A 230,686-nucleotide genomic window follows, 5' to 3' on the forward strand; every position below is an offset into this window, starting at 1 on the left:
GGGGCGAACAGGCCGGAGAAGGCCGGCACGATGTACACGCCGCCGTTGTCCTCAACCTGTTCTGCCAACTTCTCGATCTCCGGGGCGGTGGCGATCATGCCGATGTTGTCACGCAGCCACTGCACAAGCGAACCGGCCACGGCGATCGAGCCCTCGAGGGCGTAGACCGGGGCGTTGTCGCCGAGCTTGTAGGCCATGGTGGTGAGCAACCCGTTCGAGGAGTGCACGATCTCGTTACCGGTGTTGAAGATCAAGAAGCAACCGGTGCCGTAGGTGTTCTTGGCCTTGCCCGAGTCGAAGGCGGCCTGACCGAAGGTTGCGGCCTGCTGGTCGCCGAGAATGCCGGCTACCGGCACCTCGCGCAACAGCTGGTTGCCGGCCACGGTGCCGTAGACCTCGGAGGAGGAACGGATCTCGGGCATCATGCTCACCGGAACGCCGAAGTCCGCGAGGATCTCTTCATCCCAGGTCAGGGTCTTCAGGTCCATGAACAGGGTGCGCGAGGCGTTGGTAACGTCGGTGACGTGCACGCCGCCGTCCACGCCGCCGGTGAGGTTCCACAGCACCCAGGTGTCGGTGTTACCGAAGATCAAGTCTCCGGCTTCGGCCCGCTCACGCGCGCCGTCCACATTGTCCAGGATCCACTTGATCTTGGTGCCGGAGAAGTAGGTGGCCAGCGGCAGACCAACACGGTCCTTGTAGCGTTCCACTCCCCCATTGGCGGCCAATTCGTCTACGATGTCCTGGGTGCGGGTGTCCTGCCAGACGATGGCGTTGTACACGGCTTCGCCGGTGTTCTTATCCCACACCACCGCGGTTTCGCGCTGGTTGGTGATACCCACGGCTTCGATATCGTGGCGGGTCAGGTTGGCCTTGGACAGGGCCTGACCGATGACCTCGCGCACGTTGTTCCAGATTTCGGCTGGATCGTGCTCAACCCAGCCGGCGGCCGGGAAGATCTGCTCGTGTTCGAGCTGGCCGACGGAGACGATGTCTCCGGCGTGGTTGAAAACGATGGCGCGCGACGAGGTGGTTCCCTGGTCGATGGCGATGACGTACTTAGTGGTACTCATAACTTCGATGTCACTTTCGCTGATCGATGATTAGAACATGGCCATGGCGAGCAAACCACCGGCGGCACCGCCGATGATCGGGCCGACGATCGGCACCCAGGCGTAGGACCAGTCGCTCGAACCCTTGCCCTTGATCGGGAGCAGGGCGTGGGCGATACGCGGGCCAAGGTCACGTGCGGGGTTGATGGCGTAGCCGGTCGGGCCACCGAGGGAGGCACCGATGGCGACAACCAGCAGGGCCACGGCCAGTGGGCCCAGACCGTGCGGGGTCTTACCGAAGCCGGCAATCACGAAGACCAGCACGAAGGTGGCGACGATCTCGGTAAGCAGATTCCACCCGTAGGAACGGATGGCCGGGCCGGTGGAGAAGACGCCGAGCTTGCTGGCGGCCTCGGGCTCCTCGTCGAAGTGCTGCTTGTAGGACAGCCAGGCACCGACGGCACCGAGGAAGGCACCGAGCATCTGGGCGACAAAGTAGAGCAGCATGTTCAGGAAGGTCTTATCGACGCCCGGGGCGAACTCCTGGACGTCACCGTTGACCATCAAACCGACGGTCACGGCAGGGTTCAGGTGCGCGCCGGATGCCGCGGCAACCCACACACCGGCGAACACGCCAAGGCCCCAACCGAAAGCGATGGTCAGCCAATCGGCTCCATTACCTTTGGTCTTGGCCAGTACGACGTTGGCGACCACGCCGCAACCAAGTAGCAACAACATAAACGTGCCGAGCATTTCGGCAAAAAACACATTAGCGGACAACGTTGACCTCATTAATGTTTCGACGAACTGGCACCTCTTTGATACCAGTGATGAATTTGCTAGACGAGCTGCACCTGGTGTGCATCGGCTAGCACCGAAAGCGCGTGCTCAATTTCGGTTTCCTTGCGGCTGGAATCCCAGCCCATCGGTGCGGCGAGGCCGTCGGCGACCTCATGCACCAAATCCTTGGTAACCAGGCCCCGGAAGGCCAGGTTGGTACGGCGGATGAACACGTCGATCAGGCGTCCGACCTGTTCATTGGCGGCCATATGCGCCAGTTCTTCGACGGAGAGTTCGTCGCTGTGCTCCAGCGGCTGCTCACCGTCCTTGATGATCTCGAGCAGCTCGTCGGCGCGAGTGCCGTAGCGTTCGAGCAGGACCTGCAGCCGCTGGCGGCTGGCCTGCCCCTCACGGGCTGCGAACCAGGCGGCGAGCTCACCCTCGTTCTTCGGGTAGTTCTTACCGCCGCCGATGGCCACCCCGGCGGTGCTGGCGACCTGGCGGGCACCGAGTAGCTCAAGGGCCTTGCCGCCGAGCGATTCGCTCAGGGCGCGGAAGGTGGTCCACTTGCCACCGATCAGCGAAAGCATGGTGGTCTTATCTGTCAGGCGGGTGTCCTTGACCTGGTAGTCGCGGGAGACGAAGCCGGGGGCCGTGTCGTCGTGGTTCGGCAGTGGGCGTACCCCGGAGAAGCTGTAGACGATGTCGTCCTTGGTGACGTTCAGCTTCGGGAAGACGTGGTGAACCAGATCGAAGAAGTACTGGATCTCTTCGTCGGTGCACACGGCCGGTTCGCGCATATCGTGCTCGAGGTCGGTGGTGCCCACCAGCACGCGGCCGAGCATTGGGTAGATCAGCACGATGCGGCCATCGGAGTGCTCGAAGAAGATCTCGCGTCCGCCGGTGGCGGCGAGCAGCTCCGGGTGATCGAGCACGATGTGCGAGCCCTTGGTGCCGCCGGTCCACTTGGTGTTCTTCCCCAGCTGCTCGTTGGTCAGATCCACCCAGGCGCCGGTGGCGTTGATGATTACATCGGCTTCGAAGTCGAACTCGTCCCCGGTCAATTCATCGCGCAGTCGGGCCTTGCCGCCTTCGAAACCAGTCATCGACACGTAGTTGCTGGAGCGGGCCTTGTCATTGGCCTCGAGTCCCTCGCGTAGCACGTCGAGGGTCAGGCGCTCCGGGTTGTGCACCGAGGCGTCGAAGTAGGTGGCGGTGTACTTCACGTCGTCGCGAAGCTGCGGAAGTTCCTTGCGGCCGTTGGCGCCGAGCTGGAACTTGTGCCATGGGGTGTTACGTCCGCCCAGGCCGGCGAATACGTCATACATGATCAGGCCGAGCTTGATGAGCACGGCGCCGCGCTCGGTGGGCTTGCCGGACTTGTGGGTCAAGAAGCGCAGCGGAGCGGAGAGAATGCCGGAGAAGGTGGAGAAAATCGGGATCGTGGTCTGCAGCGGCTTGACGTAGTGCGGGGCGATCTCGAGTAGCGAATTGCGTTCCTGCACGGACTCGTGGACCAGGCGGAATTCACCGTTTTCGAGGTAGCGGATGCCGCCGTGAATCATGTGCGAGCTGGCCCCGGAGGCGCCCTGGCAGTAGTCCCCGCGTTCCACGAGCGCCACGTCGATCCCCTGCATGGCCAAGTAGCGGAAAGTCGCTACGCCATTGATGCCGCCGCCAACAATTAAGACGCGTGCCTGCGGATTGGCGCGGAGGTCCTCGAGCTGCTTTCGATTCACGAATACTCACCCTTAAGTACGAAATGGTCTTTTCAAGGGTTAGTCTGGTCACTATGGAACAAAGCGGTCAAACTATTTGCACATACGTGCAGAATTGCTAGGAACGATGGCGGAAAAGCGGTCAAATGTCGGGTCACGGCGCTATGTGCATGACACATCCGTGCACGCGGATCCCAAAACACGGGATGCCTTACGTGCGGCGCAGCTCTACTACGTGCAGGACATGAAAATGGAGAGCATCGCCCGGGAATTGGGAACCTCGCGCTCCACGGTGTCCCGGCTTCTGGCGCATGCCAAACGCACCGGGATGGTCTCGGTGAAGATCAATCCGGCGGCGAACCTCTCGGCCATGCTCAGCACCCAGCTCTCCGAGCGGTTCCGCATCTCGGTCCAGGTGGTCCCCACCGACGGGTCCATGGACGACACCCAACTTCTCCAGCGAGTTACCGCCCATGCGGCCTACGTCTTGGGCACCATGGTCTCTTCCTCCATGACCATCGGAGTCGCCTGGGGCTCGACCATGCAAGCGTTGTCGACCGCCCTGGGCAGTCACCCCACCCACGACACCGTGATCGTGCAGCTCAATGGCGCGGCCAACCCGGTCACCAGCGGGGTGGGCTACGCCAGCGAAATCCTCACCCGTTTTGGCGAGTCCTTTACCGCACGCATCGAACAGTTTCCGGTCCCCGCCTTTTTTGACCGGGCCGAAACCCGGCAGGCGATGTGGGCCGAAACCTCCGTGCAGCGCGTGCTGCGCGTGCAACGCGACATGTCCCTGGCCGTGTTCTCCCTCGGCGCCGCCGCTTCTACGGTCACCTCGCAGGTTTACCGGGGCGGTTATCTCAGCGAGGCCGAACTGCGGGAACTCGAACGGCTCGGCGCGGTGGGCGACGTGGCCACGGTGTTCTTCGACGCTCAAGGTCGCAGCGACACCATAGAAATCAACGCGCGGGCCACCGGCCCCACCTTCGACATGTTGCGTGAAGTGCCCCGCCGGCTGTGCGTGGTGGCCGGGCGCGGCAAACTCGAGGCGGTGCGCGGCGCCCTAGCCGGGGAACTAATTACCGACCTGATCATCGACGAGGGTACCGCCATGGCGCTGCTGGGCGGGTAGGCTTTTGCCATGGCCGCACGTGAAGAACTTGTCTCCACCCACCACCTATTGGGCAGCGAACTGAAGGTTTTCAGCTACCCGGCAACGGCCCGTAAACGCGGGGTGATTTTCGCCGTTCATGGTTTCCGCGGCGATCACCATGGCCTGGCCCGGATCGTTGCGCAACTGCCCGGATATACCGTCATCGTTCCGGACCTTCCGGGTTTCGGCGCCTCCACCCCGATGTCCGGCACCCATGATGTGCCCGGATATACGGAACTGCTGGCGGCCCTGGCCGATGAGCTTGACCTACCGCAGAGCACCGTCTTGCTCGGGCACTCCTTCGGCTCTATTGTGGCGGCCGAATTGGCCACCCAACGTGACTTTGCCGCACTGCTACTGTTGAACCCAATTTCCGAACCTGCCCTGGAATCCAGCCAGGCCTTGTTGGCCGGGATTACCAGCGGCTATTACCGGCTCTGTGCCGCGCTCCCGACCGGAATCGGCGAGGGCTTGTTGCGCTCGCGCATGTTCACGGATTCGATGAGCCTGGTGATGACCAAAAGTCAGGACCCTGCGGTGCGCGCCTACGTGCGGGAGCAGCACCGCGCCTACTTCGGTGGTTTCCACTCCCGGCACACCTTGGCCGAGGCCTACCGCGCCTCGATTACCAGCACCGTGCTCGACTACGCACCGGCGCTGGACCTTCCCACACTGTTGGTGGCCGGGGCCCAGGATGAGCTGGGTAGCCCGGCCAGCCAAGAACGACTGCGCGATGCCTTCGGTGACGCCCGGCTGGTAATGCTCGAAAGCGTGGGCCACCTGATCCACTATGAGAAGGCCGAGCAGACTGCCGCGGCGATCACCGGTTTCTTGCGCGAGATCTCCGCACGCCGCCGAGCGGCCGACGCCTCGTCAAGTTCCTAACACACGGCGTTAACCGATCCCCTCTCGTCTGTTGGGCAACGTCAGGCCGATGCCTCCGAAGTCCATTCAGTAAGCTCATCGCCCCTGTGGGCCTGCCGCCAGTCCCATCGTGTCTTTGATGCTTCGATAGCGAGTTCTCTCCCGCTGATAGGCTCCACATATGCCCGTTGTCACTGAGAAAGCCGTATGCTACGTAGTCCAAGACGACCACTTGCTGGTTTTCACACATTTGCAGCATCTTCTGCAGGTAACCGGCGTTCAGGTGCCCGCCGGCTCGATTCACTCCGGAGAATCACCCGATCGTGCGGCGATACGCGAGCTACGTGAGGAAACGGGCTTGACCGGTTCTGTGGTTCGTAGCCTCGGAACGGCGACCTACGATATTCGACCGGCACGAAATGAAATCGCTCGCCGACATTTTTTCGAGTTGTCGGTAGCACCACAAGACTTGACGCGCCGCTGGATCGCAGGTGAGACCGATCCTTCACACGGCGGACTACCCGAAACCTGGGAATGCTGGTGGTTGCCGCTGAAACAAGGGCATGTGTTAGCTGCTGGCCTCGGCGCCCTCCTAGGAAACCTTCGCACCGGCTCGACTCAAGGCGCCTAACGGATATCCAGTATCGAAGCTCTGCAGACTAGATTATCCAAGCAGCGGTCGGTCGTTGATCGCACACTTCACAGTTCGAACTCTGAATCTCCAGCGGTCCGTCAAGTCGAGGCACGTCTCGAGATGCTCTTGTGTGTGACAACAAAAGATCCGGACGATTCCATGTCTTGGGCTGCACGTAGTTCGTATTGTGGTCCGCACGATCGCCGTCTTACAGCACCTGATCCGGGTCGATGCTCACCTGCGCCACCGGTTCCTTGGCCGCGGCCATCTGGGCGCGCAGGCTACGCAGCTGCCCGGTCACCGCGGGGCCATCGGCATAGGAGAAAAACAGCACATAACGGTGCTCAAGTGGCGGACCTTCAAGGATGGTCGGTCCGTGTACCTGCACCGGCGCCTGAAGCCGCCGCACCAGCAGACCGGCACCGGGCCCGGAGACGATGGCGCTACGCACCGCTGGGGGTAAGCCAACTTCGCGCCGTTCGGCCAGTTCCCGCTCGGCGAATCCGGCCGGGTCATAGCGAATCAGCGCGGCACCGGCAACGCTCGGGTCGCCGGTGAGCACCACTACCCCGTCGCCCCGGGCGAGGCTGGCCGCGGCAAACCAACGCGCAAGCACCTGTTCGGCATTACGCAAGGCATCGTGGGCCAACATCTTCTGCGCGTCGAGGAGCAGCACCGCCCGGTAGCCGGCCTCGGCCACCGGCTCCACGCCGGGGGTACTGACCACCAGCGCCGGGCGATCGGGCACCTCGAACAGCGGCTTGGCACCCGTGGAGGACAGTACCGGCACGCTGGGAAAAGCCTGGCCCAGCTCGTCGGCGGTGCGTTCACTGCCGACCGAGGCGGCGCGAATCTGCGTGGAGCCACAGGTTTGGCAGGCATAGTTCCGGTAGGTGCGGGCACACCAGCGGCAACTGAGGGCCGCGCCGGAAGAGCTGAGCTGTAACGGTCCCTGGCAGTCCAGGCAGCGGGCCAGCGAGCGGCAGTTCTGGCAGGCAATGGCTGGCATAAACCCGGTGCGCGCTACCTGTACCAGGACCGGCCCGTGTTTGAGGGCCGCGCTGGCCTCCCGCCAGGCCAAGGCCGGGATGCGGGCTCGAGCCAGCACCGGATCGCGTTCGAGCTCAAAGTCGCTGGCCGCCGCCACTACCCGTGGGGCACGTTCACGCAGTAGGGCGCGCGGGAGCTTGAGCTCTTGGGCCCAGTCGGTGGCCACCAGCCGTTGTGCCTCAACCGAGCGCGAGGTACCGGCGATGAGTAGACCCACCTCGTCGAGCTGACTTCGGAGCAGGGAAATTTGCCGAGCGTGCGGATATGGAGCACGCTGTTCGCGGTGGGAGGCGTCATCATCCTGCCAGATGATCATCAACCCAAGATCCGGCACATGACAGAGCGCGGCGGCCCGGGTACCGATCACCAGTGGCACTTCCCCACCGATGGCCTTGAGATAGTTCCGGTAGCGCGGCGTGGGGCCATCATCGGCATGTAGCCGTGCATAGCTTTCGGGTCCCAGTTCGCTATCGAGGTAGGCCGCCAGCAGTTGCAGGTCGCGGGCATCGGGCACCACAATCAGCGCGCGGCGTCCGGCGGCCAAGACCGGCAGGCAGGCATCGAGCAGAAACCCGGGCCAGGACCCCTGATTATTCGGGGCCCAGGTCACCACGGCGCGGTGGGCCTGGCCTGCCGCCCACCGACCGGCGCTTTCGGCTCCGCCGGCATACTCATCAAGTTGCCCCTGGCGTGGTGGCAGTTCGGGATAGCGCAACTCGCGTTGCTCGGTCTCGACCCGTGCGGCTCGTGCCGGGACGGCCAGTCGCACCACATCCCACAGGGTGCCGGCGTAGCGTTCGGCCACGGCCTGCGCGAGCCGCGCAATCTCGGGATGTAGCGCCACGGTTGGTGATACGAGCTTGGCCAGCGGCTTGAGTTTATGTTCGACCGGTAGCTCGTCGAGCACCTCGAGCACGAAACCGGCCAGTTGCCGACCACCGAAGGGGACCTTGACTCGCACGCCGGCCTGGACCTGCTCGCGCATGCTCGGCGGGATCAGGTAGTCAAAGGGGCGATCAAGATGTGGCAGCGCAGATTCAATAAGCACCCGAGCCACATGCGCGGCGCGCTGTGGCTCGGGTGCTTCGATCAGGGCCTGTTGGTCCACCGACGGACCTTTAGGCGTTGAAGTAGCTGCGCAGCGCCTCGACGCGGTCGGTGCGCTCCCAGGTGAAGTCCTTATCGTCGCGGCCGAAGTGGCCGTGTGCTGCGGTCTTCTGGTAGATCGGACGCTTCAGATCCAGATCTTCGATAATGCCCAGCGGGCGCAGATCGAAGACTTCGTTGATCGCGGCGGTGATCTTTGCCGGATCGACGGTTTCGGTGCCGAAGGTTTCCACGTAGAGACCCACCGGGCGGGCCACGCCGATGGCGTAGGCCACCTGCACTTCGGCGCGTCGCGCCAGGCCTGCGGCGACCACGTTCTTGGCTACCCAGCGCATGGCGTAGGCCGCCGAACGGTCCACCTTCGACGGGTCCTTACCGGAGAAGGCACCGCCACCGTGGCGAGCGTAGCCGCCGTAGGTGTCGACGATGATCTTGCGGCCGGTCAGCCCGGCGTCGCCCACCGGGCCACCGATGATGAACGGGCCCGAAGGGTTCAGAATGACATTGGTGTTCGAGGTGTCCAGGCCCGAACGCTCCAGAACCGGGGTGACGACCTCTTCGAGCAGATCGGCCTTGAGGGTGTCCAGCTCGTACTCCGAGGCGTGCTGGCTGGAGACCACCACGGTGTCGATGCTGACCGGGGTTTCCCCGTCGTAGCCGATGGTGACCTGGGTCTTGCCATCCGGGCGCAGCAGGGGCAGGCGGCCGTTCTTGCGCACCTGGGTCAGGCGCTCGGAGAGCCGATGGGCCAGGAAGATCGGGGTGGGCATCAGCGAATCAGTTTCATCCGAGGCATACCCGAACATCAGACCCTGATCGCCGGCTCCCTGCAGGTCGCGGGGATCCTTGGCCAGGCCCTGGCGGGCTTCGAGAGAATTGAACACCCCGTCGTGGATTTCCTGCGACTGCTGGCCGATGGATACCGATACGCCGCAGCGGGCGCCGTCGAAGCCGTTGGCCGAGGAGTCGTAGCCGATGTCGAGGATGGTGCGGCGCACGATCTCGGGGATTTCAACATAACCGTCGGTGGTCACCTCGCCGGCCACATGGACCAGACCGGTGGTGGTCAGCGTTTCGACGGCGACCTTGGAATGTGGGTCCTGAGCCAACATGGCGTCGAGGATGGCGTCGGAGATCTGATCGCAGATCTTATCCGGGTGCCCCTCCGTGACGGACTCGGAGGTGAAAAGGCGCAATTCGGGGGTTGATGAAGTCACCTAGTTACTCTATCTGTTCTCATACTGTTGATGTTCAACGTTGATACTTTCCGTGACTTTGGGTCACGTGGTGCCGCTCACTGTGTGACGGTCTGTTGCCGATTTATGACGTCAGCGACCTGTTCGATGACCACGCGGGCCACCTCGAGCTTGCTTCCGGCGCTGTGCACCGGGGTGCGGCCATCGGCGAAGAGCACCTGGGCGGCGTTGGTGTCTTGTCCGAAGGTCAGGTTGGTGCCGACCTCGTTGACCACGAGCATTTCACAGCCCTTGCGTTGCAATTTGGCGCGGCCGTAGTCTTCCACGCTGCCTTGCGCGTCCCCGGTTTCTGCGGCGAAGCCGACCACCAGCGGAGGCAGCTCGGGTTGCGTGGCGCGAGCCGCAACTACCTCGGCCAAGATATCGGGGTTGCGCACCAGTGAGATCACCGGGGCCGAATGCTCATCACGCTTTTTGATCTTGGACTGCTCAATGGTGTCGGGGCGGAAATCGGCCACCGCCGCGTTCATGATCAACACGTCCTGGCCCGGCGCGTGCTCAAACACCGCCGCGTGCAGGTCACTGGCGCTGCCGACCTGGATCACCTTGGCTCCAAGCGGCGCGGGAACCTCGAGGTTACAGGCCAAGAGGGTCACGCTAGCTCCGGCATCCATGGCGGCACGGGCCAGAGCCACGCCTTGGCGCCCGGACGAACGGTTGCCCAAGAAGCGCACCGGGTCCAGCGGTTCGCGGGTGCCTCCGGCGGTGATCAGTACCTTGCGCCCGGCCAACAGCGGCTCGCTGAGCATCGCGGTGGCCCTGGCAAAGATCTCCTCGGGTTCCACCATGCGCCCGGGGCCCGAATCGGTACCGGTTAGTCGCCCCTCGGCCGGACCGATCAACTGTACGCCGCGGTCGCTGAGCGTCTGGATATTGGCAACGGTCGCCGGGTGCTGCCACATTTCGGTGTGCATCGCCGGGGCCATGAGCACCGGGGCGCGGGTGGCGAGCAGGGTTCCGGTCAACAAGTCCGTGGCCAGCCCGTTCGCGGCCTTGGCCAGCAGATCGGCGGTGGCCGGCACGACAAGCACCAAATCCGCCTGCTGACCCAAGCGCACGTGGTTCACGCTATCCACGGCGTCGAAGACATCGGCGGTCACCGGGTTGCCCGAAAGCGCCTCCCAGGTGGCGTTTCCCACAAATTTTTCCACGCTGGGGGTGGGAATCACATCGACGTGGTGTCCGGCCTCGCGCAGCAGGCGCAGGAGCAAGACCGATTTGTAGGCCGCAATGCCGGCCGAGACCCCTAGGACAATTCGCTTCACGCTATAGCTTTCTGGCTCGTTAAAAAGGAAACGGCGCCCTGATCTCAGGGCGCCGTAGCGACGTTTTAGGCCTCTTCGGCGGCCGCGGTAACCTTCAGCAGACCCTCGTCGAGTTCGCGTAACGCAATGGTCAGCGGCTTCTCGTTGGCCTTGGTCTCCACCAGCGGGCCGACGTACTCGAACAGGCCCTCATTGAGCTGCGCGTAGTATGCGTTGATCTGACGAGCACGCTTGGCCGAGTTCAAGACCAGTGCGTACTTCGAGTCATTGGTCGTCAGCAACGAGTCGATCGACGGGTTGATGATTCCCTCTAGGTTGGTGGTCACAAGACTCCCCTTATTCATTCCTCAGCCCCATTTGGGCGACAAGCTCTTCGGCGGCGCGTGCAACATCGTCATTAACGATGGTCACGTCGAATTCCGACTCAGCCGCAAGTTCCAGTTTAGCGGTTTCCAGCCGACGCTGCTGTTCCTCGGCGGATTCGGTGCCGCGGCCAATGAGCCGACGCACCAATTCCTCCCACGACGGCGGGGCCAAAAACACGAATTTTGCCTCGGGCATGGTCTCCTTGACCTGCCGGGCACCCTGCAGGTCAATTTCGAGCAAAACCTTCTTGCCCTGGGCCACCGCGTCCTCTACCGTGCTGCGAATGGTGCCGTAGCTATTGCGTCCGTGCACCACCGCCCATTCGAGCATTTGCCCGTCCTTGACGAGCGCCTCGAACCGTTCCGGGCCCACAAAGTAGTAGTGCACCCCTTCCACTTCGCCGGGACGCGGGTCCCGAGTGGTGGCTGAAACCGAGAGCCATACATCCGGATAGTTATCGCGGATATAAGTGGAGACGGTTCCCTTGCCAACGGCCGTTGGGCCTGCCAGTACGGTTACTGACGCAGCGGTCATATACTACACTTTCGTTTTTGGAGGCGACTGCTTGAAATGCTCGGTGATCGCGGTCCGTTGCTTACGGCCCAATCCACGCAGTCGACGGGAGGGAGAAATCCCCAGTCGTTCCAGCAGATTCGCGGCGCGGACTTCGCCGACGCCAGGCACCGACTCGAGCAAGTCCATCACGCGCATGCGCCCCACGGCTTCATCTTCGTAGACCAAGTCTAGTACCTCGGTGATGGAAATTTTTCCCGTACTGAACTGATCTTTGATCTCCGCACGTCGGGTGCGCGCGGCTAGCGCCTTGGCCCGTGCCCGGATGCGATCTTCGTCTGAAAGCTCTCGCAATACCATCGTTCAGCCATCCTTAGTGTGTAGTGGACTTGCCTCTATGGTGTTGAACATAATCACCAAACGCGTTTTATGCAAGAAGAATCGCGTTGTGGCTACCAGAAACTGTAGTAGCCACAACGCGATTCGGCTAGTAATTTAGCGCGCGTCGATCAATTCGTTGCGCACTTGCTCCGCCTTTTTCCGCAGGGCGGAAACTTCCGGTCCAACCTTGAGGATGTCTCGGCTACTGGTGCCCAGCACCTGAGCGTAGCTCTGCTCGAAGGCGGCGGCGATGTCCGCGGCGGTGGCACCCTGCGCTCCGAGGCCCGGAGTGAGCAACGGCGCCTTGCTGGCCACCAGGTCGATGCCCAGCGTCTTCACCGCGTCTCCGATGGTCGCACCGACCACCAGACCCACGTGACCCAGATCCGCGGCGTCGGCGTTTTCGGCGGCGACCTGCTCGATAATCGACTTGGCCACCGACTGCTCACCGCCCACATGCTGCACCGAGGGGCCCTCGGGGTTCGAGGTCAGTCCCAGCACGAACACACCGCGACCGGTGCTACGAGCCAGATCAACCGCCGGACGCAGGGACTCATAGCCCAGATAGGGGCTGAGCGTCACCGCATCCGAGGCCAGCGGCGAGTTATCGTCCAACCAGGCGGTCGCATAGGCGGCCATGGTCGAACCGATATCCCCGCGCTTGGCATCGGCTAGGCTCAACACGCCCGCGGCCCGCGCTGCGGCAAGCGTTTCCTCCAGCACAGCGAATCCGGCCGAGCCGAAGCGCTCGTAGAGGGCGACCTGCGGCTTGCACATGGCCGCTACCCCTTCGAGTGCCTCGATCACCGTCAGCGAGAAGCGGCGCACGCCCTCGACGTTATCCTCCAGCCCCCAGCTGTTCAGCAGCCCGGGGTGCGGGTCGATGCCCACGCACAGTGGACCGTACTGGTCCATGGCGCTGCGCAGGCGCTCTCCGAAGTTACGCATCCTCGCCCCGGTTCAGGAACTTGGCGTGCTCCTGCAGGCTCATCACATCCCAGTCGTAGGAACGCTGGGCGTCGATGGCCTGTGCCGCCGCGGCCAGTTCGGCCACGGTGGTGATGACCGGGGTGCCCACGCTGGTGGCCGCAGCACGAATCTCGTAGCCGTCGCCGCGGGCTTCGGAGCCCGACGGGGTGTTCACGATCAGTCCGATATGTCCCTCGTTGATCATGTCGACGATCGAGGCACCACCCTCGTGCACCTTGGAGACCACTTCGGTGGGGATACCGTTGCGGCGCAGCACCTCGGCGGTGCCGCCGGTGGAGACAATCTCGAAACCGTTATCCGAGAGGTGCTTGACCGGCAGCACGATCGAACGCTTGTCGCGGTTGGTCACCGAAACGAAGATCTTGCCCGAGGTCGGCAGCGGGTTGTTGGCTGCGGCCTGGCTCTTGGCGAAGGCGGTGTCGAAGTACTTGTCGATACCCATGACCTCACCGGTGGAGCGCATTTCCGGGCCGAGCAGCGAGTCGACGACCTTGCCCTCCGGGGTGCGGAAACGGGCGAAGGGCAGCACGGCTTCCTTCACGGCGATCGGTGCGGTGTCAGGCAGGTTCGAGCCGTCACCGGTGGCCGGCAGCACGGTACCGCGCAGCTCGGCGATGGATACCCCCACACCGATCAGGGCGGCGGCCTTGGCCAGCTGCACACCGGTGGCCTTCGAGGTGAAGGGCACGGTGCGGCTGGCGCGCGGGTTGGCCTCGATGACGTAGAGGATGTCGCTGGCCAGCGCGAACTGCATGTTGATCAGACCGCGTACGCCCACGCCCTCGGCGATGGCGCGGGTGGCGGCGGCCACACGGGCGCGCACATCCGGGCCCAGGGTGATCGGAGGCAGCACACAGGCCGAGTCGCCGGAGTGAATACCGGCCTCCTCGATGTGCTCCATGATGCCACCGATGTACAGGTCGGTGCCGTCGAACAGGGCGTCGACGTCGATCTCGATCGCGTCCTCGAGGAAGCGGTCCACCAGCACCGGGTGATCCACGGTGATTTCGGTGGCGTTGGAGATGTAACGCTCCAGGTTCGCCTCGTCGTACACGATTTCCATGCCGCGGCCACCGAGCACGTAGCTTGGGCGCACCAGCACCGGGTAACCGATGGAGTCGGCGATGGTCTTGGCCTCGGCGAAGGACACGGCGGTGCCGTTCTTCGGGGCGATCAGCCCGGCGTTATCCAGCACGCGCTGGAAGGCGCCGCGGTGCTCGGCCAGGTCGATGGCCTCCGGGGTGGTGCCCAGAATCGGCACGCCGGCGGCCTTCAGTTCGGCGGCGAGCTTCAGCGGGGTCTGTCCGCCGAGCTGCACGAAGACACCGAGTACGCCACCGGTCTCCTCTTCGGCGTGGATGATCTCCAGCACATCTTCCAAGGTCAGCGGCTCGAAGTAGAGGCGATCGGAGATGTCGTAGTCAGTGGAGACGGTCTCCGGGTTGCAGTTGACCATCACGGTCTCGTAGCCGGCCTCGCGCAGCGCCATCACGGCGTGCACGCAGGAGTAGTCGAACTCGATACCCTGACCGATGCGGTTGGGACCCGAACCGAGGATGATCACCGACTTCTTCTCGTGGGCCACCAGCTCGCTCTCCTCGTCGTAGGAGGAGTACATGTACGGGGTGAAGGCCTCGAACTCGGCGGCGCAGGTATCCACGGTCTTGTAGACCGGGCGGATGTTCAGCGCGTGACGCACGCCGCGTACCACGGCCTCGGACTTGCCGGTCAGCTTCGCGATCTGCGCATCGGAGAAACCGTGACGCTTGGCCTCGCGCAGCACCTGCTCATCGAGGTTCGGGTGCGCGGCGATCTGCGCGGCGGTCTCGTTGATCAACGCCAGCTGATCCAGGAACCACGGGTCGATGCCGGTGACCTCGTAGAGCTTTTCCAGGGAAACCCCGGAGAGCAGTGCGCGCTGTACCAGCGCCAGGCGCTCGGTGGAGCCCACGGTGATCTTCTCGAGCACCTCGGGGATCTCGGCCTCGTCCAGCGGCTCGAAGGACAGCTCGCTGCCCTTCTGCTCGAGCGAACGCAGCGCCTTCTGCAGCGCCTCGGTGAAGTTACGGCCCAGGCTCATCGCCTCGCCGACCGACTTCATGGTGGTGGTCAGGGTGGCATCGGCGGCCGGGAACTTCTCGAAGGCAAAGCGCGGGACCTTGACCACAACGTAGTCCAGGGCCGGCTCGAAGGAGGCCGGGGTCTTCTGGGTGATGTCGTTCGGGATCTCATCCAGGGTGTAACCCAGCGAGAGCTTGGTGGCGATCTTCGCGATGGCGAAGCCGGTGGCCTTCGAGGCCAGCGCCGAGGAGCGCGAAACACGCGGGTTCATTTCGATGACCACGACGCGACCGGTGTCCGGTTCGATGGCGAACTGGATGTTGCAGCCACCGGTGTCCACGCCGACCTCGCGGATCACGTTGATCGAGATGTCACGCAGGCGCTGGTATTCGCGGTCGGTCAGCGTCATCGCCGGGGCGACGGTGATCGAGTCACCGGTGTGCACGCCCACCGGGTCGAAGTTTTCGATGGAGCACACGACCACGACGTTGTCGTTCTTGTCGCGCATCATCTCCAGCTCGTACTCCTTCCACCCCAGGATGGACTCCTCCAGGAGCACCTCGGTGGTCGGCGAGTACTGCAGGCCGGCGCCGGCGATGCGGCGCAGATCCTCGGGGTTGTAGGCCATGCCCGAACCCAGGCCACCCATGGTGAAGGAGGGGCGCACCACGACCGGGTACTTCAGCTCCTCGACGGCGGCGAAGGCCTCCTCCAGGGTGTGCACGATCTTCGAGCGGGCCGATTCGGCGCCCGAGCGCTCCACCACGCCCTTGAACTTTTCGCGGTCCTCACCGAGCTCGATGGCCTCGATGTTGGCGCCGATCAGTTCCACGTTGTACTTCTCCAGCACGCCGTTCTTATCCAGCGCGATGGCGGTGTTCAGTGCGGTCTGGCCGCCCAGGGTCGGAAGCACGGCATCCGGGCGTTCCTTGGCAATGATCTTCTCGACGATTTCCGGGGTGATCGGCTCGACGTAGGTGGCGTCGGCGAATTCCGGGTCGGTCATGATGGTGGCCGGGTTGGAGTTGACCAGGATGACCCGCAGGCCCTCCTCCTTGAGCACGCGCAGAGCCTGGGTGCCGGAGTAGTCGAATTCGGCGGCCTGGCCGATCACGATCGGACCCGAACCGATCACGAGCACTGAGTTCAAATCGGTGCGCTTAGGCATTACTTGGAATCCTTATCTGCAGCGTTGTCCAACGCGGCGACGAAACGGTCAAAGAGGTAGGCGGCATCGTGCGGGCCGGAAGCGGCTTCCGGGTGGTACTGCACGGAGAAGGCCGGAATGTCCAGGCAGTTCAGGCCCTCGACGACACGGTCGTTGAGCGAGAAGTGGGAGACCTCCACGGCACCAAAGCGCGCGACCGGCGCGGTGACCGAGCCCTCGAGCGGGGCGTCCACGGCGAAGCCGTGGTTCTGGCTGGTGATCTCCACCTTGCCGGTGGCCTTATCCAGCACCGGCTGGTTGATACCGCGGTGACCGAAGGGCAGCTTGTAGGTGTCAAAGCCCAGGGCGCGGCCCAGGATCTGGTTACCGAAGCAGATCCCGAAGTACGGGATGCCGGCGTCGAGCACCGAACGCACCAGTTCCACCTGCGTGGTGGCGGTGGCCGGGTCACCCGGGCCGTTGGAGAAGAACACCCCGTCGGCGCCGGTGGCCTTGATATCTTCGAGGGTCGCATCATGCGGTAGCACGTGCACGCGCAGGCCACGCTCGGCCAGACGGTGCGGGGTCATCGACTTCATGCCCAGGTCGATGGCGGCCACCGAGTGCTTTACCGCACCGGTGTAACCGTGATCGGCTGGCTCGACGACGTAGGCCTGCTCCACCGAAACCTCGGCGGAGATATTGCGCCCGGCCATCGGCGGCTGCTGCTGCACCTCGGCGAGCAGTTCCGCCTCGGGACGCTGTGCGGCCTCACCGGAGAAGATGCCGGCCTTCATGGCACCGGCTTCGCGCAGGTGGCGGGTCAGCGCGCGGGTGTCGACATTGCGGATGCCCACGATCCCCCACTTTTTCAGCTCATCTTCCAAGGTGCCCTGGCTGCGCCAGTTGCTCGGGCGGCGCGAGGCGTCGCGCACCACGTAGCCGGCGGCCCACATGCGGCGGGACTCGGGATCTTCGTCGTTCACGCCCGTGTTGCCCATATGCGGGAAGGTCTGCGCGATGATCTGGTGGGCGTAGGAGGGGTCGGTGAGCGTCTCCTGGTATCCGGTCATGCCGGTGGTGAACACGGCCTCGCCCAGGGTGGTGCCCACGGTGCCGTAGGCCAGGCCACGGAAGATGCGGCCATCTTCCAGTACCAGCAGGGCTGGAAGGTTGCTTAGCGTAGTCACTTAATGTTTCTCCTGCTCGGCTGTGCCGCCCATGCGCGGCTGCAGCATCTGAATAATCTCTGCGGTCTGTTCGTGATACCGGGGTCGGAAGCCGGTATCGAATTCGTAGTCGTCCTTGGCCCAGCTGATGATCACCAGTCCGTTGCGTTCGACGAACTTGCCCGCCATTCCGGCCCCGCGCTGTACCTCCAGCGTGGCGCCGTAGGGAATGTGCAGGTCCGTGGTTCCGGGACGCAGCAGGTGCACCCCATCCTCACCAATGCTCAATTCGGCATTGGAGCGGATCCCCAGCTGATGCACGGCCACCCGATCCAGCCAGTCCTCGCGGCGCGTGGTGCTGACATACATTCCGGTGAAACGAGCCTGCTCGCTGTCCTCGAAGGGCTCATAGGGGGCCGGCACATCCTGTTGCCGACGCTTCATATTGCGCCACCCCAAGGCGATGAGGATGAAGGCCAGGACGATGACGGCGATCGTGATCCCGATCGCGGTAGGCGCGCCCTCAGGCATCGATCGACCGAGCCGAGGCCAATTCACCATCCAGCACGGTCGGGTGACCGTGGAAGAAGGTCGCGCGCACCGCACCGGGCAGTTCCATGCCGGCGAAGGGCGAGTTCCGCCCCTTGGTGGCCATGGCGAAGGGGTCGACGATCCAACGTGCCTCGGGATCCACCAAGGTCAGGTTGGCCGGTTCGCCCTCGGCGATGGGGCGGCCCTGATCGCTCAGTCGGCCGATCTGTGCCGGCACCGCGGAGGTGATCCGTGCGACGTCGGCCCAGGACAGCAGCCCGGTCTCGACCAGCGTGTGCTGCACGATGGACAGCGCGGTCTCCAGACCGGTCATGCCCATGGCGGCCTGCGCCCATTCGCAGTCCTTGGACTCCGAGGGGTGCGGGGCGTGGTCGGTGCCGATCACGTCGATGGTGCCATCGGCCACGCCGGCGCGCAGCGCCAGGACATCCTCGTTGCGACGCAGCGGCGGGTTGACCTTGTACACCGGGTCGAAGGTCTTGACCTTCTCATCGGTGAGCAGCAGGTGGTGCGGGGTCACCTCGGCGGTGACCTTGATGCCGCGGGCCTTGGCCCAGCGGATGATCTCCACCGAGCCGGCGGTGGAGACGTGGCAGACGTGCAGGCGGGCATCGACGTGCTCAGCCAGCAGCACGTCACGGGCGATAATCGATTCCTCGGCCACCGCCGGCCAACCGGGCATTCCCAGTTCCGCGGAGGTCTGACCCTCGTTCATCTGGGCACCCTCGGTGAGCCGTGGCTCCTGCGCATGCTGGGCGATCACCCCGTCGAAGGCCTTGACGTATTCCAGGGCCCGGCGCATCAGCAGCGGGTCCGAGACGCAGATGCCATCATCCGAGAACATGCGCACCGCGGCGCGCGAGTCGGCCATGGCACCGATTTCCGACAGCTGTTCGCCGGCCAAACCGACGGTGACGGCGCCCACCGGGCGGACGTCCACCCAACCGGCCTTGCGTCCCAGCTCATAGACCTGCTCGACGACGCCGGCGGTGTCGGCCACCGGGGTGGAGTTGGCCATGGCGTGGACGGCGGTGTACCCGCCCTTGGCGGCGGCCTGGCTACCGGTCAGCACGGTTTCGGCGTCCTCGCGGCCCGGCTCGCGCAGGTGGGTGTGGGTATCGACCAGACCGGGTAGCAGGATCTGACCGGTGGCCTCGATGACGGTGGCGTCCTCGGCGGACAGCTCGGTGCCGATCTGGGCGATCACCCCGTCACGGATCAACACGTCGGCGCGCTGCTCGCCAAGAATATTAGCGTCACGAATCAGGTAGTTCATAGGGAGGATTCCTTCGTCAGGTCGCCGGATAGAAGCAGGTAGAGGCTCGCCATGCGCACGGCCACACCGTTGGTGACCTGTTCGAGCACGAGAGCGCGATCGGAGTCGGCGGCCGCCGAGGAAATTTCCAGACCGCGGTTCATCGGCCCCGGGTGCAGGATCAAGGTGTCCATCCCGGCGGCGTTCAAACGGCCCAGTCGGGCGTCATCCAGCCCCCAGTACCGCGAGTATTCGCGTGGGTTCGGGAAGTACGCCGCCTTCATGCGCTCACCCTGGACGCGGAGCATCATCACGGCGTCCACGCCCGCGTTCAGCACGGAATCCAGGTCGTAGCTGATGGTGCACGGCCAAGTGCCACTACCTACCGGTAGCAGGGTGGGCGGGGCGACCATGGTCACCTCGGCGCCCAGGGTACGCAACAGCCAGAGGTTGGAGCGGGCCACGCGCGAGTGCAGGATGTCACCGACGATCGCGACCTTCAGGCCATCGAGTCCACGACCCAGCGGGGAGACGTTCTCGCGCAGTGCCAGCTGGCGGCGCAACGTGAAGGCATCGAGCAGCGCCTGGGTCGGGTGCTCGTGCATGCCGTCACCGGCGTTCACGATCGGCAGGTCAATCCAGTCGGTGGCCGCCAGACGAGCCGGAGCCCCGGAGGCCGGGTGGCGAATCACCACGGCGTCGGCGCCGATGGCCAGCAGCGTCTGTGCGGTGTCCTTCAGCGACTCGCCCTTGGACACCGAGGAGCCCTTGGCGGAGAAGTTGATCACGTCCGCGCTCAGGCGCTTGGCTGCCGCCTCGAAGGAGATGCGGGTGCGGGTGGAGTCTTCGAAGAAGAGGTTCACCACGGTGCGTCCACGCAGCGCCGGAAGCTTCTTGACTTCGCGGGTGCCAGCCTCACGCATTTCTTCGGCCACGTCGAGGATCTGGATGGCCTCGGCGCGCGACAGATCGCGGGTGGAAATCAGGTGTTTCATGCGATCCCCTCGATACTCACATCGTTCGTGCCGTCGATTTCTGCCAGGCGCACACGCACCTTTTCGCTTTTCGCGGTGGGCAGGTTCTTGCCCACGTGATCCGCGCGGATCGGCAGTTCGCGGTGTCCGCGGTCGACCAGTACGGCCAGTCGCACGATTTTGGGGCGTCCCCAGTCGGCGAGGGCGTCGAGGGCGGCGCGAATGGTGCGTCCGGAGTAGAGCACATCGTCGACCAGTACCACGACCTTGCCCTCGATGCCACCGCTGGGAAGTTTGGTCGGCGAGGGGGTGCGTGCGGTGGAGTGCCGCAGATCGTCACGGTACATGGTGACGTCGAGTTGCCCCACCAGAGCGGCGGGGTCGATGGATTCGTCCTTGGATGCGGCCGCAATACGGTCGGCCAGACGGCGCGCCAGCGGGAACCCGCGGCTTGGAATACCGAGCAGGACGAGGTCCTCGGTACCCTTATTTGCCTCGATTATTTCAAAGGCAATACGCGTCAACACACGTTCAATGTCATCGCCGGACAGCACGGTACGTGCCAGCACGGGCTGTGATGCTTCATCGGTCATCTGTGCGCGATCTCCCTTCTCCGCCTCACGGGACGGTTCTTAAAGGAACAGTGCTGAAGTAAAAATTATCACGCGTGCACCCCAATCCCCTAGCGCATATTCATGCATTGCAACGAATCGACCGAGGTGTTAATCACAGGGAAGGCGACGGCGCCCTTCCCTGGCCTGCCCCGGTCACGCATCGGCGCAGGTCACCGGTGCGCCGACACTGACCTGACGCGTCATTTCCAGTGCCGCGGCCCAGGCATGACGCCGTGCATAGCTCGTCGCCAATCTCACGTTCGCGTCGTGGAGAGGTAATACGCGTGCAACGTTGGCGCTTAAACACGAACTGCCGAGGAGATATCCCTAAACGGGATCTCCTCGGCAGTTCCGAAGTGTTGCTGCTACGAGCTAGTCGACCAGGGTTTCTTTGACTTCCTGGATGCGTCCGAGCACGCCGTTGACGAAGTCCGGGGACTCGTCGGTGGACAGCTCACGGACGTTCGCCACCGCCTCGGCAATGGCCACCGCGTCGGGGACGTCATCGTTGTAGAGCACTTCCCACACGCCAATGCGCAGGGCAATGCGATCGACATTGGGCATCCGTTCGATGGTCCAGCCACGTACGTAGCTTTCGAGCACCTCATCGATGCGTTCCTGGTGCGCGGTGACACCCTCGATGATGTTCAACGAGTACTCGTTGAGCACGATATCGGAGTTCTCACGTCGCGCAACGGCTACCTGAAGTGGGTCAGCGCCGCGGGCTTCTGCTTCAAACAAGAATTCCAGGGCCCGGCGGCGGGCCTTGGCGCGGGCGCTCACTAGGAGACACGTCCTAGGTAATCGCCGGTACGGGTGTCAACCTTGACCTTGGTGTTCTGCTCAACGAACAGCGGCACCTGGATCTCCTTGCCGGTTTCCAAGGTGGCGGGCTTGGTGCCGGCCGAGGAGCGGTCGCCCTGCAGGCCTGGCTCGGTGTAGGTGATTTCCAGGATGACCGAGGCTGGCAGCTCGAGGTACAGCGGAGCACCGTCGTGCATGGCGATGGTCAGTTCCTGGTTTTCCAGCATGTAGCCGGCGGCTTCGCCAACGGTATTGCCGGGCACGGTGATCTGGTCGTAGTCTTCCAGGTTCATGAAGACGTAGTCTTCGCCGTCCTGGTAGAGGTACTGGTAATCGCGGCGGTCCACGGTTGCGGTCTCGATCTTTGCACCGGCGTTGTAGGTCTTGTCGACGACCTTACCGGTGAGCACGTTGCGCATCTTGGTGCGCACGAAGGCGCCACCCTTGCCCGGCTTCACATGCTGGAAATCGATGATGGTCCACAGCTGGCCATCGATCTTGATGACCTGTCCGTTTTTGATGTCGGTTGTATCCGCCACGTATAACTCAATTCCTCGTATGTGCCAGCGCGAGGCCGGCCTTGTCAAAAATCCATATACAGTCTAGCGCATGGAAAGTTCAGCAGGCGGGTCTTTGCGACGAGTACCACGCAGGTAATTCGGCACAATGACTCGGTAAGGGCCACATGGAGCGGCTTGGTACCCGCCGAAGGCGCCGTTGATGGCGGTGCGATCCTACCGCGGCCCCGCGTGGGAAAACAGCTACCTCACTCGTCGCAGGCCTTAGCCGCACCTGTAGCCCCGCGGTGAGTCGTGCGACCCACGGCCATTGCTGGGGATGGTTGCCGGGTGAGCAATGGCGCTCACGGATAGGGTTTACGCCAGCGAATCGCGAAGGCCAACTGCAGTAGTTCCGGATTTCGCGCTAGATAACGGCGAATGCTCTAACCGAATTTAGGCCCCGCCCCGTTGCCTACACAGTGGTGTAGCGCTCCACTAGGGCTCCGACAGCTTCGCGAGCTTGTTTGTCGCAGGATGCTCCCGCGTGGCGGCAGAGGTGCACAACCACGTTAGTCTGCGTTAAAAGAAAATTCTGGCGCGCACATCACGTGCACGCCAGAATCACTTCACGCAATGGCTGCTTTAGCCGTGCTGTGCAAGTTTTTCTTCGGCCATCTGCAGACAGACCCGCGAGGCGTCGATCAAGTGTGGACGTCCACCGGATTCTTCACGCATCTGCAAGGCGGTGCGGAAGCGAGTGGCCGCCGCGTGGTAGTCGCCACGCTCGTAGTAGGACATGCCCAAGTGGTGTTGCATCAGCGACTCGTACTCGGTGCCGGCGAACTCTTCGAGGAGCGCGCGCAACCGGTTGATCGCCCGGTCGAAGTCACCTCGTGCACGGGTCAGCTCGGTGTCCAACACGCGCAGGTGGGCGTTGGTCGGGTCGGTCAACCGCGATTCGGCGATCAGCTCCCCCGCCTTGGACAGTTCACCACGGGCCAGGTGAATGACCACCTGGTCGGTCGGCGAACCGAAAAGCATCGAATGCTCGGCGGCCTTCTCGTCCGAGACGAAGGGACGCATGGTCTCCGGGTCGATGAGGATGCCCGCAATAGCCGTATCGGTACCTTCACGGTTGACCGAGGCGACTTCAAAGGCTTGGTGTGTCTGCTGAGTCATCGTTATTCCCCGATCTCCTGGTAGGCGGCGAACAACAGCGAGTTATCGGGCACCTCGTAGATACGCGGCTTGCCGATTTCCTCAAGCACGACAAAGCGCAGCTGATCGCCACGCGACTTCTTATCGCGCTTCATCCCATCGAGCAGCGCGGCCCAACGGTCATTGCGGTAGCTCGTGGGCAGACCCAGCGAACGGAGAATGGCGAAAGTGCGCTCAACAATAGCGTCGGAGGTGTAACCGACCGAGCGTCCCAGCTCGGCCGCGAAACACAGGCCAATCGAGACCGCGGCACCATGACGCATCTGGTAGCGCTCGGCCAACTCGATGGCGTGGGCCAGGGTATGGCCGTAATTCAAGAACTCGCGCTCCCCCGATTCCTTCAGGTCACGCGAGACCACGTCGACCTTGACGGCGATGGTGCGTTCAACGATTTCACGCAGTCGATCGCTGGTCGGATCGATCGCATCGGCGGGATCTTCTTCGATCAATTCCAGAATGCGCTCGTCGGCGATGAAGCCACATTTCACGGCTTCGGCCAAACCGGTGACCAGTTCGTTCTTTGGCAAGGTGGCCAGCGCATCGAGGTCGGCCAGTACGGCGGCCGGTGGGTGGAAGGCCCCGACGAGGTTCTTGCCCTCGGCGGTGTTAATGCCGGTCTTGCCGCCCACGGCGGCATCCACCATCGCCAGTAGCGAGGTGGGGATATGAATCACCTTGACGCCGCGCAGCCAAGTCGCTGCCACGAAGCCGGCCAGATCGGTGACGGCGCCGCCGCCCACGGAGATTACCGCGTCGCTGCGGGTGAAGTCGTTCTTGCCCAGAACCTCCCAGCAGAAGGAGGCCACCTGAATGTGCTTGCCCTCCTCGGCATCCGGGATTTCCGCGGTCAGCGCGGTCAGTCCGGTCCCTTCGAGATCCTCACGAACCAGATCGCCGGTGGCGCGCAGGGCTCGTGGGTGGATGATCAAAACCTTCTTCACCGCCGGACCGAGCAATTCGGGTAGTTGCCCCAGCAAAGAATTGCCGACGAGTACGGGATAAGATTCCCCGGCATTCGTCCCGGTGACCTGCAGTGTGGTGGGTGCTAATGGCATCCGTCGAGATCCTCCTCATGGTGCTGATCTATCTAGGGTACGCGCGCGGCGGCGCACGCAAACTATCTCGTGGCGCGAATCACATGATCCTTAATGAGCGCTACGACCTCGTCGACCGAGCGATCGTCCACGTTAACTGTCAGGTCAGCTAGGGATTCATAGGTACTTCGGCGTTGTTCGTAGAGCTGCGTCCAGCGCGCAATGCGATCATCGCCACGTAGCAGGGGCCGCCCGTCATCAGCCGGTAGACGGCCTTGCGCGGTCCGTTCGGAGAGCTCTAAATAGATGACCGTACCGCGGCGTAGCGCGGCATGATTTTGCGGGTTGACCACTATGCCGCCGCCGGTGGCGATAACCCCGGCCCGCGTTTGCGCCAGCGCCTGAGACTCGAGGCTCCGGAAGTAGGCCTCCCCGTGGGTGGCGAAAATCTGTGGGATCGGGCCGTGCGCCTCGGTGATGACCGCGTCGGTGTCGGCGAAGTCGGTGGACAGGGCAATGGCCAGCGACCGCCCAATGGTGGACTTGCCGCTGGCCATGGGACCAATGAGATAGATCATTTATACCCCGGTCGACTCCAACGACTCAGGGATTGCCGCCAGGTACGACTCAAGGTTCCGCTTGGTTTCGGCCACCGAGTCGCCGCCGAACTTCTCCAATACGGCCTGGGCGAGCACCAGTGCCACCATGGCTTCGGCTACCACGCCGGCAGCCGGAACGGCACAGACGTCCGAACGCTGGTGGTGTGCGGTGGTGGCTTCGCCGGAGGCGGTGTCAATGGTGCGCAGGGCGCGCGGCACGGTGGCAATGGGCTTCATGCCGGCACGTACGCGCAGCACCTCGCCGATGGACATGCCACCTTCGATACCGCCGGCACGACCCGAGGCGCGGCGGATAACACCCTGTTCGTCACGTTCGATCTCGTCGTGGGCAGCCGAACCGCGACGGGCCGCGGTTTCGAACCCGTCGCCGACCTCAACACCCTTAATGGCCTGAATGCCCATCAGTGCGCCGGCCAGGCGCGCGTCAAGACGGCGGTCCCAGTGCACGTAGGAGCCCAGACCTGGAGGCAGGTTGTAGGCAAGAACCTCGACCACGCCGCCGAGGGTTTCCCCGGCCTTGTGTGCGTCGTCGACTTCGGCCACCATGGCCTGGCTGGTCTCTGCGTGGAAGCAACGCAGTGGGTCGGCATCCAGCGCGGCCACATCGGCGGCCGTGGGTAGCGGGGCGTCGGCCGGGGCACTGACGGTGCCGATGGCGGTGGTGTGCGAGACCAACTCGATACCCAGTTCGCGCAGGAACGCCTGCGCCACGGAACCGAGGGCCACTCGGGCGGCGGTTTCGCGGGCGCTGGCCCGCTCAAGCACCGGACGGGCATCCTCGAAACCGTACTTCTGCATGCCGGTGAAGTCGGCGTGGCCCGGACGCGGGCGGGTCAATGGTGCGTTGCGCGCCATGGCGGCCAGCTCGTCGAGGTCCACCTCGTCGGCGTTCATCACCTTTTCCCACTTGGGCCATTCGGTGTTGCCGATCTGGATGGCCACCGGGCCGCCCTGCGATTTGCCGTGGCGGACACCGCCAAGGAAGGTGACCTGGTCCTGCTCAAACTTCATGCGGGCACCGCGGCCATAGCCGAGCCGCCGGCGGGCCAGTGCATCACGCACGACCTGTGAGTCCACCGAAACCCCGGCGGGTAGTCCTTCAAGAATTCCAACGAGTGCCGGGCCATGGGATTCGCCCGCCGTCAACCAACGCAACATGGCATCAATTTTGCCATGACATGACCGGATTAGCCTTCTCGATGAAGTCCGATGCTGGCGTATAGGGCATTTGTGACGTTTTCACGCACCGACTCATCGAAGTTCACGCCACTAAAAAGGCGGACCTGCTCCACAGCCTGGTGCACCAACATATGTTCACCGCTGAGCACCGGCCCGGCCCAGCTTTCGGCCAGGGCCGAGGGCCACGGGTCATAGGCCACGTCCATGAGCACCCCGGTGCCGGCCCCGAGCACAGATAGCCAATCATCGGCCCCATGCGGTGGCAGAGTGCTAATCACCAGCGGGTCCGCGGCTAAGGCGCCTTCGCCAAGCGAGCCTAGCTCCTCGACGCGCACATCCATGCCCAACTCTTCGGCCAGGGCGGCGACCTTCTGGGCCTTGAGCGCGTTGCGCAGCACGATACGCAGCTCGCGCACACCCAGTTCGGCACCGGCGGCCACGGCCGCCAGGGTGGTGTTGCCGGCCCCGAGCACGGTGAGCCGCTCGGCTTGGCGCACCCCGGCGTCGCCTAGGGCTCCAAGGATGCCGTCGACGTCGGTATTCTCCCCGCGCAAACGGCCCTGCGGGTCAACGATGATGGTGTTCAGCGCGCCCAACCGGCGCACCCGATCGCTCAGCTCGTCCATCAGGGGCACGAACACGTCCTTCAGCGGCATGGTGACCGAACAACCGGCCCAACCACCGGCACGTAGCTCGGCCGCCTGTGCCTCGGCCTGTTCCGGGGACAGCTCAATGGCCCGGTAATCGATCGGCACCTCGAGCAGCGCGTAGGCGGTGCTGTGCAGCACCGGGGACTTGGAGTGGCCGATGGGTTGGCCGAGGACGGCGGCGCGTAGCATTAGCAAGCCTCCGGATTCGCCGAGCAGAAGTCGCGGAACTGCTGCTGATTCTTCTGATGATCGGCGAAGGTCCGCGCAAACTTCGTTTCGCCGGTGATGGTGTTGACCGTCACCCAGTAGTAGTAATCATTGGGCACCGGGTTGATCGCGGCACGGATCGCCGGAAGCGCCGGGGAACCGATCGGCGTGGGCGGCAGTCCCTTGTGCACATAGGAGTTGTAGCGGTTCGAGGCGTCCTTGCGTTCGGCCTGGCTGAACTGCAACGAGTAGCGATCCAATCCATAGATCACCGTGGAATCCACTTGCAAGAGCCCGTGGGTTTCGCGGTTATTCGGTGAGAGACGGTTGTCGATGGCACCGGCCACCGTCGCGTAATCCTTCGGACGGGCCTCCGCCTGCAAAATCGAAGCGATCTTCAGGTAGCGATACCCTTCGCTGAGATCCTCGACGCCCTGCTCGCTCAGGGCCTTCTTGGTGTTATCTACCATGGTCTGCAAAATCTCGGTGGCTTCGGTTTCCAGCGGGAAGCGGTACTCCCCCGGGTGCAGCCAGCCCTCAAGATTCGGCACCGACTCGGGAAGCCCAAAGGCCTGCGGGTCATCGGCGAGTTCACGCAACTGCTTTTCCTTCAGCCCGGAGCCCTCGGCGATTTCCTTCAACGAGTCCTTGAGCCGCACATTGGCCTTCAACCCCACGTAGACCACCTTGTCGGGGCGGTTATCCAGCATGATTTCGGCGGCGTCGGCGGCCGGCAAATTTGTGTTGAGCTGATAGGTGCCCGGGTGAATGGTGGTGGCCTCCTCATGGGTGGCGACGAAGTCCTCCACCGCCTTCACGAAGAGCTTCTCGCTGGCCACGACCTTCTTCTCGGCCAGCACCGAACCAACGATCTTCGCACCCCAACCATCCTTGACGGTGATTTCAACCACGGGACCCTTGGGTCCGGTGAAATCGTCCGGGTTGAACTGCTTGTAGATGGTCTTGATGAAGTACACCGACCCGGTCACGACCAGGGCAAAAATCAACACGGTGGCAAGCATCACCAGATTGCGCCGACGCTTGGTGCGCCGCGGCTTTGGCTCATGCTCGGTAAAAACCGAGGTTTCGGCCAGCGGCATTTGCCCGGTGATCGGATGCTGCTCAGCGTGCTCGGCCTCGGCGTCGTACGCGGCGGCCTGCTCGGCATGCGGGTGCTCGGTCTCGGGGGCCTCGGTGAAGTCCGCACCGCCTAACGGAGCTCCGGTGATTTCCGGGGCTCCCGGGGTCGGTAGTTCTCCCGGGCGTGTTCCACCGGCCCAGCGGCGCAGCAGCTCGGGCAGCGATGACGGGATATTGGCCGGGTTATGCTCGTCGCCCATAATCTCTCTCCATGTGGGGCGTGCGTGGCGAAGGGTTACTTCACCACGACGCGGCTTGCCTGCACGCGGGCGTCGTTACGCCGTGCGTCCAGCACCTGTTGCAAAATATTGACCGCGGCCACCTGGTCGACGACCTCGCGGTGCTGCTGCATTTTGCGACCCGATTCGTGCAGCATTCGGTGGGCGCTGACCGTGCTCAGCCGTTCGTCGATGAGATACACCGACAACTCCTGCTGCGCCTCGTGGGCACGCTCGGCCAGTTCGATCGCATAGGCGCGGGCCATCCGAGTGGACTCGGTGTCCTGCCCCGAGAGGGCACGCGGCTCACCGACAAACACCTCGCTGACCCCACGATCCGCAATAATGCGCAACAGCATCCGCAGATCGGAATTCTTCTTCGCGTCGCGGCGCAGGGTCATCACCGGGGTAGCCAGCACCCCGTGCGGATCGGATACGGCGACGCCGACGCGGGCCAGGCCCACGTCGACGCCCATCGCCAACTCAGGCATTGGCCACCGCGGAACGGATGGCCGCCAGGGCCTCGCCGATGCGCGAGGCGTCCTGCCCGCCACCCTGAGCCATATCGTCCTTGCCGCCGCCGCCACCGCCGAGCACGGAGGTAGCGGTGCGCACCAGCGCACCGGCCTTGAAACCGGCGGAGCGTGCCGCCTCGTTGGTCACGGCCAGCACCAGCGGGCGTCCGCCGGCCTGACCGATCAGCACGATCACGGCCGGGTCGGAACCGATCTTGCCGCGCAGATCCAGTGCCAGCGTGCGCAAGGCATCGGCCGAATCCACGGCACCGGCATCATGAGCCAAGAGCTTGACACCGTTGAGCGACTCGACGTCGGCGAGCAACGCACTGCTCTGGGCCAGTAGCGCGGCCGACTTCATTTCGGCGATCTGCTTCTCGGCGGCCTTGAGCTTTGCCACGGTGTCCGAGACACGGTCGAGCACCTGCTCGCTGGGGACCTTGAACATTCCGGTCAGCTCCGAAACCAGGGCGCGTTCGGCTGCCCCGTGACGGAAGGCCTCCATACCCACCAGGGCTTCGACGCGGCGGTTGCCCGAACCGACCGAAGCCTCCGAGAGAAGGGTCAGCTGGCCGATGCGGGCGGTGGAGCCCACGTGGGTACCACCGCACAGTTCGCGCGACCAGGCGCCGTTCATCTCCACAACACGCACCGAATTGCCGTACTTCTCACCGAACAGGCTCATCGCACCGAGCTTCTTCGCGGCATCCAACGACATTTCATTGCTGATCACGTCGTGGTTCGCCACGATGGCCTGGTTGACGACCTCTTCAATTTCGGCGCGCGTGGCGGACGACAGTGCCTCGGTCCAAGAGAAGTCGAAGCGCAGGTATCCGGCCTTGTTGAAGGAACCGGCCTGCGTGGCGGTGGGCCCGAGCAGGTCGCGCAGCGCGGCGTGCACCAGGTGAGTGGCCGAGTGAGCCTGCTCACCGGAGTGGCGACGGATCGCGTCCACCTCGGTGCGTACCAGTGCCTCGGCGGGCAGTTCGCCCTCGCGCACCAGAACCTTGTGGACGTTCAAACCCTTAACCGGGGCCTGCACATCGGTGACCTCGAGGACGAAACCATCACCGTGGATCAATCCCACGTCACCGGCCTGGCCACCGGCCTCGGCGTAGAACGGGGTTTCCTCGAGCACCAGATCCACCTGCTGGCCCTGTTCGGCAAAGGGCACCAACTGCCCATCGCGAACGATGCCGCGGATCTTCGACTCGCCATTGAGCGTGTCGTAGCCGGTGAAGTGCACCGCGCCGGACTCGGCAAGCTTGTTGAAGACGCTCAGATCGGCGTGGCCGGCCTTCTTGGCCTTGGCGTCCTTCTGCGCGCGGGTGCGCTGTTCGGTCATCAGCTCACGGAAGCGCTTCTCATCGACGCTCAACCCCGCCTCGGAGGCGATCTCCAAGGTCAGGTCGATCGGGAAACCGTAGGTGTCGTGCAAGGTGAAGGCGTCATCGCCGGAGAGGTTCGTGCCGGCGGCCTTGGCCTGTTCGAGGGCCTCGTCCAGGCGGGTGGTACCCGAGGAGATGGTGCGGCGGAAGGCGCGCTCTTCGGCGTAGGCCACCCGGGCAATGCGTTCGAAGTCGGACTCCACCTGCGGGTAGACGCCCTTCATCGCATCGCGCGAAACCGGCAGCAGCTGTGGCAGCACCTCGGAGTCCACACCCATCAGGCGCATGGCACGCACCGCACGGCGGATCAGGCGGCGCAGCACATAGCCGCGGCCCTCGTTACCCGGGGTCACGCCATCGGAAATCAGCATCAGGGCGCTGCGTACGTGATCGGCAATCATGCGCAGGCGCACATCGTTGGCGTGGTTCGGATCCTCGGGATCCTCGGTGGAGGTGTACTCCACCCCGGCCAGTTCGGCGGCGCGATCAAGCACCGGGCGCACCTGGTCGGTTTCGTACATGTTCTCGACGCCCTGCAGGATCATCGCCAGGCGTTCCAGACCCAGCCCGGTGTCGATATTGCGCTTGGGCAGTTCACCGGCCACATCGAAGTCGGTCTTCGAGCGCACGGCGGAAAGCCGGTACTGCATGAACACCAGGTTCCAGATCTCGATGAAGCGGGTTTCGTCGACGGCCGGGCCGCCGTCCTTCCCATACTGCGGGCCACGATCGTAGTAGATCTCCGAGCAGGGACCACCGGGGCCGGGCTGACCGGTGTTCCAGTAGTTATCTTCCTTGCCGGTGCCGATCACGCGTTCGCGGGGCACACCGATCTCTTCTTCCCAAATGCGGCGGGCCTCGGTGTCCTTCTCGTCGCCGTCCTCGTAGACGGTCACCCACAGGCGCTCGGGATCCAGGCCGTAGCCGCCGGATTCCACCGAGGAGGTCAGTAGCTCCCAGGCGAAGGGAATCGCCGATTCCTTGAAGTAGTCACCGAAGGAGAAGTTACCGCACATCTGGAAGAAGGTACCGTGGCGTACGGTCTTACCGACCTCTTCGATATCTCCGGTGCGGATGCACTTCTGCACGGAGACGGCGCGCGAGTATGGCGGCTCCTCACGGGCGGTCAGGTACGGGATGAACGGGACCATGCCCGCCACCGTAAACAGCAGCGAGGGATCAGAGGAGACCAGCGAGGCGCTGGGAACCGCGGTGTGGCCCTTGGCGGCGAAAAAGTCGATCCAACGGCGGGCAATTTCCTGCGTTTTCATCGTTGAGCGGATGATCCCTTCACTTAGCGTCGTTCACGCCGAGGGCGGAACGAAGTTCTTCTTCGCGGGCGGCCATCCCCTCACGGAAGGCCTGCCCAATGTCCGAGAGTCGGTCCGCATAGCGCCCGACTTGGCGGTTAAGCGCCGCCCCGGAGGAAATTTCGGTGTATTTCTTGGCCGCCAGCACGCCGACGGACACGCCGAGAGCAACCCAGAAAAGCTTTTTCATTCTAGTCTCCTTAGCGGCTGCGGCGGTGCGTACCGCGCGGCTTTGCGTTCATCGCTTCCTTCACACCGGCGGTGAAGGCGGCCACCTTGATCAGCGGCTTGCCCACGGTTGCGGCGACCAACGAGGACAGGGCCGAAACGTTGGCGGTGGCATCGGACACATTCGAGGTGATCGTATCGACCTTCTTGAGCTGGTCGTTGGTGGTCGCCACCGTGGTGGTCACCTCGCCCAAGAGCGGGGTGGTGCCATCGGAGAGCTCCTTGATCGAACCGCGTAGCTCATCGAAGACCTTACCCAGTTTAAGAATCGGCACCGCCAGCAGTGCCACGAGAACCGCGAAAACGCCCGCGGCGATTAACCCCGCAATATCCGAACCCGACATGTGCTTCCTCTTCCGCTTGGGTTTTGTTGCCAGTCCACCTTATCGAACCGGCAACGCTGGGTGTTAGTTAGCCCAAGGGCCCGCAGCCGATAGCGGCTACGGGCCCTTGGAACGCACCTAGATTTAGCGTGCGTAGTACTCGACCACGAGGTTCTCTTCGCAGGTCACCGGGATCTCGGCACGCTCAGGAGCGCGCAGCAGGGTAGCCTGCAGCGACTCGAGCTTGACGTCCAGGTAGCCCGGAACGGCCGGCAGCACGTTCTTGTGCTCGCCGGTGGCGGCAAGCTGGAACGGAACCATCTTCTCGCTCTTCTCGTGAACGTGGATCATCTGACCCGGCTTCACCTTGAAGGACGGACGGTCCACGCGCTGGCCGTTGACCAGGATGTGGCGGTGCACGACCAGCTGACGGGCCTGTGCGATGGTGCGGGCGAAGCCGGCACGCAGCACCAGGGCGTCGAGGCGGGTCTCGAGCAGGGCCAGCAGGTTGTCACCGGTCTGGCCGCCGAGGCGCTTGGCTTCCTTGAAGGCAGCCAGCATCTGGGTCTCGCGGATGCCGTACTGGGCACGCAGACGCTGCTTTTCGCGCAGACGCACAGCGTAGTCGCTGTCCTGCTTCTTGCGAGCACGGCCGTGCTGACCGGGGCCGTACGGACGGCGCTCCATGTACTTTTCGGCCTTCGGGGTCAGGGCAATGCCAAGTGCGCGGGAGAGGCGCACGGTACGGCGGGCACGGGCGTTAGCCATTGATGTGTCCTTTTCTTTTCTGGCGACGTGAGCAAGGCTGGCCTCCGCGGTTCAATGGAGAGTGCCCGGGCGTCGCGTCCCGTTAACACTGCAACCGGTGCGACGAGAATCTCGTCCACCGGCTTGCCAGCCAAGGATCAAGTCTACACCACGAAGCTCGCTGCACCCGGCGTGAGAATGCTCGCAATTATTGTCGCTTGCCCCGGATGATCTGGCGTAACTTCGCCAGGCGTTGACCGATGGAGCGTTCGGCTCCGTTCTCCGTGGGCTGGTAGTAGTCCACCCCGAGTAGATCGTCCGGGGCGTACTGCTGGGTGGCGATGGAGTGCGGCGCATCGTGTGAATACACGTACCCCACCCCGTGGCCCAGCTGCTTGGCGCCGGGATAGTGCGCATCGCGCAGGTGATCGGGCACCCGCGACCCCTTACCGGCGGCCACATCGGCCTGCGCCTGGTTCAACGCCATGTAGGAGGCATTGGATTTCGGGGCGGTGGCTAGGTGCACGGTGGCCTGCGCCAGCATGATCCGTGCCTCGGGCATGCCCACCAACTGCACCGACTGGGCCGCGGCCACGGCCAGCGGCAGCGCGCTCGGGTCGGCCATCCCAATATCTTCCGAGGCGCTAATCATGAGCCGACGCGCCACAAATCGCGGATCCTCCCCCGCGGCGAGCATACGCGCCAGATAGTGGAGTGCCGCATCCGCATCCGACCCGCGGATCGATTTGATGAACGCCGAGATGATGTCGTAGTGCTGATCCCCATCCCGGTCATAGCGTTGCACCGCCTGATCCATGGCCAACTGCACATGTTCGGTCTCGATCCGTACCGGTGTGCGCGGGTTCTTCCCGGCCGCGTTCCAAGCCACGGCGCCGGCGGCCTCGAGGACGGTGAGTACCCGTCGGGCATCGCCCTGGGCCAAGCGCACGATCGTCTCGCGCTGTTCATCGGGTAGCTCCACCTCCCCGTTGAACCCGCGTTCATCGCTGACCGCACGGGTGGCCAGCTCCATCAGATCCGCGTTGGTCAAGGGTCGCAGGGTGAGCATCAACGAGCGGGACAGCAGCGGGGAGATCACCGAGAACGACGGATTTTCGGTGGTGGCTGCCACGAGCACCACCACCCGGTTTTCCACGCCGGGCAGCAACGCATCTTGCTGGGCCTTATTGAAACGGTGGATCTCATCGAGGAACAACACCGTGGTCAAGCCGCGCAGATCCCGGTCGTCCTTGGCTTGTTCCAGCACCCGGCGCACATCTTTCACCCCGGCGGTAATGGCCGAAAGCTCAACGAATTTGCGGTCCGTGGCCCGCGCGATCACGTGCGCGATCGTGGTTTTACCGATCCCTGGGGGCCCGTAGAGGATCACGCTGGACGGTCCGGCCGGCCCGGTATCCGGGTGCTCGGCCAGTTGACGCAGCGGCGAGCCGGGGCCCAGCAGATGCTGCTGTCCCACGAGCTCATCCAAGGTGCGCGGGCGCATGCGTACCGCCAGGGGCGGACGCGGGCGATGGACGCCGCGCCCGGAATCCTCCGGGTCGTTCTCGTTCAGGGCGTCGAGCAAATCGTTCACCGTCCCAGCCTACCGATACTCTGGGACACGAGCAGAAAGGAGCGTCATGCGCGCAGTAGTGCAACGGGCCAGCCAGGCCGCCGTCCACGTAGCGAACGAGGTGGTCGGGCAGCTTACGGAACCGGGGTTGGTGGTGCTCTTAGGCATCACCCACGAGGATGACGAGGCCACCGCGCGGAAGGTTGCCGAGAAAATTTACGAACTACGGATTCTTGACGAGGAACGTAGCTGCGCCTGCACTGGGGCACCGCTGCTGGTGATCAGCCAGTTCACGCTCTATGGGTCGGTGCGCAAGGGCCGCCGTCCCTCGTGGAGTGCCGCCGCCCCCGGCGCACACAGCGAACCGCTGTACGAGTACTTCGTGTCCCACCTGCGTTCGCTAGGTGCCACGGTGGCCACCGGGGTGTTCGGGGCCATGATGGAGGTCTCGCTGACCAATTCCGGGCCCTTTACCGTACTGGTCGACTCTGCCGACCTGCCCTAACGGGCTGCGAACGCAGGAGCAGCACAATTCCCTGGGCGCCCCCAAGCCATAGCCAACGCACGGGGATTAGCGCCGCCACCACACACCAAAAGTTCACGAACAATCCTGTGGAGCAGCAGGCGATCCCCCGCCAGACATCTGCCGGTGTTAGCCTGAGCTCGCAAACTATTGTGGGTGAATCACAGGGGATAAAAGTCTGTCATTCCCGACCCGGTAGCTGGCGCCACTCGCGAGCAGAGCTTAGAACTCCAGCTCTTCAAATGTTCTGCTGTTCTCCTCGCGAGTCAAGGTGAGGCGCAACGCACAGTACTCCTCAAAGAATTGGCCTATAACAACCACGCGCATATTCATCTGAGTCGTGAACAAGGTCCAGAAGCGTCGTCGAAAAGCTACTGTCGCCCTCGACTTGGTCAACTAGCCCTGCCAGCAAGGTGAGTGCGGCCGCGGGTGTCTTAGGAGATAAGTACTCCCGCTTCACTGACAAAGCTAGTTGCGGCAACGTCACGTGTCCATCGAGGCGCCGGTTCCAAATCCGCCCGTGATGCGCCGCAATATTGCGGAAGAAAGCCAGATTCTGAACGGCCTGCACGAACTTGCGCTCATCCTCCAGATTCAACGATTTAGTTACAGGTCCGAGCAAACTTTTATCGCGCAATGCTCGCAAGAATCTCGAGAACGTTCCGAACGAGACCACCTCGATGATCGCCCAAAATGGAATGGGATCTCCGTTTATAATGTGATGCTGGATGAAAATCTCATTCCTGTTCCGGAGCTCCTGAAAGCTAGCGAGTACCTTGTCGCGGTTCCTAACTTCAGCATTCCAGCGCTGACGAGCTTTCACGTCTAGGGCGTCAGGCTCGGCAGTCGATGGAAGATAAAAATCCTTACGCAAATAACCATCGTCACTGCCCAAGACATGCGCAACGTGATATGCAACGCGGCTTCTCAGAGTTGGTTCAACGACGCCAATCCCCTCGAGCACCATGTTTCGGATAGCCCGATCATGGTCGTAGATGTCCATGAGAAGCTCTGCAGACGTTCCTGTCTTGTACATCTCTGTACCGGGTTCATAAAAGCAACGACCATACCCGCTTACTCGGTAGTAATTGCTTGAGTAGAGGAACAGGGCAAACTGTTTACGGGATGTTCCCCCTAGCTCCAAGCCACGGTCGATGTGCCTCTGCACTTGCGCATCGAGATCGATCCAACACTTCACTTGAGGGCTATAGGCAATAAATGGTGTCCCGAAACTTGATTCTGCCCCGGAATCCCGGGGCAGAATCAAGTCCCTCATGGACGTTGTTCCCATAGGCGTGACCCCTACAAGACAAAACACCCACCTATGCAGTATCTGCCAGAGCCCTCAAAAGAAAAACGGGAAACGCAACGGCAAGCAACGCTGGCGATGCATCACCTGCAACGCCTCCACAACCCGAGCACGTCCAGACACCACCGCACGCAACGTCCTAGCCGGCTTTATCAGCTGGCTGACCAGCAAACAGTCCCAAGCAGAATTCGCCGGAGGAACCGGACGCACCTTCCGCCAGCAAACCCAGTGGTGCTGGAACGTGCACCCATTTTTGCACCACACCGGCGAAGTCTTTGCCGAGATCCAGATCGACGGCATTTACCTCCGCCCAGGATGGTGCCTACTGATCGCTATCGCCCACGGCAAGGTCATTGGATGGCAGTGGTGCGATCAGGAAAAATCAGCGGCATGGCTCGAACTGCTCAAGCACTTCCCCGAGCCCAGAGTTGTAGTTACCGACGGTGGCTCGGGACTGCTCAAAGCACTGAAGTCCCTCTGGCCGAAGGTGAAAATCCAACGCTGCCTAGTGCATCTGCAACGCAACGTACGCACGCACCTGAGCATGAGACCGCGAACTGAACCTGGCAAGTCACTACGGCGCTTGAGCCTGAAGCTCACAAAGATCAAGACCCGGGCTGCAGCCGCTGAATGGAGTGCCGCGTTCGCGTCCTGGCAGGCCTGCTACCAGCACCTGCTGGAGGAAAAAACATACGCGAAAGACTGGAACGGCCCATTGCCCAAAAGCGTCAAGTCCACACGACCGTGGTGGTACACGCATGAGCGGCTACGTAACGCCTACCGCAGCATGGCCACACCGCTCAAGCGCGGCCACGTGTTCACGTATCTGGACGAGGACTTGGACGGGTTGAGCATCAGCGCGACGACGAACATGATTGAAGGAGGGATCAATTCCGGGATCCGGGCGCTGATTTCGCATCACCGCGGGATGCCCATCGAGCATCGCCGGCGGGCTTGTGAATGGTTCTGCTGGAACCGTGCAGAACCGAGGTCAAGAGCGAACTTGCCGACAATGATCCGGGCCTCGGGAAAGCTGGTCTTGGAACGAGAAGCCACGATGAAACCGGACGAGGAACAAGTTGGCCCAGTGCTTTACGGCAGGCACACGACCGCTGAGGAAGGCTTATATTCCAGGTCTGGCTGGGGCGGGCGCAGCCACTAGCCACCGTGGTTTCACAGGGTCCGGCCCGGTAACACGCCCGGGCCAGACACCAATTATTGCCTATAACCCTCACTTGACGTCCTTATAAACGAAGAACCCACCCGACTAAGTCGAGTGGGTCCGAATGTTGTTTCTAGTTTACGGCGCCGCTAGGGCGTGTGCAACTTTACCCGGACTTACGACATGAGCCGCATCCTCGCCGTGGAATGTTACGCCAGGAGCTATAGTCCCGTCCCGCCACTGCCCACATCTGGCTCGGATCTTTGACCCCGCCAAGTGCCGGTTAAATGCCTGTGAGTATGGAGGTAGCTGGTCTGGGACTAGCTGGCAGGATAAGAACCAGCCGCCCCACCCCGAGGATGTGACTCATTAAAACGCTGACCCGAAAGGTGTCATCCGATGGATCTGTCCATCTGATCGGGGTGGGTCGGCCGGAACCAATCCGGCCCACCACGGTGACTTGATCAGAAGATTGTCCACCCCTTTCTAGGGGCGTGACCCATCACAGTGCTGTTCCGTAGTGACCCTTACCCGGACTGGTACCGGCCGTTCACGGCCGACCAAGAAAATCCAGGAAAGGAAAGTACGGTGACCGCACAACCTATCGTCGCTCATTCTTATCCATTTGTCGTGGGTGTCGACACTCACGCACGCAACCATGTCTACGCCATCATCAACGCAAGCAACGGTGCGTTGCTCGATACGCAGTCATTTCCAGTGACCAGTACTGGGATTAACCGGGCCATCGCCTGGGTCGCGCGACGAACCGAAGGCAACGCAGACACCCTGTGGGTGATCGAAGGGACCGCCACCTACGGGGCAATCCTTGCCGGCACGGTCGCCGCCCATGGATTCCCCGTCACCGAGGCACCGCGCATGAGCAAGAAACAGAACCGTGGCGTGGGAAAAACTGATGCTTTAGACGCCCACCGAATGGCGGCAGCTTCCCTGCCGTTACCGGTAGAGAAGCTACGCCATCCACGGCTGAATGAAGGGATCCGCCAAGGATTACGGATCCTCGTCACGGCACGCAGCTCGATGGCGAAAGACCGTACCAGGGCCATGAACGCTCTAAACGCCCTGGTACGCAGCAACGAGTTGGGGATTGATGCCCGCAAGAAGCTCACCGGCAGCCAGATCACTGAGATCAGCCGCTGGAGAGAGCGGGAAGAAGAGCTGTCGCTGCGGATTGCACGGTCTGAAGCAGTACGCCTGGCCAAACATGTCATGGACTTGGACCAGCACCTAGCGACCAATGAGCAGCAACTAGACGAACTGGTCAAAGCCAGCGAAGCAGCACCCTTACTAAATGAAATCGGGTTCAAGGCAATCACCGTAGCGAAATGCTTCGTCGCGTGGTCCCATGAAGGGCGGGTGCGCAATGAAGCGGCATTTGCCTGTTTGGCAGGAGTAAATCCGATTCCTGCATCGTCCGGGAATACGATCAGGCACCGACTTAATCGAGGCGGTGATCGGTCGTTGAATGCTGCCCTACACTTGGCGGCGGTGACACGTATGACTCATGACGAAGAGACACGTATCTATGTCGAGAAGCGTCAGGCTCAGGGGAAAACTGATCGGGAGATCCGCCGATGCATCAAACGCTATCTCGTCCGTCGAATTTTCAAGATCTTCAGTGTTTCAGCAACATTTGACCAAGCTCCAGTTACGCCTTGACAGACATAGAAGAATCCATCGCGGGCCGGTCAGCACCATATCTGGTGCCGACCAACCCGCGATGGTGAACAACTAAACCCTTAGGAGTTCGCCGGAGCCTGCGCTTCGGCCTTCTTCTTTTCGGGCTTGAAATCGATTCCGGCTTCCTTGCGCTGCTGCGCGGTAATCGGTGCCGGAGCCGAGGTCAGCGGGTCGAACCCGCCACCGGTCTTCGGGAAGGCGATAACATCGCGAATCGAATCGGACCCGGTCAGTAGCTGCAGCACACGGTCCCAGCCGAAGGCGATACCACCATGTGGTGGGGCGCCGAACTTGAAGCCTTCGAGCAGGAAGCCGAACTGGCTTTCAGCCTGCTCCGGGGAAACACCCATAACCTTCAGCACGCGCTCCTGCATTTCGCGCTGGTGGATACGGATCGAGCCGCCACCGATTTCATTGCCGTTGCAGACAATGTCGTAGGCGTAGGACAGTGCCGAGGCCGGATCGGTGTCGAACGTGTCGACGAACTCTGGCTTCGGGCTGGTGAAGGCGTGGTGCACCGCGGTCCAAGCACCGGCACCGACGGCCACATCGCCGGAAGCAACCGCGGAGGCGGCCGGCTCGAACATCGGGGCGTCAACCACCCACACGAAAGCCCAGTCGCCGTCCTTGATCAGGCCGGTGCGGTGACCGATTTCCACGCGTACCGCGCCGAGCAGGGCACGGGATTCGGCCTTGTCGCCGGCGGAGAAGAAGATGCAGTCACCGTTGCTGGCGCCGGTTGCGGCCGCCAGGCCGGCCTTCTCTTCCTCGGAAAGGTTCTTGGCCACCGGACCGGCCAGTTCGCCATCTTCCTTGATCAGCACGTAGGCCAGACCCTTGGCACCGCGCTGCTTGGCAAATTCCTGCCAGGCATCCAGCGTGCGTCGCGGCTGCGACGCGCCGCCTGGCATCACCACGGCGCCGACGTAATCGGCCTGGAACACCTTGAAGGTGGTGTTGGCGAAGTACTCGGTCATTTCGGTCAGTTCCAAACCGAAACGCAGATCCGGCTTGTCGCTACCGTACTTGGCCATGGCGTCGGCGTAGGTCATGCGCTGAATCGGGGTCGGGATCTCCACATCGATCAGGGCCCACAGTTCCTTCACCAGGGCTTCGCCCAGGGCGATGATGTCATCCTGCTCAACGAACGAGGCCTCGATGTCCAGCTGGGTGAATTCCGGCTGACGATCGGCGCGGAAGTCCTCATCGCGGTAGCAACGCGCGATCTGGTAGTACTTCTCGAAGCCACCGACCTGAAGGAGCTGCTTGAACAGCTGCGGCGACTGCGGCAGCGCGTACCAGCTACCCGGGGCCAGACGGGCCGGCACCACGAAGTCACGGGCTCCTTCCGGGGTGGAGCGGGTCAGCGTAGGGGTCTCGATTTCCACGTAACCCTGATCGTGCAGCAGGTTACGGGCGATACGGTTCGCCTCCGAGCGCAGCCGCAGGGCCTTGGCCGGAGCCGGGCGACGCAAGTCCAGGTAGCGGTGACGCAGACGCGCCTCCTCGCCGACCTCGACATGCTCATCGATCTGGAACGGCAGCGGGGCGGAGGTGTTCAGCACGATCACCTCGTCGGCGATCACCTCAATTTCGCCGGTCGGCAGGGCAGGATTCTCGTTGCCCTCCGGGCGGCGTTCCACGGTGCCCTTGACCTGCAGCACAAATTCATTGCGCAGCGGGTGGAAGTCGGCCTCATCGCGCACCACCACCTGGGCGAAGCCCGAGGCATCACGCAGGTCCAAGAAAGCCACGCCGCCGTGGTCGCGGCGCCGGGCCACCCAGCCGGTCAGGGTGACTTGCTCTGAAATGTGCTCGGCGCGAAGTTCGCCCAGCTGATGAGTGCGTAGCACTACGATCCTTTCGGTTGGAACAGGTGGATGTGGCAGCTTGCCGCTGCACACGAGTTTAGTGCACGAGCTTTACTTCACTAAGTTCGTCAGATCCTCGGCCGGCGGCTGCCAGCTGGTCGGATCGGCCGCGAACTGTTCGCCCGAGCGAATGTCCTTGATCTCGTGGCTACCATCGGGCTGGGTAAACCAGACGAATGGAATGCCGCGACGGTCCGCGTATTTGATCTGCTTGCCGAACTTCTCGGCACTGGAGGCCACCTCGCAGGCGATCCCCCGGCCGCGAAGCTGCGCGGCAACATCCTGTGCCTCGTGCCAGGACTCGTCGTTAGCCAGGGTGATGTAAACCACCGACGGCACGCTGCGGGCGGCGCTGACGGTTTCCTCGGCCAGGATCCGGGAAATCAAACGGGTCACGCCGATCGACAGGCCCACGCCCGGGTAGTTCTTCTTGCCCTTGGTCGCCAGCGATTCGTAGCGGCCGCCGGAGCAGATGGAGCCGAGCGACTCGTGGCCCACGAGCACCGTTTCGTACACGGTGCCGGTGTAGTAGTCCAGCCCGCGGGCGATCGACAGGTCGGCCATGACCTTGCCCGGAGCCCGCTTCGAGGCCGCGGCGATAACCTGCGACAGTTCATCGAGCCCGATCTCCAGCAGCTCGTGGCTGACGCCCAGGGCGCGGACCTGATCCACGAACCCGGTATCCAGGGAGCGGATTTGGGCCAGATCCAGGGCGGCGCGAGCCTGCTGCTCATTGGCGCCGACCTCCTCGATGAGGATCTTGGCGACCGCGTCGGGGCCAATCTTCTCCAGCTTGTCGATGGCGCGCAGTACCGCGTCGGGGTCTTCCAACCCCAGACCCAGGTAGAAGCCTTCGGCGAGCTTTCGGTTATTCACGCGCAGGCGGAAGTCGCCGATCGGTAGCGCCGAGAGTGCGTCGGCAATGGTCAGCGCCAGCTCCACGTCGTAGCTGAAGGGAAGTTCGCCCTCGCCCACCACGTCGATGTCGGCCTGAGTGAACTCACGGAAGCGACCATCCTGTGGTCGTTCGCCACGCCAAACCTTCTGCATCTGGTAGCGCCGGAATGGGAAGGCCAGGTGACCGGCGTTCTCCACCACGTAACGGGCAAAGGGCACGGTCAGATCGAAATGCAGGGCCAGTGCGTTCGGGTCGTTCTTATCGTCCTCCGCGGCCAAGCGGGAGAGCCCGTACACTTCCTTATCGATCTCGCCCTTGCGCAACAACTGGGCGCGGGTTTCCACCGCACGGGTTTCGATATTGGCGAATCCATGCAATTCGAAGATTCTGCGCAAGGTGTCCAGCACATGCTGCTCGACAACGCGTTCCGCGGGTAGCCATTCGGGAAAACCGGACAATGAGGCCTTGCGTGCCATGAATCTCCTTGAAACGAAACAAAACTGCCTGTCCATCTTACTTCGCAACACACCTCGCTGTTTACGTAGCCACGGTTACATCGCGGTGCACCTCACAGGTAGAGTAGCCACTAGCAAATGCTCAAAATCATGAAAGAGTTCCAGCGGTGACCACCAGTCAAGAATCCGACGACCAGAAGACCATCCCCGTGCCGCAGGCTGTTAAGCCCGCCGCCAATGCACCGGCAGCAACCCCGGCCGCACCGGCCACCTCGCTCGAAGAGGCCGCGGCGTTCGCCCGCGTGACCGATGACGGGCATGTGTTCGTTATCATCGACGGCACCGAGCACCCGGTAGGCCAGTACCCGGACGCGACGAAGGAAGAAGCACTGGCGTACTTCGTGCGCAAGTACGACGACGTCATCGCCCAGATCGTGTTGCTCGAGCAGCGCGTTGCCGCCAAGGCACCGGCCAATGACATGCATAAGGCCCTCGAGACGATCAACTCGTTGATCGCCGAGCGCCATATGGTCGGCGACATTGCCGCCCTCGAGTCCCGCGTGGAAACCCTGCGCGTGGCCATCGAGTCGCTGCAGGCCGATCAGCGCAAGGCCGCCGAGGCCGCCCGCGCCGAGATGCTTGCGGTGCGCGAAGCCATCGTGGAAAAGGCCGAGGAACTGGCCGCGAAGCGCCCCGAGCAGGTGCAGTGGAAGACTGCCTCGGGTTCCATGAACGAGCTCTTCGACCAGTGGAAGGAAGCGCAGCGTTCGTCGGTGCGTTTGCCGCGAGCCACCGAAGATGCCCTGTGGAAGCGATTCCGTGCGGCCCGCACGACCTTTGATCGCCACCGCCGGGCGTTCTTCTCGCAGCTGGACTCCAACAACGCCGAAGCCAAGCGTGTGAAGGAAGAGCTGATCGCGCGTGCCGAGGCGCTGCAGACCTCCACGGACTGGGGTGCAACGGCCGCCGAGTACCGTCGCTTGATGGACGAGTGGAAGAAGTCGCGCCGTGCCTCGCGCAAGGATGACGACGCCCTATGGAGCCGTTTCCGTGCCGCTCAAGATGTGTTCTTCCAGGCCCGTGCCGAGCAGAACGCCAAGGTCGAGGCCGAGTTCCGCGAGAACCTCGTGGTCAAGGAGGCGCTCCTGGAAGAGGCTCGTGCCTTGTTGCCGATCAAGGATCTTGCGGCCGCAAAGAAGGCACTGGACTCCATTCGCGACCGCTGGGATGCCGCCGGTAAGGTCCCGCGCGGCGATCTGCAGCGCGTGGAATCCGCGCTACGTCAGGTTGAGGATGCCGTGAAGAGCGCCGAAGACGAGCAGTGGCGTCGCTCCAACCCGGAGACCAAGGCCCGTTCGAACTCGATGCTCTCGCAGCTGCAGGACACCATCGCGCAGCTCGAAGATGATCTGGCTCAGGCCGAGGCTGCTGGCAACGCCAAGCAGATCGATGCGGCGCGTGAGGCCCTCGAGGCTCGCCGCATGTGGCTGAACACCCTGGAGAAGTCGGCCGCCGACTTCCAGTAAATCCACAAATCGCTTCGGCGACCGCCACGCGGCGGCGCGTGCTGATTGACTTCCCTCATGGAACAAGTCAACAAGCAACGCGCCGCCGTGTTGCGTATACCCGAAGATTTATTCATGGTTGGCCAGCCCTTCACCCGCAATGAACTGGGTGCTCTGGTGCATCGTGGGCTCTTACGCGAAACCATGGGCGGCTGTTTCTTACGCACCGACCAGCCCTATGACCCGACCGTCCGCACGCGGATCGCCGCCTATTTGGCCGGTTCTCGAATGGCCCCCGACGACGTGCTCTGTCGGCTGACGGCGGCGTGGATTCACGGTCTGCTACCGCATAGCTCGGTGTTGTGTATTTCCAGCGATGAGTATCATCGGCCCTATGCGCTACCCGAGGGGCCGACCTTTGATTTTGTGCGGCTCAGCTTTCGGGATGACGAAATTCAGTACCGGCACGGCGTTCTGGTGACGACGCTGCTTCGCACGGTCTGCGACGTCGCATGTTGGGATGAGATCCATGTAGCAGCCGACGTGTTGCGCCGGGTTCGGGTTCTGGGAGATCGATTCCTGAGCCTCGACGCGGTGGCCACGGCGCTCGAAGGTAGGGCGGATCATCCCAGCGTGCGCCGCGGGTTACGGCTCGTGGAGTCTTATCAGTTACGTGCCGCCTAACCTAGCGGCGGTTCCCCGAGGTCGTGCGGTACACGTCATAAACACCATCAATGCGCCGGACCTGGTTCAACACATGGTTCAGGAACTTCGGGTCGCTCATCTCAAAGGAGAAGCGGGAGATAGCCACGCGTTCCTTCGAGGTTTGGACACTAGCGGCCAGAATGTTCAGATGGTTTTCCGACAGAATGCGGGTGACGTCGGAGAGCAACGACTTGCGGTCCAGGGCTTCGACCTGAATCTCCACGAGGAAGACGCCCTGATGCTTATCTGCCCAGGCGACGTTGACCAGCCGATCGGGCTGGTTGGCCAGCTGCGCGAGGTTCAAACAGTCCGTACGGTGTACCGATACGCCGGCGCCACGGGTGACGAATCCTTGAATGTCATCCGGGGGCACCGGGGTGCAGCAGCGCGCCAGCTTTACCAGCACGTCGCCCACGCCTTCGACGATCACACCGGCATCGTTGCCTGTGCTGGCCTTCGGGGTGGCGACGCTGACCAGCGCTTCTTCCTCGACCTGCTCGCTCTCCGGTGGACCAACGAGGGCGGTGAGGCGTTCGAGCACATTCTGTGCGCTAGTGTGCCCATCACCGACCGACTGGTAGAGGGCAGAGATGTCGACATGGTGCAGTTCGGTGGCGACCGCGGTGAGCAACTCGTGGGTCATCACCTTCTGTAGCGGCAGGTGACTCTTGCGCAGCTCCTTGGTGAGCAGCTCCTTGCCCTTTTCGATCGCCTCTTCGCGGCGCTCTTTACTGAAGTACTGACGGATCTTGGCCTTGGCTCGTGGCGAGCGGACAAAGTTTTGCCAGTCTTGGGAAGGGCCAGCGGTTTCGGCCTTGGAGGTAAAGACCTCGACCATATCGCCCTGGCGTAGCTCGGTATGTAGCGGGACGAGCTTGCCATTCACGCGGGAGCCGATGGTTCGGTGGCCAACATCGGTGTGGATCGCGTAGGCAAAATCGACCGGGGTGGCGCCGACGGGTAGCGACATGATGTCGCCCTTGGGAGTGAAGACATACACTTCGGCGGAACTAATCGAGTAGCGTAGCCCGTCGAGGAATTCTTCGGAGTCGGTGGTCTCCTGCTGCCACTCCATCAGGGAACGCAACCAGTCCATATTCTGCGTCGGGGAGAGCATGGAGTTTGCGTTGGAACCGTGCTTGTACTGGAAGTGCGCGGCCACACCATATTCGGCGCGCAGGTGCATGTCGTGGGTGCGAATCTGGATTTCGACGGGTTTGCCGTCGGGTCCCATCACGGTGGTGTGCAGAGACTGATACAGGTTCAGTTTCGGTAGCGCAATATAGTCCTTGAACCGGCCCGGCAAGGGGTTCCAGAGCTCGTGGACGATACCCAGCGCGCCATAACAGTCCTTGACCGAGTCCACCAGAATCCGCACACCCATCAGGTCATGGATGTCGTCAAAGTCCTTACCGCGCACGATCATCTTTTGGTAGATCGAATAGTAATGCTTGGGACGCCCCGAGACGACGGCTTCGACATGATCGCGCGTCAGATGCTGATGCAGGGTGCCGCGCACATTGGCCAGATACTTTTCGCGTTCGGGGGTGCGCTCCCCCACCATCCGCACGATTTCCTGGTAGACCTTGGGGTGTAGCGCCGCGAAGGAGAGATCCTCGAGCTCCCACTTGACCGTATTCATACCCAAGCGATGCGCCAGCGGAGCGAAAATCTCGAGAGTTTCTTTGGCCTTGCGCGCACTGGACTCGGGTGAAACATAACGCCAGGTGCGTGCGTTATGCAGCCGGTCGGCCAACTTGATCAGAAGCACGCGGATATCCCGCGACATCGCAACGACCATCTTGCGCACCGTTTCGGCCGGTGCGGCCTCCCCGTAGGTGACCTTGTCGAGTTTCGTCACCCCATCGACCAACATGGCGATCTCTTCGGAGAATTCTTTGGTGACCGACTCCAAGGAGTAGTCGGTATCTTCGACGGTATCGTGCAGTAAGGCCGCGGCAAGAATGGAACCGGTCATGCCCATTTCGGCCAGAATGGTGGCCACCGCGACCGGGTGGGTGATGTAGGGGTCGCCGCTCTTGCGCTTTTGACCGTCGTGGTACTTCTCGGCGACCTCATAAGCGTGAATGAGCTGATTCAGGTCGGCCTTGGGGTGCTGGGCCTTGACGGTGCGCAGCAACGGTTCGAGGGTGGGCGAGGTACCTTCGGTCGTGCCGCGTCCGGCAAAGCGCACCAGACGAGAAATCGACCGCCGCTTATTACCGTTGAGGTTAGACGTATTCGCCATGCCTCACTCCTTCCCCCCACCGTTAACGGTGCTCAGCGTGCCCATGAAGAGGCCGTCGGCCCGGAGTGATTCGGGGCGCACGGCACATTGTGCAGTTCATTTGTTATAACACGTTCAAGTTCACACAACTAATTATGCTTGCCTTGCTTTAACCAGAGGTGGCGCCCGAAACCGCAGTTTCGAACGCCACCTGAAGTCCAGCACTTACCGGCAGACTCGCGAAATCCCCGACTACAGGTTTTCGCGCTGTTCCAGTACGTCCTTATCCTTGCTGCGCAGCCAGTAGTAGAACGGCGCCTGGATGAACAAGGTCGACAGTGTGGAGACGATAATACCGACGAACAACGCCAGCGACAGGTCCTTCAATGTACCGGCACCCAAGATCATGGAGCCGATGAAAAGGATCGAGGCCACCGGCAGCACGGCCACCACCGAGGTGTTAATGGAACGCACTAGGGTCTGGTTAATGGCCAGATTCACCAGCTGCTCAAAACTGCGCTTTGTTTGCTCCGTGAAATTCGCGGTATTTTCGCGCACCTTATCGAAGACCACCACCGTGTCGTAGAGCGAGAAGCTCAAGATGGTCAAGAAGCCAATGATCGCACTGGGCGTGACTTCAAAGTCTGACAGGGCGTAAATACCGGAGGTGATGATGGCGACGGCCAACAAACCGACAATGGCAGCAATCGACATCTTCCAGGTACGGAAGTAGGCGGCCATGAGCAGCGCCACCAGCACGACGAAGGCCACCAGGCCCAGTAGCGCCTGTCGCGAAACGTCCTCGCCCCAGGTCGGGCCAATGAAGTTACTGGTTACTTCCTTGTCGGAGACCCCATAGGCCTCGGCGAGCTTGCCGGCGATGGTCAGAGTCTGATCATCCGAGAGGCGCTCGGTCTGCACGCGCATGGTTTGCGGTGCAATGTTGGTCACCGTGGCATCCTGCCCGGGCACTGCCTCACTGACGGCCTGCTCGCCGATGGCGATATCGGTGTTTTGCACCGAAGAAATCATGAACTCCGAGCCACCACGAAACTCAATGCCGAGGTGGAATCCGCCCTTGGCGACCGGCACGAGGATCGAGGCGATCACCAGCAGACCGGCGATGAGGAACCATAGCCGGTGCTTTCCCGTAAAGGGGTAGGAACGCTTGCCGGTGTAAAGCTCATTGCCCCAAGACACTAGCTTATTCATTGGCTTCCTCCCGGTTTTCTTGAGCTGCCCGTCGTTCGGCGATGGTCAACCGGCGATTGGCTTCGGCGCTCGCTTTCGGCTTGCGCTTCCCCTCCGCGGTGGGGTTGAAGCGTCGGATCTGTCCGGCACCCTTGTACAGCGGCTCAACGCCCAACAGCGATGGGTCCAGACCGGAGAGGCGGTGCCCGTCGGCGAAGAACGGGGTGCGTGCCAGCATGGTTAGCAGCGGGTGGGTCAGACCGTAGACGACGATGAGGTCAATGATGGCGGTCAGGCCCAGGGTGAACGCGAAACCACGCACGTTGCCCACGGCCACCAGATACAGCACGGCGGCGGCCAGCAGGTTCACGGCCTTCGAGGCCAAGATCGTGCGCTTAGCACGGCCCCAACCGATGTCGACGGCGCTTGCGAGCGGACGACCGTCACGCAACTCATCGCGCACACGTTCGAAGTAGACGATGAAGGAGTCGGCGATCAGACCGATGGCCACGATCAGACCGGCGACACCGGCTAGCGAAAGCCGGTAGTTCATGCCCCAACCGAGCAACACCAGTGCCAAGTAGCTGAGCACACCGGAGACCAGCAGCGACAGGATGGTCACCAGACCCAGAGCACGGTACTGGAAGAGCGAATAGATGAAGACCAGAACCAGACCGATCACACCGGCCAACAGTCCGGTACGGAGCTGGTCGGCACCGAGCGTGGCCGAGATCTGCTGTTCGGACTGAATATCGAAGCTAATCGGCAGCGCACCGTATTTCAGCTGCTGCGCCAAGGCCTGCGCAGACTCCTCGGTGAAGCCACCGGTAATCTGCGCCCGCCCATCCGAGATGACATTGTTCGTCGTTGGCGCGGTCAGCACGGTGCCGTCGAGCAGAATCGCGAACTGATTGCGTGAACCCTGCAGGGCCACCAAACGCTGGGTGGTCTCGGAGAAGGCCTTCGTACCAGGGCCGTTGAACTCGAGGTTCACGGCCCATTGACCGGTGACAGCGCCCTGGGAGCCGCGCACCATCCCCGCATAGGCGTCCTTGATCTGGTCGCCAGGGATTTCCTGCGGGCCAAGAATGTACTTCACGCCCTGCCCGGGATCGCAAGAGATCATCGGCTTGGCCGGGTCATCCTCGTTGCGATCCGCCTTGGCTAGTTCGACGGCGCAATCATAAGCCTCGAACTCTTTATAGAGTTTGGGGGTAATCCAGTTGGTATCCGAAGCATCCTTGGGGTCGCCCTCCGGCTTCGGAATATCTTTCTCGGGAGTACGATCGGCTTCCGGAGTGGCGGTGAACGGTCCGGCGATTAGCACCGGACGGAACTCCATATCGGCCGAGGCACGAATAAGTTCGCGGGTCTCGCTGCTGGGAACGCCAGGCATCGAGACAACGACGTTGCGGCCGGACTGGGTGGTGATCTCCGCTTCGGAAACACCGCTACCGTCCACACGCTGGCGGATAATCTCCACCGCTTGATCGAGCTGTTCTTGACTGATCGACTCGTTGCCCTTGACTTGCGGCGCCAGGATCATCTGGGTGCCGCCCTCAAGGTCCAGAGCGAGTTTTGGACTGGCATCTGTTTTGCCCGCAGTCACACCGGCAACCAGGATCCCGGTTGCGATGACGACTACGACCAACAACCAGAGCAACGCCCTACGCGCCTGCTTTACAGGTCCAGTTGATGACATCTATTGTGCTTTCTCGTCGAATTGACGGTGCCCGGTGAAGTCCGGGGTGTGGACTTAGGCGTTGTTGTCGCCCTTGTTCTCGCCATTCAGGCGGCGCATGGTTTCCTCGGCGGTCTCGCCCTGAACGGTCTCGCCCTGCACGCTGTCATCTTCCTGCGCGGTAGCAGCAGCGGTGGTCTCGGCGTCGGAATCAATGAACTGGGCGATGGCCTGGCGGTGCAGGGTCAGCACCACGCCGGGAGCAACCTCGACCTGGACGCGATCCTGAGCGTCAACACCGAGCACGGTACCGAAAATTCCGGAGTTGGTCATCACCTTGGCGCCGGGCACGGTGTTGTTCTTCAACTTCTCCTGCTGTGCCGCCTGCTTCTTACGGCCACGGAACATCATGATGATCAGCACTGCAAAGAGTGCAACCATCAACAGCATTGAAGGATTGAAGCCACCACCGGCGGCCTGGGCAAGAACAAGGAAGTTCACGCGGTTTACCTGCTAACAACTAGTCACAAAAGTTCGGAAACCCCGGCGCATGCCAACGGTGGACATGTGTCGGGCGTCTCCAGTCTAGTCGTTGTGTGCTTTGGCACTGGACCATTAAGCGCGAAGAGTACTAATCCTCATCCGATTCATAGCTTTGGGCGCTGGCAAATACGGCATCCTGCGGCATGCGCAGCCCCAAATGCTCCCACGCGCCGGGCATTGCCACGCGTCCGCGCGGGGTTCGTCCCATCAAGCCTTCGCGCACCAGATACGGTTCGGCGACCGTTTCCACCGTTTCGATTTCCTCGCCGACGGCGATGGCCAGCGTGGATAGGCCCACCGGTCCCCCGCCGAACTTCTGGCACAGCGCCAGAAGCACCGAGCGGTCGAGGCGATCCAAGCCGCGCGCGTCGACCTCATACATGTCTAGCGCGGCACTTGCTGCCGAAGCGTCAATCTCTTCGAGGGAGTGCACCAGCGCCCAGTCGCGCACGCGACGCAGCAGGCGGTTAGCGATACGTGGCGTGCCGCGGGACCGGGAGGCGATCTCGGTAAAGGCCGCCGAGGTGACCCGAAGATCAAGCATCATCGCTGAGCGGCGTAGCACCAGCTCTAGTTCATCGACTGTGTAGAACTCCAGGTGGCCGGTGAAACCAAAACGATCCCGCAGCGGGCCGGGAAGCAATCCGGCGCGGGTGGTCGCCCCGACCAGCGTAAAAGGCGGAAGTTCAAGCGGGATGGCGGTGGCCCCGGCACCCTTACCGACCACGATGTCGACCCGGAAATCTTCCATCGCCATGTAGAGCATTTCTTCGGCGGGCCGAGACATACGGTGAATTTCGTCGAGGAAGAGTACTTCGCCCTCGGATAGCGAGGACAAAATGGCCGCCAGGTCACCGGCATGCTGAATCGCCGGACCGGAGGAAATACGTAGCGGCGCGTTCATTTCGGCCGCAATGATCATCGACAGGGTGGTTTTTCCGAGCCCCGGAGGTCCGGAAAGCAACACGTGGTCGGCGGTGCGCTCACGGATTTTCGCTGCCTCGAGCACGAGGGAAAGCTGGCGACGCACCCTGCCCTGACCGACAAACTCGTCAAGGTGCTTTGGACGCAACGCAGCCTCGAGCGCTCGCTCCTCGGGTTCGCTGCCGGCCTGGGTCAGCGGATTGACCTCACTCATGGTGATTTCTCCTAGCGAGCCCGGGCACCGGATGACATGCTACGCAGGGCGGCGCGCAGAATATCCGGGACAGTGCCGGTAGCAATAAGATCGGGTTCGGCCTTGGCCAGGGCCTTCAGCGTAGATTTCGCGTCCTTCTCGGTCCACCCCAGACCGGTCAGCGCCTCCAAAACCTGCGGTTCCCAGGTCTCGGCCGGTGCCGCTGGGTTTGAACCGACCGGAGCCCCGGTGGGCACGAGCTTTCCGTTCAGTTCCAGCACGATGCGGCTAGCGCCCTTGGGGCCGATGCCGGAGACCTTGGTGAAGGCTGCCGTGTCTTTGGTGTTCGCGGCGATACGCACCTCTTCGGGGGTGTGCACCGCCAGGATCGCCAAGCCGGTGCGCGGCCCAATGCCGGTCACCGAGATCAGCACCTCGAACACTTCGCGCTCTTCCGGACTGGCAAACCCATAGAGCGTCATCGAATCTTCGCGCACGACCATGGAGGTGTGTACGGTGGCGCGTTCCCCGACCTTGAGAGTGGACAGCGTCTGCGGGGTGGCCTGCACCAGCATGCCGAATCCGTGGACGTCGATTACGGCGGTGTGCAAGGTCGCGGCCTGCACCACGCCGGTCAGTGAGCTGATCATCCCACTCCTTCTCGGGTTTGTACGATAACACCCAGCTTATCGAATATATCTACGAATGGCGATCAGCCGCGGGCCGCTCGACCCTTCGAGGCGGCCTCGGCGGCAATCCACGCCCGCTGGGCTGGAGTTAGAGCGGCTCCCCCGGAACGTGCCGCCGGTGAGGCAGAGGCCGAGGCATGCGAACCGGCGGCCGCACCACGCCAGGCATGGGCGATGGCCAGCGCCACGGCGTCGGCGGCGTCGGCGGGCTTCGGTGGTTCATCGAGCCGGCAAATCTTGGCCACCATCTTGCCCACCGCATTCTTGGTTGCCTGCCCGCTGCCGGTGACCGCGGCCTTCACCTCGGTGGGGGTATGCAGGGCCACCGGGATTTGTTGCCGGGCGGCGGAAACGATGACGATTCCCGAAGCCTGGGCGGTGCCGATCACCGTGGAGACATTCACCTGAGAGAAAACCCGCTCTAGGGCGAGCACGTCCGGCTGGTGACGTTCCAGCCATGCGTCGATTCCGTTGGCCACGGCCAACAGGCGGGCGTCAAGCGCCGTGCCCGGTGGGGTGCCAATCACGGTGACGTCGATGAGCTCAACCTTGCGGTTGGGCAGGACGTCGACCACGGCTAGACCGCAACGGGTCAGGCCGGGGTCGACGCCCACGACGCGTAAAGCGCTACGCGTCGACTGTCGCTGCTGCGTGGAAATTATTAGTCCTCGTCATCCAGCGCGGCACGAACCTCATCCGAGAGGTCGGCGTTGGTGTAGACGTTCTGCACATCGTCCAGCTCTTCGATGGCGTCGTACAGGCGCAGGAACTTACGGGCGCCCTCGACATCCAGGTCCACCTTCATCGAAGGAATGAACTCGACTTCATCGGACTCGTACTCGATCTCGGCTTCGTCCAAGGCGGTGGCCACGGCGCGCAGATCGGTTGCTTCGCAGATGATCTCGAAGTTCTCGCCCTCGTCGTTCACCTCATCGGCGCCGGCGTCGAGGACCACCATCAGCAGATCGTCTTCGGTCAGATCGCCCTTCGGCAGGCGAACAACACCCTTACGAGCGAACAGGTAGTTCACGCTGCCCGGGTCGGCGACGGTGCCACCGTTACGGGTAATGGCCACGCGGGTCTCGCTGGCGGCACGGTTCTTGTTGTCGGTCAGGCACTCCACCAGCAACGCCGAACCCTGGGGGCCGCGTGCTTCGTAGATGATCTCGGTGTAGTCGACAACTTCACCCGTGAGGCCGGCACCGCGCTTGATGGCACGCTCGATGTTGTTGATCGGCACCGAATTCTTCTTGGCCTTGCTCACGGCAAGTTCCAGCGCCGGGTTACCGGCTAGATCGGCACCGCCGGCACGCGCCGCGACTTCGATCCCCTTAATGAATTTGGCGAAGGCCTTCGCGCGCTTGGCGTCAATCGCGGCCTTCTTGTGCTTGGTCGTTGCCCATTTGGAGTGGCCTGACATGCTTTAAGCGTCTCCTCGCGTGATGTCGATGAAATACTGGTGGATAGCCAAGCTTCCGGTGACTTCCGGATGAAAGCTGGTCGCCAGCAAATTTCCCTGTCGTACTGCAACAATTCTATCAACAGTTCCTTCACCATCGGCGGGAACGGTACCCAGCACGCGCACCTGCTCGCCCACTTCCAAGGCTTCGGGAGCCCGGATAAAGACGGCGTCGAGGTTCACCCCGTTGAACTGCATGCGATGCTCGAAGGAGTCGACCTGCCGCCCGAAAGCATTGCGGCGCACGGTCATGTCGATACCGCCAAAGGTCTGTTGCGCGTTCCCCAGCTGGTCAATGGCCGGGTTATCCAGGCGGTCGGCCAGCATGATCATTCCCGCACAAGATCCATAGACCGGAAGTCCCGCGGCAATACGCTCTTTAATGGGGTCGGCAAGGCCGTAGATGCGCGAGAGACGGTCGATCACCGAAGACTCACCGCCGGGGAGCACCAGCGCGTCGACGGCCGCTAATTCCGCTTCGGTACGCACCGCGATGGTTGCTACGCCGAGCTTGCCCAGGGCCTGCAGATGCTCGCGAAAATCGCCCTGCAGAGCTAGGACGCCAATGGTGGACATATGAACTTACCTTCCGACCGAGCCAGCGGCGCCCGGCAGCGGCGCCGGATCAACGGTAGTCCCAAAAGGCCTTGTCACCCAAGTTGATTGCGCGGCGTGTCGCGGCGTTCAGCGGTGCAGGCTCACCTCGGACTCGGGAAGCGGCACGATCTTGCGCGTGCCTAAGGGTTGGTCGAGATTGACTAGCAGTGTTGCGACCACCCCGATGTCGCGGCAGACGTCGGCACTTTCGGGAATGTTCCCCACGACCACGGCAACTTTCACCGCCTCGGCCTCCTCGCGCACCACCGCTCGCGCGCCGTAGCATTCGGGGGTTCCGGAGATGAAGTGAATGCGCAGATGCTGCTGGTCCACCACCTCCACCTCGTTATAGGCGCTGTAGTGCTCGTTCTGTAGATCATCACGCGGCACTAAGCCCGGGGCCGAGCTCTGCGGTGCGCTGGGCGCATCGGGGTCAAGGCTGGTGGACGTCGGCGCATCCGGCCTGTCGGAGGTCGGCATCGCACCCGTGGGAGAACTGGGGCTGTCTCCACTGGTACTGCAGGCGGGCAGTAGTCCGAGCAAGGCCATGGCGCACAGTGCAAGAAGTTTTCGAGAACCGCCGGATACCATCACGCCCTCCTTTGGGTCGCTCACCGAGCTTTACTTCTTAGGTACCCAGTCTCGCAGTCCATCCTCGAGTGCGCCATAGGCATCGACGGTGCGCGTGCTCCGTTTACGCGATGCCTGCGCCTCGGCGTTCTCCGGGCAGGCATCAGCGGCCGCATCCTTTGCACCGGAGGCAGGTAGCGCACACCAGCGAATCGGTGACCCGGTGAGCCAGTGCGGCACCCAAGCCAGGTCGTCGACACTCCAGCGGCCCGCATCGCTGCGCGAGAAGGTCGCCTTGACGCTAATTCCCTCGCGGTTGAGTTGGTTCACCGTGGCGTGCTTGGCCACCGAATTGCCAAGCCCATAGACAATCCAGGTGCCCTTGTATTTTTCGATGGGCTGCGCCGAGTGCGTGTGATGCATGTAGACGAAGTCAAAGGCCCCCGAGGCCGCTAGCTCACGCCCCAGCTTTCGTTGGGTGCTGGTGGGACGGTCGGTGTATTCCGCGCCGTCGTGCACCGCGGCCACCACCAGGTCGGCACCGGCCTTGCGGGCCTTCTGCGCGCGTCCGATCAAGGTTTTCGCATCGATCTGATCGTCCACGCGCCAGGGCTTGTCTTCGGGTAGTCCGTTCAGCGAATAGGTGCCCGCAATGATCGCCAGCTTCACTCCCTGCCGCTCGATAATGGGCGGAAGTTTCGATTCTTCCTGAGTGCGGTACGAACCGGTGGTGAACAGCCGCGCTGTTTCAAGCGCGTCAAGTGTTTCTTGAGCCCCGGAGGCACCGCCGTCCATGGTGTGATTGGTTGCCGTGGTGCATCCGTCATAGCCAAGGTCGGCAAGATCTTCGGCAATCTGCGCCGGGCCTTTGAAGCGCGGATATCCGCTGTATGGGGCATCACCGATGGGGGTTTCCATATTGCACAGCGCCACGTCGGCATCTTTCACGTAGGGTTCTAGCCCTGCCAGCAACGGATGAAAGTCGTGGCCCTTGCTCGTCTCGGCCTGCCGCACCAGCGTCGGATGCAGTAACACGTCGCCGGTGACCATCAGCGAAAAGGTGTCCGGTGGCGCCGACGCCGACTCGCTCTCCGTCGTCGAGGCACCAGTGCTTGGCTGCGCGCTTTCCGTCGGCTGCGCCGTCTGGCTTGATGCCGATGGAGTGGGGGTCGACTCCCCCGGTGCTGACGCGGGGGTTTCGGGGGCGGCGCAGGAGCTGAGCAGCAGTATGAGAGCCACCAGTGCGGCACATCGACGGTTCATAGAAGCCAGCCTAGCTTGGGTCGATGACTGTGTTAATTCGGCGCTTCGGATGTGATCTGTGACAATCTAGTGCTATGCCAAACCCATTGCTAACCCGCAGTTCTTTGCCCTTCCAGTGGCCGGATTTTTCGGCTATCACTCCGGAGAATTACCTCGAAGCGGTTAAGGCCGGCATCGCCGAACAACGTGATGCTATCGCCTATATTGTCGCCGATCCGACACCCGCCGACTTTGAGAACACCGTCCTTGCCCTCGAACTCAGTGGCGAGACGCTGCGCCGCGCCTTGATGACCTACTTCAGCGTGCTGTCCGCGGACGGCACCGAAGAGATTCGTGCCTTGCAAGAGGAAATTTCGGCGCTCTACGCGGCACAAATGAGCGAAATCCATCTCAATGGCGAGCTCTACGCCCGTCTGTGCGCCGTACCGACGGAGGAACTGAGCGGCGAAGACGCCCGTTTGGTGCACGAAACCCTGAAAAGCTTCAAGCTAGCCGGTGCCGAACTGGAGCCGGAGGCCAAGGATCAGCTACGCGAACTCGACGCGGAGATCGCCGCATGCAGCACCAATTTCTCGGCACAGGCCCTCGAAAATCAGAACGCCCACGCCGTGTACTTTGAATCGGCCGAGGAACTAGCCGGACTTGACGCCGGACGACTGGCCACGGCGCGGCAGGCCGCCGCGGACACCGGGCATGAACAGGGATACTTGCTCGCCTTGGTCTCCCCCACCCAGCAGCCGGTACTACAGTCCTTGGAATCTTCCGCGGCACGCCGCCGCGTCTTCGAAGCGTCAATCTCCCGCGGCCTCGAGGGCAACAACAACACCTATGCACTGGCCGTGAAAATGGCCGAACTGCGTGCCCAGCGCGCTCAGCTTCTGGGCTATGCGAACCACGCCGAATCGGTGTTGGCTACCGCGACGGCACCGGATACCGCGGCGGTCGCCGAACGTCTGGCCGAACTCACCGCCCCGGCGGTACGCAACGCGCTGAGCGAAACGGCCACCTTGCGCGAACTGGCCGGCGAAAAGATCGAAGCCTGGGACTGGACCTACTACTCGAATAAGGTACTGGCTCAGCGCTACGCCGTGGACACCTCGGCGCTACGCGAATACTTCGAACTCGAGCGAGTACTCCATCAGGGCGTGTTTGCCGCCGCCACCAAGCTCTATGGGATCACCTTTAGCGAACGCACCGACCTGCCGGTGTACCACGAGTCGGTGCGGGTGTGGGAGGTCCGCAACGAGGACGGCAGCGTGCTGGGACTATACAGCGGAGACTATCTGGCGCGTCCCACGAAAAAGGGCGGCGCATGGATGACGTCCTTGCGTGATGCCGCGAGCGCGGTCGACGAATTGCCGGTGGTCACCAACACATTGAACATTTCCCCGGCGGCTCCCGGTGAACCCGTGCTGCTGAGCCTCGACGAAACGCGTACGCTCTTCCACGAATTCGGCCACGCACTGCATGGCCTATTCTCCAACGGGCGCTACCCCTCGCTTTCGGGCACCTCAGTGCCGCGCGACTTTGTCGAGTTCCCGTCACAGGTCAATGAGATGTGGGCGCTACACCCGCAGATTCTGCCTGATTACGCGGTGCATTACCGCACCGGGGAACCGCTTGATCCGCAGGTGGTGAAGGCCATCGAAGACTCTGCTCTATGGGGCGAGGGATTCGCCACCACCGAATACTTGGCGGCCAGTGTGCTGGACTGGGCATGGCACACCCTAGAGCCCGGTGCGCAGATCAACGACCCGGTGGCCTTCGAAAATCAGGTGTTGGTCGAGGCGGGTTTCATTCCCGAACTCATTCCACCGCGCTACCGTACCGGCTACTTCCAGCACATTTTCGCCAATGGATACTCGGCCGGGTACTACTCCTACATTTGGTCCGAGGTACTCGATGCCGACACCGTGGAGTGGTTCACCGAAAATGGCGGCCTCATGCGCGAAAATGGTAACCGGTTCCGCGAGGAACTGCTGTCGCGGGGAAACACCCGCGACCCGTTGGAGTCCTACGAACTGTTCCGCGGACGTAGCGCGCGTGTCGAGCCGCTGCTGCGCCGCCGAGGATTGGTGAACGCAGAATAATGACCACAATTGCCTCCGCCCAGGATGCCTTGACCCATTGGCAGCAGGCGCTAGCCATCGCTACCGGGGGAAAGATTTTCACGACCCATGGCTGTTCCTGGGCCTGGCAACCGGCACGTAAACGACTGGTGCTCCTCTTCCCCGACGAGGCCGAGCCCGCAGGGCTGCGTCCCGCCTTGGCCGAGGGGCACCGGTTGGGCGCCCAACGTGTGGAGGCGTGGGTGAACTCGGGCGCTCAGGTGAAACATCTGACCGAAGCCGGCTTCTCCGACAACGCCCAAGTGTCGTGGCATGCCGGCATCCTGGCGGTGCCGATGGAGTCCTGGGCCGGAAAGGTACGACTGGGCAATAACGTGCCCGAGGCCAAGGGCGCGGACAAGATCGAACTAAATGTCACGAACTTGTGGCGCGATCACACGACATCCCTCAGCTCCGGGCACCCGGCGCTGCGCCGTGTGGAGCACGCGGTGGCCCGCACCGAAGAGGGGCAGGTCGTCGGTCGCGGCTTTGTGCAACAGGCCATGCACGGGCAGTTGATGGTGCACGCGCTGGCGGTCTCCCCCTCGGTGCGCCGCCAGGGCGTGGGCACCGCCCTGCTTCAGGGTCTGTCGCGCTCCATGTTGAACCCGCTGGTGGCCATGGATGACCAAGATCCAGTGGAGATGCTGGCCGCCGCGACCCCGAAGAACGCCGAATTTTTCACGGCCAACGGGATGAAGCTACTCGGTCGCGGGCGCCATATGGTGCTACGCAACTGGTCCTAGCCTTTCGCCGCGCGCCGGGCCCGGTGCGCTAGAGTGCCGAATTCGGGCGTTGCTCAACCGCGGGCAGTACCCGAAATTCGACACGGGCGAAGGGGCCGATGATCTTGGCTTCTTCGACCCGCAACCGGGCCGGCGGGACGGTGACCGGCAGTAGTGGCGCCCCGGACGCCAGGGCCGCCGGAGCAATGCTCAGGCAAATGCGGTCCAGTGCGCCGGCGCGCAGAAACTCGCCGGCCAATGCCCCGCCACCGAGCACCCAAATATCGCCGTCCGCCGCGGCCTCGCGGATCTCATCGAGATGCTCGGCGACGTCTCCGCTGACGAACCGGATATTGGCTCCCTCCGGGGCCGGCAAAGCGGCGTGCGCGAAGACGAAACAGGGACGCTGCCCATAGGCCTCACGCCAACGCTCGGGCTCATCGAGCATCGGTTGGTAATCGAGCAACCACCGGTAGGTATTTGCACCCATAACGTAGACCGCTGGGTTCTCCGGCATCAATCCAGGCGGCGGTTCTCCGTCGGACCCGGCGGCGTCAAAGAGCCACTGCAGGGAGTGTTCCTCATCGGCGATGAACCCGTTAAGGGTGGTGGCCGCATCGTAAATAATCTCGCCCATTCGCACAGTGTATGGAGTGTGGCGCCGCTTTGGCACCCCCTCATCCCTCAACGCTTCGTCGCGGAGCTTCACGCTTCTCGAGGAACGGCGTGGACCGCTGGAACCAGGCAGGCTAGTGAAGCGCCGCGTCCTTAGGGGTCGTTCGCCAAGAATGGAACGGTATGGTCAGTCCGGCTCTGCTCGGCGCACAGATCAGCGGCCCCGCCTGGGCATGAAGTTCAGGCGCGAAGGGAACGACCCGCACCAGTTGCAGCGCACCGCCGGCCACACCGGCGCGAATGCTCAGTGCGTCACCAGATCTGCTGACCCTGATCAGCACACGCTGGTTCGTCCAATCCGGTACGGGCGCCAACGACCAGTCCGAGGCTCCATTGGTAACCACGGCCCCCAACTGGGCACTGCCATCGGCAAACTCGACACCCGCTTTAATCCAGTGCGCGTCGCTGACTTTGATGAAGATGCCGGCCTGGTCGAACTGCTGAGAGAACGCCGCCGTGAATTCGACCTCCACGGCGCTATCCTGCGCAAAGGGAACCAGTAACGCGTGTTCACTCTCGTGCACAAAACCGTAGGAGGTATGCCGCCATGCGTCGCTACCTTCCACTGCCGTTACCAGTAGGTCTGTGCCTCGCTCAACGGCCTGAGCCGGGGCATGGGTCCAATGGCCGCTGGACCACGGAATCAGTGTTGAATCATGACTCACGTACTGTCGTCTCCTGTGAAATGCTGACCGGTCGTTTCGGCGAAAGCTGAAGCTCATGCCAAGCGCGGAGGTGTCAGCGTTCGGCGTCTCAATTTAATTTTTGTACGAGTCGGCGCTTTGCTGAAGTATCTGGCGATGACGTGCAGCTCCGTGTCGAACCATGTATCGCGGGTGCCGGCTAACATTACTAGACCTGACAATGCGAAAGAGTGGGCCCACGATATTCTTCGAAAGTGGGCTTAGCATGTCAGCTATGCAATTAGCACTAAGTAACTGACGAAACATGGCTTCGTCAGCCGTACCGAGAGCTACTTCTTCCCCCGACAGTAATGGATGGATGGATGGATGCTTCTTTGCATATCTAATTGGTCGCAAAGCGACCTCCCTTAGCGTTTCGATGCACCACACGCGAGTCTTTGGAGGTCTTCGCCACGGGTTGTCACCCCTTCACAAGTAGGTGACAACCCGATGGTAGTACGTAGGTTGAAGTCCGTTGATAATGGAGAACTTTATGATGTTTATTTGCTCGAGGGCGCTAGCGCTCAAGTAAACTGATCTTAGTAGTGGATGAGCGAAACTTTAATCGTCGTTGTCATCCTCAAACAGATCTTCAAAGTCCTTAGGGTCGAGCACGTTGCGCGGCTGGTACCCTTTTCCTTCGAGTATTTCTTGGATCTTCTTATCACTCGAGAAAAATGGTTCTGCGGACGACATGTAAGGCGCTCCTTAACGATTGATCACTCTTCGTGCTTTTAGATCATAATCAAGGAATGCCAACAACTATTACCTCCGTAGTCATTTTCGCCGTACTATTACTTCCAGGTCTGGCATACGTATACGAAGTAGAGCGACGTAAAGCCGTACCAAAGCTCTCGAGCTTCCGTGAGACTTCGATAGTACTGACAGTAAGCTTGGTTAACTTTGCCTTCGCGTCGCTGGTAACTTTATTGCTGTCAATCATTAATACGGACTTCGGGGATAAAGTAGATGAGTTTTTCCGCGCCCCGAAAACTGTCCTATTAAGCGAGCCTCGAGCATTCCTTGCGTGTTTAGTCTTCTATCTCGTAGCGTCCACTTGTGTCACTGCTACGGCTGGTCATTACGACTTGTGGGGACATATACGCAGGCGCGCTACGGGTCCTGAGTCGATACTTCAGGTAGCTGGTTGGACATTTGCACTGGACTATGACCTCAACGCAACTAAATATGATGCCAGTGTTGTAGTGCGTGCGACGGTCTATCTAAAAGACGGCTCAAGGGTTCAAGGGCAAGTTCTAGGGCACACTGCAAGTGTCGAAGATGACCAGGAAGCGTCTATTACGATAGGCGTCCCTCTCAAAATGGCAAAAGCGAACGGTGAGTTCGAACCAGTAACCGACCTAGATAAGATCGTTGTCCATTCAAACGAAATCTCCTTCGTTGGGTTCAAGATAAAGAAACCAAAGAATGACGTAGTTAAACCGATGAACAAGTAGGAGGTAACTATCCGGAATTGTGACACCCGGGGACAGATTTCGTTCGTGAGTGCTAGGCACAAGCCGTTGGTGCTCGAAACCACCGTAGCGGTTACAGAACACCACTTAATCGCAGCGGACGTATAGCAGACGTATCTGGAAGCACCTATGCGCGTATTGGATAGCGCTGATGCAACGATCGGGTAGCACGCTCGATGGCGGGTTCTATCGGTCTTTGCAACACCCTGAGTGTTCAGGAGTTTCAATGGTCAACAGGCTCGGTCCATGGTCAATCATGCTTGCTCTGGATGCGCAACCGAGTGCACGAAGAAATTGCCCTCACTTGCTGAAGCCGCTTAAATGACGGTACAGCATTAAGGTTCAGTCAGATTCCGGGCCAGCAGGTGAGATGATCCCCAAGTGAACGTCTACCGCACAAACGGGTGTGGACCACCAGCGACCGTGAAATAATCACAAGATGCCACACGCGCGCCTTCACCCAGTGAAGTCATACCAGATGGTGACGAGAGGAAGAGCCATGACCAACAGACTGAGCGAGTTCCCCGTCCGGCGCTCAGTGGATTGCGTTGTCTTGAGTGCCTTGAGGTACGGCCACTTGCATGCAGGACGTGATCACATCGGCAAGCTAGGCGATTAGCACCCAGCAGCCATCATTCAACTTTCGGTGCCTGGTATTGCTTTTGCTTGGATATCCATGAGGATCTTGCCGGAGGTATTCCTTATGCGACCGGCAGGGCCAACGCAGACTCAATACATTTAACAATACGATTATCTTTTCCGATGCTACTTATCAACTAGGTTGAGAGAATCGACTATATCCCGAGTCTGTATTGCGGCTTCTTCGAGCCGTTCGGGTGATACGGAACCGACTCTTCCATGCACAACTTGATTTCTCAGGTTCATTAGGTCCATCAGTTCTTTACCTTGAGCTCGAGAAAGTGAACCATTTTTTATCATTCGATCAATCAATACCCTAATGGGAAGTTTATTAATCTCCGAGGAATCTTTTTCTCGAATCGCTTTCTCAAGGCGGATCCATTCAGTAATGAATCGAACGACAGCTACTTGGAACACCGCATCGTGATCTCTAGTCAGGTCTGCCGCTTTGAATGGAAGTGCGCGAGATCGAGATTCCGTTCTTGCCTTCAAATAAGCATCATAGCGCTCACCGCTCTCCGACAGCATTAAGTCCGCCAACTGATCCGCCACTGGACGAAGCTCAAGATCTTCCTCCACAGAATCTAAATAAGGCTCAACTTTTGCCGCAGTGGCATAAGCCTCAGCCGCCAGAAACTTGAACAGTACATCAACTCGGCCTAAGGTCGCTTCAGTTAGATCCGCACCAAGATCAGCAAGTCTCGTGCGAATAAACTCCGCAAGTTCAAAATGATCTCGGAACGGCGTCTTAGCTTTAAGTACTCTCTGGTCAGTTGCCTTTTGTAGTTGCTCCAGCGCAATTTCGCCCGAAAGCACTAATCCATTGAGTTGGTCCAGCAACGCATACTCTGACGCGGATAGATCACCAGCCAAGGGCTTATAAATTAAATCGTGTTCAACTTCCGACCAAGCATGCATGAGGACCGATGCCACTTGGACCTCTATCAAAGCCGACGCATATCGCAGTTGTCCCGGGTTCAAACTTGATCTTGGAATGTGAACCCTAAAATGCTTGGCACTATATCCAGAGAATCTTTGCAGATGCCCTGATCTATCCGACGCGGATTGCGAGCCGCTCCCTTCCTCAGGAAAGGACTTTTTGTGTTGAACTTCGAGCAGAGACTCGATTATTCGTTCAGCTTCATCCATTTGTCCTGGAAAGTAGAGAGCTACGCGAACGCCTGCAAGATCTGCAATATCTAACCTCATCTCGGCAACTGATTCATATGCCTGAGCTTGGTTTCGGGCACGTAACTTACCCTCCAAACGTTCTACGGATTTAGCTCGGCTCGTGACGATAGCTCGTAGACCAGACGTAGCAAACTCAGTCTCTAGCATCGTTCGGACTGTATCTGCAACAGCTTCCCAGTAGTCCACTTCTCGCACGTACTCTTCGATAAATTCATCGATAAGTTCCACGTCCACTCCTTAGATTATGCGAGAGCACCTAATTTTACTCTCCGAGTGCACCGCCATCGCCCAATTGAGGCCTTGCAACCACTCTTCACTTGAAAATCAATGCTTCAGCCTACCTTGCTGATATTCATACCTTCACTTCCGGTTCGGACTACATCGACCCTTTTCACTGGAAACGCGGGCAAAGTGGCTTGATCGGCGTCACGCACGGTTTGCACTACTGCCCAGCAAACCCAAAGTGTATTAAGGTCCGGACAAAATTGTCCGAATTTACCTTTACGCTGACGTTCAACACTTCGAAACTTGTCCCACCTCCGTTTAAAAGCTTCCCTATGTTGGAGAAAAATCAGACTAACCATGCATCGGCCTGCCAATTGTATTGGCCAGCGGAGGGTTTACCGTCGCGTTAGTAGATACCGCAACAGCTCTCGTCTAAGGGGATACTTTTAAAGCCCGAGGCAATTTGCCGGTCTGAAATGAGACACTTGATAACGCTCTCATGAGACTGACGTTGAGCAGACGCGTGTAGCAACGGAGGAAATGTTCAAACGGTCAATCCCGTCGAAGTATCATTGGCAGCCCCCCGTTACACGTCATACGCAGCGCGCGCGAATTCGACCCGCCAGGAGAGAAATTCATTGCCGACGTCCATATCTGTACCACACGACCGGCGGATGCTCATCTTAGGCCACGGCATCAGACCCAGCCAGTCGTTGCGCTCAAAGTTACAGGGGCCCAAAGATGAAAACAACAACGGAAACAAACTGCTGAGTAAACAAACATTTATCAGCTAGACATGCCAAACGCTGTGGAACTGACACGTCGGCGAAGAAGGTGCCGTAATACAACTTGAACGAGTCCACTTCTGGAGGCGACGCCATCGCGGTGGCTAAAATCATGGCAGCGAGGCTGACCCGTAGAGCGCGAGCAGTCCAGAGAGCTACCCTGCCGCTGCAAGTCGACAAGCGACCGTCCCTTCGGTCGATGCCGTAAGAGCGGCATAATCAATCTGGGCAGTCTAGCTTCTCGCAAAGGCAGGTAAAGTTCGTTCACAGATACTCGTGAACAGCCGGCTCGACGGCTCTCTGGTTGGGCCTCGGTTGGCAGTCCAGCGTCTATGCGATAGATAATCGGTGTTCTTGCATCTAGGTTTCCCAGTACTTGTTCGGCGTCATACCGTTCAGGGATCCATGGGACCGTTCATGGTTGTAGATGTCCTTCCATTCCTCAGCCAAATACCTTGCTTCGGCCATGGTGTCCATGATTTTTCCGGAGAGTTGTTCCCTTCTGAGCTGGGCGTTGAACGATTCGATAAAGCCGTTCTGCCACGGTGATCCCGGATCGATAAAGTCGGTTTGAACCCCGGTCGTGTCACACCACTCAATCAGAGCCGCAGCGGTGGATTCAGGCCCGTTGTCACACCGCACGTAGGCCGGTGCGATACCGTTTCGGCGATGATGCCCTCCCGCGCCGCGACTACATCGGTGGTCTTGAACGAGCGCCGCGGGATGAGCGCCAAAGCGGTGCGAGTGTACTCGTCGATGACGTTGAAGAACCGCACGTACCGGCCGCAGGAGGTCGCATCGGACTGGAAGTCGAAGCTGAGCACATGCATCGGGTACTGGGCCGTGAGACGCTTCCGCTCCTCGGCGCCGGGCCCGGTCCGCCGCTTCTTCCGTGCCCCGGGCTTACAGGTGAGCCTTTCATCGCGCCAGAGCCGGCGGCTCCGTTTCTTGTTCAGCGCCACGCCATCGCACTCCGGGCGGGCCAGCAAGTGCCCGCGGGCCTTTGCGCCAACCCCACGTCGGATGCTTACTGGCGAGCTCTCGCAGGGCCGTGTGCAACCGTGATTTCTCGAATCCCATGTCGGGTTTCTTCTTCCGGAACGCGGACCGGTTCTGCCCGATGACCTTGCAGGCGAATCGTTCGGACGCCCCGAATTTCTCCACCGCCATACGCACGGCACGGCGTCAGGGTTCGGGGCTCAGAATTTTCCCTTCGCCACCTCGTTCAGGACATCGTGGGCTAGTTCTTTCTCGGCCAGTAGACGCTTGAGCCGGGTGTTTTCCTTCTCCAGCTCTTTGGTCCGTTTGGTGTACTCGGCGTTCTTCTCGGATCCGTATTGGTTCAGCCATCGGTACCAGGTTGCTTCAGTGGTCTGACGCTCCTTGATGACCTCGAGCATCGGGTGGTCGTCGTTGAGCATCTTCTGACCTTGACGGACCTTAGCGATGACCTGTTCAGGGGTGTGTCTGCGTGCCAGGATTCGTGAATTTCCTTCTGTGTCCGTTCTCGGACATGAAACTCACATAAGCGCCGGACTCCTATCCAAGGACCCAACCAAGTTGACACCTTCTGCTACAACCATTCCGCCAGTAATACCGCGGAGGCCTCGAATCTGTCTGCGCCTCTTGAAGAGCCCCTATAATGACAGGAACTCTGCGACCTGAAAGAGGAGCATGATGATACCAGGAACCTGCGATGAACCTCTATGCGACGCCGAAGCCGCATGGGGAGCCAGCAAGCGCCCAGCCTGGTGTCAAGACCACGCAGCCCAACGATTTCGCCAAAAGGGAGTCGAGCCGCTGGAGCCGATCCAAAAGCTGACCACCTTCACGCTCACCCGTTGCCTGACATGTGGGTGCGAGGCCCACTACACGTTGGACCACGCACTCACTCTCTATGCCCCCGAGGAAAGTGTCTGTCGTGCTTGCCACTGGAAAAAGTGGGCGGAGAACAGTGAGCAGTGGGGTCCGCGTGTCCCCGCAGACCTATCCCAAGTGCAGGAGCTCGCTGACGAGAATGGCTACGAATATCTTGGCCCTCTGACCAGTCCGGCTCTCGGTCAAGACCCACATCATGTACGCTGCCGGTACTGTCAGCGGCTATCTGCCGAGCGCCCCAGCGACATCGCCTCGGGCTGTAGCTGCCAGCGGAGAATACGAAAGAAGAGCGTATCGGCACCAACCGCCAACGCCTCCAAGAAACCGAACCTCTTCAAGGAATCAAACAGCGCGGCTCTTGCTTGGTGGGATCACGAACTCAACGATCCTCATTTACTGGCAACAGCGACAATACGGGCAACGAGGCGAGCTCATTGGGTATGCCCTAAATGTGACCACCACTTCATCGAGTCTGTTCGAAGAATGGCTGAGTTATATCCATCTTGCCCTGCATGTAGAGAGCAGGAACGCGCAGCGCACCAGAAGGAACTGGACTACTACTCCAACCTCCGGGTCTGCGACGTGCCCGAACTTCTTGCTGCTTGGGCAGATGAGCAAGACCCCAGGCAGGTGTCCGTGACCCAAAACTCCCCTCTGAGCCGATTCGTCTGCGCCAAGGGTCACCACCCACGTATAACGCCCTACACCTTCCTTAAGTCCGGCTGCCCTCACTGCCGTAGTGATCACACTCGAGCCGCTACGGACATAGCGATTGAGCAAGAACCTGAGATGATGCGGTTGGACCCAGAAACCGCCTCTCAGTGGCACCCCACCGCAAATGCTCGTTTGGACATTCGCAAGATATCACCGACGTCGAAGCGCGAGGTCACCTGGTTATGTCACGAGTGCGGTCACACTTGGGCGGAAACACCTAAGTCGAGGTCCTACGCGTCCTCACTCAGATGCCCCGTGTGCCGCTCCATCTTCGACAGCCTTGCCTACCATCATCCAGACCTGGCAGCAGAGTGGAGCCCCGACAATCCAATGACCGCTTGGCAGGTCCGTCCAAGCTCGAACGTCATCACGCCGACATGGGTCTGCTCCACAGATCCGGCTCACATCTTCACGATGGCACTGGCCTCAAGGACAAAAGGCGGCACTTGTCCAGAATGCAGCGAGCATGGCAAGTCGAAGATTGAGCTCGACTACCACGCGGCAGCAAAGGAGGCATTTGGCAATGCGACATCAGGAAAGCGGATCGCAACAGGAAAGGGCAGCACCGCCCGCACCTGGCAACCAGATATTACGGTAAAGCTTGCAGATCGGTCGGCACTCGTTATCGAATACGACGGCAGTTACTGGCATAGGAACAAGCAGGAGGTGGACACGAGGAAAAGTGAAGCGATCCTGAATGCTGGGCACCGCGTTGTCCGCCTTCGGGAACACCCGCTTGGACCACTGCCGATCGAACACGAGCGCTACTTGGAACTCCAGGTCTACCCCACGGCTCCAGACCCTGAGGGGGTCATGAAAAGCATAATGATTTGGGCAGAGGCTTGATTCCGAAACGCAACCTCGAAGGTGTGCGGAACGACGGGGCCACCTTTCACCAGCTGTACTTGACCCGCGACGAGTGGACGGCGGAAGCGGTCAGGTGGCTCGTGCAGGTTGTCGTTCACATCGGCTGGGTTCGCGAGAAAACCGGCGGTAACCGGAGCCAACTAGCTGTCCTGGTAAAGTTACGCGGCCTCGCCAGGGGCCTACATGGCCGCCAACAGACCGCTGTGGCGACGTGTCGTGTGCCGAGCAATGGTACATAAATGTACGAGCAACGCGTCTTCATCGCTCAAGATCAACCGCAGATACTTGCCACGTCGCGCAATGCCGGTGATCGTCGCGCCGGCCATCCGCGCTGCGAGAGCCGCAGAACCAGCCACATGACCACTAGCTACCTAGGCATTCCAACCGACCGCCGGGCGGTCGCCGGACCGCAGGCACGGCCATCGGGATGAACTTTGCAGGAACCGTCAGCGCCTGCGCGGCCGCGGCTGGCACACCGGGCAGGTGTCGGACGAGCGCCCCGTGAACGCGTTCCGACGCATCAGGGAGGCCACCCCGTTGTCGGCACAGCGCAGGCAGGGCTGGCCCTGGTAGCCATAGGCATTCAGCGACCGGGCGAAGTATCCCGATTTAACGTTCACATTGACGTACAGAGCTTCGAAGCTCGTCCCACTTCTGTATATACCGCCCCATGTGAAGAAAGATGTCGCGAAGTATGTCTCGGTCTGCGAGTCGCAGGCTTGCCCTCACGGAATCGGAGAAAATAGCGGCTCTTGTCCGACTCGCAACTGTCGAGAACCGAAGCGACGTCTCGGTCTGTTGTGACGCGTCTGATTAACGTTGCGTGACATTGACGTTATGCAGGCATGTATTGAAACAGTGAAAGTGCTCAAAAGGTCAATCCACGTCGACGTCTCGCAGGAAACCGTGGTTGCCCCTTGCTCACAGGTAGCCCACGAGTTTCGCCAACCGACCCATAAATTTCTTTACGGACATACCATCACCAAACTGCAGCATCGACGGATACCTATCTTAGACCACAGCATTAGCCTCTGAGCATCTATGAAAAGAAGGACCCACGCCACCGAAATCCCGGTGACGTGGGCCCGTAGGCGGTAATTGTTTACCAGCCGCGCTCTGCCAGGCGGTGAGGGACGGGCACGTCGGCAACATTAATGCCTACCATGGCCTCGCCCAGACCACGCGAGATCTTGGCCAGCTCATCCGGGTTGTCGAAGAAGGTGGTGGCCTTCACGACGGCTGCGGCGCGCTGCGCCGGGTTGCCGGACTTGAAGATACCCGAGCCAACGAAGACACCATCGGCGCCCAGCTGCATCATCATGGCAGCGTCGGCCGGGGTGGCAATGCCGCCGGCGGTGAACAGCACGACCGGCAGCTTACCGGTGCTGGCAATTTCCTTGACCAGGTCGTACGGTGCCTGCAGCTCCTTGGCGGCTACGTACAGCTCGTCCTCGGGCAGTGCGGCCAGCTTGGCAATTTCGGCGCGAATCTTGCGCATGTGCCCGGTGGCGTTCGAGACGTCGCCGGTACCGGCTTCGCCCTTGGAGCGGATCATGGCTGCGCCTTCGTTGATACGACGCAGGGCCTCGCCCAGGTTGGTGGCGCCGCAGACGAACGGTACGGTGAAGGGCCACTTGTCGATGTGGTTTTCGTAGTCGGCTGGCGAGAGCACCTCGGACTCATCGATGTAGTCGACACCGAGCGACTGCAGGATCTGCGCCTCGACGAAGTGACCGATACGTGCCTTAGCCATCACCGGAATGGAGACGGCGTCGATGATGCCGTCGATCATGTCCGGGTCGCTCATGCGCGAGACGCCGCCCTGGGCGCGAATATCTGCAGGAACGCGTTCAAGGGCCATAACGGCCACGGCGCCAGCATCTTCGGCGATGCGCGCCTGCTCGGGGGTGACAACGTCCATGATGACGCCGCCCTTGAGCATTTCGGCCATACCACGCTTCACGCGATCGGAGCCGACCAAGTTTCCTTGACCCTCAGCTGGGTTAGACATGAGTTGGATGTTTCCTTTCGAACACCGCGCGCCTCGCTGCGCGGCGATTGTTGCTACCCCAGCAATGCTATGGTGCCGCGTAACAATTCCCCGATCTATTGCGTCATAATTTGGCTTTAGGAGACTAGTCACCCGGCTTCGGGTTTGCGCGTAACAATTAGTGACATGCAAAAGCACTACTCAGCCAAGGTTTTTGCGAGAAGCCCGGCAAGAGTAAAAGGAGCGTTAAACACCGAGACGGCGGACCCGATTTTTCGGATCCGCCGTCGTCGAGACTTGCTACCAGCCTTCATGTGGCCCAGAATGCGCTACTCGGTCGCTTCCCAGGCCTCCGCGATCTGATCACGCACCTGCGAGAGCGTGGCCGGGATGGCCTTGGTCTGGGCAATGATGGGCAAGAAATTCCCGTCGCCGCCCCAGCGCGGCACGATGTGCTGGTGCAGGTGCGCCGCAATCCCGGCCCCACCGGTTTCGCCCTGGTTCATGCCCAGATTGAATCCGGTCGGGCCGGAGACCTTACGCAATACGCGCATGGCCTGCTGGCTGAGCGCCGCCATCTCCGCGGTCTCCTCCACGGTGATATCCGTGTAGTTAGGCACGTGGCGATAGGGGCAAACCAGCAGATGGCCCGGGTTGTAAGGGAAGAGGTTCAGAATGACGTAGCAGGTCTGACCGCGATGGACGATCAGCGCCTCCTCATCCTTACGCTGCGGTCCGGCACAGAACGGGCAACTCGACTCATCCTTAACCTGACCCTGTCCGCCCTGGATATAGGCCATGCGGTACGGGGTCCATAGGCGCTGGAAGGAATCGGGTACACCAGCGAGCTCGAAGTCGTCGGTCACCGACCCGTCGTCCGGGTACTGCATACTGGCCTCTCCCCTGTTCTATCGTGCGTTAGTTATCGTTCGAACGGTTTTTAATGGCCGTCACGATACGCTCGATGGCTTCCTCAACGGGCACCTGGTTCTCCTGGCTACCGTCACGGAAGCGGAAGGACACGGCATTCGCGTCCGCGTCATCGCCACCGGCAATGAGCACGAACGGGATCTTTTCCTTCGAGGCGTTGCGGATCTTCTTCGGGAAACGATCCGAGGAATCGTCGAGTTCCACACGCACCCCGGCGGCCCGCAGCTTTGCCACAACCTCGTCGAGGTAGTCGTTGAAGGCCTCGGCCACCGGAATGGCTCGCACCTGCACCGGAGCCAACCATGCCGGGAAGGCGCCGGCGTAGTGCTCGGTCAGCACACCGAGGAAGCGTTCGATGGACCCGAACTTGGCGGCGTGAATCATCACCGGTTCCTGACGGGTACCGTCCGCTGCCTGGTACTCCAGACCAAAGCGTGCCGGCTGGTTGAAGTCATACTGCACGGTGCCCATCTGCCAGGTACGGCCGATGGCGTCCTTGGCCTGAACCGAGATCTTCGGACCGTAGAAGGCTGCGCCACCCGGGTCGGCTACAAGTTCGACACCGGATTCGGTGGCAACTCGTTCCAACACGGAGGTAGCTTCTTCCCACTGCTCATCGGTGCCGATGAACTTATCCGACTCCGGATCACGGGTGGAGAGCTCGAGGTAGAAGTCGTCCATGCCGAAGTCCTTGAGCAGGGAAAGCATGAAGTTCAGCAGGTGCTCGACCTCGGCTGGCGCCTGCTCCTTGGTGACATAGGAGTGCGAGTCGTCCTGGGCAAAACCGCGCACGCGAGTTAGCCCGTGGACCACGCCCGACTTCTCGTAGCGGTACACGTGCCCGAATTCGAATAGGCGCAACGGCAACTCGCGGTAGGAACGACCACGACCGCGGAAGATCAGGTTGTGCATCGGGCAGTTCATTGCCTTCAGTCGGTATTCCTGGCCCTGCTTGGTGATGTTGCCATCTTCATCGCGCTCTTCGTCGATATGTAGCGCCGGGAACATGGTATCCGCGTAGTACGGCAAGTGCCCGGAGGTGTGGAACAGCCCGTCCTTGGAGATGTGCGGGGTGCCCACGTACTGGAAGCCCTCGGCCACGTGACGGTCACGCACGTAGTCTTCCATCTCGCGCTTGATAATGCCGCCCTTGGGGTGGAATACCGGCAGACCGGATCCCAACTCATCGGGGAAGGAGAACAGGTCGAGCTCGGCGCCGAGCTTGCGGTGATCGCGGCGCTCGGCTTCGGCCAGTCGCTCCTGGTAGGCCTTGAGGTCGTCCTTGGTCGGCCAGGCGGTGCCGTAGATGCGCTGCAGCTGCTTGTTCTTCTCGCTACCCAGCCAGTAGGCGGCGGCCGAACGAGTCAACGCGAAGGCATTCTTGATCAGCTTGGTGTTGGGCAGGTGCGGGCCACGGCACAGGTCCTTCCACACAGCCTCCCCACTCTTGCGATCAACGTTGTCGTAGATGGTGGTCTCCCCGGCGCCAACTTCCACGGTCACGCCCTCACCCGAGGTGTCATCCGAGTCGGCCTTGGCCAGCAGCTCGCACTTGTAGGGCTCATTGGCCATTTCGGCCTTGGCCTCGTCCGGGCTGACCTCGCGGCGCACAAACAGCTGGTTCTGGTTGACGATCTTGAGCATCATCTTTTCCAGCTGCTTGAGATCTTCGGGAGTAAAGGCCTCATCCACGTCGAAGTCAAAGTAGAAGCCGTCGGTGATGTACGGGCCGATGCCGAGCTTGGCATCCGGGCGCAACTGCTGCACAGCCTGGGCCATCACGTGAGCGGTGGAGTGACGAAGCACCTCCAGACCCTCGGGGTCGGTGATGGTGACCTTGGTGACGGTGGTTCCTGCTTCTAGTTCGCGGGAGAGATCTCGCAGTACGCCATCGACATGCATAACCACCACGTCATTATTCTTGGCGTAGAACTGCAGACCGGTCGTTCCCGCGTCCACCTGTACCTGCTCGCCATCGATGGTGAGAGTCAGCTGTTCGCTCATGTGATCGGATCTACCTTTCATTGGTTCACGGCTTCATAGCTTGCGGCATACCTTGACCGCAGCCAGCCATTACCCAGTTTAGTTCAGCACCCTGCGTAAGTCGCGTTCACTTCGGGCTTTGCGCCGCATCGGAACCCTCTTGTGACTCGTTTAACAATTCGTCGGCGGAGAGCAATCCCGAAAAGTGCCAGAGAGTGCGTTCGCTCTCGGGCTGGGCGCTGGCGATTTCCCCGGCCTTGAGCTCTTCACGGAACGCTGGAATTAGCGCCTCGATGCGCTCGTTGAGAGCTTGGGCCTCATCTTTGGTGAGCATCAAGTTGCTGGTGCTGAGAAGTGCCTTGGCCGCTCCGAGTTCCGGCGAAGCGTAGTGACGTTTAGCGTGTGCCAAAGCCGCCGCAATCCGGCGCTGCTCATCGTAGGCGATTTGATCGAGATAGGCGTTCATGGCGGAGTCCCCCTCGGCACTGGGGCGCTCGGCAGGTTCGCCGGTGGTGTAGCCCTTGGCCGCGGTACGCCACACTCGGTCGCGCTTATCCCGAGCCAGCTCCGGGGCCTCCTCGATCAGTTCAGCCTTGGCTAGTTCACGCAGGTGGAAGCTGACCTTATTGGCCGCCACTGAGAGAAGTTCAGCCAAGTCGGAGGCGCGGGCGGAACCCATGGCACCTAGGGCGTCAAAGATTTTTCGCCGCAAGGGATTGGCCATGGCTTTCAGCATCGGTGCGGTCAGCGTGATATTGCCTTCTTGCCGGGTCATGCCCCCAGCATAGCAATGCCCAAAAAATATTGCGCAAATTCTATTGCGCAAGTTTTGTTGCGGGTCTACCGTGAGGATATGACCTCGCTCCCAGTCCCGCCCCTCACGCAGCCAACGCCTCGACCAGCCCTACACACCCAGCGTTCTTACCGCCTGTGGTGGGTGGCCGACACCTCGGCTTTGCTTGCCGGAAATTTCTACGCGTTTCTCATACCGCTGTTGCTACTGGCAGCGACCGGCTCCCCCGCTCAGGCCGGCGCGTTAGCCGCGCTGGGGCTCACCGCACGCACCGTGGTGACGCTGGCTGGCGGGGCCATGGCCGACCGACGGGATCGCGCACGCATGATTGTGTTTGGTTCGCTGCTGGGCGCGATACTGGCCGGAACCCTCACCCTGCTGGCCTTTGTCGATTCGCTAACTGCCATCGTGTTGAGCGTTGCCCACGTGGCCATGGAGCTTCGCTCGGGCTATTTCGGGTCAACGACCAATGCGGCACTGAAAGATGTGGTGCATCCAGATCAGCTCGGACGCGCGATGGCTGCCAACCAGGCTAGGGACTCGGGTCTAGCGCTCCTGGCCGCCCCGGCAGCCGGAGCGCTACTTGGTCTTGGTGCGGGTCTTGCTTTGCTCTGCATCACCGCGGCGCAGCTCATCGCGGCAGGCGCCGGGCGCGCCTTGCGGGCACCGTTACGCGCGGCACGAGCGAAGAGCTCGGCCGTCGAAGCCGGCGGCGTACGCGACGGTGTGCTCGCCGGGCTGCGCTGGTGTTTTGGCCACCGGCGACTACGGATCCTGCTATTGATCGCCGCGCTGATCAACCTAGGCACTGGAGGAATGAGCACCACGCTGATCTATGGGCTGCAGCAACGCGGCGAAGCGCCGTGGGTTATCGGACTTATTACCACCGCCATGGGTGTGGGGATGCTGTTTGGGTCGATACTTGCGAGCCGACTTATTGAACGCTTCCACACCGGGCTACTGGCCTGCAGCTGTCTGAGCATGCTGGCCGCAGGCATTGTGCTCATGGGGCTGAACACGCAGCTGTGGTGGATGGGCACCATGCTGGCTTTGGCTTTCCTCAGTGTCCCGGCGCTGAACGCTGGGGTGGGAGGCTACTTCCTGGCGACGGTGCCACACGAACTCGCCGGCCGCGCCAGTTCGATTCTGCTGTTTATGGCATTGGTAGCCGCGCCGCTCGCCCCAATTCTTGCCGGGCTCGGACTGCAGTTGCTCGGCCTGTCGACCACATTGCTGTGCTTCGGTGCGCTGGTAGCACTTGCCGCCGCGGCCGCTTGGGGTAGCCGCCCCATACGCACCATCCCCCGGCCCGACCAGTGGCAGGAACCAACGCCCCACGATGCCATGCCGGCGGCAACACTCAATCACGAACAACCACGTAGCGAGGCGAAGACCTCGCACCTCGAAGGAGAAATCATCATGAAAACAACGGCACCAACCCATCAAACCCGTGCTACGCACGGCTCTCCCGCACACAAGACTTCGCATAGCGAAGCACGGCAACACCACGCCCCTTTTGCACACTCGGCAGAGTTTCGGCGGAGGAAGGACGAGCAGCGCTCTACACTTCGGCAGGAGCAGTGGATTTACCTATAACTGCCGTGCAGTTCCCTCGGCGGGGAACTCAGCGCATTGGCTCATCGCCTGCGGCCCGTTGCGGTCGTGGGCGATGAACTTATTCTGAGACCGACTCCGCGTCTCCAGGTAGCCGGATCCGAAGCTCTTCCCCGATCGATGTGCGGCTTTTAGGCTGGAAGTATGAGTAGCCATACCCCACCGACCATTAGCGCCATAACCCTCGGAGTACGCGACGTAGCACGCTCGCTGGACTTCTACACGGAGGGCCTTGGATTCACCCTCGTGCAACCGGCGAGCGCGGAGATTGCCTTCGTGCGGGCCGGGCACGGGTTGATGTTGGCTCTGTGGGATGTGCGGCAGATGCCTTCGGAATATGGGGAGGTTGGTCATGGGCCATTGGCTCCCCCGGTGTCGTTGGGGCATAACGTGCGGAACGATGATGAGGTAGAGCGGCATTACCGGCGAGCGCTGGAGGCGGGGGCAAGTTCAATTACCGCGCCTACGCGTCAGCCTTGGGGCGGCATGAGCGCCTGCGTGGCTGACCCGGATGGGTTCCGGTGGGATTTTGTGCATAACCCGAGTTTTGTCATCGACGCGGATGGACATGTGTCCTCGGTGTAGCTCGGAGTTTCCCCGTAAGGCTCCGCGTACGCTCATGATGATGCGTAGGCGAGCGCCAGCCTCGGCTGAGCTTTGACCCACCATGATCGAAAATGTATTCGAATCATGGACAGCACCCACCCGCGCACTTCCGGTCAGCAATACCTATATCCAGGGATCCGGCATGCGCCATTGGTGAAAGCACATCCCGACCATCCCCTCTCGCCGGAAACAAAGATGCCGTCACGCCACTTGTCGCGCAACCAGGCGATAACTCAATGCGGCCAACTTCCCTAGGCGAGCCAACGTCACCATTTCTGCCATAGCTCCATGCAGCTTTACGCAACACCCACAAGCGCTGCACCCAAATTGAAAGCAGGCCATTTCTTCGCCCCCAAGCGCAATGCTCAATACTTCACACTGCCTCCACCAATCTTCCTTGAGGGCTTGTGAGTAACAGGTGGTGAGGAGTCGCACCTTTGTGAGAACTTTTGTGAACGTCGGACCCGCACCTGTCGGTGAAGTTTGAATGTTCCACCTAGACCATTGATCCATAGTGTGAACATGTGATAATTTTTGTGAAACAACGACGTTGCGGACCTTCTCCGCGTTCACGAGAGGTATCCATGCCTGTACAGCTTGGCGTCATCGCCGACGACTTCACCGGAGCCACTGACATCGCCAGTTTTCTGGTTGCCAACGGCCTGAAGACGATTCAGCTCAATGGATTGACCGGGCACCCTGCCCTCCCCGCTGATGTTCAGGCAGTGGTCATCAGCCTCAAGAGCCGTTCGATCCCAGCTCGCGACGCCATCAGTCAGTCACTTGCCGCATTAGAGCTGTTGCGAGACTACGGAGCTGAACGGTTTTTCTTCAAGTACTGCTCGACCTTTGATAGCACTACTGAAGGCAACATAGGGCCGGTGACCGACGCGCTACTAGGAGCCCTAGAACAAGATTTCACCGTCGTGTGCCCGGCCCTGCCTATCAATGGACGTACCACATACCAGGGCTATCTCTTTGTCAACGGAGTACCGCTGCATGAGTCGGGCATGCGCAACCACCCCGTGACTCCTATGCGCGATTCCAGCCTTGTCCGTCTGATGGAGGGGCAGGCATCAGGGCGCGCCGGGATTGTAAACGTCGATACTGTTGAAGCTGGCACCCAAGCAGTCGAAACAAGGCTGCAGGAATTGCGTTCGCAAGGTGTCCGCTATGCAGTGCTCGATGCCACCAATGCCACTCATCTGAACGTTTTGGGGGAAGCTACCCGTAATTTGCGCTTGCTTACCGGCGGTTCAGGTCTTGGTGGTGGGCTGGCTTCCGCTTTACGCTCCGGCAGCGCCAACGACTCTCATGAATTCGTTGCTAAGACCGGACGTACAGTCGTGCTATCGGGTTCGTGTTCGGTGCGGACCAACGAGCAAGTCGCTGCCTATCGTGATGTGGCTCCAAGCCTCGCGGTAGATGTGGACCGTTTGGTCACTGCGCCACAGGGCTATGTACAAGAAGTCCTCGAATGGTTCGCCGCGCAACCGTCAGAGGGTGCTGCGCCTCTTATCTACGCAACCAGTGGGCCCGAAGAAGTGCAACGGCTCCAAGAGCCCTATGGAGCGGAAACCACAAGTAAGGTCATCGAAGGCTTCTTCGGTCGGCTCGCCGAAGCACTGGCCGACTTCGGTGTCGAACGAATGATCGTCGCTGGTGGCGAAACCTCTGGAGCGGTGACCACTGCGCTGAAGGTCGATGGCTTCGAAGTTGGCCCAACTATCGCTCCTGGGGTCCCCTGGGTGCGCTCGCTGAACGGTTCCATTGATCTGGCATTGAAGTCGGGAAATTTCGGCACGGTCGATTTCTTCTCCGAAGCCCAACAGTAGCCGACAGTTCGAAAGCGAAGGTAATCTCAATGCCGAAATTTGCAGCAAACCTCTCAATGCTTTTCACGGAGCTCCCCTTTCTCGACCGATTCGAGGTGGCAGCCGCGCATGGATTTTCCGGGGTGGAGTATCTCTTCCCCTATGACTACCAGGCATCTGAAATCGCCGAGTTGTTACTCAAGCACGGCTTAGACCAGGCGCTCTTTAACGCGTATCCCGGTGATTGGGATGCTGGGGAACGTGGGCTTGCTGCTCTCGAGGGACGCGAAGCTGATTTTGACTCATCCATTGCGTTGGCCCTCGACTATGCTGAGTCGCTGAAATGTCCACGAGTCCACGTGATGGCTGGCAACGCTCCGGCTACCAATGCAGTTACCGAACTGTACGTAGCAAACTTGCGGCGGGCAGCCGATGCCGCCGCCGAACGAGATGTCGAACTCCTGTTGGAGCCGATCAACTCCCGTGACATGCCAGGGTACTTCCTAAACACGGTGCCACAAGCTGCCGAACTCATCGCACGCATTGATCGGCCTAATGTCCGCCTCCAGTTCGACTTTTACCATGCTCAAATCATGTCTGGAGATATCACTCGCTTGTTCGAAAAGCACCGTGAGTTAGTCGCACACGTGCAAATCGCTTCAGTTCCCGAACGCCATGAACCGAACGTCGGCGAAATCAACTACCCGTGGTTACTAGCGACGGTCGATGCCTTGGGTTTCGATGGCTGGATAGGTTGCGAATATCGCCCGGCCAGCGGCACCGTGCAGGGGCTGGGCTGGCTCAACGAATATAAGGGGGCCTAGAGGTGATTCCGCTAGAACGCCAAAGGCGCATCCTCCGCAGGGTCGAAGAACGTCATACCATGGCGATCAACGATCTCGCTGAAGAACTCGACGTCTCACACATGACCATCCGCCGCGACATCCGCCAGTTGGAGGAAGCCGGGCGCGTGGTATCTGTTCCCGGCGGTGTAAGTCTGCCACAGCGTCTTTCGCTCGACGATTCACATGTGGCCAAGGAGTCTTTACGACGCGAAGAAAAACTGGCCATCGCACACATCGCGGCCGCCCGAGTCTCACCTGGCGACGTTCTCTACTTAGATGCTGGTACGACAACTCTGGCTATCGCAGGACAACTGGCCTCGATCGAGGGATTGACAATCATCACCAACGATCTAGCGATCGCCACCCTGCTCAGCGAACAGAGTCAGGCAGAGCTTTTCTTTGCCGGTGGGGCGCTAGACAAAACCAACCTTTCCGCCGAGGGGGGACTCGCCGCGCGCGCCATCGCGGGGTTCAACATCGATGCAGCGTTCATGTCGACCTCTTCGTTCGACTTGCGCGGCATTACGGTGCCTTCTGACGCGAAACTTTCGGTGAAACGTGCCGTCCTCGGAGCAGCATCGCGAACTTATCTGGTCAGCGACAGCAGCAAGTACGGCCGAGTTGCCAGCCTACGAGCCATAGCGTTAGGCGACTTCGTCGAAATCATCACGGATTCCGACCTGCCCGTCACGGCTGCTGATCAGATCCGGACTCTCGGCGCCACCCTAACCTTGGCGCCCAAACATTAAACACATCACCTCATAAGGACTACCCGATGAAGAACATCATTGTTACCGGCGGTGGCGGCTTCCTCGGCAGCCGCGTCATTGCGCGCCTGCTCGAAGCAAAAGACCTCGGCACTCAGGTTGTCGATTTCGACAGCATTGTTTCCCTGGATCTAGGACCCTGCCCGGTGCAAGACCCTCGTGTAACCTCCGTGCGTGGGAGCATTGGGGATCCAGAAATTCTGCACAAACTGGTCACCGCCGAAACCGTTGGCATTTTCCACTTAGCCGCTGTACTCAGTGGAGGGTCGGAAGAAGACTTCGATTTGGCCATGAGCGTCAATATGGATGGCACTCGCGCACTGCTCGAAGCAGCACGGGCAAGCGGTGCGGTTCCACGTTTCGTCTTCACCAGTTCCCTAGCTGTATTCGGTGGCACCATGCCCGATGTCGTTCCCGAGAACCTAGCGACTCAACCGGAATCTACTTATGGCGTGGTCAAGTCCATCGGTGAATTGTTGGTCAACGAGTACAGCCGCAAGGGATTCGTTGATGCTCGCATCTGCCGACTACCAACCATCTCCGTGCGCCCGGGGGCACCGAACTCCGCGGCTTCCTCCTTCGCCAGCGGGATCATACGTGAACCTCTAAACGGGCAGCCTTCCGTGGTACCTGTACCGCTCGATACTCCGATGTGGCTGTCTTCCCCGAATACCGCCGTTGCGAACCTCGTGCACGCGTTCGAAGTCGAAGGCACCGCGCTCGGCGGCTGGCGTGTACTCAACGTACCTGGTCTTACCGTGACCGTTCAGCAGATGCTCGAAAGCCTGACCCGTGTCGGCGGCCAGCAGGCCCGTGACCTCGTCAGTATCGAACTCGATGAGCGAATCAACGCGATCGTCGGCTCGTGGCCGGGTGCATTCGACGTTTCCCGTCCTCTCGCCCTCGGGTTTACTGCCGACAACAACTTCGACGAGGTCGTCGCCCAGTACCGCGACGAATTCATCACTCGCTAACCTCACAACCGAACAATGGAGTTCATCATGATTTTTGCGACGCAAGCTGCGGCCGCATCCGTCGGTCCCGGCGCAATCATCGGTTTGGTCCTGGCCATCGCGGTCCTAATTCTGCTCGTGCTCAAGACCAAGGTCCATGCACTGCTCGCGCTGATTTTTGCCGCCTCGATCGCTGCTCTCGCCGCAGGCATGGCTCCGGCAGATGCGATCAAGGCAATCACCAACGGATTCGGTTCCACGTTGTCAACCATCGGCCTAGTTGTCGGTTTCGGCGTGATGATGGGCCGAATCCTCGAAGTCTCCGGCGCAGCCGAACGCTTAGCTATCACCCTTATTCGCTGGCTTGGTACCAAGCGCGAGGAGTGGGCGATGTCCGTAGCCGGGTACATCATCTCGATTCCCATCTTTGTCGACAGCGCGTTCGTTATCCTCACCCCGCTGGTGAAGGCGTTGTCCACCAGTTCAGGCCGTTCTAAACTGACCTTAGGTATCGCGCTGGCTGGTGGCATGGCGTTAACGCACCATGCAGTGCCTCCTACCCCCGGTCCCCTGGGTGCAGCTGGAATCTACGGTGTTTCGGTAGGTGACATGATTTTGTACGGTGTGCTCTTGACCATCCCAGCTCTGGTCACCGTAACTCTTTACGCAAAGTTCGTTGGACCGCGCATCGAGGCCAAGCTACCAGTCGAGTCTGCCGTAAGCGTAGGCGCTACCGAGCAGAACCCAGCCAACGCCCAAGACGCATTCCGTGAATTCACCGAACTCGCTGCCGAACGGGAAAAGAATCTTCCTTCTCTTACCCTGTCGGTACTGCCTATCATCGTTCCGATCGCCTTGATCTTCCTGAATACGGCGGTTACCTCGATTGCCACCGCAAATGAGAACTTGGTCCCAGCATCGGTACTAGGCGCTGTAACTTTTGTGGGTAACCCGGTGATCGCCGTCGGCATCGGCGTACTGTTCGCCATTTATGGACTGGCACGCAAGCAGGATCGCGGATCGGTACTCGCAGAGATGGAGAAGGGCATCGAATCGGCAGGCATCATCCTGCTTGTCACCGGTGGAGGTGGTGCGCTGGGCGCAGTGCTACGTGAAAGCGGCACCGGCGACTACATCGGACAGTGGGTTGCCGGACTCCCGCTACCTGCCATCATGATTCCATTCCTCATCGCCACCATGGTCCGACTTGTCCAGGGAAGCGGCACGGTCGCGATTATCACTTCGGCATCTCTGTCGGCCCCGATCCTAGCCCAGATTCCTGACGTCAACCTTGTTCTGGCCGCGCAAGCTGCGGCGCTGGGCGCGCTCGTCTTCAGCTATTTCAACGACAGCCTGTTCTGGGTCGTTAATCGTATGCTCGGAGTCAAGGATGTTAAGAGTCAAATCATGACCTGGTCGGTCCCAACGACCGTCGCGTGGGCTACCTGCGGCCTGGCCATTCTCGTAGCCGACCTATTCGTCTAACTAACCCTCCAGTCCCCTGAAAGGCCGAACTTGAATCATCACGAGACCCGAATCGAACTCGTCGAACTGGCTGCCAGCCTGTTCCAGCGCGGATTCTCTGTAGGCAGCGCAGGTAACATCAGCGTTCGTGTCGAGGGCGGATTCCTGATGACCCCAACCAATGCTTCATTGGGTCGGTTGCGCGCGGAACGTCTCTCGCTACTCGACGAGGAGTTCAACCACGTCGACGGAGACGCTCCATCGAAGGAAGTGGTAATGCACCGGGCCATGTATCAGGCCCGCCCGGACACCGGTGCAATCGTGCACCTGCATTCGGTGCACGCCACGGCGCTGAGCTGTCTGGCAGACGACGGGCATCCGAAACTGGTGCCGCACACTCCCTATCTTGTAATGCGACTCGGTGACAATATCCCTGTGGTCCCTTACTACAAGCCCGGCGACCCGTCCATGGAACGAGATATCTACGCAGCTTCACTCCACGCAAAAGCGCTCCTGCTGGGAAACCACGGAAGTATCGTGGCCGGCGATTCGCTAGTCAAGGCCGTGGATTCAGCTGAAGAACTGGAAACTTCAGCTCAGTTGGCTCTGCTTCTGCACGGGCACTCCACCCGGCCGCTCAGCGACGCCGAGATTGCAGCGTTGAAAGCATAAGCAGGTCCCTTCAATTCACCATTGAAGGTCCTACGGGATCCTGTTTAATTTGCTCCCCATAAGTTGGACTGAGAAATCAGAGCCATCTTATGGGGAGCATTTTCACGCATGCCCCAGCACACTGATCTAGACACAGTGCTCGCCGATTTCCGCGGATGAAATCGGCGAGCATCGCCACACAGATGAAACTGTCATACATCTCGCCACGAAATTCTGAGCATTTACAGTCCAGAAAGTTGGAGGAAACGTAGTCCACCGCTGCGGCCCAAACTTTGCATTAGGCCCCGCGCTGGTCGAGGTCTTCGGCGCGCATGCGAGCGGCAAGCTCTCCTGTGCCGAAAGTGACTCTGCTATGGGAGCGTGGTCGGTAGCTGGGTTGCGGGCGTGCCGGGTCTTGCAAGTAGTTCGGGTCCGGCCAGGTTTCGGGCTGGTGCAGGTCCCAGGCGTTCAATGCCTGCAGAGAGATGCCGCGCGGTCCGGTGCGCCGGGTGGTGCCGTGGATGAGCAGGAGTCGCGTGTTGAATAGTAGCGTCCCGGTATGTTGCTGCACATCGGCGAAGAAAGTGGCATCGATACAGCCGGTGCCGTCGTCTACGGAGATGAACACTACGCGCTGTCCCCCGCGCATGGGTGGGGTTTGGGTGGCGACGCGCACCCCGGCCACAAGGACCTCGCTACCGTTACGTAGGTGTAGCAGCTCGGTGGCCCGAGTGATCGGCAGATGAGCGAGGGGTTGGGTATAGGAATTCATCAGGTGTCCGCTGGCATCGAGGTGCATCAAATCCAGTTCGGTGCGCACCATCTCCTCGGCACTGAGCCGCTGGCCGCTACGGGCAATGTGGTCGATGGGCCCCAGTGGCAGGGCAAGTTGTCCAGGTCCGGGACGATATTTTGCGGGGATGCCGTGGTTCGGGGTCAACGATTGGCTGTGCGCGATCGCATCGGCGCGGTTATTTTCGGCCAGCAGAGAGTCGAAGACTCCTAGGGCGGCGAGGTTTTGGTAGGTGCGTCGCGAGAGCCCGGCGCGATGGCGCACATCGGCCAGGGAGTCATAGGGTTGCCCGGCCAGCAGGCGCGCGGTTTCACGCTGGCTCATCTGGTGGATTTCGCGGAAGGCCAGCCGGATGCCGTAGTGCCCAGGTCGGACGCTTCCCGGGGCACGCGGTACTTGCGGGGCGGGTGCCGGGGTGGGTTCGGCGATGGCCTCAACCCGGTAGTGGTCGGTGGAGCGGTTGATATCCAGGGGCAGGATGGGGATGTTCATGCGGCGGGCTTCGGAAACCAGCAGGCGTTTGGGGTACATCCCCGGGTCGTGCTCCCAGATGCCCGCGAGGAAGGCTTCGGGATGGTGGGCCTTGAGCCAGGCCGAGTGGTAGGTGGGTACGGCAAAGGCGGCACCGTGGGCCTTGCAGAATCCGAAGGAACCGAAACCGGCCAGTACCTGCCAACAGTCTTCAATCACCTGCGGTTCGTATCCGCTGGCAGCGGCTTGGCTGCGGAAGAAGCGTTCGATTTCCGGTTCACGGTTGGGGTTGCCCAACCCGCGGCGCAGATCGTCGGCGGTACCGAAGTCGCAGCCGGTCATAACATTCAAGATGCGCATGACCTGCTCGTGGAAGACGGTAACCCCGTGGGTTTCGGCCAATGCCGGGACCAGATCACGGTGCAGGTAGCGGGCGGGGGCGAATCCGTGCCGGTGTTCGAGGTAGGGCTTGACCATATTGGATTGCATTGGGCCGGGGCGGAAGAGCGAGATATCGATAATCAGGTCGTTGAATTCTCGGGGTGCGAGTTTGCCGATGAGCTCGCGTTGTCCCGGGGATTCGATCTGGAAGCACCCTAGGGTGTGGGTGGAGCGGATCAGCTCGAAGGTGCTTGGGTCATCGAGCGGAACCCGTGAAAGGTCGATGAACCCATCGGCGTCAATGTAGTCACTGCGCGAATGTCCCCCGGCGCGGGCCACAGCGGTGCGGCTAGGGTGCAGGCGTTGAATCTCCGCCAAGGTGTATGCGATGGCCGATTGCATGCGCACCCCAAGGATGTCGAGCTTAATCAACCCCATATAGTCCATGTCGTGTTTGTCGTATTGGCTCATGGGTAGGCCGATCCCGGAGGGTTGGACCGGGGTGCGGTCATAGAGTGTGGCATCGGAGAGGATCACCCCGCAGGGGTGCATGGCGATATGCCGCGGAAGCCTGTCGAGCCGCTCGGTGGCATCGATAAGTATCTGCAGGTCGGTATTGTCACTGACGCGTTCGGCCAGAGCCGCGAGTTCGGGCTTTTCGCTCAGTGCTTCGCGGAAGGAGGAGGCCGAGAAGCGCCAGAGCTGCTTGGCGATGTCATCGATGGTGGTTTGTTCAAGTCCGAGGGCGGTGCCGGCGTCGCGTACCGCACCACGGGCCCGGTAGGCGTTTTGCATGCTCATCAGGCTGACACGTTCGGCACCGAAAGCCTCGAAAATCCGGTGGTAGATCTCGTGACGTCGCGCCGATTCGACGTCAATGTCAATGTCGGGCAAGGTGGTGCGCTCGGCTGAGAGGAAGCGCTCGAAAAGCAGATCGTGGCGTAGCGGGTTCACGTGGCTGATTCCCAGTAGGTAGTTGACCAGTGAGGAAGCCCCGGAGCCACGGGCGGAGACCCGAACGCCGAGTTCGGTGATCAGCCCGACGGTTTCGGCCACGGTGAGAAAGTAACTGGCAAATCCTAGCTTTTCGATCACACCTAGTTCGTGGGCGAGTCGATTACGGGCCGCTGCGGCCTCTTCCGGTGGTAGCAGCCTGCTGATGGCCGCATGGGTACGTTCGGAGAGTTCCTGCTGGGCCGGCTGGTGTATCCCGATGATGTGGGCCTCGGGAATGACCGGGGTTTTCCACCCTAAATCGGTGCGTTCATCCAGCGACGCCCAGGCGGCGACCCGTTCGGTTTCGGCCAGTAGGGCACGACCGAAACGCGGCTCGGTGGCCCGGCCTAAGAGCGCGGCCAGACGATACATCTGCACGCTGCTCTTGAGCCAGCCTTGCCCATTGGGTTGCACGCTCTCCAGCTCGGCTAGGCTTCCCAGCACACGGGCAGAGTCGAGCAGATCGGCGGTGACCGCACCGTCGGCATCGGCATAGCGCACCGCATTACTCAGAATCGCCGCAATTTTCAGCTCATGGGCATAGCGCAGTAGCTTGCTGGCATACCCCAGGCTGTAGCGGGCGGCATCGGCGGAGAGGTGTAAGGCGATCTCCACCCGTAGCCTGCTTCCGGCCAGTTTTTTCCATCCCACCAACGCCTGCCTGGCCTGCGCATAGCGATGCGCTTCCAGGGCCTTTGCCACATCGGATTCGGCCCCGAGGAGCACCATGAGCCTGCCACCGCGCAGCACATGGGCCAACTGTTCACGGGTGAGGCCTATGGCTGCCGGGGTTTCGCTGTGTGCCGCACTGACCGCACGGCACAGTGCCGCATAGCCTGCCCCGTTGCTATGCCCTTGGGCGAGCAGGATGATCCGCCCGGTGGGTTTTCCACTTCGATCCAGGGTGGCGAGATTGACCCCGAGAATCGGGGTTAGTCCGTGCTGCAGGCAGGCGGCAACGTGTTTCACCGCGCCGTAGAGGCCGTCGCGGTCCGTCAACCCAAGGGCGTGCGCCCCGTCGGCGGCGGCCGCGGCGACCAGCTGCGCGGGGGTAGAAACCCCATAGTGTGCGCTGAATGCCGAACTGACATTCAGGTGGGTGAAGCTCATCGGTGTCCTTTGTCCTGCAATCAGAACACCATTAGAACAAAAATTCGAAGCTAAGACATCTGCCCTACTCAGGCACCCAGCGCCAGCGGGTGCTCATGCGTCTTCACCAGACGCCAGCGGGTGCTTTGCGGGTCGAAACTCACGTCGACACTGAAAGATTCCCCGGGGCCACGCAGCGGCGCGAGCTGCAAGCGCCACATCTCATAGTCGGCCAGCCCGGCTCCGGCGCCGCGGGGAATGCGTACCTTTTCCTCCCACCACTTGCGGCGCTCAAACCAACAGTGCGGTTCGGCCACCAGTCGATAGTCGCGACCCTGCCAGCGCACGCGCAACGGCACGCCCGCGGGCGTGCAGGTTACTTCAATCCCCTCGGTGAACATCCCCATGCTCGACTCCTCACTGCCATCAAACCATTATATTCGAACACACGTTCGATTCGATAGCGACCTTAGCGAGGCGCTCCGACGCTTTACCCCTGCCGGCACGCCACGGTGGGCGGTGCGCGACGCCATGAAGCCCGGGGTGGCGCAGATTTTTCTGCACCACCCCGGGCTTTACGTCGCGACCCGAGCTCGGAAATACCGGGGCTTTCTCACACTAGGGCGCGGCAGGCTAGGTCATGGTGATCACAAGCTTGCCGGCGGTGTGTCCGCTTTCTCCGGCCCGATGCGCCTGGGCAATACGTTCCAAGGGGAAGGTCTCGGCGATGGCAGGGCGCAGCGACCCCGCATCGGCCATCTCTGCGATCGTCGCCAAATCATCCTTTGAGGAATCGACGAGCATCCGCACGGCCCGCACGCCCAACCGCTGCGCTTCGCGATAGAGGTCATCGGAGCCGATCGGAAGCGTGGAGACCAGCACACCGCCTCGGCGCAGGGTCTGCAATGAACGGACCGAGGTCTCGGCGCCAATGGTGTCGAGCACGACATCGACATCCCGGACCTCCGCGGTGACGTCCACCGACCGGTAATCAATGGCCTGATCCACCCCGAGGTCGTGCAAAAACTCATGTTTCGCGGCACTAGCCGTACCAATCACATAGGCCCCGCGGGCCTTGGCGATTTGGACGGCCACATGACCGACCCCACCGGCCGCCGCGTGAATCAGCACACGTTGCCCGGCCTCGAGCTGCGCGTAGTCCACCAACGCCTGCCACGCGGTAAGCGAGACCAGCGGCAGGGCTGCCGCGTGAATATGGTCGAGCGTGGTTGGCTTGGCTGCGAAAACTCGAGCTGGCGCGGTCACGTACTCTGCATGCGTGCCATGCCCGAAGGGGTAGGACATCATGCCAAATACTTCATCGCCGGGCTGGAAACGCGCGACACCGATGCCCACCTCTTCCACCACTCCGGAGACGTCCCAACCCAAAACATAGGGTGGCTCACCCAGAAATCCCGCACCTGCCCGGTGTTTCCAGTCGGTCGGATTGATCCCCGCCGCGTGGACGCGCACCAGAATCTCATTCGGTCGTGGAGTGGGACGGGGAACCTCGGCGATCCGAAGAACTTCTGGCTCGCCAACAACCTCTTGGGTGGCAACTTTCATCATGACTGTACTGTTCATAGCTTCTATCCTCCCGGCTCTAGGGTTTGGGCAATAGTGGCTAGAATGACAATCTTCGATAGGATCTTGCCATGTCTTCACCTCAGTCGCCGACTCGAGTCGCGGTCCTCGCCCTCGACGGGGCCTACCCCTTCGAACTTGGCATCCCCAGTAGGATCTTTGAGGCGGTAGAGGGCCTCTACACGGTGTCCACCTGCAGTATCGATGGGAAACCGGTACGCAGTGCCGCGGATTTCAGCATCGCCGTTGAGCACGGGCCGGAACTGCTGGAAACGGCCGATATTGTGGTGCTCAGCGCGGTACACCCCGAGTGGATTCCCAGCACGCTCTCCACCGAGCTTCGGCAGGCGCTGGCCCGCATCGGCACACACAGCCGTATCGTCTCGATCTGCACCGGGGCCTTTATTCTCGCGGCCACCGGTCTGCTCGATGGTCGCCGGGCGACCACCCACTGGCGCGTGGCCGAGCATTTTCGTGCACGCTTCCCTCAGGTTGCGCTAGAGCCCGAGGTGCTTTTCGTGGAGGACGGCCGTTTTCTCAGCTCGGCTGGGGCCGCCTCGGGCATCGACGCCTGCCTGCACCTGGTCCGCAGCGATTACGGGCACGAGATTGCCAATCAGGTGGCACGGCGATGCGTAGTACCGCCTTTTCGCGACGGCGGGCAGGCACAGTTCATCGAACAGCCCGTCCCGAAACCCGAACAGGTAGGCACCGCCCCCGCACGGGACTGGGCGCTGAGTCATCTCGCCGAACCGCTTGACCTGAATACCTTGGCCCGTGTCGTCGGCATGAGCCCACGCACCTTCTCACGGCGATTCACCGCCGAGGTGGGCATCAGCCCCGGCAAATGGCTCCTCGTGCAACGCGTGGCACAGGCGCAACGCCTATTGGAAAACAGCACCCTGCCCATCGACCGGGTGGCCGAGGCGGTTGGCTTTGCCACCTCCGCCTCGCTGCGCCAGCATTTTCACGCGACGCTGGGGGTCACCCCCACCGCCTACCGGAACACCTTTGGTACACCACCGGCCATCGACCTAGCCTCACCGGCGCTGCCGGGGAGCTAAAAGAGCTCGCGCGCTCAGCCGCGCCGGACCCTTTAAGAGCCCTCTGAAGAGGCCGAATGTGCAAAGAATCTGCAGGGTTCACCACACTCTTCGTGGAGAAGTTCGCCTGCAGATGAAAAGCGTGAATCTCTAGGTGAAATACGCGGTCATAGCTAGCTGTAGAAGAGGGTGACCGCTAGCATCGAAGCATCTAACGATCCATAAACTTTCCCCTAAGGATGAATCTCAATGAAGTTGTCAAGCGGCAGACGCCGTAGTTGAGGCCAGGCCATGACCGAACACAGTATGGTCACGCAGCATCGCCCAGAGCACGTTCAGACGTCTGCGGGCCAGTGCGAGAACCGCCTGCTTGTGGTTCTTTCCCGAAGCGCGTTTGCGTTCGTAGTACGCCTTGGAGATCGGGCAACACTTTGCCGCGACTTGGGCAGCGAGGAAGCAGGCGCGCAGCAGCCTGCGGTCATAACGCTTCGGCCTGTGGTGATTGCCGCTGATCCGGCCCGAGTCCCTCGGGGCCGGGGCCAGGCCGGCCACACCGGCCAGGCGATCCGCGCTATCGAACTGGGTGATCGAGCCCCCGACGGCCGCGAGGAACTCGGAGGCCAGCAGAGGCCCGAACCCAGGCATCGAGAGCAGGACCTCCGCATCGGTATGCTGCCTGAACCGGGTTTCGATCTGCCGATCCAGATCATCGATGTCCTCATGCAGGCGCAGGATCTCTGTGGCCAGCCGGGACACGATCTTCGCCCCGGCCTCCTGGCCGGGCACCGTAGTATGCTGCATCTTCGCCGCCGCCACCGCACGTTCGGCCGTGTTGGCTGCGCTACGCGCCCCCTGGTTGCGCAGCCACGTCGTCAAGCGTTTCTCACCAAGTCGGCGGATCGCCTCCGGGGTCTGGTAGCCCGTCAACAGCGTCAGTGCAGCCTTGGATTTAGCGTAGTCAAAAGCCCGCTCCAAACCGGGGAAGAACTCCAACAACGTGGCTCGCATCCTGTTGATCGCCCGGGTACGGTCGGTGACCAGATCGGTGCGGTGCGCGGTCAACAAGCGCAGATCCGTGGCGATGTCATCGCTCAGCCGTACCGGGGTCAGATCCCGGCGCATGCGGGCTTGGTCGGCGATAATTCCGGCGTCTTTCGCGTCGGTTTTCCCATCACCCCGGTACGTGCGGGCCGCGTTGAACACGGTGCGTCCCGGGATATAGAGCAGGGTTTGGTCATGAGCGTGCATCAACGCGATCAGCAAGGCAGCACCGCCGCGGTTCAGGTCGGTGGCCCAGGTGACCGCGTCGCCGTCGGCCAGTTCATTGACTTCTGCGATGATCTCGAGGATGAGGGTTTCATCGTTGCTGAATTTCTTCGAGATCAGGCGTTTGCCCTCGGTGTCGATAGCTACGAGGTGGTGATTGGTCTTGCCGGCATCGATACCGGCCCACAGTCGCGGCATGATTAGTGTCCTTCCGTTGCCCGGTGGGTCACTCCGTGATCAACAGCCGCGCCGTCATGTCATTACACAGCGATTGGTTCGCATCTCTCAATCAGCGGTCGAGCCGTTGCGGGATGCTGGGCGGCCAATCATCCTTGCCCATGCACTTGGCGGGTGGCACATGAAAGCCATACCCAGCATCCCCGGAGTGTTCAGGAACTTACCAGCGCTCCTAATCCACATACAAGAAAGGTAATGAGCTCATGCCTCAAACAGTCAAGGGCGCCATTTCGCGCGCCAAGAACGCCCCGGTAGAAGTCGTCAACATCGTGATCCCCGACCCGGGCCCCGGGGAGGTTGTCGTCGATGTACTCACCTGCGGCGTCTGCCACACCGACCTGCACTACAAGCTGGGTGGAATCGGCGACGAGTACCCCTACCTGCTGGGTCACGAGTCCACCGCGGTAGTCAGCCAGATCGGCGAGAACGTCACCAACGTTAAGGTCGGCGACCGGGTGATCCTCAACTGGCGTGCGGTCTGCGGCCAGTGCCGTGCCTGCGCCAAGGGCGAGCCGAAGTACTGCTTCAACACCCACAACGCCACGCAGAAGATGACCCTCGAGGATGGCACCGAGCTCTCCCCGGCTCTGGGCATCGGCTCCTTTGCTGAAAAGACCCTGGTGGCCGCCGGGCAGTGCACCATCATCGACGAGGATGCAGACCCGGCGGCCGTGGGTCTGCTCGGTTGCGGCGTTATGGCAGGTATCGGCGCGGCAATGAACACCGGTGAGATCAAGCGCGGCGAGTCCGTGGCCGTGATCGGTTGCGGTGGCGTGGGCGCGGCCGCTATTGCCGGCGCCCAGCTCGCCGGAGCAACCACCATCATCGCGGTGGACGTCAACCCGGACAAGCTGGAAACCTCCAAGCGCTTTGGTGCCACGCACACCGTGGACTCCTCCAAGGTCGACGCGGTGGAAGCCATCCGCGAGCTCACCGGCGGCTTCGGCGCCGACGTGGTCATTGACGCGGTGGGCCGCCCGGAAACATACACCCAGGCCTTCTACGCCCGCGACCTGGCCGGCCGTGTGGTGCTCGTTGGTGTGCCGACCCCGGAGATGAAGCTCGAACTCCCGTTGCTGGATGTGTTCGGCCGCGGCGGCTCGTTGAAGAGCTCCTGGTACGGCGACTGCCTGCCCAGCCACGACTTCCCGATGCTGGTCGAGCAGTACAAGCTCGGCCGCCTGGATCTGGATGCCTTCGTGACCGAGCGCATCAAGCTCGAGGACATCGAGGCCGCCTTCGACAAGATGCATGAGGGCACCGTGCTGCGTTCGGTGGTGGAGATCTAATGACTGCACAGATCGAACAGGTAGTCACCTCCGGTACCTTCAGCCTCGACGGTGGCACCTGGGAGGTAGACAATAACGTCTGGCTCATCGGCGATGAGCAGCGCGTTGTGGTCATTGACCCGGCCCATGAGCCGGAGAAGATCCTGGCCGCCATCGGTGAGCGTGAGGTGCAGGCCGTCCTGCTCACCCACGGACACGACGATCACATCCGCGCCGCCGGCGACTTCGCCGACCAGGTGCAGGCTCCGGTGTATCTCAACCCGGCCGATTCGATGCTCTGGGAAGCGGTCTACGGTCAGGAGCGCGCGGTCGATCAGGAAATCGCCGACGGTGACAGCTTCGAAATTGCCGGGACCACCCTGCGCGCCTTGCACACCCCGGGGCATTCGCCGGGCTCGACCTGCTTCTACGCCGAAGACCTGGGTGTGCTCTTTAGCGGAGACACGCTGTTCAACGGTGGCCCCGGGGCGACTGGGCGCAGCTACTCGAGCTTCGAGACCATTATCGACTCGATCCGCGAACGCCTGCTCACCCTGCCCGAGGAGACCGTGGTCCATACCGGACACGGAGATTCGACGAGCATCGGGGCCGAGGCACCGCATCTCGAGGAATGGATCGCTCGCGGGCACTAACCGCTGACGGATCCGGCGCAATGAGCGGCGACCGGCGTCGAACTGAACTCAGTTCGACGCCGGTCGCTTCTATTTTCACGACGTTATGACAGACTTATCCCATGTCGAACGCTGAACTTCCACCACGTCGCCGCCTAGCTGGGTGGCTCACCTGCGGGTTGGGTGCATTGGCAACGCTCGCTGGAATCGCTATTGTTTGGTGGTTTCATACCTTCACCCATGTGGTGTACACCGGGACCTATGAGCCGATGTCAACCGAGGTCCCACCAGAGCTATTCCTGATGACCCCACCGGGGCAACTGGGCGGAGAGCTACTGTTCGTCCTTGGCGTGATCGTGCTCGGCGTGGGGCTGGGAATCCTTGCGGCCACCCGCCGCCGCGCTATGGAGGGTGGCGGTCAGAAGCTACCTCGGGCACTGTTCTGGGGCGGGTTGCTCCTGACGCTCATCGCCAGCGGTGTGTTGTTCTGGGATGCCCTCCAAGTCAGAAGCTTCGGCTGGTTCGGTTACGCGCCGATCGATGTCGGGTTAGTCGAGGGAGGTCCATTTAGCAGCGGCACAAAGCTCATCGGTCTACTGCTCCTAGCCATGGGCCTAGGTGCCGTGGGTTTCGCGCTCGCCTTCAGACGCGAAGCAAGGGCGCAGATCTCCCGCTAGAGGCGGGAACCGGTGGCTATGCGGTGCCGGGAAGCCGCAGGGGCGGCCAGTGGGCCACCGCGCCCTGGGCTTCGGCATTGTTCTCGGTGCTGCGCACGGTACCGTCCGCACAGAGGGCCAGGGTATGGGTCGAGCCGGCGGCCACGGCGACCACGTTCTGCCATCGGCTCACCTCACATTGCCCATAACTGTTATCGCCCACGGCAAGCACCGTTCCTGCGGCGTTCACCCCGACGGTGTGATAGCTTCCAGCGTCCACCGCAAGCATCTCTTCCCATTCGGCTACTGCACAGGCGCCATAGCTGCGATCCCCTACGGCCACGACCCGACCATCAGTCCTTAGCCCTACGGTGTGCAAGTACCCGGCGGAGATGGCTATCAGCTCCTCCCAGCGCTCAACGGCGCACTGGCCACGCCGGTCATTCCCGGTAGCTACCGCCGTCCCATCCGCTCGCAGACCCACCGAATGCCAGTCCCCGCAAGCTACCGCGATAATCTGTTGCCAAGAGTGCACTTGGCAGGCACCCTCGGCAGTGCGTCCGGCGGCGTAGACGGTCCCGTCGGTCCTAACCCCCAGCGTCCGGCGCCATCCTGCCGCCACGAAGGTGGCATCCCGCCAGTGCTCGAGCACGCACTGGCCATCGGAGTTGAGGCCCGCGGCTAGGACGGTGCCATCAGCCCGCAGGGCAACGGTGTGCGATTTGCCGGTATTGCGCGCGGTATGAACATTGCCCGCAGCCACGGAGATTACCTGGCGCCACTTATCCACTTCGCATTCACCGTCCATGTTGCTACCGGACGCGAGGACCGTGCCATCGGGGCGCAGCCCCACCGAGTGCCGCCGCCCGGCGGCCAGCACTATTTGTGCACCTGGCACGCGAACTCCTTCTCGGATCTAGCTCTTGGCGGTGGCTGGTCCTGTCGCCAGTGGAATCCTTGCCGCGTTCGGGTTAGCGACCAAAGACACTCCAGTGCCTAGAACAGCTGGGAATTATGCGGCTCGATGAGGGCTGGAGAATCATTGCGCACATTACCCACCGCGGAATCGACCTCATGCATCGTCCACTGAGCGGCCACCGCGTAGGCTTCGCCACGGAGCCGGTCCAGCATCCCCGCCGCATCCTCGGCTTCCGGGTTAAGCCAGTCGGCCATCATGGCGCGGTCCATGGGAATCGGCAGCCGGTCATGCAAGGTGGCCAGTTGCCCTAACACGTCAGGTTCCCCTTCCGGCGGCGAAGGCATGGTCAGGATCGAGGTGGAAAGTATCCACGAGTCATCGGAGTCTTTCCACCATTCGTAGAGGCCCGCGAAGAAGATCAGCTCGCCCGCTGGACGGTGTACGAAGAAGGGGCGCTTGGTGCCGCCTTCCTTCTTCCACTCGTAGTACCCTTCGACGGGCACGGCGGCACGCCGCTTCTTCAGCGCCGAGCGGAAGGTGGGCTTCTCTGCCACGGTTTCGCTCCGCGCATTAAAGGCTCGTACTCCGACGGAGAGGTCTTTCGCCCACCCCGGGACCAATCCCCAACGGGCCACGTGTATTTGTCGATGCACCACCCCATCGATCACCCGTTCCAGAACGATCGGCACATCTGTGGTCGGAGCGATATTCCACGAGTGACGTAGCTGTAAGTTCTCGTCGGCTTCGGCTTCCGCCTCGGCCACTAGATCGCCGATGGCCTTGGCCATCACATATCGTCCGCACATACCGTTCGCCTTCCCGATCGACGCGTTGCGGCCAGTGTAAGCACAAAACCGTGTTGTTGGCTCGCTTCCCACGCGCCGGGCGAGACCAACACGTCACGGTGGGAAGAACGGCGCCGCTTGAATGGTTGAATGAAGTATGACCAACCAAGCAGAACTTGAAAAGTACATTCCGGCCGCTGGCAGCGTCACCATGTTCACCACCAGCTGGTGCGGGTACTGCCGTAACCTCAAACGCCTCATGGATCAGAAGGGCGTGGGCTACACCGAGGTGAATATCGAAGAGGTTGCGGGCACCGCGGAGCTAGTCGAGTCCTTTAACGGCGGCAATCAGACCGTTCCGACCCTGATCTTCCCCGACGGAAGCGCCGCGACCAACCCGCGCATCGAAGAAGTCGTCGAGCGCGTCGGCGCCTAAACCAGTTCGTTGACCGTGGTGTGCTGACGATATTCGCTCAGGAGCGCGTCTATAAAGTCCTCGACGTTGACCCCCGGCACCATATCGTCGGCCGCCCCGGCCGTACTCGGATCCATTTCGAGATCCATCGCTTGATACACCGCGTCGAGAACCGCGCGGATCGGCGCGGAATCCTCAATCACGAAAACGCTGGAGAACAGCCAGGCCCCTGCGATCACCCGCTGTGCGGTGCCCACGAGTTTTACCGGAACGGCGCTGCGCGACAGTTCTGTGGGTAGCCCGTGCACCGAAAAATCCCCCGGGCAGTATTCGCCGGGGATCGCGCCTACGCGAGCTTGGACACCTAGCCGGCGTAGCGCTTGGGCGTAGAGCTCACCGAAGACTTCAAAACGGCGCTGGTGCCCTAAGATCGCTTCGCTATGCGGTTCAATATGATCGACGATCAACGTGCCGCGATGATAGGCGGCGGCCCGGCCCCCGGCCTTGCGCACCACGGGAGCAAATCCATGTGCCGTGCTGGCAGCCACGGCCTGCTCGTATCCCGCCATCCGCACATCACGTTGGCCGAAAGCCAACGTCGGATCTGGGCGGTAAAAGCGCAGCAACCCGGGCCGTTCACCGCGTTGCACCTGCCGCAATAAATCCAAGCCACGCCCCAGATCGGCGACCGGGTCGCCGCTGGGTTCCTCAAAGAGAAAGTCCAGCGCTGCATCGGATTCAGGGTTCCACAAGGTCATACCCACAGCTTAACCTAGCCGCCGTGCGGCGACCGCGTACGTGTCGGGCGCAACGCCTCGATGCGACCTAGGCCCGGAACGGATACGGAATAATAGACTGGGTGTCTAGCGATACCCCAATTATTATTCTCATCGGCGGCGCTTCGGGTTCGGGAAAATCCTACCTCGCCGGACGTTTCGGCAACCCACATTTGCCATTAGACGAGTTCTACCGTGAAATCAGCGAGGATGGGAACCCCACCGACTTTCCACGCACCGCCTATGGGCAGATCGATTGGGACCACCCGGAGACATGGAATCTTCAGGCGGCGGTGGACGCGCTCATCGAACTCGCCGAAACGGGGCGGACCACGGTACCGAACTACTCAATCGCTACCTCCAGCTACAGTGGCCACCGCGAAATCTCCGGTGCCGGCCCCATTCTCGCCGAGGGGATCTTCCTCAGTCAGGTGCTCGCACCCCTACAACGTGCCGGATGCCACGTGCAGGCCTACTTTATCGACGAACCGGCATTGCTGACCGCGATACGCCGCTTTGCCCGGGATGTCGCCGAGCGTCGCAAACCCGTGGGTTTCCTCATCAAGCGCGGCTACGCGCTGTATCGGGCGCACCAGTGCACTCGGGAAAGCTACCGCGAGGCCGGATTTACTATGGTGCCCAAGCCGGCCCTGAAACGGATTCTGGCTTCCCAGCAGGCCCAGGCTTAGGGCTGCAACGGGCGGACGGTCAGAATTTGTTCGCTATGCCCGAAGGGTCCTAGCTCATCGTGTAACACGCTGGAGGTCAATCCGATGCCCTCGGCTCCGTACGCTTGCTTCGTGGAAAATCCCAACCATTGGCCCTGTGGCTGGCGGTACAGGTGAATCTGCAGATCCACGTTCGGGAACATCCAGCTTCCGGCCCCAGGGGTGGCGCGCGGTGCCACACCGTTGGCGGTATCGACCATGCCGATTAGCCGCACCATGTCGCTGGTGCTTTCGCTATCGAGTAGCCGCAGCGGGTTACGCACCCACACGATCCCGTGGCCCGGGCGGGTTTCGGGTGCGTGACGGATCTCTAGGCTCCGGATATAGCCGCCGGGCCAGATATTGGTGATGTCCACCTCGACGCACTGCTCCGGTGTTGGGATCCGCGCATCGTCGGTTCCCGCGACCGCTGAACTGTCCCCGGCGATAATGCGCCAGGCACGGGCAATGATGCTGGTGCGGCCGCCGGCAACGAGTTCGGCTTCGAGTAGTTCGATGGTGCGCCCGGGGCGCAGCATACGGGTGCGGATCTCAAATTCTCCACCGGGAATGATGCCCAGAATGTCGAAGCTCAGTCGCGACAGTCGCATCTCATCGCGGGGCTGAAAATTGGCTAGCTCATGGGTCAGAATGCCGCTGGCCGGACCCATGTGCTGTTCGTGCTCATTCCACGCACCCTGCGCGTGAATGCTGGAACGAAACCGTCCGGCGCCGAGCCGCTGATAATAAAAATCTCCAACGGCCAGTTCGTCGGCCAAATTTTCTGGGGCCGGGTGGGTCATCGATGAGCCTCCTTGCTTCATTGCTGCATTGTGTCCCAGCGTATCCGATACGTGAGCCGGCTTTTGGCACTCCAGCGGTTAGCGGGTGAGGCTTCTGAACCTAGAACATGGTCTATACGCCGAGCCCACGATGATCGGTGAGTTCGGCCCGCATTGAGTAAACCCTAGGACCCTCCTCGATGTCGGTGCACTGCGAGATCACGAATCCATGCCGTTGATAAAGTCGCACATTCTGCGCGGCCGAGGTTTCCAACGAAACCTGCGGAAAGGGCGATGTAGCGACGGACCACAGAGACTTGCGCAGTAGCGCGGAACCAAGGCCGCGGCCAGCGCTGGATTTCGCCACGCCAAGCGTGGCCAGTTCCCATGAATTTTCTGGCCTCGCCGGGAGCTGCGCTCCGAACACGATTTCGAGCCGCTCGCCCATCAGCTCGGCGATTTCTTCCTGCCGCTGCGTATCTGGTTCCGGGCAGTCCGGTGGCAGGAGTGCCGCTATTCCGTCGCGGTCATGGCTGATGAGGACAAGCCCATGCTCGATAGCATGCGACAAGTAGATGGCTTGGAGTCGTTCGAGCCGCGATAGGTAGTCATCGGCTGGGATACTCCACCGTGTCCACGGGTAAGAATCGAAAGCATCGGCGAGCGTGGCCGCGGCGAACGGGACATCGTCCTTAGTCGCCCGACGTAGCTGAAAGTTCATAGTGTCATTCAAACACGTCTGAGTTCGGTAGCACGAATGAATGGGTCGCCTGCCTAGCTCTCCAAACCATCATCGCTATGCGCGCGACGCCCGGCGGGATCCATAATGCTCAGGATCTCCGCTGACCCTCCGTGAGCTTGAATAGAGTGCGGGGTCATCGTTTCGAACTGCGCGGCCTGCCCGGCGGGAATATGAAAGACTCGCTCCCCCAGACGCAATTTGATCTCCCCGAGGAGGACGGTAAACCATTCCTTACCGGGGTGCACCCGCAACTCCGGTTCTTGCTCCGCCTCGCGAGGGTCAAAACGGATCTTGGTGACACTCACTCCATTCAGCGCTTTGGCATCCGAGAGTAGCCAAGTGGTCATGCCCGGCACGGCGACTGGCTGCGGGCGGATGATAATTTCGCCGGCGTCTTCCGGGGCGGTCAATTCATCCAGCGTAGTCTCTAGGGCCCGGGCTAAGGCGATAAGTTGGTCCACCGCGATACGACGGTTTCCCGTTTCAATTCGACTGAGAGTCGAGATGGTCAGACCTGCCCGTGTGGCCAAGGCTTCAAGGGACCATCCGCGAGCTTGCCGCAACGTCCGAATACGCAGGCGAATAATGGCATCAACACCCAATTCTTGCGTCATACGCAAAATCATATCCCCTTTACGCAAAGCCTGCGTAGCGTGGAGGTATGCAAACAATCCCAGAAGAACTCAATGAAAATTACGAAGTCATCGTGATCGGCGCCGGAGCAGCCGGTGCATCCGCCGCCGTCGCCCTGTCCCGCTCCCTCCGTCGCGTACTCGTGATTGACGCCGGTGCCCCACGCAACGCCGTCAGCGCCCACGCCCACAATGTCCTCGGCCAGGAAGGCGTGAGCCCACTTGAACTTCTCGCTCGAGGACGGCAAGAAGCCATCGGCTACGGAGCGCACTGGCTCGAGGCACGGGCCGAAAACCTACGGGGGACCCGCGAATCCGGTTTTACGGTACGGGCGGCGGGTCGCACCTTCCACGGGGAGCGTGTTCTGTTGGCCACCGGCCTCAGCGATCAATTGCCCGATATTCCGGGCATCGCTCAAGCCTGGGGAGTTTCGGCTCTTCACTGCCCTTACTGCCATGGTTATGAGGTACGCGGCGAGCACATTGTCGTACTCGGAACAGGCGAGATGTCCATACATCAGGCGTTGATGTTTCGGCAGCCCAGTGAGCACGTCACCTATCTCGAGCAGGCCCCGGGACAACTAACGCAAGACGACGAGCGGCGGCTTACCGCCCTGTCAATTGAGATCCGACGCGATGCCGTCCAACGACTCGACGTTGATGACCGTGGCCAAATCAGCATGTTGCACCTAGCGTCGGGGGCAACCTTGCCGGCCCACGCTCTGGTACTTGCCAACCGGTTGGAGGCCAACGCCGATCTCTATGTAGGACTAGGCGGGGCGCTCGCCGAGCATCCGGTCGGTCGCTTCATCGAGGTCGATCAGATGCAACAGACCGCCATACCGGGAGTGTATGCGGCCGGAAATACCTCGAATCTGATGCATATGGTGATGGCTGCCGCCGCCTCGGGCACGATGGCAGGCGCAGCAATCAACGCCGAGCTGATCATGAATCGGGCCGCTGTCGCATCGGGTCACTAGCCAAGCGGTAACAGGAGTAGCTCTAGGAACGCTGCGGCCAGAGTCTCTGGTCGCAGCGTCGACCGCTGTTCAAGATCGGGCAAGTCGCTGGGCCAACTCAGACCCCGGACGTGAGCACACCCGAGCAGTTGATCTGTTGCGTTCCAGGCTCAGCCATCATCCCCAAAATCTCCGCAATGACGAGGGTAAACGCGCTGACGAGCGGTTATGTTAGGGGCGAGGCGCCAGCGCTTCGCACCATGGCCAATTGAGGCTTTCCGAGCAAAGCTGTGCGCAAGCTGATAGAACTTGCCAATCTCTAGCAAGTTTCTGGCAAGAAGCTTATGGTGAAGGTTCCAATTGCGAGCCAGATCACAGTCTGTCGCAAACCCTCCGTGTAGGCGATGGGACATTGGGGATAGCCAATCGAACCTACCTCGTGCAACGCCCAACCAGCGAGCAAGAAAGTAGGAACCATGCCGGGACGATACGTACGTTCCGCGACAGCCATCCGGGTATCGGAATTTCTCGGATCACGCGCTGGACGCCGATACTTAGAAACGCATGCGTGGACCGAGGGCATGCCAATTATTATTTCACAGAGCCACGAGTCGTTGACCGACGCCATGAGCCTTGTCGCCACACAGGGGAATGTTGCGCTCGTAGCGTTTCTCGATCCAGCGACCGCCGAGTTGCGTTTTATCTACGTTTCCCTGCCGAACCGGGCCTTAGGAATCGTGCCACCCGAGCCGCCGCAGAGAACCGTCGCCGATCTCTATCAAGCCGCCGCACAATCGTTCGCGTACACGTTCCGCATTGCAAGCTGGAAATTCAGCGCTATCGCGCACGCAATTAGCACCAGCGCCGTACGCTTCGAATCCACTGAGCTTCGCCTGGGGTTCGCTCTCCCCGAGCCCTCGACACAGGTGCCCGAGATCCCCTCCCCACAGCCGCCGCGTCACACCCTTCAGTAACGCAGAGTCTGGCGCAGCCCTCTCGCGCGCCTTGTTCGAGGGGCGGCTCCCCGGTTCATCGAAGATGCCGCAGATATTGCAACCCTCATCTTGTATCGATCCACCACCGAGCCTGGCGGTTTCCTCGACGCCAACCTTTCTGCGAGATCGACTTCGAAGACACGACCGTGGCCTTCTAATGCTGAGCCGACGCGGCTTCACAAGTCGAGCCACCGTACAGGCCTAGTCCGCTTGCCACTCCTCTTGTCTCGCGGAATAAAACTGCGGGACCAACTCAAGCTTCCACACACTATTGCATGGCCATAGCAACCCGAGCTCACCACGGGTTGCATCCCGAAGCCAGCGCATCGGGCACGCGGCAATGCTACTACCCGACAATGCCCCTGAGCCGCTGAATTCTCGGTAACGGCTCACTCCAACCTTAGAGATCCCTCAGTCCCCTAGAAGTATGTTTACACAGTGCATAGGTTAAAGAATGTGTTCCTCGCAAAGGGTGAGGACTCTCAATGGAAGGAGCAAGATCATGGCAAATGAGAACAACTCCGGACAGTTTGGAAACCGGGAAGACACCGAGGAGCAAGCACGGAAGGGCGGCGAGGCCAGCTCGGGTAGTTTCGGGGAAGAGAACAGCGCTGACCCCAGCGAAGCAGGCCGCCGAGGAGCAGAAGCTCAACCCACCGAAGCCAAGGCGCGTGGCGGGAAAAACAGCCACTAAGCCGGCTCAATGACCTCCGATAGCTGGCACGGGCACTGCCCGTGCCAGCTATCTTTGTCTTTTTTAGGAATAAATATATTTGAGTGAGCTTGCCCAAGTTTGACGCCGCCTTGTCCCGTCTAAATACCTAGCTGTTGCCCCCGCTAAATTCTGACGTCATGTTCTGCCGGAGACCGCTCATGGCTATGCGATTCGGGGCAATTTCACGTCGCTACTATCGGCATTGCGCCACGAGAGCGTTGGTCCGACATCGCCTCACCCGCCGGCACCTCCAGAAAGAAACACGAGTTCTTGCTGCATAGCGTCCCGATCGACGGGCCTCAGGTCCAGCCGACTCCCCGGCTCGTTTGTCCGTGGATTACTTCTCGAGCGGTGAGCGGCATCGGAGGCACACCAACCGTCGTTCGCGCCGTGGGGTACCGCCATTGCAGAATTTCCCAGGGCTCTTCGTAGCTCTGCCACCGTCAGGCGCATTGCCAGGGACTTGGTAGTGCGCTGCTCCACGCAGCGTTCCTCGACACTCAATTAGGACCGGTGAGCCAAGGGGCGTCAACACGCCGCTTGTCCTGCCAGACAACGACAATGGCACAAAAGGCTAACATGCTGGCGCGGCCCGTCGGCAATGAAACCTACCCACACGCACATCGGCTAGCGCGCAGCGAGCGCGCGACACATGCGTTGCTTTCAGTACCGCGTTGCACCTTTCGGGTCAATCTGCGCTCGGAGTTTCCTTCTCCGCCGATTGCGCACGCTCTAATTGGCGATTTAAGTTCTCCAGTTCCCCACTGGCCCGAGCCAATTCAATGGGTGACTCCGTCCGGGCGAGCAACTCCACCAGTTCGCACTGGCGTCGATGCAACGCTTCTAGGTCCATCTCAACAACTCGCTTTCGCTCGAAATCTGGGGCATGCCTTTAGGATGCCATTTCCCTAGCCGAACCGAAGTTACCTTGGAGTAACCTGCTCATCTCAGGCCCTTACTTTCAAATCCTCCCCCGGTTTCCTACGGTAAATAGGGAAATGGGTAGAAGGTGCGATGCCGTTCACGGTCTCGACCCAATACCCCAGAACCTCAACGTTGGAGAGGTCCATGTTTTTCCATAAGCGAGAGCCACAGTACCGGGCTACGCCCGAACATCCGGACGCAGCCTACGCACGCAAGTTGCAAGAAGTGCTAGGTGGTCAATACGGTGCAATCACGTTGGCCATGCAGTACAGCTTCCAGGCTTGGAACGCCCATCTGCCAGGCAAATACCGGGACCTCATTTTCGACATTGGCACCGAAGAGTTCGGTCATGTCGAAATGCTAGCTACCATGATTGCTCGGCTGTCAGAGGCGGAACCACAGGACTTCGTGGAGGAAACAGCGCAGTCTGACTCGATTGTCTCGGCCGTACTTGGTGGAACGGATATTGAACAGGCGGTCTTAGCCGGAGTCGGCGCGCGTCCCGTCGATGGCGCGGGAAACCCATGGAGTGGTTCGTACATCACCGCTACCGGAAACCTGATTGTGGACTTCAAGGCGAACGCAACCGCCGAAATGCAAGGTCGTTTGCAACTCGCCGAGCTTTATCGCAAAACAGATGATCACGGCGTGAGAGATCTACTCTCGTTTCTGCTGGCACGGGATACTGTCCATCAGAATCAATGGCTCGCCGCAACTATGGAACTCGAGGAGGAAAACCTTAAGAGTATGGCTGCGCCAGGCAGCCTCCTCTAACCCGCTCAATGTACCTACTTAGCGCGCGTAACTGATCACCACGGATAGGCCTGTACTGATCACGCAAGAGAACCATCGTGCAAGCCCACTTACCGAAGGAGGCCACACCTATGACACAGGAACCAGAGAAGAAGAATCCCGGCACTGAAGAGTCACCCGAAGAAGAGGAACAGACGGTTCGAGAGTGGGAGAAGGAGTCGTTCCCGGCCTCCGATCCACCAGCGAATTATTAGCAGACAGCTTACTTGCGACGGGACTGTCGCTTCGGAGAATCGCTCACGATTAGGCGTTGAGAATACGGCCGACCAGAGACAGTCCCCTCCCGCCACAAGTAGAGCTGTAACTGGCTAGCCAGCGTAATGCGCCTGACCCCGCCCCCATCGATGGGGGTGGGGTCAGGCGCATTTGCAATCGATAGGGCGCGACAGCAGCGGGACATCAGATCACGTCGAGTACTTGCGTCCCACCCATTTCACGGGCCATCCACCCGGGCTTGTTGCCTGTGTTTTCGTTCGTCCAGTAACCCGAATGCGATGCTCAACGCCCTTCCAGAGAATCCTCCAGGGCGACATAAGCGGTCAACAGATCCAAACCTTGGCTATTCGCTTCCTTTTCCAGTCCCGCGCGCATCTTAGCGAGCACCTGCTCATCGGCTAGAGGTGGCAACAGCGGCATATCACGATCGCTATGAACCTCCAATACCGCAGGCCTGTCCGCCTGAAGCGCCCATGCCCAAGCTTCGGCGAGGTCTGAATCGTCGGTGACGACACGACCGGCGAGACCGAGCATACGGGCATAGTTCGCGAACGGGAACCGCGGCAATTGCTGACTCTCCTTGAACCGCGGGTCTCCTTCGGTTTCACGTTGTTCCCAGCTCACTTCGGCTAAGTCGCCGTTGGAAAAGACGCAGACGACTAGCCTTGGGTCATCCCACTGCTTCCACCGTTCGGCGATGGTCACTAGTTCCGCGTTTCCGGCCATCTGCATACCGCCATCGCCGCTGAGCACGACCACGGGCCGCTTGTCATCGAGTAGTTTGGCCGCGACACCATAGGGGACGCCGCCTCCCATGCTGGCCAAGGTGCTACACAATTGCGCGCTGGCGTCCGGCGGCAAGCGAAGCTGGCGAGCATACCAGTACACGCAGCTACCGACATCTAATGCAATCTGAGCCGCAGACGGCAGTTGGCTCGAAAGCTCAGCGACGACTGCTTCCGGGTTCACCCCGTGGACCGCCATCCGGGCGCGCTCCTTACACAAGGTGCGCCACGAGAGTACCTCCCGTTCCACCAGATCGCGCCACAGCGCACGGTCTGCTGCGGGTCGTGTGAGCCGAATTTTGAGCGCTTCGAGACTGAACCCAGCATCGCCGACGAGGGCGACCTCGACCGGGTAGCGGTTGCCCACCCGCGCCGCCGAAATATCGATCTGAATGGCACGCGCCGCACCAGGCTCCGGATAAAACTCGGTCCACGGATCATTGGATCCGATGATAAGTAGTGCATCGCACTCCGACAGAACGCGAGCACTGGCCGTTGTCCCCAAATGCCCCATGACCCCGGCGACGTTCGGCGCCGATTCATCGACATAGGGTTTACCCAGCAGACTTGTGACCACTGCAGCATCTAGTTGCTCGGCAAGCGATCGTACCTGTTCTTGGGCGTGACGTGCCCCCTGCCCCACCAGAAAGACAATGCGTTCCGAATCTTCCAGCAATCGAGCGGCACGGTTCAGTGCCTCGGCATCCGGCACGGTGACCGATGGACGCCACGCGTTAGAGGTGGGGATTTGCGCATGTTTCCCCGCTGGCAGCGATTCCTCTTGCTGCTGCACGTCATGGGGAACAATGACCACCGCTGGCCCCGAATGCGCTAAGGAGCTACGAATGGCCCGGTCAAGCACCGGCATCAGCTGAACTGCCGTGGTGACTTCTTCTCGATAGCATGCGACATCGGCGAAGAGTGCGTTGAGGTCGACTTCCTGCTGGTAGTCGCTTCCGAGTGCCGGCCGATTCTGCTGTCCGACGATCGCTAGCACCGGCACAGAATCCAGCTTGGCGTCATAGAGGGCATTCACGAGATGGATGGCGCCGGGACCTTGGGTAGCGGCCACTACACCGAGATCTACCCCACGCTCTTCGGGCTGGGTATCCTCCGCGACAGCCGGGCGGTTTCCTGCCTCGAGCGCATCATCTGCCGCGCTCGAACCGAAGGCATACTGGCCAAGCCCATATTTGCTATGCGCCACCGCCATGAAGCCGGCGGACTCCTCGTGACGAGCCTGGATAAAGGGCAATTCGGCCCGGCGCACGGCGCCCAGTAACGTGTTGATCCCGTCCCCGCTGTAGCCGAAGAGCCGGGTCACTCCCCACTGGGTCAGTCGCTCTACTAAGGTATCCGCAACATTCCGCGACATACACCGCTCCTACTCGTGATCCGGGTTGTCGCGCTGATCCGGAAGATTGGCGCGGTGGTTCGCCTCCGCATCGGAGTCACTCTCCGGTGCCTGGGCCTCACCGGTTGCAGACTCCGAGGGCAAATTCTCGGGGTTCAGCTGCAGCGGGTCGAGATCGTTTTCTTCGAGTACTTGATCCACTCCACGAAGCGGGTCTTCGGAGTTCAACTCGGCGGTAGCGTCCGGTGAACCGGGCATCGGCTGACTATCACGCCCGTCCAATGGTTCATCGATGTCCTCATCCTTACGGACATGATCGAATTCTGAGTTATTCAAGGTCATGACTACTCCTTCTCCATTGGTGTATTCGCACGGAGAAACGGATATTGCCCGTGCGGTACTCGCGGTTAGTGCTAAGCGGAGTATCGAGCCGAACCGGGTTTCGTGTCATCACCAAAACCGGTACGCGGCCTAAGAAGAGCTGCCGCACTTTGGATTCGAAGCCTCCCCCGATACAGCTAGCCGCGTTCCTCGTCCTCTGGGTCATACTGGTCATCTTCAGAGGCGTCCAGTTCCGGGTCATACCCCTGCACCGAGTCAGCATGATCTGGCACAGAGTCCCCTGTGCCCTGGTCCCGGTCATGCCTGTTGGTGTCCTTCAGGCTTTCCACCGTCTGGCTGATTGCGTGTTTGGCCTTGTCCAAAAATCCCATCACGGTGATCCCTTCTGGTTGCTCAAGCGCCCTCGGGTGCGTTCCTCTACCGATACCAGTGTCTATGCCCGTGGTACACGCTTAATAGGTTCTTGCCAGCTTCGACCCGCGGCGCCTTTGAGGACGCTGGCAATCGTTGAATCGGCTTGGCATGTGGCCCATGGTGGGTCACGTCCGCACCCAACGAAAGGAAGAACCATGGTCAGCGCACGCGAACTCATGACCTCTCCTGCACAGTGCGTCAACGAGCAGGACACGATCCAGAACGCCGCGCAGCTCATGCGGGATCTCGATGTGGGTATGTTGCCCATCTGTGGGACCGACGATCAGCTTGCCGGTACCATCACCGATCGGGATATCGTGGTGAACTGTGTCGCCAACGATGTTGCCGGCTCAACCCGCAAGGTTTCCGAATACGCTCAAGGCAAGCCGGTGACGATCGGTGCCGACGATTCCGTCGACGAGGCAATTCGAACCATGCAACGGCATCAGGTACGCCGACTGCCGGTAATCGACGGGCACAAACTCGTCGGTATGCTGGCCCAGGCCGACGTTGCCCGCTACTACGACACCCAAGGGACCGGCGAGCTGGTTTCTGAAGTATCCGAGCCTAACGACTAGGACAGGTACCTGTCTGGTCAAAAACTTGGCGTTTGCTACCTCCATGCACGGAGGTAGCAAACGCCAAGTCCTATTTAATGCGTAGAAACGATATGTGGATCGCCGGGACTTAGAGACTAACTTGCACCCTCTACAAGCCTGGCTCCATCGGTCCGGTCGGTTTTACCGTGTGCCGCTAGCGTTCGCTCCCGAACTATCCAGCGTCAAACCGTTCATCATCGTCCTCGGTGGCCTGATCGTCCTTCGGTTTTTCTGCCCGCTTCCCGTGCCGGGCCACACCGCTGTCGCTGCTGTGCCGTAGCGTTTCGGCGCTCTCGTTGGTGTCCTTAGTGTCGGTGGAGTCAGGGTTCTCTGGCTCGTTGATCTCAGTCATCTGCTCTTCCCCTCCTGCGTATCCGTTTCGCCATCGATTCCTCGAGACTCCGACGTTGCTAACCGTCGGTCACTCCCATGGCGCAACGCTTCCCTGGTTGCGACTCGGAACCACGTTCACGCTAACGCCGGCTAGGTTGAAAAACAGCGACACCGCCAAACTCTGCGCGAGGACTCAGGTTTCAAAAATCTGTGGGGCATGGCGTCAGGCAACGAATCATCGCCAGATTGAGCCCGAGATAAACCACGCTTCGCCGACACAGGCTGGCAGACTCCCACGGACGTCCGGGAGGTTTGAGAGCATTCCGCACATCGGCGCAATGACCGTGCGCCTGTCCTTAGTTGTCCATGAGCTTCTGGCCCGAGCGACCCAGCGACCAAACATCGCGATTCAAGAACACAACGATCAGGGCCAGAGCCAAGAGAATCATGGCCAGCCCCTCAAACCCGGCGAGCGCAAGGACCGGCCCGGCACAGAGCCCGCCCAGTGCCCCGGCCAAATTCATGAGGAGGTCTGAGGTTCCTTGTAGCGCGGTGCGTTCGGCCAGTGGTGCCGCCGCTGAAACCATGGTCGAACCGGCCACGGTCGCCGCCGACCACCCCAATCCCAGTAAGCCTAGGGCCACGGTCACCAGAGCATGTCCCGTCGGGTTCATCCAGACGCAAAGGCTCGCGGCAATGAGCAGCATCTGGCCAATCATCACGATGCGAGCGGCGCCAAAACGGTCGGTAAGCCAACCGAAGATCGGTGAGAAAGCGTACATGCCCAGCACGTGCAGTGAGATCGTAAATCCGATCAGTGTCAACGATGCGCCGTGATGTTGCATATGCACCGGCGTCATCGACATAAGTGAAACCATGTAGGCGTGGCTGAGCGCTACGGTCAGCACTGCGCGCCTTGCCGCCGGAAGCTCGCGGAGCAGGCGGAACCCTGCGCCGGTGCGCCGAACCATCCGGGTTCCCGCAATCCCTGCGCGCTGCCATGCCACCACCATGGGATCTGGGCGTAAGCCCGCCCAGTAGACAATGAGACCCAGAATCTGGGCGGCCATGGCGATGAGGAAGCCGCCCGTGTAGGTCGGCAGACCCAACGAGGAAGAAATCACCTCACCTGGGGCAAAGAGGTTCGGGCCAAGTACTGCCCCTACGGTGGTAGCCCATACGACTAGCGACAAATCTCGTCCCCGCGTGCGTTCATCGGAAAGATCGGTAGCCGCAAAACGTGATTGCAGGTTCATGGCCGAGGCCGTCCCTAGGACGAGCATGCCGACCAAGAGAACTAAGACGGAATTCCATACCGCACCGGTGACAATGAGTGCAGATCCGAGTACCGCTATCAATGCTCCGGTCGATAGCGACATTCGGCGTCCTAGCCGCTGGGCCAGCATCGCCAAGGGCACGGACATGGCCGCGGCGCCCAAGGTATTCATGGTCGCAGCCATTCCCGCCAATGAGTCCAGACCAGAGACGTGGACAATCAGCAAGGATCCAAGGGTGAGCGTGGCTCCGCCGCCTAATCCTCCGAGTATCTGTCCCAGCGCGAGAATACCGATGGACCGACGGCGGATCGCGGCGATCTGTGACTCGTTGTACTCCTCGGCGGCAAGACGTGACATGGCTGTGGTGGCTCCTTTATGACAGGCTCTGTGCTCAAGACTATGGCACCGTGCCTCGCTCGCGAATAGCGCCCCGTATCGTTACCGTGAGGACTTATCTCCCAGCCATAAGGGAAGCACGACCAGCTGTACTAGATCGTCGATGAACTCTTGATTCACGGTGCCGTAACCGATGAAGCGTTGTTTGATGAGATCGGTGGGAACGCTGAGCACGAGACCTTCGGGTACATCTGAAAGTTCACCACGAGCCACCGCCTGCTCGGCTACTTTGCGCATTAAGCCCGGTCCCATCCCCCACGAAAGTTCGGCCATACTCGGCGCTTGTTCCGCAACGCTCGCGGCCATCAGCGCGCGTAGGAGTTGCCCGATCGGCGCATCAATTTGCCGCGCTACGGCCCCGAGCACCGAGCGTAGGTCCGCTTGGAGTGTCGACGGCTCCCCGGGTAGTTGGGGAATATGCGCGTGATGGGCGGCAGCCGATTTAACCAGTTCTGGCTTAGTCGGCCACCTCCGATAGATGGAGACCTTCGAGGCCCCGGACCTCCGGGCTACCGACTCATAGCTGAGTTTGGCGTAGCCAACCTCGATAAGCTCTTGGCAGGCTGCCGATAGGATCGCGTCGACAAGTTCCTCCCCACGGCGGCGCGGCGCTGAACGATGATCAGTTAGCGTGCTCATTATTAGCCTCCAGAACCAAGCCTCGATCCCCGTCCACGGTGACCCATTGCCCATCGGTGAGCGTTGTGGTGCCCGATGCACACCCCATTACGGCCGGAATACGATACTCCCGGGCGACGATGGCGGCGTGGGAGCCGGCCGATCCATGATCGACGACAACCCCGGCGGCACGGGCGAATAAAGGTGTCCACGAGGGGTTTGTGGCCGGGCAAACTAAGATTTCTCCCGGTAAGAGCCGGTCGAATTCCGCCGCACTGTGTACTAGGCGAACCGGTGCGGTTACCCTGCCACCTCCGGAACCTGTGCCATGAAGTAATGCCCCGGATACCGGCGACAGATCGTAGAGTGTGGCCGGAGAGATCAGCGGTGCCGCGGCCAGTTCATCGTGACGGCGCCGGCGCTCGGCCGCCCGGTGCGCATTGTTCGGTGTGCATAGCAGTTTTTCATCGGAAGCCTGTCGCAGGATTGCATAGTCAAGGAACCAAACGTCTTCGGATTGCTGGAGTCCTCCACTGGCATACAGCCGCCTGCCCATCTCTTCTATGGCCGCACGAACAACCGGCATAGTTCGAGTGATCTCGAAATGCGTGTCTTCGCGAACTGCGATAAAGTCCTGCACACCATGCACCCAGGAGCGCACTTTCTCGGCAACCGGTTGGGCGCGAAGCAGCGGATGGGCTAGTAACCGTTCCAGTGCGTGTTGTTCTCCGGCCGAGGACTCGTGCGCGCCATTGCCCAGCACTCCCAGAAGATGAGCCACCGGTGTTGGATCGGCACCCCAAGTCGGTACCCGAGGCAACATGAGGCTCGCCGATTCCCGATGGCCGTAGGTCATCAAGAACTCGTCAATGCGCGAAGCGAGCTCTGCGGTTGCTGGGTTGTTATTCAATGCGGCGAGAGCCTCTCGACCTGAGTGTTGCGTTAGCAGCTGCATGGCCTCAGGATTCTGGGTCAGCTCGGCCGCAATGTCAGATAGGCTCTCGTTGATTCGGTGCGTCTCGGTATGAGGAGTAATAGACAGCTCGGAAAGTAGTTCGAGCTGTCCTGTGATCGCCAACGCCGCGACGAGTTTCAGTCCGTTGGAGACGGCTGGGCGCAGGTACTTCACCCTCAGCTCGGCGACCAGCTGCATGCTACTGCACGCGCGCGAAGGAACATCGGCTAGTTCCCGCCACGGTAGGTCACGGAGCGGAAGCCGATCGAGTTCACTGCACTGACGCAGATACGTGGCGTAGAGCGTGTCATTTCGCCACCCGCCAGTCAACGGTCGCTGGCCAATGGCCTGTACGATCCGCAACGGGGTGGCAAGAGTTGGCTTCGGACGGGTGGGAACGAATTCGGTAACGATGCCGTCTTCCCGGACAAGGGAGGCAGAATAGTCCACGTGCACTCCGGCGATGCCTCCCATCATTCGCGCGACCAGTTTGGCTATGCCGGGCGTAATCCACGCGTCCACTTCCATGGGTGTGGGTCGTTGCGGCAGTAGTTCGTAGAGCATTGGGGCGACTTTTCGTTCTACGGAACCAAGTTTGCGCGGTGCCGGCGGAAGCGCCGTCATGGGGCGAGCCTGGAGAATATAGAGTTCCGAACCCACCGTGGCCCATTCGATATCCATCGGCCGGTCAAACCCGTCGCGGATCCTCCGCCCAGCGGCAGCTAGTTCTTTGAGTTGTGCTTCCTCGAGCCGCGCCTCACCTTGGCCACGCTCCGTGCTGACGCCACCGGCAGCTTTGAGCCGGATAACCGCTTCCGGCGCACCGGCACGACGCTCAAGTATCAGTCCATCTTCTGCTAGGACTGCACGATCGGTGGTGACCAACCCGGAGACCACCGCTTCGCCTAGGCCAGGATTGGACTCAATAACTACGCGCTTCCGGTCCCCCGTGACCGGGTCGGCGGTGAACATAACGCCGGCAAAATCAGCGTCTACCATTTGCTGCACAACGACAGCGATCGATAGCTCGCTCGTTTCGGTAGCTCCGTGCCCGCTCGGAGTGCAATGAAGCCCAACAGTCCGTTACCGCTTCCAGCAATGCTTCCTCGCCAAGCACGCCTAGATACGTTTCCTGTTGCCCGGCAAACGCTGCACCGGGTAGGTCTTCAGCGGTTGCACTGGAACGTACAGCCGCTAGCGGGGATCCGAGCTGTCGGTAGGCTTCACGAATCGCGTGCTCATCCACTTCCGGAACGGTGAGCACGGCATCATTAGAGTCCTGGCGTGCCGCGTTATAGACGTCGGTAGTAATCACGAATCCCGGCGGGACGCGTTCCCCCAGTGCCAGCAAGCGCGAGAGACCCAGCGCCTTCCCTCCGATGGCAGCGAGCGTTCCTTCGGAGGACTCAAGTGGCAACACCGTTTCGCGATTCATGGCTTCACGGTAGCACTTAGTAAACGGCTCGTACACTATTTTAGAGGAGCCGATTTGTCGCCACACTCGGGCAGAGGCGAAACTCAATGAACTAAACGTGACCCCCGACAGTAAGCGAAGCCTGTTCGATACGCGCAGATATCTCCTAGCGCCAAATGAACCGCAATCCGAGTTTCGAGACGGTACCCGTGCCAAACCGGCGCGAGACACCGCGAACAGCGCCGTCAGGAAATACTTACGCCAATCTCGGCAGTTCTCATGCGGTCACCATAGGATCTGACAAGAGCAGTTCAAGGTACTACTCGAGCGGTCTAAGGTCAGGAAAAAGCTGCTCCACGGTAGCCTCATCCCACTTCTGACCCTTGGGAGACTCACGGGCAATCGTCGAAGGGTTATGCGGATAGTCCTCAAAGAGACTGCCCCCACCACTCGCTCTACCGTAGGCATCTTCGATCGTGTACGCGAACAATTCAGCGAAATCGCTCTCCCCGGCATAGCTCAGGCGTCCCTGGGAGAGGGCCCGAGGATCACTCTTTACTTCTTCGAAGTAATCCTTCCCCTGAGCAACTACCCACGACCGAAGGTACTCAAAACAGTCAGGCGAACATCCGTCGTAAAGAACATGTACAGCGCCCCAGAGGTCCCACGAATACAGCTCGAATGCCTTAGCCACGAAGGTGGCGTGAAATTCAGCAACGTCTTTCGGCGGCAATTCAGCTAACGAATCCTCCAATGCTGCTAGTTGTTCTTCCGGGTCAGCGCGCGTTGCACGCACTGAGCGCTCTATGATGTCCCAAAATTGTTTGTTGTTCATGTATTCCGGCACATCGGCAAGGTCGGGCGTTTCCTCCGTGGTCGCGCTGGGGCTTGGGCTCAGTCCATTTGATGTGGCCACGGGCTGACTCGGATCCGCTTGCATTCCACCCGCTAGCGGGCTTTGCCCGCAGGCTCCCAGCACTGCCCCAAGACTTAGAACAACTAGGGCCGTCAGGATCTTGCTTATGCTTCGCCGCCACCGTGCTACCCGCCATCCGCTTCCAACACGAATTGTCGAAACATTACTTTGAGAATCTCTCAATCGAACTCCTCGACTGGTTCACCGGCGACGTGCACTAAATGCGCTCGTGACAAGGCATACCCACAATTGCCTAAGCTAACTGCCTAAATCTATAGGCAAGCTTGCGTTGAGGTAAGAGTTTTTCTCGAGAATTTTTCTTTCATCAAGAATGTTGGCTAGCTAAAGGAAGACCCTCCGACTTGTTGGGGGCAACAATGGCGGCTGGAGTGCAGTCCGCTGACAGAAGAAAGCGACTCTGGGCGACCGAGTTGGCGCTCAAGCCAATGCAGTCAGCATAGAGTGCGGAAGCGGATCCAGGAACAACTAGAACCGACGGCAAATCATCTGCAAAGGTAGTCTGCCTGCAGGCAAGGTTTCCTCTACGGCTGCTTGGTAGCCCCGAAGCAAAAAGACCCGGAACCCACGTAAAATTACGCGGATTCCGGGCACTTTCCGGCGATCAATATGGCCTATAAGGCACAGACTTTTAGAAGTCCCAGTCTTCGTCCTCGGTGTTCACTGCCTTACCAATAACGTACGAAGAACCGGAACCGGAGAAGAAGTCGTGGTTCTCATCGGCATTCGGGCTCAACGCGGCAAGGATCGCTGGCGACACGTCGGTCACGGAAGCCGGGAACATCGCCTCATAGCCGAGGTTCATCAGCGCCTTGTTGGCGTTGTAATGAAGGAACTTCTTAACATCTTCGCTCAGGCCCACCGGATCATACAGATCGTGGGTGTACTGAACCTCGTTCTCGTACAGCTCGAAGAGTAGCTCGAAGGTGTAATCCTTCAGTTCCTGACGGCGCTGCTCGCTCTCCTTCTCCAAGCCCTTCTGGAACTTGTAGCCGATGTAGTAGCCGTGGACAGCTTCGTCGCGGATGATCAGACGGATCAGGTCTGCGGTGTTGGTCAGCTTGGCGCGTGAAGACCAGTGCATCGGTAGGTAGAAACCAGAGTAGAACAAGAACGATTCGAGCAGGGTCGAAGCAATCTTGCGCTTGAGTGGATCATCGCCGTGGTAGTAGCTCTCGATGATCTGTGCCTTCTTCTGCAGGTTCACATTCTCGGTGGACCAGCGGAACGCTTCGTCAATTTCCTTGGTGGAGCACAGCGTAGAGAAAATCGAAGAATAGCTCTTCGCGTGCACCGATTCCATGAACGCGATGTTGGTGTACACCGCTTCTTCATGAGGGGTAATCGCATCTGGGATCAGCGAGACGGCGCCTACGGTGCCCTGGATCGTGTCGAGCAAGGTCAGACCAGTGAAGACGCGCATGGTCAGAAGCTTCTCGTCTTCGGTCAGCGTGGCCCACGACTGAATGTCGTTGGACAGCGGCACCTTTTCCGGCAACCAGAAGTTGTTCACCAGACGGTTCCACACCTCGACGTCTTTATCGTCCTGGATGCGGTTCCAGTTAATTGCTTCAACCTTATCGGCGAGCTTTAGCTTCTCGGTCATTGCCCCTCATCAAAGAAAGTGTTCTCTGTACCCACCTATAACTTTACTCCCCTGCCTAAATCTCCGTCACTGACAGAGATTGCATCGGAAAGCCAAAGAATAGGTAATGACTAGTAAATTTATGCTGCAGTGGAGGCTGCCCACTGTGACGGATTCACGGCGGCAACCTCCACTGGATCCCGGTGGTTCTTCGCCACCGGTACGTTGCTGCTACAGCATGCAGGACACGCAGTTATCTACTTCGGTGCCCTCCAACGCCATCTGGCGCAAGCGGATGTAGTACAGGGTCTTGATGCCCTTGCGCCATGCGTAGATCTGCGCCTTGTTGATGTCACGTGTGGTGACGGTGTCCTTGAAGAACAAGGTCAACGACAGGCCCTGATCGACGTGCTGCGTTGCTGCGGCGTAGGTGTCGATGATCTTCTCGTAACCGATCTCGTAGGCATCCTCGTAGAACTCGATATTCTCGTTGTTCATGTAAGGAGCCGGGTAGTAGACGCGGCCGATCTTACCTTCCTTGCGGATCTCGATCTTTGCGGCGACCGGGTGGATCGAGGATGTCGAGTTGTTGATGTACGAAATCGAGCCGGTCGGCGGGATGGCCTGCAGGTTCTGGTTGTAGATACCGTGCTCCATCACGGAAGCCTTCAGCTGCAGCCAGTCTTCCTGAGTCGGAATGTGGATGCCTTCGAACAGTTCCTGTACGCGTGCAGTGGCCGGAGCCCAGACCTGCTCGGTGTACTTGTCGAAGAACTCACCGCTTGCGTAGGCCGAGTTCTCGAAGTTATCGAAGGTCTCGCCGCGTTCAATGGCGATCTTATTCGATGCGCTCAGCGCGTGGAACAGGATCGTGTAGAAGTAGATATTGGTGAAATCAATACCTTCCTCGGAGCCATAGTAAACGTGCTCACGTGCCAAGAAACCATGCAGGTTCATCTGCCCCAAGCCAATGGCGTGAGACTTCGCATTGCCATCGGCAATTGACGGGACGGAAGCGATATTCGACATATCGGATACGGCGCTCAGTGCGCGAATCGCGATTTCGACGGAGATGCCAAGATCCTTGGCATCCATGGCCTTGGCGATGTTCATCGAGCCCAAGTTGCAGGAGATGTCCTTGCCGATCTTGGAGTAGCTGAGGTCATCGGAGAACTCCGAAGCGGAGGACACCTGCAGAATCTCCGAGCAGAGATTCGACATGGTGATGCGTCCGGCGATCGGGTTAGCCCGGTTTACGGTGTCCTCGAACATGATGTACGGGTAACCGGATTCGAACTGGATCTCGGCCAGGGTGGTGAAGAATTCACGCGCGTTGATCTTGGTCTTACGGATTCGCGAATCGTCGACCATCTCGTAGTACTTTTCGGTAACCGAGATTTCGCTAAACGGCACCCCGTAGACGCGCTCAACGTCATAGGGGCTGAACAGGTACATGTCCTCGTTCTTGCGCGCGATTTCGAAGGTGATATCCGGAATGACCACACCCAAGGAGAGGGTCTTGATACGGATCTTCTCATCGGCGTTCTCGCGCTTGGTATCCAAGAAGCGGTAGATGTCCGGGTGGTGCGCGTTGAGGTACACCGCGCCAGCACCCTGACGGGCACCGAGCTGATTAGCGTAGGAGAAGGAATCCTCGAGAAGCTTCATCACCGGGATGACACCGGAGGACTGGTTTTCGATCTGCTTGATCGGGGCACCGTGTTCGCGCAGGTTGGTCAGCGACAGCGCGACGCCACCGCCACGCTTGGACAGCTGCAAGGAGGAATTCACCGCGCGGGCGATAGATTCCATATTGTCTTCGATGCGCAGCAGGAAGCAGGAGACCAGTTCGCCACGCTGCGCCTTACCGGCGTTCAGGAAGGTCGGGGTGGCCGGCTGGAAACGGCCGCCGATGATCTCGTCGACTAACTGCTCGGCAAGCTTCTCATCACCGCGGGCCAAGTGCATGGCCACCATGCACACGCGGTCCTCGTAGCGCTCTAGGTAACGCTTACCATCGAAGGTTTTCAGCGTGTAGGAGGTGTAGAACTTGAACGCACCCAAGAAGGTTTCGAAGCGGAACTTCTTGCCATAGGCACGCTTGAACAGGTCACGAATGAAGTTCATCGTGTACTGGTCGAGGGTTTCGCGCTCGTAGTAGTCGTGCTTGACCAAGTACTCGAGCTTCTCATCCAGATCATGGAAGAACACGGTGTTGTTGTTCACGTGATCCAAGAAGTACTGACGAGCGGCGTAGCGATCGACTTCGAACTGAATCTTTCCATCTGGACCATAGAGGTTCAGCATGGCGTTCAGGTCGTTGTAGCTCAATCCTTGGAACTGGGCGGGTAGCTCTTTGGTGGAGTTCATGGCTGCTTCCGGTTCAGCGAGGCTTGTGTCCAAAAGAGTTCAAGTCCTTTTCTGACATTGAGAACGTCTTCCGAGGTTCCCATTAGTTCAAATTTGTAGAGGAGCGGCACATTGCACTTGACGGCGATTTTTTTCGCCGCGATGCAGTAGTACTCGCCGAAGTTCGTGTTACCCGCCCCAATAACTCCGCGGAGCAGCCGGCGGTTTTCCTCATGTGCGAGGAACTTGATGATCTGCGGAAGGATCGAGCGTTTTCCATGCTCGCCGCCGTAGGTTGGAATCAACAGCACATAGGGCCGCGTTGCAACCAGCTGGGGTTCATGAGCGTGAACCGGGATCCGAGACGCAGGAATATTCAGTTTTTCGACGAAACGGCGAGTGTTCTCGGAGACCGACGAGAAGTAGATCAAGTCGTCCTCCGTGAACCGCTCCCCCTCGGGTGCCGTAGCCGATTGCCGGTGACCGGCAAGCGCTGATGGTGGCATGGGTGTTCGCCTCCATGGTTCGTCGACGAGGGGTCTGCGAGCCGGATAGTTCCAGCCCTCGGCTTAGTTAGCCGCAGCCAGACCGTCGATCATGTCGGGACGGAAACCCGACCAGTGGTTGCTGTCGGTGACGACGACCGGGGCCTGGGCGTAACCCAGTCCACGCACGTATTCCAGGGCGTCGGCGTCCTGGGAGATGTCAACCTTCTTGTACTCGATGCCACGGCTATCCAGTGCTCGGTAGGTGGCATTGCACTGCACGCAAGACGGCTTCGTGTAGACGGTGACGCTCATGGTCTTCTCTCCCCTTATTAAGTCCTGCCAGAGTCCGCGATAATGCGTTCTCGCGCGATCCCGGACCAAAATTCTTGGTGCCTCAAAGTGGTGTTTGAGGTGTTTTCGATGCCGTTCGCATCGTCGAGTTCAATACTACATCTTGTGCTTGGGGGCGCAAGTAGCCACATCATGTTGTGGCCACACTACTTTTGCGCGTTAAAGTCAAGTCAACAGCGGCTGTGGATATCGGGGCCTTCCGTAAACCTGTTTAACCCCGGTTTCACGCGTCAGCACTCAAGGTTGTCCACAGCTGCGAACAGCGAATGAGCCCCGACTGTGCGTAGAAATATCTTTAATCACGTCGCTCCCTCCGGTGTGTCGACCTGTGGTGCGGATGCACCCCCACCACTACATGTAGTGGTGAGCTAAGTATGAGTCCGCACCCCGACACTTTGGCTCCCACGCACACCAGATGTGAGAAGCGCCCAACGCCGCCGATTAGTCGCGTGGGGCGAAATCAGAATCTTCTCCGGCTAAGACTTGGGCGGTGGCAATCACGGCCTGCGCCATGGACTCGGATAGATCGGTGCCGCGCAACAGCTCCACCACCAAGGCCCCGAGGAGACAAGCGCCGGCGCCCTTGGCGCTTGTCTCCACGCGGAGCGTGTCTACCTGTTCCACCTGCTCGTCTTCGGTGGCCAGCAATGTGCCAATGAGTTCTGGCGTATCGCCGGGTACGGAGGTCACGATGAGATTGGGAACTCCGGCATCAATCACCTCATAGGCTGCCTGCAGGATCTGTTCTTCGTCCTCTACCGATTCTTCGGCCATCACACCCAACTCGAAGAGATTAGGGGTCATCAGCCACGCCAGAGGCACCAGATGCTCGATATAACTCTGGACCACCGCCGGATCGGCGTGGAGCCCCGACTCGGCATCCCCGATATCAGGGTCCACAATCAACCGTAGCTGCGGGTAGTGCTCGCGGGCCTTCCGATACCAGGCGCCGAGGATCTCCGCTTGCCGCGCATTACCCAGATAACCCACGACGATGTAGCGCGCCGTCGCCAATACCTCGCGGCGCAACAATTCCTCTACTATGCCGCTGAGGTAGCCATCGGGTAACTCGCCACCGGCCGAGGACGGATAAAGGGGCAGGTTGCTCAGTAGCGCCGTTGGCACCTGTACGGCGCGGAATCCCGAGCGCTCAAGGAAGCGGGTGGTGATGTTATTTCCCGTCGAGCCGTAGGCCAACTGTGCACCGATGAGCACGGCATCGACCGGCCGAGTATCCAGCTCGTAGTCATGCATTAGGCGCCGGCCTGCGGGTACTGTCGTGCCCCAAAGATCCCCTGACCGACGCGCACTACGGTGGCTCCTTCTTCAATCGCCCATTCGAAGTCCCCACTCATCCCCATGGATAACTGGTCGAAGGCCTCGGGCACCGCAAGCCGATCGCGCACCGACTCGGCGGTGTCGCGCAACAACTTAAAACATGCCCGCACCGTGGGTTCGTCACTGGTATTGGTCGCCAAGGTCATCAGCCCCCGGGGTTTGAGGCGATCCAACGGGGCCAAGGCCGCCGCCAATTCACCGATCTCGGCGGCCGGCAGCCCCGATTTACTGGCTTCACCGGAGGTGTTGACCTGTAGGTAAACCTCGAGGGTCCGGTCTTCCTCTTCCAGTTTCCGCTGCAACACGGTGGCTAGCTTTAGGGAGTCCAGCGCATGGAATTCATCCGCGAAACGTGCCACAAATTTGGCCTTGTTGCTTTGCAGCGGGCCGATCACGGCATAACGCAGGTGAGGGAACTCTTGATGGAATTCCTCGTACTTCCCCAGCGCCTCCTGGACCTTGTTTTCTCCCAAGCAGTCGACGCCTGCGGCGATCGCTAGACGCAGTCGCTCGGCCGGGATGGTTTTCGTCACCGGCAACAGCCGTACGTTGGCTGCCGCGCGCCCGGACCGCTCGGCAGCTGCGGCAATGCGTTGCCGAACCGTCTGCAGGTTGTGCGTGAAGTCTTCGATGGTGGCTGCCCGGGCGGCGGCCGGCTGCGACGTCATGTGTTGCTCTGACCTCTTTCACTTGATGCTTATCGTGCATATGCCCGCTACGGGGCACGCCCCACCAGCTTAGTGCGTCACCGTGGCCGCGCCGTCTAGAACAATTGCCGCCAGTTGGTTTTCGCCAAATCCAACAGTTCGTCTCCACGCCCCGAGAGCACGGTGCGTATGGCGTAAAGGGCGAAGCCCTTAGCCTGCTCGGCGGTAATGCTCGGCGGCATCGAGAGCTCTTGTCGCGCGGTGCGCACATCAAGAAGCGCCGGACCGTCATGTGCAAGGAACTCATCCACCGCCGCAGGAAGCTGGTCGGACTCATCTACCCGAATCCCATGTAGCCCGGCGGCCTGGGCCACGGCGGCAAAGTTCGGGTTCTCCAACTCGGTACCGTAATTCACGAATCCGGCCGACTTCATCTCCAACTCCACAAAGTTCAGCGAGGAGTTGTTGAACACCACAATTTTCACCGGTAACCCGTTTTGCGTGGCGGTCAGCAATTCTCCGAGCATCATTGCCACACCGCCATCTCCGGCGAGCGCGATCACCTGTCGGTCGCGATCGACAGCCTGCGCGCCCAGGGCATGACATAGCGCATTGGCCATCGAGCCGTGATTGAAGGACCCCAGTAAGCGGCGAGAGGCACTCATTTTCAGGTAGCGGGCAGCCCATATCACCGGGGAGCCGACATCGGCGGTGAAAATGGCGTCGTCGGTGGCGCGTTCGTCGAGTAGACGGGTGAGATATTGCGGGTGGATCGGCTCGCCGGCCGAGGATTCGGTAGCCAGTTCGTCGAGCTTTGCCCGGCTCTTGGTGTAGTGCTCGAGCGCATCATCTAGATGACGGCGGTCCCTGCGCCGCTCCAACCGAGCGGTCAATGCGGCGGCAGTGTCTTTGACGGTCCCGCACAGGCCCAGATCAAGCTCGGTACGTCGTCCCAATTGGGCTCCACGCATATCGATCTGAATGGTTTTGGCGTGGGCGGGATAGAACTGCTGGTAGGGGAAATCGGTGCCGAGCATCAGCAGTACCTCGGCGGCGTCGATGGCTCGATAACCCGAGGCGAAACCCAATAGACCGGTCATCCCGACATCGAACGGGTTCTCGTATTCGAGGTGCTCCTTGCCACGCATTGAATGCACGATGGGCGCCCCGAGCGTATCGGCCAACGCCATCACTTCGGAATGGGCTCCGGCGCAACCGGCTCCGGCCAAGATGGTGATCTTCTCGGCGGATTCAAGCAATTCCACGGCGGCGTGCAGCTCGCTTTCGCTTGGAAGCATGCGTGGATCGGTGGCAGGGATCTTGCGCGGCTCCGCTGCGGGCATCTGGCTCAGCGCAACGTCTCCGGAGATGACCAGCACCGCGACCCCGCGCTTCTCAATGGCCTCACGCAAGGCAATACGCAACATGCGCGGCAGCTGCTCCGGGGCGGTGACCTGTTCGGCATAGACCGAGCACTCCCGGAAAACCTCGACCGGGTGGGTCTCCTGAAAATATCCGGAGCCAATCTCGCTGGTGGGAATTTGCGCGGCGATGGCCAGCACCGGCACCCGAGAACGTTGCGCGTCGTAGAGCCCGTTGATCAGGTGCAGATTGCCCGGCCCGCAGGAACCGACGCAGACCGCCAGTTCACCGGTGATTTCGGCTTCTGCTGCGGCAGCAAAGGCAGCCGATTCCTCGTGACGATGGTGCACCCATTCGATACTTCCATCCCGCCGCAGCGCGTCGGTAAGCCCGTTGAGTGAGTCGCCCGGGATCCCGTACATCCGCTGGACTCCCTGTGCGCGCAACTGGGCGATGATGTGTTCGGCCACCGTAGACATAGAAACCTCCCGTGCTCAACGACAATGTATATCCCTCACGCCCAGCCTAGGGGCCGGGTGCATCACTTGCCAGCATCAACAGGGTGAACCCAGCTTTCAGCGCGCCGGTGACAAAAACGCGCCATACTACAAGAGGAGGAAGGAGTGGTGATGAGAGCACAGAACCCGTCGGCTTCCGGCGAGCACGTATCCCGGACAACCTGCGCCATCGTCGGTGGTGGGCCCGCCGGGATGGTGCTTGGTCTACTGTTGGCCCGCGCCGGTGTCACGGTGACCGTCTTAGAAAAGCACGCAGATTTCCTGCGGGACTTCCGCGGGGACACGGTGCACCCCACCACCTTGTCGCTCCTCGATGATCTAGGGCTCTTCGACCAGTTCGATCAGCTCCCGCACTCGAAAATCACTGCCGTTCGCCTCCCGGGCTCCGGACCCAACGGACCGATCGCCGTGAATTTTGACCACCTTCCGCTACGGCACCCCTATGTGGCCATGGTGCCGCAATGGGATTTATTGAACCTCATCGCCGAGGCCGCCCGAGCCGAGCCGACATTCACCTTGCTTACCGAGCATGAGGTGACCGACGTAATCCGTGAGGGTGAACGTATCGTGGGCGTCACCTACCAATCGCCGCAAGGAGTTGGACGACTCATGGCGGATCTGACGGTGGCCTGTGACGGACGCTGGTCAGCGGTGCGTCGAGCCCTGAAACTACCGGTCAAAGACTTCCCGGTGGGTTTTGACGTGTGGTGGTGCCGCCTAGATACGCAAAAACCAATCGGCGAATCTCTGATTCCCCGCTTTAATTCCGGCAGGGTTGCCATTGGCATCCCCCGCACCGGATACCTCCAGGTGGCCCAGCTCGGATTCAAGGGTACCGACGCACAGGTACGCGCCCACGGCATCGAGGCCTACCGCGCCCATCTGGCCAGAATATTCCCGGAGCTGTCGACGGACACCGAATCGATCGGGTCCATGGAGGACGTCAAGCATTTGGATGTACGCCTCGACCGGCTCCGGCGGTGGTACGCTCCCGGCGTGCTCTGTATCGGCGACGCTGCCCATGCGATGTCCCCCGTGGGTGGGGTCGGGATCAACCTTGCCGTACAGGACGCGGTAGCCACCGCCCGCTTACTGGCCACTGCCCTGAAGCAAGGACGGTTCGCGCAGGAGCCGGCGCTAGGTCTCCTCGCCCGGGTACAACGCCGTCGCAGTTACCCCACGTGCGTAATACAGGCGCTACAACGATTCATGCATCGGAACCTGATTATGCCGGCTCTGCGTGGCCAGGCCCCGCGACCACCGCGGGCACTTTCGAGCCTTTTACGTAGGGTCCCAATCTTCGCAGCGGTGCCGGCGGCAATTCTCGGGGTCGGTCCACGACCCGAACGAGCCCCGGCCTGGGCGCGGCGGTAGCCCACCCTAGCTACTTACCGCCGCTACCGGATCGCGATCCAAGGACAAGGAGCTATGGGGCGAACCCCCGCCAGCAAAGCAAATCTGTCACTGGCTGCTGCTCGAAAATAGCTTGACCGCCCCACCATGCAGGCTCCTCAGCATCGACTGCAGAGTCGCGGCAACCTACGCAGTAGTCGGATAGCTCCAGCACGGTCCCGCTCGCGAGAACACGTGAGCCAAGTGCCGAACACCACGGGGCACGGCGTAGGGTGGTCAAAGCAGTCTAGAACGCCGGGAGAAGCCCGGAGAAAGTTGCGGTGTTCAGTGTCTCGAAAGTCAGAGGCCATTCTCGACCTGCGTGAGGTTCCCGCTAGCGAGCATGTGGCGCTCGCACTCACTCACTACAAGCACCTGCCCAAAGGCGACAAACTGGTCCTACAAGGACCAAGCGACGTTACCGCGCTTCGGGCGGCGTTTGAGCGTGAGCATCCGGGCGCATATAGCTGGCAGATTCTCGAGGAAGAGCAGCTGGTCGAAGTAGAACTGGGCAAACTGACGTCGTATCCCCTGCCGCGCGTGGTGCACAATACCGGTGCCGCCCGGTCGGAGACCGATACTTTCAATGGGGCACGCTGGCGGTTGGATCCCGTCGATCGAGACCTAGATGCCAATGTCATCGAGCTGGCCCCGGAGTCCAGCATCGGTGAACACCTCGGGCCGGAACTCGACGTGCTTATTCACGTGATCTCCGGAACCGGTCAACTACACACCGAAGCCGGCACCGTAGACCTTGCCTCCGGCGATGTGCTGTACCTGCCAGCACGCTCGTCACGTGGATTCACCGCCTCCACGGAAGGGTTGCGATACCTGTCGGTGCATCAGCGCAAACGCACCGAAGGCTTGATGCCTACGCGCCGGAGGGAAACTAGCTAGTCGCTTGCTACCCACTGACCGGTGTCCAAGAAGTGATTCAGTCGCTGCCGATGCGGTTCGAGATCTAGTCCCTGTTCGCTGACCCACTGGGGGTTGTAGTAGGTGTTGGCATAGCGCTCGCCGGTGTCACAAATCAGTGTGACTACGCTGCCTTTCTCGCCGCGTTCCAGCATGCCGGCGATGATTTGGAAGGCTGCGTATAGGTTGGTGCCGGTCGAACCGCCGGCCCAGTAGCGGGTACGTTCGCGGAGCAGCTGCATGGCGGCGAGCGAGCCTGCGTCGGGCACTTGGAGCATCTCGTCAATCACTCCGGGCACGAATGAGGGTTCGACCACCGGGCGCCCGATGCCTTCGATCCGAGAGCCCTTCCCGGTGCAGTATTCCCGGTCCCCCGTTTTCCACCCATGGTAGAAGGCGGAATTTTCTGGGTCGGCCACGGCCACCTTGGTGTCATGGCAGCGGTATCGTACATAGCGCCCAAAGGTCGCGCTGGTGCCGCCGGTGCCGGCGCTGACCACGATCCACGAGGGAATCGGGTGCGGTTCCGAGCTCATCTGGGCGAACACCGATTCGGCAATGTTGTTATTTCCACGCCAGTCGGTGGCTCGTTCGGCGAACGTAAATTGGTCAAGGTAATAACCCTTGGTGTCCGCAGCCAACTTCCGGGCGGCGTCATAGACCTCCGATGGGCCATCTACGAGGTGGCACCGACCACCATAAAATTCGATGAGTTCAATCTTTTCGCGGCTGGTTGCCTTGGGCACCACCGCAATGAACGGTAGCCCGAGCATGCGGGCGAAGTAGGCCTCGGATACGGCGGTCGATCCGCTAGAGGCTTCCACCAGGGTGGTGTACTCGTCAATCTGGCCGTTGATCAAACCATAGAGAATCAGCGAGCGAGCCAGTCGATGCTTCAAGGATCCCGTCGGATGCACCGACTCATCTTTGAGGTATAGGTCAATGCCCCATTGGCTCGGAAGCGGAAAAACGTGAAGGTGGGTGTCGGCACTGCGGTTGGCATCGGCATTCAACGCAGCGATGGCTGCATGCACCCAGGTCGTGTTTTCGGTTTTCAACTGACTCACGTATTCAACTGTAGCCTTTGCGAAAGTCAGAGAACGATTCAGGGTGATCCCGGTGGTAAGTTGAGCCTCAGCGACCCTATGCTAAAGAAAAATTCATTAAGTACAGGCAGTGATGATTCGAAATCTTCCCGATCAGACGAAGGCGGCAGTGGCCTGCGGGCTAAGCCTCGCTGGCTTGCTGTGGGCACTTTTCGCCAGCCTCCTGCTGCCCGTCCCGGAGGCCCTAGAGCTGATTGCACCGATGGGGATCTGGACGGCGCTCTGGTTCGTGGTGCTCGGCACGGCCGCCGCATACAGTCTGTGGCAAGCGCGCTCCGGGGTGTGCGGCGAAGATTTACACCGGCAGATTCGTACACCGGTCGTGCTGGCCTGTTTGCTCCAGGGTCTCTGGATACAGTTCTGGCCGGTGGGCACGGTTCTCGTGGAATTGGGCGTGCTACTTGGGCAAAGTTTGCTGCTCGTCTGGATTCTCTACACCATCGATCATGCCGAGCTGCCCGATAGGGCCGATCGCTGGATGACCAGAGTCACCTTTGGCCTGTGGGGTGGGTGGCTGGTCGCAATCCTGCTGATGACCGCCGTCGCCTACGGCGTCGAGCTGGGATTCGAAATTAATGAACCAACCTTCAAGATTGTTGTATCCCTGGTGGTCTTGCTTAGCGCCCTGGCCCTCTGTGCGCTGAGCTTTCGAAACCCCGTGGGGATTTATTTGAACGTGGCCGCGCTGTGGTCGGTTTGCTGGGTGGCTGTCGAACGGTACGTCAGTGCGCATGAGGCTTCGTTGGTGGCGGTCGTCTGTAGCATTGCCGCCGGGCTGATGTTCCTCTGTCTGCTGCTGGCACTGCGTCAACGACTAAGCCTAAAGTTTGCCGCGCCAGCGGATTCTAATGGCACTTCACAGGGAGATACTTAGGCGTAGGCTGTGAATATTCAGGTAGGTCGCGTCCATTGTTGTGTACGGTCTCGGTGCAACCTAGGGTGAGAAGTGTCTATCCATGATGCAGTGCGCACAGTTTAAAGGAGCAACATGTCCAAGACATCGAAGAGTTTCAAGAACGTCGAGAAGTCGCTGAGCAAGCTTGCGAAGAAGGCAAAGACGGAAATTCCGCAGGAATTGCGTGATGGCTGGAGCAATGCGGTGTCGGGCGCTAACGCTTCCGCTATTGCTGACGCCGGCTCCAAGCTGGTGGACAGCATTGGTGGGAAATCCAAGATCGCCAAACGCTCCCGCGCCTCCATCGAAGAAGCTGTCGCTCGAGCCGAGAAGTCGCTAGCTGGCAAGAAAAAGAAGAAGGGCGGCAAGTTCGTGATGCTGCTGCTCGTCGCCGGCGCCATTGCCGCAGTGGTGGCCGGACGCAAGAAGGTAGCTGCCTAGGCAAAGGCCGTTTACCCGTGACGCAGGGCCGCGCCCACCGATTACCGGTGTGGCGTGGCCTTCGTCTTTAACGAACGGCGTCGCCCATAACCGGCGAAGCGGTCGATCATTCCGGCCGCCACCCTTCCCTGCTGTGGGGTAAGTTCGTGCGGTCCGCGCGTGGTTGCCACTTTCACGTGGCGCCGATTGGCCCAACGCAGCCGATAGGTGTTGCGGCGAATAATGAAAAAGTCGAAGATTCCGTTGACGAACAAGACCGGCCGATCCAATCGTGCAACCTGCCGATAGCTCTCGAACTGCATAATGGTGTGTCGCAGGCTTTGTTCGTACGCTGGCCACGTCTCCTCGGTGATCTCCATACCTTTAACGAAAGGGACAAGTTCGTCGGCGATCTGCCCGCCGGCCTGCACCAGATCGGGAATTTCCGTAACCACATTGAAGAGCGCGAAATACAGGCCCTCGGCACGGACCAACTTTCGCCAGCGGCTGGCACGTGGTTCTCTGCGGTACAAGGGTGCACCGAAGAGTACAAGTCTCTCCACGAGCTGCGGATTCTCCGCCGCTAAATCAATAGCTACGATGCACCCCATGGAATGACCGGCCACCACTGCCTGCTCAATTCCCAAGTCGTGAAGGGTCGCCGCCACCGCTTCGGAATGATCACGAGGCGTGTAGCGAAGTTCGGGCTTCGGCGCGTCACCGAATCCCAAAAGATCGACCACGATGACCCGCCACCGACTGTAATCCAAATGCTCGAGCACGAACTGCCATGATTCGTGGTTGTTACCGAGCCCGTGCAACAGGACTAGGGGCCGGCCCTGCCCGCGATCAATCTTCACCGGTAACGTGTGGGACTTGCTCATAGTAGGAAACCATAGCAACAGCCCAGGCCAACAGCGGCTCAAGGCACGTCCAGCGAGATTAGACGATTCGGGAGTATCATCACATCTACTGTCGAACTAAGAACTTGTGAGACGAGAGGTGCTTGCGATGAGACGACATGCTGAAGCACGCCGTGGCCTACACTTCTTCCCGCCGGATACCGACGACCCGGACCCTCGCTTTACCTTAGCCAACGAGCGCACTTTCCTTGCGTGGAGCCGCACGGCATTGGCGTTGATCGCCGGCGGTATCGCCATCGAGGCTTTCGCCACCGGGGTCTTCCCCACCGAGTATCGCCGCCCTTTGGCAGTAGGTTTGTTTCTCCTCGGTTCGGCCATTAGTCTCGGTTCCGCGGTGCGTTGGTATCTGGTCGAGCGCGCCATCCGTGAGGATCGACCGCTACCTAAACCTTTGCTCATCCCCTTTCTAGCCATAGCCGGGGCTGCGACCGGCGCGGTACTAACCTGGCTCTTTTTTGTGGACAGCTGATGGAACCGGGCTATTATTCGCAGCAGCCTGAACGCACCACGCTGTCATGGTCACGCAGCTCCATGGCGCTGGTGCTCACCGCTTGCCTGTTCTTGCGCTGGTTACCGGAGAATGGGCCGGTCGTACTCTGGCTGGTGGCCCCGTTCATGCTGTGCGCCCTGGGGCTCTGGGCGACCGCCCATTGGCGCTATCGCCGGGCCGAGCTGGCCATGGAACATGGGCCGGTCCGTCACACCACCGGAGGCATCGTCGCGCTGACGATAACAATAAATTTGGTGTGTGCCGGTGGGATCTGGGTGGTGCTCACCCGCTAGGGCTCTGTTTTCCCCCGGAACTACCGGTACCGCGCGAGGCCACTAGGATGGTTAAGTGGCACATATTGACGTGACGGACATCCAATACTTCCTCTCCGACGGCACCCAACTGCTGGGCGGGGTGACTTTCAAGGTCACCTCCGGCTCCAAGACGGCGCTGATTGGCCCTAACGGCACCGGCAAAACAACGTTGTTCAAAATCATCGGCGGTGAGCTGAAACCCGATGAGGGTGCGGTATCCCGTTCGGGATCCATGGGCATTATGCGCCAGTTCGTCGGTCAGGTGCGTGATGAGTCGACCGTACGTGATCTCCTGCTATCTACCGCCACCGCGGACTTGATCGCAGCGGCCGAAAAGGTCGCGACTTGGGAGCAGCGCATGCTCACCAGTGACGACGAAATGGTCCATATGCGGTACGCCGAGGCGATCATCGCCTGGGGCGATGCCGGCGGCTACGAACTGGAAAACACCTGGGACAAGGTGTGCATGGCGGCCCTCGGGGTGAGTTTCGACCGCGCGGCGGATCGTGCGGCCACCACGCTGTCGGGCGGCGAACAAAAGCGTCTCGTTCTCGAAGCTCTCTTCCAAGGTCCGGACGAGCTACTGCTCTTGGACGAGCCGGATAACTACTTGGATGTGCCGGGCAAGCGTTGGCTTGAGGAACGGATGCGCAGTTCCGAGAAGACGGTGCTGTTCATCAGCCACGACCGTGAACTGCTCGATAATGCCGCAACGCGGATCGTCACGCTCGAACCCGGCCACGGTGGGGCCACCGCATGGGCCCACGGCGGATCATTCTCCAGCTATGTTCAGGCCCGCAAGGAACGGAACGAGCGCTTCGAGGAACTGCGTAAGCGCTGGGATGAAGAGCACGCCAAGCTCAAGGAACTGGTCAACATGTACAAGACCAAGGCCGCGTTCCGTTCAGATATGGCGAATCGGTACCACGCCGCGCAAACGCGCCTCGATAAGTTCTTGGAGGCCGGCCCACCACAGGCGATTCCCCTCGAACAGAATGTCACCATGCGGCTGAAGGGCGGACGCACCGGCAAACGCGCCGTGGTGGCCGAGGGGCTAGAACTCACCGGTCTCATGAAGCCCTTCTCCACCGAGATTTGGTTCGGCGACCGTGTCGGGGTGTTGGGATCCAATGGCTCGGGCAAGTCGCACTTCCTGCGCCTCCTAGCCGCCGGCGGAAGTGACCCGGACGCCGAGCACCTGCCGGTTTCCGACGTTGTCATCGCGGAGGTGAAACATGCCGGAAGCGTCAAGCTTGGTGCGAGGATTCGCCCCGGGTACTTCGCCCAAACCCATAGCCGTCCGGATCTCTTCGGGCGCACCCTGTTGGAGATCCTGCACCGCGGCGATGAACACCGCTCCGGCCTGCCTCGTGAGGCAGCGGCCGGTGCTTTGGATTCCTATGGGTTGGCTGGGCAGTCGGAGCAGAAGTTTGAGTCGCTCTCCGGCGGCCAGCAGGCTCGTTTCCAAATTTTGTTGCTGCAGCTTTCGGGCGCCACCTTGTTACTGCTCGATGAGCCGACCGATAACCTCGATCTGCATTCGGGTGAAGCCCTAGAGCGAGCTATCAACGCCTTTGAGGGGACCGTGATGGCTGTGACCCACGACCGGTGGTTCGCCAAATCCTTCGATCGTTTCCTCGTGTTCGGTTCGGACGGGTCGGTCTATGAATCGGATGAACCGGTGTGGGACGAGACGCGAGTCGAGCGTCAACGCTAGCCTCTAGCCACGGCCGGCACGCCCTGTAACAGGGCGTGCCGGCCGTGGCCTTGATCGGACGTTACTCGACCAGCTTGCCGGCGGTCGAGATTTCCTGGGCAGCGATGAGTTCGGCAATCTCTGCGGGCACCGGCGCGATTGGTTCACGCACCACACCATTTTGTGGGGACCAGACGAGGTTTACCTCAAGTGCCGGATCTTGCTGCGGGTAATCGCTGCGGTTGTGGCATCCGCGGGTTTCGCGGCGTTCCAAGGCAGCCTCCAAGGTGGCGCGGGCGGCAAGCGCGGCCGATTTCAGGTCAAAGGCATGGGCCAGATCCTGGTATCCGGCGATATCTGGGTGAATACCTACCCGCGTGATGCGTTCTTCAACGGATCCGAGCTTCTCCAAGCCGCGCAGGAGCCCCTGCTCATCGCGAACCACGCCGGCGTGTTCGGTCATGAGATTACGTATATCGCGCTGCAATGACCGGACGTTCTCCGGCCCGTCGGCGGCGAGTAGCTCATCGATGTCGGCGCGCGCCTGTGCCAGCGCGGTCGCCGAGCGTGGTTGGGCGTTCAGTCCCGCCGAGTAGGCCGCGGCCGCCTGCCCCACGATTCTGCCGAACACCAACAATTCGATCAGTGAGTTACCGCCGAGTCGGTTCGCCCCATGCAGTCCGCTCGAGGCCTCGCCAATGGCATACAGGCCGCGCACTTCCGTGGAATGATCGAGCGGATCTACCCAGACTCCTCCCATCGAATAGTGTGCGGTGGGGGCAATTTCGATGGGTTCGCGGGTAATGTCGAGCATCTGCACCTCGAGCATTGTCTGATAGACCCGCGGAAGGCGTTGCATGATGATCTCGCGCGGTAGATGTGACACATCGAGCCACACACCACCGTTGGCCGTCCCGCGTCCCTCGGCGATCTCAGTGTAGGCGGCGAGGGCTACCCGGTCACGCGTTGATAGTTCCATGCGCTCCGGGTCGTAGCGTTGCATGAATCGCTCCCCCAGTCCGTTGCGTAGAATCCCGCCTTCTCCGCGTGCTGCCTCGGAGATCAGGGTTCCTGCCGTGTTTTCGGGTTCGATGATGCCCGAGGGATGGAACTGTACGAGTTCGGGGTCGCGCAGCCGGGCGCCGGCCTCGACGGCGAGGCGGAAAGAGTCTCCGGTATTCTCGTCTCGCCGCGAGGAGGTGCGGCGCCAGATCCGGTTGTGTCCGCCGGCGGCCAAGATCACCGCGTCGGCATGGATCAGGTACCGTTGCCCGGTGTTCAGGTCGAAACCGTAGGCGCCGAAAATCTGTCCGTCGGTGACCAGCAACCGAGTGATGTACACGGAGTCGAGGATCGAAATCTTCAGTTGCTCACTGCGCCGGATCAGCGTGCGTTGAATCTCCAGTCCCGTGTAGTCCCCAGCGAACGCCGTGCGGCGGAAGGTATGCGCGCCGAAGAACCGCTGGGAGATGCGTCCATCGTCTTCTCGGGCAAAGTTCATCCCATAACGTTCGAGATCTTCGATTCCGCGCGCAGCACCCCGGGCGACCACTTCCACGGTCCGCGGGTCGGCAAGGAAGTAGCTTTCCTTGATGGTGTCGGCAGCATGTTGCTGCCAGGAGTCTTCCTCGTCCATGGTGCCCAAGGCCGCGTTAATGCCTCCGGCGGCTAAGGAGGTGTGCGCATCGTGTTTCGGTCGTTTGCCGACTGCCACGACATCCACGCCTAATTCGGCTAGTTCAATGGCCGCACGCAGACCGGACCCGCCGGTGCCAATGACCAGAACGGAGGTGGAAATCTGCTGTTCTCGCTGTGTTTGTGTCGTCATGGTTCCAGACTGAACTCCCACCGAGAATACGTCCAATGAATTATTCATGTGGTTTCGATAGCAATATGCTATAGCTATGAATCTTGAGCAGTTGCGCAGCTTCGCCACCCTCGCCGCGGTGGGTCACTTCACACAGGCGGCGGGTCAATTGCATCTGGCTCAACCCTCGCTCAGCCGCCAAATAGCCACCCTCGAACAGGATCTGGGCGCCGAGCTCTTTCATCGGGCCCGCGGAAATATCACGCTCACCGCCGCGGGTCAGGCGCTGCTCCCCCTAGCCACGCGCATGCTCGCCGACGCGGATCGGGTCCGCCGCGAAATGGCCGAACTCGCTGGTCTGCGCAAGGGCACAGTACGCTTCGGCGCCCCGCCATCACTGTGCATGAGCCTGCTCACCGATGTGCTGCACGACTTCCACAACCGGTACCCGGGCATTGAACTTCAGTTGCGCGAGGCTGGCTCCAAGACTCTTCTCGAAGAGCTCACCGCAGGTGTACTAGACATGGCATTGATCGTCTCCAGCGAGCACGGGATTGCCGACGGGAGCCTAGTGGACATCCCGCTACTTCGCGAAGAACTGGTGGTGATTTCCGATCTTGCCCGTTCACTACCCGGTCGCAACGGGCGGCTCACCCTCGGGGAGCTTGCCCCGTTGCCACAGATTGCATTGTCAACCAGCTACGACCTACGCTCGGCGACCGCCCAGGCCTATAACGCACGGGGCCTAACGCCGCATATTGTCCTTGAGGGCGTGGAAATGGACGCGGTCCTAGGCTTTGTGGAAAGCAAACTCGGCCTAGCCATCGTCCCGGCTACCGTTGCCATCAATCGGCCGCAACTGCGCACGCTTCGGCTCAGCGAACCACAAATGACCCGCACCCTGTCACTAGCCCATCGCCGTGATGTCAGCCTTTCCCCGGCCGCGGCAGCCATGGCCACCACGATTCGCCGGAGCGCTTTGCGTATGGCGCAGGAGAACGATGGGCTGATCTCACTGGATGAAGCCGCGCCCGAGGCCGGCGCGTAACCGATTACCGCCTACCACCGGTAGCCTTTTAGATGGCGCATAACTGGCGGAACAGAAGGAGAGCATGATGCGAATCGACAAGTTGGATGCCGCGCTAATCCGTCTGCTGACCGAAAACCCAAATCTGCCAGCCATGGAATGCGCCCGACGGCTGGGTGTCGCACGCGGCACCGTCACTAGTCGCCTGAGCCGCCTACACGAGGGCGGGGTTATCGAGGCCATCGTGCCTCGCATCCAACCCACGGGTTTCGACTACCAGCTGGTGGCCTTCTGCTCGGTGGAGATCATCCAGCGCTATGGCCACGAACCGGTGGCCGCGGCCCTCGCCGAATCCATTCCGGAAATCGTCGATATGTATACCGTCACCGGCGCCCACGATTTGCAGTTGCGCATTGTGGCGCGCAACGCCCAAGACCTACAGAGCATCTTCGATCGCATCAATCAGGTGCCCGGAGTAGCGCGCACCGCCTCGTCAATGGCCCTGCGCGAGCACTTCCAGGGGCGTACCTTGCCCCTGGTAGAGGCCTGTGCGCAACGCACGGAGACTTCCGAAAAAGCTATACAGACTGACCAGTAATTCGCGGCTAAAGCCACCCCAAGATGCGCAGTGTGCATAGTCGACCGAGCAACGATTGCACACGTGAGCCAACCCACTTACGCTCGTAGCCTGTGAGCTGATTCACGCAGGTTATGAGCGGCCACACCGGCGGTACAGATGCACCACCCCACTGCGGCCGGTTTCGAACGTCAGAGAGGACAGAACATGTCAATCAACCAGCGCCCCTCGCTGGCCGAAGTCCCGGCTTACCGTCAGGGCAAAGCCGCCGCTCCCGGAGCTTCGAAGCTGTCGTCGAATGAATCGCCGCACCCGCCCCTGGACTCTGTCGTCAACGCCGTGGCCGATCGCCTGCAGAACATTCACCGCTACCCGAGTATTGCGGCCACCGAACTCATCGGCGCCCTCGCCGCCGAGCACCACGTCCCGGCCGAGTGCATCACCTTGGGCGCCGGGTCCGTCGAAGTTGCCAGCCAGCTCATCCACGCGGTGGCTGCCGAGGGCGATGAGGTCATGTTCGCGTGGCGTTCGTTCGAGGCCTACCCTTCGCTGGTGCGCATCGCCGGCGCCACCCCGGTGATGGTGCCGCTCGATGCCGAGCACCGCCATGACCTTCAGGCCATGCTGGCGGCAATCACCGATAAAACTCGCCTGATCTTTATCTGCAACCCGAATAACCCCACCGGCACCGTAGTTGATGCTCAGGCACTGGATACCTTCATCGCCGCAGTCCCGCAGGATGTGTTGGTCGTAATCGACGAGGCGTACGTGCATTTCGACAAGTCCGAGGTGCGCGCCGAAGGACTTGCCATGTTTGCCAAGTATCCGAACGTCTCGGTGTTGCACACCTTCTCCAAGGCCTACGGGTTGGCCGGTCTGCGCATCGGTTATGCCATCTCCCCGCAGCCCGTGGCAGAAAACTTGCGCAAGGTCGCCATTCCCTTCGGCGTCACCGACCTCGCCCAGCATGCGGCACTGGCTTCGCTGGCCGCGGACGATGAGCTCAACGAGCGCATCGACGAAGTCGTCGCGCAGCGTGAACGCATGCTTCAGGGCTTGCAGGACGCCGGCTACCCCGCGGTGGCCTCGCAGGCGAATTTCGTGTGGGTCGCAGCAGGTGAAAACACCACCGAGCTCGAGGCCCGACTGGCCGCGGGCGGCGTGGTCGTGCGCGCCTTCCCCGGAGAAGGTCTGCGTATTTCCTCCGGCACCGCCCACGATGTTGATCGTGTCCTTGCGGCGCTGGCCCCGGTTTTGGAAGGTAGCACGCTTTGAGCATCAGCAAACTTGAACAGAAGACGGCGCCGGAGAACGGAAGCCTGCACGCGGGGCTGACGCAGCGTCAGATCTCGATGATGGGCCTGGGCGGCGCCATCGGCGCCGGCCTGTTCGTCGGTTCCGGCCAGGCGATCGCGATCGCCGGTCCGGCGGTGCTGATTTCCTACCTGCTCGCTGGCACCGTGGTGATCATCATCATGGCCATGCTGGCCGAAATGGTCGCGGCCGACCCCTCCTCCGGCGCCTTCTCCACCTTCGCGCATAAGGCCATGGGCCGCAGCGCAGGCAGCACCGTGGGCTGGCTGTACTGGATACAGCTGATTGTGGTGGTGGCGGCCGAGGCCACGGGTGCCGCGGCAATCGTCGCCAGTTGGTTCCCGGGCATCGCCCAGTGGATCTGGGTGTTAATCTTCGTGGTGGCGCTCACCGGCGCCAACCTGCTAGGCGTGGGCAACTACGGAAAGTTTGAGTTCTGGTTCGCCTTCATCAAGGTCGCTGCCATTATTGCCTTCCTCGCCTTCGGCGTCATGGTACTAACCGGGATTATCCCCACCGATCACCCCGTTGGTTTTGCGAACTTTGCGGCCCACGGTGGCTTCGCTCCGGCCGGAATGACCGGTATCGCCGCCGCCTTGCTCATCGTGATCTTCTCCTTCGGTGGCACCGAGGTCGTTTCCATCGCCGCAGCCGAATCCGATGATCCACAGCGCAATATCAAGCGCACCGTCTCGCAGGTCATGCTGCGTATCCTGTTCTTCTACCTGGGTTCGATCATCGTTATCGTTGCGGTTTTGCCGTGGAATGCCCCGGAGATTGTTGACGGCCCGTTCTCGGCCGTCCTCGGTGTGATGAACGTTCCCGGCGTGGAACTGATTATGAGCGCCATTGTGGTCATCGCCCTGCTGTCGGCCATGAACGCGAACATCTACGGTTCCTCACGGATGCTCTTCTCCCTAGGGAAGCGCAAACTGGCTCCGAAGCAGGTTACTCACGTTACCGGTCAGGGCGTCCCCGCCAATGCGGTACTTTCCTCCGTTGCCTTCTCCTTCCTGGCCGTCGGGCTGAACTGGATCTGGCCGGATGCGGTAATGCCGATGTTGCTCAACGTGGTCGGCTCCACGATCATCGTGATTTGGTCATTCATCGCGGTCACTCAGTTCATTTTGCGGCGACGAGCCGAGCGTAACGGTGAGACCCTACCGATGAAGCTATGGGGCTTCCCATACCTCTCCATTGCGACAATCGCGGCGATGGCGGCCATCGTGGCCATTGCGATGACCGATGCCACGGCACGTACCCAGTTGCTGCTCACCGGTGGTCTCACCGCCGTGCTGTGGGCAGTCTCGAAGTTGTTCCTCCGCGACGGCGTTGAGGCGCGGCGCTAGTCCGACACCAGCTCATCGCACAGAAAATCCCCTGTTCGACCCAATGATTCGAACGGGGGATTTTCTCGTACCCGGTCATAGCCACATTCTTCTTGATAGCGTGAAGCCATGAACTTCCGTGGTTGTCGCACCTTAGCGCTTACCTGTCTTCTGGCACTGCCCTTACTTGGGTGTACGACCCCAAGCGTGACTAGCGTTTGCCAAGAACACCCCGAGATCTGCGATTCCCTCGACCAGGCCCGCTCCTTGGATGGGGTTCGGGACCTGTCCACGAGTACCGACGTACTTTCACACGATGGACTGGACGAAGACTCCCTCTTGTTTTCGGTCACGGCCGTTCTCGACGAAAATCTTCCGCCAGAACGGGCCGGGTCCACGGCGCAGCAGATCTACTATCTCCTCGCGAATGCTTTCGCGTCCGAGCGGAATATCGCTTGGCATGCTGAAGTAAATGCTGGAGTCACCCCCGGCGAGCCGCGGCCGGTACTCGACGTCGCGCTGAACGAAGACAGCGATCAGCAGGTTCGACAGTCGTTTGTCCTCATGCAGGCCGGGGCTATCGACGTCCACGCCAACTCTGCCGAAGTATCCGACGCCGCCACACTCGGTCGCCTCGCTGAACTCGCGTACGCGCAACATTTTCAGGTCGAATTACGCACCACCGATGACAGCCTGCGGTACACCGTCTGGGGTGAACCCGACCTTGAAAAGCTCAAGTTGTTTCTCGAGGTGGCAGGCCTGGATTCCGTGGCAACCGCCGGAATGGACCCTTCCAAGCTCAGCGTGAACCTGGCCGAAAATAGTTCGGCGAGAAACCACGAGGAACTTGAACGGTGGCTGAAAGACCACCGGCCGTTGCGCACCGACCCGCTGCCTTTCATCCTCTTCAGCCCGTCCTATGAGGTACTCGCCGAGGGCTGGCTCGGCGATAAGAAGCCCTCACATTTGATTCCCAAGCCCGTCGTAGCACCCGAAGGAGTCACCCCGTGGCCGCAGGATCCCCGGGCTCCGGACTGCACCGACCAGGATCTCGTCGTGGCTCCGGCCGGTTCCGATGCGGCCGCCGGGTCACGATTTCTACAACTGAACGTGCAGAATGTTTCCTCTCGAACCTGCGCGCTCGAGGCCACACCAGATATCCGTTTCATCAATACCAAGGGAAACTTGCAGAAAGACGTCACCCTCGAACCGATGCCCAACGTCTTGGCCGAAAGAATCGCGATCCCGGCCGGAGAATCGGCGATGTCCGCGGTGAAATGGTCCGCGGCCTCCACCACGCTGGATCCTGACGTCACCACGAGACTTGAGGTACGGACCACGGAACAAGGTCTCCACGTAGACGTGCCGCTCATTACCAACGGAGAGCGACAGACCCTCGACATACTCGATGGTTCCACGGTTTCCGTAAGCCCTTGGGTCCAAGCAATGAAGGGGTGGGGTACGCCGAGACCCGCCGAGTAAGTCCCGCCCCCCTATCCGGCTTGCTGGGCAGCACGCCGCGCGACGATTTCCTCAATCCACACCGGGGCAAACGGTGAGGTGCACCCCGGTGGCGTGGGATAGTCGGCGAGTACGCCTAGTTCATGACCGATCCGAACCGCGCGTTCGCGCAGTGGCTCGCGTTCGATGCCGATAGCCGCAAGGGTGTTGTTCATTGCCCACTGCAACCGTTCGGGTGCGTGTTTCATCTGTGCTTCGATTGTGTCCAACAGGGCTGGCAGGTCCAGCACGTCGGGAGCCTTGGCGACCTGAAAGGCGGTCAATTCCCATCCGGCACTCGCTACCTCCGGCGTAGGGTCAGCAATCCACGACTGGCGGGCCTGTTCCAAGAGCTTTGATTTTTTCACGACGTAACTCAGAAGCCAGTCTTGCACTTTGGGGGTGGGTTCCTCACGGAGCCACCGGTCGAGGTCTTCGAGCGTAAATAGCCGCGGTTTACAGATCAAAATCGCCACTAGCCGCGTTGTGGGGTCCTTCGATGCCCACAGCGCGCCGGCTAGCTCGTGGTTGCTTTTCAACGACTTGGCAATGGCGCGAACGGTTCCGAGGTTCACGGCAATGTTGTTGCCATGTTTGAGATTCACGGCGAGAATCTTCTCGTCGGCAGCGTCGGCCAATGCCGCCTGCACCTCGGCAACGGTACTTTCCGGTGTGAGCTCGGTTCGTGAGTTCATCTGATGCTCTCTTCGCTCGGTATCCAACGTCGGTCTTCTCTCGGTGATCCACGTAAGGGCCGTATCAGGTCGATCTCCGCACGGGTTGGCGCAATATGGTGCGTAGTTTCTCTGGCGCAGCTCGCCGCGGATCGCTCAAATAGATCTCGTGGTGTCGTCCAGTGAGCTCGAGGCCATGTTGTGGGATGAATTCGTGGTGCATGTGCTCGAGCAACGGTCCTTCATCATCGTACGGTCCAAGGTGTAAGGCCTGGACGCACTGACCTTCATCGAGTTCCACGACCCGTACCCGGTGCACCGCCTCGGGTGGCGAGGATTTGTGCGCTACCCGCTGGATCGCTGCTTGAGCATCGGCGTCAGTCATCCATGAGGGAATCAGTAGCATCATGCTCCACTGCCATTTCGACTTGTCGCGCCGTCGTGTGAACGAATCCATATCCTCGGCCCACCACAACCCCTCGAGCGGTGGCACCACATAATCTTGCCCGCGGTCTTTGCTGGCGAACTTGAGAGCATATGCCACGGGATACAGCGCCTGCAACGCCTGCCGGTAATCCTCGGCCGTATTTGGGTCGCCGGAGCCGTCAACCACGAAGTATCGGGTCGGGGCCGTGGTGATCAACGTCGGGCTCCCAACGGACGCCTGATAACCGGGCAGGATCTTTTTGAAGTCGACCTTTGGTTGCGCCATTGCTCTACTCAGAACCAGTTACGTCGCTTGAACACGACAAAGAGGGTCACGGTGAAACCCAGCATGACGATCAGGGCTGCCGGGTAGCCAAAGGCCCAGTGCAGTTCGGGCATGTGGTCGAAGTTCATGCCATAGATGGCGCCGATGAGCGTAGGTGCGAAGAGAATGGCAGCCCATCCGGAGATCTTCTTCATGTCCTCGTTTTGCCGTTGTGCCACCAACGTGGCGTTGACGCTCAAGATCTGGCTCAGCGCCTCGCGATATTCGCCAATTTGAACATTGGCACGCTTCAAGTGGTCCAAGACGTCCTGTAAATAGGCCTGCAACTGTTCGGGAACGTTGTACTTCTCAAAACCGCTACGAATCCCCCGCACCACCTCGAGCATGGCCATCGTCGCATGTTGCATGTCGATGACTTCTTGACTCAACCGGTAGATACGTTCGGCCACGGCAGCATCCCCGCTAAAGACCTGCCGTTCGACTTGCTCTTTATCGATGCCCAGGCCCTGGAGCACAGGCTGGTAGCCATCGACCATCTCGTCGAGTAGCCGATAGAGCACCGCTTCGGGCCCTAGACCGAGCCGCGCGTCATCGGCCAGGGCGGTGCGGGTACCTCCAGCGATTCCCTCGGCCACGCTGGCCTCCAACGCTTCCCCGCGAGTTCCGTCGATCCAGCGCCGATCTTGGCAAAGTACCGCAAGAGCGTTAGGGCGCATCAGGATATGAAATTCCGAGAATTCGACTTCTTCGGACTCGTCGATATACCGCGCGGAGCGCAGCACCAGAAAAACAACATCCCCATAGCGTTCGAGCTTGGGACGCTGTCGGGCGTGAAGCAAATCATCGGCCAAGACCGGGTGCAGCTGCCACGCCGCAATGAGCGCATGGATATCCTCGTGGGTCGGCGCTGGATAGAGCGACAAGGCCATCCGATGGGTACCGGCCGCCGCATAGGCCAGAGCCTCATCCGCCGTGGTCACTTCTGGCCGCTCGGTCATTTGTCCGTTCTCAACACAACGAAAGACCGGGGACACCGCCGTGGACGTGGTCGGCGAGGCTTTGCGGCCCAGTTCATGCCGCGGCCGATGCGGTCCAGGGGACATAGATACTCCAATGCTTCAGATGCTGTTTCGATCCTACGCGATGCCTGCCCCACGGCCGGGAAGTCCGCATTTTGGGTACGAGCAAATTCTCTGTCCCAGAATCAGAACACCTCATGCTCCGCTCTTTTGGGGAAACCTGTACGTCGAATGGGTGACGAGCGGATCGGCCCGTGAATGAATCGGCACCGCATCGATCAAGGGAACCTCATCAAAGAGGCGTGCCCCGGCGCCGAGGAGAATTGGCGCAATATGCAGACGCAGTTCGTCCAATAAGCCAGCGGCAAGGAATTGGTTGATGGTTTGCGCCCCACCGGCCACGGCGATATTGCGTTCCGCAGACACCTCACGTGCGCGCTCTAGGGCTTCGTGCACTCCCCCGGTGACAAAATAGAACGTGGTGCCCCCGCGCATAGGGATCGGTTCCCGTTCATGGTGCGTCAGCACGAATACCGGAGCATGATATGGCGGTTCATCGCCCCACCAGCCACGCCAGATCTCATCCCACACTCCACGTACCGGACCAAACATGTTGCGTCCCATGATGAACGCACCCGCATCGACGATGGCCTCAACTTCAGCGAGATTCTCCTCGCGGCGCTCGAACATCCAACGGTGTAATTCTTCACCGCCGATCCCCAGCGGCTCCTCTCGCGACTGCTCGGGTCCAGCCACGAATCCATCCAATGAGACCGTAACGTCACAACAAACAATCCCCACGGCTTATCCCCTTTGTTCCGGTCGGCGTAGTCCCACGGCCCACGCTAGACCCGAGAGCCATGGACGGCAAGCGACACGGCCCCGTCGGGACGGTGCCGCGCCGCTACACACCACCCACCGGCCATCTCGCGGGTGTAAACACATTAGCTTAGGGCTATGGCCCAGGTTGCGAGGGCAAGAACGACGGTGGTCGGCGTCATCGTCCACCGCTCGGAAGGGCTGCGCGAGATGGCATTCATGCCGACACCAATAACGAGATATGCGAACAGCACCCACGTCAAAACTCGCACAACGGGCGACTCGCCTCCGGGCAGCACGCCGGCGCGACTCGACAGTAGTGCGGCGAAACCGACGTAAAGCAGCACTGCGATGAGGCTACCGACGCGCAATTTTGGTGGCAGTCTGCGATGCTGACCGCCCCAGACGAAGCGTCCATAGGGTAAGCCGAGTGCAACTAAGACTTGAAAGATTCCAAGGACGGCAAACAGGACCAGCGCCGCAGTCAGGGCCACGTGAACCATCACTTTGTTCCTTCCGCTCGGTTTCTAAAGGAACTATCCGTGACGCTACTACTGATACCGTCCTGAAGCGACGGCGCGGGCACGTGCTTTCGCGGCTTCTTCTTCGCGATTCTTCGGCGGACGCGTAGCCACCAGATCATCGAGTAGATGTTGCGTCGCATGCGCGATCTCGCCTACGGCGCGGTCGAAGGCCTCCTGGTTGGCTTTCGACGGCTTCGTCGTCCCGGCGATCTTTCGTACGTATTGCAAGGCGGCGGCGTGCACCTCTTCGGCTGTCGCGGCTGGCTCGAAGTTATGCAGGGTATGTATATTGCGGCACATACCAGCATGCTACTGCCGGTCCTCGCGACTCGATAGTGTGCTGAAGTTGCTCACCTGCAGAGATACGAGGCGTCCTATAGGGAGTATTCGAGAGCCGGTAGTCTTCCTGCGCGCGGGTACACCCGGCTAGGAGGCGGGCCTTGTAAGGCGTACTGAATCCAGCGTCGAAACCACCCGAAAACCAAACGACACATCTGCCGTGCACAAAGCAAGCGCCGCGCTGGGGTTCAGCGCCCAAGCAATTGCGGGTTAAAGAATATATCTCGGCATCTCCTCTAAACAAGCTACTGAGATATTCCAGTTGGTGGAGGCGATCCAACAGATTTCACCGCGTGCTTACCACTATCGTCAACTCACTGCGCCGCTAAGACAATATTGCTCAGAACTCACAAAACGCAGCGAACGTGCAGGGAACCGTCGGCACCCGCAAAGAGTGAAACTGCGCATTAATGACAAGCAGACTCGTGATTTACTGGAGCGCTACAAGTCCGGTGAATTAAGCGCGTTATTAGCGAACGCATCTGCGATATCGAAACCAGCATCGTAGCGTTACTGGACGAGCACAGAATACCGGCGCGCGATCGCCGTATATCCTCATCGAACCAGCAATTAGCCATAAGCTTGTATCAGAGTGACTTGTCTCTTACCAAAACCGGCGAGAAGAATGGCGCATCTGCAAGTGCAGTCAGAAATATACTCATACGCAACGACATCGCCATCAGAAAACCCTAAAAATCTCAAGCTACTACTTTAGGGCACGACTCAACGCTGCACTAGGCGCGCCTACTACTCGCAATGTCTCGGAACGTGCAATCCTATCAAGAATATTGGCAAGCTCTTCAAGATCACGCGGATCATAGCTCGCTGACCCATGTGATAGATCATTGCGCAGTTTGACCAGTACGGACTCAATTATAATTTCGCCAGAATCACCTTGTGTAGTATGAATTTGTTGAGCAATCTCCGTTGCAATTAGATCCGGTCTAAGATCAATTGACAGAGAATCTAGTATCCGACGTAGCGCATCCTGCAATCCACTCATAGGCCTCTTCTGCAAGTTCTTTTTTATGAATCTGAAATCCGATTTTTCAATCTGAGATTGATCAAAGAACTCAATCGTGGATTGCTCGACCCTCTCAAGTACTCGCGTTCGCTTTTCTGTATACTGAACTTCTCGCGCTTGTCTTTCAGCTTCTGTTTCGTACCCAAATAGACCTTCTAATGCCTGCAAATAAAGCAAAACTCTAGAGCGGGGATGCTCTTCTGAAATGGTCAACATGGTTCCGAAAGTTTCCAGCAGTGGATGCCGAGCATCAACTTGCTGTTTCCAGTTTTCCAATAGACTCAAAAGGCTACAATTGTCTTCAGTTAGATCAAGCGCCGGTTGCAATGCCCTAACTCTGCGGGTATTACTATTTTGTGGATTTTGCGTGATTCCAAGCCCAAATACTTGATCTTTAGCTGCTCCAGCATGATCTGCACTCTGTGCGGCTAGGAAGCTATGAACGTTACTCGTATCTTTGATGATCAGCGACATTAGTCTACGCAAGGGCGAGACCCACGTTGTCCACCAGTCCTCAGCACGCATGGCCTTATCCGACGACAACGTCAACACAGCGCCAGATACGATACGAAATTCATAGGGATCCCCGGAAGTAATCGAATAACTGAAGCCCAACTTCATGCACATGAGATCAGACTCCCATGTCATCACGCTTTCTTTATTCAACTCCGCTGACCACGTACGGTTTTCTTCCAAATCACGCGGAAAACTCGTTCGTTGAATAGGCGCTATCCCGAATACGGCATCCAACCCATCCATCTGGACTGTGATCGAACCGTATTTTCTAGCTTCGGCGCTTGATAAGTTATTACGCGACAAAACCGCAAATGCACCTCGAACAGTGCCCTGTCCCAAAAAGTGGTATTCAACCCATCCATTCATCAGGGCAACAGAGCCTCCATTCGCCAGCCGCCCATATAAGACATCAAATTCATATTGCTGAGGAAATGCATATGCGCCGTTAGAACTCTCTAGCGGGAGATCCCCATATAAAGTTCCATGAGGATACCTGCCAAGCTCGAGAGAAAGCAAGCCAGATAACTCGACTCTCTCTCCACCCTTATCTTTAACGAACCACGTGCATAAAAATTCTCCGTACTCGAATGGTAATTTGTGCGCGACAGGCTCTTTATTCATCGGCCCTTCTCTCTGAACAGCATTTATTAGACGGTGATTATCGAAAACATGCGCCCTAAACCCCAAAGAATCGTTCGAAGAAAACAAACACCCTTTTAATAATACGGCGTTTTTCTCTCCATAATTCCTCCCCTTCGAGAACCGAGGAACCGGCCGTACAATCTTTTCAACCCAGTGCTCATCATGCGCATCAAACCATCAATAAACAGAAGATCAGCATATCCGAGCGCCTCCTCACGTTTCAGGTTCTCATCCCGGTTGAGCTGCTAGCTACCTTTGCGTCACCGTATCTTCCGCCTGATTTCTCCGGGGCGACACTGCGCACTAAAGCTGTTTATCTATTAGACACGTTACTCCTTGCCGTGGAAAGAGTTTGACTAACGTCAGATCGCTGCAGAAGGGAATGAGTCGATTACGCGTTGTCAGGCTGATGCCGAAGGTTGAATCCCGCATATTTCAGGTCCTTGTGACAAGCACATGGGTTTTCTCGGAGAGCCCCGCAAAACATGCGAGGTTGTCCGGTTTCTATTGGACAAAGTAACTAATTCGCGAGCTTCGCCGCAAAAAACGCTCAGGCCGCGCAGGCGACTTTGCTGGATATCACTGGTTGCGGTGAGCTAGCTTCTCTTGGCTTAAGCCACACTGCAGGCGCAGCTTTTGCAGGTTGAGCCCTAGCGCACGCGTATCGTCCCCGATGAGACGGTGGACCGCTTCTTGAGCGGCACCCTTCCACCATGTAGCGCCAGGGTTTATACGAGGGATTCGAGTCCGTACCGCCAGAGCCACACGAACGGACACTTTTCGACCAAGCAAGAGTAAACGAGAACGACTCGTACCTGACTAATGCCCAAGAGCACCACAAGTCCCGCAAGGGGCTCATTATTGGCGTGAGCGCCGTCGCTGCCTCAGCCATAGCCGTTTGCGGCATTTGACTTGGCGCCACCGTTTCTGCAACGAACAACGAGTGCACACCCCCAGTAACCGCGCAAAGTGCGGAAGCGCCAGTTAACCCTGGCCAAACTGCCGAGCCAACGTCAGCCAAGCGCTACCAATTCACTCTTGGAGCCATCCTTCAGGATCGACTGCACCGTCAATACCGATCTTGCTCCGGACAGCATCAGGTCGAGCCTCCGGGTCTGTTGGGGCCGAGCGCCCAAGGTAGAATTGGGGGTCGTGAATAGCTCGGCTGACATGCCAATCGTGCGAGTTTGCGAATTGCTTTATTCCCACTTTCGAAAACGTCATGACCCCAGCTGAGAGTTGAAAATCCTGAGATAATTCGTATATGAGATTCTGTAACATTTCCACCCTGCAAGGCAACAGTAGTTGAACAGGGAGTATATCGTCGTGAAGATGGGGCTGAGGACGCGCCGGCACATCAACATTGCTCAAGCTGACACCTCTCATGCAGGTTAGCCTAGTTGATAGGTGAATGACATGCGCGACCACCTTCTCTCCGTGAAGAAGCTAGAGAACATTGCTGAGGTGTTGGGCGCTGAGACGAGAGAAACATTCAGGAATAGATCAGCTTGTTCCCGAGTTCAACTTTCATGCGTCATTATCCATGAGCGCACCAGCCCGTATTTGAGTAGAATCGGATTATGTCCGACAAACATATTTCGCGCTCAATAGCCAAACCACTTGTGGAGGCCCTGAGGACTGTCTACTGGTACAAAGACGACCTCAAGGCCTTTCTGCGAGATACATTGTCGGTTAATCACCCAGCGCTAAGACATCTAGACCTTAAGCAGTACAAATGGCAGATGGCTGATACAGCGGTGCGCTTCTTGCTTGATAACCAATCAAAATATTTTGATGATCTTCTACGGCTCTTACTCACAGTCGACGATATAACCGATCCTGGTTGGCTCAAATCGACTCAAGATGGCGAAAAGCACTATCAAGATGCTATTCAGGCTCTCGAGACCCTTCACACTAACGTCGCACCTTACCGCGCCTTGAAGACCGATGCTGAGCAGGCACGCGAGCGTCAGGAGAAGGCAAGACGAGACGAGGAGCGTCGGAAGTCTTACCAAAGTGGACTCCAGGGTTTGAAGGACGAGTTTCACGAGATCTCTCAGCTAGCTGCCCAGGCGCGTGGCTACGCGCTCGAAAAACTTCTAACGAAGACATTCGACTTCTTTGATATCGAGGCGCGTGGGTCTTTCCGCATTACAGGCGAGCAGATAGATGGCGCTTTCACATTAGATGGCACGGAATTTCTGCTCGAGGCCAAATGGCAGAAAGAGCTTGCCGCATTATCAGATATTCACGCATTCTCGGGCAAGATCGACTTCAAATTGGACAACACACTTGGCTTGTTCGTCTCTATTGATGGATTCCAGCCCAATGCTATTGAGAAACTAAACGGCGCCGGGAGGTCTCGTATCATCCTCATGACTGGCGCAGATCTGGCCGCAGTATACGATGCTCATATTCCGTTGAAGGACTTGTTGACACGCAAGAAGCAACATGCGGCCCAAACTGGGGAAGTTAACCTGAACGCATGGTCAATTATTTACCAGGATTCCTAGCACGTTTCTCGACGTAGCGGATTGAACAAACAATCATTGGAACTCCGCGAAAGGGCCGAATGGCCGGGCTCACTGCACCACTCTACGTCACAATGGAGGATATATTAAATGAAAGACAAGAATGCATGCAGGAAAATAGGTAAAGTCCCGCGAAAGGGAAAAGCTATGCTAATGTTTGCATCCGAGGTATTTAGTGTATTCACTGGAGACGGGTAGCTGTACGGCTGCACCAGAACCAACCGTCGAAGTACCCATAATCCCTAGCCAAACTGTCGTGTCTACTCTAGCACCAACCGAGCCAGAAGTATCACCAAACTGTCTCCAGCTCGGCTACGTCTGGCCATGAACGGAAGTAAAACATCTCGTACTTGAGCCTGCCGTAGAATCCTTCACACTCCGAGTTGTCCGGTGAGCACCCCTTCTTGGACATTGACCTAGCGAGATTCTCGGTGCGTGTCATCGTGATCCAGGAGTTGGAGCGATAGCGCGTTCCACGGTCGGAATGTATGACCAGTTCCCGCCCCGACAGCCGCGGCCAAGACGCCAACGCATCTACCAATTACTCAAGGCCTACGATACCGGCGGCGATGAGGCCCTCGAACCACGCAGCCGGCGTCCGCACTCAAATTCCCGGGCCACCCCCCAGACGATCGCACAGCTGATCGTTAGCCTCCGCCTTAAGCTCACCGACGCCGGACTGGATGCAGGCCCCTTGACCATTCAGTACCACCTGGCCAAGGCCGGGGTGCAGGTCCCCTCAACCTCCACCGTCCGTCGGATCCTACACGCCCAGGCACTGATCGTGCCCGACCCGAAGAAACGCCCACGCAGCTCCTACCACCGATTCCAAGCCGAACAACCCAACGAACTCTGGCAGTCGGACTTCACCGAAGACACCCTCGCGAACGGGCAGAAAGTCGAGATCATTCACTGGATCGACGACCATTCACGCTATCTGCTGCACTGCTCGGTCCATCCGGTGATCACCACGGACATCGTGATCAAGACCTTTACCCGATGCCTCAACACCTACGGGCCCCCGCAAAGCACCTTGACCGATAACGGGACCGTGTACACCACCCGGCTCTTGAAAGGGATCAACAGATTCGAAAAACTCTTACTCACCTTGGGGATCCAGCAGAAAAACGGGCGCCCGAACCACCCGCAAACCCAAGGCAAAGTCGAACGGTTCCACCGCACCGAGCACCTCTGGGTCAAAGCCCACCCGAAACCGCAGAGCATCGAGGAGCTCCAGAACATCCTGGATGACTTCCAGCGCGTCTACAACACCGAACGCCCCCACCGCTCCCTCGACCGCAAAACACCGAACGAGTGGTACCACCGTACGCTCAAGGCGCGGCCCCAAGCATGGAAAGTTACCAGAGACCGAGACTTTCGGATCCGGCACGATCGCACCGACGCCGCTGGCAAAGTCACGTTGCGCCACGACGGAGTCCTACACCACCTCGGGGTTCGGAAAGTCAACGCACGCACGAAAGTCGTGATGATTATCGATCTCGAGGAAGTGATTGTCGTAGAAGCCGAAACCCGAAATATCCTCAGTCGCCACAGAATCGACCCGAGCCGGAACTATTGGCCCGACATACAGAAAATCCCCGGCCGTTGGCCGGGGATTCCCGATGATACTTTGTAAAGCATGTCGCGACTCATGTGTAAACCATGTCGCGACTCTTCACATCTGTGGAGGTAAGGGGATTCGAACCCCTGACCTTCTGCATGCCATGCAGACGCGCTACCAACTGCGCCATACCCCCAGAAGGATTTGCCACCCTGATCAGGCAACTCAATAACTATATATGAGCTCCTGCGCGCAATGCAAATCCGCTGCCACTAGTGGCTTTCGGTGACCTCTGCAGGCAGTTCAATGACCGGGCAATCCGCCCACAGACGCTCCAGCGCATAGAAAACGCGGTCTTCTTGGTGCTGTACGTGAACCACAACGTCACCGTAGTCCAATAGCACCCAACGCCCCTGGCCGAAGCCTTCGCGGCGAACCGGTCGAATCCCGAATTCCTCGAGGACCTTTGCGTGGATCTCATCCACGATGGCATTTACCTGAGGCTCAGAGCCTCCGGAGACGATCAAGAAGGCGTCGGTTACACCCAGACGCTCGGCTACGTCTAGGGCAACCTGATTTTCTGCCTTCTTCTCTGCGGCGGCCAAGGCGGCCACCTTGACTAGGGCAATCGAGTCTGCGTGAGCTCCCATATAGGTGAGTCTCTCCTTTTGATTCAATGACGAGTGATTTAAGTGATCAGTGCTTAAGAGAGAGCATTGATCAGCATGACGATTCCGGCAATCAGCGCGACGCCGCCGACCGAGAGCGCGGCAATCATGGTAATAAGCATGTTGTTGGCTCGACGCACACCTTGGGTCTGCACATCCAGCGGATCGAGACCGTGAGCGTTGACCGCCTCCAGGCGAGGCATCTCGATATCCCGCGGGGCCGCTGGCGCTGCCGCCTGCTTTTTCCCTGCTGGCTTATCGGCCGCAGGAGCCTTGGCGGGTTGCTTTGGCGCAGCACTTGGCTTCTTGGCGTTTGATGCGCCCTTATCGCTAGCTGGCTTTGCCGGAGTACTCTTCTTCACGGCCGGGGCCGGCGCTGCGGGTTTCGCCGCGGGTTTAGGTGCAGGCTTGGCCGCCGGCTTCGGCGCTGGCTTGTCGGCGGGTTTCGCCGGCGACTTTGCTTCTGCCGAGTCCTTGGACTCGGTCTTCTTCTCCGCGTCCTTTGCCTCTTGACCGGCAACGGTCAACGAGACACTTTCGGTTTTCGGCCCCGACACTCCGGTACGCGCGATGCGCTCTTCGGCTTCACGGATATTGCCCATGGCCCCGGTAAATGGATCGGAGAGTGATTCGTCGTCCTTGCCAGCCTTGGCGTTCTCGACGCGTAGTCGTTCACGTTCGGCGGCTCGGCGAGAAATAATGGCCGCGCGGGCCGCCATTTCACGCTGATGGGCTAGGACTTCGAGGTCGATCTCGCTATCGTCGTCGCCCAAGAGCTTCGGGTCGATAGGCGGTGGAGTGGTCCCGTGGGCACGACGTGCGGCGAGGGCCTCCTCGACGCTCATCACGGTAGTTTCGGGTTCCGTGTCCGACGCCTCAGGCTTCTTGGAGGAAGCGGCAGGCTTGCTCTCCTGCGCCTTGGGCGCTTCGGCCTTACCTTGCTCGGCTAGTGCCTGCAGACGTAGCTGGCGACGAGTTAGCGGTTTGGGCTCATCGGCGGGAGCCACTGTGGGCTGATGGCTGGTGAGTGCACCCACTTCTTCCTGCAGCCGACGACGTTCGCGCAAGGCCTCACGGTCGCGGGCCCGTCGCCGAGAGGCGCGCTCCCCCAGTTGCTCTTCGCTGGCTGGCGCCGCTGGGGTCTCATTTTTGGGCGCACTGTCGGGGGTTTTCTCGGTGGCCTTAGGCTCTGGAGTTTCGTCCTTGACGGACTCCTCGGCTTGGCTACGAGCCTTCTTTTCGGCCTCGCTGTTGGCCAGCAGCGCTTCCATTTCGGCTCGCCGCTTTTCACGCAGAGCACGCCGGCTTGAAGCCGGCTGCGTGTTATCGCTCATCCTGTCCTTCTCCCGACCGCGTAGACAACCCGTCACCCTTACCTAAGAATTATGCCTTGAAGGGCTGGGTCGTGTGTGGCTACGACTCGGTATAAAGCCCGTATTTTGCAATGTACTGCACCACACCGTCTGGCACCAGATACCAGACGGGCTTTCCCTGCTCAACGCGCTGCCGGCAATCCGTGGACGAGATGGCCAGTGCCGGAATCTCTAGCTGCGAGATCGACTTGGCCTTCAACTCTTCCATCTCCGGTAGCGAATGCCCGGGGCGGGTCACTCCCACGAAATGCGCGAGGTCCCAAAGCTCGTCAATATGCCGCCAACTCATGATCTTGCTCATGGCGTCGGCACCAGTAATGAAGAAAAGCTCGGCATCCGGGCGTTCACTGCGTAGATCCAGCAGGGTGTCACGGGTGTATGTGGGGCCCTCGCGATCGACATCCACGCGGCTTACGGTGAAACGCGGGTTGGATGCGGTGGCGATGACCGTCATGAGGTACCGGTGTTCCGGGCTGGTGACTTCCCGGTCCGACTTTTGCCAAGGCATGCCGGTTGGTACGAAAACTACCTCATCCAGGTCGAGCTCGGCGGCAACTTCACTCGCCGCCACGAGGTGACCGTTGTGGATGGGATCAAAAGTACCGCCCATTACGCCGAGGCGTAATGGGCGGTTCTTGAGCTGCTTGGAGTCCGCCAAGTTAGTGCTTAGGTTCGTGAACCTTGAACTGACGGTGGGTGTCGTGCGGTTCGTCCTTGACGTCGTGACGATTGCCAACGTTGGTGTAGGACACGGTGATCAACAGCAGGATCATCAAAGTAACAAAGATGCCACCGCCAATCAGCAGTGCCCAAGTCTCGCTTGGCAAGCCTTCGGATGCCGCTTCAGTAGCAAGGATCAGCGCGTTCAACATATTCTCCAGACGCTAGCCTTCCAACCGGGCGAGCTGCCGCGGCCGGAATGAACTTAATTGATTCTTCTACATCCTACCGAAAAGGTAGATCAGAAACTATTTCCGCACGTGTCCATCGCCCTGGACGATCCACTTGGTAGTGGTCAGTTCCTTCAGCCCCATGGGGCCGCGGGCGTGCATCTTCTGCGTGGAAATACCAACCTCGGCGCCCAACCCCAGTTGGCTGCCGTCGGTGAAACGGGTGGAGGCGTTCACGATGACCGCAGCGGAATCGACTTCGGCAATGAAACGCTCCGAACGAGCCAGATTGTTGGTGATAATCGCTTCGGTGTGACCGGTGGAGTAGCGACGGATGTGCTCCATGGCCTCGTCGATACCGTCGACCACCTTGACCGCAATATCCGAGTCAAGGTACTCGTTAGCCCAGTCCTCTTCCCCGGCTTCCAGGGTCGGCAAGGATCCGGCCAATTCCGCGGCGCGAGGATCGACGTGCAAACGCACGCCGGCGTTGTGCAGCGCTTCGAGCACCGCGTAACCGGCTTGAGCCTTGGCGTCGATAAGTAGGGTTTCGACCGTGTTGCACACGCTCAGACGCTGGGTTTTGGCGTTGAGCAGGATATCCACGGCCATCTCGGTGTCGGCCGACTCGTCCAGGAAGATGTGCACATTGCCTTCGCCGGTTTCAATGACCGGGACTCGGGCGGTGGTGACCACGCGCTGGATCAGCTCACGGCCGCCACGCGGAATCAGCACATCGATCTTGCCGCGGGCTTCCATCATGGCCGCAGCGCCTTCACGCCCGTACTCATCCATGGAGACCACGGCGTCGCGCGGTAGCGAGACGGATTCCAGGGCATCACGAATGATGGCGATCAGCGTCTGGTTGGAGTGCAGTGCCGCGCTACCGCCGCGCAACAGCGCCGCGTTGCCGCTCTTCAACGCCAAACCGGCGATATCTACGGTGACGTTGGGGCGAGCCTCGTAAATCGCGCCAACGACGCCCATCGGGACGCTGATCTGACGCATCCGCAGGCCGTTGGGCAGGGTTTCACCGCGGACAAAACCGCCCACGGGGTCGGGCAGGCCAGCCAGCTCGTGCAGCGCGGCGATCAAACCGTCAATGCGATCGTCGGTCAACTTCAGGCGATCGAGCAAGGCGTCGGACGTGCCATTGTTGCGACCGGCTTCAAGGTCCTTGGCGTTGGCCGCGAGGATCGCTGCGCGGTTCGAATCGAGGCGTTCGGCGATCCGGCGCAGGGCCAGATCCTTCCAATCGCGGTCCGCCCGGGCCAGCACGCGCGATGCGTTGCGAGCCTGGTCGGCGTGGTGGTGTACGGCCTGGGTAACGTCGGTCATGTGGGTCTTTCCGGTTGCGGTTGTGTCAAGACTCATAGTGTCCATTGTAGTGATTCCCCCTACACCAAGGCCAAGTCGTCAACGTGGACAACCGAACGGACGTAGTCTTCGCCCAGTTCTTCGCCGAGTTCGATGGAGGAACGGCCAAACATCTGCGGCAGCTCATCGCTGCCGAAATTGACCAGTCCGCGGGCGATGACCTTACCCTGCGCATCGCAGATTTCCACCGCGGCGCCGGCTTCAAAGTTGCCCTCGACACCGGTGATACCGGCGGCCAGCAACGAATTCTCACCGGTGCGCAGCGCGTTGACCGCGCCACGGTCGATGATGATCTTGCCCTTCGTGCTGGCCAGGTGGGCCAACCAGACGGCTCGCGCGCTGCGGCGGGTGCCGCGAGCGGCAAACCAGGTGCCCACATCTTCGCCGGCCAAGGCGCGGCGCACATTTGCGGTACTGGTCACCAGCGCCGGGATGCCGGCGTCCGAGGCGATGGTCGCGGCCTCGACCTTGGTGATCATGCCGCCGGTGCCGACGCCTGCGGCCCCCGCGGTGCCCAGGTCGACATCTTCTAGCTCATCCGGGTGAGCCACCTCGGAAATACGGGTGCCACCCTCATTCGGGTGGGCGTCGTACACCGAGTCGACATCGGAGAACAGCAGCAAGGCATCGGCCTTGAGCATGTGAGCAACCAGGGCCGCCAAGCGATCGTTGTCGCCGAAGCGCACGGAGTGGGTGGCCACAGTGTCGTTTTCGTTCACGATCGGCAGCACCCCGCCGATGTTCAGCAGGCGGTTCAGTGTCCGGAAGGCGTTGCCGTAGCTCTGGCGGCGCGTGAGGTCATCGGCGGTGAGCAGAACCTGGGCGACCTGCACCCCGTGCTTGTTGAAGGCGTTGGTGTACTGCGCCAGCAGCAGGCCCTGCCCCACGGCAGCGGCGGCCTGCTGGCTTGCCAGGTCTTTCGGCCGCCGCTCGAAACCCAGTGGTTGCAAGCCTGCGGCAATGGCGCCGGAGGAGACAAAGACCAGTTCGGTGCCCCCGGCCACCAGTGGCGCCAGGGAATCCACCAAGAAGTTCAGTCGATCGGTTGAAATGCCTCCATTGACGGTGGTCAGTGAGGAGGATCCCACCTTGACGACCAGACGCTTGGCCTTTGGCAAATCACTAGCTGTAGAAATTACGGACGGAACTCGGGCGGATCGCACCATTACTGCGTGTCTTCTTTCCTATTTGCTTTCGTTGTCCCTCGCACGTGCACGCGCTTTGGCGTTCACAGACTCGGTCCAGATGCCGGCCTTACGCTCGGCTTCCAGCTCTTCGCGCGCTGCGGCCTTCGCCTCTCGGCGTTCCTGATATTCGGCGCGCTTCTGGTCGCGGGTTGGCCGCGAACGGTCTTCGAGTCGAACATCTTCGCCACGGCGTGAGCCGAGTAGCTCGGCGCCGGCAACCATGGTCGGTTCCCAATCAAAGACCACTGCATCATCTTCGGCACCAATGACCACTGCATCGCCTGGTCGCGCACCAGCCTTGAACAGCTGGTCTTCAATACCTAGCTTCGCGAGGCGGTCGGCTAGGTAACCCACGGCTTCATCGTTACGGAAGTCGGTCTGCTGAATCCAGCGTTCCGGCTTCGCGCCGATGACGCGCCACAGCGGCTCGAGGTTCTGCTCTTCACGGCGAATAGTAAATTCTGCCTTATTCACCGAGCGTGGTCGAATCACATCAGGAGTGACGACCTGCACCGCTTCTTCACGCTGCGCACGTGCTTGTTCAACTAATTCAGCCATGGCGAAGGACAATTCCCGCAATCCATTACGAGAAAGGGCTGAGATCTCGAACACGCGATATCCGCGCTTTTCGAGCTCTGGGCGCATGAACTCGGCCATGTCGGCGCCGTCGGGCATGTCAACTTTGTTAAGCGCCACGAGCTTCGGACGCTCCACGAGCGGGATCACATTGCCGTCGCTACCGTGGAAGGTCGAATCGGCCGAATAGGCGGCCAGCTCCTGCTCGATCACCTCAAGATCGCTCAGCGGATCACGGTCCGCTTCGAGGGTGCCACAGTCCAAAACGTGCACGATCGCGGCGCAACGCTCAACGTGCCGCAGGAACTCGTGGCCTAGCCCCTTACCTTCGGAGGCTCCGGGGATCAGGCCCGGGACGTCGGCGACGGTGAAGCGCACCTCGCCGGCCTGCACCACGCCCAGGTTCGGCACCAGGGTGGTGAACGGGTAGTCGGCAATCTTCGGTCGTGCCGCGGACAGCGCGGCGATCAGCGACGACTTACCTGCCGATGGGAAGCCGACCAGCGCCACATCGGCCACGGTCTTGAGCTCGAGCACGATGTCGCGGCTGCGTCCGGGAATACCCAGCAAGGCGAAGCCCGGCGCCTTGCGCTTATCCGAGGCCAGCGAGGCGTTACCCAGGCCACCCTGGCCGCCTTCGGCAGCGAGGAATTCTTGGCCCACGGTCACCATATCGGCAAGGATCTCGCCTTCGCGGTTCTTGACCACGGTGCCGATCGGCACGCCGAGGACCAGATCTTCACCCTGCTTACCGGGGCGCAAACCGCCCTTGCCCGGCTCGCCGTTACCGGCCTTGCGGTGCGGCAGGTGGTGGAAGTCCAGCAGGGTGGTGACCTGTGGGTCGACCTTGAGGATCACGTCACCACCGTTACCGCCGGTACCACCGTCTGGGCCACCGAGTGGCTTAAATTTTTCACGATGCACCGATACACAGCCATGTCCGCCATTACCGGCGGTGACATGCAAAGTTACGCGATCTACGAATGCGGCCACGGGGCCCTCTTCTCCTTGGACTGACCTGCGAATGCTCTCGCACCAAGTCTACTGATAAATGCACTGAAGGGGCGGGCCGAATACTCGGCCCACCCCTTCAAGTGTTACGTGTTTGCCTGTGCCTGAATTAGGCGGCTTCCACAATGTTCACAACGCGGCGACCACGACGGGTGCCGAACTCGACTGCACCGGCAGCGAGGGCGAACAGGGTGTCGTCCTTACCGCGGCCGACGCCGGCGCCCGGGTGGAAGTGGGTGCCACGCTGGCGAACGATGATTTCGCCTGCCTTGACTTCCTGGCCACCGAAGCGCTTTACGCCCAGGTACTGTGCGTTGGAATCACGACCGTTGCGAGTGGAACTCGCACCTTTCTTATGTGCCATGCTATTGAGCCTCTTTCGCTACAAATTTGACGGATATTACGAACGCCCGAATTAGGCGATCGAGGTGACCTTGACCTTGGTCAGCGAAGAGCGGAAGCCCTGACGCTTCTTGTAACCGGTCTTGTTCTTGTACTTCTGGATGACGATCTTCGGACCGCGAAGGTTTTCTACAACCTCAGCGGTGACCTTAACCTTGGCCAGATCGGCTGCGGCGGAGGTAACCTTCTCGCCATCAACCAGCAGCAAGGCAGGAAGCTCGATGGAGCTGCCCGGGGCAGCCTGAAGACGGTCAACGGTGATGAGGTCTCCTACGGAAACCTTCTCCTGGTGGCCGCCAGCGCGGACAATTGCGTACACCACGTGGGTACTCACTTCTACTCGACGTTTCATTGTCTTACGGCGCAGAGATCAACCCGGAGCTGCGATACCGCGTCTCCACGGGGCTCTCATGCGCTTGTGCCTTGACGCCGAGCGGATTTAAATCCGTGATCTTGGCGTTTAGCACCGATGAACCAGATTACGCTAGTTGCCGGTGCGGTAGCAAATACAAACCGCCCCGCAACGGCTAGCGTGACCGAGATCATCTATTTCAGTTCGCGTACCGGCACTCCCACACCGAACATCACCGGCTGGCTCGCCGGTTCGGCGGGCTTGTCGGCACGCTTACTGGTGGCGTCCATCTGAACTACCGAACCGGTAGCGGAGGACACCTCAGCCACGACAACCTCAGCAGTCGCATCGCCCTGGACCGAGGTGGCCCGACGGCTGCGACGCTTTGGCGTCGTCGTGGAAGTTTTCTGTGCGGGGGCAGCCGGGGCCGCCTCCTGCGGAGCGGGGCTCTCAGTCTGGGCGGCCGGTGCCTGCGAGGCAGGCATGGCCAGACCGGTGAGCACCGGTTGATCAGTGGAGCTAGCGGCCGGGGCACTGGTGGCCCGGCGACTGCGCTTGGCTGGCTTCTGGGCCTGCGGCGCGCTTTCGGGCTCCTCAGCGCTCTGTGGCTGGCTCTGCGGCGCCTCTTCCTGCTGCTCGGCGCCCCCGCGAGCCCGCTTGCGCGAGCGGCGACGTGGCTTACGTTCGCTCGGTGCCGACTCGTCTGCGGATCCGGGCAGCGCCTGTTGCAGCGCCTGCAGCGCACCGTCGACATCCTTGACCGGCTCGGTCTGATCGGTGGACGCACCGGAGACCGGCACCACTTCCCCATCGATCTTCACGCCGTTCTCGTCCTCGTGCTCGTTCAGGTGCGAGGCTGCGGCAATATTTGCCAATGCGTGCCGCGCCGCCTCGGACTTCTCGTCGTGCTCGTCGACATGCGGCTGCGTCTCAACCTGCTTGGTTTCCTCGCGCTCGGCCCCGCGGCGGCGACGGCGCTCGGAGCGGCCGCCCTTCTCGGAGTTCTTCTTGCCGGACTGCGCCTCACCGTGCGAATTGAACGCCTTGCGGTGCTCGACGGGCTCCTCATGCGTGATGACACCACGGCCGGCGCACGCTTCGCAGCTTTCCCCGAAGACTTCCAGCAGACCGGTACCCATGCGCTTACGCGTCATCTGCACCAGACCCAGGCTGGTGACCTCGGCCACCTGATGCTTGGTGCGGTCACGGCCCAAGCACTCGACCAGACGGCGCAGCACCAGGTCGCGGTTCGACTCCAAGACCATGTCGATAAAGTCGATCACGATAATGCCGCCGATATCCCGCAGGCGCAGCTGGCGGACGACCTCTTCGGCCGCCTCCAGGTTGTTCTTGGTCACCGTTTCCTCGAGGTTGCCACCCGAGCCGGTGAACTTACCGGTGTTCACGTCGATCACGGTCATCGCCTCGGTACGGTCGATCACCAGCGAACCACCCGAGGGCAGGAAGACCTTGCGGTCGAGGGCCTTGTGGATCTGCTCGTCCAACCGGAAGTGCGCGAACAAGTCCTCGGACTCTTCCCACTTCTGCAGGCGACCCATCAGATCCGGGGCCACGTACATGACATAGGCCTCGATGGTGTCCCAGGCCTGTTCACCGGAAACGATGAGCTTGGTGAAGTCCTCGTTGAAGACGTCGCGGACCACCTTGATGGTCAGGTCTGGCTCGGAGTACAGCAGTTCCGGGGCCAGGGTCTTGGTGGACCCGGCCTGGGATTCGATACCCTCCCACTGCGCGCGCAGTCGGTTGATGTCGTTGGTCAGCTCTTCCTCGCTGGCACCTTCGGCGGCGGTACGTACGATCACGCCGGCGTTCTCCGGCAGGTGATCCTTCAGGATCTTCTTCAGTCGCTGGCGTTCCACGTCCGGTAGCTTGCGCGAAATGCCGGTCATCGAACCGCCGGGCACGTACACCAGGTAACGGCCGGGCAGGGAGACCTGGCTGGTCAGTCGGGCACCCTTGTGACCCACCGGATCCTTGGTGACCTGCACCAGCACCGAGTCGCCGGCCTTGAGCGCGTTCTCGATACGGCGTGGCTGGCCCTCGAGGGCGGCCACATCCCAGTTGACTTCGCCGGCGTACAGCACGGCGTTACGGCCGCGTCCAATGTCCACGAAGGCGGCTTCCATGCTGGGCAGCACGTTCTGCACCTTGCCCAGGTAGACGTTGCCAATCAGCGAATCCTGCTGGGTCTTGGACACGAAGTGCTCGGCCAGCACGCCGTCTTCCAGCACGCCGATCTGAATGCGGTCTTCCTGCTGGCGCACGATCATTTTACGTTCCACCGATTCGCGGCGCGCCAAGAACTCGGCCTCGGTAATCACCTGACGGCGACGACCGGTTTCGCGCGATTCACGGCGACGCTGACGCTTGGCTTCCAGGCGAGTCGAACCGCGCACGGAGGCGACCTTGTCCACGGCGGCGTGCGAATCGGCCGAACTGCGCGGAGCGCGCACTCGGGTGATGGTGTTCGGCGGATCATCCTGCGATCCACCCTCAAGTTCTAGATCCACTTCACCGCGGCGGCGGCGACGGCGGCGACGTGAGGTCACTTCCTCATCGTCGTGTTGCTCTTGCTGTTGCTCGCGGCCCTTGTCTTCACGGGTCTTGGCCTTCTTGGCCACCGTGTTCTGTACGACGCTCATCGCGGTCTGCGGTACCGCGAAGGGGTTCAGAATCATGGTGCTGCCGTGTTCGGCCAGCAGCGCGCCGGTGTGGTCCTCGGCGTCTTTGATGGCCTGCTCGGCCACGGCGGCCACCTGATCGTGGTCGCGGGCGGTGGTTTCCTCGCCCGGTGCTGCTACCTGCTCGGTGACCGGCTCGGTGGCCGGCGCGGCTTCCTCGGTGGATTTGCGGCGGCGTTCGGCCTGCCGGTTGGCGAGCTTGCTGCTGTCCGGGGTGGCTACCTGGGTGCGGCGCGTGGCGCGCCAGCGGTAAGGATTTTCTTCGACGCCTGCGGCGGCATTGAGTTCCGCCAGGGTCATTGCCCGTCGCAGGGGACGAGCCACCGGTGCTGAGACCGAGGTGCGCCCGGCACGCGGTGAGCGATTACCGCGCTTGCTATTACCTGCCCCGGCGCCTTTTCGATTTTTCGATGCGCTCATTTAGTTTGCGTACTCCTCTTAAGTTTCCGCTCCGACCGCCTCCACAGACGGGGTCTGAAGCTGAACTTGCGTTCATGTGTGCCGTCGGCCCAACCATTAGTGGTAGCCAACGGGCATCAAAGCCTGTTCGCAGTCCGTGCGCTGCGGGCCGAAGCACCGCTACACGGGTCAACTCAGCCATTGAAAACCGGCCGCTTTCCTTTGCGACCTTCACGATCCGCGGTATTCCCTCGGGAGGCGCACATACTTGGGCACTCAACCGAAGCGATCCATCGCCGGATAATCTCTTGCTTCAAAAGTCTGTCGTTGGGTTGAAAGCAGACTGTGGATCCGCGAACAACCATCAGTATCATCTCACATTTATTTGCGACATGATCCTTTTAGACTTATTGATCACACAGGATACGCCCATAGAATCGTCATCGAAATCTCGCGGCGGACCTCGCCCATTACCGAAACCCTCCAAGACAGGGGCAAAAAGTTGACACAGTCGAATATTCAAAACGGTCCGGGCGTGTTGCCCTGGTGGGCCACCGGACGTGGTTTTGGACTCTTCGCCATCGTGACCGGAGCCATCGCATGGATCGCCGCGGGCATCCTGGTACTCGAACGGCTCGAACTCTTTAAGAACCCGGACTATGTCACCAGTTGCGATCTGAACCCGTGGGTTTCCTGCGGTACCGTCATGAAATCCTGGCAGGCCTCGCTCTTCGGCTTCCCCAATCCCCTGCTGGGCATCGTGGGTTTCGCCATCGTGATCACCATCGGCATGGGGCTGCTTTCCGGGGCGAACTACGGACGCTGGTTCTGGTACGGGATGCAGGTCGGCATTACCGCGGCGCTGGTCTTCATCATCTGGCTCTGGTCCCAGGCCCTCTACGAGATTAACGCACTGTGCCCGTACTGCATGGTGGTGTGGGCGATGGTCATTCCGCTGTTCGTGTTCACCACGGCCCGCAATGCGGTCCACGGCCTGTTTGGAAAGAGCGCTGGGCTGCGCAAGTTCTTCACCGAATGGAGTTGGATCGTCACCGCAATCCTTTGGGTTCTGGTGGCAGCCTCGGTGGTCCTACGCTTCCCGAACGCCTTCTTCGGCTAATTCCTCTCGGCTCGACACTCGGCGCCGCGCGGACCCGTCCTTGGGTTCTGCGCGGCACTTTTTCGTGCGCTTCACCTCGGGCGTGTCGCAACAGGCCTACTGCCGCCCCACCGCTAATTTTCGCGCCTGGACAGGTGCGCGACACCTTGGTGCGGCACCGGTAGCACCGGGCGGTGCTCAGCTTGCAGGACTAGATTAGGGGTATGACGAGCAACACATGGAATACCGAGACGGCGCAGCACTATGGCATTAATCTGCTGATTTCCGAGGAGATTCGGCTGCGCGAGTTGCACGACGAAGACCTGCCGATACTCACCGGGTGGTGGAATAGCCCGGAGTTCATGGCCCTGCAGGGATCCATTGTGCTCCCCCACCCGGTCTCCGAGGCCGCCGAACTCTTTAAGTCCTGGAGCGTCAACAAGGGCATGGCCAATGGCATCGGGCTGAGCATCACCATGCCCGATGACACGCTGATCGGGTTCACCGCCCTGCACAACTACAACGCCCCCTCGCGCAGTGCCGATCTCATGCTGATGATTGGCGGATCGAACGTCGGTCAAGGCTATGGCACCCTAGCCACCAAAATGATCGTCGATCTCGGCTTCCGCGAAATGGGGCTCAACCGCATCGGCGTGGGCCTGTGGGGTTATAACGAGCGGGCACTGCGCACCTTTGTGCGGGCCGGATTCCGTGAGGAAGGACGCCAACGCCAGGCCGGTTTCCACGACGGCCAGTTCCACGATCGAGTACTGCTCAGCCTGCTCGCCAATGAGTATTTTGCCGCCGATTCTCGCTAGCGACACGTGGCAAAATTCATCCTTTCGGTGGGCTTGAAGTTGCGGCGTGCTGGATAGGCTTGGGGTAATCGAACCATCAACCGATAAGGACTAGCCATGGCCTTCTTGCGCAGGAAAAAATCTGCGGCCGCCGCTGGGAAAGTCGAGGAACAAGCCTCGGCGTTGGCCGCCGAAGTGGTCGCCGAGACCCCCGAGTTCAGCGTTCAGGGACTATGGACGGACGTCTTGGGGCGCCTGGGTATCCGTTGCGTACAGATCCTGATCGTCGGCGCGCTAGGCGCCGTACTGGTGCTCGGACTGCTTCGCCTGACCGTGATCGTGATCCCGACCCTCATTGCCGTCATTCTCTCCTGCGCCCTGTGGCCATTGGTCAGCAAGCTACGCAAGGTAGTTTCACCGATGATCGCCGCGTGGACGGTATTCCTCGGCTCGCTGCTGGTGCTCGGCGGCATCGGTACCGGCCTGGTCTTCTCGGTGATCAATGAGTGGCCCAAACTGGTGGATAAGGCAGTCGAAGGCTTTAACCAGCTCAACGACATGGTGCAATCCATCATGGGCGATATGCCGTTCCTGATCGAGCAGGAACAAATCGACAAGGCACTGTCCACGGTCACCGGCTTCTTGACCAGCGCCCAGTTCGGTACCGGTGCACTGAATACGCTCAGTGCCGCCGGTAGCTTCGTCACCGGGCTCATCCTCTTCCTGGTGATCCTGTTCTTCTTCCTGAAGGACGGCGACAAGATCTGGCAGTTCGCAATCTCGTGGACCCCGAAGCACTACCGCCAGCACTGGGTGGTCTCCGGTGACCGTGCCCTAGGCACCTTCGGTGGCTACATCCGCGGTACCGCCACGGTGGCGGCCGTCGACGCCATCGGTATTACCGCAACCCTGCTGGTACTGCAGGTACCGCTGGCCCTGCCGCTCGGTGTGATCGTCTTCCTCGGTTCGTTCATCCCAATGGTTGGTGCCACGGTGGCCGGCGTGCTGGCCACGCTGATCGCCCTGGTAACCAATGGGCCGATCGTTGCCCTGGTTGTGCTGGCTGCGGTCATCCTCGTGAACCAGTTGGAAGGCAACTTCCTGCAGCCGGTGGTCATGGCCAACGCATTGAACCTGCATGCCCTGGTGGTTTTGATGTCGCTGACCGCCGGTACCGTGCTGGCCGGCATCGTCGGCGCAATCCTCGCCGTTCCGCTGGTCGCAGCTGGCTGGGCCGTGGTGAAGGTTTGGACCGGCCGCGATGAACAGCTCGCCGCGGCGCTGAACCGTACAACCCACGACGTTGCAACCGCCGAAGTTGTGTCTGCAGAGACCGCCGAGGCCACCCCGGGGGTCGAGGAGTCCGAAGCCGCCGACCCGGTGACGCCCAAGGACGAAAGCTGATCCGAACCTGAGCTTGTGAACCAGCTGGTGCCGCGTTCCACAGTAGCGGAACGCGGCACCAGCTGTTTCTGGCGGCGTCTTAGATGTACGGCCTGGTAATCAGCTCCAGGTAGTGTCCGGCCGGGTCGAGCAGGTAAGCACCACGCCCGCCGTGTTCGGTGTTGATCTGCCCGGCCCGGGTGCGTTGCGGGTCGGCCCAGTGCTCTAGGGCACGCGACTGGATCAGGGCATACGCCCGGTCGAAATGCTCGTCATCAACCAGGAACGCGAAGTGCCAAGGGACGAACTCGATCGGTGGGACAGCGAATTGCAGCAGCACCCCGTCGGGCATCGTGATGTTGTGAAAGACGCCCCAGGACGGGGCCATCTCGGCTTCCAGCAGCTCAACGTAGAAGCGGGCACTGAGCTGCGCATCCTTGCTGGGAATGATCATGTGGTTAAACGTTGCGGTCAAAATTCTCCTTCGCTCGATGGTCATGGTTCTTCGGTACATGCACCATGCGAAGGCGGCGCGCGGCTCAACCGTTGGCCGGCTGGCCCGTCTCTGTGTGCCGCGGTGCGGCGGATCCGGTCATCACGATCCTGAGCCTAGGCACCGACAGGATTCTCGTCAACCACATATGAAAAAGCCCGAGCCGCTCCCCCGTTAGGGGAAGCGCTCGGGCTTTGACACAGCGTTTTACTGGCCGAACCAGATCGCAATCTCACGTTCGGCGGATTCGACCGAGTCCGAACCGTGGACGAGATTCTGCTGAACCTTCAGCCCCCAGTCACGACCGAAGTCACCACGGATGGTGCCCGGAGCGGCGGTGGTGGGATCGGTGGCACCGGCCAAGGAACGGAATCCGGGGATCACCCCGTGGCCCTCGGCGACGATCGCCACGACCGGACCGGAGAGCATGAACTCCACCAGCGGCTGGTAGAAGGGCTTGCCCTCGTGCTCCGCATAGTGGGCGGCGAGGATCTCCTCGGTGGCGTTAACCTGCTTCAGCTCGGCAATGGTGTAGCCCTTTGCCTCGATGCGAGCAAGGATCTGCCCGGTCAGGCCGCGGCGCACGCCATCGGGCTTGACCAGGATCAAAGTACGTTCCGACATGTATATTCCTCTTCGTGCAGTTAGTCGTGAGTTCGCTTAAGATTCTACCGGCGGATTCTGTCGCTCCCATTCGGCCTGTTCTTGGGCGCGTCGGGCGTTCTCCACGTCGATCGCGCCGCCCTTGGTCAGCGCATACCACCAGCACAGGGCGAAGGCCACGCCGACGTAGAACATGTCCACCAGCAAGAGGCCCGAGAGGATGAACACCAGCTGGATGGCCCAGCCCAGGTAGTAGCCCCACGGCTTGCGCAGGAAGGCGCAAGTGCCGATGCACAGGACGATCAGCAGGGCACCGAGCGGCAAAATGATCTGCGGTTCGGCACGTTTCAGCCCAAAGGCGGCCAAGGTGACGAACAGCGCCAGCAGCGCCTCGAGGCTCAGCACGGTGGAAGCGAACATCACCTTGGTCGAGCGCTGCTTTTTGGGCATGCCCGGGCGCCACTCACGTTGTGCCTTCGTCAAGCGTGCCACTACTGACCACCCTCACGTTTCAGCAGCAAGGAAATCTCACCGACCAGCGTGATCGAGCCGGTGACCAACACGCCGCCGGCTAGGTCGCCCTCGGACTCGGCGCGCCCCACGCACCATTCCACGGCATCTTCGAGGTTCTCGGTCACATGCAGATCTTCCTCGGGCCACCCGGCATCCACGGCCAGGCTCGCCAGTTCCCCAGCGGGGATGGCGCGCGGCGAGGACGACTGGGTCAAGCACAGGTCTTCGACGAGGTCGCCGTACTCCTCACGCAGCGTGTAAAGGATCGCCTCGGCGTCCTTTTCGCGCAGGATCCCGAGCATCAGCACAAGCTTGGAGAAGCCGAAGGATTCGCGCACCGCTTCGGCCGAGACCCGCACCCCATCGGGGTTGTGCCCGGCATCGAGCAGAATCGTCGGTGCGGTACGCGCAATTTCCAGTCGTCCCGGGCTCGTGACCTGCGCGAAACCATCGCGCACCAGATCCACGTTCAGTTCCCGCTGCCCGCCGCCGAGGAAGGCCTCCACCGCGGCCAAGGCGACCGCGGCGTTCTGTGCCTGATGGGCACCGTACAACGGCAGGAAGATCTCGTCGTAGCGTGCGGCCTGCCCCTGGATTTCCAACAGCTGCCCGCCCACGGCCATGGTGCGGTCGAGCACCTTGTAGTCCAGGCTTTCAAAGGCCACCGGCACCTGGAGTTCGCGGACCTTGTCCATGAGCACCTCGGCGGCATCCACGGGCTGTACCGCGGAGATGAGGTACCCCTCGGGCTTGAGAATCCCCACCTTTTCCTCGGCGATCAGCGCCGGGGTATCCCCCAGCAGATCCGTATGATCCAGCGAGATCGGGGTGATCACCGAAACCTGTCCGTTGGCCACGTTGGTGGCGTCGGTGATCCCGCCGAGGCCAACTTCGAGGACCAACACATCCACCGGCGCGTCGGCGAAGATCGCGAACGCCAAAATGGTCACGGCCTCGAAGTAGGTCAGCGCGTTCTCGCCGCGCTCACGCAGTTCGGCATCGACGATGTCCAGATACGGTGCGATCTCATCCCAAATGCGCACGAAGGTTTCGTCATCGACCGGTTCACCGTCGAGGCTGATCCGCTCGGTAACGGAGACCAGATGCGGCGAGGAATAACGCCCGGTGCGCAGATCGTGGGCGCGCAACAGCGATTCGATCATCCGTGCCGTGGAGGTCTTCCCGTTGGTCCCGGTGATGTGAATGACCGGGCAGGCCTTATTCGGCTCGCCGAGTACTTCCATGGCACGGAACATCGGCGCCATGCGCGGTTCCATCTTGTTTTCTGGCGCACGCGCTAGTAGTTGCGCGTAGACGCGCTCGACCTGACTCATGCCAACTCCTCGGCGGCCAGTACGGCCACGCTGATCATCGGTTCGCTAACGCTGTCATCGGCCTCAAGCACCAGTTCGGCGCTGAGCGTTTCCCCGGAGACAAGCTCCCGGTTGGCTTCCACGGCGGCGACGGTCTGCGCGCTGGCCCGCACCAGGGTGCGGATGCGGTCCGAAACCTGCAGATCGGCGTCCTTGCGGGCGGACTGGATGGCGCGGATCATATCGCGGGCGGTGCCTTCGGCGGCCAGCTCGGCGGTGACCTCGGTGTCCAGCACCAGGAAGCCACCGTCGATGACGGCGGCCGCGACCTGACCGGCGGCAGACTCGTCCACCACGGTGTCGAGGGTGTACTCCCCCTTGATCAGTTCCAGACCGCCAGCGGTCACTACCCCGTCGGTCACCGACCAGTCACCGGACTTGGCACCCTTAATGGCCTGCTGCACGTTCTTGCCCAGACGCGGGCCGGCGGCGCGGGCGTTGACCACCAGCTGCTGGCTGATCCCGTAGCTGGCGGTGTCCACCCCGGCGGCCTCGATGAGCGTGACCTTCTTCAGGTTCAGCTCGTCGGCGATGATCGAGGCGTAGGTACCGCTCAGCCGCTCGGCGTCGCTAAGGACGACCTTCAACTCGGCCAGGGGCAGGCGCACGCGCAGGTTCTTGGCCTTGCGCAAGGAGGAAGCGACCGAGCAGATCCGGCGCGTGGTATCCATGGCCTCGAGCAGTTCGGGGCTGCTCGGGAAGAGCGTGGCGTCGGGCCAGTCGGCCAGGTGCACCGAGCGCAGACCGGTCAGCCCGCGGTAGATCTCCTCGGTGGCCAGCGGCAACAGGGAGGCCGCCACCTTCACCAAGGTCAACAGCGCGGTGTACAGGGTGTCGAAGGCCTCGGTGTCCTCATCGAAGAAGCGCTGACGCGAGCGACGCACGTACCAGTTGGTCAGCGTGTCCATGTAGCGGCGCACCGCCTCGGTGGCGTCGGAAACCTCGTAGGCGTCCAGCGCCTGCTGCACCTCGGTGACCAGCTTGCCGGTGGCGGCCAGCATGTACTGGTCCAACGGGTCGCTGGAGTCGTAGGACTCCTTCGCCTCGTAACCGGCCCCGGAGTTCGCGGCGTTGGTGTAGAGGTTGAAGAAGTGCCAGACGTTCCACAGCGGCAGCAGTACCTGGCGCACGCCCTCGCGGATGCCCTGTTCGGTGACGATCAGGTTGCCGCCACGCAGGATCGGGCTGGCCATGAGGAACCAGCGCATCGCGTCGGCGCCGTCGCGGTCGAGCACCTCGGTGACATCCGGGTAGTTCTGCAGCGACTTGCTCATCTTCTGCCCGTCGGAGCCCAGCACGATGCCGTGCGAGATCACGTTGGTGTAGGCCGGGCGGTCGAAGAGCGCGGTGGACAGGATGTGCAGGGTGTAGAACCAGCCACGGGTCTGCCCGATGTATTCGACGATGAAGTCGGCCGGGTGGTGGCCGGAGTCGAACCATTCGCGGTTCTCGAACGGGTAGTGCACCTGGGCGTAGGGCATCGAGCCGGAGTCGAACCACACATCGAGCACGTCCTCGACACGGCGCAGCGTGCCCCCGGCGGCGCAGCCGGCGTGGGCGAGGGTCAGCTCGTCGATGAACGGGCGGTGCAGATCCGGTTCGCCGTCGTGGTTTACCGGCAACCGGCCGAAGAACTCCTGCAGTTCGGCCAGCGAACCGAAGACCTCGCGGTGTTCGCATTCCACGCCGTCGCATTCCCACACCGGGATCGGCGAACCCCAGTAGCGGTTGCGGCTGATCGACCAGTCGCGGGCGTTTTCCAGCCACTTACCGAACTGGCCATGCTTGACGTTCTCGGGGATCCAGTTGATCTGCTCGTTGAGTTCGAGCATCCGGTCCTTGAGCTTGGTGACCTCCACATACCAGGAGGAGATCGCCCGGTAGATCAGTGGGGTGCGGCAACGCCAGCAGTGCGGGTAGGAGTGCTCATAGGAGGCCTGCTTGACCAGTGCGCCCTGCTCCTTGAGCACGTTGGTGATGGTCTTATTCGCCTCGAATACCTGCACGCCCACGATGTCGTGCAGCGGACCGTCGGCGAAGACCGGCAGGAACTTGGCGCCCTCGTCCACGGAGAGGATCACCGGGATTCCGTGTTCCTCACAGACCTTCTGGTCATCTTCACCGTAGGCCGGAGCCTGGTGCACCAGGCCGGTACCGTCGGTGGTGGTGACGTAGTCGGCCACGACGATCTGCCAGGCGTTGGCGGTCTCGTACTTGTCGGTGTCGGTGTAGGTGTCCCACAAAGGCTCGTAGCGCAGCCCGGCCAGCTGGGCGCCGGTGTACCGGGCGCTGATGGCGGCCGCGGCCTGGCTGGCGTCGGCGTAGCCCAGGTCCTTCGCATAGGAACCGAGCAGGTCTTCGGCCAGCAGGAACGGTCCGGTGGCGGCCGAAGCCTTCACGCCCTGCTCGCCGGCGGGCACCACCACGTAGCTGACCTCGGGGTGCACGGCCAGTGCCGCGTTGGTCGGCAGCGTCCACGGGGTGGTCGTCCAGGCCAGGGCCTTAACGCCGGCCAGTTCGGCGGCGAGCGGGTGCTCGGTGGCGCGGATGGCGAAGCCCACGGTGACGGTCTGATCCTGACGGTTCTTGTACACGTCGTCGTCCATGCGCAGCTCATGGTTCGACAGCGGGGTCTCGTCCTTCCAGCAGTACGGAAGCACGCGGAAGCCCTGGTAGGTCAGACCCTTATCGCTCAGCTGCTTGAACGCCCAGATCACCGACTCCATGTACGCGACGTTCAGGGTCTTGTAGTCGTTTTCGAAGTCCACCCAGCGTGCCTGGCGGGTGACATACTCCTGCCACTCGTCGGCGTACTTCATCACCGAGGTGCGGCAGGCGTCGTTGAATTTGTCGATGCCCATCTCAAGGATGTGGGCCTTGTCGTTCATGCCCAGCTGCTTCATGGCTTCCAGCTCGGCCGGCAGACCGTGGGTGTCCCAGCCGAAGCGGCGCTCCACGCGCTTACCGCGCTGGGTCTGGTATCGGGCGACGAGGTCCTTGACGTAGCCGGTCAGCAGGTGGCCGTAGTGCGGCAGACCGTTGGCAAAGGGAGGGCCATCGTAGAAGACGAATTCTTCGCCCTCGCGCTGGTCAATGGAGGCCTGGAAGGTGTCATCCTGCTTCCAGTATTCGAGGACGCGCTTCTCAATTTCGGGGAAACGCGGCGAGGCCGGGGTCGAACCGGAGGGGTCTGTTGTGACCTTCGGGTAGAAGCTCATCGAATGGGCCGTCCTTCATGGCGTAGGGTCGAAAATTCCTGCCACGAGGACGACGTGAACGCCGCGGTACCACCCCGCTTGCTTCCCGTGACCGGGAAACCGCTTCTCTTCAGCTGTAACGGGCTGGACCCGCTTGGTTCTACTAGGTCTGAGCGACCGTTCTTCCAAGGACTCCCCGGTGATGGCCGGATCTACGTCATAGTGCTTCTAGTCTAGCGCGTTGGGCTCGGGCTGAAAATTCCTGTGCATCCCCGTCGTGGCCGGTGAGTTCAGCATCACACCAAGGACCGCGGATCACCTACCGTGACCGCTACCCTGGCTTCCTTGCATTTTCAGAATACCGCGTTGTGGGGGCCTTGCCGCAAGGCCCCGGGTAGGGCGCATAATCGATCTCTGCCTTCGCTCACCCGCGCATATTTTGGGAGTTTTCACCGTGCCTACCGAACCTCGCACCACCGGCTTCATTCACGTGAAGGACACCGAGTTCTCGGCTGTTGCCGCCGACGAACAACGCTTGGAGGCCATCGCCGACCGAGCGGCGACCCTACGCCGCGAAACCACCGAGCTGTTGATCCGCCGGGGACGTGATGCAGCCGGTGTCCTGCAACAGTCACTGGAGCGCGATGTCCACATCGACGAGCTTGGCCGGAAGCTACAGCGGCTCGATCGCATGGGCGCCCACGCCTGCCTGGGTTTCATGCTCACCACTACCGGCGAGCGCATCTACATCGGACGCATGGGGTTGCGCGACGAACAGGGGGAACACCTGTTGCTTGACTGGCGCACACCGGCCGCGACGGCGTTCTTCGCCGCGACCTACGCCAACCCGTCGGGCTTGGCGATGCGGCGTCGCTACATCTGGCGCGGGCAGCGCGTCACCCAGTTCGTCGATGAGATCTTCGATCCCGCGCTGGTTTCCGACAGCCCGGCCGCGGACCCGCAGTCGGCGCTGATCGCCTCGCTGGGGTCCCGGCGCACCGGAAAGATGCACGATGTGTTGGCCACCTTGCAGGCGGATCAGGACGCCGTGATCCGCAGTTCGGCCGAGGGGGCGCTGGTCGTGGAGGGCGGGCCCGGCACCGGCAAGACCGTGGTGGCCCTACACCGAGCGGCCTATTTGTTGCACGCCGACGCGAGGATGCACGCTCGCGGCGGTCGGGTGCTGGTGGTCAGCCCGCACGATGCCTACAGCGCCTATGTTGCAGATGTTCTGCCCAACCTTGGCGAGCATGAGGTGCAGGTGGCGACCTTGGCGCAGCTGGTTCCGGTGTCGGGCACCGAGGTGGAGGCCGATCGGGAGGTGGCGCGGCTGAAAGGCTCCTGGGCCATGGTTCAGGGCGTGCAGCGGGCGGTGTCGGTGTTCCAGCAGCCACCGGCCACGGATCTATCCGTGCCCACCGACTGGGGTGAGCTCCGGATTACTCCCGCCCAGTTCAGCGACGCCGTCGCGGGGCTCACCCCACATGTGCCGCATAACGAGGCGCGAGTCGAACTGCGTGAGAATTTGCTCGAGATTCTATTGCGGCAGCTACCCGCATCCGAGGCCGCCGAGCCCTCGGCGCGGCGGGCGCTACGCGCCAATACTCGGCTGGCGGAGCATCTCGATGAATATTGGCCGGTCCTGGACCCGCAGCGTTTGGTCCACGCACTCTACACCACCGAGGAATTGTTGCATTACTGCGTTCCGGAGCTTTCAGCCACGCAACGTCGACGGCTGCGCACCACGGAGGCAGCCTCCGGGTGGTCCGCCGCGGATCTCCCGCTGCTCGATGCCGCGGGCTGGCTCACCGGGGACCCGCACGCCGAGGCGGCTCGGCAGCACCGAACGCGCCAACTGGCCGGGGCGCAATCGGTGTTGCGGCGAACGATTGAGGAGCTCCTCGAGGCAGCGGATGATCGGGAGGATCTCGCCTCGCAGCTCATCCACGAGGATCTGCAGGCGCAACTGCTCGCCGCACGCAGTGAACCGGAGGCCACGGGCGACCCGCTGGAGGAGCCCTTTGCGCATGTGGTGATCGACGAGGCTCAGGACCTGAGCGATGCCCAGTGGGCCATGGTGCTACGCCGGTGTCCCTCGGGGAGCTTGACCATTGTCGGCGACCGCGCTCAGGCTGTCGCCGGTTTCACTGAATCCTGGCCTCAGCGCCTTGCACGGCTGGGTCTGTCGCGGGTCAAGGTGGCGGAGCTAACCGTCAACTACCGCTCCACCGCGCAGGTGATGGCCGCTGCCGCCCCGGTCATTCGTCGCGAACTGCCCGATGCGAGCATCCCGGTCTCGCTGCGCACCGATGGCGCCCCGGTGTACTACGGGCGGCCGGCGGAGCTGGGCACGCTTCTGGAACGGTGGCTATCCGAACACGCCGAGGGTGTGGTGGCGGTGATCGGCGACGCCGCGGTGCCGCTCAACCCGCGCGTGCGCGTGGTGACGCCCGAAGGGGCCAAGGGTCTGGAGTTCGACCTAGTGATTCTTTGGCGGCCCGAGGAATATGGCGCCGGGGTGGCAGGTGCGGTGCGCCGCTATGTGGCGATGACACGTGCGACCAGCCAGCTGGTGATCCTTACCGATCGGCAGGGCGAGGTGTTTTAGTAGGCTGAAGCCCATGAGCACCGTGCAGCCGCCGCGACAGGATACGAACCTCGAGGGTCGGGTCTTAGTCTCCCCCGCCCTGCTTCGTGCGGGCCAACATGTGGTCACGGCGATGCTGCTGGTGATCGTGGTGTTGCGGGCGTTGAGTGATGGCTCGGGCCTGGCGCCGATCCTGGTTGCCGCCGTGGGATTCGCCGGATGGTATGTGGCCGGGTTCATCGCCATGGCCCGGGCCCACAGCCAGCGATTACCGTTGTGGTGGCTTGCGATCTTGGTGCTGCTCTGGGTGGCGGGGCTCTGGGCGAGCCCGGAATTCATATGGTTGGCCTTTAGCCTGTGGCTGTTGCTCGGGCATCAGCTGCCGCTCTTGCCCTCGGCTCTCTGGTCCGCAGTGGTCTACGCTCTGGTGGTTCTGGCTCCGTACCTGCACCGCGGGCACAGCGACGTGGCAGCCATGGCCGGGCCCCTGGTGGGAGGCCTGTTCGCCTGGGGTATCTCGCGAGGTTATCTGCAACTCGAACACGACGCGAAGGTGCGCTCGGATCTGGTGGATTCGCTGTTGCGTGCCCAACAGGAAATGACCGAGCTGCAAGAGGAGCTGGCCCGATCCCAGCACGCGGCCGGTATCGCCAAGGAACGTACCAGGCTGGCCCGTGAAATACACGATACGGTCGCACAACAGCTCTCCTCCATCGGGCTCCACGCCAAGGCCGCGCTAACGGCCGCAGACGCGGAGAAAACCCGCACGGCGCTCCAGCGCATCGATGAGCTCTCTGGCGAATCGCTCAATGATCTGCGCCGCATTATTGCCGCTTTGGCCCCGGCGGAACTCGACTCCCAGGCCCTAACCGGTGCGCTGGAACGAATTCTTGCCAACTACGCACGCGATGCCGGGCTCACCACACGACTACATGTCGATCCGGGACTACCGATCATGGACCCATCGATCCAAATCGCCCTGCTCCGCACGGCGCAGTCGGCCCTATCGAATGTGCGGCGCCATGCCCGGGCCTCCACGGTGGCGTTGAGTCTAGAATTCAATGACCACGAAGTGCGCATGGACATTGTCGATGATGGGGTGGGCTTTAACGCGCAATCCGCACTGGACGCGCCAGTGAGCGACGCCGGAGGCTATGGCTTGACCGCCATGACCCGGCGCCTGAAAGAGCTCGGCGGAGATCTCGAAGTGGAAAGCGCGCCGGGAGACGGCACGGCACTGTGCGCCCATGTACCCCTGAGGATGGCGAAAGAAGACTGATGATTAGGATCTTGTTGGTGGACGATCATCCGATCGTACGCACCGGCTTGCGCTCATTGTTCGAGAACTATCCTGATCTTCAGGTGGTTGGCGACCTGTCCAGCGGCGAAGAAGCCCTTGAATTCGCCCGCACGCAACGAATCGACGTCGTGCTCTGTGACCTACGGCTGGGCGCGGGAATGAATGGCGCCCAGACTACGCGGGCCCTGACGAGCCTGCCGCGTCCACCTCGTGTATTGATCCTGACCACTTTCGATAAGGACGCAGAAATTCTGGCCTGTATCGAGGCCGGAGCGGCCGGCTACCTGCTCAAGGATGTCGCCGCGGAAACCATTGTCAGTTCGATCCGTCAGGCCAATGCCGGGCAAATGGTGCTGGCCCCGGAGATGACGCAGCGAGTGCTCGCCGGGATGCGCCAGCCGAAGATCGAGCTGACGGCCCGGGAGCGTGAGGTGCTCACGCAGCTGGCCACCGGTGCCGGCAACAAGCAAATTGCCAAGGCCCTGTTTGTTTCCGAGGCCACCGTCAAAACGCACCTCGTGCACATTTTCGAGAAGCTACAGGCCACCTCGCGCACCGCGGCCATCACCAAGGCACAAGAGCTGGGACTCCTCGAGGGGTAGCAACACGCCCGTGAAGCCCTCAACCATATGGTTGATCTTTCATTGGCTCCTTTGCCCGATGGCAGGCTCACCCGCACCGCGTTGACTGGAAGTATGAAACTTCCAGTCCTTTCCCGCCTCGGCGACACGCTCACCTGCCGCCGCAGCGCGCGCCGCTGGTTGGCGCTGAGTTTGCTTGTCATCACCCTGCTTTTGGGTGCGCTCAGTGGCATCGACGCCCCGCCACGTGCCAGCGGGGCCCCGGTCGAGGGTTCCGATTCGGCCCGCGTAGCGCAGCTACTGCGCGAAAATACTACCGAGCACCGCACAACGGCATTGCTGGTCGCCAGCGGCGACGACGCTCAGGAGTTAGATCCCTTTCAGGTTGAACGGTTCACCGCGCAGAGCCGTGAATACGCTCAGGCGCTGGGCCTGAGCTCCGGGCGCGTCATCAGAAGTGAAGACCGTGCAGCGGTGATGGTGCCACTGAGCTGGGACACCGTCTCCGAAATGGACGATCGGCAGACCCTGACCGACCTCCGCACCTCCATTGCCGCGCACCCCATCGACGGCGTCCAGCAACAGGTCACCGGGTCAACAGCCTTCGCCGTGGACATTACCGGCGCATTCGCCGGGGCCGACTTCACGCTCTTGGCGGTGACGGTAGCGATTGTCGCAATCTTGCTCATCGTGACCTACCGGTCGCCGATCTTGTGGTTGCTCCCCCTGCTGGTGGTGGGGCTTGCCGACGGACTGGCCGGCCGAGTCGCTAACCTGCTCGGGACGAGTCTGGGACTGCATTTCGATGCCGGGGTACTTAGCGTGCTGGTCTTTGGCGCCGGAACCAACTACGCGTTGTTACTCATTTCCCGCTACCGTGACGAGCTACGGCGTCAGAAGGATCATCGCGCGGCCCTGCGCACCGCCTGGGTCGCGAGTTTCGAAGCCATCGCGACCTCGAATCTCACGGTCGTTTTGGCGCTACTCACCTTGGGTCTCGCCGTCATGGACGACACTCGCGGCTTGGGCGTGGTGTGCGCCGCGGGCTTGCTGATCGCCGCACTGCTCGTGTTGTTCCTGCTCCCTCCGGTCTTGGCGCTTGCCGGACGCAAGGCCTTCTGGCCGCTGGTGCCCAGCCCCGGTGTCGCCCCGGCACCCACGAATGTTTTCGGCCGCGCCGCCCACGCGGCAATGCGCAAACCAGCACTGAATGTCGCGACCCTTATGGTGCTTCTGCTCGTGCTGGCCGGCGGGTTGGCCGGCACCCGGATGGGTCTAGATCAAACCCAACAATTTCGTACCCAGACCGAGTCGGCCAGCGCCATGCAGCAGCTAGTGGCCCACTTCCCTGCCGGGGAAGCTCAGCCAATCACCGTGCTCAGTGACGGCGCGGATGCGACGGCGTTACGCGAAACCTTTGCCGGGCTCGCCGACGTGGCCCGGGTCGCTGAGCCCAGCACGCTCAATAGCACCTGGCAACAATTCTCGGTGATCACTCATGCCGATCCCGGATCGCAGCAGGCCCAAGAGCTTATCAAGGAACTCCGTGACCAAGCCGCGGCACATAGCGACGCGACGGTGCTGGTCGGCGGCCAGATCGCCGAACAGTACGACAACCATCAGGGACATCTGCGGGATCTGCTCCTGATCGCCCCGCTGATTGCGGCCATCTGCTTGCTCATGCTCGGCTGGCTCACACGCTCCTGGCGCACCGCCGTAGCTTTGGGCTTTGTCAACCTGCTCAGCGCCGCGGCCGCACTCGGCGTGGGATCGGTGGTTTCGGCCTTGCTATTCCAGATCAACGCGCTCGACATTCAGGTACCGCTCCTAGCTTTCGTGTTCCTAGTCGCTCTTGGTGTGGACTACACCATCTTCTTGACGCAACGGGTGCGGCAAGACCTGCTCGAGCTACCGCTACACGCCGCGGTGCCACGAGCGGCGAGCCGTACCGGAACCGTAATCACCAGTGCGGGCATGGTGCTAGCAGGCGTCTTCGCCGCCCTCGCCACCTTGCCACTGACGGTGCTCGGCCAGCTAGGAGTCATTGTCGGCCTGGGAGTTTTGGTCGACACCTTCCTGGTGCGCACCTTGCTGTTGCCGGCCCTCTTTGCCCTGCTGTCCTCGGGCCGCCACCCACTGTTTGGCGATCAACCTTCAACCTCGACACAACCGGCGCACCCCGCCGCGACAGAAAGTGAAATTCATGCGTAAACTTCTTAACTTGGCGTTCGGCTACATGCTCCTAGGCGTAGCCTCGGGATTGTTCTATCGAGAGTTCACCAAGCTCAACGACTTCCCCGAAGGATCATGGACGCAATTGTCGGTGGTGCACACACACTTGCTGGTGCTGGGATTTGTGGTCATACTGCTCGTACTTCTTCTGGAAAAAGCCTTCAAGCTCAGTGAACAACGAAAACTGTTCGCATGGTTCCTCGGCACCTACAACGCCGGACTGATCTTGACGACGGCCATGCTCACGGTACACGGCATGCTGACCGTTCTCGGGATGGAATCGAGCAAGATGATCTCCGGAATCGCGGGTCTGGGTCATATGGGGCTCAGTGCCGGGATGATCCTGTTGTTCGTCATGCTGCGGCGCAGCGTCACAGCGAATCCGACGCGCCCCGTGGCGGCGGAAGCGACGCCGACACGTCACTAGCGACCGGTCAGTTGTGCGGCGGACCCGGTGTCCGCCGCTGCAGCTGCTCGGCGACCCGTTCCGGCCAGTCTGTGGTGATCCGAGTAGCACCTCGGGCCACGGCGTTGGAAACGGCGCGTGGACCATTGACGGTATAGACCCCGAAGTCCAGCGAACTACGGCGTAACCGTCGCGCCCCACGTTCGTCGAGGGCACGGTAATTGACCCCAATGGCCTGAGCGTATTGTTCGATTCGTGTAAGTGCGCGTTTCGAGGGGACGGATCTGGTGAGCTGTTGCACGGGGATATGTCCGGCCAGCCGGGCGAACTCTCGGTTCGAGCGTGCATCAAACCCGAGCACTTCCACGCCGTGGCGTCGCACCACATCGACCCACTTCATATCGTTAGTGAGCCGTTCGGCGAGCACCGTTTCGATCCCCGGGGAATTCTTTGGATTCTTGATCTCGATAAATAGCCCGCAATGTCCGTGTACCGCGTCGCGGACCTCGTCGAGGTGCGCGATGCGTTCGCCGGCAAATGCCGCGGAGAAGTGCGAACCAACCTCCAGTCGTTGCAGTTCCGCCCAGGTAAAGGTGGTGATGGGCCGGCGTGCCCGGCGGGGAAAGACCTCGGCGATGTTAGTGGTGCGGCGCCCGGTTTCGTCGTGGAAGACGAAGGGCACCCCGTCTGCGCTGAGCTGCACGTCCACCTCGATGTACTGTGCCCCGCAGCGTACTGCCGCGGCAACTGCCACCAAGGTGTTTTCCGGTGCAACTCCACTCGCACCGCGGTGCCCAATGACCCTGACCTCCGGGGCAGACCCCGGCAGGTTCGGCCGCGGGCTTGGGGCTGGGGACAGGATTTGTTGCTGCTCCATGGCGCCCAGTCTTCCCTCCGGTGCTGACGTGCTGCGCAACCCTAAGTGAATTCCGGGCAAAAACTCGCCGGTCCTTATCCTGTACACGCGCCGGGGACTTGCGCACGTGGCACTGGCCGCCTCGCTGACCCTGTGGGAAGCGAGTCGGCCAGTGGGCTGCACGGTGCTATACGTGGATGACGAACTGCGCCAAGGCGGCGGCTCCAACGAAGCTCGCGGTGAAGGTCAGCATCGCCACGATGACAACCTTCCAATTCAGCGACTTCAGTGCCTTCACATCGCGCCCGAGGTTCATGCCCAGGAGCGCGATCGAGGCCAGACCCACGAACAGGGCGTCGAGATGTTCGGTCAGCCCGGTTACGAGTCCCGCGGTCGGCATAAAGGGGGCGGTCACGAAGGTGGCCAGCGCCAGCACCCACACACTGGGCGGTACCGAGCGCACCAATTTACTGAGCAGGAAGGCCACGGACGTTAGCGCGCCGAGGACGAGAATGCCAAGGGCCTCATTGGCCCCGGCCACGCCGGTTCCCAAGGCGTTGAGCAGGAACCCGACGACGATGCTCGCCCCGAAGGCAATGATCCAGGTGGATGGCTTCATCCGCACCTCGGGATCCACGGTGACGGCGTTGGTGTCAATGGCCGAGGCGGCCTCCGAACGCTTGGCCTTCTTCACCGGCTGTCCATTGGCGCCGACCCGGCGCCCCTCGTCATCGCGGCGGAATAGCCGCTTCCAGAAGGTGTACAGGCGCTGCGCCATCGGCATGGAGAGGAACACTCCGGCATAGAAACCAACCAGATTGGTCACCAGGTTGGACAGGGCCGCCAGGGCCATGATTTCGCCGGCCTGCTCGGGATAGATAATCGACAGTGCGGCCACACCGCCGAGCATCATGGACCCCGACCCGAGCCCAAGTCCCAATGCAAGGGCGCGTGGGTCAAAGATCCCCAGACCGCCAAGCAAACCGGCCAGCAAGGATATGAACACGGCACCGAAAACGCTACCGAGTAGCCAGACCGAAAAGACGCCGCGGTATTCCGGGGACTTCACCCCGAAGCGTTGCAAGGCGTAGGCGAGGTAGGACTCGCGGTCGATCGCCCAGGTGGCTCCGATGGCCATGCGTCCCATGCCCAAGGCCACGGCCACCGGCAGCGCGATGATCACGGTGCCGAAAATGTGGCCGACTTCCTGAAGTAGTACGGCGGGACCCAGGTCGGTCAGCTGTGAGAGGGCCGATCCGACGCTCACTCCCAGTGCGGCCAAGAACATCACGATGCTGACATCCAGGAGCACCGAGGACACCGCACGGCTGTGCCCGGTCATCGGACGGACCTTCTGCACACCGATGACGGCCCCGAGTAGCACCGCCCAGAGCACCGGCATGAGCACGATGGCGGCATTGCCCAATGGGATCTTATGCGTGCCGAGCAGGATGGCAACGACACAAATTCCCGCCGAGAGCAGGATCATCGATCCCCACTGCCACGCGTTGGGCGTAAAGAGCGCCGAACGCGTCGCGCTAGGCTGCGCCTCTGTCTGCGCGTGCACGGCAGCTGCCGGCTCATGACTCATTTGGGTGCTCCCTTGATCTCGTCCACGCTGTGCGGGACATCACTCAATTTTGGTATACAGAAATAAGGTAAGCTACATCACCAGACAGCGCAAGATGCGTCACATAATACTCATAACCGAGATTTACAAGGCAAAACCTTGAATCACGAGGCGAGTTCGGTGCATCACCCACGCTGATTTGGCATACTAAACTTCAGCTTCAGATTGGAGAGGGCGATGATCACACGCCTGCGCGCCCGATATATTCTCGGATTCGACGGGTCACGGCACGTCATGCACACCGACGGAGAACTGGTTTTTGACGAGGACACGATCATTTACATCGGGGCGCATTATCCGGGCGCTGTCGATGCGGAACGGGACTTCGGCAACAGTCTGATCGCCCCGGGATTCATTGATCTAGATGCCCTAACGGATATCGATCACCTGCTCATCGATTCCTCTCCCACCGCCGAGATCGCCCCTGGCCTGCAGTGGTCGCGCGACTATTTCGAGCACCGGCGACACGATGTCTTCACCGCCGACGAGCGGCAGGTCATCCGCACCTATGCGCTCGCGCAACTGGCACTGCATGGGATCACCAGCTATATGCCCATCGCTTCGGAGATCCACAGCGCCTGGGCCGAAAGCTTTGCTGAACTACGCGGCATGGCGCAGACCAGCATCTCTATCGGCCTGCGGGGTTTCCTCGGACCGGCCTATCGTTCCGGGGTTAACGTCACGGATGACGACGGTCAGCGGGTGATCCTCTTTGACGAGTCCGAGGGGCTGCGCGGCTTAGACGAGGCAGAGCGCTTCCTCGACTATGCCCAAGAGCTGGCGCACCCGTTAATTACCGGAGTCCTTCTCCCCTGCCGCATTGAAACGCTCAGTGATGAGTTAATGCGGCGCACCGCCCGGCTTGCCACGGATCGCAACGCACTGGTGCGCCTACACTGCCTGCAATCCGAGGCGGAGGATACTTTCCTGGCCGCGCGCACCGGCCGTACCGTGCTCGAACAGCTTCACGATACCGGGTTGCTCGAGACCAGACTGCTGATTCCCCATGGGATCGTCATCGACGGTACCGACCCAACGAGCAGTGCTCCGGGTGGGGCCCTGGAGCTACTGGCCCGCCACGAGGTCAGCATCATTCATTGCCCGTTGACCACTTTCCACTACGGCAGAATGCTGCGTTCCTTTGACGCTTTCGCGGCCACCGGGGTGAATATGACCCTTGGCACCGATTCCTTCCCGCCGGATCTCATCAAGGGAATCGACGTGGGTACCCACGCGGCACGGATCATCGAGGGCCGCCTCGACGCCGGGAAAATCTCCGACTTCTTCAACGCCGGGACCTTGGGTGGCGCCCGGGCGCTGGGCCGCGAGGATTTGGGACGACTAGCGCCTGGCGCTCAGGCCGATCTCATCGTCGCCTCGCTGACGGACTTCCGCGATGGGGTGGTCGAGGACCCGCTACGTACCCTGGTCCTGAACGGTTCGGCCCGGAATATCACCGACAGTTATGTGGCCGGACGCCCGGTGGTGGTGAACTCCGAATTACCGGGCTTCGATCTCGTGCGGCTACGCGAGCAAGCTCAACAGCTCTTTGCCCGCATGGTGGCCGGCTATCCAGAGCGCGACTACAAGCGGCGCGAGGTGGCCGAGCTTTTCCCCACCGAGTACCCGGCGGCCACGAGCGAAGCGTTGCTCGATCCGGCGCAGCGTTAAAGGCGAAAGCCCCGGAGCGTCGATATCATTCGACGCTCCGGGGCTTAGTTCGCTGAGCCCGGGGTGGTCTTACAGGCTCTCAGCCAATTTTTTTGCGCGAGCATACTCAAGCATCTCGCCGCGTTCCACAACCTTGATCCGGTCGCGGGTCACCTCGCCGAAGCGGGTTTCCACGGTACCGGCCTGGGCGCCGAGTGCCTTCTCCTGCTCGTCCAAGGCCAACCAGCCGGACCAGTCAGCGTAGTCCACGCCGCGTTCGGTCAACAGTTCGGCGATGGTCTGCTCCGAGGCCGGAACGGCAAGCTCGGTGAGGTCCTCGAGCAGGTGGGTGATGGTTTCCAGCGCATCGCCCTTGGTGTGACCAATCAGGCCCACCGGGCCGCGCTTGATCCAGCCGGTGGCGTAGAGGCCAGGAACGAAGTTGCCCTCGGCATCCTGAACACGACCCTCGACGTTGGGCAGCACACCCTTGGCGCCGTCGTACTCGATATCGTCCACGGCCGAACCGAAGTAACCCACGGCACGGTAGACCGCCTGCAGCGGGTACTCGATGAATTCGCCGGTGCCCTTGGCGTTGCCGGTGCCATCGAGTTCGTTGCGCTCAACCTTCAAGCCGGCAACCTTGCCGTCTTCACCAAGGATCTCCACCGGGGACTGCAGGAAGTGCAGGTGCAGGCGACGCGAGGCGCTCGGGGCGTCTTCGCGTTCTTCCTGCTCGATGAGCCAGTTAGTCAGCGTCGAGACCATGGTCTTGGTCTGGTTATTGGTCTTCATGGCCTCGTCGGAGGCCTTGTCGAACTCGAAGTCCTCCGGGTAGAGGACGATGTCCACATCCTTGGAGTGGGACAGTTCGCGCAGTTCCAGCGGGGTGAACTTCACCTGTGCCGGGCCACGGCGACCGAAAACGTGCACGTCGGTGACGGCCGAGTTGTTCAGCTGCTCGTAAATGTGCGCCGGGATCTCGGTTTCAATGAGCTGATCGGCGTGCTTGGACAGAATGCGAGCCACGTCCAGAGCCACGTTGCCGTTACCGATCACGGCTACTTCCTTAGCCGACAGATCCCAGTTCTTATCCACGTCCGGGTGCGCGTCGTACCAGGAGACGAAGTCGGCGCCGCCGAAGGAGCCTTCAAGGTCGATACCCGGAATGTTCAGGTCCGCGTCCTTCTGTGCACCGGTGGCGATGATGACCGCATCGTAGCGTTCCTTCAGCTCGGCCAGGGTGATGTCGCGGCCCAAGCCTACGTTGCCGTAGAAATCGATCCAGTCGTTGTTCAGCACCTTGTGCAGGGCGTTAATAATGCCCTTAATGCGTGGGTGATCCGGCGAAACACCGTAACGAATGAGGCCGAAGGGGGTGGGGAGCTCGTCGAAGAGATCCACCTTCAGACCCAATTCGCCGGATGCCACGGGCTGGCTCTTGGCCAGAAGATCCGCGGCGTAGATGCCGGCCGGTCCTGCCCCGACGATCGCCACGCGCAGGGCGCGCGAGGTCAGGTGCTCTGGGATGGTAATTTCACTCATCAATCAACATCTACTTTCTTAGTCAACGAATGTGGCCGCCGCCGCGGCATCGGACGTGTCCAACGACTTTAATGAAGCCAGGTGGACCTGTGCATCTGGTGCCAGACGGACTACGTCACCGATCACGATGACGGCCGGATTCGCCACTGCGGCTTTGCGGGCGCGCACTACGATCTCTTCTAGCGTACCTATAGTTGTGCGTTGCGTCTGTGAGTAACCTCGCTCGATAATCGCAATCGGGGTACTTGACGGCAACCCACGGGATGTGAGCGTGGACACGGTGGATGCCAGGGTCGAAACACCCATGAGCACCACCAGGGTGTGATCGGCACGTACCGGAACCTCACCGAGGTCCTGATGCCCGGTGACCACGGTAAAGCCCGTGGCGAGGTGCCGATGTGTGACCGGGATACCCGCCGCGGCGGGTACCGAGACGGCGCTGGTGATCCCGGGGATCACCCGTACGCTCAGTCCGTGCTGTTCGGCGTAGAGGCGTTCTTCGCCGCCGCGCCCCAGCACGTAGGGATCGCCGCCCTTGAGCCGGACCACGTTCTTTCCGGCCAGCGCGTGAGTGACGATTAACTCATTAATTTCATCCTGACTGGCCACGTGGCACCCAGGAGCCTTGCCCACATCGATGACGGTGACGTCGTCGGCAAGGTCGGCCAACAAGGCGCGCGGGGCCAAACGGTCCGCCAACACCACGTCGGCGCGCAATAGGGCCTTGTAGCCGGCCACGGTGATCAGTTCCGGGTCACCAGGCCCGGCACCAATGAGGGTGATCTCTCCCTTAACCATGGTGTTCTCCAGTTCGTTTCAGTCCGCGGTCCGCCAACAATTTCCGTTCCAGCGGAGCAAAGCAGAGCAGTTCAATAAGCACGCCGATGAGCAGGATGAAGATGATCACCAGCATCACCAGCGGCAGGTCGGCCAGGTCTCGGCCGCGCTGGAGCAGCGAGCCAACGCCCAAGTCCAGCGAACCGCCAACCGCAATCAGCTCCGCGGCCATCAATGAACGCCAGGCAAAGGCCCACCCCTGACGCAACCCGGCCACATAGCCAGGCAGCGCCGCAGGTAACTCCACATGCCAGATATGTTGGGCTCGGCTGGCGCCTAGCACGGTCGACAGCGAACGGTATTGCCCCGGGATGAGGTCCACGCCGGCCAGCAGACCGTTGATAATCGAGGGCACCGCCCCAAGCAGCAATACCGTGTAGATGGTGGCGTCGGAAAGCCCGAAGAGGATGATGGCCGCCGGAACCCACGCAATGGAGGGCAATACCTGCAACGCGGAAATCAGCGGGCCAACGGCCTGGCGTAACCGCGGCTGGTGGGCCAAGAGCAGGGCGATCGGCGTGGCGATCAGCACCGCCAACACGAAACCGCTCAACGCCCGCCACAGCGAGGTACCCACGGCCGGCAACAGCGATCCGTCGGCCAGCACCTGCGGGAGCTTGGCGGCAACCTGCACCGGACCCGGGAACAGGTCCTGGCGCAACGGCACCGCCCAGGCGATGATCTGCCACAAACTGAGCAACACGATCACGGCCAGCACGGGCGAAAGCATTCCGCTACGCGCTCGGCGCGGTTTCGGCGCAGGCGCCGGGGCGCTGTGCGTCGCGCTGCCGCTGCGTTCAACGAGCGTCGTCATCTTTGCGTTGCTCCTTTCGCAAGATCTGGGTCAGTTCATTGGCCATGGCGGCGCTGCGTGCCGGATCCTCCCGCAGCTCCTCGGTGATCCACCGGGTTTCGAGGATGCGCCCGGGATGCGAGGAGAGCACCAGGATGCGTCCGGCCAAGCGGATCGCCTCACGCACGTTGTGCGTCACGAAGATGATGGTCTTGCCGGTACGCTGCCATAGCGCGCGTAGCTCCTCGTGCAGCATGTCCCGGGTGATCGCATCCAGGGCCGCAAAGGGCTCATCCATCAAGAGCACTTCGCGTTCCTGAGCCAGCGCCCGGGCCAGGGCCACGCGTTGCCGCATGCCTCCGGAGAGCTCATGGGGTTTGCGGTGCGCCGCATGTCCCAGCTGCACCAGTTGCAAGAGCTCGGCGACTTTCGCCGCCCGCTGCCCGGCCGGCACGCCGGCCAGCTTCAGCGCCAGCTCCACATTGTCTCCGGCGCTGAGCCATGGCAATAGGTTCGCGTCCTGGAACATGAACGCGGCGCGATCATCGGGCACTTCCAGCCACCCGGCGCTCGGCGGCAACAGTCCGGCGATGATGTTCAACAGCGACGACTTGCCACAGCCCGAGGCACCGAGCACGGCCACGAATTCGCCGGACTCGATACTGGCCGACAGGGAGTCGATGACCAGCGGGCCATCGGCGTAGCGCAGCGAGACTTCATGCAGTTCTACACTCATGGTCGCTCCCCCTGTGCCGTATCGGCCAGTAGACCGCTCAGGTCCCCGCGTGGGCCAATACCTACCTGTGCGGCGTGCTCCATCAACTGCTCCAGGGTGCCGGCCGGCACCACGGTGTCGAAGTGAAGCTCGCTCAGGGCCGCGCGCAGCACCTTCTCATCGAGGGTGGCGCCATTGGCGTGGCTCAGCCCCGCGGCGACAAGCTTCACGCGTTCGTTCTTCTTCGCGGCGTTCAACGTGTCAATGGAACGCTGATTGGCTTCCAGCAATCGACGTACGCTCTGCGGGTGTTCGGTGCTGAACCGCTGGGAGACCACGAGCATGGTGGTGGGAAACTTGCCCTCCGGCCACAGCTGAGCCTCGTCAAGCAGACGGTGGGCACCATAGTTCTCCACCAGCAGCGAAGCGTAGGGCTCGGGCAACCAGGCCCCGTCCACCGCCCCGCGGGCGAAGAGCTGCGGGACGGTCCCGTTGCTGCTCGGGGTCACCGTGGTGCTCTCGCTCAGTCCCTGCTCGGCCAGGAAGTGGCGCAGAGCCACATCCTGGGTGCCGCCATACTGCGGGCTGGCCAAGTTCTTTCCGGCCAATTGAGACACCTCGGTGATGTCCTTCGACACCACCAAGCTGGCCCCACCCGTGGTGGCTCCGGCGATGACCTGCAGCGAGTGACCGCCGCTGGAGAGGTAGCTGGTCAGGGCCGGGCTAGGCCCTATGTAGGCGGCATCCAGGGCGCCGCTGTTCAAGGCTTCCACGGCGGCCGGACCGGCATTGAACACCTCGGTGGCCAGCTGCGTGCCATCGGCCTGCAGGCTCTGGGAGATGAGCCCTTGCTCAACACCCACCAACGCCGGGGCGTGGGTGGCGTTGGCGAAGTAGCCCAAGCGCACGCTCGCCGCCGGGCCCTGATCGGCATTGGCTGCCACCGACTGGGGTTCGGGCACGAACGCGGTCAGCACGGCCGTGGCCGCCACCAGTGCGACGAGCACCGGGGCCAGCCAGCGGCTTGCCCGCCGTCCGGATCCGCTACCCGCCGGGTGCAGCCGTAGCCTACCGGCGCGTGGTTCAGGCTGCGACATGACGGTCCTGGACGAACCCAGCGGCCAGCGTGGTGCCGTCGACCGGGTCGATGAGCAGGAACGATCCACCGGTACGGCTGCTGGCATACGCTTCGGCGGCCAGAGCCGAGGCGGTCCGCACGCTCAGCCGGCCCAAGTCGTTCAGCTGCAGCGACTCGGCGGGGCGGGTGGAATAATCCAGCACATCCAGTACGTGCTCGATGCCGGAGATCTTTGCCTGAGTCACCTTGGTGCCGTGCTTGATCAGCACCCGGTCCCCGGAACGCAAGGTGCGTTCGGCCAGCACGCAGACCTCGGCGCTGAGCTCCTTGCTCGGCTCCGGCAGCGCCCCGGCCACGATGGTGTCGCCGCGGGCAATGTCGATCTCATCGGCCAGTTCCAGAACGATGGCCTCCCCCGCTTCGGCGCTGGCGGCCGGACCGTTGACGGTGTGGATTCCAGCGATCTGGCTCTGCGCCGGGCGGCCGTTGGAGAGCAGGCTCACGCTGTCCCCCACATTCAGCGTTCCACCGGCGAGGGTGCCGGCGTACCCGCGGAAGTCCCGGTAGGCCTCGGCGTCCAGCCCCGGGGCCAGGGCACCCTGCGGGCGGATCACATACTGCACGTCCAGGCGCGGCAGGTGCTCCTGCACATGCTCCGATGGTTCGATCGCTTCGAGGAGCCCCAGTAGGGTCGGGCCCTCGTACCAAGGGCTCTCGGCCCCTGGCTCGACCACGTTCTGCCCACCCAAGGCGCTCAGCGGGATGGTGTGAATGCGCGCCAAGCCCAGCTGCTCGGCCAGCGCCTCGATGTCGGCGACGATCGCACTAAATTGCTGCTCGTCCCAGTCGATGAGGTCCATCTTGTTCACGGCAACGACAACCTGCGGCACGCGCAGCAGGGCGAGCACACCCAGGTGACGACGGGTCTGTTCGAGCACGCCATTGCGGGCGTCCACGAGCACCACGGCGACGTCGGCGGTGGAAGCGCCGGTGACGGTGTTGCGGGTGTACTGCACGTGGCCCGGGCAGTCGGCGAGGATGTAGGAGCGGGTATCGGTCGAGAAGTAGCGGTAGGCCACGTCGATGGTGATGCCCTGCTCGCGTTCGGCACGCAGCCCGTCGGTCAGCAGTGCCAGGTCAAGAGCCGGCACCTCACCGCCGAAACCACGTTCGGTGCTGGTGCGGGTCAGCTCATCCAGCGAATCGGCCAAGATGGCCTTCGAGTCGTGCAGCAGGCGGCCGACCAGCGTGGACTTGCCGTCGTCTACCGAGCCGGCGGTTGCAATACGCAGAAGTGTGTGCGGCATTTTAGAAGTACCCTTCCTTCTTGCGGTCTTCCATGGCCGCGGATGAAATTCGGTCATCGGCGCGTGTGGCGCCGCGTTCGGTGAGCGTGGACAGTGCGAGTTCCGCGCGCACCTTTTCGATGGTGTCGGCTTCGGAGGCCACGGCCCCGGTGCAGGAGGCGTCACCCACGGTGCGGTAGCGCACCCGGCGGATGGTGACCGGCTCGTCCTCGGTGGGCTGGCTCACCGGGGTGACCGCGCGCAGCATGCCGTCGCGTTCGAAGACCTGGCGGGCGTGGGCGAAGTAGATCGGCGGCAGCTGGATCTCTTCGCGTTCGATGTAGGCCCAGATATCGGCTTCGGTCCAGTTGGAGATCGGGAAGGCACGCACATGCCAGCCCGGCTCGTGGCGACCGTTGTACAGGTTCCACACCTCCGGACGCTGGTTGCGCGGGTCCCATCCCCCGAATTCGTCGCGTAGCGACAGGATGCGCTCCTTGGCGCGTGCCTTGTCCTCGTCGCGCCGCGCCCCACCGAAGAGCACGTCGAAACCGTGGGCTTCGATGGTGTCCAGTAGCACGCGGGTCTGTAGCAGATTGCGGGTGCCGTCGGCACGCTCGGACAGTCGGCCGTCGTCGATGTAGTCCTGCACGGAGCCGACCACGAGGTTCAGCCCGTAACGTTCCACGGCGGCGTCACGGAAGGCGATAACCTCCCCGAAGTTGTGCCCGGTATCCACGTGTACGACCGGGATCGGGACGCGGGCCGGGGCAACGGCCTTGGCTAGCAGGTGGAGCACCACCACGGAGTCCTTGCCGCCGGAGAAGAGCAGCGCGGGCTTTTCGTGTTCGGCAAGTACTTCGCGGATGATGTGAATGGATTCGGCCTCGAGTGCGTCGAGCACGCTGCGCTCGGCACGGGTGGGAGCAAGAGTTTGTGCGGTCATGGTGTTTCTCCCTTTCCTAGAGGTGGATTCCGCATTCGGTTTTCGACAGCCCGGCCCAGCGCCCGGAGCGTGGGTCTTCGCCGGGGGCCACCGGACGGGTGCAGGGCTGGCAACCGATGGACGGGTAGCCGTGGGCCAGCAGCAGGTTCACCGGCACCTGGTGCTCTCCGGCGTAGCCGACCAGCTCGTCGAAGCTCCAGGTGGCGACCGGGTTGAACTTGATCAGCCCATGCGCCTCGTCGAAGGTCACCACCGGCGTGTTGGTGCGGGTGGGTGCTTCTTCACGGCGGACTCCGGTGAACCACGCCGAATACCCGGATAGCGCCTTCTTCAGCGGGTCCATCTTGCGCATCTGGCAGCAGGCTGCGGCGTCGCGGGCGAATAGGTCCTTACCGTACTTCTCGTCCTGTTCGGCCACGGTTAGTTCCGGCAGCACGTCGATGACGCGCACCGGCAGCTTCGCAGCCACTTCATCGCGGGTGAAGTGCGTTTCGGCGAAGTGGTAGCCGGTCTCGAGGAACAGCACGTCCACATCGGGAAATTCTTCGGACACCAGCGCCGGCAGGACGGCGTCGGCCATCGAGCAGGCCACGGCGACCTCGCGCACCGAGAGGTGCTTGGCGGCGAAGGCGATCACCTCGGCGGCGGTGGCTTCCCAATCCAGCTCGGCGGCGCCCAGTTCGGCGATCTGACGCAGCTCGGCTTCGCTTCGGGTGGTGGTGCTCATACCAGTTCCTCCTCGTCGACTCGGTGGGCCCAGGCGGCGAAGGACTCGCCTTCCTGGGCGCTTTCCCCGTAGCGGTGCACCACGCGTTCGACGTAGTCGGGGATCTTATCTGCTTCGACCTTCAGGCCGCGTACGGTGCGGCCCAGTGATGCCTCTCCGTCTTCGGAGCCGGCCAGGGTGCCACCGAGGTGGACCTGGAATCCGGACACCTGTTCGCCGGCATCATTGGTGATCAGCTGGCCCTTGAGCCCAATATCGGCGGTTTGGATACGGGCGCAGGAGTTCGGGCAGCCGTTGACGTGCAGCGAGAGCTTCTTGGGCAGCTTCCCGGTGGCGTCGGCCAGGCGGGATTCGATTTCACGAACCGCACCGGCCGCGGTGTCCTTGGTGTCCACGATGGCCAGCTTGCAGAATTCGATGCCGGTGCACGCGATGGCCGAACGGGCCAGCAGTCCCGGGTTCGCTTCCAGCCCCAGCTCGCGGGCACCGGCGATGAAGGACTCCACCTGCTCGCCGGGCAGATCCAGGACGACGACCTTCTGGTGCGGGGTGGCACGCAGGCGCTGGGAACCATGCGCCTCGGCCAGCTGGGCGAGGCGGGTGAGGATGGTGCCGGAGACGCGACCCACCAGTGGGGTCAGGCCAACATAGAAGTTCCCGTCCTTCTGCTCATGCACCCCGGAGTGGTCTCCGGCCTCGGTGGGCTGTGGGGCGGGCGGACCGTCGGGTAGGGCGTAGCCCAGGTACTCATCCTGCAGAATCTGCCGGAACTTTTCCGGTCCCCAGTCGGCCAACAGGAACTTCAGGCGGGCGCGGTTACGCAAGCGGCGGAAGCCGTAGTCACGGAAGATCGAGACGACGCCCTCCCACACCTCGGCGGCGCGATCCTGGCTGACGAAGACGCCGAGGCGTTCGGCCAGGCGTGGGGCCGCGGACAGCCCGCCACCGACCCAGAGGTCATAGCCGACACCCAGCTCGGGGTGCTCCACGCCGACCAGTGCGATGTCGTTGATTTCATGCACCACGTCCTGGCTGGGGTGCCCGGTGATGGCGGATTTGAACTTGCGCGGCAGGTTCGAGAATTCCGGGTTGCCGATATAGCGGGCAGCGATGTCGCGGATGACCGGGGTCGGGTCGATCAGCTCGTCCTTGGCGATACCGGCCACCGGGGAACCGAGGATGACGCGCGGCACGTCGCCGCAGGCCTCGGTGGTGCTCAACCCCACGGCCTCGAGTCGGTTCCAGATTTCGGGGACATCCACCACGTCGATCCAGTGCAGCTGGATGTTCTGGCGGTCGGTGAAGTCGGCGGTATCGCGACCGAATTCGGTGGAGATCTCACCAATAACGCGCAGTTGCTCGGTACTCAGCGCCCCGCCGTCGATGCGCACGCGCAACATGAAGTACTTGTCTTCGAGCTCATGCGGTTCGAGGCTAGCGGTTTTGCCGCCCGGGATCCCCTGAGCGCGCTGGGTGTACAGCCCCCACCAGCGGAACCGCCCGTGCAGGTCATCTTTGGTGATGGAGTCGAATCCCTGTTTGGAGTAGACCTGCTCAATGCGCTGGCGCACATTCAGCCCGTCATCGGCCTGCTTGAATTCCTCGTTGGCGTTGAGCGGGGTCTTGCCGTCGACCTTCCATTGTCCGTTGGGCTTCGCCGCGCGCCGGGTGGCTCGGGTGGGTGTGGTGGTTTGCGTCATGTCTGCCAGCGTAGGCGCCCACCCCGGAGGCAAACCAAGCCCAAAGGACTTCTAGAGCCCGATTACTTCGCACTGGTCAACATCGTCATTTTTCGTCATCTAAGAGCACCTCTGCAAGGGCCTGCTGGGCCCTTTCGGCGAAACATTGCGCAATGTTTGCGTCAGGTAACAGAGGACTTGTCACAACCCATGCATCCGTGCTGCGAAGCTTATTTTGGAAGTATCCCTCCGCCAGCAGGACGCTGAGCAGCAAGACCTTCTCCCCTGCCGCCGCGCGCACCACCTCCCCGGCTTCGGGCTTGGCGCCGGCGCAATAGGCCACCGCCACCTCGCGGTTCAGTTCCTCCCCGAGTCGCTGCGCGAGCGTTTGAATCTGCTCTTGCCCAATGCGCATCCGGGTGCCTGCGGCGGCCAACACCACGGTCTCTGCCTGCTCGAGATGCGCGGCGGCACGGTCGGCGAGCACTCGGACCAGTTCGGTCCCGGTGGCCAGCACTCCAGCCACCACGGCACGCGGGTGGCTGGCGGCGGCCTGGGCGAAGTCCTCGGTGGTGTGAAAGCCGTCGGCGACCAGCAGGGGCACGAGGACCACCGCTTCTTCGCGCGGGAGCGCATCGAGAACCTCGGGCAGGCGTGGTTGTTGCACATCCACGTAGGCCTCATGCCAGCGCAGGTCGACCCCGTCGGGGACCGGGAAGATCGCGGCGATTTGCTCGCGCAGTTCGTTGATCTGCGCTTGGCCCACCTGGCTGTCGGTTCCGTGGCTGGCGGCGATAATGTGCACGGTTTGCATCGGCTGGTTCCCTTACTGACTAGTGCTTGCGCACAAGCTTGTGATTGGCTGCTTGGGCTTGCGGGCGGATGACGATTTCGTCGAGATTCACATGGTGTGGCAGCGAAACTGCATAGCGGATCACCTCGGCCACATCCTCGGCCAGCAACGGCTCGTCCACGCCGGCATAGACCTTGGCGGCGGCCCCCGCATCCCCGAGACGTCGAAGGGCGAATTCTTCGGTTTGCACCAGTCCGGGGAGCACCTCGATGACGCGGATTCCGTGCTCCACCTCCTCCAGACGCAGTGCCTGGGTCAGTGCCCGCTGGGCCGATTTCGCCGCGTTATAGCCGCTGCCTCCTTCGTAGCTGGCTAGGGCGGCGGTGGAGGTCACGTTCAGGATGGTGCCTTGATTGGCGCGCAACTGCGGAAGCAGCGCCCGAGTTAGACGCATCGTGCCCATCACATTGGCCTGGAACATGAACTCCCAGTCCGCGTCCTTGGCCTCGGCTAGGTAGTCGGTGCCGCGCGCCCCTCCGGCGCAGTTCACCAGGGTGTCCACCCCGGGACCCTCTTGGAGTCCGGCGAGAAGCTCATCGATGTCGGATTGCACGCTCACGTCGGCGGCCAGGGGCACCGCACCGGTTTCCTCGGCCAGTGCCTGTAGCCGTTCGGCGCGGCGAGCTACGGCGTAAACGGTCCAACCGTCCGCGCACAGTGCGCGAACGATGGCTTGGCCGATACCGCTGGAGGCCCCGGTGACGAGGGCGGAACGTGACTTTGAGTTGGAGGCGTCGATAGTCATGTACCCACTGTAGAACCTTGTCACAGCCCTGCGTTAGGTTATGAAGCCCTTACCGAGCCACGTCGCCGCAGTACCGGCTGCGGACGTCGGGCTTAGCTGGCAAGCTGTTCACCTGCCGATACGGAACGGCGTGGTGGCGGTGGGGCCCAAGACAGATACCCGGCTACGGACAGCGCGGCCGTGCCGCACAAAGTAAGGAAATACCCTGCTGGTACTGCATCGGCCCCGCTGGTACCAAAGGCATCGGCCAAGCCCATGCTCATCGCGAAACTCGCAAACCAGAGGAAGAACACTTGGGCGCCAATCAATAGCCCGCCGGCGATGAGCCAGCCCCGACTCGTACCGGGCGCGACGCGCCAGCGGCATGCCGCACCGATCGCCACGAGCGCGGCACACACCGGCCAGCAACCGGCCCAAATGAACATCTCCATCGTGCCCGAACGCTCCCCGGCCGCGTATAACTGTGTGTAGATCTGATCCAGACTCAGGCTCGGCACCTTGGCCTGCGGATTCCAGCGCAATACATGAAGCAAGCCCACGGCTGAAACACCAATGCTCAGTAGCACCAGCAGCAGGCCCCCACGGAGTTGCGCACCAGTCCGCAAAATCACCGCGTGACGTAGTGGCCGCTGCGCGGTGAGGCTACCGAACAACACACCAATCGCGCAAAGCGCGACCACCCCGTACCCCACCGCCGTGTATGCCGTAAGCAGGACGATCACCCCGACGAACACTAGAACCGCGGCCCAAGTGGGTAGCGGCAATCTAACCCGGGTACGGCCCAGCCGGTAGAACATGATCTGGGCTGCCCCGACAACCAGGAACGCGGCACCGAGTAGTGCCAGTATCCGACCAATGAGCGCCGCCACCGAGAACAGCTGTTGGCCGTTCGCGAGTGTGGCCGGTTCAAGATCGAACCCTCCAAAAAGCACAAAGATAAATCCCCATGGCAGGAGGGCGGCGGCTAGTGCCGCGGTCCGCCACACACGGCGCGTTGCCCAGCGCTCTAGTTCCGCCCCGGGGTAGATCGGGCGCACCCGGTCAAAGGTCAGGGCCGCGAACAACGCCCGGCATAGGAGCGTGAATTGGGCGAAGCCACCGCTGCCAGCAGGCGGCGCCGCCGCCTTCCAGTGGGCGATAAATCGCTGTCGCTGCACCGCGGGGACAAGCCAGCTGATTGTTTTCAATAGACCTTGCCGTGGCACCCTGTTCATGCCCGAGCCCCAACGCACCAGGGGCTACCGGCAGCACGAGTAACGTGGGTTCTGGTCTCGGCCACGCGGCAGTGCCGTGCCTGATGCGGGTCTGTCTCCACGCCCTTCACCAACACCCAGTCCCGCACACTGCGGTGATCGCCTGCCGCATATCCATGCTCCCCGCGTGGGTGTGAGTCCTCGACTACAGCCCGTCCCCACACCGGCGACTCGGGATGTTTGAGCATGTCAGGTCGCAGGCGCGGCGTTTCGGTCACGTGAGATAGGGGCTTCATGGCCCCATCCTAGCGATCCGCGTCAGCTCCGCATGGGATGTTGGCGCACCCGGAACCAATCCAGCGGGGCACGCGCCGGCAGTATTCGACATAGCTTCTTCCGTGCAAGGACCGCAATGCTTGCTCCTCGGCGGGTATCTGCGCCCGATCCAGCCACTCGGCCAATAGAGCGGTGGGCACCTGTGCCAGTAACCCTCCTCGCCATAGTCCGTGGGCCGCGACGGTACATACCAAACCCAAATACATCGGGTTGCGCGAGATGGCATAGGGGCCATCTGCAACCAGCTGCGTGCCACGCTCTGGATGAAGCGGATTCACGGTGGTGCGCGCGGCACGGAATCTGCGTTCGCTCAGCGCACCGAGTGTCACTCCAGCACCCAGGAGGCCCACTGCGAAGGCTCGGCGCACTATTCCGCCGCGCACCGGTCGCGTCAGTAAATACTGCGCGAGCAAAGCCCCGGCCGCGACGGCCGGTGGCGGTATGCGAGGTGCCGTGACGATACCCATATCTGTGATGCTACGCCGCCACAGGCGCTTTGTTAACGGACGCATCGATCAGCGTTCGAGCGTGTGGCGCTTTCCTCAGCGACCGCCGGTTCCCGGTGGTGAGGTGGGGGTCGAAAACATGAAAGAATGTGTGCATGGCAGAAGAAAACTTGGGCACAGACACGCCCGTCACGGTTTCGGTTCCCGACAAGCCCGCATTGGAAGGCCTCGAGGAACGTCTTTCGTCCCGGTGGCGCACCGAGGGCACCTATCACTTCAACGAGGACACCACCCGCGAAGCGGTGTACTCCATCGACACTCCCCCACCAACGGCATCCGGCTCGTTGCACGTGGGCCACATGTTCTCCTACACCCAGACCGACGTGTTGGCGCGCTACCAGCGCATGAGCGGTAAGAACGTGTTCTACCCGTTGGGCTGGGATGACAACGGACTTCCTACCGAACGCCGCGTCCAGAACTACTACGGCGTGCGCTGCGATCCGACCAAGCCGTACATCGAAGGCTACCGCCCGCCGGAGAAGCCCGCGAAGAACCAGCGTGACTGGGACGTTATTGGCCGTAAGAACTTCATCGAGCTCTGCGAAGAACTGGCCGTCGAAGACGAGAAGGTCTTCGAACAGCTCTTCACCACACTGGGTCTGTCCGTTGACTGGAATATGACCTACCGCACCATCGACGACACCTCGCGTGCGGTCTCACAGCGCGCCTTCTTGCAGAATCTGGCCGACGGCGACGCCTACATGGCCGAGGCCCCGACCCTGTGGGATGTCACTTTCCGCACCGCGGTCGCCCAGGCTGAACTCGAAGACCGCGAGATGCCCGGCGCTTACTACCGTTACCCGTTCAGCACCGCCGAGGGCGAACAGGTCTTCATCGAGACCACCCGCCCCGAGCTGCTGGCCGCCTGCGCCGCCTTGGTCGCACACCCGGATGACGAGCGTTACCAGCACCTGTTCGGCAAGACCGTCATTTCCCCGCTCTTCGGCGTTGAGGTGACCGTCCATGCCCACCCGTTGGCTCAGGCCGATAAGGGGTCGGGTATCGCGATGGTCTGTACCTTCGGTGACCTCACCGACGTGACCTGGTGGCGCGAACTGCAGCTGCCAACCCGCGCCATCATCGGCCGCGACGGCCGACTGCTGGCTGATACCCCCGAGTGGATCACCAGCGCTGCCGGCGCCGAGGCCTACGCCCAAATTTCCGGTAAGACGGTGTTCTCCGCCAAGGAAACCGTGGTCGAGCTGCTTAGCGAAGCCAATCTGCTCGATGGCGAACCGAAGAAAATCTCCCGCCCGGTGAACTTCTTCGAAAAGGGCGACAAGCCCCTAGAGATCGTCACCTCACGCCAGTGGTACATCCGTAACGGCGGGCGCGACGAGGATCGCCGCAAGACCATGATTGCCCGCGGTGAGCAGATCGACTTCCACCCCTCGTTCATGCGCTCGCGCTACGAAAACTGGGTGTCCGGTCTCAACGGTGACTGGCTGGTCTCCCGCCAACGCTTCTTCGGCGTCCCGGTACCGGTGTGGTACCAGGTGGACGAGCATGGCGAGCCGAACTATGACGCACCGATCTTGCCAACATTCGATCAGCTTCCGGTCGACCCGGCAGCCGACGCTCCGGCCGGTTACACCGAGGATCAGCGCGGTGTGGCAGGCGGATTCATCGGTGACGCCGATGTGCTCGATACCTGGGCAACCAGCTCGCTTACCCCGCAGATCGTGGGTCGCTGGGGCCGTGACGACGAGTTCTTCTCGAAGGTGTACCCCTTCGACCTGCGCCCGCAGGGCCACGACATCATCCGCACCTGGCTATTCTCCACGGCGGTGCGTGCCGATGCCTTGCACGGCAATGCCCCGTGGAAGCATGCCGCTATCTCCGGCTGGATCCTCGATCCGGATCGTAAGAAGATGTCCAAGTCCAAGGGCAACGTTGTGGTCCCCAATGACGTACTGGAGCAGTTTGGGGCCGACGCGGTGCGCTATTGGGCGGCCAGCGCCAAGCTCGGCGCCGATACGGCCTACGAGGTTGCGCAGATGAAGATCGGTCGCCGTCTGGCGATCAAGATTCTCAATGCGTCGAAGTTTGTACTGAACCTGGGGGCCACGCAGGCCGACGTGCTCTCCGGCGACGGTTCGGCCGTGGTCAATGGGATGGACCGCTCGCTATTGGTGCGGCTCTCGGCGGTCATCGAAGATGCCCAGCGCGCCTTCGAGAACTATGACTACGCCCGAGCCTTGGATATCACCGAATCCTTCTTCTGGTCCTTCACCGATGACTACGTCGAACTAGTCAAGGATCGTGCCTACGGTGGGCACGGCGAGGCGGAGAAGGCTAGTGCGCTGGCTACCTTGGCCACCACGTTGGACGCTGTACTGCGCCTCTTCGCCCCGTTCCTGCCCTTCGCCACCGAAGAGGTTTGGGGCTGGTGGCGCGCCGGTTCCGTGCACCGCGCCAGCTGGCCCAGCGCACAGCACCTTGCCGGTGCCATCGAAGGTGCCGATGCAGGCGTACTACCCACCGTGGGTCTGGCCCTGTCGGGTATTCGCAAGGCGAAGTCCGATGCGAAGGTCAAGCAGCGCACCGAGGTACTCAACGGTGAGATTCATGGTTCGGCCGCACAGCTCGAACAGTTGAACGCTGGTTTCGAGGACCTGAAGTCGGCGGCGAACGCGCGTGAGCTGTCGCTGCACGAGTCGAGTGAGGAGCTGAGCCTTCGCAACGTTGAGCTCGCACCGGCCGAGGACGCCTCCTAGCCGCAGGTAGCAAAGACTGATGCCCGGGTTCCCTAGGGAACCCGGGCATCAGTCTTTAATGAACTCGACTGTCGAGGAGGCGTTCAGCCTTAGTTCTGTGCGTCCTGGTAAGCCTGCTCGATTGCAGTGCCCCAGTACGGGCCAAACATGGTGTTGCGGATGCCGTTGTAACCGAAGCTGTTCACGGAGTTCTGGTAACCGTTCGAACCGCTACCGATGAACCATGGGCCGCCCGAGGAACCACCGGTCATGTCGCAAGGGATGCCCTGGGACTGGCTCTGACCGTACGGGTCGGGGGTAGCCGAACCGTAGCAGGAGTGCAGGGTTTCACCGTTGAACGGGTAGGCTGCCGGGTAGCCGAAGGCGGTGTAGGTCAGTCCGCGAGCCTGGTTGAAGGCCACGCCGGAGGCGCCGACGCGATCGGTCAGGCTCACTCCGCTACCGTCCGAGACCACGGCGAAGCCGGTGTCGTAGGTGATGTCCCCGTCATTGCTCCACTGCGTGGTGGTGACCAGCTCGGTGGCGGCGTAGGTGCCGTACGGGGTGTTGCCGTTTTCGTAGGCAGGGGCGAAGATCCAGCGCGTAGCGAAGGCTCCCGGCCCCTCGTTCAGGCAGTGCCCGGCGGTCGAGACGGTGGATTCGTTGGCCGAAACTACGGCGTTACCCGAGCAAACGTAGTCCTGGCCGCCCAGCGTGAAGAAGACCTTGCCAATGTGCGAGACCGGAGATACAGCGTTGTTCTTGGTCGGCTTGCCCTTGCGGATCGCCTGCTTCTCGGCTTTTTCACCGGCGATCTTGCTGGGCTGTCCCACCTTGACGCCATTGCTCGAAGCCGACTTGCCGCGAGTCAACGCATCGGCGCTCTTGGCCGCCTTCATGCGTTCCGGGGTCCAGTAGTCCAGCGCCGATTCGGCCTGGCTCTTCGAGATTTCCTGAGATTCGATCTGCTGGTTTTCCACCACAGGTGCGGCCGAAGCCACGGGTGCGGTACCTGCCGCCAACAGTCCTGCCAGCATGGTTGCCGCCAGCAGGGACTTGCGACGGCCTGCCTTGGCCAATCGGTTCTGCTTTGAACCAAGTTGCACGGTAGTTCTCCTCATCCGGCGACCACTAGGTCGCCCTCGAAACTGTGTGCCGTAGCACTCGTGGGACACAGTCAAGCACATACTTCACAACCGCACTAGTACTTTGTTCCAAGCAATTTCGCGAATGAGAACTTGAGGTGACAAGTAGTTATGAAAAGAACATCCAGTGATGCTTAATTATTCAACACCACTGAGTGAGCGAGCAGCACGACAAGTATCTACCGTCCGCAGAGGAGCCTGAAACAGATGATTCATAGATTGACCTAGGAAAATGTGAGCCACGCAACTTTGAAAGTAGTTACCGCCCAGTAGGCGAATCGGGTGACGGAAAATCTGAAAGAAAATTGGCGTGCTACGCCGGTGCGACCAGATGGTATCCAAAAAAAATTTTATAGACCTTCGTAGCGCTTCGTAAAAGTCGCCCGATGACGCGGTCAGTTCGGTATACCGTCTGGTCTGTGTGGGCACGAAAATGCCCGCCCGACCACACTGCCTCTACCGTCGAAGACGGTAGGAGTGTGACCGGACGGGATAACAGCCGTCCAACGAGGGTTACTCGAAGGTCGGCGACTCCGTGCGCGTGCGCTTGAGCTCAAAGAAGTACGGGAAGGAAGCGAGTTCGGCCGACGCATCAAAGAGGCGTCCTGCGTCCTCGCCGGTGGGCACACGGGTGATGACCGGTCCAAAGAAGGCCACGCCGTCCACGGCCACGATCGGCGTGCCGACATCTTGACCGACCTTTGAGATACCAGCCTCGTGGCTCTCGCGCAGCTTCGCATCATAGGCGTCGGTATCCGCAGCCTCGGCAAGCTCTGATGGAAGCCCTACCTGCTCCAATGCTCGGGCGATCACCTCGGCGCGATCATCGAGCTGCTCGTGATGGAAAAGCTCGCCCATGGCCGTGTAGAGACCGTCGGTAACCGAGGCTCCATGGTCGGCGATTGCCTTGGTGATCACACGGACCGGGCCCCAGGAACGGTCCATTTTCTCGCGGTAGTCAGCCGGGAGCTCACGCCCGTCGTTGAGCATCGACAGGCTCATCACATGCCAGGTGACATCAATGTCACGAACCTTCTGGACCTCTTTGATCCAGCGGCTCGTGGCCCAGGCGAAAGGACAAATCGGATCGAACCAAAAATCAACGTGTTTGCGCTCGGCCACTGACCGGACCTACTTTCTGGGTTAGGGTGACGGAAAACTATGCGGACTTCTGATTGCGCTTCGCGGCCAACTCATGGGTGAGCATAACCGGCTCGGCGCCCTCTAGGACGGTCTCGCGCGAGATCACAACCTCGGCAACGTCCTCCCGGCTAGGCAGGTCAAACATGATGCCGCCGAGGGTTTCTTCGAGAATGGAACGCAAACCGCGCGCTCCGGTCTCGCGTTCAATGGCCTTCTCCGCAATGGCCTCCAGGGCGCCCGCGTCGAAGGAGAGTTGCACTCCGTCCATCTGGAACATCTTCTGATACTGCTTGACCAAGGCATTGCGCGGCTCGGTGAGCACTCGAACCAAGGCGTCGCGATCCAGATGTTCGACCGTGGTGATCACCGGAAGACGACCAATGAATTCTGGGATCAAACCAAACTTCAAAAGGTCTTCGGGACGCACATCGGAGTACGAAGGGGTCTCGGATTTGATGGCGGTGAGCGGCGCCCCGAATCCAATGCCCTTTCGGCCCGCGCGGCTCGAGATGATCTCTTCGAGTCCCGCGAATGCTCCGGCAACGATGAAGAGAATATTGGTGGTATCCAACTGGAGAAAATCTTGATGTGGGTGCTTGCGCCCACCCTGCGGAGGAACCGCGGCGACCGTTCCCTCGAGGATCTTCAGCAGGGCCTGCTGCACGCCTTCACCGGAGACATCGCGAGTAATCGATGGGTTTTCGCTCTTGCGCGAAATCTTGTCGATTTCATCGATATAGATGATGCCGGTTTCGGCCCGCTTGACGTCGTAGTCGGCGGCCTGAATCAATTTCAGCAGAATGTTCTCAACGTCTTCACCGACATATCCGGCCTCGGTGAGGCTGGTCGCGTCGGCCACGGCGAAGGGCACGTTCAGTTTCCGGGCTAGAGACTGCGCCAAATAAGTCTTACCGCAACCCGTCGGGCCGATCATCATGATATTTGACTTGGAAACCTCAACCTCTGACAGCGGATCGTCATTGGTCAAGGCTGCGACGGGAGCCTTATCCGGGGACCCGTGGATGCGCTTGTAGTGGTTGTACACCGCCACCGACAGGGCGCGCTTGGCGTTCTCCTGGCCGATGACATATTCCTGGAGAGAATCGAAGATCTCGCGCGGCTTCGGGAGGGTAAAGTCTTCGGCGACCTGCTCTTCGGCGAACTCCTCGGCAATGATCTCATTGCATAGTTCGATGCACTCGGTGCAGATGTAGACCCCGTGGCCTGCAATCAACTTCTTCACTTGCTTCTGGCTCTTTCCGCAGAAAGAACATTTCAGCAGATCCGAGCCTTCGCCCATTCGTGCCATAGCACTAATCTCCCATTGTTGGATTGCCGTGGACTCCCCCTCATTCTAAATCAGGAGATCCCCAAATTAGCCGAAGATGGCATGAAGCCGACAACCCGCGCGCCCCATCACGGGGTCGCAGGTTGCCGGCAATCAGCTACTCGACAGCGTGTGCGTCGCTAATCGTGCCTAGTGGCCCAGCTGCGCGCGGTTCAACTTACGCGGGGTCAGCACCTCGTCGACGATGCCGTAGGCCTTTGCTTCTTCCGCCGTCATGTACAGATCACGCTCTACGTCATTGCCCACCTTGGACACTTCCTGGCCGGTGTGATCGGAGATGGTCTTTTCCATCCATTCGCGCATGCGCATGACTTCTTCGGCCTGAATCTGCAGGTCGGTTGCCGTACCACGTTCGCCGCCACCCATAGCCGGCTGGTGGATCAGCACGCGGGCGTTCGGCAGGGCCAGACGCTTGCCCGGGGTGCCGGCGGCCAAGAGCACGGCGGCGGCCGAAGCTGCCTGACCGAGGCAGACCGTCTGCACCTCTGGACGGATGAACTGGATGGTGTCGTAGATAGCCGTCATCGCGGTGAACGAGCCACCGGGCGAGTTGATGTACAGGGTGACATCGCGCTCCGGGTCCATGGATTCGAGCACCAACAGCTGAGCCATGACGTCATCTGCCGAGGCGTCATCAACCTGGGCTCCGAGGAAGATGATGCGATCTTCGAAGAGTTTCGCGTAGGGGTCCTGGCGCTTGAAACCGTACGGGGTACGCTCCTCAAACTGCGGCAGGATGTAGCGTGCGGAGGGCATTGCGCCGGCGGTGGCTTCCTGATTGAAGTACATGATTTCTCCTTGAAATTCTGCGTTCGGTGGTGGGTGCAGGCGGTTGTTACTTGTTGCCGACTCCGCCGCCACCGGTCACCGAACCGGCATGCTGGGCAATCTGGTCAAAGAAGCCGTATTCCAGGCCTTCCTCCGCGGTGAACCACTTATCGCGCTGGTTATCCAACAGAATCTGCTCGACGGTCTGGCCGGTCTGCTCCGCGGTCAGCTCGCTCATAACCTTCTTCATGTGCATGATCAGTTCGGCCTGGATCTTGATGTCCGAGGCCGTACCGCCGATACCACCGGATGGCTGGTGCATCAGAATACGAGCGTTCGGGGTCGCGAAACGCTTGCCCGGAGTACCCGAGGAGAGCAGGAACTGCCCCATGGAAGCTGCCAGACCGGTTGCCACGGTCACCACATCGTTCGGAATGAACTTCATGGTGTCGTAGATGGCCATGCCCGCGGTGATCGAGCCACCCGGCGAGTTGATGTACAGGTAGATGTCCTTCTCCGGGTCCTCTGCGGAAAGCAACAGCAGCTGCGAGCAGATGGCATTGGCGTTCTCGTCGCGGACCTCGGAGCCCAGCCAAATGATGCGCTCCTTGAGCAGCCGGTTGTAGATGTAGTCCTCACGGCTGGCTGCTTCGACGGTAGCCATGGTGGGAGTGCGCGAATCATGTGGCATGTTCTCTACCTCTTCCAAACGTGTAGATCGGATCGTGCAGCTCCCGGCGGAGCCGCAACTTCGAGTGGTTACTTTGAGATTACTGATTTCAACTGGCCCTTGGGGCGTTTCATGCCCGGTTTTCGCTCACGGCGCATGAGTGCGCCGAGGGCGAACGACAAAAGTCGCCGGCCCACCCGCGCTGTGCGGGGGTTCCGGCGACTTCTGTTATGTGAGTGTCGGTGACTACTCGGCGGCGACCTCTTCGGCAGCTTCCTCTTCACCGGCTGGCTTCACGAAGGAGCTCAGGTCAACGGTGGCACCGTTGGAGTCGGTGACCACGGCGTACTCGAGGACCTTGGCCAGTGCCTTGCGGCGACGCACCTCGCCGAGCAGCATCGGCACCTGGCCGGCACCGTCGAGCATCTGGGCGAACTGGTTCGGGTCCATGCCGTACTGACCGGCGGTCTGCACGATGTAGTCGATCAGCTCGGACTGCTCGACGCCAACCTCTTCGGCCTCGGCGACGGCGTCCAGCACGATCTCGTTCTTGAAGGCACGCTCGGTGTTCTGGCGAACCTCGGCGCGGTGCTCGTCGGTGTCGTGGTCTGCTTCGGCCTGCGGGTTGTCGAAGTGCTGCTCGATCTGCTCGTCGATGACGCCAGCCGGAACCGGAACCTCAACCAGCTCGAGGAGCTTGTCCAGCACCAGTTCGCGGGCCTCGACGCCCTGCTCGACGACCTTGCCCTCGGCGGCGTCCTTGGACAGCGACTCACGCAGTTCGGCGATGGTGTCGAACTCGGAGGCCAGCTGAGCGAAGTCATCGTTGGCCTCTGGCAGTTCGCGCTGCTTCACGGCGGTGACGACAACCTTGACGGTGGCCGACTGACCGGCGTGCTCACCGCCTGCCAGGGTGGTCTCGAAGGTGGCGTCCTCGCCGGCGGTCAGGCCGGTCAGTGCCTCGTCCATGCCCTCGAGCATGTTGCCCGAACCGATCTGGTAGGACAGACCCTGAGCCGAGTCAACCTCTTCGCCATCAACGGTGGCGGTCAGGTCGATGGTCACGAAGGAATCGGCTGCGGCCGGAGCCTCAACCTCCTTCAGGGTGCCGAAGCGACCGCGCAGGTCGTCCAGAGCCTTCTCGATGTCCTCGTCGGCAACTTCCTTAGCCTCGACGGTGACCTCGATGCCCTTGTAGTCCGGCAGTTCAACCTTCGGGCGGATGTCCACCTCGAGGGTGAAGACCAGCTGGCCCTCGCCGACGTTCTCCAGGGAAGGCAGTTCGGTGATATCCACCTCAGGGCGCGAGAGCGGGGTCAGCTCGTTCTCGACCATGGCCTTCTGGTAGTACTCATTCAGACCCTCGTTCACGGCGGTCTCAATGACGTAGCCGCGGCCGACGCGCTGATCGATCAGGCGGGAAGGAACCTTGCCCTTACGGAAGCCCGGCACCTGAATCTGCTGCGCGATGGTCTTGTATGCCTCGTCGATGCGCGGCTTCAGCTCCTCGTACGGAACCTCGACGGTGAGCTTAACCCGAGTCGGGTTCAGGTTTTCAACGGCGCTCTTCACAGCCTTGTACTCCTGGGTTGTCTAATAATTAGGTCTAATCTGCAAAAAACCCCGCAACATCGTGGTGTTGCGGGGTTGTTCTCCAGAGTCGGGGTGACAGGATTCGAACCTGCGACCTCACGCTCCCAAAGCGCGCGCTCTAGCCAAGCTGAGCTACACCCCGATTAGCAGTGAACAGTCTAACCTGCGCTCTCCTGCATCCACTAATCGTTGTGGCCAGACGATGATCCGCGGACCGCGTCCAAGCCGGTGACCCCTTAGGCTGTGGGTCAAGCCCATGCGATGGCCTCCTCGAGAAACCAACGAGAACCTCGCATGTGTCGGGGTGACAGGATTCGAACCTGCGACCTCACGCTCCCAAAGCGCGCGCTCTAGCCAAGCTGAGCTACACCCCGCGAAATACCTAGTGAATCAAAATATTCACGAAATAATTCGGTAGTTGTTGTGACCTGTTTCCAGCGAGTCATCCCGCCTGGTCACAAGCATCTAACTTACACGTCACCGCGCACATTTCAAAACTGAACCGCTTCATGGCGCGATTGTGTAATGTACGCCTCACTGTATTGGCGATCCAACCTCGTCCTACGCCACCGCTAAGGGTCAGTTGACGGTTAAGGCAATAGGCCCGGAAGTGAATACTTCCGGGCCTTCAAGCATCTCTGACGATGCCTTCGGAGGGGATGACGGGAATCGAACCCGCGTCATTAGTTTGGAAGACTAAGGCTTTACCATTAAGCTACATCCCCATGTCAGCGGCCTGAACCGCGAACGAGATTCAGTTTAGACCATGTCGCTCACGCCGTGCAAATCGACGGGTTCCCCCTGCAGTTGCCGAGCGTGAGCGCCATTGGCCCTAGCGGCGGCGCTGGCAACGCGGGCACCAGTACAGCTTGCGCCCGGCGACTTCGGCCAAACTCACCTGTGCGGAACAACGGCGGCATTGGCGCCCCTGACGCTGATAGACGTAATAAGCGTTATCTGGCCATAACGGCAGGCCTGGCTCCCGATCCGCTTCCTCGGTGGTGATGATCTTTCCCTGGCGCACCCCGTCCTCCATGAGTGCAACAAGGTCAAACCACAGGGCGCGCAATTTTCGCGCCGAAATGTCGTTGGCGGGCTGCTGCGGGTCGAGCCTCTGGCGAAAGAGCACCTCGGCACGGTAGATGTTTCCTACCCCGCTAATCAGCTCCTGGTTCATCAGCGCGGTGCCAATCGGGGTACGTGTGCGCGCTAGCTTTGCCCTGAACTCCCTAAGGCCAGCCTCCAACAGGGCTTGTGGCTCCTGGAGAATCGCACGTCCCTTAACGGCATCGAAGCGCGCCGCGGCCGCAACCAGCGGGTCGGGCCCAAGCTTGGCCAACTGCCGTTGCACCTGATCGTGCTCGAGCACCTCGCAGGCGGTCGGCCCACGCAAATCGGCCCATCCATGCTCCGAGACCACGCGCGCACGCACCGCACCGACCGGTTCGGGCGGCCCGGTGTAGGGCTCGGGTGCCGCACTCTGCGAACTTTCGCGCTCCCCCACCCGGCGCGGCGCACCGATAGACGAGGCGCCCCGGAAGTACTCGTCGCCGCCGAAATCGAACGCACCATACAGCCCAAGGTGCACACGGAGGTACAGGTCGTTGGAGAAGTGGCAGAAGAGTTGCTTGCCCTTGGAGAAGGCGGATTCGAGCACATGGCCATCGATCCGGGCGGCGTCAAGTGCAAAGCGCCCCTGCGGGGAGCTGACGGCCACCGCCTGCCCGCCGAAGACGTCATCCATCTGGCGGGCGAGGCGATGTAGGGAATGTCCTTCGGGCACGGTTAGTCGACGATCTCGCCGGTGGTTTCGTAGGTCGCGATCTTGCCGATGCGGCGCGCATGGCGCTCGGCACCGCTAAATGGTTCGGCCAGGAAGGCCTCGATCAGTTCGGCGGCTTCTTCCACGCTGTGCTGGCGACCACCGACGGCAATGACATTCGCGTCGTTGTGTTCGCGGGCCAGCTTTGCGGTATCCAGATTCCATGCCAGTGCCGCGCGCACTCCTTCGACCTTGTTGGCCGCGATCTGCTCACCGTTGCCCGAACCGCCGAGCACGATTCCGAGCGCTTCGACTCCGGCGCGCTGATCGGCGACAACAGCCTTGGCGGCGTTCAGGCAGAAGGCCGGGTAGTCGTCTTCCGGGTCATAGGAGGTTGGGCCGTGGTTGACCATCTCGTAGCCCTTGGCGGTGAGGTGCTTGATCAGGTAGTCGGAAAGCTCGAGACCTGCGTGGTCGGTCGCGATATGCACGCGCATGTGGTTGCCCCATTTCATAAGGAGAAGACGGCCAATCAGTGACCGTTCTACTCTAGCGAGTTTGAGGCGTCTCGCGCTCATCACCGGTCCAGTACTCGGACACTTAGGCGCCCGCGATGGCGCGCTGATGGCACGGGCAGAAGAATCTATGTCGAGGCACTTGCGCGCGATGGGGTTCTCCATGCCACAATTGCAGTGATATTCAATATTTGTTTCACAACTAGTGCGGGTCCCCCGCAGGAAGCCGGAGCATCATGCCTGGAATGAATCTCACCCGCGCCGAGGCCCAAGAGCGTGCCTCGATCATCTCGGTCGAGAGTTACCACGTCGAACTCGATTTGACCCGCGGCGAGCGCGTGTTCACCTCCAAGACCACGGTACGTTTCTCCGCCACCGCTGGGGCCAGCAGCTTCATCGATGCGGTCACCGACACCGTACGCTCGGTAACCCTCAACGGGCAGGAACTCGACGTCGCTGCCATCAACGATGGGATCCGCATCCAGTTGCCCAACCTCGCGGCCGACAACGTGCTGGTCATCGACGCCGATGCCCGCTACATGAACACCGGCGAAGGTTTGCACCGCTTCGTCGACCCGGTCGATAACGAGGTTTACCTCTACACCCAGTTTGAGGTGGCCGACGCCCGTCGCATGTTCGCCGTTTTCGAGCAGCCGGATCTGAAGGCTACCTACCAATTCAGCGTCACCGCCCCGGCTCACTGGAACGTCGTGTCCAATTCGCCGACGCCGCAGCCGAGCGAGGTCGGCGAGGCCAAGCGCTGGGACTTCGCCCCGACCCAGCGCATGTCCTGCTACGTCACGGCCCTCATCGCCGGCCCCTACCAGGCGGTACGCGACTCGTTGACCTCCAGCGATGGGCGCACCATCGAACTGGGCGTCTTCGCCCGCTCGTCGCTCATGCAGCACCTCGACGCCGATGAGATCGTGAAGATCACGCGCCAGGGATTCGAATTCTTCGAGAAGAACTTCGGCACCCCGTACCCCTTCGAAAAGTACGATCAGCTTTTCGTACCGGAGTTCAACGCCGGTGCCATGGAGAACGCCGGCGCGGTGACCTTCCTCGAGGAATACGTCTTCCGCTCGCGCCCGACTCACGCAATGGTCGAGCGCCGCGCCATCACGATTTTGCACGAACTGGCACATATGTGGTTCGGCGACCTTGTCACCATGAAGTGGTGGAATGACCTGTGGCTCAACGAGTCCTTCGCCGAATTCATGTCTACCCTGGCGGCCGCGCAGAACACCGAGTTCACCAGCTCCTGGACCACCTTCAACATGCTGGAGAAGAACTGGGCCTACCGCCAGGATCAGCTGCCCAGCACCCACCCGATCGTCGCTCCGATCAACGATCTGGAAGACGTCGAGGTCAACTTCGACGGCATCACCTATGCCAAGGGCGCCTCGGTCCTGCGCCAGCTCGTGGCCTTCGTGGGCCAAGAAGAATTCATGGCCGGAGTGCGTGCGTACTTCGCCAAGCACGCCTGGTCCAACACCGAACTGCCCGACCTGCTGCGTGAGCTGGAGGCCGCCAGCGGACGCGACCTGAGCCACTGGGGCGCCGAATGGCTCGAAACTGCCGGAGTCAACACGCTCACCGCCCGCATCGCCGCGGACCAGGACGGAAAGATCACCGACTTCGCCATCGTGCAGCAAGCCGCCGCCGACTACCCCACGCTGCGCCGCCACCGTCTCGCGGTGGGCTTCTATGACCTCGACGCATCCGGCACTTTGGTACGCACCCACCGTGAAGAGCTCGACATCGACGGGGAACTGACCGAGGTCCCGGCACTCGTGGGCCGCGCCCGCCCGGCGTTGGTGCTCCTGAACGACGACGACCTCACCTACGCGAAGATTCGTCTCGACGAGCAGTCGCTGGCCACCGCCACCGAACATCTAAAGTCCTTCGCCGACTCGCTACCGCGCACCCTCGTCTGGAGCGCCGCCTGGGATGCGGTGCGCGACGCCGAGACCGCGGCCAGTGACTACGTGCAGTTGCTGCTGAACAATGTGGGACATGAGGCTGATTCTTCGGTGATCATGGTGCTGCTGCGCCAGCTGAGCACCGCCCTGGATCACTACGTCTCCCGTGAGCATGCCACCGAGCTGGCCGCAACCAGCGCCGAGCGACTCTGGGAACTGGCTTCTGCCGCCGAGGCGGGCTCCGACGCCCAGTTGCAGTTCGTGCGCGCCTTCGCCGCACGTTCACGCACGGCCGAACAGCTGGATCGGGTGGCGGACCTGCGCTCTGGCGCCCACAGCCTGCCCGGCCTGGTGCTCGACACCGATCTTAAGTGGGCGCTGGATATTGCGCTCTCGGCCGGTGGACGAATGGACGAGCAGTCCTTGGCGGCTTCCTTGGCAGCGGACGATACGGCCAAGGGCAAGGCCAGCTGGTACACCGCGTGGGCTGCACAGCCGGTAGCGGCCATCAAGGAGGAGGCCTTCGCACTGGCTACCTCGGGAACCCTGTCCAATGACCAGCAGCAGGCGGTGATCGCCGGGTTCTCCAAGGCCCACGATGACTCGCTGATCTCCGGCTTTGCCGAACGCTACTTCGCGCTGCTGATCCCCACCTGGGAGACCTTCTCCCACGAGATGGCCAAGCAGATTGTCATCGGCCTCTACCCCGGCAGCGTGGCCAGCGCGGCGGTACTCGAAGCCACCGACGCGTTCCTGCAAGAACTCGGCGACCGGCATCAGGCACTGCGCCGACTACTCGTCGAAGCCCGCGCGGACGTGGTGCGTTCGCTCGCCGCTCAGGAAGCCGACCAGTCCCGCGTCACCCAGGGCAGCCAGGCCTAGGGTTCGGAGACAACCCGACGGCTTGCCCGCGTAGCGTACGGCGGCTCCTTCACACAGCGGAAGGGGCCGCCGTCGTCTATGCCCACGTAGCGCCTCGAAGATGGAAGAATAGGTGATATGGACGGCACAGAACATCAGTACCGCGTGGCGGTGCACTGGACCGGGAACCTCGGCCAAGGCACCAGCGGGTATCGCGCATACTCCCGTGATCACATAGTCAGCGCCGAAGGCGTGCCGACCTTAGCTGGCAGCGCCGACGCAACCTTCCATGGGGCACGTGATCGGTGGAACCCGGAGCAACTTCTGTTGGCGGCGCTGAGCCAATGCCATATGCTCTCGTACCTGCATTTAGCGGTGCTGCACTCGGTCAACGTCAGCGGGTACCGGGACGAGGCCACCGGAATCATGCAACTGAACCGAGATCACAGTGGCCAGTTCACCTCCGCAACCCTGCACCCACAGGTGAGCTTGGTCGATGAAAGCCAACGCGAGCTGGCCGACTCATTACACGCCCAGGCGAATAAGGTGTGCTTCATCGCTCGCTCGGTGAATTTTCCCGTCCACCACGAACCTTTGGCCCCCACCGATCAAGAAAGCTGAAATGACCGAGCACAATCCCCTGCCGCACACCGTCAAGCGCGACCCGCTGAGCAACCCGGTGGTTACCGGGCCATCGAGCGACGAGTTCCTGCGGCTCGCCGAAACCGAGGTGGATGTGGCCGACTACGCCGGCACCTTCTACGCCGAGGTCGGCGGCCGTCGCGTATTCGCTGCGCTCACCAAAAACTTCTATGCCTCGGTGGCCGAGGACGAGGATTTCCGCCAGCTTTACCCAGAACAGGACCTGTACCCGGCGCAGATTCGTTTGCAGCTCTTCCTCGAGCAGTACTGGGGCGGACCCAGCACCTACTCCGAACACCGCGGCCACCCACGCCTGCGCATGCGCCACATGCCTTTTCCGGTCAACGCGCACTATCGCGATACCTGGCTACGGCATATGAACAAGGCCATCGACCAGCTCGATCTGCCGATGTTGCACGCCGAAACTCTGCGTGAGTACTTCGAACGCGCCGCCTTCTCGCTGGTCAACCGCCCCGACTAAGTCGGTGGATTAGGAAAGATTCAGCGCTGGAGCCCGGCGCACCAACACGTGGCCTCGCTCGTTGCTCACTCGCATCCAGCTGCCTTGGCGTAGTACCGAGCTCTGCCCGGTAGAAGGCAGTAGCCCCAGAGCGTGTAGGGCAAAGGCGGCCCCGAGCGGTAGTTCTTGGTGCTCGGCGGCGAGCGGGGAGGACCAGATTCGCTGCCGGACCTGGCCAATGACCGGTTTGCCTGGATTCTCGGGTAGTGCCTGAGCCACCGCATCGATCCCGCGCTGGGCGGCCTGCGCCAGCTCCGCGTTCTGCAGCGCGCCGGCCGCTTCCCAGCCAGAGATCGGCACCTGAATGCCCGCCCACGCCGGTACCGCTTCGACCGGTGGCACCACAAAGCGGGTGGACTCCTCCCCCATGCGCGCCAGCCGATCCTGGATGGCCGAAAGCTCATAGGCCGCGTTCAAGTCGGCTGGTTCGGCCAGTCGGTGCACTCGCATGGCCAGCACCGTGTAGTCCCCCGCACCCAATTCGGCCGGAACCAACACCGGCACATAGACCGCCAGCGCTTGGCCACGCGCGGTGAACAGGGCCGCGTCCTCATGCACCGCCTTGGCTCGGGCAATAAGATTTGCCAAGTCGAGTACGGATGCGGAGTCGTCGAAAATCAGTGCGTCACTTGCCATGTCCTCATATTCTCACGCCCCAGTTCATTCGCAGGAAGCATGTGACAACTCCGTCATTTGACGCCGACCCTGAACGCGCGCGGGACAACCTGTGTGTAACCAAAAGGTACGGGTAAAGTCTTTTTCAGGAAATTCACATCAAGGAGTCAACGACGTGGCAGAGGAATTAGGCACCACCCAGGTGCTATTGGATCTATTGAACCTCGACGATGGCAACGGTGCCCGCACCGACGAGGATGTCTTCGTGGGGCACACACCGCGCCAGACCCGCACCCGCGTGTTCGGCGGCCAGGTCCTGGCACAGTCGATTATCGCCGGAACCCGCACCGTCGAGCCGAACCGGCCCATCCACTCCATGCACGGATACTTCCTGCGGCCCGGCGACCCGGCCCAGCCGATCACCTTTGGTGTCCAGCGCCTACGCGACGGCCGGTCTTTTTCGGCCCGCCGCGTCCACGCCTACCAGAACGGCGAACCGATCCTGTCGATGATCGCGTCCTTCCAGGAGCCGGCGAGCGGGCTGGATCACCACGACCCGATGCCCACCGGTATTCCCACGCCGGACTCGCTACCCACCACCGCGGAACTCATCGGCCACATTAAGCATCCAATAGCCCACGAATGGGCCTACGAACGCCCTTTCGACGTCCGGCATGTCACCGAGCCGATCTATTTGGCTGCGGCCCCCGAGCAGAGCGCCGATTCGGCCGTGTGGATGCGTACAACCGCGCCGATGCCCGACGATCCGGCTTTGCATCGCGCCGCGCTCGCCTATGCCAGCGACTATATGCTGCTCGAACCGGCGCTGCGCCGACACTCGATGACCTGGGTGCACCCCGGGCTGAGCATCGCCAGCCTTGATCATGGCATGTGGTGGCACCGGGATTTCCGGGTCGACGAATGGTTGCTCTACGTGCTCCACGCGCCCTCGGCCTCCTCGGCGCGCACCCTCGGCACGGGCAAAATCTATAACCAGGCCGGACAGCTCGTGGCGAGTGTGGCGCAAGAGGGCATGATTCGCGTGCCGGACGAAGCCTAGATGCAGGATTTTCGTGCTCCGCTCACGCATCAACCACGCCGCGTGCTGATTTGCGGGGTCACCGGTGCGGGAAAAACGACGTTGGCCCGTGAACTTTCCCGGCGTTGGGCCTTGCCCTACACGGAGATCGACGCGCTCTATCACGGTCCGAACTGGCAGCCCAGAGAACAGTTCCTCGACGATGTGCACGCACTGGCCGCTCGTGAGCAGTGGGTGACCGAATGGCAGTATCTGAACCTTGGGGCGGGCCCGGCGCTGGGCGAGCGAGCCGATACCATCATCTGGCTAGATCTGCCACGCTATCAGGCACGTTGGCGGCTGCTTCGGCGTACCGTCCTGCGTCGGCTACGCCGCGAACGCCTATTCAACGGGAACGTCGAACGTCCCTTGCACACCTTCTTCAGCGATCCCGCGCACAATATCCTGCGTTGGGAAATGCAAACCCACAACGCATGGCGTGAACGTTTCCCAGCCGTCCTCGAGCAATATCCGCAGGCGAATTTCATCCGCCTCGGCAGTGTCCGTCAGGTTGCCTTCTGGCTTAATGGTCCCGCGGCACAAGTGGTTGCGCGCCATCCAGACTGAGGTAGGTACGGTCACGGTAGAGCAGATGGGAAGCCTGGGTCCCGTTGATCACCTCGAGGACTTCCGCGGCGATCAGCCGCGAACCGCCCACCTGCAAGGAGCTGTGCACGCGAGCGCGCATCGCAACTGGAGAGTCCACAAGATAGGGTGCTCCATCGGCTAGGTAGGCCCACCCCTGATCCTCGGTGAACCGTGCACCATCACTGCGGGCGAAAGCATCCGCCACATGGCTTTGGTGTTCGCCTAAAAAGTTAATCACGAAGGTGGGTGCCTGAAGCAACGCACCGGCCGAGCCCGAGTCCCGGGTGAGCGAAAAGGAGACCGCCACCGGGTCCAGCGACAGCGAAGCCAGACTCGAGATGGTCAGGCCCACCGGGGCACCGAACGGGTTGGCGCTCAGCAGCGACACTCCTGCCGGGTGGGTGCGAAATGCGGATCGAAAATTTTCGGCGAGCGTGCTCATCTACAGCGCAGCTCCTTTCGCTACGTCCGGTCACCAATGGCATCACCGGATAACTTCTTGTGCCTGCCATCGTAGAACCTCAAGTAAACTTGAGGTCAATTCATGACCCTGCGAGGTGCCCATTGTCACATTCACCCAGAACAGAAGATCACGACCAGCCATCACCGACCGATGCAGATCCCGAAGACCTGCTGAGCATCGGTCAGATCAGCGAACGCACCGGCGTGGCACGCTCCGCATTACACTTTTATGAATCGCAGGGGCTACTGACCGCGCATCGCACGGCGGGCAACCAGCGACGCTACCCGCGACACCTCATCCGCCGAATAACGCTCATCTCGGTGGGCCGCAACCTCGGCATCCCCTTGGCCGACATTCGAGCCGCACTCGAGTCGGTCCCCATGGACCATCGACCCAGCGAAGCCGACTGGCAGCGTGCCTCCAACGAGTGGAAACGAGTCCTAGAACGCCGGCGCCAGGCCATCGAAGAGCTCGAAACACGGCTGACCGGATGCATTGGCTGTGGATGCCTCTCCATGGACGCCTGCCAGCTAGCCAACCCGCGCGACCAACTCTCCCACGCAGGTAGTGGAGCTCAGGGACTGCACTCGCCTATCTAGAGGTACGGCAAAGCCCGCCGCATCCACTGAATACAACGGATGCGACGGGCTAGAACCAGTGACAGTAAAAGACTAGTCGCGGGTCAACCGGCGGTGGGTGACGCGGTGCGGCTTCGCCGCCTCCGGGCCCAAACGCTCGATCTTGTTCTGCTCGTAGGACTCGAAGTTACCCTCGAACCAGTACCAGTTCGACGGGTTCTCCTCGGTGCCCTCGTAGGCCAGAATGTGAGTGGCCACGCGGTCTAGGAACCAACGGTCGTGCGAGACGACCACGGCACAGCCGGGGAATTCGAGCAACGCATTTTCCAAGCTCGACAGGGTTTCCACATCGAGGTCGTTTGTCGGCTCATCGAGCAGCAACAGGTTACCGCCCTGCTTGAGGGTGAGCGCGAGGTTCAGACGGTTGCGCTCACCACCGGAGAGCACACCAGCCTTCTTCTGCTGATCCGGTCCCTTGAAACCGAAGGCCGATACGTAGGCGCGCGACGGCATTTCGACCTGGCCAACGTTGATGTAGTCCAGTCCGTCGGAGACAACCTCCCACAGCGACTTGTTCGGGTCGATGTTTTCGCGGTTCTGATCTACGTAGGAGATCTTGACGGTGTCGCCAACCTTCAAGGAACCACCATCGAGCTCTTCGAGCCCAACAATCGTCTTGAAAAGCGTGGACTTACCCACACCGTTCGGACCAATGACACCAACGATGCCGTTACGCGGCAAGGAGAAGGACAGCCCGTCGATGAGCACACGATCGCCGAAGCCCTTCTTCAGCTTCTCGGCTTCGATCACCACCTGACCCAAACGAGGTCCAGGCGGAATCTGGATCTCTTCGAAATCGAGCTTGCGCGTACGCTCGGCCTCCGCAGCCATTTCCTCGTAACGAGCCAGACGAGCCTTCGACTTGGTCTGACGTCCCTTGGAGTTCGAGCGAACCCAGTCAAGTTCCTCGGCCAATCGCTTAGCGAGCTTGGCGTCCTTCTTGCCCTGCACGGCCAGACGCTCGCGCTTCTTCTCCAGATAGGTGGAGTAGTTGCCCTCGTAGGGGTGCAGCCGACCACGGTCAACTTCACAGATCCATTCGGCAACGTGATCCAAGAAGTAACGGTCGTGGGTCACGGCCAATACGGCGCCCGGGTAGCTGGCCAGGTGCTGTTCCAGCCAAAGGACGGACTCGGCGTCGAGGTGGTTAGTCGGCTCATCGAGCAGCAGCAGGTCAGGCTTCTGCAGCAACAACTTACACAGCGCCACACGGCGGCGTTCACCACCGGAGAGGTGGGTCACCGGCTCGTCACCCGGCGGGCAACGCAGTGCATCCATGGCCTGCTCAAGCTGGCTGTCAATGTCCCAAGCGTCGGCGGCGTCAATGGCCTCCTGCAGCTTGCCCATCTCTTCCAGCAGCGCATCGAAGTCGGCGCCGTCCTGCGCCATTTCCTCGGAAATTTGGTTGAATCGCTGGATCTTCTGGTAGATCTCACCGACGCCTTCCTGGACGTTGCCCAGGACGGTCTTCTCTTCGTTCAGCGGCGGCTCCTGCAACAGGATGCCGACCGAGTAGCCCGGTGACAGCCGAGCTTCACCGTTGGACGGGGTATCGAGCCCCGCCATGATCTTCAGGATCGTAGACTTACCAGCACCGTTCGGGCCCACAACACCGATTTTTGCGCCCGGGAAGAACGACATGCTGACATCGTCAAGAATGACTTTGTCACCAACGGCCTTACGGGCCTTGGTCATCGTATAAATGAATTCCGCCATGCTCTAAGGCTAGTCGGTTTGGCCCCCTCCGAACGAATTTATCGGCGCTACGCGACGTGCTACGTGTCCACCGGCACATCCAGCCGGTGGACACGCACCGAATCGCCAATCAGGCCGCATCCGAATCCGGCCAGTGGGCCACCTGCTCGCCCTTCTCCCCCATGTGCACCTCTTCCGGAACTTGGGCATGCGATGTCTGCTCGGCCTCGACAGCCCGGACCTTAGTAAAAACACTGGTGCCGAACTTCAAGTCATGCCCTAGCGCATAGGCTTCGATGTCGGCACTCGTTCCTCGCGTTCCGTCGGCGCGATCAAATTGCCGGATCCCCAACTTCCCAAAAATGACCAGATGGTCCCCCTGCTCGATACTTTCCATCGCATTCTCCGCTAGCGCGCGAAAAACACTCACCGAGTACCAGTTCGTCGGCCCATCGCTCCATTGCCCGGTACTTACATCCCGTTTGCGCTCGTGGCTTGCCGCGCGGAATTTAAGCACCGAGACACCCTGCGGGGTGATGCTCAGTTGTGGTTCGGTGCCCACCACGGCGCGAATCGTCACCAGATCGGTCATCGTGATCCTCCTTTGTCGGTCCTATTTCTCACCAAGCGTGTGCTCAGTTAATGACCTAGCGTGAACTTGCCTTACTCCGCCGGGCCCGTCACTCCGACGATCTGTGGAGAACAAGCGCACGTTGCCCACCGGCTGTTTCGCCACGCCGACTAGAGGCACTGCCGCAGAATCGCTCGGACTGGCTCATTGGGCTAAACTATTTCGTGGCGCCTCCGTAGCTCAGCTGGATAGAGCAAGAGCCTTCTAATCTCTAGGTCGTGGGTTCGAATCCCGCCGGGGGCACAGGTGAATGCCGCTTGACATGAACGTTTATGATGTTGAGCGGCATTTTGCATAGAGAGGTGAGCCGACAGGGTGGGCCGCGACGCGACTTAGACAAGGTGGAAGTAACGTGTCGTCGCGCTGCCGGTCGCCACAAAATGAGCCCACTTTAAATCCTGCCAAGAAGACCTCGGCGCACCCGCATCTGATCACGCTAGCGACAAGACAACTGACGCATCTGCACACCTACGTGCGACATTCGAACCGAGGCCTAGCAAGTAGGGGTATCGCCAGGCGGAATGATCAGGGAACTTCGGGCGTCGCCGAAACGTTGCCCGCAACCCTTGTCGTTTCCCCACGGACCTCCGATTAACCAGCGCACCGCTACTAGCGCACAGGGGCACCTCTCTTAGCGATCGCGCTGATTTGTGCGAGCTAGAGCTAACTTCACGGCACCCCGGACGAGCCTCGGACGCTCCACTACTCGCAGACCCGACCTATCGAGGATTCCCACCATATCGACGTGGCCACTGGAGCCGGGTAGCCCAATTGCCGAAACGAGCGTAAGACCACGCGAGACTGTCGAGTGAGCCCGGCCCGCGCCTCCTCCTAAGTGACCAGTTGCCCAAGCCTCGTACAACTTCTTCGCTTACTAACAGAAATAAGTTTATTTCTTGCTCATTTAGGAGCGTCACCCTATCGATCAAGTGTGAATAAGCACACATTCTCGCTCGCTCAATATTCATCACGCCCAACCATTAAACCTCCCAAGTAAAGGGAGAATGAAAAATAAAGTTACCAGTGAGTAAGATATGCTTAATGAGAATCATAATTAAATGCATTAAAACTTTAAAGAATCCGCCAGCGATGGGGTGGCATTTCTTGTGCCGCAAACCCGCCCGCAGGCGCTTCACGCCGGCGTTAGGGGCGCGCATCACCCAAGCATCCTAGGGGCCAATTCTCACGTAGACCACAGGTTATGCGCCTCTTATCGGCTCGTTATGGGATATACTAAACGATCTATACTTAAGCGAAAGGGGCGTGACCGAGTGACGATCGCTGCGCGCATGAATCGACATACGTGGTCGATGGAGCGCCTCAGCGTAAGCCTTATTTTTATGAGCGCGGGAATAGCGTTCGCCTCATGGGCGGGTCGTCTTTCAATCATCCATTCGGTCTTTGATTTTTCTGGCACTGATTTAGGTGCCTTTTTGGCCTGCATGACGGTTGGAACTATGGTCGGAATTTCCTTCACGCCGCGACTTTTAGGCCGCTTTGGTCCACGACCTTTACTCTTACTGCTCCCTCTCGGGCTAGCGTCATTGCTGGTCATGCTGGGCATCAGCCTGATCGACTCGAGGTCTGCTCCTTGGGCGTTCCTGATCATCGGCCTTAATGGGGTGCTCTTCGGCATGCTGGACATCGTGATGAACATTTGCGGTGGCCAGGTCGAACGTCAGGCCGGTCGAAGCCTCATGCCTTCGTTCCATGGCTTCTTCAGTCTGGGATCAGTCATCGGCGCAGCAAGCGCTGGCCTCACCATGCACTTTAGAATCTGGTCGATCTGGCATTTCACCATCGTCGCCATCGTTCTGACCGTCATCGCGCTCTACGCATCGAGTGGATTTCCTCGTCAGGCTCCGTCAGCATCCTTGCGTCCAGCAACACCCACCAGCACCGGTCAAACCAACACAAAATCTCAGATTGGAACAACAATTCTCATTCTGGGCTTGATGGTGGCCGGCCTCAGCTTTGCCGAAGGGGCCGCTAATGACTGGTTGGCCGTTGCTTCCGTCGAAGGACACGGCTTTACCCATTCCAAAGGTGCCCTAGTTTTCGCAGCCTTTACGGCCGCGATGACGATTGGCCGATTTGCCGGTGGACACGTCGTGGACCGCCTTGGCGCAAAGAGAACCTTGCTCATTATGGGTGCCATCGGACTACTCGGCATCGTGCTCTTTGTCCGCGGTGAATCCGTGATTACTATTGCCGCCGGTGCCACCCTCTGGGGACTTGGCAGTTCCCTAGGGTTTCCTGTCGGGATGTCGATCGCCACTGCAAAGGCACCAACCCATGGTCCGAAGATCGTTACTTCGGTCAGCATGTTCGGCTACGGTGCAATGCTGAGCGGGCCACCACTTATCGGTTTCGTCTCCGATTACACGGGCCTGCCCCAAGCCCTGTGGCTAGCAGCGGCAGTCATGTGCCTGTCTGTGCTCCTCACGCCCCTAGCGGCGCGAAACCACAGATAGTTCGAAAACCTAAACCGGCAAAGTAATGCGCCCCTTGATGTTGCGCATGACAATGGTGCTGTTGAGTTTCTCCACCGCAGGTAGCGACACCAAGACCTCGTCATAGAGCTGCTGATAATGCGCTAGGTCGTTGGCATAAACACGTAGCAGGAAATCCGGTTCCCCAAAAAGCCGCAGCGCTTCGACGATACGTTCGTTTGCTTCCACCGCCGCTTCGAATTCGCGCAGCTGGGCTCGATCGCGCAGCGTAACGAACACCAGGGCCTCAAAGCCCAGACCGATTGCTTGCGGGTCGACCACCGCTTGGTAGCCACTAATGACTCCGCTGCGTTCAAGTTCTCGCATGCGCCGATGGCAGGCAGCTACCGACAAACCTACGTCACCGGCCAACGCCGTGGCGCTTACCCGTCCATCACGCTGGAGCCTCGCCAAGATTGCACTATCAAGATCATCCATGTGTTCACTCTAGCTTGCAAAAAATTCTCGCGTAAACCAAGATTTTACGGTTTTTATTGCACATATCTCGGAATATGCGCCGATTTTCGACAGCACATTTCGCGCCTTTCGCACTAGCGTTGAGCTCAGAACCTCAACCAAGAAAGGCCTCGCGACGTGGAGATTGCCAATTTGACCGCCTTCATGCTGATTTCATTGACGCTAGCCTGCACGCCGGGCGCCGATTGGGCCTACATCATCTCCAGCGCACTCAAAAATACGTCGTTCGCGCCCGCCGTTTGGGGGTTGCTTTCCGGATATCTGATCCACACCGCTTTGATCGTCTGTGGGCTGGCCGCCATAGTGGCCAGTAACCCTCAGGTATTGTCATGGCTAACGCTGCTTGGAGCTGGATACCTTCTGTGGCTCGGCATCTCCACGGCGCGCTCCTGGCGTTCTGCGCGATTCTTGGCCACCGAACCTGCAGCAGGAATGGCCGGCGACCTGCCAGAGACAGTTGCCGAATCCAGCACCGGAGGCGCCGTTGCAACCGCGGTCGAAGCACGCCGCACGGTAAGCGGCAAGGTGCAAGCTCGGCACCAGTTCACCAAGGGGCTACTCACCAGTGCCACCAATCCCAAGGCCTTACTCCTCTATCTGGCGCTAATCCCTCAGTTCATCTCCCCGCAGGCACCCTGGTCACTTGAGATTCAGACCGGCGTTCTGGGTCTCGTTCATTTCGGGATTTCCATCGGCGTATACTTCACAATTGCTTACGCCGCGCGACTTTTACTCGGCTCTCGTCCGGCCGCCGCGCGCATCGTTACCTTGGTCTCCGGGCTGATCATGATTGCTTTGGGCGTCGCACTATTGGCGGAAAAGTTTTTCGTTCTGTGACGGTGACTTGAACACCGATCAACAGCATTGAACGGTGATCAAGTATGCTGTTCTATAACGCGCTACACCGAGCATCAATGTTCCAATCTGCAGCACCTGGCGCGTTAGGAAGCGAAAGACGCCATGCAGCTACCCCAGATCCGCATAGAGAATGTGCGAGTCCAGCGTGACGAGCGAGTCATCCTCGAGGACATCAACCTGACCTTGGATGAACAACGGATCGGCATCATTGGAAGCAACGGAGCCGGCAAAAGCACTCTCTCGCGACTCCTCAACGGCCTCGTATTGCCCACTTCCGGGCGCGTGCTGATCGATGACCGCGATACCGCGCGGGAAGCCAAACAAATCAGGCGCGATGTGGGTTTCGTCTTCCAGAACCCAGCGAATCAGATCATCATGCCCATCGTGCTCGACGATATTTGCTTCGGCCTGAAGAACCTGCAAATACCACGCGCCCAGCGCAAGCCACTGGCGTTACTCACCCTCGACAGGCTTGGGCTAGGCCACCTAGCCGAGCGTGAAAGCCACACCCTTTCCGGTGGTGAGCAGCAAATGATCGCGCTGGCCGCGGTGCTGGCAATGAACCCGAAAACTATCGTTTTCGATGAACCTACGACGATGCTGGACTTGCGGAATCGAAATGCGTTCCGCCAGGAAATCGCAAAACTCGACCAGCAAACGATCGTGGTCACACACGATTTGGAACTACTCGCGGATTTCGACCGTGTCTTGGTGGTCACCGACGGGCGTATCGCTTTTGACGGGGCTCCACAACCGGCCGTCGATCATTATCGCCAGTGGAGCCACGTATGATCAGCGCACCTCGCGAATCCCTGCTCACCGCACTACCGGCCGGATTCAAGTTCGCTGCTTTATTGATCATCAGTATTGCGCTCTACCTCATCGCGAGCTTGCCTGTCCTCGGAGCCGCGGTATTTATCTCACTGGGACTGCTCGTTATGGCCCGGCCTCGGTGGAAACTGATACGCCTTCCATTGATCACGCTGGCACTCATTCTGAGTGTTGTTTTCGCAACCCTTGCCTGGCAAAGCGGTTGGCAGCTGGCGGCCATTTCCGTTATGCGGTTGGTGTCCATGTGCTTGATCGCGTACGCCGTCACCCTCTCGACAACCTTCGACGAGATGCTGACGGTTTTCCAAACGGTAAGCAGTCCGCTCAGGTACCTCGGGGCCAACCCCGAACAAATTGCGCTGACCCTTTCCATGACCTTGCGGTTCGTGCCCGAGCTTCACCGGGTATATCGCGAAGTTCGTGAAGCGCAGTATGCCCGAGGGTTGGCGAACAACCCCTTCGCCATCAGTGTGCCGCTGGTAATTCGTTCACTACGTATGGCTGACGACGTCGCCGAATCACTCGATGCACGAGGATACGACAGCCAAGAATCATCACCCCGTAACCGAAAGTAAAACCATGACGACTTCATCTGTCACCCGCACTTCTTCCACGCAGACCGCCGTATATGTTGCGGTTTTCGCAGCATTGATCGCCGCAATGGGGCTCGTTCCGCCCATCACCATCGGGATCTTGCCCGTTCCTATCACCCTCCAGACTCTGGGCGTAATGCTTGCCGGAGCACTATTGGGCCCGCTTCGTGGCATGCTCGCTTCGCTTGTTGTGGTGGTACTGGTTATCGCCGGTTTACCGCTGCTAGCTGGCGGACGCGGCGGGCTACCTGTAGTGCTCGGTCCCACCGGAGGCTATTTCCTTTCGTGGGTACTGGCCTCACTCGTTATCGGAGCGCTCTATAAGTACTGGGTGCTCAAGTTCGAAGGCACCGTCGCTCGCTTTGTCGCCGGCCTGACCTCGACCTTGCTTGGCGGAATCGTATTGATCTACGCATTCGGTATCCCGTGGACCTCAGTGGTTACCGGACTCCCCCTAGGCACCAGCGCCCTCGGTTCGCTGACCTTCGTGCCAGGCGATGTCGTCAAGGCCGTCGTCACGACCCTTGTCGCGCTCACGGTACACCGTAGCTACAAGGGCTTGATGCGTTAGCAGCTATGCTCGACCCCATCCACAAGTTGTATCGCCGGGCGACCGATACGCCACATCGCCAGGCTGTGAACGTGCCACATCGGGCGCCACTAACCTTTGCGCAGTTTTACGCGCGGATCGTGGCCCAGTCGGAGTCGCTCACATCAGTGCTCGACAGGCAGCAAGACACCATTGCGCGTATTGCATTGCTCTGCCATGACCCCTTGGCGATGCTCACGAGCTTCTACGCGATACAACACGTCGGAGCCAGTGCCGTAATCCTCGACCCGGCCTGGCCACAGGTCCGGATCACCGAGGTACTCGGCGAGGTACCCGTGGTGGCGGTGCTCACGGATGCGGAGGGGAACATGTTCCCCGAGGCCTTACCGGTGCACCGAGCCAGCACGGCACCGGCACCGGCCGAGGAATCTGATGAGCTTCCGGCTCCCACCTCGGTGGATGACGCCGCGGAGCTCATGGTGATATTTACTTCCGGCAGCACGTCGATGCCCAAACCCATCGCACGCTCTAGAAGCAGTTGGGCTTTGTCGCTACCTCTGGGTTTCGACCTACTCGGTGCCAGCGAATCCGCGCGGAGCCTGATTCCAGGACCGTTGGCCCACGGTTTGAGTCTCTACGCCGCAGTCGAAGCACTTTCAGCTGGCGGTAGTGTGTGGCTCAGTGGCGGATGGAAACTGGACTGCATCCGTATGTGGCTCAACAGCGCCGCATGCAACCGGATGGTGGCGGTGCCAAGCGCTTACCAGAAGCTCCTCGACACCGAGGGCCCCCGCCTCATGGCAGCGATTGAAACCATCGTTTCCGGCGGTGAGGCGCTTGGGGCCACGCTGATCAGTCGGCTAGCGAGCCTGCCGAATCTCAAACAGCTGACCGAGTACTACGGAACCAGCGAGCACGGGTTCATTGCCTACCATCACCACGACGTGGCCAGCACGGCGCCTGCCGTGGAACGCACGGGATTCGCTGGCCGACTCTTTCCAGGCGTGCAGGCGCGCGTCATCGCCCCCACTAACGTTGACGGCCCGGGCGCCTTGCTCGTCCGGAGTCCACTAACCGCCACCGGTTATCTAGGCCAGAGCGCTCGACAGTGGCTCGAAACAGATGGCTGGATCGGAGTCGGTGATCATGGCTATCTTGACGGTCAGTCCTTGTACCTGCAGGGACGAGGCGGCGATATGATCCAGTGGCACGGGAACAACATCTACCCGACCGAAGTTGAACACGAGCTCTGCATGATCCTTGGAACCGCCGACTGCCGAGTCGTTGACCTGCAAGCGGCGGGACAACGACGACTCGTTGCCTTCGTTGAAGCCGACTCCCTCCCGGACGTTCCACTCGATGCCCTCGAACAGCTGCGCCAGAGGCTACCAAAATACAAAATTCCGCACCTGATCTCAGCTGTAGCACGCTGGCCACGCACCAGTAGTGGAAAGATCCAGCGTGCGGCCCTGCCGGACGCCTTCTACCTGGAGAGAACCGTGGAGCTGAGAAAATGACCGCGCTGATCGTTGCCGCCAAGCGCACCCCGGTGGTGCGCGTCGGAAAACAATATGCACATCTTGGGGCCGAGCAACTCTCCGCTCTGGTGATTGATGCGCTGCTCGATCAGTTGCCTGCCCCCGTACCGGTCGAACATGTTTTCTGGGGCAACGCGGCTGGACCCGGTGGAAATATTGCACGGGTTAGCGCCCTGGCCTCGCGCCTTGGCACGTCCGTGCCCGCGACGTCAATGGACGCGCAATGCGCCAGTTCCCTCGAGGCTATCGCGGCGGGTTGTCGCCTGGTAGCCACCGGTGAGGCCCGCGCCGTGATTGCTGGCGGCGTGGAATCGGTAAGCACCGCGCCCTGGCGAATGACCAAACCGGCAACGCCGATGGAACAGCCAGTGGTTTATTCGCGGGCGCGTTTCACCCCTCGCCCGATGCCAGATCCGGATATGGGAGTTGCTGCGGAAAATATCGCTCATCGCTACGGAATTACCCGTGAGGCTCAGGACGAGTTCGCCTTGCGTAGCCACCAGCGTGCGGTCGGTAGCGCCGCTTCCGGACGCTTCGATAACGAGCTCGTTCCCGTTGCGGGTGTCGGCGGCATGGTTGAACGGGACAGTTGCCCGCGGCCGCAGTTGACGCTGCAGAAGCTCGCGGCACTGCGTCCGGCATTTGTACCCGACGGCACGGTGACCGCCGGCAACGCCTGCCCGATCAATGATGGGGCCGCCGGAGTGCTGATCTTGCACGAGGAACTGGCACACAGCCTGAACTTGACGCGTGCTTTGGAGTACGTCGCCGCCGGACATGGCGCCTGCGACCCAGAACTCTTGGGCATGGCGGCGGTACCGGCGATGCAGAAGCTGCGCTCTCTCCTCGGCGTAACGCAGGACTGGAGCCCGCGCTTACTCGAATTCAACGAGGCTTTTGCCGCGCAGGTCCTTGCCTGTTTCTCCGAGCTCGGGCTGGATCCGCTAGCGGCCAACCGCGACGGCGGGGCGCTGGCATTAGGCCACCCCTACGGCGCGAGCGGCGCTATTCTCGCCACGCGGCTGTGGGCCCAAGCCGCTCAGGCCAACGAGGGTGACATGGCGGTGGCGCTTATGGCCGGCGCCGGTGGAACCGGCACGGCGTTAGGCCTGCGGGTGCGTGAATCTAGAGGTTAAACCCTAGCGCTCGCATCTGATCACGCCCGTCGTCGGTGATCCGCTCCGGACCCCATGGCGGCATCCACACCCAATTGACGTGGTAGGTACGGACGAGGTCGCGAAGCACCGAAGCCACCTGCTCTTCGATAATCTCAGTGAGCGGGCAGGCGGCCGTGGTCAGTGTCATATCGATCTGCAGAATCGAGTCGTCACCGTATTTCAGACCGTAAATCAGCCCTAGATCCACAATATTGACCCCTAGTTCGGGGTCGATCACGTCTTTGAGGGCTTCTTCGACTTCATCCACCGGGGTGGTGAGGGTCTGAGTCTGAATCTCGGTCATGGGCCGCAACTCCCTATCGCATGAGGTAAACCTAATGCTATTAACTTACACGAGATGCGCGATATCTCCGCATGCGGTTGCAGCGGATGTCGTTCACTGTTAATGCTCAAGGGGCTGACGAGAAACGATTTCGTCTCTCGTCAGCCCCTTGAGCCGGTGCTTCCTAGATGTTGAACCCGAGGGCTCGCATCTGATCGCGTCCGTCGTCGGTGATCCGCTCCGGACCCCACGGCGGCATCCACACCCAGTTCAGTCGGTGCTCATCGACAATGTTCTCCAGCGACTTGGCTACCTGCTCCTCGATAATATCGGTGAGCGGGCAGGCCGCGGTCGTTAGGGTCATGTCGAGTAGCAGAACCCCGTCCTCGCTGTACTTCAATCCGTACAGCAGACCTAGGTCCACGATGTTCACGCCCAGCTCAGGGTCGATCACATCCTTTAGTGCCTCTTCCACGTCCTCCAGCGGAGTCGTGACGGCACCCTTGCCCTGATCGGTCGATTCGCTCATGATCGCTACTTTACTAGGCGTTGGCGTTCACGTAACGGTCGTAACCCTCTTCTTCCAAGCGGTCGGCCAGTTCCGGGCCGCCCTGCTCGGCTACGCGGCCGTCAACGAACACGTGCACGTGGTCCGGCTTGATGTAGCGCAGAATGCGGGTGTAGTGGGTGATCAGCAAGGTGCCCATCTCGTTCTCGGCCTGGGCGCGGTTCACGCCCTCCGAGACGACCTTCAGCGCGTCAACGTCGAGACCCGAGTCGGTCTCGTCCAGCACGGCGAACTTCGGCTTGAACAGTTCAAGCTGCAGGATCTCCACGCGCTTCTTCTCACCACCGGAGAAGCCTTCGTTGACATTACGCTGAGCGAAGTCGGCATCGATCTTCAGCTTGCTCATGGCGTCCTTGACGTCCTTGGTCCAGGTACGCAGCTTCGGTGCTTCGCCGTCGATCGCGGTCTTGGCGGTGCGCAGGAAGTTGGTCATGGTCACGCCGGGGACCTCGACCGGGTACTGCATGGCCAGGAACAGGCCAGCCTTGGCGCGCTCGTCCACGCTCATTTCCAGCACATCTTCGCCGTCGAGGGTGATCGAACCCGAGGTGACGGTGTAGCGCGGGTGGCCAGCAATGGTCGAAGCCAAGGTGGACTTACCCGAGCCGTTCGGGCCCATGATGGCGTGGGTTTCGTTGGTGTTGATCACCAGCGAAACGCCCTTGAGGATTTCCTTCTCGCCCTGCTCGGTTTCGATCGAGACGTGCAGGTCCTTGATTTCCAGAGTAGACATACGTCGTTTCCGTTTCTCTTCTAAAAACTATGCAAATCGGCGCGAACTAGTTGTTCGTCGCGGCCAATTCTTCTTCGATGGTCTCGGTCAGGCGCTCTTGCAGCTCGTCGTCGCCGATCTGCTGCACGATCTCATTGAGGAATCCACGCACTACCAAGCGGCGTGCGGTCTTCTCATCGATACCGCGGGCCATCAGGTAGAACAGGTGCTCGTCGTCGAAGCGTCCGGTGGTCGAGGCGTGTCCGGCTCCATCAATCAGGCCGGTCTCGATCTCCAGGTTCGGCACCGAGTCGGCGCGGGCACCATCGGTGAGAACCAGGTTACGGTTGGCCTCGTAGGAGTCGGTGCCCACGGCGGCGGCGCGGATCAGCACGTCGCCCACCCATACGGTGTGCGCGTCCTTGCCCTGCAGCGCACCCTTGTACAGCACGTTCGACTTGCAGTTTGGCACTGCGTGGTCGACGAACAGGCGGTGCTCCAGGTGCTGTCCGGCATCTGCGAAGTACAGGCCGTACAGTTCGATTTCTGCACGCTCGCCGGTGAAGCGAGCCGACGGGGCCAGGCGCACCAGGTCGCCACCGAAGGTGACGGCGATGTGCTTGAAGGCAGCGTCCTTGGCCACGGAGGCCTGCTGGGAGGATGCGTGTACCGCATCGTCTTCCCAAGCCTGCAGGGACACGACGGTCAGCTTGGCGCCTTCACGCACGTCGAACTCGACGTTCTGAGCCAGCACGGCGGAGCCGACGTGGTCCAGAATCAGCAGGGCTTCGGAGTTCTCCTCGGCCACAACGACGATGTGCTGAGCGGCGGCGTCCTTGGACTCACCGGTGATGCGCAGGCGCACGTGGCCCGCATCCTGGCCCTTGGGCAGGGTCAGCACGCTGGCGTCCGCCGCGTACTTCCAGGCGTTGGCCGAGACGCGATCCTCCGGCTTGAGCGCGACACCACGTAGCTTGTCGTCGGCTGCCACGGTGGACAGCTGCGCGACCTCGGAGCCGAGCAGCTCCACCTTCGGTGCTGCGCCGGTCAGCTCGGCGGTGTGCAGTGCACCCATGCGCTTGAGCGGAGTGAAGCGCCAGTCTTCTTCGCGACCGGTCAGCGGGGCGAAGTCCTCAACGTTGTAGCTGGTCAGACGACCGGCACGCGAGGAGTCCACAACGCCGACGCCACCACCGTGGCTGTGACCCTTGGTGGAGTCACCACCCAACAGGGAGCTGGCGTTGTCGTTCAGCGGCGAGAGGTTTTCGCCTTCTTCGGTGAAACCCGGGATGGACGGGGCGCCGATACGCGCCTTCTCTTCCGGGAGGTGAGTAGTGGTCTCCGACATTCTTAGCCGACCGATCCTTCCATCTGAAGTTCAATGAGGCGGTTCAGTTCCAGTGCGTACTCCATCGGCAGCTCACGTGCGATCGGCTCAACGAAGCCACGCACGATCATCGCCATTGCCTCGTCCTCGGCCAGGCCGCGGCTCATCAGGTAGAACAGCTGCTCTTCGGAAACACGCGAAACGGTTGCCTCGTGGCCCATGGTCACGTCATCCTCGCGGACGTCGATGTATGGGTAGGTGTCCGAACGCGAGATCTGGTCGACCAGCAACGCGTCACATACAACCGAGTTCTTGGTGCCCTTGGCGCCCTCGCGCACCTGGACCAGACCGCGGTAGGCCGAACGGCCACCGTTACGAGCCACCGACTTGGCGACAATCGCGCTGGAGGTGTTCGGTGCGATGTGGACCATCTTCGAACCGGTGTCCTGGTGCTGGCCCTCGCCGGCAAAGGCGATGGACAGGGTCTCGCCCTTGGCGTGCTCGCCAACCAGGTAAACGGCCGGGTACTTCATGGTGACCTTGGAACCGATGTTGCCATCGACCCATTCCATGGTGGCGCCCTCTTCACAGATGGCGCGCTTGGTGACCAGGTTGTACACGTTGTTCGACCAGTTCTGGATGGTCGTGTAGCGGACGCGAGCGCCCTTCTTCACGACGATTTCCACGACGGCCGAGTGCAGCGAGTCGGACTGGTAGATCGGCGCGGTGCAACCCTCGATGTAGTGGACGTAGGAGTCCTCATCGGCGATGATCAGGGTGCGCTCGAACTGGCCCATGTTCTCGGTGTTAATACGGAAGTAGGCCTGCAGCGGGATCTCAACGTGAACGCCCTTCGGGACATACACGAAGGAGCCGCCGGACCATACGGCGGTGTTCAGCGCGGCGAACTTGTTGTCACCGGCCGGGATAACCGAGCCGAAGTACTCTTCGAAGATCTCCGGGTGTTCCTTCAAACCGGTATCGGTGTCGAGGAAGATGACGCCCTGAGCTTCGAGGTCTTCACGCAGCTGGTGGTAGACGACCTCGGACTCGTACTGTGCGGCGACGCCGGAAACCAGACGCTGCTTTTCAGCCTCCGGGATGCCCAGCTTGTCGTAGGTGTTCTTAATGTCCTCGGGCAGGTCTTCCCAAGAGGTTGCCTGCTTTTCGGTGGAACGCACGAAGTACTTGATGTTGTCGAAGTCGATACCGGAGAGGTCTGCACCCCAGGTCGGCATCGGCTTGCGGTCAAAGTACTTCAACGCCTTCTGGCGGCGCTGTAGCATCCATTCGGGCTCGGACTTGAGGCTCGAGATGTTTGCCACCACGTCCTTGTCCACGCCACGACGTGCATTTGCACCCGCGACGTCCTTGTCGGCCCACCCGTATTCGTAATTGCCAATCCCGTGGAGCTCAGGGTTCTTCTCCAGGATCTCGGAAATCACGCCCGGGTCTGCAGACTCCTGTGCAATCTGATCCGTCATCGCGGCCTCTCCTGCTTCGTGAACTGAATTCGAGTTCTCTTCTCGGCGCGCTGTGGCGCCTTGTCGCGACCCACCGGAATGTGAGTCGTGCACACATGTCCTCCACCGGCCAGCGTCGACAGCCTACGCACATCGACGCCTAGCAAGCGGGCAAACATTTCTGTTTCCATATCGCAGAAAACAGGAAACTCGCGTGCAAGGTCTTGTATGGGGCAGTGCCCCTGGCACAGCTGAACGCTGCGCATCAGGTAATTCGAAACTTGCGAATCGACCTTCCTGGTGTAACCAACAAAGCCGTCGGCGCTGAGCAGGTCGGCGAGCACTTCGGCTCGTCGCTCCAGCCCTTCAACGCCCTCGAGCTTTTTGGCGTATCGGTTTTCCATCGCCTGGAAGCGCTGGCGGGCAAAGGCGCGAATCGCGTCTTCTCCCGCGGTCTCTCCCAGTGCCTTGAGTGCCTGAGTGGCAATATCCAAATAGTCGTTGCCAAGCTTGGTCTGCCCGCGGTGCGACAACACGTACCGGCGAGAGGGTCGACCCGCACCGGTCTTCTGGTTGGCCACGAGCTTGACCTCCACGAGGCCGGCCTTCGACAGTGCGTCGAGGTGACGACGAACTGCTGCCGGAGTGAACCCAAGCTTGTTGCCCAGCTCAGCGGCGCTGACCGGGCCATCTTCAAGGACCGCATAGAGCACCCGGTCGCGGGTGCGCTCTTCTGTATCCCCTACCGCACCCACGCCGGCGCCGTTCACGGTGCCAACTGCGTCTGAATTAGATGAATACACAACACAATCATGCGCATTTTTAACTCTGCGGTCTAGTAAGGAAGGACTTACTAAGCCGAAGGTCACATTTACCGAAATCACGCGGGAATTCGACGTGATTGACGGCTCACCCTCAAATCTTCGACATGCCGTAGAATGTTGTGGTGTCTTCAGTAGTCCCCAGCCTCGTTATCACCGAGTTATGCAAAGACCTCGGGCCGGTTCCGGCACTGAACAACCGCATGTTGCGCGTGCTTGAATCCGTCTCCCTCAAGGCCTACCCCGGCCAGGTCACGACCTTGCTCGGCTCGAATGGTGCCGGTAAATCCACCACGCTCGCCTGCGCGCAAGGCCTACTGCGCCCCGAAGGCGGCAGCGTCGAACTTCTCGGCCAAGATCCTTTCGGAGACCATCCCGCACTGCGTTCGCGCGTCGGTGTGATGCTGCAGGACGGTGGGCTCCCGCCCTCAATGCGTCCGGTGCCACTGTTACGTCACGTGGCCTCGCTGTATCAGCGCACCTATGACATTGACGCACTGATCGAACGCCTAGAGCTCGATTCCTTTGGCAGCCGCACGATCCGTCGGCTCTCCGGTGGTCAAAAACAACGAGTGGCCCTGGCCATCGCGCTGGCTGGCGACCCGGACGTGCTCTTCCTCGACGAGCCGAGCGCCGGTTTGGACCCGCAATCTCGACAGGTCGTCTTTGATCTGATTGCCGAGCTGCGCGACGCGGGCAAGACAATTATCCTCACCACGCATTTGATGGACGATGCGCAACGGCTGAGCGACTATGTCTACATCATCGACAAGGGCCGCACCGTTGCCGCAGGAACCGTCGCCGAACTGACCAGTTTGGCTACCAGTGAGCACGAATCGCGGCCAGTACTCTTTGGCGCGACACCCGGACTCGTGTTGCCCACCGCACCGGCAGGTCTAAGCCTGCAGGAAACCTCGGCGGGCGAATACCGTCTCAACGGTGTCAGCACTCCTGAGCACCTGCTATGGCTGAGCCAGTGGCTCACCGAATCTGGCATCATGCCCAGCCACCTAAGCCTTCAGGCCCGTAGCTTGGAAGACGTCTTCATGGAGTTTGCCCACAAGGAGGAAACGGCATGAGCCAAAGCACCCTGACGTCGAATGCCGTGGGGCCGGTCAAGCGCATCCTCATTCAAGGCAAGTACGAGACCAAGGTGATGTTGAGCAACGGCGAACAGCTCGTGCTGGCCGTGGTTTTGCCGGTGATCGCGCTGTTCGCCCTGACCGTCACGAACCTGCTCGACGGGGTCGCCGACCGTGCGGTGGATGCCGCCGTACCAGGCGTTCTGGCGCTGTGCGTGATCTCCACGGCCTTCACCGGACAGGGCATTGGGACCGGCTTCGATCGTCGATACGGAGTCCTGCGCATGTTCTCCACGACCCCACTGGGGCGCGCTGGGCTGATCTTCGGAAAAATCCTGGCGGTGCTGGCCGTCTTGGTGATCCAAGTGGTGCTCATTAGCGTCGTCGGGGTACTCCTGGGCTGGCATCCGAACCTCGTGGGCATCGTTCCGGCCGCCGTCCAGCTACTGCTCGGCGCCGGCTGCTTCACCTCATTGGGCCTGTTGATCGCTGGCACCGTTCGCCCGGAAGCCACCTTGGCCATCACCAACTTGGCCTGGGTCTTGTTGGCCGGAGCCGGTGGCGTGCTGTTCCCGCTCTCCATGGCCCCGGAGTGGATCCAGCCCACGCTCAACGCGCTGCCCTCGGCGGCCTTGGGCGATAGCCTCCGGCAGTCGTTGATTGACGGCGGATTCTCACTCGCTGGCATGATCATCCTCATCATCTGGACCGCGGTCTCGGCTGTTGCCGCAACTCGCCTGTTCAAATGGAACTAACCACCACACCGCAAAAAGGAAACTCACCATGTCTGCAGAGCTAGCCCGGCAAAGCTGGGCCGATAAGCTCCCCACGCGGGTCACCAAAACCGTCTACGGTCTGGCCATTGCCTCGCTGGTCTCCCAGGTCGGCATCATCGTCAGTGGCGGTGCGGTGCGTCTGACCAAGTCCGGTCTCGGCTGCTCGCAGTGGCCAAACTGCATGCCCGGTACCATGACCCCGGTACCGGAAATGGGCATCCATGGACTCATCGAGTTCGGCAACCGCCTCCTGACCTTCGTGCTTCTGGCCATCGCCATTGCCTTCTTGGTCTCGATTTGGCGGATGCGCGCGACCCACCGCACCCTGTTCGTCCTGGGCTGGGTGCTGCTACTTGGTATCCCCTTCCAGGGCGTCATTGGTGGCATTACGGTATGGAGCAGACTGAACCCCTGGGTAGTGTCCCTTCACTTCCTGTTGTCCATGACTCTGGTGATGCTGGCCATGCTACTGGTCAACCGGACCGCGCGCGAATACAAACAGCTCGGTGCCCCGGTCCAAGACCGCACGATCCAGCAAGTCGCGTGGGTGGCCTGGTTCGCGGCCATACTGGCGATCATTTTCGGCACCATCGTGACCGGAACCGGCCCACACGCCGGCGATGCCACGGCACCGCGCCACATGTTTGATCCCCTGCTGGTCACCCGGATGCACACCGCACCGGTCTACCTGCTGGTACTGGCTACGGTGATTCTGCTGGTCCTCGCGGCCAAACGACAGGCTGGAGCGCAGTTCACCCGCGCCGTCTACTGGCTCGTGGCGATCATTCTGGTGCAGGCGGCTATCGGTTACGTTCAGCACTTCATTGGCTTGCCGATCGGCCTAGTCATTCTGCACATGCTCGGAAGCGGCCTGCTGGGAATTGCCGCCACCAATGTCTGGGATAAGGCCGTGCTGCTGCCCAAGACCACGAGTATCGAGAACTAACTCCATCCCCATTTCGCGCACGTGGCCCGGTTACGGAAAACTCCGTAACCGGGCCACTTTTGTACCAGAAGTCTCCGTACCGGGGGTGCATTAACTCCCCTTTATCGTCTGGGAGCCACCCACCGCTTGATTGCCATCCCCCAGGCCTTGAGGTGGTTTATGACCCAAGAGGAAATCAGCCGGATAACCGGACACCGCGTACCGCGTCGGGGAAACCAAACGGTCCAGAGGTCACATTGGGCGTTGTACCGCGCGCGACCACGGACGGCACCGTAGAGAAGACCGGGTGGCCGTGGTGGCGCCCATGGGTGCCCCGTGCGAGTGGGGGGCAGCACTCGGGCAGGGCAGACGGCCACGTGGCACCGTAACCACCTGCGCTCGGGCCACTGAAGGAACCACTCGGATATAGCAAAACGCCCCCGGACGAGCCGGGGGCGTTTGCGAGGTTCTTTAGCCGAACAGCGGGCTACCGACGAAGGGGTCGATGGCCAGTGCCAGGAAGACGATCGAGAGGTAGGTGATTGAAATGTGGAAGACCTTCATGGCCTTGCGGTTCACATCGGCGGGCTTGTGATCACGCTGGGCCTCGCGGTACAGCACATGCGATTCGTAGACGAACCACAGTCCGGCCGCGCCGGCCACCACGGTGTACACGATGCCGGCATAACCCATTGGCAGCAACAGCATGGAGCAGACGAAGGTGGCCCATGCGTAGAGCACGACCTGC

211 protein-coding genes, 5 tRNA genes and 5 pseudogenes (2 of these 221 running past the window's edge) are annotated in these 230,686 nt (G+C 61.1%); 73 read left to right on the forward strand and 148 right to left on the reverse strand.

Annotated features, from left to right (window positions below; all coding sequences use genetic code 11):
* The 3 genes from glpK to ACYU0X_RS09055 all read right to left on the reverse strand — a co-directional run.
* On the reverse strand, positions 1-1,073 hold the 5' portion of the coding sequence (gene glpK / locus ACYU0X_RS09045) for a glycerol kinase GlpK (protein ID WP_418906674.1). It extends 451 nt beyond the left edge of the window; only the first 1,073 of its 1,524 coding nucleotides appear in the window; the start codon lies at positions 1,071-1,073; its stop codon lies off the left edge, out of view.
* Positions 1,074-1,103: 30 nt separating this feature from the next.
* The gene (locus ACYU0X_RS09050) at positions 1,104-1,790 is read right to left on the reverse strand and encodes an MIP/aquaporin family protein (protein WP_418909325.1); all 687 of its coding nucleotides are present in this window, start codon (positions 1,788-1,790) and stop codon (positions 1,104-1,106) included.
* A 101-nt stretch (positions 1,791-1,891) separates the two neighbouring features.
* Positions 1,892-3,571, reverse strand: a complete 1,680-nt coding sequence (locus tag ACYU0X_RS09055) for a glycerol-3-phosphate dehydrogenase/oxidase (RefSeq protein WP_461900312.1) — start codon at positions 3,569-3,571, stop codon at positions 1,892-1,894.
* 145 nt (positions 3,572-3,716) lie between these two features.
* Between ACYU0X_RS09055 and ACYU0X_RS09060 the strand changes: the two genes are divergently transcribed.
* The 3 genes from ACYU0X_RS09060 (at position 3,717) to ACYU0X_RS09070 (ending at position 6,201) form a co-directional block, all read left to right on the forward strand.
* Positions 3,717-4,685: a sugar-binding transcriptional regulator gene (locus ACYU0X_RS09060; RefSeq protein ID WP_418906676.1), complete on the forward strand. Its 969-nt coding sequence runs from the start codon at positions 3,717-3,719 to the stop codon at positions 4,683-4,685.
* Between the two features lie 9 nt (positions 4,686-4,694).
* Positions 4,695-5,591, forward strand: a complete 897-nt coding sequence (locus ACYU0X_RS09065; protein ID WP_461900314.1) for an alpha/beta fold hydrolase — start codon at positions 4,695-4,697, stop codon at positions 5,589-5,591.
* Between the two features lie 160 nt (positions 5,592-5,751).
* Complete coding sequence (locus ACYU0X_RS09070; RefSeq protein WP_418906678.1) at positions 5,752-6,201, forward strand: NUDIX domain-containing protein; 450 nt, start codon at positions 5,752-5,754, stop codon at positions 6,199-6,201.
* 211 nt (positions 6,202-6,412) lie between these two features.
* On the opposite strand, the gene ACYU0X_RS09075 is transcribed toward ACYU0X_RS09070, so the two are convergent.
* From ACYU0X_RS09075 to ACYU0X_RS09205, 27 genes are all read right to left on the reverse strand, one after another.
* Positions 6,413-8,362, reverse strand: a complete 1,950-nt coding sequence (locus ACYU0X_RS09075) for a primosomal protein N' family DNA-binding protein (RefSeq protein ID WP_461900316.1) — start codon at positions 8,360-8,362, stop codon at positions 6,413-6,415.
* Between the two features lie 10 nt (positions 8,363-8,372).
* Positions 8,373-9,578, reverse strand: coding sequence for a methionine adenosyltransferase (gene metK / locus ACYU0X_RS09080; protein WP_309407079.1), 1,206 nt, complete (start codon positions 9,576-9,578; stop codon positions 8,373-8,375).
* A gap of 77 nt (positions 9,579-9,655) precedes the next feature.
* Complete coding sequence (coaBC, locus tag ACYU0X_RS09085) at positions 9,656-10,882, reverse strand: bifunctional phosphopantothenoylcysteine decarboxylase/phosphopantothenate--cysteine ligase CoaBC (protein ID WP_418906680.1); 1,227 nt, start codon at positions 10,880-10,882, stop codon at positions 9,656-9,658.
* 65 nt (positions 10,883-10,947) lie between these two features.
* Entirely contained in the window at positions 10,948-11,208 is a 261-nt protein-coding gene (gene rpoZ, locus ACYU0X_RS09090) for a DNA-directed RNA polymerase subunit omega (RefSeq protein ID WP_309407076.1), read from the reverse strand.
* Positions 11,209-11,218: 10 nt separating this feature from the next.
* A complete protein-coding gene (gene gmk, locus ACYU0X_RS09095; RefSeq protein ID WP_309407074.1) occupies positions 11,219-11,782 on the reverse strand; it encodes a guanylate kinase in 564 nt (187 codons plus the stop codon).
* 3 nt (positions 11,783-11,785) lie between these two features.
* Entirely contained in the window at positions 11,786-12,121 is a 336-nt protein-coding gene (gene mihF / locus ACYU0X_RS09100) for an integration host factor, actinobacterial type (RefSeq protein ID WP_309407073.1), read from the reverse strand.
* A 135-nt stretch (positions 12,122-12,256) separates the two neighbouring features.
* The gene (gene pyrF / locus ACYU0X_RS09105; RefSeq protein WP_461900318.1) at positions 12,257-13,090 is read right to left on the reverse strand and encodes an orotidine-5'-phosphate decarboxylase; all 834 of its coding nucleotides are present in this window, start codon (positions 13,088-13,090) and stop codon (positions 12,257-12,259) included.
* Positions 13,083-16,361 carry a carbamoyl-phosphate synthase large subunit gene (gene carB / locus ACYU0X_RS09110; protein ID WP_418906682.1) on the reverse strand — a complete coding sequence of 1,093 codons (3,279 nt, stop codon included), beginning with the start codon at positions 16,359-16,361 and terminating at the stop codon, positions 13,083-13,085. The genes pyrF and carB overlap by 8 nt, the downstream gene beginning before the upstream one ends.
* Positions 16,361-17,530 (reverse strand): glutamine-hydrolyzing carbamoyl-phosphate synthase small subunit, encoded by a 1,170-nt coding sequence (gene carA / locus ACYU0X_RS09115; protein ID WP_418906683.1) that lies wholly within the window; start codon positions 17,528-17,530, stop codon positions 16,361-16,363. Before carA ends, carB begins: the two co-directional genes overlap by 1 nt.
* On the reverse strand, positions 17,531-18,040 hold the full coding sequence (locus tag ACYU0X_RS09120) for a PH-like domain-containing protein (protein ID WP_461900321.1): 510 nt from the start codon (positions 18,038-18,040) through the stop codon (positions 17,531-17,533).
* On the reverse strand, positions 18,033-19,337 hold the full coding sequence (locus ACYU0X_RS09125; protein ID WP_461900323.1) for a dihydroorotase: 1,305 nt from the start codon (positions 19,335-19,337) through the stop codon (positions 18,033-18,035). The genes ACYU0X_RS09120 and ACYU0X_RS09125 overlap by 8 nt, the downstream gene beginning before the upstream one ends.
* The gene (locus tag ACYU0X_RS09130; protein ID WP_309407062.1) at positions 19,334-20,311 is read right to left on the reverse strand and encodes an aspartate carbamoyltransferase catalytic subunit; all 978 of its coding nucleotides are present in this window, start codon (positions 20,309-20,311) and stop codon (positions 19,334-19,336) included. The genes ACYU0X_RS09125 and ACYU0X_RS09130 overlap by 4 nt, the downstream gene beginning before the upstream one ends.
* Positions 20,308-20,883, reverse strand: a complete 576-nt coding sequence (gene pyrR / locus ACYU0X_RS09135) for a bifunctional pyr operon transcriptional regulator/uracil phosphoribosyltransferase PyrR (protein ID WP_418906686.1) — start codon at positions 20,881-20,883, stop codon at positions 20,308-20,310. Before pyrR ends, ACYU0X_RS09130 begins: the two co-directional genes overlap by 4 nt.
* A 393-nt stretch (positions 20,884-21,276) precedes the next feature.
* The gene (gene nusB, locus ACYU0X_RS09140; RefSeq protein ID WP_309407059.1) at positions 21,277-21,687 is read right to left on the reverse strand and encodes a transcription antitermination factor NusB; all 411 of its coding nucleotides are present in this window, start codon (positions 21,685-21,687) and stop codon (positions 21,277-21,279) included.
* The gene (gene efp / locus ACYU0X_RS09145) at positions 21,687-22,247 is read right to left on the reverse strand and encodes an elongation factor P (protein WP_418906687.1); all 561 of its coding nucleotides are present in this window, start codon (positions 22,245-22,247) and stop codon (positions 21,687-21,689) included. Before efp ends, nusB begins: the two co-directional genes overlap by 1 nt.
* A gap of 603 nt (positions 22,248-22,850) precedes the next feature.
* Positions 22,851-23,387: a tetratricopeptide repeat protein gene (locus ACYU0X_RS09150; RefSeq protein ID WP_418906688.1), complete on the reverse strand. Its 537-nt coding sequence runs from the start codon at positions 23,385-23,387 to the stop codon at positions 22,851-22,853.
* Between the two features lie 2 nt (positions 23,388-23,389).
* Positions 23,390-24,481, reverse strand: a complete 1,092-nt coding sequence (gene aroB / locus ACYU0X_RS09155; protein ID WP_309407055.1) for a 3-dehydroquinate synthase — start codon at positions 24,479-24,481, stop codon at positions 23,390-23,392.
* A 62-nt stretch (positions 24,482-24,543) separates the two neighbouring features.
* Positions 24,544-25,038 carry a shikimate kinase gene (locus ACYU0X_RS09160; protein WP_461900326.1) on the reverse strand — a complete coding sequence of 165 codons (495 nt, stop codon included), beginning with the start codon at positions 25,036-25,038 and terminating at the stop codon, positions 24,544-24,546.
* Positions 25,039-26,238, reverse strand: coding sequence for a chorismate synthase (gene aroC / locus ACYU0X_RS09165; RefSeq protein ID WP_309407052.1), 1,200 nt, complete (start codon positions 26,236-26,238; stop codon positions 25,039-25,041).
* A 29-nt stretch (positions 26,239-26,267) separates the two neighbouring features.
* Entirely contained in the window at positions 26,268-27,098 is an 831-nt protein-coding gene (locus ACYU0X_RS09170; protein ID WP_461900328.1) for a shikimate dehydrogenase family protein, read from the reverse strand.
* Positions 27,098-28,456 (reverse strand): endolytic transglycosylase MltG, encoded by a 1,359-nt coding sequence (gene mltG / locus ACYU0X_RS09175; RefSeq protein WP_418906692.1) that lies wholly within the window; start codon positions 28,454-28,456, stop codon positions 27,098-27,100. The genes ACYU0X_RS09170 and mltG overlap by 1 nt, the downstream gene beginning before the upstream one ends.
* A gap of 35 nt (positions 28,457-28,491) precedes the next feature.
* Positions 28,492-28,965, reverse strand: coding sequence for a Holliday junction resolvase RuvX (ruvX, locus tag ACYU0X_RS09180; protein ID WP_461900330.1), 474 nt, complete (start codon positions 28,963-28,965; stop codon positions 28,492-28,494).
* Complete coding sequence (gene alaS / locus ACYU0X_RS09185) at positions 28,958-31,648, reverse strand: alanine--tRNA ligase (RefSeq protein WP_309407047.1); 2,691 nt, start codon at positions 31,646-31,648, stop codon at positions 28,958-28,960. The genes ruvX and alaS overlap by 8 nt, the downstream gene beginning before the upstream one ends.
* Before the next feature lie 19 nt (positions 31,649-31,667).
* Positions 31,668-31,877 (reverse strand): hypothetical protein, encoded by a 210-nt coding sequence (locus ACYU0X_RS09190; protein WP_309407045.1) that lies wholly within the window; start codon positions 31,875-31,877, stop codon positions 31,668-31,670.
* Positions 31,878-31,887: 10 nt separating this feature from the next.
* Positions 31,888-32,259, reverse strand: a complete 372-nt coding sequence (locus ACYU0X_RS09195) for a DUF948 domain-containing protein (protein ID WP_418906694.1) — start codon at positions 32,257-32,259, stop codon at positions 31,888-31,890.
* Positions 32,260-32,382: 123 nt separating this feature from the next.
* Entirely contained in the window at positions 32,383-33,006 is a 624-nt protein-coding gene (rpsD, locus tag ACYU0X_RS09200; RefSeq protein ID WP_309407042.1) for a 30S ribosomal protein S4, read from the reverse strand.
* A gap of 187 nt (positions 33,007-33,193) precedes the next feature.
* Positions 33,194-34,579, reverse strand: coding sequence for a replication-associated recombination protein A (locus tag ACYU0X_RS09205; RefSeq protein WP_461900333.1), 1,386 nt, complete (start codon positions 34,577-34,579; stop codon positions 33,194-33,196).
* A gap of 46 nt (positions 34,580-34,625) precedes the next feature.
* Between ACYU0X_RS09205 and dtd the strand changes: the two genes are divergently transcribed.
* Positions 34,626-35,063, forward strand: a complete 438-nt coding sequence (gene dtd, locus ACYU0X_RS09210) for a D-aminoacyl-tRNA deacylase (RefSeq protein WP_461900334.1) — start codon at positions 34,626-34,628, stop codon at positions 35,061-35,063.
* 313 nt (positions 35,064-35,376) lie between these two features.
* On the opposite strand, the gene ACYU0X_RS09215 is transcribed toward dtd, so the two are convergent.
* Positions 35,377-36,357 (reverse strand): Abi family protein, encoded by a 981-nt coding sequence (locus ACYU0X_RS09215; protein ID WP_461900335.1) that lies wholly within the window; start codon positions 36,355-36,357, stop codon positions 35,377-35,379.
* Here ACYU0X_RS09215 and ACYU0X_RS09220 point away from each other — a divergent pair.
* Together ACYU0X_RS09220 and ACYU0X_RS09225 are read left to right on the forward strand one after the other, a co-directional pair.
* Positions 36,356-37,552: an IS1249 family transposase gene (locus ACYU0X_RS09220; protein ID WP_461900337.1), complete on the forward strand. Its 1,197-nt coding sequence runs from the start codon at positions 36,356-36,358 to the stop codon at positions 37,550-37,552. The two genes, ACYU0X_RS09215 and ACYU0X_RS09220, sit on opposite strands and share 2 nt — an antisense overlap.
* A gap of 588 nt (positions 37,553-38,140) precedes the next feature.
* A complete protein-coding gene (locus ACYU0X_RS09225; protein ID WP_461900339.1) occupies positions 38,141-39,229 on the forward strand; it encodes an IS110 family RNA-guided transposase in 1,089 nt (362 codons plus the stop codon).
* A gap of 80 nt (positions 39,230-39,309) precedes the next feature.
* Here the strand turns inward: ACYU0X_RS09225 and aspS are convergent, their stop codons facing one another.
* Both aspS and hisS read right to left on the reverse strand, forming a co-directional pair.
* Positions 39,310-41,103 (reverse strand): aspartate--tRNA ligase, encoded by a 1,794-nt coding sequence (gene aspS, locus ACYU0X_RS09230; RefSeq protein WP_418906698.1) that lies wholly within the window; start codon positions 41,101-41,103, stop codon positions 39,310-39,312.
* A gap of 69 nt (positions 41,104-41,172) precedes the next feature.
* A complete protein-coding gene (hisS, locus tag ACYU0X_RS09235) occupies positions 41,173-42,495 on the reverse strand; it encodes a histidine--tRNA ligase (RefSeq protein WP_461900341.1) in 1,323 nt (440 codons plus the stop codon).
* 146 nt (positions 42,496-42,641) lie between these two features.
* Between hisS and ACYU0X_RS09240 the strand changes: the two genes are divergently transcribed.
* On the forward strand, positions 42,642-44,000 hold the full coding sequence (locus ACYU0X_RS09240; RefSeq protein WP_309407036.1) for a DUF349 domain-containing protein: 1,359 nt from the start codon (positions 42,642-42,644) through the stop codon (positions 43,998-44,000).
* 57 nt (positions 44,001-44,057) lie between these two features.
* Complete coding sequence (locus ACYU0X_RS09245) at positions 44,058-44,663, forward strand: hypothetical protein (protein ID WP_461900343.1); 606 nt, start codon at positions 44,058-44,060, stop codon at positions 44,661-44,663.
* Position 44,664: 1 nt separating this feature from the next.
* Here the strand turns inward: ACYU0X_RS09245 and ACYU0X_RS09250 are convergent, their stop codons facing one another.
* From ACYU0X_RS09250 to ACYU0X_RS09300, 11 genes are all read right to left on the reverse strand, one after another.
* Positions 44,665-46,932 (reverse strand): RelA/SpoT family protein, encoded by a 2,268-nt coding sequence (locus ACYU0X_RS09250; RefSeq protein ID WP_418906702.1) that lies wholly within the window; start codon positions 46,930-46,932, stop codon positions 44,665-44,667.
* A gap of 231 nt (positions 46,933-47,163) precedes the next feature.
* Positions 47,164-48,123, reverse strand: a complete 960-nt coding sequence (gene secF / locus ACYU0X_RS09255; RefSeq protein ID WP_461900345.1) for a protein translocase subunit SecF — start codon at positions 48,121-48,123, stop codon at positions 47,164-47,166.
* Positions 48,116-49,804, reverse strand: a complete 1,689-nt coding sequence (secD, locus tag ACYU0X_RS09260; RefSeq protein WP_461900347.1) for a protein translocase subunit SecD — start codon at positions 49,802-49,804, stop codon at positions 48,116-48,118. The genes secF and secD overlap by 8 nt, the downstream gene beginning before the upstream one ends.
* A 54-nt stretch (positions 49,805-49,858) precedes the next feature.
* Positions 49,859-50,284, reverse strand: coding sequence for a preprotein translocase subunit YajC (gene yajC, locus ACYU0X_RS09265; RefSeq protein WP_418906705.1), 426 nt, complete (start codon positions 50,282-50,284; stop codon positions 49,859-49,861).
* A 130-nt stretch (positions 50,285-50,414) separates the two neighbouring features.
* Positions 50,415-51,464, reverse strand: a complete 1,050-nt coding sequence (gene ruvB, locus ACYU0X_RS09270; RefSeq protein ID WP_461900348.1) for a Holliday junction branch migration DNA helicase RuvB — start codon at positions 51,462-51,464, stop codon at positions 50,415-50,417.
* A gap of 11 nt (positions 51,465-51,475) precedes the next feature.
* Positions 51,476-52,093: a Holliday junction branch migration protein RuvA gene (gene ruvA, locus ACYU0X_RS09275; protein WP_461900350.1), complete on the reverse strand. Its 618-nt coding sequence runs from the start codon at positions 52,091-52,093 to the stop codon at positions 51,476-51,478.
* A 62-nt stretch (positions 52,094-52,155) separates the two neighbouring features.
* Entirely contained in the window at positions 52,156-52,746 is a 591-nt protein-coding gene (gene ruvC, locus ACYU0X_RS09280) for a crossover junction endodeoxyribonuclease RuvC (protein WP_309407021.1), read from the reverse strand.
* Between the two features lie 47 nt (positions 52,747-52,793).
* On the reverse strand, positions 52,794-53,552 hold the full coding sequence (locus ACYU0X_RS09285; RefSeq protein WP_418906707.1) for a YebC/PmpR family DNA-binding transcriptional regulator: 759 nt from the start codon (positions 53,550-53,552) through the stop codon (positions 52,794-52,796).
* A gap of 3 nt (positions 53,553-53,555) precedes the next feature.
* On the reverse strand, positions 53,556-54,167 hold the full coding sequence (gene pdxT, locus ACYU0X_RS09290) for a pyridoxal 5'-phosphate synthase glutaminase subunit PdxT (RefSeq protein WP_461900353.1): 612 nt from the start codon (positions 54,165-54,167) through the stop codon (positions 53,556-53,558).
* A 108-nt stretch (positions 54,168-54,275) separates the two neighbouring features.
* Positions 54,276-54,803, reverse strand: a complete 528-nt coding sequence (locus tag ACYU0X_RS09295; RefSeq protein ID WP_461900354.1) for a hypothetical protein — start codon at positions 54,801-54,803, stop codon at positions 54,276-54,278.
* A 6-nt stretch (positions 54,804-54,809) separates the two neighbouring features.
* Positions 54,810-56,021 carry a CapA family protein gene (locus ACYU0X_RS09300; protein WP_461900356.1) on the reverse strand — a complete coding sequence of 404 codons (1,212 nt, stop codon included), beginning with the start codon at positions 56,019-56,021 and terminating at the stop codon, positions 54,810-54,812.
* A gap of 74 nt (positions 56,022-56,095) precedes the next feature.
* On the opposite strand from ACYU0X_RS09300, the gene ACYU0X_RS09305 reads away from it, so the two are divergent.
* Together ACYU0X_RS09305 and ACYU0X_RS09310 are read left to right on the forward strand one after the other, a co-directional pair.
* A complete protein-coding gene (locus ACYU0X_RS09305) occupies positions 56,096-58,111 on the forward strand; it encodes a M3 family metallopeptidase (protein WP_461900358.1) in 2,016 nt (671 codons plus the stop codon).
* A complete protein-coding gene (locus tag ACYU0X_RS09310; RefSeq protein WP_309407011.1) occupies positions 58,111-58,875 on the forward strand; it encodes a GNAT family N-acetyltransferase in 765 nt (254 codons plus the stop codon). Before ACYU0X_RS09305 ends, ACYU0X_RS09310 begins: the two co-directional genes overlap by 1 nt.
* A gap of 28 nt (positions 58,876-58,903) precedes the next feature.
* On the opposite strand, the gene ACYU0X_RS09315 is transcribed toward ACYU0X_RS09310, so the two are convergent.
* The 3 genes from ACYU0X_RS09315 to ACYU0X_RS09325 form a co-directional block, all read right to left on the reverse strand.
* Positions 58,904-59,491 (reverse strand): dihydrofolate reductase family protein, encoded by a 588-nt coding sequence (locus ACYU0X_RS09315; RefSeq protein WP_461900360.1) that lies wholly within the window; start codon positions 59,489-59,491, stop codon positions 58,904-58,906.
* 112 nt (positions 59,492-59,603) lie between these two features.
* Positions 59,604-60,194, reverse strand: coding sequence for a DUF1349 domain-containing protein (locus tag ACYU0X_RS09320; protein WP_461900361.1), 591 nt, complete (start codon positions 60,192-60,194; stop codon positions 59,604-59,606).
* A 579-nt stretch (positions 60,195-60,773) separates the two neighbouring features.
* Positions 60,774-60,908 (reverse strand): hypothetical protein, encoded by a 135-nt coding sequence (locus tag ACYU0X_RS09325; RefSeq protein WP_461900363.1) that lies wholly within the window; start codon positions 60,906-60,908, stop codon positions 60,774-60,776.
* A 56-nt stretch (positions 60,909-60,964) separates the two neighbouring features.
* Between ACYU0X_RS09325 and ACYU0X_RS09330 the strand changes: the two genes are divergently transcribed.
* Positions 60,965-61,669: a DUF6338 family protein gene (locus ACYU0X_RS09330; RefSeq protein WP_461900365.1), complete on the forward strand. Its 705-nt coding sequence runs from the start codon at positions 60,965-60,967 to the stop codon at positions 61,667-61,669.
* A gap of 783 nt (positions 61,670-62,452) precedes the next feature.
* On the opposite strand, the gene ACYU0X_RS09335 is transcribed toward ACYU0X_RS09330, so the two are convergent.
* Both ACYU0X_RS09335 and ACYU0X_RS09340 read right to left on the reverse strand, forming a co-directional pair.
* Entirely contained in the window at positions 62,453-63,745 is a 1,293-nt protein-coding gene (locus ACYU0X_RS09335; RefSeq protein ID WP_461900367.1) for a hypothetical protein, read from the reverse strand.
* Positions 63,746-64,887: 1,142 nt separating this feature from the next.
* A pseudogene (locus ACYU0X_RS09340) lies at positions 64,888-66,005 on the reverse strand (IS3 family transposase).
* A gap of 199 nt (positions 66,006-66,204) precedes the next feature.
* Between ACYU0X_RS09340 and ACYU0X_RS09345 the strand changes: the two are divergent.
* The gene (locus ACYU0X_RS09345; protein WP_461902797.1) at positions 66,205-67,965 is read left to right on the forward strand and encodes a zinc-ribbon domain-containing protein; all 1,761 of its coding nucleotides are present in this window, start codon (positions 66,205-66,207) and stop codon (positions 67,963-67,965) included.
* A 200-nt stretch (positions 67,966-68,165) separates the two neighbouring features.
* Here the strand turns inward: ACYU0X_RS09345 and ACYU0X_RS09350 are convergent, their stop codons facing one another.
* From ACYU0X_RS09350 to ACYU0X_RS09375, 6 genes and pseudogenes are all read right to left on the reverse strand, one after another.
* Positions 68,166-68,342: a DNA-formamidopyrimidine glycosylase family protein gene (locus ACYU0X_RS09350; RefSeq protein ID WP_461900368.1), complete on the reverse strand. Its 177-nt coding sequence runs from the start codon at positions 68,340-68,342 to the stop codon at positions 68,166-68,168.
* Positions 68,343-68,432: 90 nt separating this feature from the next.
* Positions 68,433-68,636, reverse strand: a pseudogene (locus ACYU0X_RS09355) (bifunctional DNA-formamidopyrimidine glycosylase/DNA-(apurinic or apyrimidinic site) lyase); the annotation flags it as partial.
* 452 nt (positions 68,637-69,088) lie between these two features.
* On the reverse strand, positions 69,089-69,997 hold the full coding sequence (gene pdxS, locus ACYU0X_RS09360) for a pyridoxal 5'-phosphate synthase lyase subunit PdxS (RefSeq protein ID WP_309407005.1): 909 nt from the start codon (positions 69,995-69,997) through the stop codon (positions 69,089-69,091).
* A gap of 308 nt (positions 69,998-70,305) precedes the next feature.
* Positions 70,306-70,866 (reverse strand): HIT family protein, encoded by a 561-nt coding sequence (locus ACYU0X_RS09365; RefSeq protein WP_418906714.1) that lies wholly within the window; start codon positions 70,864-70,866, stop codon positions 70,306-70,308.
* Positions 70,867-70,894: 28 nt separating this feature from the next.
* Positions 70,895-72,910 carry a threonine--tRNA ligase gene (gene thrS / locus ACYU0X_RS09370; RefSeq protein ID WP_461900370.1) on the reverse strand — a complete coding sequence of 672 codons (2,016 nt, stop codon included), beginning with the start codon at positions 72,908-72,910 and terminating at the stop codon, positions 70,895-70,897.
* Between the two features lie 106 nt (positions 72,911-73,016).
* Positions 73,017-73,664: an ArsR/SmtB family transcription factor gene (locus ACYU0X_RS09375; RefSeq protein ID WP_461900372.1), complete on the reverse strand. Its 648-nt coding sequence runs from the start codon at positions 73,662-73,664 to the stop codon at positions 73,017-73,019.
* 78 nt (positions 73,665-73,742) lie between these two features.
* On the opposite strand from ACYU0X_RS09375, the gene ACYU0X_RS09380 reads away from it, so the two are divergent.
* The 8 genes from ACYU0X_RS09380 (at position 73,743) to ACYU0X_RS09415 (ending at position 82,417) form a co-directional block, all read left to right on the forward strand.
* On the forward strand, positions 73,743-75,278 hold the full coding sequence (locus ACYU0X_RS09380) for an MFS transporter (RefSeq protein WP_461900373.1): 1,536 nt from the start codon (positions 73,743-73,745) through the stop codon (positions 75,276-75,278).
* 162 nt (positions 75,279-75,440) lie between these two features.
* Positions 75,441-75,881 carry a VOC family protein gene (locus ACYU0X_RS09385; RefSeq protein WP_418906718.1) on the forward strand — a complete coding sequence of 147 codons (441 nt, stop codon included), beginning with the start codon at positions 75,441-75,443 and terminating at the stop codon, positions 75,879-75,881.
* A gap of 605 nt (positions 75,882-76,486) precedes the next feature.
* Entirely contained in the window at positions 76,487-77,737 is a 1,251-nt protein-coding gene (gene otnK / locus ACYU0X_RS09390) for a 3-oxo-tetronate kinase (RefSeq protein WP_461900374.1), read from the forward strand.
* A gap of 29 nt (positions 77,738-77,766) precedes the next feature.
* Entirely contained in the window at positions 77,767-78,540 is a 774-nt protein-coding gene (gene otnI / locus ACYU0X_RS09395; protein ID WP_461900375.1) for a 2-oxo-tetronate isomerase, read from the forward strand.
* Between the two features lie 2 nt (positions 78,541-78,542).
* Positions 78,543-79,310 carry a DeoR/GlpR family DNA-binding transcription regulator gene (locus ACYU0X_RS09400; RefSeq protein ID WP_459273405.1) on the forward strand — a complete coding sequence of 256 codons (768 nt, stop codon included), beginning with the start codon at positions 78,543-78,545 and terminating at the stop codon, positions 79,308-79,310.
* A gap of 26 nt (positions 79,311-79,336) precedes the next feature.
* Complete coding sequence (denD, locus tag ACYU0X_RS09405; protein WP_461900376.1) at positions 79,337-80,302, forward strand: D-erythronate dehydrogenase; 966 nt, start codon at positions 79,337-79,339, stop codon at positions 80,300-80,302.
* 27 nt (positions 80,303-80,329) lie between these two features.
* Complete coding sequence (locus tag ACYU0X_RS09410; RefSeq protein ID WP_461900377.1) at positions 80,330-81,766, forward strand: GntP family permease; 1,437 nt, start codon at positions 80,330-80,332, stop codon at positions 81,764-81,766.
* Positions 81,767-81,796: 30 nt separating this feature from the next.
* The gene (locus ACYU0X_RS09415) at positions 81,797-82,417 is read left to right on the forward strand and encodes a class II aldolase/adducin family protein (RefSeq protein ID WP_461900378.1); all 621 of its coding nucleotides are present in this window, start codon (positions 81,797-81,799) and stop codon (positions 82,415-82,417) included.
* A gap of 277 nt (positions 82,418-82,694) precedes the next feature.
* Here the strand turns inward: ACYU0X_RS09415 and ACYU0X_RS09420 are convergent, their stop codons facing one another.
* The 3 genes from ACYU0X_RS09420 to ACYU0X_RS09430 all read right to left on the reverse strand — a co-directional run bounded on the left by ACYU0X_RS09420 (position 82,695) and on the right by ACYU0X_RS09430 (position 87,710).
* Entirely contained in the window at positions 82,695-86,147 is a 3,453-nt protein-coding gene (locus tag ACYU0X_RS09420) for a DNA polymerase III subunit alpha (protein ID WP_461900379.1), read from the reverse strand.
* Between the two features lie 68 nt (positions 86,148-86,215).
* Positions 86,216-86,533: a hypothetical protein gene (locus ACYU0X_RS09425; protein ID WP_461900380.1), complete on the reverse strand. Its 318-nt coding sequence runs from the start codon at positions 86,531-86,533 to the stop codon at positions 86,216-86,218.
* Between the two features lie 226 nt (positions 86,534-86,759).
* Positions 86,760-87,710 carry an NADP-dependent oxidoreductase gene (locus ACYU0X_RS09430; RefSeq protein ID WP_461900381.1) on the reverse strand — a complete coding sequence of 317 codons (951 nt, stop codon included), beginning with the start codon at positions 87,708-87,710 and terminating at the stop codon, positions 86,760-86,762.
* Positions 87,711-87,781: 71 nt separating this feature from the next.
* Between ACYU0X_RS09430 and ACYU0X_RS09435 the strand changes: the two genes are divergently transcribed.
* Complete coding sequence (locus tag ACYU0X_RS09435) at positions 87,782-88,774, forward strand: GlxA family transcriptional regulator (RefSeq protein ID WP_461900382.1); 993 nt, start codon at positions 87,782-87,784, stop codon at positions 88,772-88,774.
* A 237-nt stretch (positions 88,775-89,011) separates the two neighbouring features.
* Here ACYU0X_RS09435 and ACYU0X_RS09440 read toward each other — a convergent pair whose 3' ends face one another.
* Positions 89,012-90,217 (reverse strand): IS110 family RNA-guided transposase, encoded by a 1,206-nt coding sequence (locus tag ACYU0X_RS09440; protein WP_461900383.1) that lies wholly within the window; start codon positions 90,215-90,217, stop codon positions 89,012-89,014.
* A gap of 242 nt (positions 90,218-90,459) precedes the next feature.
* Here ACYU0X_RS09440 and ACYU0X_RS09445 point away from each other — a divergent pair, with 242 nt between their 5' ends.
* The 3 genes from ACYU0X_RS09445 to ACYU0X_RS09455 all read left to right on the forward strand — a co-directional run bounded on the left by ACYU0X_RS09445 (position 90,460) and on the right by ACYU0X_RS09455 (position 92,833).
* Positions 90,460-91,545, forward strand: a complete 1,086-nt coding sequence (locus ACYU0X_RS09445; protein ID WP_461900384.1) for an S-(hydroxymethyl)mycothiol dehydrogenase — start codon at positions 90,460-90,462, stop codon at positions 91,543-91,545.
* Positions 91,545-92,177, forward strand: a complete 633-nt coding sequence (locus tag ACYU0X_RS09450; RefSeq protein WP_461900385.1) for an MBL fold metallo-hydrolase — start codon at positions 91,545-91,547, stop codon at positions 92,175-92,177. The genes ACYU0X_RS09445 and ACYU0X_RS09450 overlap by 1 nt, the downstream gene beginning before the upstream one ends.
* A 101-nt stretch (positions 92,178-92,278) precedes the next feature.
* Positions 92,279-92,833, forward strand: a complete 555-nt coding sequence (locus tag ACYU0X_RS09455; protein ID WP_461900387.1) for a hypothetical protein — start codon at positions 92,279-92,281, stop codon at positions 92,831-92,833.
* Between the two features lie 16 nt (positions 92,834-92,849).
* On the opposite strand, the gene ACYU0X_RS09460 is transcribed toward ACYU0X_RS09455, so the two are convergent.
* Positions 92,850-93,710 carry an RCC1 domain-containing protein gene (locus ACYU0X_RS09460; protein WP_461900388.1) on the reverse strand — a complete coding sequence of 287 codons (861 nt, stop codon included), beginning with the start codon at positions 93,708-93,710 and terminating at the stop codon, positions 92,850-92,852.
* Positions 93,711-93,808: 98 nt separating this feature from the next.
* Positions 93,809-94,537 carry an SOS response-associated peptidase gene (locus ACYU0X_RS09465; protein ID WP_461900389.1) on the reverse strand — a complete coding sequence of 243 codons (729 nt, stop codon included), beginning with the start codon at positions 94,535-94,537 and terminating at the stop codon, positions 93,809-93,811.
* Positions 94,538-94,673: 136 nt separating this feature from the next.
* Between ACYU0X_RS09465 and ACYU0X_RS09470 the strand changes: the two genes are divergently transcribed.
* On the forward strand, positions 94,674-94,952 hold the full coding sequence (locus ACYU0X_RS09470) for a glutaredoxin domain-containing protein (RefSeq protein ID WP_309406981.1): 279 nt from the start codon (positions 94,674-94,676) through the stop codon (positions 94,950-94,952).
* On the opposite strand, the gene ACYU0X_RS09475 is transcribed toward ACYU0X_RS09470, so the two are convergent.
* Positions 94,949-95,689 (reverse strand): lipoate--protein ligase family protein, encoded by a 741-nt coding sequence (locus ACYU0X_RS09475; RefSeq protein WP_459273419.1) that lies wholly within the window; start codon positions 95,687-95,689, stop codon positions 94,949-94,951. The genes ACYU0X_RS09470 and ACYU0X_RS09475 overlap by 4 nt on opposite strands.
* 101 nt (positions 95,690-95,790) lie before the next feature.
* Here ACYU0X_RS09475 and ACYU0X_RS09480 point away from each other — a divergent pair, with 101 nt between their 5' ends.
* Entirely contained in the window at positions 95,791-96,396 is a 606-nt protein-coding gene (locus ACYU0X_RS09480; RefSeq protein WP_461900392.1) for a uridine kinase family protein, read from the forward strand.
* Here ACYU0X_RS09480 and ACYU0X_RS09485 read toward each other — a convergent pair.
* The 3 genes from ACYU0X_RS09485 to ACYU0X_RS09495 all read right to left on the reverse strand — a co-directional run bounded on the left by ACYU0X_RS09485 (position 96,393) and on the right by ACYU0X_RS09495 (position 98,552).
* The gene (locus tag ACYU0X_RS09485) at positions 96,393-97,217 is read right to left on the reverse strand and encodes a thioesterase family protein (protein WP_461900393.1); all 825 of its coding nucleotides are present in this window, start codon (positions 97,215-97,217) and stop codon (positions 96,393-96,395) included. The two genes, ACYU0X_RS09480 and ACYU0X_RS09485, sit on opposite strands and share 4 nt — an antisense overlap.
* Positions 97,218-97,329: 112 nt before the next feature.
* Positions 97,330-97,917, reverse strand: a complete 588-nt coding sequence (locus tag ACYU0X_RS09490; RefSeq protein ID WP_461900395.1) for a GNAT family N-acetyltransferase — start codon at positions 97,915-97,917, stop codon at positions 97,330-97,332.
* A 53-nt stretch (positions 97,918-97,970) separates the two neighbouring features.
* Positions 97,971-98,552: a helix-turn-helix domain-containing protein gene (locus ACYU0X_RS09495; protein ID WP_461900397.1), complete on the reverse strand. Its 582-nt coding sequence runs from the start codon at positions 98,550-98,552 to the stop codon at positions 97,971-97,973.
* Between the two features lie 47 nt (positions 98,553-98,599).
* On the opposite strand from ACYU0X_RS09495, the gene ACYU0X_RS09500 reads away from it, so the two are divergent.
* From ACYU0X_RS09500 to ACYU0X_RS09520, 5 genes and pseudogenes are all read left to right on the forward strand, one after another.
* Complete coding sequence (locus ACYU0X_RS09500; protein ID WP_461900399.1) at positions 98,600-99,550, forward strand: NAD(P)/FAD-dependent oxidoreductase; 951 nt, start codon at positions 98,600-98,602, stop codon at positions 99,548-99,550.
* 560 nt (positions 99,551-100,110) lie between these two features.
* Complete coding sequence (locus tag ACYU0X_RS09505; protein ID WP_461900401.1) at positions 100,111-100,503, forward strand: hypothetical protein; 393 nt, start codon at positions 100,111-100,113, stop codon at positions 100,501-100,503.
* Positions 100,504-101,026: 523 nt separating this feature from the next.
* Positions 101,027-101,218 (forward strand): hypothetical protein, encoded by a 192-nt coding sequence (locus tag ACYU0X_RS09510; protein ID WP_309406970.1) that lies wholly within the window; start codon positions 101,027-101,029, stop codon positions 101,216-101,218.
* A gap of 1,089 nt (positions 101,219-102,307) precedes the next feature.
* Positions 102,308-102,928: pseudogene (locus tag ACYU0X_RS09515) on the forward strand (manganese catalase family protein); the annotation flags it as partial.
* 119 nt (positions 102,929-103,047) lie between these two features.
* The gene (locus ACYU0X_RS09520) at positions 103,048-103,170 is read left to right on the forward strand and encodes a hypothetical protein (RefSeq protein ID WP_309406968.1); all 123 of its coding nucleotides are present in this window, start codon (positions 103,048-103,050) and stop codon (positions 103,168-103,170) included.
* A 304-nt stretch (positions 103,171-103,474) separates the two neighbouring features.
* Here the strand turns inward: ACYU0X_RS09520 and ACYU0X_RS09525 are convergent, their stop codons facing one another.
* From ACYU0X_RS09525 to ACYU0X_RS09535, 3 genes are all read right to left on the reverse strand, one after another.
* Positions 103,475-105,352 carry a thiamine pyrophosphate-dependent enzyme gene (locus ACYU0X_RS09525; RefSeq protein WP_461900403.1) on the reverse strand — a complete coding sequence of 626 codons (1,878 nt, stop codon included), beginning with the start codon at positions 105,350-105,352 and terminating at the stop codon, positions 103,475-103,477.
* A gap of 9 nt (positions 105,353-105,361) precedes the next feature.
* On the reverse strand, positions 105,362-105,673 hold the full coding sequence (locus ACYU0X_RS09530; RefSeq protein ID WP_461900404.1) for a hypothetical protein: 312 nt from the start codon (positions 105,671-105,673) through the stop codon (positions 105,362-105,364).
* A 176-nt stretch (positions 105,674-105,849) separates the two neighbouring features.
* Positions 105,850-106,044: a hypothetical protein gene (locus tag ACYU0X_RS09535; RefSeq protein WP_461900405.1), complete on the reverse strand. Its 195-nt coding sequence runs from the start codon at positions 106,042-106,044 to the stop codon at positions 105,850-105,852.
* Positions 106,045-106,242: 198 nt separating this feature from the next.
* Here ACYU0X_RS09535 and ACYU0X_RS09540 point away from each other — a divergent pair, with 198 nt between their 5' ends.
* Positions 106,243-106,665: a CBS domain-containing protein gene (locus ACYU0X_RS09540; protein WP_309406960.1), complete on the forward strand. Its 423-nt coding sequence runs from the start codon at positions 106,243-106,245 to the stop codon at positions 106,663-106,665.
* Positions 106,666-106,858: 193 nt separating this feature from the next.
* On the opposite strand, the gene ACYU0X_RS09545 is transcribed toward ACYU0X_RS09540, so the two are convergent.
* From ACYU0X_RS09545 to poxB, 13 genes and pseudogenes are all read right to left on the reverse strand, one after another.
* Positions 106,859-107,038, reverse strand: a complete 180-nt coding sequence (locus tag ACYU0X_RS09545; RefSeq protein ID WP_461900407.1) for a hypothetical protein — start codon at positions 107,036-107,038, stop codon at positions 106,859-106,861.
* Between the two features lie 337 nt (positions 107,039-107,375).
* Entirely contained in the window at positions 107,376-108,653 is a 1,278-nt protein-coding gene (locus tag ACYU0X_RS09550) for an MFS transporter (RefSeq protein WP_461900409.1), read from the reverse strand.
* 81 nt (positions 108,654-108,734) lie between these two features.
* Positions 108,735-109,331: a TetR/AcrR family transcriptional regulator gene (locus ACYU0X_RS09555; protein ID WP_461900411.1), complete on the reverse strand. Its 597-nt coding sequence runs from the start codon at positions 109,329-109,331 to the stop codon at positions 108,735-108,737.
* On the reverse strand, positions 109,315-110,946 hold the full coding sequence (locus ACYU0X_RS09560) for a PEP-utilizing enzyme (protein ID WP_461902798.1): 1,632 nt from the start codon (positions 110,944-110,946) through the stop codon (positions 109,315-109,317). The genes ACYU0X_RS09555 and ACYU0X_RS09560 overlap by 17 nt, the downstream gene beginning before the upstream one ends.
* Positions 110,935-111,700 (reverse strand): annotated as a pseudogene (locus tag ACYU0X_RS09565) (PEP/pyruvate-binding domain-containing protein); the annotation flags it as partial. The gene ACYU0X_RS09560 and the pseudogene ACYU0X_RS09565, both read right to left, overlap by 12 nt.
* 298 nt (positions 111,701-111,998) lie before the next feature.
* Positions 111,999-112,595: a DUF4240 domain-containing protein gene (locus tag ACYU0X_RS09570; protein WP_461900413.1), complete on the reverse strand. Its 597-nt coding sequence runs from the start codon at positions 112,593-112,595 to the stop codon at positions 111,999-112,001.
* A gap of 649 nt (positions 112,596-113,244) precedes the next feature.
* On the reverse strand, positions 113,245-114,219 hold the full coding sequence (nrdF, locus tag ACYU0X_RS09575; RefSeq protein ID WP_309406951.1) for a class 1b ribonucleoside-diphosphate reductase subunit beta: 975 nt from the start codon (positions 114,217-114,219) through the stop codon (positions 113,245-113,247).
* 210 nt (positions 114,220-114,429) lie between these two features.
* The gene (nrdE, locus tag ACYU0X_RS09580) at positions 114,430-116,568 is read right to left on the reverse strand and encodes a class 1b ribonucleoside-diphosphate reductase subunit alpha (protein ID WP_461900415.1); all 2,139 of its coding nucleotides are present in this window, start codon (positions 116,566-116,568) and stop codon (positions 114,430-114,432) included.
* Complete coding sequence (gene nrdI / locus ACYU0X_RS09585; protein ID WP_418906744.1) at positions 116,565-117,053, reverse strand: class Ib ribonucleoside-diphosphate reductase assembly flavoprotein NrdI; 489 nt, start codon at positions 117,051-117,053, stop codon at positions 116,565-116,567. Before nrdI ends, nrdE begins: the two co-directional genes overlap by 4 nt.
* Positions 117,054-117,116: 63 nt before the next feature.
* The gene (gene nrdH / locus ACYU0X_RS09590) at positions 117,117-117,347 is read right to left on the reverse strand and encodes a glutaredoxin-like protein NrdH (RefSeq protein ID WP_309406947.1); all 231 of its coding nucleotides are present in this window, start codon (positions 117,345-117,347) and stop codon (positions 117,117-117,119) included.
* A gap of 480 nt (positions 117,348-117,827) precedes the next feature.
* Positions 117,828-118,640 (reverse strand): PfkB family carbohydrate kinase, encoded by an 813-nt coding sequence (locus ACYU0X_RS09595; RefSeq protein WP_461900418.1) that lies wholly within the window; start codon positions 118,638-118,640, stop codon positions 117,828-117,830.
* Entirely contained in the window at positions 118,640-119,392 is a 753-nt protein-coding gene (locus tag ACYU0X_RS09600) for a YggS family pyridoxal phosphate-dependent enzyme (RefSeq protein ID WP_461900419.1), read from the reverse strand. Before ACYU0X_RS09600 ends, ACYU0X_RS09595 begins: the two co-directional genes overlap by 1 nt.
* A gap of 95 nt (positions 119,393-119,487) precedes the next feature.
* Positions 119,488-121,212, reverse strand: coding sequence for a ubiquinone-dependent pyruvate dehydrogenase (poxB, locus tag ACYU0X_RS09605; RefSeq protein WP_461900421.1), 1,725 nt, complete (start codon positions 121,210-121,212; stop codon positions 119,488-119,490).
* Between the two features lie 150 nt (positions 121,213-121,362).
* On the opposite strand from poxB, the gene ACYU0X_RS09610 reads away from it, so the two are divergent.
* Both ACYU0X_RS09610 and ACYU0X_RS09615 read left to right on the forward strand, forming a co-directional pair.
* Positions 121,363-122,625, forward strand: a complete 1,263-nt coding sequence (locus ACYU0X_RS09610; RefSeq protein ID WP_461900423.1) for an FAD-dependent oxidoreductase — start codon at positions 121,363-121,365, stop codon at positions 122,623-122,625.
* A 306-nt stretch (positions 122,626-122,931) separates the two neighbouring features.
* Positions 122,932-123,540, forward strand: a complete 609-nt coding sequence (locus tag ACYU0X_RS09615; RefSeq protein ID WP_461900425.1) for a cupin domain-containing protein — start codon at positions 122,932-122,934, stop codon at positions 123,538-123,540.
* Here ACYU0X_RS09615 and ACYU0X_RS09620 read toward each other — a convergent pair.
* Complete coding sequence (locus ACYU0X_RS09620; protein ID WP_309406937.1) at positions 123,537-124,625, reverse strand: PLP-dependent cysteine synthase family protein; 1,089 nt, start codon at positions 124,623-124,625, stop codon at positions 123,537-123,539. The two genes, ACYU0X_RS09615 and ACYU0X_RS09620, sit on opposite strands and share 4 nt — an antisense overlap.
* A gap of 109 nt (positions 124,626-124,734) precedes the next feature.
* Here ACYU0X_RS09620 and ACYU0X_RS09625 point away from each other — a divergent pair, with 109 nt between their 5' ends.
* Both ACYU0X_RS09625 and ACYU0X_RS09630 read left to right on the forward strand, forming a co-directional pair.
* A complete protein-coding gene (locus tag ACYU0X_RS09625; protein ID WP_461900427.1) occupies positions 124,735-125,538 on the forward strand; it encodes a hypothetical protein in 804 nt (267 codons plus the stop codon).
* Positions 125,539-125,652: 114 nt separating this feature from the next.
* Complete coding sequence (locus tag ACYU0X_RS09630; protein WP_461900429.1) at positions 125,653-126,000, forward strand: hypothetical protein; 348 nt, start codon at positions 125,653-125,655, stop codon at positions 125,998-126,000.
* A 41-nt stretch (positions 126,001-126,041) separates the two neighbouring features.
* Here ACYU0X_RS09630 and ACYU0X_RS09635 read toward each other — a convergent pair whose 3' ends face one another.
* The gene (locus tag ACYU0X_RS09635; RefSeq protein ID WP_461900431.1) at positions 126,042-126,863 is read right to left on the reverse strand and encodes an alpha/beta fold hydrolase; all 822 of its coding nucleotides are present in this window, start codon (positions 126,861-126,863) and stop codon (positions 126,042-126,044) included.
* A 127-nt stretch (positions 126,864-126,990) separates the two neighbouring features.
* Here ACYU0X_RS09635 and ACYU0X_RS09640 point away from each other — a divergent pair, with 127 nt between their 5' ends.
* From ACYU0X_RS09640 to ACYU0X_RS09650, 3 genes are read left to right on the forward strand one after another with little or no spacing between them, the layout of a single operon-like run.
* Positions 126,991-127,371 carry a YidH family protein gene (locus ACYU0X_RS09640; protein ID WP_461900433.1) on the forward strand — a complete coding sequence of 127 codons (381 nt, stop codon included), beginning with the start codon at positions 126,991-126,993 and terminating at the stop codon, positions 127,369-127,371.
* Positions 127,371-127,685 carry a DUF202 domain-containing protein gene (locus tag ACYU0X_RS09645; protein ID WP_461900435.1) on the forward strand — a complete coding sequence of 105 codons (315 nt, stop codon included), beginning with the start codon at positions 127,371-127,373 and terminating at the stop codon, positions 127,683-127,685. Before ACYU0X_RS09640 ends, ACYU0X_RS09645 begins: the two co-directional genes overlap by 1 nt.
* A 55-nt stretch (positions 127,686-127,740) precedes the next feature.
* Positions 127,741-129,423 (forward strand): ABC-F family ATP-binding cassette domain-containing protein, encoded by a 1,683-nt coding sequence (locus tag ACYU0X_RS09650; protein WP_461900437.1) that lies wholly within the window; start codon positions 127,741-127,743, stop codon positions 129,421-129,423.
* A 61-nt stretch (positions 129,424-129,484) separates the two neighbouring features.
* On the opposite strand, the gene ACYU0X_RS09655 is transcribed toward ACYU0X_RS09650, so the two are convergent.
* Positions 129,485-131,230, reverse strand: coding sequence for an L-aspartate oxidase (locus ACYU0X_RS09655; RefSeq protein ID WP_461900438.1), 1,746 nt, complete (start codon positions 131,228-131,230; stop codon positions 129,485-129,487).
* 76 nt (positions 131,231-131,306) lie between these two features.
* On the opposite strand from ACYU0X_RS09655, the gene ACYU0X_RS09660 reads away from it, so the two are divergent.
* From ACYU0X_RS09660 to ACYU0X_RS09680, 5 genes are all read left to right on the forward strand, one after another.
* Positions 131,307-132,257, forward strand: coding sequence for a LysR family transcriptional regulator (locus ACYU0X_RS09660; protein WP_461900440.1), 951 nt, complete (start codon positions 131,307-131,309; stop codon positions 132,255-132,257).
* A gap of 64 nt (positions 132,258-132,321) precedes the next feature.
* Positions 132,322-132,834, forward strand: coding sequence for an Lrp/AsnC family transcriptional regulator (locus tag ACYU0X_RS09665; protein WP_418906757.1), 513 nt, complete (start codon positions 132,322-132,324; stop codon positions 132,832-132,834).
* A gap of 186 nt (positions 132,835-133,020) precedes the next feature.
* The gene (hisC, locus tag ACYU0X_RS09670) at positions 133,021-134,088 is read left to right on the forward strand and encodes a histidinol-phosphate transaminase (protein ID WP_461900442.1); all 1,068 of its coding nucleotides are present in this window, start codon (positions 133,021-133,023) and stop codon (positions 134,086-134,088) included.
* Positions 134,085-135,476 (forward strand): amino acid permease, encoded by a 1,392-nt coding sequence (locus tag ACYU0X_RS09675; protein ID WP_461900443.1) that lies wholly within the window; start codon positions 134,085-134,087, stop codon positions 135,474-135,476. The genes hisC and ACYU0X_RS09675 overlap by 4 nt, the downstream gene beginning before the upstream one ends.
* Before the next feature lie 186 nt (positions 135,477-135,662).
* Positions 135,663-136,937, forward strand: a complete 1,275-nt coding sequence (locus tag ACYU0X_RS09680) for a DUF4232 domain-containing protein (protein ID WP_461900444.1) — start codon at positions 135,663-135,665, stop codon at positions 136,935-136,937.
* Between the two features lie 11 nt (positions 136,938-136,948).
* Here ACYU0X_RS09680 and ACYU0X_RS09685 read toward each other — a convergent pair whose 3' ends face one another.
* The 7 genes from ACYU0X_RS09685 to ACYU0X_RS09715 form a co-directional block, all read right to left on the reverse strand.
* Complete coding sequence (locus ACYU0X_RS09685; protein ID WP_461900446.1) at positions 136,949-137,650, reverse strand: DNA alkylation repair protein; 702 nt, start codon at positions 137,648-137,650, stop codon at positions 136,949-136,951.
* Positions 137,651-137,714: 64 nt separating this feature from the next.
* A complete protein-coding gene (locus ACYU0X_RS09690; protein WP_418906762.1) occupies positions 137,715-138,341 on the reverse strand; it encodes a GyrI-like domain-containing protein in 627 nt (208 codons plus the stop codon).
* An 8-nt stretch (positions 138,342-138,349) separates the two neighbouring features.
* On the reverse strand, positions 138,350-139,339 hold the full coding sequence (locus tag ACYU0X_RS09695; RefSeq protein ID WP_461900448.1) for a magnesium and cobalt transport protein CorA: 990 nt from the start codon (positions 139,337-139,339) through the stop codon (positions 138,350-138,352).
* 216 nt (positions 139,340-139,555) lie between these two features.
* Positions 139,556-140,161 (reverse strand): dihydrofolate reductase family protein, encoded by a 606-nt coding sequence (locus ACYU0X_RS09700; protein ID WP_461900449.1) that lies wholly within the window; start codon positions 140,159-140,161, stop codon positions 139,556-139,558.
* Positions 140,162-140,304: 143 nt separating this feature from the next.
* Positions 140,305-140,682, reverse strand: coding sequence for a hypothetical protein (locus ACYU0X_RS09705; RefSeq protein WP_461900451.1), 378 nt, complete (start codon positions 140,680-140,682; stop codon positions 140,305-140,307).
* Between the two features lie 48 nt (positions 140,683-140,730).
* Complete coding sequence (locus ACYU0X_RS09710; protein ID WP_309406912.1) at positions 140,731-141,003, reverse strand: DUF2277 domain-containing protein; 273 nt, start codon at positions 141,001-141,003, stop codon at positions 140,731-140,733.
* 745 nt (positions 141,004-141,748) lie between these two features.
* A complete protein-coding gene (locus ACYU0X_RS09715; protein WP_461900453.1) occupies positions 141,749-143,203 on the reverse strand; it encodes an ApeA N-terminal domain 1-containing protein in 1,455 nt (484 codons plus the stop codon).
* Between the two features lie 1,601 nt (positions 143,204-144,804).
* Here ACYU0X_RS09715 and ACYU0X_RS09720 point away from each other — a divergent pair.
* Positions 144,805-145,737 carry a restriction endonuclease gene (locus ACYU0X_RS09720; RefSeq protein ID WP_461900455.1) on the forward strand — a complete coding sequence of 311 codons (933 nt, stop codon included), beginning with the start codon at positions 144,805-144,807 and terminating at the stop codon, positions 145,735-145,737.
* Between the two features lie 331 nt (positions 145,738-146,068).
* Here the strand turns inward: ACYU0X_RS09720 and ACYU0X_RS09725 are convergent.
* Positions 146,069-146,260 (reverse strand): annotated as a pseudogene (locus tag ACYU0X_RS09725) (IS3 family transposase); the annotation flags it as partial.
* On the opposite strand from ACYU0X_RS09725, the gene ACYU0X_RS09730 reads away from it, so the two are divergent.
* The gene (locus ACYU0X_RS09730) at positions 146,240-147,391 is read left to right on the forward strand and encodes a DDE-type integrase/transposase/recombinase (protein WP_461900457.1); all 1,152 of its coding nucleotides are present in this window, start codon (positions 146,240-146,242) and stop codon (positions 147,389-147,391) included. The pseudogene ACYU0X_RS09725 and the gene ACYU0X_RS09730 overlap by 21 nt on opposite strands.
* 48 nt (positions 147,392-147,439) lie before the next feature.
* Here ACYU0X_RS09730 and ACYU0X_RS09735 read toward each other — a convergent pair.
* From ACYU0X_RS09735 to ACYU0X_RS09785, 11 genes are all read right to left on the reverse strand, one after another.
* Positions 147,440-147,512 (reverse strand) — tRNA-Ala (locus ACYU0X_RS09735).
* A gap of 76 nt (positions 147,513-147,588) precedes the next feature.
* On the reverse strand, positions 147,589-147,966 hold the full coding sequence (rsfS, locus tag ACYU0X_RS09740; protein WP_309406911.1) for a ribosome silencing factor: 378 nt from the start codon (positions 147,964-147,966) through the stop codon (positions 147,589-147,591).
* 53 nt (positions 147,967-148,019) lie between these two features.
* Entirely contained in the window at positions 148,020-149,318 is a 1,299-nt protein-coding gene (locus ACYU0X_RS09745) for a hypothetical protein (protein WP_461900459.1), read from the reverse strand.
* Positions 149,319-149,397: 79 nt separating this feature from the next.
* Positions 149,398-150,015 carry a nicotinate-nucleotide adenylyltransferase gene (nadD, locus tag ACYU0X_RS09750; RefSeq protein WP_309406908.1) on the reverse strand — a complete coding sequence of 206 codons (618 nt, stop codon included), beginning with the start codon at positions 150,013-150,015 and terminating at the stop codon, positions 149,398-149,400.
* Position 150,016: 1 nt separating this feature from the next.
* On the reverse strand, positions 150,017-150,229 hold the full coding sequence (locus ACYU0X_RS09755; RefSeq protein ID WP_309406906.1) for a hypothetical protein: 213 nt from the start codon (positions 150,227-150,229) through the stop codon (positions 150,017-150,019).
* 96 nt (positions 150,230-150,325) lie between these two features.
* Positions 150,326-151,621 (reverse strand): glutamate-5-semialdehyde dehydrogenase, encoded by a 1,296-nt coding sequence (locus tag ACYU0X_RS09760; RefSeq protein ID WP_461900461.1) that lies wholly within the window; start codon positions 151,619-151,621, stop codon positions 150,326-150,328.
* Between the two features lie 23 nt (positions 151,622-151,644).
* Entirely contained in the window at positions 151,645-152,790 is a 1,146-nt protein-coding gene (gene proB, locus ACYU0X_RS09765) for a glutamate 5-kinase (protein WP_309406903.1), read from the reverse strand.
* An 18-nt stretch (positions 152,791-152,808) separates the two neighbouring features.
* On the reverse strand, positions 152,809-154,380 hold the full coding sequence (obgE, locus tag ACYU0X_RS09770; RefSeq protein WP_461900463.1) for a GTPase ObgE: 1,572 nt from the start codon (positions 154,378-154,380) through the stop codon (positions 152,809-152,811).
* A gap of 127 nt (positions 154,381-154,507) precedes the next feature.
* Positions 154,508-154,762, reverse strand: a complete 255-nt coding sequence (gene rpmA, locus ACYU0X_RS09775) for a 50S ribosomal protein L27 (protein ID WP_309406901.1) — start codon at positions 154,760-154,762, stop codon at positions 154,508-154,510.
* A 51-nt stretch (positions 154,763-154,813) separates the two neighbouring features.
* The gene (gene rplU, locus ACYU0X_RS09780; RefSeq protein WP_309410435.1) at positions 154,814-155,122 is read right to left on the reverse strand and encodes a 50S ribosomal protein L21; all 309 of its coding nucleotides are present in this window, start codon (positions 155,120-155,122) and stop codon (positions 154,814-154,816) included.
* A 224-nt stretch (positions 155,123-155,346) separates the two neighbouring features.
* The gene (locus tag ACYU0X_RS09785) at positions 155,347-158,274 is read right to left on the reverse strand and encodes an Rne/Rng family ribonuclease (RefSeq protein ID WP_461900465.1); all 2,928 of its coding nucleotides are present in this window, start codon (positions 158,272-158,274) and stop codon (positions 155,347-155,349) included.
* Positions 158,275-158,755: 481 nt separating this feature from the next.
* On the opposite strand from ACYU0X_RS09785, the gene ACYU0X_RS09790 reads away from it, so the two are divergent.
* The 3 genes from ACYU0X_RS09790 to ACYU0X_RS09800 all read left to right on the forward strand — a co-directional run bounded on the left by ACYU0X_RS09790 (position 158,756) and on the right by ACYU0X_RS09800 (position 161,553).
* Positions 158,756-159,373 carry a vitamin K epoxide reductase family protein gene (locus ACYU0X_RS09790; RefSeq protein WP_418906773.1) on the forward strand — a complete coding sequence of 206 codons (618 nt, stop codon included), beginning with the start codon at positions 158,756-158,758 and terminating at the stop codon, positions 159,371-159,373.
* A 203-nt stretch (positions 159,374-159,576) separates the two neighbouring features.
* Entirely contained in the window at positions 159,577-160,170 is a 594-nt protein-coding gene (locus ACYU0X_RS09795; RefSeq protein WP_418906774.1) for a GNAT family N-acetyltransferase, read from the forward strand.
* A gap of 96 nt (positions 160,171-160,266) precedes the next feature.
* A complete protein-coding gene (locus ACYU0X_RS09800) occupies positions 160,267-161,553 on the forward strand; it encodes an AI-2E family transporter (protein ID WP_461900467.1) in 1,287 nt (428 codons plus the stop codon).
* Between the two features lie 79 nt (positions 161,554-161,632).
* Here ACYU0X_RS09800 and ACYU0X_RS09805 read toward each other — a convergent pair whose 3' ends face one another.
* The 5 genes from ACYU0X_RS09805 to ileS form a co-directional block, all read right to left on the reverse strand.
* Complete coding sequence (locus ACYU0X_RS09805) at positions 161,633-162,007, reverse strand: VOC family protein (protein ID WP_461900469.1); 375 nt, start codon at positions 162,005-162,007, stop codon at positions 161,633-161,635.
* A 225-nt stretch (positions 162,008-162,232) separates the two neighbouring features.
* Positions 162,233-162,649 (reverse strand): nucleoside-diphosphate kinase, encoded by a 417-nt coding sequence (gene ndk / locus ACYU0X_RS09810; protein WP_309406881.1) that lies wholly within the window; start codon positions 162,647-162,649, stop codon positions 162,233-162,235.
* Between the two features lie 36 nt (positions 162,650-162,685).
* Positions 162,686-163,120 carry a DUF4233 domain-containing protein gene (locus tag ACYU0X_RS09815; protein WP_461900471.1) on the reverse strand — a complete coding sequence of 145 codons (435 nt, stop codon included), beginning with the start codon at positions 163,118-163,120 and terminating at the stop codon, positions 162,686-162,688.
* Positions 163,120-164,475 (reverse strand): bifunctional folylpolyglutamate synthase/dihydrofolate synthase, encoded by a 1,356-nt coding sequence (locus tag ACYU0X_RS09820; RefSeq protein WP_461900473.1) that lies wholly within the window; start codon positions 164,473-164,475, stop codon positions 163,120-163,122. The genes ACYU0X_RS09815 and ACYU0X_RS09820 overlap by 1 nt, the downstream gene beginning before the upstream one ends.
* Complete coding sequence (gene ileS, locus ACYU0X_RS09825; protein ID WP_461900474.1) at positions 164,472-167,732, reverse strand: isoleucine--tRNA ligase; 3,261 nt, start codon at positions 167,730-167,732, stop codon at positions 164,472-164,474. Before ileS ends, ACYU0X_RS09820 begins: the two co-directional genes overlap by 4 nt.
* A 433-nt stretch (positions 167,733-168,165) precedes the next feature.
* Here ileS and helR point away from each other — a divergent pair, with 433 nt between their 5' ends.
* The 5 genes from helR (at position 168,166) to ACYU0X_RS09850 (ending at position 174,838) form a co-directional block, all read left to right on the forward strand.
* Positions 168,166-170,319 (forward strand): RNA polymerase recycling motor ATPase HelR, encoded by a 2,154-nt coding sequence (gene helR, locus ACYU0X_RS09830; protein WP_461900476.1) that lies wholly within the window; start codon positions 168,166-168,168, stop codon positions 170,317-170,319.
* 13 nt (positions 170,320-170,332) lie between these two features.
* Entirely contained in the window at positions 170,333-171,577 is a 1,245-nt protein-coding gene (locus ACYU0X_RS09835; protein WP_461900477.1) for a sensor histidine kinase, read from the forward strand.
* On the forward strand, positions 171,577-172,200 hold the full coding sequence (locus tag ACYU0X_RS09840; protein WP_461900479.1) for a response regulator: 624 nt from the start codon (positions 171,577-171,579) through the stop codon (positions 172,198-172,200). Before ACYU0X_RS09835 ends, ACYU0X_RS09840 begins: the two co-directional genes overlap by 1 nt.
* A 93-nt stretch (positions 172,201-172,293) precedes the next feature.
* The gene (locus ACYU0X_RS09845; RefSeq protein ID WP_461900481.1) at positions 172,294-174,390 is read left to right on the forward strand and encodes an MMPL family transporter; all 2,097 of its coding nucleotides are present in this window, start codon (positions 172,294-172,296) and stop codon (positions 174,388-174,390) included.
* A complete protein-coding gene (locus tag ACYU0X_RS09850) occupies positions 174,383-174,838 on the forward strand; it encodes a DUF2871 domain-containing protein (RefSeq protein WP_461900483.1) in 456 nt (151 codons plus the stop codon). The genes ACYU0X_RS09845 and ACYU0X_RS09850 overlap by 8 nt, the downstream gene beginning before the upstream one ends.
* A gap of 7 nt (positions 174,839-174,845) precedes the next feature.
* Here ACYU0X_RS09850 and ACYU0X_RS09855 read toward each other — a convergent pair whose 3' ends face one another.
* Together ACYU0X_RS09855 and ACYU0X_RS09860 are read right to left on the reverse strand one after the other, a co-directional pair.
* Positions 174,846-175,694, reverse strand: a complete 849-nt coding sequence (locus ACYU0X_RS09855; RefSeq protein WP_461900485.1) for a glycerophosphodiester phosphodiesterase — start codon at positions 175,692-175,694, stop codon at positions 174,846-174,848.
* Positions 175,695-175,860: 166 nt separating this feature from the next.
* The gene (locus ACYU0X_RS09860; protein WP_461900487.1) at positions 175,861-177,264 is read right to left on the reverse strand and encodes a DUF3100 domain-containing protein; all 1,404 of its coding nucleotides are present in this window, start codon (positions 177,262-177,264) and stop codon (positions 175,861-175,863) included.
* A gap of 216 nt (positions 177,265-177,480) precedes the next feature.
* Here ACYU0X_RS09860 and ACYU0X_RS09865 point away from each other — a divergent pair, with 216 nt between their 5' ends.
* Positions 177,481-178,974 (forward strand): chlorohydrolase family protein, encoded by a 1,494-nt coding sequence (locus ACYU0X_RS09865; RefSeq protein ID WP_461900489.1) that lies wholly within the window; start codon positions 177,481-177,483, stop codon positions 178,972-178,974.
* 69 nt (positions 178,975-179,043) lie between these two features.
* On the opposite strand, the gene ACYU0X_RS09870 is transcribed toward ACYU0X_RS09865, so the two are convergent.
* The 14 genes from ACYU0X_RS09870 to ACYU0X_RS09935 form a co-directional block, all read right to left on the reverse strand.
* Complete coding sequence (locus ACYU0X_RS09870; protein WP_418906785.1) at positions 179,044-180,498, reverse strand: FAD-dependent oxidoreductase; 1,455 nt, start codon at positions 180,496-180,498, stop codon at positions 179,044-179,046.
* 18 nt (positions 180,499-180,516) lie between these two features.
* Entirely contained in the window at positions 180,517-181,296 is a 780-nt protein-coding gene (gene cobA, locus ACYU0X_RS09875; RefSeq protein WP_461900490.1) for a uroporphyrinogen-III C-methyltransferase, read from the reverse strand.
* A complete protein-coding gene (locus ACYU0X_RS09880; protein ID WP_309406864.1) occupies positions 181,289-182,149 on the reverse strand; it encodes an ABC transporter permease in 861 nt (286 codons plus the stop codon). Before ACYU0X_RS09880 ends, cobA begins: the two co-directional genes overlap by 8 nt.
* Positions 182,133-182,864 (reverse strand): ABC transporter ATP-binding protein, encoded by a 732-nt coding sequence (locus tag ACYU0X_RS09885; protein ID WP_309406862.1) that lies wholly within the window; start codon positions 182,862-182,864, stop codon positions 182,133-182,135. Before ACYU0X_RS09885 ends, ACYU0X_RS09880 begins: the two co-directional genes overlap by 17 nt.
* Positions 182,861-183,940 (reverse strand): ABC transporter substrate-binding protein, encoded by a 1,080-nt coding sequence (locus tag ACYU0X_RS09890; RefSeq protein ID WP_461900493.1) that lies wholly within the window; start codon positions 183,938-183,940, stop codon positions 182,861-182,863. Before ACYU0X_RS09890 ends, ACYU0X_RS09885 begins: the two co-directional genes overlap by 4 nt.
* On the reverse strand, positions 183,927-185,228 hold the full coding sequence (locus tag ACYU0X_RS09895) for a sulfate adenylyltransferase subunit 1 (RefSeq protein WP_461900494.1): 1,302 nt from the start codon (positions 185,226-185,228) through the stop codon (positions 183,927-183,929). Before ACYU0X_RS09895 ends, ACYU0X_RS09890 begins: the two co-directional genes overlap by 14 nt.
* 1 nt (position 185,229) lies before the next feature.
* The gene (gene cysD / locus ACYU0X_RS09900; RefSeq protein WP_309406857.1) at positions 185,230-186,153 is read right to left on the reverse strand and encodes a sulfate adenylyltransferase subunit CysD; all 924 of its coding nucleotides are present in this window, start codon (positions 186,151-186,153) and stop codon (positions 185,230-185,232) included.
* Positions 186,154-186,169: 16 nt separating this feature from the next.
* Entirely contained in the window at positions 186,170-186,880 is a 711-nt protein-coding gene (locus tag ACYU0X_RS09905; protein WP_461900496.1) for a phosphoadenylyl-sulfate reductase, read from the reverse strand.
* Complete coding sequence (locus ACYU0X_RS09910; RefSeq protein WP_461900498.1) at positions 186,877-188,580, reverse strand: nitrite/sulfite reductase; 1,704 nt, start codon at positions 188,578-188,580, stop codon at positions 186,877-186,879. Before ACYU0X_RS09910 ends, ACYU0X_RS09905 begins: the two co-directional genes overlap by 4 nt.
* Before the next feature lie 85 nt (positions 188,581-188,665).
* Positions 188,666-189,373, reverse strand: a complete 708-nt coding sequence (locus tag ACYU0X_RS09915) for a sirohydrochlorin chelatase (RefSeq protein ID WP_461900499.1) — start codon at positions 189,371-189,373, stop codon at positions 188,666-188,668.
* Between the two features lie 19 nt (positions 189,374-189,392).
* Positions 189,393-190,157, reverse strand: coding sequence for an SDR family oxidoreductase (locus ACYU0X_RS09920; protein ID WP_461900501.1), 765 nt, complete (start codon positions 190,155-190,157; stop codon positions 189,393-189,395).
* A gap of 92 nt (positions 190,158-190,249) precedes the next feature.
* Positions 190,250-191,344 (reverse strand): hypothetical protein, encoded by a 1,095-nt coding sequence (locus tag ACYU0X_RS09925; RefSeq protein ID WP_461900502.1) that lies wholly within the window; start codon positions 191,342-191,344, stop codon positions 190,250-190,252.
* A gap of 23 nt (positions 191,345-191,367) precedes the next feature.
* Entirely contained in the window at positions 191,368-191,646 is a 279-nt protein-coding gene (locus ACYU0X_RS09930; protein WP_461900503.1) for a hypothetical protein, read from the reverse strand.
* Between the two features lie 9 nt (positions 191,647-191,655).
* Positions 191,656-192,153, reverse strand: coding sequence for a methyltransferase family protein (locus ACYU0X_RS09935; RefSeq protein WP_461900505.1), 498 nt, complete (start codon positions 192,151-192,153; stop codon positions 191,656-191,658).
* A gap of 134 nt (positions 192,154-192,287) precedes the next feature.
* Here ACYU0X_RS09935 and valS point away from each other — a divergent pair, with 134 nt between their 5' ends.
* Positions 192,288-194,909 (forward strand): valine--tRNA ligase, encoded by a 2,622-nt coding sequence (gene valS / locus ACYU0X_RS09940; protein ID WP_461900507.1) that lies wholly within the window; start codon positions 192,288-192,290, stop codon positions 194,907-194,909.
* Positions 194,910-194,998: 89 nt separating this feature from the next.
* On the opposite strand, the gene ACYU0X_RS09945 is transcribed toward valS, so the two are convergent.
* The 11 genes from ACYU0X_RS09945 to ACYU0X_RS09995 form a co-directional block, all read right to left on the reverse strand.
* The gene (locus ACYU0X_RS09945; protein ID WP_459273483.1) at positions 194,999-195,994 is read right to left on the reverse strand and encodes a trypsin-like serine peptidase; all 996 of its coding nucleotides are present in this window, start codon (positions 195,992-195,994) and stop codon (positions 194,999-195,001) included.
* A 552-nt stretch (positions 195,995-196,546) separates the two neighbouring features.
* On the reverse strand, positions 196,547-197,155 hold the full coding sequence (locus tag ACYU0X_RS09950) for a mycothiol-dependent nitroreductase Rv2466c family protein (RefSeq protein WP_461900509.1): 609 nt from the start codon (positions 197,153-197,155) through the stop codon (positions 196,547-196,549).
* 37 nt (positions 197,156-197,192) lie between these two features.
* Positions 197,193-198,485, reverse strand: coding sequence for an ATP-dependent Clp protease ATP-binding subunit ClpX (gene clpX / locus ACYU0X_RS09955; protein WP_309406839.1), 1,293 nt, complete (start codon positions 198,483-198,485; stop codon positions 197,193-197,195).
* Between the two features lie 168 nt (positions 198,486-198,653).
* A complete protein-coding gene (locus tag ACYU0X_RS09960) occupies positions 198,654-199,313 on the reverse strand; it encodes an ATP-dependent Clp protease proteolytic subunit (RefSeq protein ID WP_309406838.1) in 660 nt (219 codons plus the stop codon).
* Positions 199,314-199,359: 46 nt separating this feature from the next.
* Positions 199,360-199,956, reverse strand: coding sequence for an ATP-dependent Clp protease proteolytic subunit (locus tag ACYU0X_RS09965; protein WP_309410434.1), 597 nt, complete (start codon positions 199,954-199,956; stop codon positions 199,360-199,362).
* Between the two features lie 252 nt (positions 199,957-200,208).
* Entirely contained in the window at positions 200,209-201,534 is a 1,326-nt protein-coding gene (gene tig / locus ACYU0X_RS09970; protein WP_461900512.1) for a trigger factor, read from the reverse strand.
* An 88-nt stretch (positions 201,535-201,622) separates the two neighbouring features.
* Positions 201,623-201,697 (reverse strand) — tRNA-Pro (locus ACYU0X_RS09975).
* Positions 201,698-201,854: 157 nt separating this feature from the next.
* Positions 201,855-201,929: transfer RNA gene (locus ACYU0X_RS09980), tRNA-Pro, on the reverse strand.
* Positions 201,930-202,209: 280 nt separating this feature from the next.
* Positions 202,210-202,280: transfer RNA gene (locus ACYU0X_RS09985), tRNA-Gly, on the reverse strand.
* Positions 202,281-202,387: 107 nt separating this feature from the next.
* Positions 202,388-203,338, reverse strand: a complete 951-nt coding sequence (locus ACYU0X_RS09990) for an Fpg/Nei family DNA glycosylase (protein ID WP_461900513.1) — start codon at positions 203,336-203,338, stop codon at positions 202,388-202,390.
* A 2-nt stretch (positions 203,339-203,340) separates the two neighbouring features.
* Positions 203,341-203,814, reverse strand: a complete 474-nt coding sequence (locus ACYU0X_RS09995; protein ID WP_418906799.1) for a ribose-5-phosphate isomerase — start codon at positions 203,812-203,814, stop codon at positions 203,341-203,343.
* Between the two features lie 254 nt (positions 203,815-204,068).
* Between ACYU0X_RS09995 and pepN the strand changes: the two genes are divergently transcribed.
* The 3 genes from pepN (at position 204,069) to ACYU0X_RS10010 (ending at position 207,738) form a co-directional block, all read left to right on the forward strand.
* Positions 204,069-206,636, forward strand: a complete 2,568-nt coding sequence (gene pepN / locus ACYU0X_RS10000) for an aminopeptidase N (protein ID WP_418906800.1) — start codon at positions 204,069-204,071, stop codon at positions 206,634-206,636.
* A gap of 117 nt (positions 206,637-206,753) precedes the next feature.
* The gene (locus ACYU0X_RS10005; protein ID WP_418906801.1) at positions 206,754-207,236 is read left to right on the forward strand and encodes an OsmC family protein; all 483 of its coding nucleotides are present in this window, start codon (positions 206,754-206,756) and stop codon (positions 207,234-207,236) included.
* Between the two features lies 1 nt (position 207,237).
* The gene (locus tag ACYU0X_RS10010) at positions 207,238-207,738 is read left to right on the forward strand and encodes a globin (RefSeq protein WP_461900516.1); all 501 of its coding nucleotides are present in this window, start codon (positions 207,238-207,240) and stop codon (positions 207,736-207,738) included.
* A 9-nt stretch (positions 207,739-207,747) separates the two neighbouring features.
* Here the strand turns inward: ACYU0X_RS10010 and ACYU0X_RS10015 are convergent, their stop codons facing one another.
* The gene (locus ACYU0X_RS10015; RefSeq protein WP_461900518.1) at positions 207,748-208,413 is read right to left on the reverse strand and encodes a hypothetical protein; all 666 of its coding nucleotides are present in this window, start codon (positions 208,411-208,413) and stop codon (positions 207,748-207,750) included.
* A 154-nt stretch (positions 208,414-208,567) separates the two neighbouring features.
* On the opposite strand from ACYU0X_RS10015, the gene ACYU0X_RS10020 reads away from it, so the two are divergent.
* Positions 208,568-209,452, forward strand: a complete 885-nt coding sequence (locus tag ACYU0X_RS10020; RefSeq protein WP_459273493.1) for an acyl-CoA thioesterase — start codon at positions 208,568-208,570, stop codon at positions 209,450-209,452.
* On the forward strand, positions 209,453-210,037 hold the full coding sequence (locus ACYU0X_RS10025; RefSeq protein WP_461900519.1) for a P-loop NTPase family protein: 585 nt from the start codon (positions 209,453-209,455) through the stop codon (positions 210,035-210,037).
* Here the strand turns inward: ACYU0X_RS10025 and ACYU0X_RS10030 are convergent.
* Positions 209,994-210,500 carry a flavin reductase family protein gene (locus tag ACYU0X_RS10030; protein WP_418906806.1) on the reverse strand — a complete coding sequence of 169 codons (507 nt, stop codon included), beginning with the start codon at positions 210,498-210,500 and terminating at the stop codon, positions 209,994-209,996. The two genes, ACYU0X_RS10025 and ACYU0X_RS10030, sit on opposite strands and share 44 nt — an antisense overlap.
* Before the next feature lie 122 nt (positions 210,501-210,622).
* Between ACYU0X_RS10030 and soxR the strand changes: the two genes are divergently transcribed.
* Positions 210,623-211,120, forward strand: a complete 498-nt coding sequence (gene soxR, locus ACYU0X_RS10035; RefSeq protein WP_461900521.1) for a redox-sensitive transcriptional activator SoxR — start codon at positions 210,623-210,625, stop codon at positions 211,118-211,120.
* Positions 211,121-211,192: 72 nt separating this feature from the next.
* On the opposite strand, the gene ettA is transcribed toward soxR, so the two are convergent.
* On the reverse strand, positions 211,193-212,875 hold the full coding sequence (gene ettA / locus ACYU0X_RS10040) for an energy-dependent translational throttle protein EttA (protein ID WP_309406819.1): 1,683 nt from the start codon (positions 212,873-212,875) through the stop codon (positions 211,193-211,195).
* 109 nt (positions 212,876-212,984) lie between these two features.
* Entirely contained in the window at positions 212,985-213,446 is a 462-nt protein-coding gene (locus tag ACYU0X_RS10045) for a single-stranded DNA-binding protein (RefSeq protein ID WP_461900523.1), read from the reverse strand.
* Between the two features lie 208 nt (positions 213,447-213,654).
* Here ACYU0X_RS10045 and ACYU0X_RS10050 point away from each other — a divergent pair.
* A tRNA-Arg gene (locus tag ACYU0X_RS10050) sits at positions 213,655-213,728 on the forward strand.
* Between the two features lie 737 nt (positions 213,729-214,465).
* Here the strand turns inward: ACYU0X_RS10050 and ACYU0X_RS10055 are convergent.
* A complete protein-coding gene (locus ACYU0X_RS10055; RefSeq protein WP_461900525.1) occupies positions 214,466-214,645 on the reverse strand; it encodes a hypothetical protein in 180 nt (59 codons plus the stop codon).
* Between the two features lie 129 nt (positions 214,646-214,774).
* Between ACYU0X_RS10055 and ACYU0X_RS10060 the strand changes: the two genes are divergently transcribed.
* A complete protein-coding gene (locus ACYU0X_RS10060; RefSeq protein WP_461900527.1) occupies positions 214,775-215,959 on the forward strand; it encodes an MFS transporter in 1,185 nt (394 codons plus the stop codon).
* Between the two features lie 9 nt (positions 215,960-215,968).
* Here the strand turns inward: ACYU0X_RS10060 and ACYU0X_RS10065 are convergent, their stop codons facing one another.
* Positions 215,969-216,415 carry an Lrp/AsnC family transcriptional regulator gene (locus ACYU0X_RS10065; RefSeq protein ID WP_418906810.1) on the reverse strand — a complete coding sequence of 149 codons (447 nt, stop codon included), beginning with the start codon at positions 216,413-216,415 and terminating at the stop codon, positions 215,969-215,971.
* Between the two features lie 156 nt (positions 216,416-216,571).
* Here ACYU0X_RS10065 and ACYU0X_RS10070 point away from each other — a divergent pair, with 156 nt between their 5' ends.
* The 6 genes from ACYU0X_RS10070 to ACYU0X_RS10095 all read left to right on the forward strand — a co-directional run bounded on the left by ACYU0X_RS10070 (position 216,572) and on the right by ACYU0X_RS10095 (position 221,960).
* Positions 216,572-217,291 (forward strand): LysE family translocator, encoded by a 720-nt coding sequence (locus ACYU0X_RS10070; protein WP_309406813.1) that lies wholly within the window; start codon positions 216,572-216,574, stop codon positions 217,289-217,291.
* Positions 217,292-217,414: 123 nt separating this feature from the next.
* The gene (locus ACYU0X_RS10075) at positions 217,415-218,104 is read left to right on the forward strand and encodes an energy-coupling factor ABC transporter ATP-binding protein (protein WP_461900529.1); all 690 of its coding nucleotides are present in this window, start codon (positions 217,415-217,417) and stop codon (positions 218,102-218,104) included.
* Positions 218,101-218,718, forward strand: a complete 618-nt coding sequence (locus ACYU0X_RS10080) for an energy-coupling factor transporter transmembrane component T family protein (RefSeq protein ID WP_418906813.1) — start codon at positions 218,101-218,103, stop codon at positions 218,716-218,718. Before ACYU0X_RS10075 ends, ACYU0X_RS10080 begins: the two co-directional genes overlap by 4 nt.
* Positions 218,719-218,722: 4 nt before the next feature.
* Entirely contained in the window at positions 218,723-219,307 is a 585-nt protein-coding gene (locus tag ACYU0X_RS10085) for a biotin transporter BioY (protein WP_309406808.1), read from the forward strand.
* A gap of 71 nt (positions 219,308-219,378) precedes the next feature.
* Positions 219,379-220,803 (forward strand): AMP-binding protein, encoded by a 1,425-nt coding sequence (locus ACYU0X_RS10090; protein ID WP_461900531.1) that lies wholly within the window; start codon positions 219,379-219,381, stop codon positions 220,801-220,803.
* Positions 220,800-221,960 (forward strand): thiolase family protein, encoded by a 1,161-nt coding sequence (locus ACYU0X_RS10095; protein ID WP_461900533.1) that lies wholly within the window; start codon positions 220,800-220,802, stop codon positions 221,958-221,960. The genes ACYU0X_RS10090 and ACYU0X_RS10095 overlap by 4 nt, the downstream gene beginning before the upstream one ends.
* Here ACYU0X_RS10095 and ACYU0X_RS10100 read toward each other — a convergent pair.
* The 6 genes from ACYU0X_RS10100 to ACYU0X_RS10125 all read right to left on the reverse strand — a co-directional run bounded on the left by ACYU0X_RS10100 (position 221,950) and on the right by ACYU0X_RS10125 (position 227,137).
* Positions 221,950-222,285, reverse strand: coding sequence for a metal-sulfur cluster assembly factor (locus ACYU0X_RS10100; protein ID WP_309406803.1), 336 nt, complete (start codon positions 222,283-222,285; stop codon positions 221,950-221,952). The two genes, ACYU0X_RS10095 and ACYU0X_RS10100, sit on opposite strands and share 11 nt — an antisense overlap.
* 163 nt (positions 222,286-222,448) lie before the next feature.
* Complete coding sequence (locus tag ACYU0X_RS10105) at positions 222,449-222,793, reverse strand: metal-sulfur cluster assembly factor (RefSeq protein WP_309406802.1); 345 nt, start codon at positions 222,791-222,793, stop codon at positions 222,449-222,451.
* Positions 222,794-222,806: 13 nt separating this feature from the next.
* Positions 222,807-223,565 (reverse strand): Fe-S cluster assembly ATPase SufC, encoded by a 759-nt coding sequence (gene sufC, locus ACYU0X_RS10110; RefSeq protein WP_461900536.1) that lies wholly within the window; start codon positions 223,563-223,565, stop codon positions 222,807-222,809.
* 46 nt (positions 223,566-223,611) lie between these two features.
* On the reverse strand, positions 223,612-224,892 hold the full coding sequence (sufD, locus tag ACYU0X_RS10115) for a Fe-S cluster assembly protein SufD (protein WP_418906817.1): 1,281 nt from the start codon (positions 224,890-224,892) through the stop codon (positions 223,612-223,614).
* Positions 224,893-224,894: 2 nt separating this feature from the next.
* Positions 224,895-226,355 (reverse strand): Fe-S cluster assembly protein SufB, encoded by a 1,461-nt coding sequence (gene sufB / locus ACYU0X_RS10120; RefSeq protein WP_461900537.1) that lies wholly within the window; start codon positions 226,353-226,355, stop codon positions 224,895-224,897.
* Positions 226,352-227,137, reverse strand: coding sequence for a helix-turn-helix transcriptional regulator (locus ACYU0X_RS10125; protein ID WP_418906819.1), 786 nt, complete (start codon positions 227,135-227,137; stop codon positions 226,352-226,354). Before ACYU0X_RS10125 ends, sufB begins: the two co-directional genes overlap by 4 nt.
* Positions 227,138-227,280: 143 nt before the next feature.
* Here ACYU0X_RS10125 and ACYU0X_RS10130 point away from each other — a divergent pair, with 143 nt between their 5' ends.
* The 3 genes from ACYU0X_RS10130 to ACYU0X_RS10140 are packed head-to-tail and all read left to right on the forward strand — an operon-like array spanning position 227,281 to position 229,959.
* Positions 227,281-228,234, forward strand: coding sequence for an ABC transporter ATP-binding protein (locus ACYU0X_RS10130; RefSeq protein WP_461900540.1), 954 nt, complete (start codon positions 227,281-227,283; stop codon positions 228,232-228,234).
* Positions 228,231-228,992, forward strand: a complete 762-nt coding sequence (locus ACYU0X_RS10135; RefSeq protein ID WP_418906821.1) for an ABC transporter permease — start codon at positions 228,231-228,233, stop codon at positions 228,990-228,992. Before ACYU0X_RS10130 ends, ACYU0X_RS10135 begins: the two co-directional genes overlap by 4 nt.
* A gap of 28 nt (positions 228,993-229,020) precedes the next feature.
* Entirely contained in the window at positions 229,021-229,959 is a 939-nt protein-coding gene (locus ACYU0X_RS10140; RefSeq protein WP_461900542.1) for a COX15/CtaA family protein, read from the forward strand.
* A gap of 450 nt (positions 229,960-230,409) precedes the next feature.
* Here the strand turns inward: ACYU0X_RS10140 and ACYU0X_RS10145 are convergent, their stop codons facing one another.
* Positions 230,410-230,686, reverse strand: the 3' portion of a protein-coding gene (locus tag ACYU0X_RS10145) for a heme o synthase (RefSeq protein WP_418906823.1). It continues 701 nt past the right edge of the window; the window shows 277 of its 978 coding nt (coding positions 702-978); its start codon lies beyond the right edge, outside the window; the stop codon is at positions 230,410-230,412.

The sequence above is a fragment of the Glutamicibacter sp. X7 genome (genome assembly GCF_054889245.1).

Excerpts from the sequence above, each read along its gene's own strand:
- ACYU0X_RS09050 (WP_418909325.1), bottom strand. The coding sequence starts at position 1,790 with ATGTTGTTGCTACTTGGTTGCGGCGTGGTCGCCAACGTCGTACTGGCC.
- ACYU0X_RS09065 (WP_461900314.1), top strand. The coding sequence starts at position 4,695 with ATGGCCGCACGTGAAGAACTTGTCTCCACCCACCACCTATTGGGCAGC.
- ACYU0X_RS09070 (WP_418906678.1), top strand. The coding sequence starts at position 5,752 with ATGCCCGTTGTCACTGAGAAAGCCGTATGCTACGTAGTCCAAGACGAC.
- gmk (WP_309407074.1), bottom strand. The coding sequence starts at position 11,782 with ATGACCGCTGCGTCAGTAACCGTACTGGCAGGCCCAACGGCCGTTGGC.
- mihF (WP_309407073.1), bottom strand. The coding sequence starts at position 12,121 with ATGGTATTGCGAGAGCTTTCAGACGAAGATCGCATCCGGGCACGGGCC.
- pyrF (WP_461900318.1), bottom strand. The coding sequence starts at position 13,090 with ATGCGTAACTTCGGAGAGCGCCTGCGCAGCGCCATGGACCAGTACGGT.
- carB (WP_418906682.1), bottom strand. The coding sequence starts at position 16,361 with ATGCCTAAGCGCACCGATTTGAACTCAGTGCTCGTGATCGGTTCGGGT.
- ACYU0X_RS09120 (WP_461900321.1), bottom strand. The coding sequence starts at position 18,040 with ATGCCTGAGGGCGCGCCTACCGCGATCGGGATCACGATCGCCGTCATC.
- ACYU0X_RS09125 (WP_461900323.1), bottom strand. The coding sequence starts at position 19,337 with ATGAACTACCTGATTCGTGACGCTAATATTCTTGGCGAGCAGCGCGCC.
- ACYU0X_RS09130 (WP_309407062.1), bottom strand. The coding sequence starts at position 20,311 with ATGAAACACCTGATTTCCACCCGCGATCTGTCGCGCGCCGAGGCCATC.
- pyrR (WP_418906686.1), bottom strand. The coding sequence starts at position 20,883 with ATGACCGATGAAGCATCACAGCCCGTGCTGGCACGTACCGTGCTGTCC.
- ACYU0X_RS09150 (WP_418906688.1), bottom strand. The coding sequence starts at position 23,387 with ATGACTCAGCAGACACACCAAGCCTTTGAAGTCGCCTCGGTCAACCGT.
- aroB (WP_309407055.1), bottom strand. The coding sequence starts at position 24,481 with ATGCCATTAGCACCCACCACACTGCAGGTCACCGGGACGAATGCCGGG.
- ACYU0X_RS09160 (WP_461900326.1), bottom strand. The coding sequence starts at position 25,038 with ATGATCTATCTCATTGGTCCCATGGCCAGCGGCAAGTCCACCATTGGG.
- aroC (WP_309407052.1), bottom strand. The coding sequence starts at position 26,238 with ATGTTGCGTTGGTTGACGGCGGGCGAATCCCATGGCCCGGCACTCGTT.
- ACYU0X_RS09170 (WP_461900328.1), bottom strand. The coding sequence starts at position 27,098 with ATGCTACGCGCCGCCGTCCTCGGCCAACCCATCGGCCACTCCAAGTCC.
- mltG (WP_418906692.1), bottom strand. The coding sequence starts at position 28,456 with ATGGGCGACGAGCATAACCCGGCCAATATCCCGTCATCGCTGCCCGAG.
- ruvX (WP_461900330.1), bottom strand. The coding sequence starts at position 28,965 with ATGCCTGAGTTGGCGATGGGCGTCGACGTGGGCCTGGCCCGCGTCGGC.
- alaS (WP_309407047.1), bottom strand. The coding sequence starts at position 31,648 with ATGAAAACGCAGGAAATTGCCCGCCGTTGGATCGACTTTTTCGCCGCC.
- ACYU0X_RS09190 (WP_309407045.1), bottom strand. The coding sequence starts at position 31,877 with ATGAAAAAGCTTTTCTGGGTTGCTCTCGGCGTGTCCGTCGGCGTGCTG.
- ACYU0X_RS09195 (WP_418906694.1), bottom strand. The coding sequence starts at position 32,259 with ATGTCGGGTTCGGATATTGCGGGGTTAATCGCCGCGGGCGTTTTCGCG.
- rpsD (WP_309407042.1), bottom strand. The coding sequence starts at position 33,006 with ATGGCTAACGCCCGTGCCCGCCGTACCGTGCGCCTCTCCCGCGCACTT.
- dtd (WP_461900334.1), top strand. The coding sequence starts at position 34,626 with ATGCGCGCAGTAGTGCAACGGGCCAGCCAGGCCGCCGTCCACGTAGCG.
- ACYU0X_RS09220 (WP_461900337.1), top strand. The coding sequence starts at position 36,356 with ATGGACGTTGTTCCCATAGGCGTGACCCCTACAAGACAAAACACCCAC.
- ACYU0X_RS09215 (WP_461900335.1), bottom strand. The coding sequence starts at position 36,357 with ATGAGGGACTTGATTCTGCCCCGGGATTCCGGGGCAGAATCAAGTTTC.
- hisS (WP_461900341.1), bottom strand. The coding sequence starts at position 42,495 with ATGGCACGCAAGGCCTCATTGTCCGGTTTTCCCGAATGGCTACCCGCG.
- ACYU0X_RS09245 (WP_461900343.1), top strand. The coding sequence starts at position 44,058 with ATGGAACAAGTCAACAAGCAACGCGCCGCCGTGTTGCGTATACCCGAA.
- ACYU0X_RS09250 (WP_418906702.1), bottom strand. The coding sequence starts at position 46,932 with ATGGCGAATACGTCTAACCTCAACGGTAATAAGCGGCGGTCGATTTCT.
- secF (WP_461900345.1), bottom strand. The coding sequence starts at position 48,123 with ATGAATAAGCTAGTGTCTTGGGGCAATGAGCTTTACACCGGCAAGCGT.
- secD (WP_461900347.1), bottom strand. The coding sequence starts at position 49,804 with ATGTCATCAACTGGACCTGTAAAGCAGGCGCGTAGGGCGTTGCTCTGG.
- ruvB (WP_461900348.1), bottom strand. The coding sequence starts at position 51,464 with ATGAGTGAGGTCAATCCGCTGACCCAGGCCGGCAGCGAACCCGAGGAG.
- ruvA (WP_461900350.1), bottom strand. The coding sequence starts at position 52,093 with ATGATCAGCTCACTGACCGGCGTGGTGCAGGCCGCGACCTTGCACACC.
- ACYU0X_RS09285 (WP_418906707.1), bottom strand. The coding sequence starts at position 53,552 with ATGTCAGGCCACTCCAAATGGGCAACGACCAAGCACAAGAAGGCCGCG.
- pdxT (WP_461900353.1), bottom strand. The coding sequence starts at position 54,167 with ATGTCCACCATTGGCGTCCTAGCTCTGCAGGGCGATTTTCGCGAGCAT.
- ACYU0X_RS09300 (WP_461900356.1), bottom strand. The coding sequence starts at position 56,021 with ATGAACCGTCGATGTGCCGCACTGGTGGCTCTCATACTGCTGCTCAGC.
- ACYU0X_RS09305 (WP_461900358.1), top strand. The coding sequence starts at position 56,096 with ATGCCAAACCCATTGCTAACCCGCAGTTCTTTGCCCTTCCAGTGGCCG.
- ACYU0X_RS09310 (WP_309407011.1), top strand. The coding sequence starts at position 58,111 with ATGACCACAATTGCCTCCGCCCAGGATGCCTTGACCCATTGGCAGCAG.
- ACYU0X_RS09315 (WP_461900360.1), bottom strand. The coding sequence starts at position 59,491 with ATGGGCGAGATTATTTACGATGCGGCCACCACCCTTAACGGGTTCATC.
- ACYU0X_RS09325 (WP_461900363.1), bottom strand. The coding sequence starts at position 60,908 with ATGTCGTCCGCAGAACCATTTTTCTCGAGTGATAAGAAGATCCAAGAA.
- ACYU0X_RS09330 (WP_461900365.1), top strand. The coding sequence starts at position 60,965 with ATGCCAACAACTATTACCTCCGTAGTCATTTTCGCCGTACTATTACTT.
- ACYU0X_RS09345 (WP_461902797.1), top strand. The coding sequence starts at position 66,205 with ATGATACCAGGAACCTGCGATGAACCTCTATGCGACGCCGAAGCCGCA.
- pdxS (WP_309407005.1), bottom strand. The coding sequence starts at position 69,997 with ATGTCTAACCCAGCTGAGGGTCAAGGAAACTTGGTCGGCTCCGATCGC.
- ACYU0X_RS09365 (WP_418906714.1), bottom strand. The coding sequence starts at position 70,866 with ATGCAGTACCCGGACGACGGGTCGGTGACCGACGACTTCGAGCTCGCT.
- thrS (WP_461900370.1), bottom strand. The coding sequence starts at position 72,910 with ATGAGCGAACAGCTGACTCTCACCATCGATGGCGAGCAGGTACAGGTG.
- ACYU0X_RS09375 (WP_461900372.1), bottom strand. The coding sequence starts at position 73,664 with ATGACCCGGCAAGAAGGCAATATCACGCTGACCGCACCGATGCTGAAA.
- ACYU0X_RS09380 (WP_461900373.1), top strand. The coding sequence starts at position 73,743 with ATGACCTCGCTCCCAGTCCCGCCCCTCACGCAGCCAACGCCTCGACCA.
- ACYU0X_RS09385 (WP_418906718.1), top strand. The coding sequence starts at position 75,441 with ATGAGTAGCCATACCCCACCGACCATTAGCGCCATAACCCTCGGAGTA.
- otnK (WP_461900374.1), top strand. The coding sequence starts at position 76,487 with ATGCCTGTACAGCTTGGCGTCATCGCCGACGACTTCACCGGAGCCACT.
- otnI (WP_461900375.1), top strand. The coding sequence starts at position 77,767 with ATGCCGAAATTTGCAGCAAACCTCTCAATGCTTTTCACGGAGCTCCCC.
- denD (WP_461900376.1), top strand. The coding sequence starts at position 79,337 with ATGAAGAACATCATTGTTACCGGCGGTGGCGGCTTCCTCGGCAGCCGC.
- ACYU0X_RS09410 (WP_461900377.1), top strand. The coding sequence starts at position 80,330 with ATGATTTTTGCGACGCAAGCTGCGGCCGCATCCGTCGGTCCCGGCGCA.
- ACYU0X_RS09420 (WP_461900379.1), bottom strand. The coding sequence starts at position 86,147 with ATGAGCTTCACCCACCTGAATGTCAGTTCGGCATTCAGCGCACACTAT.
- ACYU0X_RS09425 (WP_461900380.1), bottom strand. The coding sequence starts at position 86,533 with ATGGGGATGTTCACCGAGGGGATTGAAGTAACCTGCACGCCCGCGGGC.
- ACYU0X_RS09430 (WP_461900381.1), bottom strand. The coding sequence starts at position 87,710 with ATGAACAGTACAGTCATGATGAAAGTTGCCACCCAAGAGGTTGTTGGC.
- ACYU0X_RS09435 (WP_461900382.1), top strand. The coding sequence starts at position 87,782 with ATGTCTTCACCTCAGTCGCCGACTCGAGTCGCGGTCCTCGCCCTCGAC.
- ACYU0X_RS09440 (WP_461900383.1), bottom strand. The coding sequence starts at position 90,217 with ATGCCGCGACTGTGGGCCGGTATCGATGCCGGCAAGACCAATCACCAC.
- ACYU0X_RS09445 (WP_461900384.1), top strand. The coding sequence starts at position 90,460 with ATGCCTCAAACAGTCAAGGGCGCCATTTCGCGCGCCAAGAACGCCCCG.
- ACYU0X_RS09450 (WP_461900385.1), top strand. The coding sequence starts at position 91,545 with ATGACTGCACAGATCGAACAGGTAGTCACCTCCGGTACCTTCAGCCTC.
- ACYU0X_RS09455 (WP_461900387.1), top strand. The coding sequence starts at position 92,279 with ATGTCGAACGCTGAACTTCCACCACGTCGCCGCCTAGCTGGGTGGCTC.
- ACYU0X_RS09465 (WP_461900389.1), bottom strand. The coding sequence starts at position 94,537 with ATGTGCGGACGATATGTGATGGCCAAGGCCATCGGCGATCTAGTGGCC.
- ACYU0X_RS09470 (WP_309406981.1), top strand. The coding sequence starts at position 94,674 with ATGACCAACCAAGCAGAACTTGAAAAGTACATTCCGGCCGCTGGCAGC.
- ACYU0X_RS09475 (WP_459273419.1), bottom strand. The coding sequence starts at position 95,689 with ATGACCTTGTGGAACCCTGAATCCGATGCAGCGCTGGACTTTCTCTTT.
- ACYU0X_RS09485 (WP_461900393.1), bottom strand. The coding sequence starts at position 97,217 with ATGACCCACCCGGCCCCAGAAAATTTGGCCGACGAACTGGCCGTTGGA.
- ACYU0X_RS09490 (WP_461900395.1), bottom strand. The coding sequence starts at position 97,917 with ATGAACTTTCAGCTACGTCGGGCGACTAAGGACGATGTCCCGTTCGCC.
- ACYU0X_RS09495 (WP_461900397.1), bottom strand. The coding sequence starts at position 98,552 with ATGACGCAAGAATTGGGTGTTGATGCCATTATTCGCCTGCGTATTCGG.
- ACYU0X_RS09500 (WP_461900399.1), top strand. The coding sequence starts at position 98,600 with ATGCAAACAATCCCAGAAGAACTCAATGAAAATTACGAAGTCATCGTG.
- ACYU0X_RS09505 (WP_461900401.1), top strand. The coding sequence starts at position 100,111 with ATGCCAATTATTATTTCACAGAGCCACGAGTCGTTGACCGACGCCATG.
- ACYU0X_RS09510 (WP_309406970.1), top strand. The coding sequence starts at position 101,027 with ATGGCAAATGAGAACAACTCCGGACAGTTTGGAAACCGGGAAGACACC.
- ACYU0X_RS09520 (WP_309406968.1), top strand. The coding sequence starts at position 103,048 with ATGACACAGGAACCAGAGAAGAAGAATCCCGGCACTGAAGAGTCACCC.
- ACYU0X_RS09525 (WP_461900403.1), bottom strand. The coding sequence starts at position 105,352 with ATGTCGCGGAATGTTGCGGATACCTTAGTAGAGCGACTGACCCAGTGG.
- ACYU0X_RS09530 (WP_461900404.1), bottom strand. The coding sequence starts at position 105,673 with ATGACCTTGAATAACTCAGAATTCGATCATGTCCGTAAGGATGAGGAC.
- ACYU0X_RS09535 (WP_461900405.1), bottom strand. The coding sequence starts at position 106,044 with ATGGGATTTTTGGACAAGGCCAAACACGCAATCAGCCAGACGGTGGAA.
- ACYU0X_RS09540 (WP_309406960.1), top strand. The coding sequence starts at position 106,243 with ATGGTCAGCGCACGCGAACTCATGACCTCTCCTGCACAGTGCGTCAAC.
- ACYU0X_RS09545 (WP_461900407.1), bottom strand. The coding sequence starts at position 107,038 with ATGACTGAGATCAACGAGCCAGAGAACCCTGACTCCACCGACACTAAG.
- ACYU0X_RS09550 (WP_461900409.1), bottom strand. The coding sequence starts at position 108,653 with ATGTCACGTCTTGCCGCCGAGGAGTACAACGAGTCACAGATCGCCGCG.
- ACYU0X_RS09555 (WP_461900411.1), bottom strand. The coding sequence starts at position 109,331 with ATGAGCACGCTAACTGATCATCGTTCAGCGCCGCGCCGCCGTGGGGAG.
- ACYU0X_RS09560 (WP_461902798.1), bottom strand. The coding sequence starts at position 110,946 with ATGGATATCGAATGGGCCACGGTGGGTTCGGAACTCTATATTCTCCAG.
- nrdF (WP_309406951.1), bottom strand. The coding sequence starts at position 114,219 with ATGACCGAGAAGCTAAAGCTCGCCGATAAGGTTGAAGCAATTAACTGG.
- nrdE (WP_461900415.1), bottom strand. The coding sequence starts at position 116,568 with ATGAACTCCACCAAAGAGCTACCCGCCCAGTTCCAAGGATTGAGCTAC.
- nrdI (WP_418906744.1), bottom strand. The coding sequence starts at position 117,053 with ATGCCACCATCAGCGCTTGCCGGTCACCGGCAATCGGCTACGGCACCC.
- nrdH (WP_309406947.1), bottom strand. The coding sequence starts at position 117,347 with ATGAGCGTCACCGTCTACACGAAGCCGTCTTGCGTGCAGTGCAATGCC.
- ACYU0X_RS09595 (WP_461900418.1), bottom strand. The coding sequence starts at position 118,640 with ATGCATGACTACGAGCTGGATACTCGGCCGGTCGATGCCGTGCTCATC.
- ACYU0X_RS09600 (WP_461900419.1), bottom strand. The coding sequence starts at position 119,392 with ATGACGTCGCAGCCGGCCGCCGCCCGGGCAGCCACCATCGAAGACTTC.
- poxB (WP_461900421.1), bottom strand. The coding sequence starts at position 121,212 with ATGTCTACGGTGGCCGAACACATCATCGCCCAGTTGCGCGCACAGGGA.
- ACYU0X_RS09610 (WP_461900423.1), top strand. The coding sequence starts at position 121,363 with ATGAGAGCACAGAACCCGTCGGCTTCCGGCGAGCACGTATCCCGGACA.
- ACYU0X_RS09630 (WP_461900429.1), top strand. The coding sequence starts at position 125,653 with ATGTCCAAGACATCGAAGAGTTTCAAGAACGTCGAGAAGTCGCTGAGC.
- ACYU0X_RS09635 (WP_461900431.1), bottom strand. The coding sequence starts at position 126,863 with ATGAGCAAGTCCCACACGTTACCGGTGAAGATTGATCGCGGGCAGGGC.
- ACYU0X_RS09640 (WP_461900433.1), top strand. The coding sequence starts at position 126,991 with ATGAGACGACATGCTGAAGCACGCCGTGGCCTACACTTCTTCCCGCCG.
- ACYU0X_RS09645 (WP_461900435.1), top strand. The coding sequence starts at position 127,371 with ATGGAACCGGGCTATTATTCGCAGCAGCCTGAACGCACCACGCTGTCA.
- ACYU0X_RS09655 (WP_461900438.1), bottom strand. The coding sequence starts at position 131,230 with ATGACGACACAAACACAGCGAGAACAGCAGATTTCCACCTCCGTTCTG.
- ACYU0X_RS09660 (WP_461900440.1), top strand. The coding sequence starts at position 131,307 with ATGAATCTTGAGCAGTTGCGCAGCTTCGCCACCCTCGCCGCGGTGGGT.
- ACYU0X_RS09665 (WP_418906757.1), top strand. The coding sequence starts at position 132,322 with ATGATGCGAATCGACAAGTTGGATGCCGCGCTAATCCGTCTGCTGACC.
- hisC (WP_461900442.1), top strand. The coding sequence starts at position 133,021 with ATGTCAATCAACCAGCGCCCCTCGCTGGCCGAAGTCCCGGCTTACCGT.
- ACYU0X_RS09685 (WP_461900446.1), bottom strand. The coding sequence starts at position 137,650 with ATGAACTCACGAACCGAGCTCACACCGGAAAGTACCGTTGCCGAGGTG.
- ACYU0X_RS09690 (WP_418906762.1), bottom strand. The coding sequence starts at position 138,341 with ATGGCGCAACCAAAGGTCGACTTCAAAAAGATCCTGCCCGGTTATCAG.
- ACYU0X_RS09695 (WP_461900448.1), bottom strand. The coding sequence starts at position 139,339 with ATGACCGAGCGGCCAGAAGTGACCACGGCGGATGAGGCTCTGGCCTAT.
- ACYU0X_RS09705 (WP_461900451.1), bottom strand. The coding sequence starts at position 140,682 with ATGGTTCACGTGGCCCTGACTGCGGCGCTGGTCCTGTTTGCCGTCCTT.
- ACYU0X_RS09710 (WP_309406912.1), bottom strand. The coding sequence starts at position 141,003 with ATGTGCCGCAATATACATACCCTGCATAACTTCGAGCCAGCCGCGACA.
- ACYU0X_RS09715 (WP_461900453.1), bottom strand. The coding sequence starts at position 143,203 with ATGAATAAAGAGCCTGTCGCGCACAAATTACCATTCGAGTACGGAGAA.
- ACYU0X_RS09720 (WP_461900455.1), top strand. The coding sequence starts at position 144,805 with ATGTCCGACAAACATATTTCGCGCTCAATAGCCAAACCACTTGTGGAG.
- ACYU0X_RS09730 (WP_461900457.1), top strand. The coding sequence starts at position 146,240 with ATGTATGACCAGTTCCCGCCCCGACAGCCGCGGCCAAGACGCCAACGC.
- rsfS (WP_309406911.1), bottom strand. The coding sequence starts at position 147,966 with ATGGGAGCTCACGCAGACTCGATTGCCCTAGTCAAGGTGGCCGCCTTG.
- ACYU0X_RS09745 (WP_461900459.1), bottom strand. The coding sequence starts at position 149,318 with ATGAGCGATAACACGCAGCCGGCTTCAAGCCGGCGTGCTCTGCGTGAA.
- ACYU0X_RS09755 (WP_309406906.1), bottom strand. The coding sequence starts at position 150,229 with ATGTTGAACGCGCTGATCCTTGCTACTGAAGCGGCATCCGAAGGCTTG.
- ACYU0X_RS09760 (WP_461900461.1), bottom strand. The coding sequence starts at position 151,621 with ATGAGTCTTGACACAACCGCAACCGGAAAGACCCACATGACCGACGTT.
- proB (WP_309406903.1), bottom strand. The coding sequence starts at position 152,790 with ATGGTGCGATCCGCCCGAGTTCCGTCCGTAATTTCTACAGCTAGTGAT.
- rpmA (WP_309406901.1), bottom strand. The coding sequence starts at position 154,762 with ATGGCACATAAGAAAGGTGCGAGTTCCACTCGCAACGGTCGTGATTCC.
- ACYU0X_RS09785 (WP_461900465.1), bottom strand. The coding sequence starts at position 158,274 with ATGAGCGCATCGAAAAATCGAAAAGGCGCCGGGGCAGGTAATAGCAAG.
- ACYU0X_RS09795 (WP_418906774.1), top strand. The coding sequence starts at position 159,577 with ATGACGAGCAACACATGGAATACCGAGACGGCGCAGCACTATGGCATT.
- ACYU0X_RS09800 (WP_461900467.1), top strand. The coding sequence starts at position 160,267 with ATGGCCTTCTTGCGCAGGAAAAAATCTGCGGCCGCCGCTGGGAAAGTC.
- ndk (WP_309406881.1), bottom strand. The coding sequence starts at position 162,649 with ATGTCGGAACGTACTTTGATCCTGGTCAAGCCCGATGGCGTGCGCCGC.
- ACYU0X_RS09820 (WP_461900473.1), bottom strand. The coding sequence starts at position 164,475 with ATGAGTCAGGTCGAGCGCGTCTACGCGCAACTACTAGCGCGTGCGCCA.
- ileS (WP_461900474.1), bottom strand. The coding sequence starts at position 167,732 with ATGAGCTTCTACCCGAAGGTCACAACAGACCCCTCCGGTTCGACCCCG.
- ACYU0X_RS09835 (WP_461900477.1), top strand. The coding sequence starts at position 170,333 with ATGAGCACCGTGCAGCCGCCGCGACAGGATACGAACCTCGAGGGTCGG.
- ACYU0X_RS09840 (WP_461900479.1), top strand. The coding sequence starts at position 171,577 with ATGATTAGGATCTTGTTGGTGGACGATCATCCGATCGTACGCACCGGC.
- ACYU0X_RS09845 (WP_461900481.1), top strand. The coding sequence starts at position 172,294 with ATGAAACTTCCAGTCCTTTCCCGCCTCGGCGACACGCTCACCTGCCGC.
- ACYU0X_RS09850 (WP_461900483.1), top strand. The coding sequence starts at position 174,383 with ATGCGTAAACTTCTTAACTTGGCGTTCGGCTACATGCTCCTAGGCGTA.
- ACYU0X_RS09855 (WP_461900485.1), bottom strand. The coding sequence starts at position 175,694 with ATGGAGCAGCAACAAATCCTGTCCCCAGCCCCAAGCCCGCGGCCGAAC.
- ACYU0X_RS09860 (WP_461900487.1), bottom strand. The coding sequence starts at position 177,264 with ATGAGTCATGAGCCGGCAGCTGCCGTGCACGCGCAGACAGAGGCGCAG.
- ACYU0X_RS09865 (WP_461900489.1), top strand. The coding sequence starts at position 177,481 with ATGATCACACGCCTGCGCGCCCGATATATTCTCGGATTCGACGGGTCA.
- ACYU0X_RS09870 (WP_418906785.1), bottom strand. The coding sequence starts at position 180,498 with ATGAGTGAAATTACCATCCCAGAGCACCTGACCTCGCGCGCCCTGCGC.
- cobA (WP_461900490.1), bottom strand. The coding sequence starts at position 181,296 with ATGGTTAAGGGAGAGATCACCCTCATTGGTGCCGGGCCTGGTGACCCG.
- ACYU0X_RS09880 (WP_309406864.1), bottom strand. The coding sequence starts at position 182,149 with ATGACGACGCTCGTTGAACGCAGCGGCAGCGCGACGCACAGCGCCCCG.
- ACYU0X_RS09885 (WP_309406862.1), bottom strand. The coding sequence starts at position 182,864 with ATGAGTGTAGAACTGCATGAAGTCTCGCTGCGCTACGCCGATGGCCCG.
- ACYU0X_RS09890 (WP_461900493.1), bottom strand. The coding sequence starts at position 183,940 with ATGTCGCAGCCTGAACCACGCGCCGGTAGGCTACGGCTGCACCCGGCG.
- ACYU0X_RS09895 (WP_461900494.1), bottom strand. The coding sequence starts at position 185,228 with ATGCCGCACACACTTCTGCGTATTGCAACCGCCGGCTCGGTAGACGAC.
- cysD (WP_309406857.1), bottom strand. The coding sequence starts at position 186,153 with ATGACCGCACAAACTCTTGCTCCCACCCGTGCCGAGCGCAGCGTGCTC.
- ACYU0X_RS09905 (WP_461900496.1), bottom strand. The coding sequence starts at position 186,880 with ATGAGCACCACCACCCGAAGCGAAGCCGAGCTGCGTCAGATCGCCGAA.
- ACYU0X_RS09910 (WP_461900498.1), bottom strand. The coding sequence starts at position 188,580 with ATGACGCAAACCACCACACCCACCCGAGCCACCCGGCGCGCGGCGAAG.
- ACYU0X_RS09915 (WP_461900499.1), bottom strand. The coding sequence starts at position 189,373 with ATGCAAACCGTGCACATTATCGCCGCCAGCCACGGAACCGACAGCCAG.
- ACYU0X_RS09920 (WP_461900501.1), bottom strand. The coding sequence starts at position 190,157 with ATGACTATCGACGCCTCCAACTCAAAGTCACGTTCCGCCCTCGTCACC.
- ACYU0X_RS09930 (WP_461900503.1), bottom strand. The coding sequence starts at position 191,646 with ATGAAGCCCCTATCTCACGTGACCGAAACGCCGCGCCTGCGACCTGAC.
- ACYU0X_RS09935 (WP_461900505.1), bottom strand. The coding sequence starts at position 192,153 with ATGGGTATCGTCACGGCACCTCGCATACCGCCACCGGCCGTCGCGGCC.
- valS (WP_461900507.1), top strand. The coding sequence starts at position 192,288 with ATGGCAGAAGAAAACTTGGGCACAGACACGCCCGTCACGGTTTCGGTT.
- clpX (WP_309406839.1), bottom strand. The coding sequence starts at position 198,485 with ATGGCACGAATGGGCGAAGGCTCGGATCTGCTGAAATGTTCTTTCTGC.
- ACYU0X_RS09960 (WP_309406838.1), bottom strand. The coding sequence starts at position 199,313 with ATGTACTTCAATCAGGAAGCCACCGCCGGCGCAATGCCCTCCGCACGC.
- ACYU0X_RS09965 (WP_309410434.1), bottom strand. The coding sequence starts at position 199,956 with ATGGCTACCGTCGAAGCAGCCAGCCGTGAGGACTACATCTACAACCGG.
- ACYU0X_RS09995 (WP_418906799.1), bottom strand. The coding sequence starts at position 203,814 with ATGCGCGTGCATATCGCGACCGACCACGCAGGTCTCGAGCTTTCCGAC.
- pepN (WP_418906800.1), top strand. The coding sequence starts at position 204,069 with ATGCCTGGAATGAATCTCACCCGCGCCGAGGCCCAAGAGCGTGCCTCG.
- ACYU0X_RS10005 (WP_418906801.1), top strand. The coding sequence starts at position 206,754 with ATGGACGGCACAGAACATCAGTACCGCGTGGCGGTGCACTGGACCGGG.
- ACYU0X_RS10010 (WP_461900516.1), top strand. The coding sequence starts at position 207,238 with ATGACCGAGCACAATCCCCTGCCGCACACCGTCAAGCGCGACCCGCTG.
- ACYU0X_RS10015 (WP_461900518.1), bottom strand. The coding sequence starts at position 208,413 with ATGGCAAGTGACGCACTGATTTTCGACGACTCCGCATCCGTACTCGAC.
- ACYU0X_RS10025 (WP_461900519.1), top strand. The coding sequence starts at position 209,453 with ATGCAGGATTTTCGTGCTCCGCTCACGCATCAACCACGCCGCGTGCTG.
- ACYU0X_RS10030 (WP_418906806.1), bottom strand. The coding sequence starts at position 210,500 with ATGAGCACGCTCGCCGAAAATTTTCGATCCGCATTTCGCACCCACCCG.
- ettA (WP_309406819.1), bottom strand. The coding sequence starts at position 212,875 with ATGGCGGAATTCATTTATACGATGACCAAGGCCCGTAAGGCCGTTGGT.
- ACYU0X_RS10045 (WP_461900523.1), bottom strand. The coding sequence starts at position 213,446 with ATGACCGATCTGGTGACGATTCGCGCCGTGGTGGGCACCGAACCACAA.
- ACYU0X_RS10060 (WP_461900527.1), top strand. The coding sequence starts at position 214,775 with ATGAATCGACATACGTGGTCGATGGAGCGCCTCAGCGTAAGCCTTATT.
- ACYU0X_RS10065 (WP_418906810.1), bottom strand. The coding sequence starts at position 216,415 with ATGGATGATCTTGATAGTGCAATCTTGGCGAGGCTCCAGCGTGATGGA.
- ACYU0X_RS10075 (WP_461900529.1), top strand. The coding sequence starts at position 217,415 with ATGCAGCTACCCCAGATCCGCATAGAGAATGTGCGAGTCCAGCGTGAC.
- ACYU0X_RS10080 (WP_418906813.1), top strand. The coding sequence starts at position 218,101 with ATGATCAGCGCACCTCGCGAATCCCTGCTCACCGCACTACCGGCCGGA.
- ACYU0X_RS10085 (WP_309406808.1), top strand. The coding sequence starts at position 218,723 with ATGACGACTTCATCTGTCACCCGCACTTCTTCCACGCAGACCGCCGTA.
- ACYU0X_RS10095 (WP_461900533.1), top strand. The coding sequence starts at position 220,800 with ATGACCGCGCTGATCGTTGCCGCCAAGCGCACCCCGGTGGTGCGCGTC.
- ACYU0X_RS10100 (WP_309406803.1), bottom strand. The coding sequence starts at position 222,285 with ATGACCGAGATTCAGACTCAGACCCTCACCACCCCGGTGGATGAAGTC.
- ACYU0X_RS10105 (WP_309406802.1), bottom strand. The coding sequence starts at position 222,793 with ATGAGCGAATCGACCGATCAGGGCAAGGGTGCCGTCACGACTCCGCTG.
- sufC (WP_461900536.1), bottom strand. The coding sequence starts at position 223,565 with ATGTCTACTCTGGAAATCAAGGACCTGCACGTCTCGATCGAAACCGAG.
- sufD (WP_418906817.1), bottom strand. The coding sequence starts at position 224,892 with ATGTCGGAGACCACTACTCACCTCCCGGAAGAGAAGGCGCGTATCGGC.
- sufB (WP_461900537.1), bottom strand. The coding sequence starts at position 226,355 with ATGACGGATCAGATTGCACAGGAGTCTGCAGACCCGGGCGTGATTTCC.
- ACYU0X_RS10135 (WP_418906821.1), top strand. The coding sequence starts at position 228,231 with ATGAGCCAAAGCACCCTGACGTCGAATGCCGTGGGGCCGGTCAAGCGC.
- ACYU0X_RS10140 (WP_461900542.1), top strand. The coding sequence starts at position 229,021 with ATGTCTGCAGAGCTAGCCCGGCAAAGCTGGGCCGATAAGCTCCCCACG.